Below are 230,686 nucleotides of genomic sequence, written 5' to 3' on the forward strand. Positions count from 1 at the left end.
TTATAATGTTATATAAACTGACGTAATATAGATAAGATCAAGAAAACTTCTATCGCATGTAGTATTAACTAACATGTTACACGCTGCTCACTGGACTCTCACTAGACAATTAGTAAAATAGCTCCTGTTAAATTGCGTCATTTTGTCTAGGAGACATTTTTTTGACTACAAACCCGAAGTATTTTTTTTATATCCGCAGATATGTGGTAATATTTATCCATATCTTTCCTCGGCAGGTGACAATAGACCCATGGGATCTATAATCTCGAACTATATTGTAATTGTTGCTATATCAGGTGTGCTGAGCGTCTTATTAGCCCTTTTCGCCTATTATAAAAAAACTGATTTCTTAGGAATCAGGGCTTTTGTTATAAGCTCCTTTACCTCTGCTATTTACACCTTCGGCTTCGCATTAGAGTTATCGGGGAAAACCCTGGAGGAAATCAGCTTCTGGATTAAGTTAGAATATCTGGGGATGCCCTTCATTGCGCCAGCTAGTCTAATCATGGTGATCCATTTCGTTGGGCTGGAGACGCTGTTTAAAAAAGGCATACGGGCGGCGTTATTTATCATTCCGTTCATTACAACGCTGCTGGTTTGGACCAATGATTACCATCATCTCTTCTATAAATCCATTTATTTACGGGAAAATACGCCCACCCCACTCGTTGATGTTGTGATGGGACCTTGGTATATCGTTCACGGCAGCTTTACTTTTGGCTGTCTGCTGGCAGCCATTTGCCTCATGATATGGCAGTGGAACCGGATGAAGCGGGTATACCGCAGGCAGATCATCACAATAATAATCGGGTTAAGTCTTCCAACTCTTGGCTCTTTTTTGTATCTGATGGGCTTGACTCCTTACGGTATGGATCCCGTCCCGATCATTATGAGCCTGACCTCCTCCCTATATATTTGGGCTATTTTATCCCGGGGCATGTTAACGGCTGCGCCTATTGCTCGTGAGAATCTCTTCGAGAGCATGCGGGAGGGAGTGCTTGTCACCGACCGCTCGGACATGCTCGTCGATTACAATCGTGCAGCCGCGGATATGATAGAGGGGCTCAACTCCTCATCGATTGGCAAACCGCTAGCGCAATTGTTTCTTAACGCAGGCAAAGACGCCTTCTCCTATGTGATGGACGCCGAGCCGCTGTTGCGCGAAGAACGGGAAGTGGCTTGGAACAAAGCAGAGGAGATCTGCTATTATCAAATCCGCTCCTCTCCGGTACAAAAACAAGAGGGGCACATAGCAGGACAGATGATCATGCTGATTGACGTGACTGAACGAATACTGCTTCAGGAGAAGCTGCGCCAATTGGCTACGATGGACAGCCTAACCGGTATCTATAACCGCTCCTATTTTTTGGAGCTGAGTCGAGCACTGCTTGCCCGGTCCGCCAGCCTGCGAAGTTCATTATCTATGATTTTGCTGGATGTGGACTTCTTCAAGAGCATTAATGACCGCTATGGACATCAATACGGAGATCAAGCTCTCCAGCATATTGTCCAAGTGTGCAGCAGACATCTGCGGGAGGGAGATCTCTTTGGCCGTTATGGTGGCGAGGAATTTGTGATCTGTCTGCCAGAGACGTCGCTTAAGCAAGCTGCATTGCTCTGCGAAACTATCCGCGCGGATATTGAACAAAGCACCTTATATACCGTCATCGGGCCCATTAATGTGACCGCCAGCTTTGGAGTTGTGGAGGCCCTAAGTCCAGATGCTACTCTAGAAGAACTGCTATCTGAGGCCGACCATGCTCTGTATAGTTCCAAACGAAATGGACGCAACGCTGTGCATCTTTCCCAAAAGTCAGAAATCACTCTTTTCAAACCTGTTTAATGACAATCATGTCCCTTCCTGCGCATTCAACAACTGGCCTTATTTTTCATAGTCTGTTTTTAAGTTTAATAAGAGTTATCTGAAAAACTAATCAGAGTGTTGAGAGTAAAATTTGCTTGATGGGATATGGAGGCGTAAGAAATAATGAGGAACCATACAATGATGCAGTTTTTTGAATGGCATGTTGCTGCGGACGGGAAACACTGGGATCGCTTAAAAGAAACTGCACCCGCGCTAAAAGCCGTAGGCATTGATTCTGTTTGGGTACCTCCTGTGACAAAGGCCGTCTCCGCAGAAGATACAGGCTATGGCGTGTATGATCTATACGATCTGGGCGAATATGACCAAAAAGGTACGGTACGCACCAAATATGGCACCAAACAAGCACTGATCAACGCAATTTCGGAATGTCAAAAGAATGGCATCGCCGTTTACGTTGATTTGGTCATGAATCATAAGGCAGGCGCGGATGAAAAAGAAGTATTCCAAGTCATCGAGGTCGACCCCAATGATCGGATGAAAGAAATTTCGAAACCTTTCGAGATTGAGGGCTGGACAAAATTCACCTTCCCTGGCCGCGGGAATGAACACTCTGCCTTTAAGTGGAATCACAATCATTTTAACGGCACTGACTTTGACGCCAAAGAAGAGCGAACCGGCGTATTCCGCATAGTAGGCGAGAATAAAGCGTGGAATCAGAATGTTGACGACGAGTTCGGAAACTATGATTATCTAATGTTCGCTAATATTGATTACAGCCATCCGGAAGTCAAAAAAGAAATGATCCAATGGGGAAAATGGCTGGTGGACACCCTCCACTGCAGCGGCTTCCGCTTGGATGCCATCAAACATATCAACCATGAGTTTGTTAAAGAATTCGCGGTAGAGATGTTTAATAAATGTGAGAAGGACTTCTATATCGTCGGTGAATTCTGGAATTCCGACTTAGAGTCCTGCCGACAATTTCTGAATACCGTCGATTATAAAATTGACCTCTTCGATGTATCCCTTCACTACAAGCTGCATTCAGCTTCCTTGGAGGGCAGAAACTATGATCTGACCAAAATTCTTGATGACACACTGGTGCAGACCCATCCCACCAATGCTGTAACCTTCGTTGACAATCATGATTCTCAGCCTCACGAAGCCCTGGAATCCTGGGTAGATGATTGGTTCAAGCAAAGTGCTTACGCGCTTATCCTGCTGCGACGGGATGGATATCCTGTGGTCTTTTACGGGGATTATTATGGGATCGAAGGACCAACACCTGTAGCAGGTAAAAAAGATGCGATTGACCCTCTGCTGTATACCCGCTATCACAAAGCTTATGGTGAACAGAAGGATTATTTCGATCATCCTAACACGATTGGCTGGACACGGCTCGGCGTGGAGGATATTGAACACTCCGGTTGTGCGGTTGTGATCAGTAATGGTGAGAATGGCCAGAAGAGAATGTTCGTAGGAGAACATCGCGCCGGTGAAGCATGGGTGGATTTCACCCATAACCATAAAGCCACCATAACCATTGAAAAGGATGGTTGGGCGACCTTCCCGGTCAATGGCGGCAGCGTCTCCGTCTGGGCTCTGCCGGATGCAGAAGCTGACAAGAAGTAAATCACTTGTACCTGATTAAAAAGGTGCCCAACGCCGTTTGGCGTTGGGCACCTTTTTTAGTTATTCGCTTTATGCTCCGGATGTCGGGATACAAGCCTCACCAGATCCAGCGTTAAGACGGGTAATGTTAGGGACGCTGGATAAGCCAAGTAACGCGGCTCCCACTCTGGATTGAACTTTTCCTTGTAACGACGCAATCTGGCAAAACCGTAACCATGCCCATGCCCACCTCTATTAAACACTTGATGAGCCAGCTTCTCCTCCTTCAGAGCTCCGGGGTCCTGCCCCCCACTGGATGATAGAGGAGTGTTGCCTAGATTAAATCGCCGATACCCCTTGGACTTCGCCCATTCCAACATACAAACCAATAAATAATCTACCGTCCCGTTTGGGACATTCTTCCGCTGGCGCAACAAATCTACAGACAGAGTCAATCCTTGATCATACCCCGGGGCAATAGAAGCAAATGCCAGTATTGTACCTTTGGCGTTCCGCAGCACCGCAATGGGAGCCAGTTGCAGATAGTCGACCTTAAACCAGCCTAACGAATAACCCTTTTCCGCTCGGCCATTCAACCACTCGTCCGAAATCGCTCGCAGTTCTCTCAGCAAACTATCAGCAAGCGGCGCTTCTGTAATTTCAACAAACATGCCTTCCCGTTCAAAACGATCGCTTACACTTTGCAGATCACCTTTCTTCAGACCACTGAGTGCAATGTTATCAAGGCTTACCACTGCCTCTTCACCCAGCTTAAAAAAGCGATAGCCCTGCTCCTGATAGACCGATAAAAAAGCAGATGAAGCTTGATAGAAAACTACAACCAGACCATACTGATCTGCAGCTTGTCTAAATTCACTGATGGCTTCATTTATTAAGCTTCTCTCTCCTAGTGGATCACCCAGCACAACGAGCTTATCCCTAACTCTGGCGAAAGCGAGCAGCACTTTATCGTTCTGAGCCCAGAAGAAGCCCTTATCACCCAAAAATAACGTATGCGTTAAGGTATTGCCTTGAACTTCATCTAGAAAATGTTTCAGCTTAGCTACATCCAAGGTCCCGAACAGCTCGTTCTCCTTATGATGGGGCCTGAGGTTTACCCACATTATGAGCAGTACCCAAGACAAGACCAATCCCCCCACTGCCGTAAATGCAACATGACTATACCGCTGCAACCATTCAGGCTGCACACCCGGAGGCAGATGCTTCAGAAATCCACGATGTACATAACAGCCCATCAGATAGTAGCTTAGTGCAATCACTGAAGTGAGGACAAACCACCGGATCGCGCTCTGCCTGCTGATTGGCGCACTAATCCGATAAAACCGCGATCTGGATATCCAAAGAATAAGCGCTACTATAAGTAGCAACAGTGCCTCTTCATAATCAAAACCCTTAGTGACTGCAAACAACGATCCAATAAACAGAAGTATGCTAGTCCATACATATGCACTATGAACCCGCAATGTAATGCCCCGCGACAATAAAATCAGCATAAAACCAATAAGTACAGACAGATGATGAGATAGCTGCATTACCGGAAACGGCAATATTTCCTCCGTAATCTTCAACCTATACAGCAATCCGGGTACTGCTGCAGATAGTAAGAGAATAAGCCCGCTAGCTAGTACCAGCTTGCCAAGAGCCCACATTCCAAGATCGCTCAGAAAGGTATACTGACCCGGCCAGCCCCAGATCTTCTGCCATTTGTTAAGAGAGGGTTCGAACCCTGGAACTGAACGATCTTGATCCTTTTTTCCTTGCAGACCAATTTCCAGTGCAGCCAGCACCAATCCGATCAACCAAGGAATGACATAATAAAACAATCGAAAGATGACAAGCACCGCCATCGCCTTATCGGTCTGGTAGCCAAGCTGTGTCAGCCCGAGCAAGGCAATAAGGTCAAATGCACCGATACCGCCGGGTGCCATACTCAAGATGCCGGCAATGGCAGCAATCGTAAATATACCAAAGATAGCTATAAAATGGACCTCATCCAAGAGATGGCTGCTGATGGTCCAAAACGTCACGCCGGCAAAGCTCCATTCCAGAAAGGAAGCCCCGACGGAGTTAACGACTGTAAGCCATGATGTTCTGCCTTTTCCCCGGTTAATCCATTTCGCATAAAGCGATGAGCGCTGTACAAACACAAAAACCGGCAAATAAAGCGCCATACCCCATACTGCAAATACCAGCCAGCGATGTTCTTCCAGCAAAGCCGTTGCCGGGAGTAAACCAAAGATATTCGCCCATGAAAGTAGCGATAACCCGGTAATCATAAGCGGAGACAGAAATACAATGGCGGGCGTTAGCACGGAGGTCGGCACTCCGCTTTTTTTATACAGCAGCGTCCTTAAACCAACTCCAGCCAGTCCTGCAAACCCAATCAAATTATTAAATGTATTAGCAATCCATGCATACCGAAAGGTACTCCACAGCCCTACTTTTAAACGAAAATGTGCCCGAATCAAATAATCATAAGCACTCATAACAGCTACGGAAAGAAGTGCAAAACCAATCATTTGCAAAATAGCAGACGTAGGTACTCGCCTTAGTTCACGCATTATAAGTCCTAAATGAACCTGCCTCAGCTCATGTTGTCCCTCCCAGTATACGAACGCTATGATAGCCACTGGAAAAAGGGCTCTGACCGCCCGGATCCGATAGATAGATAAGATCAGTCTTACAATTTTGAATCTTTCTAATGTCTGTTGCTTTGAATGCATGAGCCCACCTGCCTTTACCGCTGACACACGTTGTGCTAGACAATTTTTACAACTAGTCCATTATAGCAATTCTTGGAATAGAAGACCCGTGATAATCAACACCTACTCTATTAGACTGCCAGCAAATCCCTAACCCCTGCAACAGTTAAAGATTTTTTGGGAAATGAGGATAAGCATAGTTAATATATTACGAAGCTGGACAGATCAATATGACGGAACTTTATTTTAGCGGTATCTTTCTAGTATTGGCCAACAATGTGATAAAAGAACATTTAAATTGTAGTCTAAACTTAAAAATACATAACAAAAAGGACATCCCTCACGGCAAAGGATGCCCTTTTTGTTATGTAACACGACTTAGTATGGTTTATACACGAATATCAAATCTGCCTTGGCTATTCGTTGTTGCGGTAGCGATCTCTTGCGGGCTTGCCGCAGCAAGCGCGTTGTTTGCAGGTTTGGCAGGTGCTTCTGCACTACTGCTTGCTGCGGAAGCACTGCTCTGCGACTTCTGGGAAATTTGTGCCTCGATTTGCTTGATCTGCTGCTCAATTTGTTTCGTTTTCGTTTCTTTGGTCTTCGCGTCATCCGAGCTGGCATCAATCTTGTCCAATTCGGCTTCCAGCTTCGCTTTTTGTTTCTCGAGCGCGCTGGTATCTGTAGTACTAGACGTCGAGGTGGTATACGATGTAGAACCTGAGACTGCGGATATACTCATAATCATCCCTCCCTTCCTTACCTCCAATATAATCCTTTTGCAGATAAGGAACGTTAAAACCCGCTGAAAGTTTGCTGAAAGTATTGCTCGCTTTCAAGGTTATAAGGATAAGCTGTTAGGAATTGGTGTTTCCCCGTCTGACCAACAGAAAATAAGACAGAATAGAGAGAACACCCGTACAGGCAATCACAATCGCCATCGGAAGTGCTGAGTCTACGCCCCCAAGGCCCACAAGCGGTGCTACACAGCTACCAAGCAGCAACGGTAACAGTCCGATTAAAGCCGAAGCACTGCCTGCGGCTTCTCCTTGGTCCTGCATTGCAAGTGAGAAGCTGGTTGCTCCGACAATCCCCACACTGGAGACAACAGCGAACAGACAGATTAGAATAGGGATCAGCCCTCCCCCTACCAGGATCGTAAGCAGCAGCAAGACGCCCCCCGTTGTACAGAGCAGCAACCCGCTAAGCAGCAGCTTCGTCTCACTCACCTTACCAGCAAGTCTGCCGGCAATTTGACCTGTAATAATAATCCCAATCCCGTTCACAGCAAAGATCAAACTGTATACCTGCGGAGTAACCGCAAAAATATTTTGCAAAACAAAAGATGACCCTGAGATATAAGCGAACATAGACGCTGTAACAAAACCTTGGGACAAGGCATAACCCATAAACTTGCGGTTGCCAAGTAACACCTTAAAAGTAAGCAGAGTACCCTTCAACCCACTCTTGGAGCGCCGCTCCTTCGGCAATGTCTCAGGCAAGCGCAGGAGAATCGTCAAGCAGAAGATAATTCCGGCAGCAAATAATACGAGGAATATCCCCTGCCATGTAGTCACTCTTAAGAGCTGTCCTCCAATGACTGGAGCCAAAATCGGACCCAGACCATTAACAATCATCAATAAAGAGAAAAATTTCGTTAGTTCAGAGCCACTGTACAGATCACGCACAGCCGCCCTAGAGACAACTACACCCACTGAACCAGCAAGACCTTGAATAAACCGCAAAACAATTAAAAGTCCAATCGAAGGACTAAAAGCACATAGCACTGAGGAAACGGCATAGATGAACATCCCTATAAGCAGTGGACGGCGACGTCCATATACATCACTCAGTGGTCCAGCTACTAACTGACCTGAGGCCAGTCCCAATAAAAAGAAGGTGAGACTTAGCTGCACCAAAGCAGCCGTCGTACCGAAATCGTCGACAAGTGTAGGCAGCGCCGGCAAATACATGTCAATCGACAACGGCCCAATGGTTGTAATGGAGCCCAGAATAACAGCAAGTTGCAATCTCTGCTTCCTAGAGGGTCCATCTACAGCAAGTTTATTAGCATTTTGCATTCCAATCATGATCCTTACGTCAACCTTTCTAAAGCAACCCGGGGGCCTTTTTTTGTATTCTTCATACTAACGTAAAGGAACTCAAATGATCAATCCTTTTATAAGACCTCATTCGGGGCTAATAACTTAAAAATAACCGCCAAAAGGCGGTTATCCTAATTGTTTTATTCATTTTGAGATGTACTAAACCCCTGCAGCCAATCTTTGGCGGCTTCGGCTTCCGCCATACTCAAGCGGTGACCTTGGTTGCCCCAATGGGTTGTAACCTCAGCGCCTGCTTTCTGCAGAATCTCCTCTAGCTCCTGAGTTTCCGTAGATGTTATTAGCGGATCATTCGTACCTGCCCCAATAAAGATAGACACCCCTTCAAGAGAAGGAAGCTCCACATTGCGTAATGGCACCATCGGATGCAACAGCACTGCCGCGCGGAAAATGTCCTTATAATGAAACAAAAGGCTACCAGCAATGTTTGCACCGTTAGAGTAACCAACCGCTACCAGATTGTTGGCATCAAACCCGTATTTTTCTGACGCTTCATCCAGAAATTTCTTAATCTCATGGGTACGGAAAACTAAGTCCGCTTCATCGAACACTCCTTCTGCCAGCCGACGGAAGAATCGTGGCATGCCATTCTCCAGCACATTGCCCCGTATACCTAGCACCGATGAATCTGGGGATAACATCTCAGCCAGCGGCAGCAAATCCTGCTCATTACCACCTGTACCATGAAACAACACTAACGTAGGTTTAGTTATATCTTTACCTTTACGGAATACATGAATCATCCCTGCTTCACCTCAATTTCTCTTACTTGAATAGGCGTTAAGTTTTCTTCGATGGCCGCGCGATGCGGCTCAAACCAGGACGGCAGCATCAACTTTTCACCCAACGCATCTGGGGCTTCATCACGGGCAAAACCCGGAGGATCTGTAGCGATCTCGAACAGGATTCCTCCTCTTTCACGGAAATAGATCGCATTAAAATACTGACGGTCTTGAACGGGTGTAGGTCTATGCCCATGACTCTGTACATGGCGCGACCATTCCAGTTGCTCTGCATCATCCTTTGCCCGCCACGCGATGTGATGAACTGTCCCTGCACCTCCCGCTCCGAGCGGAACGGGTGATGTCTTCAAATCAATAATATTACCTAGCTCCCCATTGGTTCTATAGCGAGTATATCCATCTCCGTCAGCAATATGTTCCATACCCAGCGTATGAACAAGTGTCTCAGCTGTTTGCAACGGATTGCTGCTATACAGCACAGCCCCGCCAAAACCTTTGATCGCGTATTTAGTAGGAATCCCACCAAAGGACCACTTACTGAGCGGGCCTTCCTCACGTTCCACCAGTTCAATCCGCAGACCGTCGTAATCGGCAAAAGCTAAATAGGGTTCCGAGATCCGACTTCCTTTTGTAACCGAAATTCCGTATTCAGCAAGGCGTTGTTCCCAGAATTGCAGAGCACCAACCGGCACTGCGTAGATCGTTACGCCAACTTGACCACTGCCGATTCTGCCTCTACGCCCTACAGGTGAAGGGAAAAATGTAATAATCGTTCCCGGAGCACCCTGCTCATTCCCAAAGTATAAATGATAGACCTCTGGAGCATCAAAATTAATCGTTTTTTTCACGAGCCGTAGGCCCAGAATCCCGGCGTAGAAATCAACATTGCGCTGAGCGTCTCCGACAAAAGCTGTAATATGGTGTATTCCTGCAGTTTGAAGTGTCATTATTATAAACTCCCTTCTTAGTTAAAAAACAATGCATCTAGAGAAATCGAACCTGGTCCCGTAAGCGCCACACCTACCGCAAATACCAGAACCGTGAGCGGAAACTCAATCCCGTTCGAAGTGGACCAGAAACCATTTGGAGCATGAACCTTAACGATTGCCCCCAGCATCGTGGCAGCGATCAACACCGCTGCAACAGGCGTTAACAGTCCTGCCGCGAACATAAATCCGCCCACCAGCTCCATAATCCCTGCTAAAATCGCTATAGTCACACCCGGTTTGATTCCGATGGACTCCATCCAGCCTCCCGTACCCTTCGGACCGTAACCTCCGAACCATCCAAATAGCTTTTGTGCACCATGTCCTATAAACGCAAGTCCAATCACCAATCTCATTAATAACAGTCCTACACTTATCATTTTTACATTCCCCTATTCCTTTGATTTAATTATCTTAATGTTAAGATATTGGGTAAAAAAGAGCGCCCGGCGAACCGGAATAACCTATGGGCTGCTCTCCTCTCCCCTCTTCTATCTACAACTCGGAGGCGTTAAACGTATCGCCGCCCTTAATCGTACCCGAGTTAAAACCTTTGTAGAACCAGCGCTTTCTCTGCTCTGAGGTACCGTGAGTGAAACTATCCGGCACTGCATAGCCCTGAGCCTGCTTCTGAATCGTATCATCGCCGACGGCGCTTGCAGCTGCCAGAGCTTCCTCTAAGTCGCCTTCCTCCAGCAGATTCATACCCTGAGCATGATTGGCCCAGACACCGGCGAAATAATCAGCCTGCAGCTCAAAACGAACCTGATATTTGTTGTACTCCTTCTCACTCAACGTCTGACGAAGGGAATCGAGCTGTTTCGAGGTGCCTAGTAATGTCTGTACATGATGTCCAACCTCATGGGCAATAACATAAGCCATGGCGAAGTCGCCCGGCGCATGGAAGCGTTGCTGCAACTCATCATAAAAGCTCAGATCAATATATAGTTTGGCGTCACCCGGACAGTAGAACGGACCGACTGCCGAGGTCGCTGTTCCGCAAGCAGAGTCTACACTCCCACTGTACAGCACTAAGGTGGGGTCCGTATAGGTCATTCCCTGCTGCTGAAAAATCTCACCCCAAACCTCCTCTGTGTCGGCAAGAACTACCGATACAAACTCCGCAAGCTCTTGCTCCTCTGCGGTCTGTTCATAAGGGGCCGTTGAACTGGAGCCTGTGGAAGTCAAACTTCCCAGGATATCCCCGGCATTGCCTCCACTGAGTAACGTGATGACCAGGACAAGGATAATTCCTCCGATCCCGCCACCAATCATCTTGCCGCCGCCGCTCATGCCTCTGCGGTCCTCCACGTTCGAACTCCCTCTTCTTCCCTGCCATTTCATGGCCAAGCCCCCAGTCGAAATATCAGGTAATCTTAAGTAAATGGCTACCTGGCTTCGTTAAGTTAAATATCTTATTAGTGATATACCCAAAAAAGCAGGGTTTCACTTATACTTACTGGAGTTGGGAGAATGAGGATGGAGCCGAACTACTTCCAACCTTATAGAGGCGCCTAGTTATTCGTCATGTTCGCAGCGCCTACACACCTTTGCCAAGCTTTTTCATTAATTCGATAGCCTGGACTTTCTCTTCCTTATCTAATCCACCCATCAAATCATGAATTGAGACTACATGACGAGGGAAAATCTCATCAAACAGTTCACGGCCTGCATCCGTAATCTCCGCATAAGTAACGCGGCGATCCTCGCTACAGGGTACACGTTTCAGCAGTCCCTTTTTCTCCAACTTGTCGATATTATAGGTAATGCTTCCGCTCGTAACGAGAATTTTCTCCCCGATCTGCTGCAGCGGAATCCGCGTTCTATGGTAAAGTACTTCAAGCACCATGAATTCAGCCGAAGCCAAGCCATAACTCTTCATATCCTTCACCGCATGATCCATTAGGCTCTTATAAGCTTTAGATAAGACTACGAACAATTTCAGTGAGGCGGCTTGTTCTTCGTCAGGTGCACTCTCTGTATTACGCAGATTTACTTGTTTATCACTCATCAATTCCACCTCCACTTCAATCAAACTTGTATTCAATCCATTTATTTGTCTTTACATTAAATATCTTTAAGTTAAGATAACTATATATCTTCCCATCCTCCTTGTCAACCTCATCGCTAAAAAAGTCACTTCCGTCTAGAGACCGGTAAGTTTCCTTTGACACTTTACAGGGAGTGATAAAAATCACCCCAAGTTTGACCTGACCTATAAAAGGGCGTATTCTTGTCTTTACGAATGACTCTTTAGTAAGCGATTTCAATACCCTAAAGGAGGCGACCTGATGAGTTCGTTCAATCCAACCCCTACCGAAGAAGCTATGGAAGGGCAGGCTGGAGCACGACGCGTGCTGATCGTGACAGCCGTAGACGCGGAGCGTGACGCGGTCCTGCGCGGCCTGCAAGGCAGCGACAGGTTCCATGTTATCGCTGCCGGCGCAGGGCCGGCAGCGGCGGCGGCGGGAACCGCCGCGGCACTCGCAGCCGGTTCTTACGGCTGCGTATTGAGCGTCGGGATCGGCGGCGGATTCCCGGGGCTGGCACCTTTAGGCTCGCTGGTTGTAGCCAGCGAGATGATTGCCGCCGACCTCGGGGCCGAGACGCCGGAGGGCTTCCGCAGCGCTGCCGAGCTCGGCTTCGGCAGCGTGTCCGTGCCGGCTGACCGCGGCACGGTGCAAGCGGTTTCGGCCGCGCTGACAGCGGCCGGATTACCCGTAAGCACGGGCACCGTGCTTACTGTCTCGACGGCGACCGGCACCGCGGAGACGGCCGCCGCCCATCTCGCGCGGCATCCCCATGCCGTCGCGGAAGCGATGGAGGGCCACGGAGTCGCCGTGGCCGCCCAGGCGCTGGGGCTCCCGGTACTGGAGCTCCGCGCCATCTCGAACCCGGTCGGTCCCCGCGACCGGGCCGCATGGAAGATCGGTGATGCAATGGAAGCATTAACGGCGGCAGCCGCTATATTACTGGAGGTGCTGTAATGACAACTGAGCTTAATATCGCTTTTTCCCCTTGCCCTAACGATACCTTTGTATTTCATGCCTGGGCGCACGGGCTTGTCCCGAATGCACCTAGGCTGAATGTAACCTATGCCGACATTGATATTACCAATACGCTGGCCGCTGACGGAGAAGGACCAGAAGTCCTCAAAATCTCCTACGCTGCGCTGCCTTGGGTTCTGGAGCGGTACAAACTGCTGCCATGCGGCGGCGCTTTAGGTCGCGGCTGCGGCCCGCTGCTGCTCACAGCAAGTGGACCCCATGCGATCAAACGCCCAGAAAAGCTAGCCGGACGCCGGATTGCTGTGCCTAGCGAACGCTCTACGGCTTATTTGCTTTTCCGATTATGGGCAGCACAAAATGTAACTGGAGGCATCGGCGAAATAGTCGTAATGCCTTTCGATGAGATTATGCCTGCCGTACGGGATGGCCATATCGATGCGGGGCTGGTAATTCACGAAGCCCGCTTCACTTACGCCTCGTATGGTCTTAATATGCTGACTGATTTAGGCAGCTGGTGGGAAAGCGATACCGGACTGCCCATTCCTCTCGGCGCTATCATTGCCCGCCGTGATTTAGATGCCGATGCTATCACCGGCTGGATTCGCAGCTCTCTTCAGTATGCGTGGGATCATCCAACGGATTCCAGAGACTATGTGCTTAGCCATGCTCAAGAGTTGGCTCCTGAAGTGGCTAAATCCCACATCGATCTCTACGTGAATGACTTCTCGATGAATCTGGGTGATGACGGCTATGCCGCAATCTCTGCCCTGCTTGATCGTGCTGCGGCAGAAGGACTTGTGCCTGCAATTGATCCAGCACTGCTTCGTTAACATTTACTAGATAGTTTAACAATCCCCGGCTACACCTAAAAGGTGTTCTCCGGGGATTTTATTTATTCTACGTAACATTCCCAGCCAGCCATTATTTGGCTTATCGAACCAGTGATTATACAATAGACCTATAAACATGATCTATGAGGGAGGATCACATGATACCTGAAAAAAACAGCAAACAAAATATCGACCGCTTTCTGGGGTTTCAAGATGAATATGACCGCTACCGTCCCGAAGCCCCTGTGATGATTATCAAATTGCTAACAGATTACTTGGGTACCACCCCTTCACTCGTCGCAGATATAGGCTGCGGTACGGGTTTGTCTACTTTTCTCTGGAACGATGTCGCAGACCGCGTAATCGGTATCGAACCCAATCCAGATATGTTGGGAAAAGCAATCGATAAACTTAGCAGATTAGAAGAACCCCAATCAATTACTTTTGTACAAGGCTACTCTAACCAGCTTCCGCTTGCATCAGATAGTGTAGACATAGTTACCTGCTCACAATCATTCCACTGGATGGACCCTGAGAGTACACTGCAAGAAATCTCCCGGGTCTTAAAAAAAGGCGGTGTCTTTGCCGCCTACGATTGCGATTGGCCTTTATCTCTTCAGCAAAATGTAGAAGAACGATACAACCAGCTAATCTCCAAAACAGAAGAATTACTGGCCTCGCTCTTACCTAATGAGGAGAGAGCACATAAATGGGACAAAGAAGGCCATTTGTCACGGATCAAAGCTAGTGGGGCCTTCTCTTTTGCCAGAGAAATCGTATTCCACAACCTAGAGTCCTGCGATGCCCAGCGATATATCGGTTTAACCCTAAGTCAAGGGGGAGTGCAAACCGTAATGAAGCTAGACGCCACCTTGCTTGAACAAGACATCGCCGATTACACCGCCGCAGTTGAACAGCATTTTAAAGGCAGAACATTAGAGGTTCTGATCAGCTACCGAATGAGAATCGGCATCAAATAATCTTCGATCGCAACCAAAAAAACGCCCCGCCCCCTCATATGAGGAGTTCGGAGCGTTTTCTTCTTTTTATTTAACTTCTTCCATAAATACCCTTAGGTTCTCCACGATTTCTTTGGATTTTGAATGATGTAAGTAATGTCCGCCTTCAAATGTCATTACTTTTCCATGCACAGAATCCTTGACTTGCCCTTCATGCAGAGGGATCCAGTCTTTCACAGTAGTATTATTTGCTTGTATAAAGAAGATAATGGGAAGATTCTTGTCGAATTTTAAGCCTCTGGAGGCAACAAAGTTAGGATAAATATGTTCCATTTCATTTAAGGTAGTGGAATTGTTCATATTTTTAAGCGAAATCAATTTCATTTGTTTTTTGGTTTCATCATCAAATGGCAGTCCATCATAAGGGTCACCGCTTAATTGCAAGCCCAATCTTATAATCCCTGAATCTTTAAGCAGCTTTAATTTTTTAATTGGGAATTTAACATCCATACCGCCTTGCTCCGGAACACTACTATCAATACCCACAAAAGCACTCACTTCGTTTGGATATTTCTTCGCATATTCCAATCCATAAATACCTCCAATCGAGTGGCCCATTAGAATGTATTGGTCAATGTTAAGATTCTGAACGGCTTCATGAATTTCACTAACGATATTCTCTGTGGTTCGTTCTTTTTTCGTTTCATCACTGAGTCCATACCCAAACGGTTCAACCGCCACCACTTTGTAGAATGGTGATAACTCATCAATCAACGGCTTAAAATCAAGTGCTGGTGCTCCTGTTCCAAAGCCTGGTATGAGCACGATCGTCTGTTTACCTTCTCCTTGAATCAAAACATTCATATTTTTCCCGTCAACAGGGACTAACTGACCATAGTGCTGTATTTTTTTCTGATCTGTTTTGTTGCTGATCACATTAACTGTATAGACAACGGCTAGAAAAAGTACGACCACGATCACTATTGCTCCTAGTATTTTGAGCAACAGGTTACGCAGTTTATGTTTTTTCTGTCCATTCCCCGTTTTTTTGTCCGCTTGTTGTGTCACCCTCATCTTCTCCTGTCTTTAATCTGTTTATTAAGCTCTCTTAATGTTTCGCTAATGAGATCATAACTAACAAAGATGTACCCCTCATGACGGCAATATGAACTGAAAATGAACAGGTAAAAAAAATGCTACGGCAGCACAAGACAAGAAAACTTGCCAGTACTGCTGTAGCAATGAAAAATACGGGATGCATCCAAGCCCTCGCAAGGCACCGCCTGGAAGCTAATTACTCTGTCGGCGCTATAATTGGCAGGGTGACAACGATGGTCGTTCCTTGACCGGGTTCGCTTTCCACGCGGATATCCCCTTTATGAAGCGTTACGATCTGTTTAACAATGGCAAGTCCCATCCCGCTGCCACCATATTTACGACTGTGGGATCGATCAGCCTTAAAGAACCGTTCAAATATACGTTGCTGATCCTCAAGTGAAATCCCGATGCCAGTGTCTGTTATCCGAACGGTCACGTTGTTGATATCTTGTTTGAGGCTGACGTTAATTACACTGTTATCCTTAGAAAACTTGATGCTGTTGCCAAGGAGATTGGTCCATACCTGACTTAACAGGTCATAATCAGCCAGTAGGATAATAGGCTTCAGATCAAGGTCGAAGCTGATGTTACGAGCTGACCATTGCGGCTGAATTGCTACGATTACTCTTCTTATCTGTTCGTCCAGATTGAATGTAGTTAGCCGTAGCTGCTGGGACTGCGATTCTAATAAACTCAGCTTCAGCAGGCTGTCACTCATTTTAGACATCCGCTCTGCTTCAGCGATAATAATATCCAGATAACGATTTCGCTCTTGTTCTGCAAGATCTACTCGCTTGAGCGCAATCGCATACCCAGATATTGAGGTGAGCGGAGACTGGACCTCATGCGACACATTGGATACAAACTCCTTACGCATCTGCTCAAGCTGCTGCAGATCGTGCATCATTTCTTCAAAGCTGCGAGCCAAGGTACCTAGCTCACCGGTTTGTTTAATATTCAGCTCGACGTTAAAATCACCAGCTGCTATCCGTCTGGTCGCTTTGGTTAGCTTCTTGATCGGTCTGACTAAGAACATTGCAGCTACCAGAATCAAGAGGCTTCCAGCTATCAATGAATAGAGCAAGAAATTTAATACCAAGTTCCTTCTGGCAGTGACGGAAGGGGGATTAAGCGTCTCCACAAACATCGCTTTGGTGCCGTCTTCCGTTCTCAGCTGTAAGCCTAGGAGAAGCGCAGAAATATTCCTGTTATGAGGTTGATATACTTCTCCTGCGAGAACTTTTTTTATTTCTTCCATAGTTACAGGGACCGGCTTGTGCCCATTAAGCGTTCCGTAAGATTGGAATTTACCCGCTTCATCGAAAATTCGGATGTGGTAGGAATCAAGCTGCTTCATTCCACTTACGAAAGAGTTGGCTCCACGAAATGGGAAGGTCTCGTAAACCCTGACAATATCCTGTCCAAAATGCAATAAGGGAATTCGCGTGTTCTCGTTCAGTTTATCTTCGAATACCCAAGTTGCCACAAACAAAGCAATGATTGTGCCCCCGATTACGGAGGCTAGGAAGGTCAGTACAACGCGTGTATATATGGATCTAATCATTCGTACACCTCAAGCCTGTAGCCAAGTCCACGCACCGTCTCAATACGAAAATCAGGGGTAGTCGCAAACCGTTCACGCAGGCGTTTAATATGCACGTCAATCGTCCGATCATCTCCAGCATAATCAATTCCCCAAATTTGATCGATCAACTGCTCGCGCGTATAGACTTGTCCGGGTGTCCCAGCAAGCTTGTACAGCAATTCGAACTCCTTGAGGGGTAAGGCAAATGACTCCGTGCCTCTCATCACCTTATAGGTCTGCCGATCAAGCATTACATTGCCAATTTGGATCATCTGCGTGGAGCCAATCCGATATCGTTTCAGCAATGACCTAACACGAACCGTCAGCTCCAAAGGATCGAAGGGTTTAGTTAAATAATCGTCCGTGCCTAATTCGAAACCCTTCACTTTCTCCCAGGTTTCGCCTCTGGCAGTCAATATAAGTAATGGAAGATCAGGATTAGCTCTGCGGAGCTCCTTACAAAGCATCCAACCATCCATATTTGGCATCATAATATCCAGCACGACAAGATCGACATGTGTTCCAGCATATACGGCGAGCGCTTCCTTGCCATCCACAGCTTCAACTGTTTCGAATCCGTCGTTGCGGAGAAATAAACAGACAAGTTCGCGAATGTTCGCATCGTCGTCAGCAACCAGTATAGTAGGCATTCGTTTCCTCTTTTCCTGTTGTCCATTCTTACTATTATACTATATTATACTTTCGGCTAAACTGTCTGTTGTCTTGAGACTACACGATGATCAAACCGAAAAAGAGCGTCTAACACGGTTACCCGTATGTAGACGCTCTTAATGTCGTTTCGCTTTAGCTCTAGCTTTAGTCAGCTTACTTCTTATTCATCTTAAACATTAGGAACAGCTCATTATAATGAGCAAGCATCCGTTTGCCAAGGTTGTCGTATACTTCAAGCCGGTCCGTAATTTCAGCAGGTGGATAGAAACGGGTATCCTCAGAAGTTTCCTCAGGAAGCAGCTCCAGCGCAGGAATGTTAGGCGTGGAATAACCTACATATTCTGCATTCTTAGCAGCAACGTCTGGGCGGAGCATGAAGTTGATGAACTGATGCGCTCCATCCACGTTTTTCGCTGTCCGAGGGATAACCATGTTATCAAACCACTTATTCGAACCTTCTTCCGGTACTACATAATCCAGCTTATCATTCTCGTCCATGATCTCGGAAGCATCGCCGGACCAGACAATCCCAACCGCAGCTTCTTCATTTGCCAGCAGCATCTTGATCTCATCACCGACAATCGCCTTCACGTTAGGAGACAACTTGTTGAGCTTGGTCAGTGCTTCTTGCAGATGCGCCTCATCCTTGTCATTAACAGAATAATGCAGGCTGTTCAAAGCCATGCCCATCACTTCACGGGCTCCGTCCACCAGGAAGATGCTATTATGCAGTCTGCTGTCCCAGAGAGAATCCCAGCTGGTGAAGTCCATGCCCTTGGTCATTTCCGGATTGAAAATAATCCCGACGGTCCCCCAGAAATAAGGCACGGAATATTTGTTGTCTGGATCAAACGAAAGGTCCATAAACCGTGAATCAATATTCTTTAGATTTGAAATCTTGCTATGATCCAGCGGGATGAGCAGATCTTCTTCTTTCATCTTAGCAATGGCATAATCCGAAGGGATTACAACATCAAAGGTAGTTCCACCCTGCTCAACCTTGGTCAACATAGCTTCATTGGAATCGAAGGTTTGATAAATGACTGTTAAGCCGGTCTCTTTTTCAAATTCCTTCAATAGATCCGGATCAACATAGTCGCCCCAGTTATAGATAGTCAGTGTGTTTCCACCCGAATATCCCTCTCTCGAATTCATCCAAGAGCCCAAGTATATAAGCGCAAATGCCGTGATAAGGATCGCCAGAAAAGCATTTATCAGCTGTTTCATCTAGGCACCCCCGCTTCTGCAACAGGCTCCGCCACAGCTTCTGCTGTGTTATGACGATTTTTCTTAAGGGTCAGGAAGTAATAACCAACCACAAGCAGAATGGTGAACAGGAAGATCAGTGTCGACAGCGCATTAATCGATAGCGATACCCCTTGTCGAGCTCTAGAGTATATCTCAACCGATAACGTCGAATAACCGTTGCCTGTTACGAAGAATGTAACTGCAAAGTCATCCAGTGAATACGTAAGCGCCATAAAAAATCCGCTGAATATCCCTGGTTTAATAATCGGCAAAATAACTTTAGTCAGCACATCCTTACGGCTTGCCCCAAGATCACGGGCTGCATCCGTCAATGTAGGGCTCATTTCCTGTAGATGCGGCAAAATCATCAATACGGCAATCGGTACGCTGAATGCAACGTGTGAGAGCAGAACAGACGCGAAGCCCAGCTTGATGCCAGCAATGGTGAACAGGATAAGGAACGAAGCACCAATAATGACATCCGGACTGACGATCAGCACGTTATTCAGAGACAGCAAGGTGTTCTTAGCGCGGCGATTCTGCACACTTTTAATGGCCAGCGCACCAATAATAGCGATAAGGGTCGCAATAGCCGAGGATAGCAGCGCGATCACAAGCGTATTGATTACGATAATAATCAGGCGCTTGTCTTGGACCACCTCACGGTAGTAATCCAGCGTAAAGCCCTCGAACTTATGCATCGTCCCCCCACTGTTGAACGAATAGTACATTAAATAGAAGATAGGTGCATACAGAACAATGAACACCAGAACTAGGTAGAGGTTAGAGAATCCATTTTTATTTCTCATTCCGCGCCCCTTTCCGCGATCCGCCTGTGATAATCATAAACAGCGCCATGATGGCAATCAGAAACACTGCAACTGTAGAACCCATGCCCCAGTCCTGAGTGACCAGGAAATGCTGCTCAATTGCGGTGCCCAGCGTAATGACCCTGTTGCCTGCAATCAGACGGGTAATCATAAATAGGGACAGCGCCGGTATGAATACTGCCATACAGCCTGAGCGTACTCCCGAAATGGTCAGCGGAAAAATAACACGTCTGAACGTGGTCCAGCCCGAAGCCCCCAAATCACGTGCCGCATCCAGCAAGGATAAATTCAAATCCTCCAAAGCGCTGTATATCGGCAGGATCATAAACGGGATAAAAATATAGACAGATACAAATACAAAGCTGAAGCCCGTAAACAAAATTTGCTGTTCTCCGATTCCAAGCAGATCAAAGAAATTATTGATCGGACCAAATGTACCGAATATCCCTATAAAAGCGTAGGTTTTTAGCAGCAAATTAATCCATGTCGGCAAAATAATCAGCAATAACCACAGCTGCTTATGTTTGGTTCTTGTCAGTAGATAAGCCGCCGGATAAGCAACCAGCAAAGAGAATGCTGTAATCAGAAACGCGTACCAGAACGAGGTCAGCGTCATTTTCAAATATACAGGGGTGAAGAAACTGACGTAATTATCCAGAGTAATATGGCCATCCAAATCAAATAACGAATAGTAGATGACAAGCACTACCGGTGCAATTACAAACAATGCGATCCAGAGGTAATAAGGGATGAGATAGTACGATTTGCCCTTATTCTTCATGACTCTCCACCTCGCCATAAGCTTCCAGACGTCTGTCGAATTCTTCCTCCGTTTCACCGAAACGCATAACATGGATCGCTTCCGGATCAAAATAAAGGCCAATTTCACTGCCTACAGTCGCCTTACGTGTAGAATGCACAAGCCATTCATGCCCGGATTCATCATAACAGCTGATTTCATAATGCACGCCCCGGAACAGCTGGGAATCAACCCGCACACGTAGTTTACCCTGTTCCAGCGTAGAAATTTCCAAATCCTCAGGACGAATAACAATCTCTACGGATTCATTCGGTTTCAGCCCGGCATCGAAACATTCGAAGCGGCGGCCGTTAAACTCCACCAGATAATCCTCGATCATAACTCCCGGCACAATGTTCGATTCGCCAATAAAATCCGCCACAAAACGGTTAATCGGCTCATCGTAAATATCATTAGGAGTGCCACTTTGCTCGATTTTTCCTTTATTCATGACAAAAATCCAGTCGGACATCGCGAGTGCCTCTTCCTGGTCATGGGTTACAAAAATAAAGGTAATCCCTAGCCGCTGCTGCATTTCCCGCAGTATGTACTGCATCTCCGTGCGCAGCTTGAGGTCTAGCGCCGATAGAGGCTCGTCCAGCAATAGAACCTGTGGCTCATTCACAATCGCCCGGGCAATGGCGACCCGCTGGCGCTGACCGCCGGACATTTCGTTAATCGCACGCTGCTCATAACCCACAAGGTTAACGAAGCTTAGCGCTTCCTGTACCTTCTTCGTGATTACGTCCTTCTTAAGCTTCTTAATGCGCAGTCCGAAAGCCACATTCTCGAATACGTTCAGGTGCGGAAACAATGCGTAATCCTGAAATACCGTATTCACCTGCCGCTCATTGGCGGGAATGTGGTTAATTACTTTTCCATTTAAATAGATAGAACCGCTCGTTGGCTCAGCGAACCCGGCGATCAATCGAAGAATAGTTGTTTTACCACAGCCAGATGGACCAAGTAGTGTATAGAATTTGCCGCGCTCTATCTCAAAGCTGACTCCTTTTAACACCGGATCTTCGTCGTCATATTGCTTAGTAACTTCTTCAAATGAAATGATGGTACCTTCCTGAATAGCTATAGCTAACAACCTCCCTTACCTTAGTAATACAATACTATTTTACCCGCATCTTGCGGAGAACAATCGAAATGGGTATGCTCAGCGCTAATAAGCGACAATTTCCCCTCTCCTTCGACGCTCCAATAGATATAGCATATTAGATTGTACCATTATATGCGATAGCTTACATTGTTAAATGCTAAGCATAAACTTAACAAGTTTGTAAAAATTCCAGTCTTCCATGCCCTTTTTGAGGTGCTATAATGAAAACGAACTGAAAAGCCAGTGTGGTTTTCTTATTTTTGCGAAAGAAGATGAATGATAATGAACGAGGGGTTACTAGACCGCCTTGAAAAATATGGATTCTCACTTTACATGATACGAATTACGCTTGCCGCATCACTATCCTGGGTAGCCGTACACAGTTTATATGGTGACCAATATCTATACTTTGCACCGCTTGCAGCCATTCTCATTACTCAAGCCAGTGTGAAGGCATCACTCGAAAAAGGAATCTACCGCCTGATCGGCATTATTATCGGTGGAATTGTCAGCCTGATTGTAGGCCAATTCTTCGATGTAGGTGCATTTTCCATTCTGCTAATTCTGCTCATCGGGATCGGAATTGCCACAGCCTGTCGGATGAATATCCAAGCGGTTTCGCAGGTCGGGGTGACCTCGGTTCTGGCCCTTACCTTTTATCACAATGATTACGTGCTGTGGAGAGTCGCCGAAACCTTTATTGGTGTGCTCATTGCCTTGATCATCAATATGATTATCGTTCCACCAAACAGGTTCGTCAAGGTAAAAGCATTGGCACTCGATGGAAGCCTTCTACTTTCGGATGCATTAAAAGGCCTCGTAGGCATAAGACGAGACTCTTCAAAGGATAATAATATGCTGGAGCAAGCAGGTAAACTGCTGTCTGCCAGCAATCAACAACAGAAGGAAATGTTCTACACCATTGCTCATTATCAGTGTCGTGGTGATCTAAAGGGGCTTATACAAGCCACAGCACATCTAAAGACCATTCATTCCTATGTTAAAGAAATTTCCGACGATATTTGCTTGCTGCCAGCACATCATGCCAATTCTGACTGGATGCTGGAAGTGCTGGAGGCAACAGCCGATTGTATAGCTGTTTATGGTACGAAGACCTTATCCAAGGTTGAATGCCAACGTTCACTTACAGATTGTCTGCATCGTGCCCGCGACTTGCAGGCGGCCAGCTTCTCTGAACTGCAAGGACGGTGCTCGCTGTCATCTGTTCGTGATCTAGGAGCGCTCTTCAGTCACTTAAACCGGGTACTCGAAGAAGTGGAACGTGCTAGTTCTGCTACTTACGTAGTTGCAGCTCGGCCTTCAACAGCTGAAATCACACGCGCTATACGCTTAATTAAAAAAGGACTCTCCCAGAAGCTCTAAGCTTGGGAGTGTCCTTTTTTTATGTTCAATCCCTATTAGACATAATGCCCTTTAGCACGATTGGTTACTACAACCATCCAACAAATTTAACTGACTGATTGTTTGGCAGCACGCCCTATCTTCACATTTACCAGTACAATACTGCTGACAATCAGCAATAATCCGATCACAAGGTTTATGGTAATCTGCTCTTTCAAAAAAACTACGCTGGTTGCTATCGAGATCAGGGGGATCAAGAAGGTGAATGAACCTACTTTTCCTGCTTCTCCTTCGTTAATCAGCTTGAAATAAATTAGCCAGCCCAGAGCAATAACAAAGATTGCGATAAACAAGGTATCCACAATAAAGGTTCCACTCCAGGTGATATCCGACCATTTCTCCGTAGCTGATCCCGAAAGTAGCAGAATGATGCCACCGATCGTGATTTGCATAGCCGTCATCCACAGCATATCCACACGTACAGCATTCCGTTTCATATATATTGTTCCTAATGCCCAGCTTAAGGCACTGGCTAGAGCCAGCACAATTCCCCATATGGAGATACTCCCATTAATTCCACCGATACTAAGAGAGGCTACCCCGAGAAAACCAAGCAGCAAACCAGCCATTTTAAGCCCGTACATGCTCTCACCTAACCACAGCCAAGAAAAAATACCTAACAATACAGGCTGCAAAAATACAATCGATGAGAACAATCCCGCCGGAACATACTGCAAGCCAATCGTCTGAAATCCATAATAAAACACAATACTAAGGACCGCCGAGATCAGATAGATCGGCCAGAGCTGCTTGAAGCGAAGCTCCTTCACCTTGGGCAGTGCAATTAGAATCAGAATAATACCGCCTACGACGGTTCGAATACCTGCAAATAATAGAGGTGGAGCGTAGTCTAAGGCGATTTTGGATATAGGCCAATTAATGCCCCATACAATCACCAAAAAAATAAGAAGGATCATACTTTTCTTCTGCTGATTCATTTGTTCACTTCCTTGGTGTAGATTCATCACAAATGATACAATAAACAAGAGCATAAATGAAATGAATAATAATCATAAGGGGCATATCATATTTGTTATGAACAATACTCAAATTCGTTTATTCGTCAAAATCGCCGAAAGCGGCAGCTTTACTAAAGCTGGTGTAGAACTGAATATGACCCAGCCTGCGGTCAGCCGGGCGATCTCGTCCCTCGAAGCCGAATTAGACGTGAAGCTCTTGCTTCGAGATCGGCGTAATGGCCTGATGCTTACGGATATCGGCAAACGTATTCTTGTTATTTTCCGTGAAATTCTAATGGGCTTTGATAAGGTCAATCAGGAGATTTATGCAGAGAGAGGTCTTGAAAAAGGGAGTATCCGCATTGGGGCTTTTCCTGTGGCATCTGCTCATTTTCTACCGAAGATTATTAGCTCTATCACTAGAAGATATCCAAACATTACGATTAGCCTACAGGAGGGCTCTATCGCTGAAGTCAGAGAATGGCTGGATTCAAAAGAAATTGATGTTGGCTTATTGCTCGCTCCCAGTGCAGAATTCGAAACCATTCCATTATATAGAGAGAAATTGTTTGCCGTTTTTAGAGATGACCATCCCCTGCAAAAGCGATCCATTGTATGTGTGCAAGAATTAGCGAACGAGCCCATGTTGATTTGCAAAGCAGGATATGAACCGCCTGTTGTAGAGCTATTCCGCAGAAGTAATAGCCATCTGAATGTAAAATATGTGGTTAATAACTTTGCAACAGCTCTTAATATGGTTCAGGAGGGACTGGCGATCGGCGTGATGTCTGAACTGTCCTTGTTATCTCTGCCTCCAAATGTGGTTACCCGTGAGCTGCAGCCGGATGCTTATAGAGATATCCAAATTGCGGTCAGCTCGCTTGCCGACACTTCAATTGCTGTAAAGCTCTTCATTGAGACAGCGCTGGAACTTTTCACTCAAAAATAAATGGATTAATGAATAGATGATAAGGAGTGCTGAGGATGAACTTTAAAAGACTTGGAAATAGCGGATTACAGGTATCCGCATTAGGACTGGGAACGAACGCTTTCGGCAAACGTGCGGATCAAGAGACCTCCATTCAGATTGTACATGCTGCGCTTGATCATGGAATTAATTTCATAGACACTGCTAATATTTACGCTGGCTCAGAATCCGAGCGAATCATTGGTCTGGCCTTGGAAGGTAGGAGACATGAGGCTGTTCTCGCAACTAAAGCAGGTTTAGTTAAAAATGAGGGTCCCAACGGCAGCGGCTCCTCCCGTCGCCATTTGCTGCAGGAGCTTGAAGATAGCCTTCGCCGCCTAAAGACGGACTATATCGATCTGTACCAGATTCATACCTTTGATCCCTATACGCCGCTTGAAGAAACCTTACGAACCTTGGACGATATGGTATCCTCGGGCAAAATCCGTTATATCGGGGCCTCCAACTATACAGCATGGCAATTAATGAAGGCGATTGGGATTAGTGAAGCACGCAACTTCACCAAGTACATTTCAATTCAGTGCAGCTACTCCTTAGCAGACCGGACACCGGAGAATGAGCTTCTTTCGCTCTGCCTGGATCAAGGTGTAGGGATCATTCCTTACTTTCCACTAGCTGGCGGAATTCTCACAGGCAAATATAATACAAGCGATTCAGCCCCATCAGGGTCCAGAGCAGATACCGATCCTAATTTCAAAAGATTCCTTGATGATGACCGGATCAAGCTCGGAAGCCAAGTGAGCCAAATTGCTGAGAAAATGGAAACCTCATCTACTGCGCTCTCCTTAGCTTGGCTTATGAATCGGCCTGCCGTCTCGACGGTTATTGTCGGGGCTACACGTGTGGAACAGCTGGAACAAAATTTGCTTAGTACCTCGCTTATACTTAATGAAGAAACTTCGGCCAAGCTGGATGAAGCCAGTGATTCCTTCCGTTATGGCGAGCCGTTCGCTTTTTACCGACTCCCATAGAGTAGTATGCTTTAACTTCTTACAAGGATGGAGGAAAGATTAATGACAACCTATACAACTGACAGCATTCAAGGAATGCTTGAAGAGCATAAGGATTTTTTTAATAGCGGCGTAACTAAAGAGGTTTCTTTTCGTCTCCAGCAGCTGCGAAAACTTAAAAATATTATTAAACAATACGAAGGACGTATCATCACCGCACTACAACAGGATTTAGGAAAAGGTGAGTTCGAAGCCTATGCCACAGAAATCGGCTTTACGCTGGACAGTATCGGCTACATGATGAAACATCTTAAGCGTTGGGCGAAGCCTAAAAAGGTTCGATCCCCGCTGCACTTATTTCCTGCAAAAAGTTATATTTTAAGTGAGCCTTACGGCACAACGCTCATTATTGGCCCGTTTAATTATCCATTTCAGTTGCTAATTGAGCCCCTGATCGGTGCCATTGCCGCTGGTAACTGCGCTGTCCTCAAGCCATCTGAGAGCACACCTGCCATCTCGTCCGTGGTTGAGCAGCTTATTCAGGAGACCTTCGAGCCGCAGTATATCCGCGTAATGCAGGGGGAAAAAGAGACCACTAATTTGCTGATCCACGCCAAGTTTGATTATATTTTCTTTACGGGCAGTGTGCCTGTCGGCAAAATCGTAATGGAGGCGGCGGCGAAAAATCTAGTGCCTGTAACCTTGGAGCTTGGCGGGAAAAGTCCGGTTATTGTTGATAAGACCGCTAATCTTGATGTTGCAGCGAAACGGATTGTCTGGGGCAAGCTGCTGAACGCGGGCCAAACCTGTATCGCACCGGATTATCTATGGGTCCACAAGGATATTGCCAAAGAATTGATCACCAAAATCAAACATCACATCACTGAGTTCTACGGTCAGGATGCACAGCCTAATACAGATTACGGCCGGATCGTGAATGATCGCCAGCTGCAAAGACTTGCCGACCTCATTGCGCGTGATCAGAGCAAGGTGATTATGGGCGGCACCATCGTGCCAGAAGAACGTTATATTGAGCCTACTTTAATCTATCCTGCCACTTGGACGGATGCTGCTATGGAAGATGAGATCTTCGGTCCGATCCTCCCAATATTGGAATATCATCAATTGGATGAGGCCATTCAGAGCATTAATGAACATCCAAAGCCACTGGCACTATACCTATTTACGGAGGATAAGAGTGTAGAAAAAGAGGTGCTGTCCCGGGTCTCATTCGGGGGAGGGTGTATCAATGATACGATCTCACATGTGGTGAGCACTTATCTTCCGTTTGGTGGAGTAGGAAACTCTGGAATCGGGGGTTATCACGGGAAGTATAGCTTTGAGGTCTTCTCCCATCGTAAAAGCATCGTCAAGCGAGGCACACGGATCGACCTCGGAATCGTGTATCCTCCTTATGGCAATAAAGTGAAGCTGGTTCGAAAAGTAATGAAATAAACAAAGCAGCAAACCTCCCATGATCGGGAGGTTTGCTGCTTATCAGAGTAACTACGCAAACAGCTCTAACAATTTCTCAACACTTATCTCAGCGGTGGAAGCCAGACATAGATCCGCTGTCTCGGTCACGAGCGCCACTCCAGCTCCCACTGACTTCATACCAGCAGCATTAATTGCGGCTATTCCCTCCTCAGTATCCTCAATCGCCACGCAGCAGTCCGGGGATATGCCCAGCATCTCCGCAACCTGCAAGTGAATCTCTGGATCTGGCTTGCTTCTACGCAAGTTGCCAGGGTCAGCCACCGCCTGAAACCAATGCCCGATCTGCAAGCGTTCGAGAATCAGCAGCGCATTCTCATTCACTGAAGCCAGTCCGATAGCGATTCCTCTTTGCTGCAAATCGGACAACACGCTGTGGATACCCGGGTACAGCTCAGCAGGCGTCATTTGCTGAACCAGCTGTCTATACTTCTCGTTCTTTTTGTTGCAGAGCATTCCCTTTACCGGTTGCGGCAAATTCAGTCCACTACTCTCCAGAATGACTTCTAAAGATTCCATTCGACTTAGGCCCTTGAGACTCTTATGCTTCTCTCGATCAAAAGAAAGCGCAAGCTCATCCGCCAGATCCTTCCAAGCCTCATAATGATACTCTCCAGTGTCAGTAATTATCCCGTCCAGCTCGAAAATAACAGCTTCAAGCTGCTTCACATTCGAAAGCCTCAGCGGCTTCTGCGCAGACAACTGTATAAGGTTTCCCTTATGCATAATCTCAAGCTCTTCGCCCTCCAGCAGCGTATAGATTACTTCTGTATCACTCACAAAAATATCCAATAGCTGTCCAGCGCATGTTATTTTAAACCGATAGCTCTCCCACTGCGCTGGCACACTAGGATTAAATGATAACATCCCGCCGCATAAGCGCATGCCACCAAAACCATTCACAATCGACAGCCAGGAGCCTGCCATAGCAGCAGTGTGCAGCCCATCCTTCACGTTGCGGTTGATGTCATCCAAGTCCATCCGTACCGTGCGGTCAAAATAGGAATAGGCTCCCGTCAAATCACCAATCTCAGCAGATATTATACTGTGGATGCACGGTGACAATGAAGAATCATGCGTCGTCAGCGGCTCATAATAATTATAATTCCGGATCTTATCCGCCAAGCTGAATTGGTCACCCAGCAGAAACATCACCATTACCAGATCCGCCTGTTTCAACACCTGATGCCGGTAAATTACCAGCGGATGGTAGTTGAGCAGCAGCGGATATTTATCGGCTGGTGTATGCTCGAAATCCCATTTTTTCTTGGAGAGAAACGTGTCGTCTTGAGCATAAATGCCAAGTCCCTCATCAAAGGGGATAAACATTTTATCCGCCGCTTCCAGCCACACTAATGTCTCATGCCCAGTCAGACCGATTTTTTGCTTCAGGCGTTCAAAATGCTCCGGATACTGTTTAGACAATATCCCTGCCATCTCGTGTGCATAATAAAGCTGATCCTGGACCATAAAGTTGGTGTATGCATTATTGTTGACGATAGCTGTATATTCATCAGGACCGGTTACTGCATCAATACAAAAGGCACCGCCCCTAGCCGGATTAAAGTACCCCAAGTCCAACCAAAAGCGGGAAGTTTCGAATAAAATTTCCGCTCCCTTCGTAACCAAAAAATCATAATCTCCGGTAGCCAGTACATACTGCTTAATGGCATACGCAATATCCGCATTAATATGCATTTGCGCCGTGCCTGCCGGGAAATACGCAGAGTTCTCTGCCCCGTCTATAGTCCGCCAAGGGAACAAGGCTCCCTTCTGCGACATTACCGCTGCACGCTCCCGTGCTTTGTCTAACGTGGCATAACGAAATTCGAGCAGCTTTCGGCTAATCTCCGGCTGTGTGAATGTAAAGAAGGGCAGCATATACATCTCGGTATCCCAGAAATAGTGCCCTTCGTATCCTTCACCCGTTAATCCCTTGGCTCCAATATTCGTAACCCCATCACGCCCTACGGATTGAAGCAGTTGAAAAGCATTAAAGCGAATGCCCTGCTGAAGGGCAAGATCACCATGAATTTCCACATCCGTATGTGCCCAGTATCGATCCAGATAAGCCTGCTGTTCCTGGGCAAGTGCTTCAAACCCGCTATGGTCTGCTAAGTGTAATATTTCATTACTTCTACTGAGTAGTTCGTCTTCCGGATAATCTTTAGAGGTATGGTAAGAGATATATTTGGTTAGTGAGACGCTTTCCCCACGCTCCACCGGGACGACAAACTGCATGGATAATTTCTGCCCCTCATGCTGCACGGTCCTTTTATCCTCATATCTTGAATCGAGCTTATGACTTACCCCTGTTAGTAAGGCAAACTGGGTATGCCGCGTCCGCTGCTTCATCCATAAGAAGGACTGTCCCGGTTCATGACCGGTATCCTCCAGGAGCAGACTGGGCTCCTTGCCTCCCGAGCCCAATCTGGGATCATCCGTTACCTTAGGTTTTTGGATCTTGCCGTCGATGGATGAAGTGAAGGTAAGCACTCCGCTGAAATTCAGCGCTTTAACCTCATAATCTATCGCCGCCAGATGTTTGTGCTGCAAAGTCACCATCCGCCGGATATGAAGCTGTACCCGGTGACCAGCTGGAGATTCCCAATCTACCTGCCGGTGCAGAACCCCGCTTCGCATATCCAGCTTTCGTTCATAATGGTGCACTTGCCCACTGTTTAACTGAAAGGTCTGCCCTTCAATACTCAGTTCAATAATCTTGGCATCTGTTACGTTCAGCATCGCTTGATTGCGGGATGGATATCCGTAGGCTCCCTCTGGATATACAATGGGCTCCGAATCAAAAAAACCATTCAAATAATTGCCTGTTACAGACGAGCCTGAGCTGCCGTGGTAACCTTCTTCGAAATTACCGCGCATGCCAATATATCCATTGCCAAGCGCAAAAATACTCTCGCTTCTTTGATTGTTCTCTTCGCTATAAGCTTCCTCATCAAGACTCCACTCCCGGTAAGGATATACCGCCGCCGGATGTACGTATGGTTTCATCTTCATCTCTCTAAGCTCCCCCTGATCACAGTTTCATTCGGGTTCTAAATCATTAACCTTTCACCGACCCACCCATAAGCCCTCTGACGAAATACTTTTGCAGCAGGAAAAAAATAGCGAGCGGCATCAGCATGGAGATAAATGCAGCCGAAGTAAGTAAATGCCAATCGTTGCCTCGTGAGCCTACTAAATCGGCAATTTTCATCGACATGACTTGCACAGACGGTTGATTGCCGATAAAAATCAATGAGACTAAATAGTCATTCCACACCCATAGGAATTGGAAGATCCCGATAGAAGCCAGTGCAGGCACTGATAGAGGCAGAATTAGCCTGCTGAATATAGTGAAATGACTTGCCCCATCCATGAAAGCCGATTCGAACAAATCCTTCGGCAATTGACTGATAAAGTTGTACATAAAGTACGTAACCAGCGGTAATCCAAAAGCCGTATGCGCCAGCCAAATTCCCAGATAACTTCCGTTTAGCCCAAGTGCGGTATAATCCTTAAGCACTGGAATAAGCGCAACCTGTATCGGAATGACGAGCATTGCAATAATGATGACAAAAAGGATTTTGCGCCCAGGAAACCGCAGCCAGGCAAAAGCATATGCAGCAAAAGAAGCGATCAATACCGGAATAACTGTTGCTGGAACTGCAATCGTTAGCGTATTCCAGAAGGCCTGTGACAATCCGGAGCCTTTTTGCACCGTTTCACTGCCATCAGCCTGTTTCAGCTTGTATTCCTTACCGGAAAGCACATTATTATAGTTATCCAGCGTGAGATCCGGTGTCATCTTCCAACCTTGTATCTGTTCATTTACGGTACGTGCTCTACGATTCTCCCACATAAGCCGGCTGCCATCAGCCTTCACGCCAGCCTTCAGCTCATCATCTGTATAAGTTTTACCGTTCACCTCAATTGGCTCCCGAAGATCCACGTCCTTGGATAGCTGAATCGTCTCTCCAGCCTTCCACTCCTGATGGGGAAAAGCTTTCCACCATCCAGTCTGCAGAATGTCAGCAGCCGGACGGAAGGAGGAAATAAATAGCCCAAGAGTCGGAAGCAGCCAAATAAAACAGATCACACCCAGCACGATATTTACAATCGTTTTGCTGCCTTTTCTCTTCTTTTTTCCAGCCATTAGAATCCCCCCTGCTTACGGAACTGACGTAGATTGATTATGATTACAGGCAGCACCGCAATCAGTAGAACAATAGCCAGCGTGGAGCCGTAGCCGAAATTACGGTACATAAAGAATTGCCGGTAGAACTGTGTAGCAACAACCTCTGTATCGTATTGACCTCCTGTCATCACCATGACGACGTCAAATATTTTCAACGTAAAGACGATAATGGTCGTTGTCACTGTCAGAATGGTTGATGAAATATATGGAATCATGATTCCAAAGAAAATCTTCACCTCATTTGCTCCATCCACTCGTGCAGCTTCCAAAATGTCGTCAGGAACCCCTTTGATTGCCGCCGAGAAAATCACCATTGCAAATCCAGTCTGCATCCAGATCAAAATGATAATGAGGAAAAAGTTATTCCACGGCTGAAGCATACTCGTCCAGGCTTGGGGTTCTCCCCCAAAATAAGTAACGATTGCGTTCAACAGCCCGATTTGTTCGTCACCCGGTTGATAGTAATATACGAATTTCCAAATGACCCCTGCCGCTACAAAGGAAATAGCCATCGGCATAAAGATGATCGATTTGGCAATTTTCTCATAGCTGCTGCGATCGGCAAGAATAGCAATTAAGAGCCCGAATGCTACACAGGCCAGCGTACCGACGAATACCCAAAGTAAATTGTTACGCAATGCCGTTGCCATCAGATGATCGCTAAAGATCGCTGCATAATTGCTCAGGCCCACAAATTTTTCTGAAGAAGCATTAAAAAAGCTCAAATATAATGTTCGTAGTGCAGGCAGGACCAGTAACCAGCCCAGAATAATCACTGCCGGACCAATAAAGATATAAGGCAGCACCTTTCGCCGGATATGATCAGGGTACTGCTCAACCGCCCAAGTCAGCGTATAGTAAATCAGATAAACACCTAGAACTCCCCAGAGGACAGCCAGAACCGCTGTTAGCAGCGGATTTAATGTGGAATCCCGGAAGAATAAAAAGATTGCGCCGTTAACAACAATATTCGCTAACAACACTACTAGGGACAACATTACCGCCTTCAGGCTGACGGTTGGCCTAGCTTGTGGTTGTGTTGGCATTTGTGGCTGTGGCTGTGATTGTGCACCCATAATAGCTCCAGCTCCTCCTATAAGTTTTGCGGAGCAAAACTCTTATCATAAGCATCGAACTCACTAGTTAGAAAACAAAAAGAGGGGCAGACAATCCTCTTTTCCTACTGCCCCTCTTTTTACTGTGCGCTTTAAATATTAGGTTAGTTGTTCCAGCCGGACTGGATTTGTTCCAAGGCTTGATCCAGTGTCGCTGTACCGCTCACATAGTCGGTCATCCCTTTCCAGAAGGTGCCTGCACCCACTTTACCTGGCATCAAGTCAGAGCCATCAAAACGCAGTGTGGAAGCATCCTGAACCAACTTCGCCATCCGGCGATCGGATTCAGAGGTATACCAATCAAGGGAAGCGTCATTCATAGGAGCAATTACGCCGCCAGATTGTACCCAGCTCTTAATCGACTCTCCAGTGGTGAAGAATTCCATGACTGCACGAACCTCTGGACGATCGTTGAACATAGCGTAAATATCACCTGCAACCAGCACTGGTTTACCATATTGCGCATCAATTGGTGGCAAGTAGAACCAATCATAATCCTGATCAACCTTTGCCGTTTCAGGGAAGAAGCTTGTAATAAAGTTACCAAGCATATTAAACCAGGCTTTAGGCGGATCAGTGAACATTGGCGCTGGGGCATCCCCGAAGGATGTCGTCACGATGGACTTAGCGCCACCGTAGACATAATCCTTGTTGAGCCAAATTTTAGACATGATTTCAACAGCATTTTTTACTTCTGGTGAAGTAAATGGCAGTTCACCTTTTACCCATTTATCGTAGTTCTCAGGCGTAGTCGTACGAAGCATTATATTTTCGACCCAGTCTGTTGCTGGCCAACCCGTTGCAGCACCGCTCTCAATGCCAATAGCCCAGGCAGGATCGCCATCCTTAGCAATTTGTTCCGTCAGCGCCATCAGCTCATCCCAAGTTTCAGGAACCTTGTAGCCTGCATCATCAAATTGTTTCTTTGGATACCATACCAAGCTTTTTACATTACTGCGGTTCCAAATCCCCGCCATGATCTTCCCGTCTTTTCCGTCCATCGTAGACATATCGAGCCAGCTCTTGTTGTAATTAGCCGTCAATTTATCTTGATCCAGCACGCTGGTCAAATCGATAACCTTGCCCGTCTTAGCAATCGACGCCAGCAGTCCCGGCTGCGGGAAGTCAGCGATATCAGGAGCATTACCGCCGTCCACACGAATATTTATTGTAGCTTCGAACTCCTTGGAGCCCTCGTATTGAATATCGATCCCTGTCTTCTCTTCAAATTCTTTAATGCTGCTCTCAAATTTCACTTGGTCAGCATCTACGAAGGGGCCAAACATTGTTACTTTAGTCCCTTTATATTCACCTTTCATCGCTAAATCTAACGGGGAACCCGAAGGTTCTGCACTAGGTGTGTTTGTCGCTTTCTCGGTGTTATCTGCTGTTGGGCTGACTGTTGCCGCCGGTGGATCTGTAGGCGCCGCATTATTGTTGCCTCCGCCGCATGCGCTCAGCGTCATTGTGAAGGATAAACACAGTACTAAAGCCAACGACTTTTTACGTCCTGAGATCTTCTTCATCTTTTGTACATCCCCTTTAATGGTTATAGAGATAACATCTTATTCAATCATCCGGGCACCCTGGCATGTATTAGCAGCTTGTAGCAGATCACCTCCTTGCAAAGCTTTTCAGAAGACAGGTAAATATCCTAAAATCAAACTCCATCACAAATGTAATTTAATAATAGCGCTTACATTTTTTATATTATCATAATTAGTAACCGTTTCCAATCGGAAAATGAGATGTTTTTCATAAGAATTCATACTATTTTCTATCCTAACATTTAAATTTTAATTAAGACCGATACATAGCTCTGAAAAGCTTTTCAGAAGAAGGTCACAAAAATAAAGGGCCTTTATTTTTCCCGCGTGGATTCCCGCACAATCAGCTTATGCTCCATCTTTTCATTCAATACCTGGACACCACCTGTTGTGAGCAATTCATGCAGCATCTCCGCCGCCCGATAACCTAACTCATAAATCGGCTGTGCAATTGTGGTCAGCTTTGGAATGAACATACTCGACATTCGCAAATTATCAAATCCAATCACAGATACCTGCCCCGGAACTAGAATATTACGATCCTTCAGATAAGAAATCGTCCCCATTGCAAATTCGTCAGCAACACAGAAAACGGCAGTCAGCTCGGGATAATCAGTAAACAACTCATGCGCCGCTTGATAAGCGTGTTCGAACCGGTGATTGGCATACTTGCTCTTCACAATATTCTGTTGTAGTCCAAACTCTGTTAACGCTCTTACAAAACCCTCATAACGAGGCGGGCCGGATACGGAGTTATCATGGTTAAAACCAATCATGCCAATGTCCTTATGCCCTAAATCAATCAGAAACTTTACCGCATCGTAAGCCGCCTGTTCATCATCTACCTCCACAGATGGAATGTCGTACTCATCAGAATGCGAGGATACCAACACAAAAGGAATTCTACAACCGACTAATTTGTCATGTGTCTCAGGATAAAGGACATCACTGGCGAACACGATCCCATCCACCTGCTTCTCATGGAAGTTATCAATGTAAGACAACATCCGTTCTTTGTCGCGGTCCGTATTGCAGATCATTAAACTGTATCCAAGCTTGATGCATGCATCCTGCATTCCCCGAATAACCCCTGCGAAATACAGGTTCTCAATATCCGGAATCAGCAGGCCCAGTGTAAAAGACTTCTTGTAGATCAGGCCCCGTGCAAACGCATTTGGTTGATATTGCAAACGTTCTACAGCCTCCATCACTCGATTCCGTTTGCTCTCTACGACCGTATTCGGTGCATTCATAACACGCGATACGGTGCTGATCGACACCTCCGCCATTCTGGCAACATCTCTTATGGTTGGCTTCATAACGATTACTTCCTTTTTTTCAGGTAACTTTTCGATGTGATTATAGCAAGCCCGTTAAGAAATAACAACAGATTTTTTAAAGCGCTTACATTTTATTTAAAAGACATACTTATTCCTTATCTAATCATTACAAAGTGCGTATAACTTACTTAAAGTGTGTATATAGTTTTATTACATGGTATACTAGGCGAGTAGCATTATTCGCAGCTACAAATACTGCTCTAGACTATCTGAGCGTTTATTATAGGAGGGATTACATTGAAGCAACAGCGCGATATTCGATTCTCCGTACTGGACTTAGCCTCTATTGTGGAGGGTGGCACAGCGGCAGACTCTTTTCATAACTCTTTAGCTTTAGCTCAACATGCTGAGGAATGGGGCTATCACCGGTATTGGTTTGCTGAGCATCACAACATGATTGGTGTTGCCAGTTCTGCTACCTCACTCTTAATTGGCCACATTGCTGGCGGCACAAAAAGCATACGCGTAGGCTCTGGAGGCATCATGTTGTCCAACCACGCACCACTTGTCATTGCTGAACAATTCGGGACCCTCGAATCCCTATATCCAGGACGGATTGATTTAGGACTGGGCAGAGCCCCGGGATCGGATCAACCGGCTTCCCGTGCGCTACGCCGTGGTCTCGGAAGCGACGGCAGTGACTTCCCCGAGCAGTTAAGTGAGCTCAGAGCCTACTTCGATCCTGCAGGTGCAGGATCACGACCGGCCGGAGTTCGTGCGGTTCCCGGTGAAGGCTTGAATATCCCCATCTGGCTGCTGGGCTCCAGCGGTTTTAGTGCTCAGCTGGCAGGAAAACTAGGTTTACCTTTTGCTTTCGCCAGCCATTTCGCACCAGAGTATTTACTACAGGCCTTACACATCTATCATAGCAATTTCCGTCCTTCAGCAGCACTAGACAAGCCTTATGTGATGGTCGGAGTTGGCATTACAGCGGCCGATACTGTGAATGAGGCAAGACGACTGGCTACCTCGCAGCAGCAGCAATTCCTTAATATCATCCGCGGACGTACGGGGAAGTTACAACCACCGGTTGATAGTATGGAGGGGCTATGGACGATGCAAGAAAAAGCAGCCATGCTTGAGAAGCAGCGTTACTCTTTCGCTGGTGATAAAGCAGCAATTAAAGAACGGCTTCAAGAAATTCTGCAAGAGACACAGGCCGATGAATTGATTGTTTCTGGTGGAATTTATGATCATAACGCTCGTCTACGCTCTTATGAGATTGTAGCCGAAGCTATGAAGGAAATCTAATTTATCATCATAATTAAGGCAAGACGATAGGTCTGGTATCGGGGTTTGAGCCCTATTCCAGATGTATGTCTTGCCTTTTTATTTTGCATTCATAATCGTTCTCAATAAAACACAATTAAAACAATGAATTATATAAAAATAAAGAGTTAAATAGAGAAAACTGCTGTAAATCCATTAATATAACTGATATTTGATCAAATATGATGAATTTTCTTCTAATATCCCATTTTTGTTTAGATATTATTTTGATTATACTTTAGTTATTCGCTATAACGAACGAATTGACGGTAGATCTCTATCCTCTTCTTCCGCTTTCACGGAGATTCCTGCATGCGCACAAAAAAGTGGTTCTGTGAGATACTACTTATTTCGACAATGTTTGATGGAAAATACGATTAGAAAAGAAGAATTTGCCGGAAACCCGCAAATGATGTCTACAAAATTTAATATGGGGTTCAGGAGAAAGGAGCGAGTAAAGTGAAGAAGAAATATCGCTCGGCTTTCATAGCTGCTTATATCCTGACTATTCTAGCAGGAGTCATCTGGCATGCTGGCGGAGTTAGTGCGCAAGATACCATTAAGCTTACGGTGAATTCGCATACGACGAGCACAACCACCATGAACAATATGCAGCCTGGTGATGAAACGAACTCAGAATACACAATTATTAATGCAGGTAGTGAGGGCTTTAATTACTATGTGGACTTCAAATTCATCTCTGGAGACGCAGAATTATACGATATTCTCCAAATGACACTCGAAAAAGAGGGAGTAATCATCTATTCAGGGGTGATGAGCGAGGCTGCCGGAAGAGTTACCATCGGTTCACTTGCCGGGGGAGAACAAAGTGTAATCCAAATGGATGTAATTTTCCCGTGGGAAGCAGGGAACGAATATCAAGGTAAAACCACAACTGTAGCCTTTGAGTTCTCCGCTTCTGGAGGACCGGAGCCATCCGCTGAACCTAGTCCTTCACCGACAGCAACGGCCACAGCTCAGCCTACACCTGAGCCAACACCGACAGCGACTACTACGCCTACAATAGAGCCAACTTCGACACCTACTGCCACGGCTACAGCTACACCTGAAGCTTCGCCGACAGCAACAGCATCACCAACCACGACACCGACAGATTCACCGACAACTACCGCTTCACCAACTGCAACGGCAGTCGCCACACCAGGGCAATCAACGACACCAACACCATCGCCAACACCTACAGCTTCAACAGTAGTAGATGAAATTAGTGTTACTGAAGCACCGATCCCACTGGGTGGAGGCGATAATGAGCCAACAGCATCACCAAGTGCTGGCAGCCAAACTACCAGCGCAACACCGCAGCCAAGCAATGAAATCGCCTTGCCTGATGATGAGCTTCCACTGGGGGCACCAGAGGTTGGCAACAAGCTTCCGAATACCGCTGAGCCTTGGTATAACTTGATTCTTGCCAGCTTAGCCATTGCGGTACTCAGCGTGATTATCATGCGCAGATTGAAATCGAAGAAATAACCACATTTTGCAGCATAAGTCTGGAGGTGAGAGAGTATGAAGGAGCGTAATGGTGTCTTGCTAGCCGTGAAGCTAATCTTCATACTCTCTTTAGTTGTGTTGATTTACTCGGTTGTACAGGTGGTCAAAGCACCGATCGAAGCTAAACAGGCTTTAAATGATTGGGCAAAAAAGAGGGAGGAAACAGTCGCCCACTCCCGTTCTGCCGAAGAAACCCCTCTTCCCTTGGGAATGGTCAGTTCAGCCAAGGAACAGCCGCCCCCCGCTCATTCCTATACAGAAGGTGAAATCATAGGAGAGATTCGTTTCCCCAAATTAAACAAAAAGATCGCAGTGCTAGAAGGCACGGAAAGCCCCGAGCTAAAAAAGGGAGCCGGACATTATAAAGGCAGCGCAGCTATCGGTGCCACCGGCAATAGTGTGCTCGCAGGCCACCGCGATACAGTGTTCCGTAATCTGGGAGAACTCGTGGCTGGAGATCTTATCGAGCTGGAAAGTACGGACGGGACTTTTACCTATGAAGTAACAGGCAGCACAATTGTTGACGGGGACGAACGTGGTGCTATAAAGCCAAGTGATAAGGCCATCCTCACGTTGATTACCTGTTATCCCTTTTCATATGTGGGATCTGCACCGGACCGTTATTTACTTTCAGCGAAGTTAGTGAAACAAGAAATATTACCGCATTAAACCTAAATATTACCTCAATCTTCTTCCTCAGGGATGAGACCTTATATGGAAAGTGATACTATATATATACAATAGTAAAGAGGAGATGACCCAAGGTGAAGAAAGAGGTTGTAGAACGGTTTATTTCGTATGCACAAATGGATACCCAATCGAATGAAGATAATGAGACTTGCCCATCCACTCCGGGACAGATGGTTCTGGCCCACAAGCTGGTTGAAGAGCTTAAGGAAATCGGTATGGAGGAAGTCCAGGTGGACGAGCATGGCTATGTTATGGCGACACTCCCTGCGAATACGGACAGGGATGTTCCGACCATTGGTTTTTTAGCCCATTTGGATACGGCGACTGATTTTACCGGAACGAATGTGAAGCCACAGATTATCGAGAACTATGATGGTCAAGATATTCTTTTGAATAAAGAGCTGAATGTTGTATTGTCCACAGCGAGCTTTCCGGAGCTGGCGGAATACAAAGGCCACACCTTAATTACAACTGATGGCACGACCCTGCTTGGCGCAGATAATAAAGCCGGTATTGCTGAGATTATGACCGCCATGCATTACCTCATTCAACATCCAGAAATCAAACACGGCAAGATTAGAGTTGCCTTCACACCAGACGAAGAAATCGGCCGCGGGCCTCATAAATTTGACGTAGCCGCTTTTAATGCTTCCTATGCTTACACTGTAGACGGAGGTCCACTCGGAGAATTAGAGTATGAAAGCTTTAATGCTGCGTCTGCCAAAATCTCAGTCTACGGCGTTAATGTTCACCCTGGTACTGCAAAAGGAAAGATGATTCATTCCGCCAAAATCGCCATGGCACTTCATCTCAGACTCCCTGCTGAAGAAGCGCCCGAATATACAGACGGGTATGATGGCTTTTATCACCTAAGCTCTATAGAAGGCACACCTGAATTCAGCAAGCTGCAATATATCATCCGCGACTTCGACCGTGAGAAATTCGAGGCACGTAAAGCTTATCTCTCAGCTGTCGTAGAAGAATTCAAAAGCATCCATGGCGAAGAGAACATCGTGCTTGAAATGAAGGACCAATATTACAATATGCGCGAAAAAATCGAGCCTGTGCGTCATATCGTCGATATTGCCCATGAGGCGATGGAGAACCTTAACATCACACCGATCATCCGCCCGATTCGCGGAGGTACAGATGGCTCGCAGCTTTCCTACATGGGCTTGCCGACACCTAATATTTTCACCGGAGGCGAGAATTTCCATGGCAAATTCGAATATGCGTCTGCGGACAATATGGTAAAAGCGGTAAATGTTATCGTGGAGATTGCTAAGCTATTCGAACAGAAAGCCTAAAGCATTATCCGCATCACTCCTTTAAAACACCAAAAATCCCTGTAGAGGCCGATCCAGACCTCTCAGGGATTATTAATGTTCTTAGACTATTCGATTAGCATCTTTCTTCCGGCGGCGTGTCCTTCCAGATCACGTTTTCTCCGTAATTCTTACCCCAATCGTACATCAATCGAAGGACGGGAAGCAGACTTTGGCCGTATGAAGTCAGGGAATACTCTACTTTTGGTGGAACCTCAGCGTACACTTTTCTTAGAACCAACTGGTCTTCTTCAAGCTCGCGAAGCTGATTGGTCAACATTTTTTGCGTGATATGAGGAATTAGCTTTTTCAGCTCGCTGAACCGCTTTGTCCCTTCAAGCCCAAGATGCCAGAGGATAATCAGCTTCCATTTCCCTCCGATCACCGCAAGCGTTAATTCCTTCTCACAGTTAATTTCCTTCAAGTTTATGCGATCTTTAATCTCGGTTGCCATTCCTAAAGTGCCTCCTCTCTCCTGTTATCATACTAACACAAAAACGAATAACCTCCTTATAGGAAGGCATTCGTTTCTGTACGTTCACTCTAAATTAGCATGCTTGCCGAACATTTGCTGATTCGTCTGCCCCGTCTTCTCCATCATTCGCAGAATAATAGCATCATAAAAGACCAACATCGTCTGTTCGAATAAAGAAGCCATCGGCTGGATCGTGCTGTAGCTTCCACTGGCCGGATCTTTTGGAGATCCCGGCAGCTTCACTGTGTAGCCCGCTAAACGTCCAACCGTCGAATCCGGCGCAATGGTAACGGCAACAACTTCTGCACCCACCCCTTTGGCTTTCTCAGCCATAGAGATCAACCCTTTCGTCTCACCGGAACCGGAACCGAGGACTAACACATCCCCCTGTTCAATCCCCGGAGTCACCGTTTCGCCTACAACATAAGCCTCTTTACCAACATGCATTAACCGCATAGCAAAGGCCCGTCCCATCAATCCAGATCTGCCCGCTCCAGCCACGAAGATCTTGTTGGACTGAAGCAGCAGCTCAGCCATTCGCTCAGTCTCTTCTTCATCAAGCTGAGATATGGAGCGCTGGAGCTCCTCTATAATGCGCTGTGCGTATTTCATTGTATCCATTGTAATCTTAAGCCTGACTAACTAGACGTTTCATTTCTGCTGCGGCAGCCTTTTGATCCGCTTCACCTGTGATGCCTCCGCCAACGATGACAAGATCAGGGTTCGCGGCGATCACTTCTGGAAGTGTGCTTAGCTTGATCCCTCCAGCGATAGCTGTTTTTGCCTGCTTAACCACACTCTTAATCGCATTTAAATCTGCAAAAGAATTTTTACCTTCCGCTTGATGGTCATATCCAGAGTGCACACAGATATAGTCTACGCCAAGTGCGTCTACTTCAGCCGCTCTTGTTTGGATATCCTTCACATTGATCAGATCAACTAGAATCTCTTTATTGGTTTTCTTCGCTTCCTCCACTGCACCTCTAATGGTAGAATCATCAGAAACACCAAGTACAGTAACGATATCCGCGCCCGCTTCCACGGCCTTCATCACTTCATATCCACCTGCGTCCATGATTTTCAAATCTGCCAACACAGTCAAAGCAGGAAAAGCCTCTTTAATTGCTTTCACTGCATGCAAACCTTCATTTATAACGATAGGTGTTCCAATTTCAACGATATCTATAAATTCGGCAACTTTTGAGACAACCTCTTTCGCTCCCGCAATGTCCACTAAATCCAACGCTAATTGTAATTTCATATTTATTTGCACTCCTCATTAATATATTTTAGTAAGTCATGTACAAATTGTAGTTCCTTACATCCCTCTAGGGAAGTAGGCACTTTATTGTGATGTAGTTACCTGGAGGATACTAATGCGCGGTTAAAGGGCTCTTTTCGACCTAAATTAAAAACGTTTTGTCATTTTTCTGTAAAAATACTGCATTTCCATGAAAGCTGTGCTAATATTACAGTTTGTTTATGAAATTTTAGGAAGTACATCATAATATAAGAAGGTGCACAATGAAGCAAAATAATCACCAGGAATTCAACCTGGTCAAACTGACCTGGCCGATTTTCCTCGAGCTATTCCTCTTTATGCTCATGGGTAGTGTGGATACTTTTATGATCAGTTCAGTGTCCGACGATGCCGTGTCTGGTGTCGGCGCAGCGAATCAGATCATTGCGATAGCAATTTTAGTCCTCAGTGTAATTGGTAACGGTGCAGCTATTGTGGTCTCCCAATATCTCGGTTCCAAAAAACCTCTGGAAGCCGCTCAAGTGACCGGCAATGCCATTACCCTAAACCTGTTAGTCGGCATTCTTCTAAGTACGTTTTTGCTGATATTCGGAGGGACGCTACTGACTGCGCTGAATGTAAAAGGGGATATCCTCATTTACGCCAAAGCCTATATGAATATTGTTGGTGGCGGTATTTTTCTGCAAGCATTAATCAATGCTCTGGCGACTACTATCCGTACTCACGGTTTCACCAAACAGACGATGGTCGTATCCTTGCTGATGAACATTATTCACGTGGTGGGCAACTACCTGCTCATTTATGGTCATTTCGGACTTCCGGCGTTAGGTGTGGAGGGTGCGGCTATCTCAACAGTGATGAGTCGATTTATCTGCCTGATCCTTTTCTTCCTGCTGCTCTACAGAGTGATGGAGGTACGGGTGAAAGTAACCTATTACATTCATCTTTCTAAAAAATACGTGCTGCAAATTCTCAAAATCGGCATCCCGTCCGCTTTTGAATCCATCACTTATCAATCATGCCAGCTTGTATTCACACTCTATATTACTTATTTAGGCGCTGAAGCTATGGCTACTCGCCAGTACGCGCTTAATATTTCCAATTATATTTATTTATTCAGTGTAGCTGTCTCTATGGGAACTTCCATCGTTGTAGGACATCTCGTGGGAGCTAGACGCCCTGATGAAGCCTATAAGCGTGTATTCACCAGTGTAAAGTGGGCGCTGCTGGTTACCGTAATAATAGATGCTGTGGTGATTTTCTTCCGGGTACCGCTATTCGGGCTTTTCACAGACAATGAGAACATCATTAGGATGGGGGCGCAGGTCATATTGCTTAGCTTCTTCCTGGAAACTGGGCGCACAACCAATCTGGTTATCATTAACTCTTTACGCGCCTCGGGCGATGCCAAATTCCCTGTATATATGGGACTGATCTCTATGGTCTGCATGAGCTTACCTCTTGGTTATTTCCTGGTGTTCCAACTTGATCTCGGGTTAGCCGGCGTGTGGATTGCCACTGCGGTGGACGAGTGGGTGAGAGCCGTCATTATGTATTTCCGTTGGAAAAGCCGAGCTTGGGAGAAACATGGACTTATTGAACACGAAGCTCCAGAACACTGTACGCCTTCCGCTACTCCCGCAGCTGTAAATTAACATGTATACTCAGAGGTTCTTTAAGGTCATATCAGATCTTAAGGAACCTTCTTTTTTATTTACGCCAACATTACATAAAATTTGAGAATGAATGAACCATTCTACGTTACAATAGATAGAACATAATTAACAAAGCTAAAGGAGAGAGCTTCATGCCGGAGGAAACCGGAATTCATGAGTTACTGACGCTCAAAACGATTGCGGAGACTTTGAACAGTTCCAATGAGCTGAGACCCATGCTCGATACAGTCATGGGCAAGCTACTTGAGTTAACCGGAAACACTGCAGGCTGGATCTTCCTGAGCGAAGAATACATGGAATATGAGTGTGCCGCTGATCGAGGTCTGCCACCTGCACTACAACGCGACAATAAACAACCAATGCAGTGCGGAAGCTGCTGGTGCCTAAGCCGCCTATGGGATGATCGGCTCGAGCATGCCGTCAACATTCTAAGCTGCAAGCGGCTCAGTAACGCCAGGCAGTATAACTGGGGCGACACGCTGGGGATCACCCACCACGCTACCGTCCCGCTGCATTCAGGTGAGCGTTACTTGGGACTTATGAATGTGGCTGCACCAGGCAAAGCACATTACGCCGACAGCGAGCTGGCTCTGCTGCAATCCGTGGCTTTGCAAATTGGCAGTGCTATTGAACGGATGCAGTTATATAGCACCGAGCAGCGCCGCGCGAATCTGTACGCCAAATTAGGCGAATTCAGCGCAGCTTTAAATCTAACCGCCAACCAATGTATCTCGCCCAGTATTCTAATCGAGAAAAGCGCCGCCCTGATTGGCGACTATTTCGATTGGCCCTTTGCAGCGATTATCGGGCAGCATGAGGGACAATTCGAAGTCCATGCTGCCTATGCGGCTAATATAACGCCGGAAACAGCTCCCTTCCAGCTCTCGGATTCTTTTAAAGTACGTCTAGGAGATATCGCAAAAGGACAACGCTTTGCGACATTAACCCCTGATGAAGAGCAGGAAATTAAGAAGTCCTGCTGTTCTGAACAACCTGTTGCGGAGCGTGTTGTGATGCTCGCTGTGCCCTTTCGGCAGATTGCCGCACAAGGTGCAGGAATTCTACTGATCACCTCACCCAAAGCACTAGCTTCCGCAACTGCGGATGGAGAGGTGCTTGAGGCTGTCGCTGAACATATTTCCGCTACATTGGAAAGTGCTCAGCTTGGAGAGAAACGCCGCGAAATTGCGCGTCTTGACGAGCGGAATCGTCTGGCCCGTGACCTGCACGACTCCGTGAACCAGATCCTCTTCTCCCTCTCAATGACCGCCAAAGGCGTGGAAAGCATGCTGAAGCAGGAGCATATCTCCCATCCTGCTACTGAAGCTGTCCGCGATATTCAAGCTTTATCCCAGTCAGCACTCAAAGAAATGCGTGCATTAATTATGCAGCTTCGGCCTGCCGGACTGGAAGCCGGTTTATTGACTGCGCTGCAGGCTCATGGCCAGCAGCTAGGGCTGCTGATACAGACGCAACGGAGCGGTGTTCACGAACTTCCCCGCAATGTGGAGGAAGGGCTGTGGCGCATTGGCCAAGAAGCGCTCAATAATGTACGAAAGCATTCCGAAACCTCTAAAGCGCAGGTATCTCTGCATCTGAATGCAGCCGAGGTGGTACTGAGCGTTGCCGACCAAGGTAAAGGCGGGGCCAAACGGCGTTCTAACACAGACACTAATGAATCTCTTGGACTGCATATTATGAAGGAAAGAGCAGAAGCTCTCTCCGGTCGTATTCATATCCACAGTGTGGAAAATCAAGGCACAACGGTTGAGGCAATCATACCTCTGCCCATCCAATCTACATGAAGTCGGGTGATTATAAATGACGATAAACTTATTATTAGTAGACGACCATGCAATGGTACGCCGTGGGCTGCAAGTATTTCTCTCCACACAACCCGATATCAAGGTTATTGGGGAGGCCTCCAACGGCCGCGAGGCACTGGAAAAAACAGCTGAATTGAACCCGGATGTCATATTAATGGATTTGCATATGCCCATTATGGACGGCATTGAGACCGCTCAAGCACTGAGGATCTCCCACCCGCAGGTCAAGGTCATTGTATTGACCTCCTTTTCGGATCAGGATCATGTGCTCCCGGCTATCCGCGTAGGAATCAAAGGCTATTTGCTTAAAGATATAGAACCAGAAGCGCTGGTAGTTGCGATCCGCAAGGTACATAACGGGCAAGTGGAGCTACATTCCGAGGCTGCCAGCCAACTGATGAATCTAATGGCGACCTCTACACTAGAGCAATTGGAACTTAATGCTTCCGATCCGAACGACCCAAACGCAACACCTGCTGCGATCACCGGATTAGAGCTTCTTACTCCACGCGAGCAAGAAGTATTAGACCTGATTGCGCTCGGTATGAGTAACAAAGAGATTGCCAGCAAGCTGGTCATCACCGAAAAAACCGTTAAGACCCATGTCAGCCACGTTCTCGGAAAGCTAAACTTAGCGGATCGGACTCAGGCTGCCATTTTCGCATTGAAAGGCGGCTATAACGCCTAGAATCAAAACTCCTCTACAACTTTAGTCTTAGACGCTCAGCACAATGGCTGAGCGTTTTTATTATGTATGTTCATTCCATGTGCTGATGTTAACAGAGGCCGATTCAACTATCATTGGTTTATAGCAATTGACCTCACATAGGAGTGGATACAGATGAAAGTGATGATCCTGACAGGCAGTAATCGAAAAGAAGCAACCAGCACGAAGCTGGCAGAACATGCTGCCCATTTCATTAGTCAGCATGGGGAAAAGGTTACCATGTTTGACCTCTACAAACGCCCACTTCCCTTTTATTCACCAGACGAGATTTACACAGAGCATGAACATTTAAACGAGCTTAAACAAGAGATGTTAGCAGCGGATGCAGTAATCTTGGTTACTCCGGAATATCACGGCTCGGTAAGTGGCGTATTAAAAAATGCGATTGATCATCTAGGTCAGGCGCATTTCAACGGTAAAGTTGTGTTATCCGCCAGTTCAGCCGGGGGAGCGGTAGGGATAAGCTCATTACTTCAATTGCAAGCCATCGTACGTAACCTGCACGGTATTAATACACCAGACTGGATCTCCATCGGCGGACTGCAACGCAAGCGGTTCGAGGTCGGGTACGACGGATACGAGGGTGGGCAAGAAATCGAAGATCGCATTCACCTAGTATTAGAAGCATTCCTGAATTTAGCCCGCAAAATCGACAGATCGGCAGGTGCTATCCAATGATCAAAGGACTATATGAAGCACATTTACCAGTAAGCAATCTTGAAGTATCCATCGAATTTTATGAGAAATTAGGTCTGAAAATGGCTTGGCGGGATGAAGAAACTGTATTCTTCTGGATCGAGGAAGGTCGGAGCTGGATTGGTCTTTGGGAAGGCCAGGAGGTTCAAACCCCATACCACCCGTCCTTGCGGCATATTGCCTTCCGTGTCACTTACGAGGACTTGAAGCAATCACTGCAATGGCTGGAATCGATTGGGGTAGAGGCTGTTCCGTTCCGCAACCGGACTTCTGTTGAGCCTTTTATCCGGGCTTATCAAGGAAATGCTTCTGTCTACTTCAACGACCCTGACGGCAACAGCTTGGAATTTATGTGCCACGTAGAGGTCCCTGAACATCTGAAGCCTATTTCAGAGAACATAACCTTAACGGAATGGGAGAAATTACTGCACAGTAAATAAAATACTCAAACAAAAAAACAGCTGCTCCCGTCCAAGGGTCCAGCTGTTTGAGTATATTAGCTTCTTCGATTACTTAATCGAAATGCCCTTCTTCATGGCCTTCATGTCTGCATTCGTATTCACAAGCGTTGGCAGTATCTTCATACTTCTAGTCATGGGAGAGTTGCATTGCCAGCAGGTAGGTACATATTGAAAGGCGAAATTATCGCGCATCCAACCTGTGCAACCTTCCTTGGTACAGGACCAAATTGCTGTGTCTTCTTGCGGAAGTTCCTCCAGTGCTTTTTTACGAAAATACATAAGTACCCCTCCTTGGATCGAATCGAGACGATATCGCTACCCTATTAGGGGCAGATTCATACTATGAAAATAAAAAAAGCTGCCCTCAACTTGTGTTAAGGGCAGCCTGATTTTTAAACTACAGTTTTACAACGTTTTCGGCTTGTGGTCCACGAGCGCCTTGAGTTACGTTGAACTCAACGCGTTGGCCTTCGTCCAAAGATTTAAATCCGTCGCCTGTGATTGCGGAGAAGTGTACGAATACGTCGCTTCCACCTTCAACCTCGATAAAACCGAATCCTTTGTCTGCGTTAAACCATTTCACTGTACCTGTTTGCATGATATTACCTCCAATATTTTATTTAACACATGTCCTTTTATTCCTACGTAGTGTACGAACAAATAAAAATTCACACATTGGAAAAGGACTCATACGCACAAATGATAACCTTTTACAATATGTGAATTAAGGGTTAAATTTATGATTGATTTCATTGTACCACACTAAATCACTAAAAGCAATGCGTATGCCTATTTAATTTTCACTCCGGCTCTTATTGCCTGTAAACAGCAGCAGCCGAGCCGGACGAATACCCATGTTAGTCGATATAACCTGCCAATCCTTTATCCATCAGGTAATCCATTTCTGCATCAAGAATAGTCTCTACTGTGATTTCATCCAGCTTCACATCACGTTGGGCAGTGACATAGTCGACCAGATCATCGCTGTCGATGTCTACCTCACCCTTGGCGTTCGCCTTGGCCTTATTGATAAAGGTCTGTTCATGCTTCAATACTAAGCGGATAATTTGCGGATCCACTTTGGTTTTGGCAGATAATACATTTACTAGCTCCTGCTCATTTACTTTGTCACTCATTTTTTTAAATTTCATCTCCTTACAATTATTACACAATCATTGTAGCATATTTCGCGCTTTAACGCGTCATTACGCGAAGTATACCGCGGTTTATTCACACTTTTCTTATCATCCCAGCGTCTATAACGTTCCACTTGAAGTAAGTTATTTAATAAAAACAGTTGTGAGGAACATTGACTTGTGCCAAAATATAAAAAAAGTGTTGGACCAAATGAATACTAGAAAAGGCGGTTGAATTCATGAGCTCTGTATCTACCCAGCAATTAGACACAAACAGCAACAAGGCACATCGTTATATCGAAGACGTATACGCACAGGTTGTTGCGCGTAATCCTTTTGAGCCCGAATTTCATCAGGCCGTAAAGGAAATCCTTGAATCTTTGCTTCCAATCCTCGCTGCTGAACCTAAGTATCAGGAAAATGCCATTCTGGAAAGATTGGTTGAGCCAGAACGTTTGATTATGTTCCGTGTTCCTTGGACAGACGATCAAGGTAAGGTCAGAGTTAACCGTGGATATCGTGTACAGTTCAGCAGTGCAATTGGACCTTACAAAGGTGGACTTCGTTTTCACCCATCCGTTAATGCTAGTATTATCAAATTCCTTGGTTTCGAGCAAATCTTCAAAAATGCTCTTACCGGCCAACACATCGGCGGAGGTAAAGGCGGATCCGACTTTGATCCTAAAGGTAAATCCGAAGGCGAAATCATGCGTTTTGCACAAAGCTTCATGACTGAATTGCAAAATTACATCGGTCCTGACCAAGACGTTCCTGCAGGAGATATCGGTGTAGGTGGTCGTGAGATCGGCTACATGTACGGACAATACAAGCGGATCCGCGGAGGATATCCGGCTGGCGTATTGACTGGTAAAGGTATTGGTTACGGCGGAAGTCAGGCTCGGACAGAGGCTACTGGTTACGGTACGGTTTATTTCGTAAACGAGATGCTGAAGGCAAAAGGCCTTTCTTTTGAAGGAAGCCGCGTTGTTGTTTCCGGTTCTGGTAATGTAGCGATCTATGCGATCGAAAAAGCTGTACAGCTAGGCGCTAAAGTCGTAGCTTGTAGTGATTCGGCCGGATATATCTATGACGAAAATGGGATTAACCTCGAAACTGTCCGCCGCCTAAAAGAAGTCGAAAGAAAACGGATTAGTGAATATGTGAATGAACATCCTAACGCTGTGTATACTGAAGATTCCACGCAAATTTGGACCATTCCTTGTGATATCGCCCTTCCGAGTGCTACTCAGAATGAGATTGATGAAGCCATGGCATTGAAACTGATTGAGAATGGTGTAAAAGCAGTAGGCGAAGGTGCCAATATGCCATCCACCCTTGAAGCTATTCATCAGTTCCAACAAGCTGGCGTGCTATTCGCACCTGCCAAAGCTGCTAATGCTGGCGGCGTAGCTGTATCTGCGCTTGAAATGGCACAAAACAGCATGCGGTTGTCCTGGAGCTTTGAAGAAGTAGATACGAAGCTGCATGAAATCATGGTTTCCATCTACGAACAATCTGTAAATGCATCCGAGCAATATGGACAGTCCGGCAACCTTGTTGCAGGAGCGAACATCGCTGGATTCAAAAAAGTGGCCGACGCTATGCTGGCTGAAGGTGTAATCTAAATAAATTACCGGCGCTCTAGACACGAACGCCCGACATACAAAAGTCCCCGTAACCGGTCAGTAAGAATCCGGTTACGGGGACTTTTTGTATGTCTAAGCGTTCCATCCGGGGATCTTCCGCAAATCCCCGTCCCATATCGATTGAGTACTCTCCGCAGTCGTATTGGGGGGTGAAGAAGCCGTACGAATGTAACAGGAATCTATTCCTATCGTTAGTGCCCCTGCAATATCCGTACGGGGATCATTCCCGATCATAATGGCCGAACGCAGATCCGCTCCATAATGCTCAACTAAATAACGAAAAAATAGCGGATCCGGCTTACTCACTCCTGCTTCGGAGGAAATGGCAATGCCATCGAATAAAGGAAGAATATTCAGCATCGTTAATTCTGCTTCTATAAAGGTTTTCTGGCCGTTGGAGAGCAAGAACACCTTTTTGCCACGTTCTCTTAACGTATGCAGAATTTCAAGCACACCCTCATAAAGTGAGATATGGATCATCGATAATGTCCGCAGCCATCTAACCGTTTCATGTAACCACGCTTGATCCGGTTCTCCACCCAATTGACGGGCCACAGAACGAAACACATCCTCCATTACGAAATCTGGATACTGACAATTCCGCGCGGCTTTGGTGAGCTGTAAATCCCTCTCCCGCAGAAATTGTGCCTGTAGCTCTTTTCCTGTTATGGACATCCCCTGATATCCGAAATGGAGCGATAATCGATCCCATACCTCCGGCTTCTCCTCATCTGTCTGAATATCGATTAATGTGCCATACAGGTCGAAAATATAAGTCTCGTACATCCACCGTCTTCCTTCCTATTATTCTCTCTGTGTTTTATCCTTTAGTACCATTATCGGCGGTTGTCTGGCCCTCCTCCATCCGGTTTGACACCTTTTGATAGAGATAAGAGATACCGAGCAAGCAGATGCCAAAGCTGGCATAAGCTATGATTTTGCTGCCAGTGTTCAGCAGACCCAAATCATAGAGCAGCAGCTTGCCCGTAGCCAGCAGTGTTAATCCAAGGCCGAAGCGCCGGATGTACACATACCTTTTGCGGAAGCCATACATGATAAACAGAACGGCTAATAGTAGATAAATGAGACTAAAAATTAACCCTGCATCACTCAATTGCAATTGCACTCCTAGGAAAGCGGTGATAATGCCGAGTAGATAAATCGCCATGAAAACAGGATAGATCTCCATACTCTTAAACTGGCGATTCAGCGCTGCAATCAGCAGATCACGTCCGCTAAACCAAACAAAGATATTAAAGATAATCAGTACGGCTAGTGCGATATAATCAGCTGCTGTATTTTGCGCGAGATTATTTTGCAGACTTGGCAGGCCTACTGTAATTACTATACAAATGACGTAGCCAACCCCAAACAGAAATCTCACAAAATATTTAACAATCGTGTCATACAGCACCTTCACCTTTGGCAGCACGTACGCCAGAACCAAGGTCCATACAGCGGACAGCAGTAAATTATAGAAGGTTCTATGCGCAAAGTCCTCCGGTACAACCAGATGATACAATCTTCTCGATTCATACAAGCCGTAAATCCAGAAATTTAATAACGCCGCATATTTAAACCACAACGCTAAGGTGATTTCATAAGGTTCGCTGCGCTGAAGAGCATCCTTGCGGTTATGCTGAACTGCATACAACACCGCGACAATCAGCATGCCTGCTGTGATAAAGACATATTTTAGCGGGAAGTAGACATCTCTAAAATTCGTCCATTGATAGTCTGCGACCCACTGCGTCGGTACATTTAGACAGAAGAATACTACAAGGCAGAGCATCATAATGCCCCAGCCTGCCCTTTCCATCCCCTTAAAGCGGTTCAGATTGCCATACAACGTAAGAACGACGCCCTCAATCAGCCAACCGATGGACCACCAAGCCGCTCCAAATTGAAATGGAATCATCAATATGCCGAAGGTCAGTGAAGTGGCGTAGAACAGCAGCATGCTTTCTTTTTCCTGTGGCATCAGCTTCTCAAGCCCTCGACCCAGACCGAGATACAGCAGGCAGAAAAGCAACGCCAGTGCACCATTGTAATCCTTCAGTCCTGCATCCATAAATAAAATATACAAGGTGAGACAGCTAATAAACGTATTACATCCTAAGAGAGAGAAATCCCACCAGGACAGCTTGGAACGATATTTGAACGGGTACCACAAGGTAATTCCCAGATACATCGCAAAAGTCAAAACAGCATAACACATATTAATTCCGTTGCTATCCGACAAAGCTATTAATATGAGCATGGAGGGTGTATTAAATAAGTAGCTGATATAATTGACAACGTTCCAGCGTTTGCGGAAAGAAATCAATAAGATGAATAAATTCAATAGAAACAAGTAACCCATAGCTACATAAACCGCGTTGCCCGAAAGGCCAAACGCCCCCAGATAAGAGTATAAGGGCAGATATCCTCCGATTAAGCCCAGTGCACAAATACTCCGTGATTCATACCTTAAAGACAGGAGTACCGCAGTTAAAGTAACGAGTACAGACAAGGATAACCCTACATATATACTAATAATATCAAGCAGAAAATAGCTATAAAAAATAGAGCCATACAGCACCGAAATCCCGCCGCCAAGCAGCCCTAAAGCGAAGGTGCCTTTTCCTTTGCGGTATAACCACTCCCCGCCTCCCAGCATCAATAACCCCAGTAGAAAAAAAGCGCTTCCCTTCATATAACCTGTGAACCAGTTGGAATAGGTATACCGGAAGCCTGCCCCCACCGCCAAAATCAACAGCAGAATACCCAGCTTGTTAATCCAGCTTAGTCCAATCTTCATTTCGATCTGATTTTGTTTTCTTCGGCGCTTCAGCACCTCTTCACTGATCTCTTCCGAGGCAAAATCATGTAATCCATTATCCATGCCCGAGTTGAGGCGAAGTTCCGCTTCCCTCATTCTCTGCCGCTGTGCCAGCACACGCTCATTTAATTCTGCCGCCAACGCCCCAAGTCGACTGGATATCTCTGCTTGTTCCTCACCCAGCTGCCTGGAGGCTGTATGGTACAGCTGCTGAATATGACGTTTCGTCTCCACTTCAAAAGCCGTCAGACGATCTGTATGAGCATGGCTTCTAGAGGCAAAATAAGTCTGCAGCTTCTGCCTCGACACTTTAAGAATGCCCAGCTTCTCATCTAAAATTTGTTCCGTTAGCGCAACTCTTAGCTCAGTATTCTCTTCTTGAAGCTTACCTACCTGAGTCTTTAGCTCGACCAAAGCAAGCTTATGCTTCTCATATTGCTTCTTCAAGTATTCATTCTCGTTGACCAGATCGTGACTTTCATATTCCGCAATCAGAGCCTCATATTCCTTAATAAGCCCGTCCTGCTGTACCTTCATGAATCTCAGTCGATCTTTGAATGACTCCATAGCGCCTCCTTATGTGAGCGATTGTTAATACTTACATATTACTACATATAGCTGGGGGATCTTATGCTTTTTTTATATTTGCAGTGAATGAAGATTACGATCGGGATGCAAAAAAACTGCAACATTTTGGAGGGGTGTCCCGTCAGAATAATAACAACACTAACAAAAGATTTTAAAAGGAGCTCACAACCATGAACAACATTTTAAAAACCAGTACAGTTCTTTTAACTTTGTCCCTAGCCCTATCTACAGGAGCAGCTTATGCTGCACCCACCACAACTTCTGCTAAAAATGAGGCTACACAAACCTCCGCTAGCGTTAATCAAAAGACGTTTGCGATTGAAATCAACGGATCGACCATTAAAGAAACAGGCTTCCAAAGCACAAGCGGCAAAGAACCGATGGTGCCACTACGTTCGATTACTGAAGCCCTTGGATTTGAATTAACCTGGAATGCACAGAATAAATCCGTTGAACTTATCAATGGCGCTGTATTCACTACAGTGAAGGCTGGAGAAGACCGTTATAGCATCAACAAAATGTATACAACACTTGGAACTGCACCACAATTGGTTGACTCCACTTTGTATGTCCCAGCTTCCTTTTTAAGCGAAGTAATTCATCAAAACATGACTGTGAAGGGAGATTCCATTGTGATCAACACAAATGCCGCCGAGCAGCACATGACTAAGACTGGTGTGATTACAGCTGTCTATGATGGTGGTAAATACCAATCCGTTCAAATCCAAGGTGTAGGTACGGATGGAATCGTATTAAATGTAGGGGAAGATACGGTTATTGAGATGGCAGACGGCACTAAAATTGCACTCAAAGATCTCCATATCGGGATGACTGTAAAAGCAGAACACTCCATGGTCATGACTATGAGTCTTCCGCCACAAACACCAACTTACAAGATCACTGTTCTGGACAAGCAGAAACAAGATGATCTTCTAGGTACTGCTGGTACTATTGAAGAAGTTCAAAAAGACGATAAGGGAAATATCAGCATCACTGTTAAAGGCAGTGGCCTGAGCGAATTGTCACAAAAAGAAGTAGTGCTGCGCATTAGCGAAGATACAGTACTCATTAACAAAGACGGCGAAGCTGTTAAAAGCAGCGAGCTTGTTAAAGGTACAAAGGTTATCGGATTCTACAGCCCGGTGCTGACTAGAAGCCTGCCACCCATCGGCACAGCTGTCAAAGTTGTAGTTGATTCTGTGCAACAATAAGAGAGACACTGGAATCTTATTAAAAGGATTCCAATGAGACATTAAAACAGCGATCCTTCCATTATGGGAGGATCGCTGTTTTGCGTTTGAGACAATAGGTTGGCTGACTCGCTTCAGCCGATTTGAGGTAAATGAAAGCCGGCTTAACGCCTAGGCACACTTTTGCTCGCCTGCTGCAGAGTTTTAGATGATCATAATCGCGAAACTCAAGGACCCAGCTGACGTTATTTGCGATCTTTCCGCCTTCAGAGCAAATTTTCGGACTCCAGCGCCACTATTCATTAAAAAGAAGGGCATATTCGGTGTTTTCCATACCAATAGCGTCAGTGGGGTCCGTTAGAATTACAAATGTGGTAAAAAGCAACGTTAACAGTCAGCTGTGTCCGATAGCAGATTATAGTTACTTCGTTCGCGCAACTTCACTCGAGTTGTCCGAAGTTGGAGGTCTAGTTCAAGGTCAACAAAACAGGGGTGCCCCAGCAGCCATTGTCATGACTGCTAGGACACCCCGTGATTGTTCCCTTCCATATATCTATTTCATGAATCGCTAGCTAGAATCAATTGCATCAACGCTAATAAACGTTCCAGGTTAATCGGCTTGCTGAGATAATCTGTTGCCCCTGCCTGAAGGATTTTAGCCTTATCTTCCTTCATCGCTTTTGCAGTCAGTGCAATGATGGGAATATCCTTCTTTGCGGGCATTTGTCTGATCCGGTTGATTGCCTCATACCCGTTCATCACTGGCATCATAATATCCATAAGAACGATGTCTATAGAAGCTGCTTGCACCAGTTCATATAGGCCGCTCTCTCCGTTAGTAGCTGTAGTTACATGCAGCCCGCGCTTTCTTAGGGTATTTGATAAAGCGAACAAATTCCGTTCATCATCATCCACGATAAGTACATGCTTTTGATTCAGAGAAGTGAAGTCAGTACGTGTATCCGCAGCCGTTGTAGCGGCAAGGACCACTCCACTTCCCATCTCTTGAATAACAGTCGCATGATCAGCCACCTCCACAAGGCTTGGAGCCTCAAGCTGCAAAGGCAAATACACTGTAAAGACACTGCCCGCACCCTCTTGGCTCTCCAGCGTAATTCTACCACCAAGTAATGTAGCCAGCTCTCTGGATATGGATAAACCAAGCCCAGTTCCCCCATATTGACGTTCTGTATTTCCATTCGCCTGTTGAAACGCTTCGAAGATAATGGACTGTTTGTCTTCTGAAATCCCAATTCCAGTATCTTTGATGGCGAAGGCAATAAATACCCCAGTACCCAAATCTGCCAAATCCAGCAGCTCGCCCTTAGTTGCTAAACGGATTTCCAGAGTGACTGCACCTTCTGCTGTAAACTTAAACGCATTGGACAACAAATTTATAATAATTTGCCGTACTCTTTGAGCATCTGAATAAAATAGCAGGGGCAAGTCCTCTCCGAGCTGTATTTGCAAAGGAATCTCTTTTTTGCGGGAAAGCTGACTGAAGTTCTGGATCATTGCCTCTGGAATCTCCGATATATTTATCGCTTCAATTTCAATATTCAGCTTTCCTGCCTCAACCTTGGACAAATCCAGAATGTCGTTAATCAGCGCCAGCAGATCTTGTCCCGAAGAATGAATGGCTTTTGAGAATTCAATATCCTCTTCGCTTAAAGCTCCCGACTGATTCTCCATAAGAAATTCGGAGAGCAGCAGAATGCCGTTCAGCGGAGTTCGCAGTTCATGAGACATATTAGCCAGAAACTCCGATTTATATTGTGAGCTTTGCTGCAATAACTCTGTGTATTCACTAAGCTCCATTTGAGCTCTTTCCGCCTCCAATGACTTTTGTTCCGCCAGCAGATTCTTATCCTCCAGCTTTCTATTTGTTGCATGCAGTGACTCCGTCTGGATCTGCAGCTCCTCAGACTGAGTCTGTAGTTCCTCGGTGTATACTTGAAGCTCTTCGTTAAGACGTTGAGATTGCTCCAACAGTTGATCGATTCTCATACTGCTAATTGTACTGTTAATGGCAGATCCAAACGCATTCGAAATAGATTTCAAGAACTTGATCTGGAATTCCGTAAGTGGAGCAAAGGCGGCGATTTCCACCACAGCAACTACTTCACCTGAAAAAGAAATCGGCAGCAGCAGCAGCGACTTCGGTGAAGAGACGCCCAGCCCGGACTCAATACTGATATAATCCTCCGGCAGATCCTGTATTTGCATCACACGCGCCTCTTTAGCACATTGTCCAACTAGTCCTTCACCAATATAGAAGGTTTGTAAATCCGAGAAATTGCTGTTCCCGGCAAAAGTAGAGACTCTTTTTAAAAAGTCCTGGTCATGCTCTTGTGACCGAACATATAAGGCACCGTATGGATACTCTATTACCTCTGCTGTTTTACACAGAAAAATGTCCCCGAGCTGCGAGACTCGAGTAATCCCCTGATACTTGGCCATCAGGTCGTTTGCTTTCTCCTGAATCCATATCCGCTCTTGTTGCGTATCTATCAGATGATTCGTAGCTACGCTCAGATCTCTGATCTCATCATTCGTTGTGATCTCTATCCTTGTCTTCATATCTTCGTCAGAATCCAAACCTGCAATCGTATGGGTAACTTTACGGACTGTACTAACGATAGAGCGTGAATTGATCCACGAAGCGACCATCGCGGTAACCGCTATAATTGCCCAAGCAATATAAAGAAGCTCTAGCAATAATTTATTCTTGTCTGCTTGTCTAGCTATCAGGCTGTTAGTGTTCTCCTTCATCGTCTCGCGGTAAGTGCTGATCTGATTACGAATCCGGTCCATTTGATCTTTGCCGTCGTCGGAATTGAAGTATCTTAGGAGCTCGGCGTCCTGTCCCTCTTTTTTCAACTGGATTACATAATTTCCGGATTGTTCGATCCATTGCTTAATTTTACTTTCAATACCCAACAGGCGCTGTAGCTGTAAAGAATCATTAGCAGTCAGCACGTAAAGCTTATCATAATTAGCTTCCCATTCAGCCTTACCCAAATTGTAGGGCTCCAGATACTTGTTATCGCCGGTGATGACATATCCACGTTGTCCGGTTTCCATATCTAAAATATTCTTCTCAATTAGATTAGCTAAATTAGTAATCTCTCGATCCTGATGAGAGATGAAGCTGGTTTCCCGCTGTAGAGCATTGATTCTGCCATGCATGACAAAAACAAATCCTAATAGACAGATCACGATTAAAACTGTAATTGACAGTATTTTATACTGCAAAGTGAATCGGCGTTTGTTCACAACTGGCCTCCGTCCTGTCTTCTAACTATAAACCCCTTTCTATTCTACATCATTGCAAAAGATTACTTGAATAAGGCTTCATTATTCTTCTATGTAAATTTTGACTGCTGCTAATTTAAACAATTTCCGCAGGGTTGAAACATTTGTTTTTCCCGGAATAAAAAAACCCACAAGTACCTTTCACCTTGAAGGGTTACCTAAATATCTAACTTAGCAAATACAAGTTTTCTTCTTCACACCAAGCTTCCCAGCCTGTTCAACCTTAGCAATATAATCAACAGCCATGGGTACTTTACAAGCGGTTTGTCCCATGTTCACCTGGACCTTACCTATACCTGCTGCGATCCCTGCTGCCTCCTCATGCAGTTCTGTGATACTGCTGCCCACCATAATTACGAAAGTATTCATCGTATAACGGACACGATTCCGCTCCTGATGAATAGTAGCGCCTACTTGTTGTAACAACTCCCTAATTTCAGCGATGTCCAGCTTATCATCCGTTGTAATTGAAATGTAATTTGCATAAGTGCTCCAGCCGCAAACGGCTATTAGTTCATCCGAGGAACGAATCCACTCTCTCGCAAGTTCCAATCCATATGGACTCTCTGCGGCGAGAGGGGATACTATATATTCCACTACCGCATGCCAACGGGCCGCCGAAGCCCAGCTTTGAAGCTCTTCCTTCGTCATACTCTTAGGATTGACCGTTAGTCCAGCCAAATACATTACATCGTAATTACCTGTCTGATACAAAGCTCTTGCCAGACTCTGATTTTTTTTCACATCCTTAACCAGCTTCTTCATATCCCCTACCTTTACTCCAAATAAAGGTTCCACTGCGCCATGTCGTAAGAAGGTACGTTTCGTCTGCTCTGTACCCATCTCCTCAAGCTTGCTCATCACTTCATCAACAGTCAGATTCATTAGACCACTCCCTCTTCTTCGATGTTCTTATCCCTTAACAGTTTCTCTTATGATTGGTTCACGACCTAACGTAACTCTGTTCTTCCCTGTATTCTTAGAGTGATATAACGCTTCATCCGCTTCCCGATATAAATCTTCGAAAGTCACCTCTCTACGCTCCGTAAAAGAGATTCCGATACTTGCGGTAAGATGAATGCTATCCTGTTCATTCAAGATTATCGTGTAATCACTCATCATTGTACGAAAATCCTCTGCTTCTTTTAAGGCTGCACGTTTATCTTCAGCGAAAAAACATACGGCAAATTCCTCGCCACCTACTCTTCCAGCAATACCTTTATTCTGGTATACCTGAAGTATTTTATTCGAGAAATCAACTAACGCCTGATCGCCCGCTAAATGACCATAAGTATCATTAATTAATTTAAAATCATCAATGTCAAATAACAGCAGAGCCAATCCTAATCCATCCGGTATCGTTTGATTCTGGACCCTTTGCATGAAATGCCTGCGATTATAAAGCCCCGTCAAATCATCAACCGTTGCCTGATAGACCAGTTCACGCTCATATCGCTTTTTCTCACTATGATCACTAAACACAATAAGCATACCTTTATTCTCTGTTGTCGCATGTTCCGTAGCAATTAAAGAAACCCCATAACAGAGCTCCCCTGCGCCAGAACAAACTACCTCAAATTGTCCTTCCGTCCTCTGACTGTAATGAGCTGCAATGTCTTTGTGAGACTTCATAAAAAGATCAATGTTTTTTCCCATCCAGTTATCATTCGTTATTCCGGTAATGTCGTATAAAATAGCATTCGCCGCATCGTTTATGCCAATGATATTATCATAACGGTCAGTCAGAACTACGCCATCTTTCATGTGCTCTAGAATTTTGTTTTTGGTTAGAGGGAAGATGGTTAATTTGGAGCTAACAAAAAGTGCGAAATAAGCCGCTATAATTGCAGGCAAATAAGTAAACGCCGTAAAACCTGTAATGGTAATCTTCAAGAGGGGAAGTAAAAAGACGGAAATAACCGGAACCAGCAAACCCGCCAACAGCAGGATATTAGTCCGCAAATAAACTCTCGGGGTATTCAGTAGGGAAACTGCCAGCAAGCAGACTGCATATAGCCCAAAAAGCTGATCATACGCAATAAAAGCCATACTAAGGAGCGTAGGCTTTACAGCAATTCCACTAACACCCGCGACCGTCAGGACGGACACTTCACTGCGCATCAGATGATGATAGCTATCCGTAAAAATAAGAAGTACATCCATAACAATAGGGATAGAGAAGATGGCAAGCTTCACGGGCAGGCGCCCTGTGGAAGGAGATACGTATTCTTTTACCACAGCATAAGTAAAGAGCGCACTAAAAAAAAGCGGAGCCTGCTGCACATTCTTCCACCACAGCCTAGACTGAAAAGAGGGTGACATAATCTCTCCCGCCGTTGCAACAAATATAAGGCTGACTAACAGCATTAAGATCCACAAATAGCGTCTCCCTGCTAACTTACGGTGCCGATAGGAGCTGACGCCCATGTACAGACTTAGAACACTGCCCATTAATAAGTAATACGGATATCCCTGAATCCATGGCATGCCATATTTCTCCTATTTTTCAAGTCGCTCCTATCATTATAGCCTAATCCTTGATACAAATGAATCAACAATAACAGCACATCTTATGCCTTAAATTTCACCCGGTTGGAGAACATATATTTTCTGGCTAAATCCTTAAATGTTATTTTATCTTGTGCCGATTCAAAGAAACGTTTAGGGATAATCAGCGCTCTCTGTGTGGACACAAAAAACACAAACAAGTTCGTAGTTTCACCTATCTTATGTATCTCTTCCCACTTCACTTGTCCACTGCCCGCTTCGGAAAGATAAGATATGCCTTCATCTGAAATCGTATAATTTTGCGGTTGCTGAATTAGGTTATCTGTTTTGAACGCCTTTTTCGATTTTTTGATCAAGCTTGCCTTGGTCATATACCATAAGACAGCGGCAAGAATTATAGCAGTCACAGCCAGGATTGAGATGCTTTGAGTACTGTAATCCTTAGTAATTAATAACAAAATCATAAAGTAAGCGACTACGCTGAAAGAGTTAAGTATAATCCGGCTATTCAAGCTGAACCATAAGTTAAACTCCTGAACGTCCTCACTCTTTAGGACTGTATCTACTTTTATTACATTTTCCATCACTGATCGCTCCCTCGACGCCATGTATATTTTTAAATTCATCTCATTTTAACATGCCTGAACACAAAAAAGGGACATCCCCGAAGCGATTGCTTCTACATGGGTTGTCCCTCTTCAATCCGTAAGGATTCTTATTTCTTTTGTGCAAGACGTTGTTTGAACTTGTCAACACGGCCGCCTTGTTCTGTATCTCTTTGTTTACCAGTGTAAAATGGGTGGGATGCGGAACTTGCGTCCACACGGAGCACTGGGTAAGTGTTGCCGTCTTCCCATTCCATAGTTTCATTGGATGATTTAGTAGATGCACTCAAGAATTTGAAGCCTACGCTTGCATCCAAGAAAATCACTTGGTTGTACTTAGGATGTATGCCTTCTCTCATTCTAATCGTCCTCCTTCTGAATAAATTCGTGGAGCCTTTATGGTAAATTATCCAAATGATCTGTAGGTTTATATATAGTATAACCTAATAAACGTAGGAAAATTCGTAAATCTTACGATTTAGACCACCGCTCCATCATACGCTTATTTAGAGCACAAAGCAACTAATATTGAAATTACTAATATTTCCATAACCTTTCAAAGCCTACCCATAACGCCGGAGGTTAGAGCGATTTCACCATTCCTCCATCGACTAAAAGAGATTGTCCCGTAACATAAGTATTCGCAAAAGAGCCTAGAAAAACAGCAGCCTTGCCGAATTCTTCGGGCGTGCCCAATCTTCCTAACGGGATTTGCAGCAGCGCTTCCTCTTGAATCTGCTCCATAGGGATCCCCTCGGCTTGTGCACGTTTGCCGTCTAGTTGAAGAATCCTGTCGGTTGCAATACGCCCTGGAGCGATCGTATTAATTAAAATGCGATCCGCAGCCAGCTCAGTAGCCAAGCTCTTGGTCAAGGCATACACGCCAGCGCGAAAAACATTGGAAAGAATTAGTCCCTCAATAGGCTGCTTGATAGAAATCGAGCTTATATTAACGATTCGCCCTGCCCCAGAAGAGCGCAGATGCGGCAGTGATTCACGGATCAAACGAATGGTGCTCATCAGTGTGAGCTCAAATCCTTGGTTCCAATCCGCGTCTTCCATATCAGCGAAACCTCCGCCATGAGGCCCCCCCGCATTGGTCACTACAACATCAAGCCCACCGTTTTGGGCTACAACCGTTTGAATAGCATGTACGATATCCTCTGGGACAGTCACATCCATCTGAACAATGTTCACCTGCTGTCCTGTGGCTGCCTGAATCTCTTTCTGTGCGTCTACAAGCTGCTCCATACTCCTGCTGGCGATCATTACCTTCGCCCCCTCACGGGCGTACTCCAGCGCAGTTGCGAGTCCTAACCCTTTACTTGCTGCGGCTACAAAAACTGATTTCCCACGAAGTCCCAAGTCCATCATTAATGCCTCCTTCTTAATTAAACTCCCAACAGCTAAGACTTAAATTGCCATACTGATAACTTCGGTGCAGCAGCTTCGCTTCTTTCCCTTTATCGCCAGCTCCCATAGCTATTATCAGAGGGATAAAGTGCTCATTAGTCGGCACTGCATCAATACCATAGGGAGCAAGCTCCTGATAGCTAAATAGTGACTCTGTATCCCAAGCTTCCACCCTGTGCTGCAGCCAGTCATCGAATGTCTCCGCCCATTTCTCGACGTTCTCCATTCCCCACTTCACGCTACGCAAATTATGGACGGTTCCACCACTGCCAATAATCATAATATCCTGCTCACGCAGCTCAGATAAAGCCTTACCCATTAAATATTGCTGTTCATTGGACAGCTCTCGATTAACTGACAAAGACACGACAGGAATATCTGCATTCGGATAGATTAATTTAAGAATAGCCCAAGCTCCGTGATCTAGTCCACGCTCTGTATTTAATTTGCTGACAATCCCATTCTTGTGGAACAGAGACATAATTTGCTGTGCAACCTCATTGTCTCCTTTGGCAGGATAAGTCATTCGATACATCTCATCTGGGAAGCCATAGAAATCATAGATGGTGTCGAAAGTCTCCATAACTCCAACCGACTGTGTGTGTTCTTCAAAATGTGCAGAAAATAGAACAATCGCTTTAGGTTTGACATTCCTCTCAGCGAGCTCCCCAAGAAATTTCGTATATGCATTGTTATCAAGTACCAGAGAAGGAGCACCGTGGGCAATAAAGTAAGAAGGTATCATAGTTTATCACTCCCTAAGTTCTGCAGTAACCAAGCGATCAGGTCCTGCTGATTCTGCGGTAATACACCATGATCCGAAGGATAAGTTTTAAAGGTTAATAATGGGGTTAGACCTTCGAAATAAGCGGCTGTTTCTGTCCCCACTGAAATTGGAAATACAGAATCATATTCACCATGCGAGATGAAGACCGATACCTCCTGCACACTCTTCAGCTCATAATCTGTCTTCACAAACCCCGGAACATAACCGTTCAGCGCCACAATTCCCCGAAGCGAATTCCCCATTGTAAGAGCGAGTGTCATGGACAAAATGGCTCCTTGACTGAAGCCAAGCAGATAACGGTGTTTAGCATCTATAGGATATTTGTCGGTGGCGTATTCGATAAACTGCTGCAATTGCGATACAGCCTGATCAAACTGCTCACGGATGGGATGACCTAGACTTTTGAGATCATAATATTGAAATCCAGCCCCTAAAATCATATTTCCCCGAATCCCGATAATAATAAACTCTTCAGACAAGGGCTCGACAAGTCCGAACATATTCTTCTCATTGGAACCTTTGCCATGCAAGGTGAAGATAACCGGATAAACCCGATTCACATCGTAGCCGGAAGGTAGACTGACATCATATATATAAGGTGCCTTCATACTAAACACTCCTTCAAAATATTTGTAATACAAAAATAATATTTGTAAGGATAATATTATAAACCTCTGGCTAGTATGTCAATTAATAATTTGTTAATATAAAAATATATTTGCTATTACTAATATTAAAAGGGGCTTTACTTATGAATATAGGTTCAAACATTCGTACAATCCGTAAAAGAAAACATATAACGATTGCCCAAATCTGTGAAACTACTGGCCTGTCACAGGGTTTTATGAGCCAGGTTGAGACTAACAAGACCTCTCCTTCGATCGCAACCCTTAGCCTGATTGCGGATGCGCTGAACGTTCCGTTGGCTTATTTGCTGTTAAAAAAGGAAGAGCGGATGCAGGTGGTACGATCCGAGGAGCGGCAAATCACCAGTAGCGGAAGTGATCGACTGCAAGTTGAGCATTTAAGCTCAGCAGGTGGTGTACGAATGGTGCTTGTCCATTTCCCTCCGGGTACTTCTACGGGCGAAACTCCGCAGGCGCACGAAGGCAAAGAGGTCCATTTAGTGATAAAAGGTGAGGTTTATGCGGAGCAAGGTGAAGATTTCGGGATGTTCCAAGCGGGGGATTCCTTTAGCTGGAATGCCTGTGTGCCACATCTGGTCATAAATAAAGGCGATGAGCCGGCAAGCGTGCTCATCGCCATCCATACAGAGGCTGATAGTGAAACTGTTGATTTTTAAGCTGGTCTACACGTCGTACTCCAGCTGTTTTTTGGCCTGAACAATGAAATCCAGCGGATTCTCAATCGTGCCGGCTTGGTATTCGACCGCCCCAATCTTAAGCCCCAGGCTGACCTTATATTTTCTGGAGAAATTATTGTCATTCAACTCCTGAAGCTTGAGCTTAATCCGCTCGATCACAATCTTCGCCCCATCGCTGTCCGTGAACAGCAGCAGGCCCCATGTTGCTTCATCCTTATCTAGCAGATAGAGTGCATCATTGGTACGAATACTCGCCTGACTAAGCTGAGACACATCATAGATAGCTTCTGCCAGCTGATCTTCAGGAATGATCCGTCTGATCTCTTTCCAATACTTCACCTTCACCACTAGCAGGGTGAGCGGAATCTGATAGCGGGTCGAAATGCTTGTAAATAATGTAGCATCCGTCTGAAAAGAAATACTGTTCCGCAAATTTGTGTTTTCATCGACGATAGCCATATTGGCAGTCTTTTTGCGTAGCTGCTCATTCTCCACCTGCAAATCACGGCTGCTTAAAGTGAATACCCATAGAACGACCGTTAATAGCGGAGTCATAATTAACCAGAAATAAGTATTCAGGCTAATCGTCTCCCCTAGCGTTATCGTCTGGTACATCGTGTAGAATCCGTAAGCAAAGATAAACACCAGATTCAAGACCAGCCCTGCAGTGACCGTTGTAAAATACGTAACAATGGCCAGAATAAAAGCCACCGTTAAAATGATAATATTCTGGAGGTAATCATCCGGCGCCCCGGCAATGAAGACGATACAGAGGAACGATAACACCAGGAATGATAAGAGAGCGATGTCCGACACTAAGCTGCGATTACGTCTCACGCTTATCACCACGTTTCTTCATGTGTTTGCGAAGCAGCAGGATCAGCGATAGAACCACCAGCGTTAGAACCAGTAAAATCACAATGATAAAACTGAGTACATCCGACCGTTCCATTATTTTTTGGGCCACAGAGTCCTCGGCTGCTCCAGTGATCGTTTTGAAACGGTGTGCGCTGACATTACCGTCTTTATCAACGATTGCACCATCGCCAAACACCTTCCACTTGTCCCGTTCTGTAGCGAGCAGCTTCGATCCTAAGTAATACTCTTCCGAGCTGACTCCCGTAACCGCGAGCAATGCACGTCCCGCCTCAAATGGGGAATCAATCAGCTGCAGTGTTCCGATTCGTGCGCCGTATTGCTCTTCAATACTCATTTTCTCATTGGAGCGAATTGTGGTTCCATCTCCGTTATATTGAAAATAAAGCTTAGCATTCTGATCACGGATCACCTTATTATTCTTATAAGCACCAATAACGATGATATTATTATTTTTCAAATGATCGGTGCTGACGGTATCGGTATAGAACTGGATATTCCCTATATTTCCGCTGGCATATTTACCAAGCAGATTAAAGATATTCGATACACTTAAATAGGCGTAATCATCCATTTGTTCGGGCAGTACAACCGCCACATGATTATAGATCCCATCGCGGATGAACGGATATGGATAGTTATTAAATAAGAGATCTGTGCGATCCTTCGTATTCAGCTGCATTACAGAATCTTTACTGATATAAGCCCACGGCATTTGATCCCGATCGATAATACATCTGGCTCCTTCGATCTCCAAATCAAAAGCCACTGTCACCGAGAAATTTCCGGATATATTCAAGTTCTGAGGCACCGAGAGATTAAGAATATCGCCATTCGCCAGTTCCTTGGTCAGCTTCTTACTGCCAATCGGAGTATTATTGATGCTCACGGTAACCAATGAACGAGTAAAATCCAAATTCTGTGCATAACGGAAATCCAGGCTGATTTTACCGGAATCGGCAATCGAGCGGTTCGCTGGCAATGAAATAAAATACGTCTGCTCCTGATGATGTGCCCCGGTCAGTTTATCACCTGTTTCAGTGAACGTGATGTTAGAGCTAATCGAAAGCGCAGGTGCTGACACTTCTGTAGCATCCGTTACTGTTTTCAGATCACTAGTGATCTGCCCGATCAGCTCTGGATTAGCAATCAAACGACCCGCTTTAATCAGCAAGTTCTCATCCTTCGAGGTTACAACCAAGGTGGGCTGGGTATCCTTATTCACTAGCTGGAGCAACGCGTGCGTACCCAAATCTTCAGTGGAGCTTAGCTGAGCTTTCAGCCCGCTTGGTACTCTGTCATACATAGCTACCAGTACAACTGCGGCCTTATTCTGCACAGTGTCTGCCCGGTAGGGAAGTAGGGGAATAGTCTTATCATTTAACGTAATCCCCTTAACAAACCCGGAGAGCGCATAAGTGGCTGCTTCCATTTCTGCCGCCGTGCTTTTGTCCGGTACAGTCAGAATACTCTGACTCTTCGTTAAGGTATCTATCCCGGCGAATCGCTCGCTGAAGTCACTGATCCCTCCACTCAAGGGCTTTGCGGTATAAATCACGTTAACACTGGACGTATTGAACAGATGCAGCCAATTATCCGACGTTTCATCGACCGAACAAAAGAGGTCATCTTTACGATCTGTCTTTAAATAGCCCTGAATGCCCAGCGTATTCGTCCCTTTTTTCAGAAACCCCTTGGGCGCCGCAAGGGTCAACAGCTGTTCGCCGTTGTCTTGTAGTGACGGACGAAACGTATAGAACGGGCTGCCGTTTAGCGTTAAGGTAACACTAGAAATCTGCTCTTCGGTAATTTGTGAAATTTGAAAATGCAGTTTGATCTTTACTTGATCCACATTCCAATAATCCAGAACCTCAAAATATTGCTGCTGGGCACTCGAACCTGTTAAGGACGAGTCTGTTCCCGTGAATGAGGTTGTATAAGTAGACTTATGATCCTGTGGCAACGTCTCTGCGGCAGCAGGATGGATTGGAATTAAGAAAAGGGAGAGGCAGGTTAACAGTATAACCAGCTGTTTTTTTATCTTCATGTTCTGTTTCTCCTGTGATTACATTTTTCTCATATGACTTTTTGGTGCCTCGTTAGTAGCGCTCCGTCTTATACCATTTGGCTTCTCTTTTGAAGATGAGGTCTTTCAGGTATAGATATAATCCGTTAGCCGCGACAACCATCCACAGCTGGCAATAAGACACATACATCAACATTACAATCCCTAGATTGGACAAGCTCATCTCGCCCTTTTCTGTTGTTAGCGTAATGAAGGTCCCCACAACGAATAAAATAATAGCGAGCAGCCATAAGAAATTACTAAGACCTGCAATAGTAGTATGCACATAACCCAAAGCATGCAGGATCAGCAGCACATCCGAGGTGATTAACGACAGCAGCAACAAGAAGTAAATGGATAGAAAATAAAGAATATCGAACCGCACCTTTGCGGCCGATTTATTGAACAGCAGCGGGATATTTTTGACAATGACATAAATATTGCCCTTCGCCCAGCGGGTTCGCTGCTTGAACCAGACCTTCAGGGTCTGTGGTTCCTGCTCCCACGTGACGGATTTGGGCTGGAACTTGATTTGGTAACCCATCATATAAATCCGGAAGCTGATTTCTGTATCCTCGGCTATCGCTTTGACATCCCAGCCACCGATGCTTTCCACAATAGACCTGCGCATAATGAAATTTGTTCCCGGAATAGTGCAAAGCTTGAACAGCTTCCAGCGCCCCGCTTGAGCCATCCATTGAAAGGATAAGGTCTCAATATTAATGAACCGGGTCAGTAAACTTGCATCACGATTACGGGTCCGGAACTTCCCAATCACCGCACCGAGGCTGGAATCATGCATGATCTCAGCAACCAGATAACGCAAAGCTGTTTTCTCCGGAGTATTGTCGGCATCATAAATGGCGATTAGCTCCCCTTTACAGCTGGTAAAGCCTATATTCAAGGCATTGGATTTGCCTTTGCCTCCTGTAACTGCATCCGTATTAATGACTACCAGCTGACGCCCCGGATTTCGGGATTGTATGCCCGCAAGCAGCTCAGCACTGTTATCAGAGGAATTATCATTAATCACAATAATCTCATACCGATCTTGCGGATAATCCAGCGCCAGCAGAGATTCAACCGTCTTACAAATCACTACCCCCTCATTGTGAGCGGGAACCATAATTGAAACAAAAGGATATTCACCCTCTATCTCTGGTATGTCCTCATTTTCGGATTTAATGTAATATAGATAGCCCGCGATAATGAGGGTCACATTCACCAGCAGCAGAGACCAAATACAGATCACCGCAATCACCATCAGCACGTCTGAAATCGTCATAGGGTCCTCCAAATCACGATTAGTTGTCTCATTTCAAAAACTTTCTGCGATATAACCGGTATCCGATCATCAACAATCCGCCAAACAGCAGCAGAGAAATCATGATCACAACAATAAAAAATTGATTCTGAATATTAAAAAGTCGGGTGAAGCTCTTTTGCTGTTCCTCTGTGTAGCGATAATCGCTATCTACTGTTTCCGGTGTATAGTCCAGGCTTAGAGGTTGTCCATTAATAGAAATCATTCCATCTAGTGAGGAGATTGTGTTCTGATCAGTAACGACCTGGTGCTCTTCTTGCTTATAATCAGCAAAAGAAACCCAATTCCGTTCCAGACTTTGCAGCATTTCTTCAAGCTGACGCTCATCCTCGGGCATGTCGACGGTGATTACAGTATCCATCGGCAATTGCGGTATCACTTTATTGGATGTAGGCAAAGCCTGAAGAAATTCCAGCGGAACGCTATATAAAGAGGATGGAAAGGATTTAGAGGTGTCGCTCTGCTTCATATAATCAATCTGTTCATCCGGATATAACACCACGGAATCAAAAAAGCTCATCCCCGCTTCTGAATACTCCTTGTCATACGACCAATGCATTTCCGCCCCGACTCCAAGCGGCCCAAGCCCGTTTTCGGCCAACAGATTGATGAAATCATTCATCTTTCCTTTAAGCGTATGGTCAATGGAGCTTATCGTTGGCATCACCACTGGGGCATTGACCAGAATGCTTCCATTGCTGGATTGCACACTTTTCATGGCCACTAAATAACGCTGCATGGCCGGATAATCGGTATTGCTGAACACAGGCCGCACACTTGCAAGAAACGGAATCCCCAGTTGATACAGCCGCTCACCCGTTTCTGCCAGCAGTCGCAGATCGGAGAAAGGATAGATTTCTTTGATCGCAAGGTACATTTTAGGAGCAGCAGTGATATGGAGCCAATCCTTCAGAACATACGCCATCCCCAGCGTACTGACATTCCCTTGTTCAAAATATGGGGCATATGTATCATTCCCCTTACTCACAGCGTACGGTGCTTGCAGACCCTCCTCCGCAAAAGAGAGTTTCCCAAAGGATTTGACCGCCTGACTCGCTGCAATATAAGGCATATCCTGCACCTTAGCTTGAATTCCGGAGAACTGTCCAATTTCGAGCTCTGCACTCCCGTCATAGATCACATCAGTGGTTAGCTGTAACGCCTTCATTAGACTAGCAGGTGGGTTGTACCCAATATGCAAATACTGCCCCTGATAATGCTCCCAATCCTCTATATAGGATTTATTCGTGATCGAAATATCCCCTTCGTTACGGACCATGATCACTCTGGAGTAATTTTTCAGCATCCCCTGCTCGTATTGATCTAGGCTTCGAAGTGTAACCTTTGTCGAGTAAGCTGCCAGCAGACGTTGAAGTTCAGTCACATTTCCATCCTTAGCGGTCCCCTTGGCAAGGCTGTCATAGAACAGTAAGACTTGTTGTGGCGATGCAGCAGATTGAACAGGAGTGGCGGGAAGCAATAGGATGGTTAAGCTCAGCGTCAGCAGCAATATACAGTATAAGATCCCTCTGCGCTTCAAACACTCACATCCTTTTGAGACTTTGTATATGGACTAGAAGTGGTGGAACTCTCGTTAACCGGCTTTTTACGATTTTTGGAGAATCTGCGTCCGATCACACTAGATACTGTCAGAAAGGTCACCAAATCAAAAGATAAAGTGAACAAGAATTCATGCTTGGAAATGTCGGCATCACCAGCACCGATAATCGATACAAAAATGCCTGAAAGACCAACGCCTATCGTAGCGACAATCAATACCATCCGCTGCAATCCTCTAAAATTACGTGCCTTAATGGCTGTTACGAAGGAAGGCATATACAGACCGATGACAAGCACTGTCCAAAGGAAGATAAAACCTATCGTTCGTGGTGCCAAAGCCTTTTTCAGCTGACTGTATCCAGTAAAAAAGTGATTCTGTGCTCGAAATTCCTTCCCAACGGATTGCTCGTAATTGCCCATCGCCGCTGGTTTGATCGAGAATGCACTTTGAGCAGCTACATTAAGAATCGAGTTAAGCTGATCCGGATTCGATATATAGTATTTAAGGATCGAAACAAATCCGTAACGACTGTAAAAGTTCTCTTGGAGAATCGGTGAATTCACATCAATAGTTCCGTATTTCTCGTAGTAAATGCTATTCTTCAAGATGGCATATTGTTCATCAATATCGAATGACTTCAGTGCCTTCTCCGGATCGGAGGAATCCTTCAGCACCCCGCGGGTCATGGCATGGAACTGGTTAATATTCACGAACTCATCCGAGATATTCAAATAGGTGAACACACCTGCGAACAGGATCAAAGCAAGGGAAACCATTGTCAGAATGCGAAATATTTTATCCCTGCGAATCCAAAGGAGCGAACACCCCAGAACCGCAATGATTATACCCACTGGCGCATTTTGCTGCTTGGAAGTAGTCAGGATGATCGTACTGATCAAGAACAGGGCCAGCAGCACATAGTCATTGTATCTTTTTTGATATAACAACAACCAAGCTGCGAACATAGTAATCATCGTGATCATCACGACGCTCTCGCCGTAAAAGGAGTTGAAATAAGCGGTATACCCGGTATCTCCAAATATAAAAATAGCAATACCAGCAGTGACCCAGCCCTGCTTGCGGGTCATCCCCCATGTAATTGCCTCTATTAATAAGTAGATCGCCGCAACATATAAAATCGTATAAATGACTGCTTGAAACCGGATATCGAAAACCTCGCTGCTAAAAAACAGCTTATTAAGTCCAATGGCCAGCTGGATAAATAGGGACTGTGAAGAAAATAATGTCGCGCCATTCTCATTAAAATACTGAAAGATTCCATATTGCTTTACAAAATAACCAAAGTATTGCTCGTCATAATCCGGCAGATTGAAATAAATTCCGTTACTATAGATGCTGCGAAAAAAATCACCATTATCCGCCATTCCGACATACGGGGCGGTAAATAAGGCTATGATGGTTATAAGCAACACTCCAACAGCAGTGATAAAAGCCGGGGACAATGGCAAAGGTAGGTTAGCGAGTGTCATCCCCTGCCTCAGAGGTGATTTCACCGTGTTGTTTATCATGCAGATTCACCTTCGTTACTATAGGTTTAAATTAATAGACATAGGCCAATGATGCCATCAGATTGTCAAAGGAATAGGCTTGGCCACTAGCTACATCGCCGAAGCCTCCATACAGTGAGCTGCCGGCATCGGTTATTCTGAACTCGTTCATTCTTTCAATGCTTTTGCGATAGAGTGCATCGTCTCCGATCTCGGCACCAATCATAGCCGTAATAGCGTAAATGGCTGTTGAGCGAATATCGTTAAGCGGCTTTCCCTCACGCGAATATTGTCCATATAATGTGCCAGCTTCGACCTGCTGCTTGATATAATCAATGCTGGAGGATTTCTGCTGGTCTACCTCTGCCAAAGCCAGAATAGACAGTAGCGATTCTACTGTATTGATATTCTCCGAAGTATAGGTTCCACTCTCATAATTAAACCTTGTTTCATAGAAGGGAAACTCATCTGATAAATATCCATCTTTCAGTATAACGCTCATATTATTCAACAAAAATTCACGAGATTCTCCAGAAACCGACAATTTTCGCATTGTACCTAAATCAATATAACATAAAGTAACGAATGTGTTGGTTTTTTTGTAATTTTCATCATAGAAGTCATACATATATCCATTTTTTACATTATAGTTATAAAATCTTTCACCATACTTATCCGCTTCCTCTGTATAGTGTTTATCCCTAAACGTATCCCCCGCTTCATAAAGCGCACGAATGATACGTAAGTCATCAACGGCAGCATTCACAGGATATAATTTCTGCTGTTTAGGGCTATATCGGTAGCTAAAACCGCCCTTCATATCAAAGGTTTGCTTAGCCAGCGCCCATTCTTCTGCAAATCGCTCTTTCTCACCACTCCGTACGGCTGCCAGCATCCTCAGAGAGGCAGACTCACTTAGAATCTCATGGCCGCTTGCCGCTTCCCCGGATTGCTCTGTTTCAATTAAATTCGTATAAACACCGGACGAGCCGGTAAGCTTCGTAACAATAAATTGCTCTAAAGCATCCAATTCCTGTGAATGGTCCCCCACATCATTATTAGCCGAACCCGTAGGATTCGGTGGCTCTGTTGTATGAACATTCGCGGAGGGCGAGGGTGTTGATGCCGGCGTTGCTGTTTGCTCGCATGCTGTTAATGCTGTAAAACCTATAAGTACCACTACAGCAACAGCTATCTCTTTCCTCAAAAAATCACCTCCCTAAGCATCTGCTTATATTGCCTAGTATTATCTATAACGGTAATATACATCACATACTTAATCCAAATGTTAAATTTATGAAACCATTAGATGAAAAAAAGAGGCATCCACACGCCTTCTGACGAGCAGACCCCTCTTTTTCTATCATCTATTTACTTTATTCCATACGTTCCCAAAAACGATGGGCAGAAATGGCCGCAACGAAGCTAGCCGCAAAAACTTCCCCACCATCGCCTATTACGACGCCCGGACTGCTTCTGTGTTCATCTGTTGCAAGCAGCTCAGCAAGTGTTGTGGTCATCGCGATGGGTTTAAAATGTGCATATGCTTGGTTGAGGAATAGCGCTGCATCTTTATGGAATTTCTTGCGCTCTGCATTTCCACCAGCCGCATAAATCGCATCGAAGAGCACCGAATCTGTAGTGGATAAGGTGTGGATGACTTCAAGCTCTGTGCCGTTTGAGCCTTTAATAAATCCAAGCTTATCACTGATTAGCTCCGGTTGAATCCCAGCTCCCATAAGCGTGTCCAATACAGGCATTACCGCAGCTTCATCAAAACCATCCCCGATAATCACGCCTACTTTACGCGTGTTGGGATGTTTTTTCGTATTAGCTTGACTTAAGGCTGGGGAAGCTTGAGTGACCTCAGAACCGCCAACTTCTGGAGCCGCTACTCCAATGGCTTCTGCCACAGGTACAGCAAGCTCAGAGGTAATGTTAGCGAGCATATTTACGACCTGCTGTCGGACCGACTTACTCTTAACCTTCCCAAGCTCGAAAGAATAAGCTTCGATAATATGCAATTGTTCCGGAGGGCTCATACTATTCCAGAATAACTTGGCTTGTGAAAAATGATCCTCAAAGCTTTTACTCCGGCTCCGTACCTTACGGCCCTCAACCTTTTCTTGATAATGCACATAACCGCCTTCAGCCTCTGGGACAGGTCTCGGTGTATTTTGGGCCAGAGAATTATTATGATAACTCACAGTGCCCTGATTAATCGTCTGCCGCCCATATCCGTCACGCTGGTTGTTGTGGAAAGGACACACCGGTCTATTAATCGGCAATTCATGAAAGTTAGGACCCCCAAGCCGAATCAGCTGTGTATCCGTATAAGAGAATAGTCTGCCCTGAAGTAGGGGGTCATTGGTGAAATCAATACCAGGCACTACATGTCCAGGGTGGAAAGCCACCTGCTCCGTTTCGGCAAAAACATTATCCACGTTGCGGTTCAAGGTCATTTTCCCAACGATCTGCACGGGCACGTCTTCCTCTGGCCATAGCTTTGTAGGGTCCAACACGTCGAAATCAAACTTGAATTCATCTTCTTCACTAAGAAGCTGAATGCCCAGCTCATATTCCGGAAAGTTGCCGGCTTCAATCGATTCCCATAAATCACGTCGGTGGAAGTCAGGGTCCGCTCCTGATATTTTCTGTGCTTCGTCCCACACCAAAGAGTGTACACCAAGCACTGGTTTCCAATGGAATTTAACAAAATGTGCTTTCCCCTGCTCATTGATCAGACGGAAGGTATGAACCCCAAACCCTTCCATCATCCGGAAGCTTCGCGGAATGGCGCGGTCAGACATCAGCCACATCGCCATATGGGCCGATTCCTGGTTATTGGCGATGAAATCCCAGAAGGTATCATGGGCTGATGCCGCCTGAGGCATTTCATTATGCGGCTCCGGCTTAAGCGCATGCACTAGATCAGGGAACTTAATCGCATCCTGTATAAAAAAGACCGGCATATTATTGCCTACCAAATCATAATTGCCTTCTTCGGTATAAAATTTGGTCGAGAAGCCCCGGGCATCCCGCACAGTTTCGGCTGAACCCCGTGATCCTGCTACCGTTGAGAACCGGACAAACACCGGGGTCTTTACGGACGGATCTTGAAGGAATTTCGCCTTCGTATATTCTTTCAACGATTTATATACTTCAAACTCCCCGTGGGCGGCAAATCCGCGTGCATGCACGATCCGCTCAGGAATCCGCTCGTGATCGAAATGGGTCATTTTTTCCCGAAAATGAAAATCCTCCAGCAAGGTTGGCCCCCGGTCACCGGCTTTTAGGGAGAACTCATCCTCGGACACTTTCAATCCCTGATTGGTTGTTAAAGCGTGACCTTCGTCCTTACTGCGAAACTGTTCCAGTTGCTCATTTTTGCTATTTCCGTTCACTTTTTGCTGTTCACTCATTAACAATGGCTCCTTCCGAAAGGTAGAGTAACGATAATATTCATCTCTTACCCTTAAGGAAGGAACGGCAAACAAAAAGAAGCGGAATTCCGAGAAGCCCTTCTCCCGAAAATCCGCTTACTCGCTTATCTCTGACCTAACCTTTAATTCTCCGGTACGTCTCTTCATCCGAAACAATATATAATCTAGCCTCTTTAGGAATAGGCTGGCCCAGCTTGCGATTGATGCTAAGGTCACTACGATCCGAGAGTAAAGTTGCACCTTGAAGGAGCAATTCCTGAAACGCCTGCCCATAGGTCTTCCATGCACTATTCACTGGAATCTCATAAATATCATCCCCATACTGGCGGCTCAGCAGCTGCGTAATCACATCTGAATTCCCCTCTTGTAGAGCGGATCGGACAGCCAATCTAGAAATGGCATCATGCGACAGAACGAATTCATTGACCTGAACATGCCTGAAATTCTGTATATTCTTCTCCTGCATAATTTCTACGGTAGTATGTACTTGTGGCGCTATGCGCTCAATGCTGGAGGCGATAAGCAGAGACTTCCCGTCAATTAGCGATGCTTCATCAATCCGTGTGTCTCCGAACACAATGGCTGCCCGGGCTTCGTGTATGTTAGCTTTAAGGAGAATCTCATCGCTGGAAGCATCACCGCTTACAAAGTGGACCTGTTCCATATGCTCCAGCGGATGCCGTCCTATCTCATCAATGATGACGATATGACATTTAGGTGAATAGCATAACACCTCATCTACCGCAGCTTGTGCTTTCTTACTCCAATTGATTAATATCACATGATCCTTTCCCCGGAAGCTCAATGTTCCTGCTCCTCTCCTTCTCTGCACTTCTGCAATAGAGTCAATGACCTTGCCAATAACCAAGCTGAGAAGACCAATCCCAAAAATATACAGAAACATGGTGAATAGCTTACCAACTACAGTCTCGGCAAAATAATCCCCATACCCAACGGTGGCCATCGTTGTCATGACCCAATAGAAGGCATTAAACCAGTTGTGGAATGTACTCGGTTCAAGCAGGTAAGCTATCGATGCGCTAAGAATTATAAAGATCAAAATAATCAAACCGATCGACCGTTTGCGTAAACGCATCATCCTGGTGGATATTCTCAGAAAAAAATGCATCTGCCATCCCTTCCTCACATTAATAAAGCTGCCTCTCGAGGTTATTACTGAGGGCAGCCTTATCCATGTCCATCTGCGATTTTTGAACTAAACAATCAAACTGCTGACTGCAAACGCTGTGCCGATAAACACCAAGCAGAGCATAGTGCCTACTGCCACATTGCCTTTTTCCAGATGTTCTGAAATTTTAAAGCTTGGGGTCGCCAATTCAAAAATCCAGTAAGCAGCGATGAGGCACACATAACCGACAGCAAACCAAATGATCATATGCAGAATAGAGGTATTCGTATACGCCGCTACTCCAATGATAATTGCTGTGGCGAGAAATTTGCCGCCAAGCGCTAGAGCTACAGCCACATTCCCTTTTTTCAGCTCTTCCATATCCTTGAACGGGGTCATCAAGCCAAAGATAACCATACCCAACAATTGCAGAAGAATAATCACAAATATACTGACTATCAAATTAACAACAATCGTCACTTTGCCCACCCCCGAAATTTCGCATATGCCGAGTCATAATCGGCGAAATCATGTACTTCCTCAAGGACTACGGAAGCGGTCTTTTCTTTCTCTAATGCTGCATAACGCTCATCGTCTATCGGCTGCTTGATCCGGTTGCCGGAAGGCAGCTCAAGGACGGCAAAGTTTCTTGTCTTCTCATTATATTTTGTCTTGTATACTCCTACAAGATCAACATCCGTAGTTACCGATACCTTAAGGTTGGTGAGGTCCTCTACTGCTGTTTTTTCATCGGGATACGATTTAATGGTCGTCCAGGAAGATAGGCGGACTTCATTGCGCTGGTCAGCATCTGTGATCAGCTCAGCGTCCATGAACTGCAATGTCCATATTTTATCGCCAGTAGCATAATTCTCATCATTCGGCAGCAGCTCATTATCCGGCAACACCGTCATATCGCTGCCAATTAGATCACCTACAGTACTCTCCACAACCCGGTAATCCCAAGGTACCCGTGCAACACTATCAGAAGTTTCGGCAGTGCCTGAATCAAACACACTCCCCTGATTACTGGAACATGCACTAAGCAGCAGCACCGTTAGAAGCATCATACATAAAGCGCCGATCCGGGCCTTTACTAATCTAGCAGACGACTTGTTTATAGCCTTACTTTTATCCAACTATCTCACTCCCAACGCGATAAAATGACTGGCATTGCCCGTAATCAGTCCGCCAGCCCGGCCGAGCAGCCCACACGGCTTCCCATTAATGACGAACATGCCTGTCAGTAGGTGGAATTCACCTTCGGCGGTGTGTATTCGGGCTAGTTCAGCTCTTTTTTGATATACAGAGGGAAAAAGCTGACTGCTATCATAACCCTCTTCGTCCTCAATTTCCAGAGTTCCACTATCGTCAAAGAGACGTACAGAACCGCCTTCGCGGCCAAATACAGATTTGGACACAAAACTGCCAGAGAACACAGGCTTATTATAAGTCGGCAAAATATAACGTGAGATCGCCTCACGCTCTTCATTGTCAAATAATAAGCCAAGCTCATACATTCCCCACACAGCTGCAATCAATCCCTTAGACTGCAACAGGATACTGTGAGGTCCATTAAAAAGCTGAAGATTTCCCTGCTCAACGGCATAGGCAAGTGCATCTCCACCTTCATCGACGGCCATCCACTCTTTAGGATATAGAGCAAACATCCGCTGTATCACCCGGTCCTCCCCATCCTTCAAAATGCCCTCATCGACCCACAGGTCGAGGCAATCCACACACTGAATAGTAAGTCCGCTATGTCTGACCAAGGCTTCAATCGTACCTGAATCTTCAAGATGGGAACCATAAGCAACACAAGCTGCGGTATCTGGACGTTCTATCTGCCATGCTGCGGCAAGTTGTTCCTTCATCGCATGATTTGGACTAGCCACACCCGCCTGTTCACAGATCCAAGGTGTTGCTATGGAAGCCTCCACATAACCTGTAGGTGTATCGGCATTCAGTTCCAGAAGCTTGATGGTTCCATCATGAGCTATCGCAAAATCAAACCTTGCATACCGGCTGATTAAGCCTTCTTCCGGAATAGGAGACCCATCAAGCATCTCCCAAAGAACAGGGGGAATGCCCAGTAGCTCATACAAATCGCGTTTTAGATGTATATACCGAACCGCCTTATCAAGGATAGCCCAAAGCTTTGCGGAGGCTTCCTCAAGCTCCTTGTAAATGTCGCTGCGCATCACAGCTATTGCATCCATCCAATACTCTTCTTCCTCTAGATCTGCCCAAGTGAACCCAAGCTCATACAGCGCTTGTACCCGTGGGCCCCGCTCCAGATCAGACAAATCCAGGATCTCAAACACGCTCTGCTGATCACTCATCCGCCGAAACCACTCTTGCTTGAACCTGATCTCGATGAAGATTTCGAGCCTGAGCTTGATTTAGAGTTCTTCGAAGAGTTTAAGCCACTGGAAGTGCCCCCGATTCCGGTCTTCGAAGAGGAACCCCTTCTCGTGATGGAACCCGTGGATGAGGTTGAGGTTTTAGGTTTCACTACAGAACCGGGCACCTTTTTATTCTGAAACTTTTCGCTGCTATAAGTAGGTGGTTTATAAGTGGTTCTCGTGCCTCCATAATAGGTAGGACGGTCCTTAGCCCATCCTCTGGAAGAGTAATTGGCACCGCTGTTAAACAACATGTGATACAGAAGCAAATCCGTCCAGCCAAAACCTGAATGATAACCGCCATAGTTATTCACTACAGTTGTCCCGTTTGAAGTTACTACGCCTTGGCCTTGCTCCTCTACCTCTTTCGCACCTTCTTCGGGGTAGGGAATATTCCAATCCACATTTTTATCAAAATAAGCTTTAACCTCTTCATTAGACCAAGAGACTAGCTGTGGTTCGCCCGCAGAAGTATTCGCGCTAGCCCCCGCTCCGCCAGGAATAAACATAGCATTCGCTAATAAGGCTATGCCTAGCGATGTTGATAATACACGGATGGGTTTGCCATCGGCGGTAAATAATTTTGATGCAGGCAATTCCTTATCCCTTTCTTCTTTAGCCATCGTAAGGTTCTCCTTCCCTGATGATCTTCTATCCCTCAGTGTGCATCGGAACAAGCAAAAGCTCCAGCTTGCCTTCATCCACATTCAGCCGTCCTTCAACCGCTTCATATTCCTTACTGCCCACCACTATATAATTGACATGTTCAAGTGCAGTTATCATATTCATGCTCCACGTACGCTCTTCAATTACTCGTAGATCACCCTCTGGCATTTTTTCGATTAAAACTACACTCATCCCGTTATCCATTATTACCATTCCTTCCTTATATCTGCTATAGCATCTGATACGTTTTTATCACCTTTTCGTTTCAGTTCTAAGCTTGTATAGATTGCCCAGTATTACTTTTGGAATGAGAACGTCTGTATAAAAGGAGAACTCCTAACGAACACAAGCTGACAAGAAGCAACAGTCCGTATACATGCTCATATGCTTTTGCCGGCGCAAGATCACGCTGAGCATGCAGCAACAGCCCACAGACCGCAACAGATACAGAACCTCCAAAGAACTGAATCAGTTGTAAAAGCCCCATACCTGAACCAATCCAAGTTCGCGGAAGAACCCGAGAAGCTTCATTATTTAAGGATGCCATTGTCGCCGAGAAGGCAGGAGAGAAGCAAAGATAACCAAGCAGAAGAACTACAGGAGATACAGAAAGGTTCAGCGCAAATGCAGCCATAACAGCGGCAAGGATACAATGTCCTATGATTAAGAAGCGCAAGTTGCCATACCGGTCAATAAAACGTCCAACAAAACGGGTAAGAAATGCGGATAATAACGCACCAGGTGCGATAAACAAACCAATCATCAACGCCGATTTACCAAATAGATTAGCGAGCACAAGCGGCATCAGGAACAAATTCCCCAAGTTCAGCACCAGAATACAAAAGCCTATGGTAACTAGCTTCAAGTATCCCGGCATTTTTAGCAACTGCGGGTTAATAAAGGATTCCTTCGCCTTCTTCAAATACCAAGCGTGCACGATAATAGATACTATGCCCACTGCTAACCATACCAGAGATTGGGTAGTTACGGCTACCAGCAGACTTGCCGCATTTACAACGGTCAACGCCGCCCCAATAACATCAAAGCCTGCAGGCTGAGGCTGTTCCTTAGGTAATAACCGCAGCAGCACTGGCAATACAACAAGCACAAGGCAAGTAATTCCGAATAACCCATTCCAGCCAAAATACTGACTGATGACGCCACCGAAAATAGGGCCCAACCCAAAGGCCATTGCACTCCCTGCGGAGATCATGGCGATAGCCGCACCACGTCTTTCAATAGGCACATAACGGCTGGCCAGTACGAGACCCAATCCAGCCATCGCACCCGCGCCGGCAGATTGTACTATTCTCGTTATCAATAATGTATTAAAGTCATGCGCAAATAATCCAAACACTGAGGCTAACCCAAGAGTAATTAAGCCAACGGTCAAAAGTCTCCGAATCGGCAATACGTCTGATAAGCGGCTATAAATAACCGTCGATAAAGCATATCCAATCGAATAGCTCGAAATTACCCATGAACCTAGATCAGCAGAAATTTGGAGATCCTGAATAATGGTTGGAAGTGATACATTAAACATCGTTGTGTTCATCACTACGATAAAAAGGCACATGGTCCATAATGGCATGACTACTTTATCATTCATTACTACTTTCTCATTCATTCCTATCCATCCCTGTCCTAATTTATCTATACAAGCTTATCTAAGTTTATGCCTATAAAATCAGGATGGCAATTGGAATAGGGGGATTTAGTTTACTTCCGCCACATCAATCCGCACAACAATTCAAACAACTCCATGTAGTTGCGTGGATTTTTGCCCGTCAATGTATGAATGCGATTAAGCCGGTAGTTCAGTGTATTTCGGTGAATATTCAGCTTCTGTACAGTACGATTATGGTCCCCATTCTCAGCAATAAATACTTGCAGCGTTTCAATCAGGCCTGTCTTATCGCCCGACTGATCCAGCAGAGCATAAATCGTCCCGGGCCGTTCCGCCCCGTCATAGGAGAGATGAATTAAGAATTTTAGTTCCTCATAAGTGTACAGTTTCTTGAGCGGGTCGACTCTGCTGCCAACACTAATCGCCGCCTGGGCCTGTTCAAGTGAATATGCAGCTAACTCCGCTGCTTCGCCAGAACCTATTCGCCCCACATTCGTACATGAATTTAGTTTTCCTATAAGCTCTTTATAAAGAAAAGCATCCGTTATGAAAAAAACCGCCTTATCATTCTCCAAATTCCAGTAATGTGGATAAGACCTAAATACATTTTTGAATTCTTTTCCGTTCACATCGCCTTCCACAAGGATCGCCCAGCATTTTTTCTTAAGATCAAGCCCATAACTGCCAGCCCGTTCCAAAAACTCAAGATCATATGCTTCTTTACGATAGGATAATTCATGATAAAATTTCACACGTTTTACTCGCTCATCCTGTTCCAGCTTGTTCCTTGCTTCCTGCTCAATAAGTAATATAGTAGTGACTCTGACCAGCTTACTAAACGGCCTCACCTCATCTGGATGTCCCGTAATACCTACCACACCTAAAACTTTATGATCTATAATAATGGGTTCATTCACCCCCGGCTTCATGCCGCTGCCATCCTCGTACACTTCAAAGACCTGCCCACTTTGAATGGCTATTCTCGCTCCCTCATGTAAAGTTCCGACCCGTTTTAGATCTCCGCTCCCTACAATAAAGCCGCTCTCATCCATAACATTAATGTTATAAGGAACTACGCTCATCATTTCTTGTGCTATTTGTCCTGCGAGTGATTTCGATATCTTCATGACTGTACCTCCTGTTCCTTTATATTCTACTCAGAAAGCTTCTACCTTAAAAAAGAAAAAAGGGGCTGACTCCGTTCAGTCAGCCCCTCTATCACCTTCTATAATTCAATCAGCTTCCTTGGTTCAGCATGGCTAACCTAGCTACATTCTCAGCCGTTCTTTCCAGGTTCTCTTGCCCTTTATTCAAAGCATCCTCCAATGAAGCTGCGCCTGGCATAATGCCAAAAATAGCATCGATCCCTTTATCATACAGCACTTCCGTCTGATCGCCGATCCGTCCCGCGAAGGCCAGTACGGGTTTATTATATTTCTTAGCTACCTCAGCAACGCCAAGCGGGGTCTTGCCATATTGGGTCTGGAAATCGATGCTTCCTTCCCCGGTCCACACCATGTCCGCCTGCTGCACCTTTTCTTCAAGTCCAGTATAGTCGATCACAAGCTCAATGCCCTTTTTTAATATTCCGTTTAAGAACACTACCAGTCCTGCCCCAAGTCCACCCGCTGCACCAGCTCCAGGCATATCTATAATATCGAAACCCAATTGCTCTTTGATGACACTCGCATAATGATGCAGATTACTGTCCAGCTGTTTGATCATATCTGAAGTAGCCCCTTTTTGCGGACCAAATACATTGGAAGCCCCGGTCGGACCACATAATGGATTCGTAACGTCGCAGGCCACTTCAACCTGTACATCCTTCAGGCGAGGGTCAAATCCACTCAGATCAACACGGGCTAATCTGCCAAGCTCACCACCACCAAATAACAACTCATTGCCTTCGGCATCCAGCAGCCTGCCGCCTAATGCCTGCACCATCCCGGCGCCTCCGTCATTGGTGGCACTGCCACCGATACCGATCAGCAGCTTGCTGACCCCACGATCCAGACATGCTTTGATTAACTGTCCTGTCCCGTAGGTGGTTGTAATCAATGGGTTACGTGTCTCAGGGGATACCAGCTGAATGCCACTCGCACTAGCCATTTCCAGCACCCCTGTCAGCCCGTCTCCTGTGATTCCGTAGGATGCGCTAACTTCATTGCCAAGTGGCCCTTTAACTTTTGTTATATATACTGTACCTTCCGTTGCATCGACCAAGGACTGCATCGTTCCTTCGCCGCCATCTGCCATGGGTACATGAATACAAGTAATATTAGAATTTACTTTATGAATGCCTTTTTCCATGGCTTCACAAGCTTCTTTGGCTGTCATGCTTTCCTTGAAAGAATCCGGTGCCAATACGATGACAAAGTCTTTATTCATAGAATATCCGTCCCTTCTAGTTGCAAATATAAATTATAGGATGAAGCCGTATAATATAGTGGCGACGATAGCCATCGTCAGACCCACGAGACTTTCATAAGGAATCAGTGACATCCGGTCCTTAATGTTCATCTTAACGGAATCTGCGGTCACGTGGAAGAAGTTACCATGTGGCAGATGGTCAATAACTGTAGCCCCGGTGTGCACCATAATTGCTGCATTTAGCGGCGCTGTGCCCATCGAAAGAATAGCGGGACCAAATGATCCGGCAGCCACGATAGAAGCCGTAGAGGTTGATGCTGTAGCAGCCGCCATCAGGATTCCTGCAATTGGAGCAAGGAACGTTCCGGAAATTCCCATAGCCGTTATTGCATCTACAACAGTAGCGCTCAGATCCGATTTCGAGATAATACCAGCGATAGCACCAGCACCAATCAGGATAATGGCTGTACCTGTCATTTTATTTAACCCTGAGGTTGTAAAAGAAATGATGTTCTTCGTTTGTTTCATAGCAATCAATCCAATAATGCCGGCAAGAGGCAAGATGATCATAGAATCGACTTTAAATGATTTCAGCAATTCGATATTTAGTATATTTCCGATTGGGTTAATGGCTAGAAGCAAAATAGCGACAACTGGAGCGACGATAGCACGGCCAAAGCTAGGTTTAACCTTAGTGCTGTCTTCCTCTTTAGTTACAACGTCGCACTCTGCAATTTTCACACCTTTGTTGACCAACAGATTAGCAATAATAACAGTGACAATCAGACCCGCAACGGCTGGGATGAATCCATGAATCATGACCTGAGCCAAATCTACATCAAAGCCTTTAGCTACGGCAATGGTGTTCGGGTTCGGTGAAATAATGTTACCGGCTTTACCGCCACCGACCAGTGCGAGCAGCAAAGCGGTTTTGGAAATGCCGATCTTCTTACCTACGGACAAAGCGATTGGAGCGACAATAATGATAGCGACTGTGATGAATACGCCCACTGCTGTAATTATCATAGTAGCCAGCGCTATAGATAATAACGCTTTCTTTTCACCAAGCTTATCTACTATGGTCTCGGCCATTCGTTCGGCTGCCCCTGATTCAATCAATACCCCGGCCAGCACACCAGCTGCGAGAACACGTACAACTGCACCCATAACACTATTCGTTCCGTCGATGACATATTGTACTGTCTCTGCAATGGATGCCCCGCCTAATATCCCTCCGGCAATCGCGCCTAAAAAGAGTGCGTAGACCGGGTTAACCTTTTTGAAAATCAATACGACGGCCAGAATCAATCCCGCAATCGCGCCCATCCAGTTAATTACTGTGCCTTCCATCTCTAGTTGCCCCCTAGTATAAGAATTTGACACTATACAGTGTGTAATTTGATAACGCTTTCTAAACTGAGTATACTGCGCTTACAAACCCAATAATATTGACGGGACAACCTATTTTTTTGTGCATATGCACAAGCTCTGAGCATGAGAAAAAGACCAAGCTTAGGTTTCAGCACACCAGAGCTTGGTCTTTTAACATGAATTAGACGTATTAAGAAACTTGAGTTTCTTTCGTTAGAATAGGGGCAGCAGGATCTTCTGCCAGAACATTATCCTTTGTCTTCGAGAGGAAGATATTCAGCACAATCGCTGTAAGGGAACCGGATACGATACCGTTTTGCAGCAGCATCCGGGCGAATTCAGGCAATTGATCGAACATCGCAGGTACAGTTGCCGAACCCAAACCAACAGCGATACTACAAGCGGCAATCAGCAGATTACCATCCTTACGCAGATCTACCTCTGACAGAATCGACATCCCGGAAACAGCAACCGATCCGAACATCACGATCATCGCTCCACCCAGTACGGCATTGGGAATAACCGTTGTCAGAGCCGCCAATTTAGGCAGTAATCCAAGCACAACCATAATCCCGCCGGCTGCAAAAATAACATTCCGGGTTTTGACCCGAGTCAGCGAGACCAGACCTACATTTTGCGAAAATGCTGTGTACGGAAATGCATTAAAGATCCCGCCCAGCATAATCGCCAAACCTTCCGAACGCAGCCCGTTTACGATCTGCTTTTGTTCCACTTTCTGATCCGTTACTTTACCAATCGCAAAGTAAACGCCTGTGGACTCCACCATACTAACAATATTAACAATGATCATAGTGAAAATAGCCGTAAGATTGAACTGAGGCCATCCGAAGTAGAAAGGCTGTGCAACACTTACCCAAGAGGCTTCACCTACTGTAGAGAAACTAACAATGCCCATTCCATAAGCAATAATTGTACCCACTAAAAGACCTATCAAGACAGAGACCGAGCGAAGAAATCCTGTAGTAAAACGGTTAACCGCTAAAATGACCAGCAGCGTGATCAGTGCAAGCAACAAATTGCGGGGATTCCCAAAATCAGCGCTGCCTTCTCCGCCAGCTACGCTATTCATAGCTACAGGAATAAGAGATAACCCAATAATGGTCACGACTGAGCCCGTTACTATCGTTGGGAAAAACCTCAGCAGCTTCCCGTAAAGGGGGGCCGCCAGTACCACGAATAGACCAGATAAAATAATTGCTCCGTACACCGTTGCCAAATTGTTGGCACTGCCGATAGCGATAATCGGCCCTACTGCCGTAAAGGTACATCCAAGAATAACCGGCAGCCTGCTGCCAAAATACTTAGTGCCCATAATCTGCAGCAAAGTAGCTAACCCGCAAGTAAACAAATCAGCTGCGATAAGATAGGCCATTTGGGTGGCATTCAGGTTCAGCGCGTTTCCTACGATCAGCGGAACAACAACTGCTCCGGCATACATCGCCAGTACATGCTGAAATCCTAACGCAAATACTTTTTTCTTGCTTAACATCTCGCACTCTCCTTGATTGGCTCTTTTGAACTTTCATTATCAATGAAGTGAACTTCACCTGGTGACATAGATGTGATCCGGGCTAAAGCATGGACTTCTATCCCTCTATCCTCGAGTAGACTCCGGCCTTCTTGGAAGCATTTTTCAATCACACAACCAACGCCAAGGAGCTCAGCGCCAGCCTCTTGCACGATATCAACCAATCCAACAAGAGCAGCACCAGTAGCCAAAAAGTCATCTACAATAAGCACCTTATCGCTTGGTCCGATATATTTTTGCGAGACACTAACCATATAATCCTCTTTGCGTGTAAAAGAATGTACCGGCGCGGAATAGACCGCTTCAGATAAGGTCACTGCTTTCTTTTTCTTCGCATATACAAACGGTACGCCTAAGGCGATGGCCGTAGCCATGGCGAATTGAATGCCACTTGCTTCAATAGTGATGATCTTAGTGATAGGTAAATGTCCAAACAACCGCTTGAACTCCTGTCCAATTTGTAAGGCAAGCTCCGTATCCACCTGATGATTCAGAAATGAATCTACCTTTAGTACCGTATCTGATAAAATAAGACCCTCTTGTCTGATGCGCTCTTGAAGTACCTTCATAGTAAACTTGATCTCTCCTTCTGAATTAAAAACAAAAAAAGGACAAATCCCTTGAGTCGTTTCTCTCAAGTGAATTTGTCCTTCTGGGTTTTTGTCCCTTAGTGGTGTAACACTGCATAGTGTCCGCATCGCTCGGTCCAGTCCTTCCATAGTCAGGAAGCGGAACCCTAGATGCGCTATTTCACTCATAGTCGGATAATTACAGTGGTTATCCGGTAGAAACTTATGGGCCATATTCCCAAGATTATATGAGTTGACAAGCAAATATAAGGATAATGTATAATGTGAAACTTATATTTTTATAAATGTTCGATATGAATACCTTGTATATCTTACACGCTCTGTCTGGTGCTTACAAGCAAAATTTTAAGCAATTTGCATGCCATTTTCAGGTTATTTTCACGAAATTCAATTGTTTACATTTAGTAGTTGTTACTCCAATATCTTCTGCGCTGTTTCTTGGGTCGTTACAAGTACATTCATATAACCGCCATTTAGCGCACCACGGATCCCTGTAACCTTCTCAAGTGACTCCGCTACACCAATCGAATACCGAGCTTGCTTGATCTGCTCCAGCTCAATAGTCAGCGTTCGATCCGATATTCCGGTATGCACGGGAATCCCGTTGCCATCATAGAATCGTGAACAGATATCACCAGCGACCTTTCCATTCTCCAGCTCAGCAATCACTGCATCACCATAAAATCCGCGCCACGCCTCTTCCCCTTTCATTTCCGGTGATCCGATGCCGAACACAGCGATATCCAGATGGTCCCACGCCTTGGCAATGGTCTGATAATACTGCGAATTCATCAGTTGATCTCTAGTTTCCTTTTGCTCCGTGATCGCTGGAACATCAATCATTAACGAGCGCGCACCCCATTTCAGGGCAGCTTGATAGCAGATGTTATTTACATGGTACCCGCTCTCCATCTTTCCTGATGGGCCGCCGACCGTAGGTACACAGGTTACAAAAGGTCTCTGGGCTTGTGTTAGGCTTTCTACAACGGCAGCTAAGCTGCTTCCCCAAGAAAACCCAATCGTATCTTTCGGCTGAAGCACTTGCTCGAGCCATCTCGCACAGGCTTGTCCTATAGCTTTGCGTTTAATCGTACTGGACTGTGCAGGGTCTACCTCCACAACAATGGCTTCCCGTAGCCCGAACCGCTCCTTCAGCTCCTGCTCCAATGTAAAATGATCGCCAGTATCGTAATTAATAGTTATTGTAACGATACCTTCTTCACGTACCCTCTTTAGCATCCTGCTGATGGTGGTACGATATATACCAAGTTTGCTAGAGATTTCACTCTGCGTTAAATTCTGTTCATAATACATTTGTGCTATTTTAATGAGCAGCTTCTTATCTTCTTTTCGATCCATGTTACAACGCCCCCGCTATATTCAACAGTTTGACGGATTTAGAACCCCCCGCTATACTGTAGACGATTGTTTTGCACATTTATCATTATATTGCACAAATGTGCTTAATATCAAAACTTTTATGGAGATGAATGGTTCAGATGGAATCAAGGTTATCTCTAAATAAAAACAAACAATCCAAACAGGTGAGGTGCTGGAAATGAATCCCTTAAAGTGGGCAATTGTAGGTCCGGGAAGTATAGCTGCCGAATTTGCGGCTGCGCTGAATGAAACGGGGGAAACATTGTATGCGGTTGGATCGCGGAGCTTAGAGAAAGCACAACAATTCGCTAATCAATATGGAGCCACGAAAGCTTATGGCAGTTACAGTGAAATGCTGCAAGATCCCGCAATTGATGTAGTGTACATCTCTACGCCACATAGCAATCATTATGAATACATCATTGAAAGCTTACAGAATAACAAACATGTTCTCTGCGAAAAAGCAATCACGGTGAACAGCAAACAACTTCAAGAAGTCACCCGACTCGCCGCTGAAAAGGATCTGGTTGTGGCCGAAGCTATGAGCATCTACCATATGCCACTGTATAAGAAACTGCGGCAGCTCATTGATGACGGCATCATCGGGCGCCTCAAAATGGTGCAGGTCTCCTTTGGCAGCCATAAAGAATATGATGTGAACAACCGTTTCTTCAGCAAAGATCTGGCGGGCGGAGCACTGCTGGATATTGGGACGTATGCGTTGTCCTTCACAAGATTCTTCCTGTCCAAACAGCCCCATGAGATTCTTACTACAGTAAAACGATTCGAGACAGGAGTGGACGAGCAATCCGGCATTATTCTTAACAATGCTGCAGATGAAATGGCGGTAATCTCCCTTACAATGCGCTCTAAAATGCCTAAACGGGGTGTGGTTGCAGGAGAACTCGGATTTATTACCGTAGACAATTTCCCGCGGGCCAGCAAAGCCACCATTCAGTATTTGGATGGCACAGTAGAGACGATTGAAGCTGGAGATACAGCCAAAGCTTTGCAATACGAGATTGAAGATATGCAGCGGTATATTGCAGATAAAAACCATAAAGAGACCCTCAACCTCTCCTTGGATGTCATGGACATTATGAGCAATGTCCGGGAGCAATGGGGAATCAAATATAGCTTTGAATAAATAAACCGTTTAGTAGGCAGTAAACTTAGGCAAATGATTGTTTTTCGAGGTATACCGCCCGTATTCATCACGTATTCCCCTCATCTGCATTAATGTTAATGAAGTCAAAGTATGGGAGAGTGAATATGGGTGTCCTATAAAAGAGACCGGATCGTTGTCATTATTCAAAAAGGAAAACGGCGCATAATTACAAGGACCCCACTCCACGGAGTGGACAGATTAGTCTTTGTCATCAACAATCAATATACGAACGCCCCCAACACTACACAAATTGCAAGCGGTGCAGGACGCAGCAGCGCAAGCGGCAATAATGCCGCCATTGCTTCTCCCTATACACGCCAACAACAAAGTGTCGGCGCAGGCGGTGATGCGACTAACCTAGGCAGTGGGGGCAACAAACGCGGCAAAGCTAAGCCCCTCTTATTATATCCGTATCGCAAAGAAGTTGTGGTCGTTATCAATAGCCAGACGGTTAAACTGCCTAAACGGAGCCAGAATGCCTCCGCAACTCAGGTAGCAAGCGGAGGCGGAACGTTCAGCACCGGTGGAACAAACTCCGCTATAGAAAGCCCAGGAACAAGACAGCAGCAGGCGGTTGGTGGAGGATCGGGTGGGCACGCCACTAACAAAGGCACAACTAAACGGCGCCACCTCAAACAACGGTCTAGTTAATCCTATTGGGACTATATAACAAGCATAGCAAAAAAGCATGGGCAAACCTGACGAGATCAGGGTGCCCATGCTTTTTGCGGTTTGGCGAGTTGCGCTATAGGTACTTTTTAGTACCTATAGCACTTTAAAGTACGTACTATACTAAATGGACAGATCTCTTCATAATAGCACTTACCGGCCGGTGATTAACACAGCGTAGGAGTGAAAGAAATGTCCTTAGATAAAAAAAGAAGCACCTTGGCGCTCTTAGCTCTAGCCATTAGTGCCTTTGCCATTGGTACCACTGAGTTTATCAGTGTGGGGCTGCTGCCTCTAATCGCCACGGATCTGCATATACCGGTAACCACAGCCGGGTTGACCGTTACTTTATACGCTTTAGGAGTAACTTTTGGCGCACCCATCTTAACGTCGCTAACCACGTCGATATCGCGCAAAACCTTACTGCTAAGCATTATGATCGTCTTTATTATCGGCAATAGTCTTGCGGCGGCTGCGGACGGGATTACATTGCTGTTAATCGCGAGAGTAATTTCCGCACTGGCCCATGGCTTGTTCATGTCGATTGCTTCGACCATTGCCGCCGACCTCGTGCCTGAGGATCGTAAGGCCAGTGCCATTGCCATCATGTTCACAGGACTTACAGTAGCTACTGTTACTGGCGTTCCGCTAGGTACGTTCCTTGGCCAACAACTCGGCTGGCGTGCTGCATTTGTTGCTATTATTGCTATCGGGCTTATAGCACTCATCGGCAATCTGATCCTTGTTCCTTCATCCGGGCTGCGCAAAGGTACCCACACACCCCTTCGTGAGCAAGTTAAGCTGGTCACCAATGGGCGTTTACTGCTTGCCTTCGCGATTACAGCTTTGGGCTATGGGGGCACATTTGTAGTCTTTACTTATTTATCGCCCCTTCTGCATGAGATCAGCGGCTTCAAAGAGAATACAGTCGCCGTAATCTTGCTTGTATACGGCATTGCGATTGCCATCGGGAACGTGATTGGAGGTAAAGCCGCCAACCGCAAACCGATGAATGCTCTATTCTATATGTTTGCAGTCCAAGCTGTCGTCTTATTTGTCTTAGCTTTTACCGCACCTTATAAGGTTGCCGCACTGATTACGATCTTCTTTATGGGACTGTTAGCTTTCATGAACGTGCCCGGCTTGCAAGTACATGTTGTTACGCTTGCAGATCGATATGCGCCAAGTGCACGAGATGTAGCTTCTGCATTAAATATTGCTGCTTTTAACGCTGGTATTGCCATTGGTGCGTACCTTGGCGGCATCGTCACAGATCATATGGGACTGATTCATACCACTTGGGTAGGTGCAATCATGGTTCTGTCCGCAGTATTACTGACGGCATGGAGCCGTGCTCTGGAGAAGAAAGATGAGGCTCCTCTCCAGACTAAAGCTGCTTAAACAGCAGTCCATTAACAACCCAAACAAACTTTTAAATATCTTAGGAGGTTACTTTATTATGGCTCAACATCTACAGGATACAACTACATTACACAACGGTGTAAATATGCCTTGGCTAGGGCTTGGCGTATTTAAAGTAGAAGAAGGCGCAGAACTGATACAAGCGATCAAGTCCGCTATTAAACACGGTTACCGCAGCATTGACACTGCCGCAATTTATGAGAATGAAACAGGCGTGGGACAAGCCATCCAAGAGGCTCTACAAGAGAACAACTTGTCCAGAGAAGAGCTTTTCGTAACCTCAAAGGTCTGGACCGCAGATATGGGCTACGAAGAGACCATCGCCGCCTACGAGACTAGCTTAGCTAAACTCGGACTTGAATACCTGGATTTGTACCTTATCCACTGGCCTGTAAAAGGAAAATATAAAGAGTCTTGGAGAGCGCTTGAAACGTTGTATAAAGAGGGCCGGGTAAAAGCCATTGGGGTCAGCAACTTCCAGATTCACCATCTTGAAGATGTACTGAAGGATGCTGAGATTAAGCCTATGGTCAATCAAGTTGAATTACATCCTTATTTGAATCAGCAAGCGCTGCTAGACTTCTGCAAAGAGCAAGGAATCCAATTAGAAGCTTGGTCTCCATTAATGCAAGGTCAATTGTTCGATCAGCCTGTACTGAAAAAAATTGCCGCCAAACATGGCAAATCCGTCGCTCAAGTTATTGTCCGTTGGGACCTGCAACGTGGGATTATCACTATTCCTAAGTCTACTAAAGAACACCGGATCATCGAAAATGTAGACGTGTTTGATTTCAATTTATCTGACGAGGATATGACTCTAATTAACTCTCTCAACCAAGATCAACGGGTAGGTCCAGACCCAGATCATTTTGATTTCTAAGGGCTTACGCACCTTGCACTAACACTATAAGCACCGGCAACACGAGAAACGAAGCAAGCGTCGTCCACAAAATACATTTGGATACCAGCTCCGGTGAGGCATTAAAGCGCTCGGCTAACACTACGGCGTTGACGGCAACTGGCATAGAAGCCAAAATTAGCAGCACAGAGAACAAGGTCCCGGTAATTTGCAGGATCGATAATCCGAGGTAAGCCACTAGCGGCGCTAAGATTAATCGAATCGACATCCCTGTCCAAAAAGTAGACTGGCCCTTGCGTGCGGATGGCATGGTTCTCACTTTAACCATCTGTGCGCCAAGGATCGCTAGTACCACCGGCGAATATCCTCCAGCTACCAAGGCAACCCCTGTAGCCACCTCTGTAGGCAAATGCAGGCCAAAGATGCGGAGAAGAAGGGCCAACAGAGCTGCGTAAATGGCAGGAAGCGAAAAGACAGATTTTACTGCATTTTTTACCGAGAACTGAGATCTTGCTGCAAAATAAACGCCTATCGTATTCACGATAATCATCTGTCCGATCACATATACAGAGGCCTTATCGAGACCAAGCTGTCCGAAAGCTAGCAACACCAGCGGAAGTCCATAATTCACGCTATTCGTAAACGTTGAAATCAAGGTCAGACCGGATACTTCGGATGGATCTAGCTTCAATAATTTGCCCACTATATTCGCAATCGCCCATAAGAAGATTAGATTTAGAAGCGAAAAGGCGAGCGTCCTATAAATATCATTCATGGATATCTCGGCAGTAGCCAATGTATTTAAAATAATTGCCGGCGTTAAAAAGTATAGATAAAGCGTCAATAACGGCTTCGTATCCAGATTCTTAAACCGCCCAAGCAGCGCACCCACGATCACAGGAATGGACAAAGGCACGATGACTTGGTATAACGTCGATAACACACTTTGGATCATGAATAGAACTCCTCTGCTGTAGTTTACTTCAAACTATAAGCGCAACAGCGCAGAACGTCTAAGATATGAAATCAATATACCTCATAGCCAAAACCTATCATGCCAACAAAAAAAGCTCCCAGCCCTTACAAAGGGTTGAGAGCTTTTCGGTATATTGTTACATCATTTTGATCTCAAGCAACTCATATTTAATGATGCCCATTGGTGCATTTACACTAACAATATCGCCGACCTTTTTACCCAGCAATTCCTTGCCTAGCGGGCTTTCATAGGAAATCTTGTTATTAAGAACATCTGCCTCAGCAGCTCCAACAATTCTATATTCGATCTTCTCCGAATATTCGATGTCATTCAGAATAACAATACAACCCATACTAACCTTTGACAGATCCATTTGGCTCTCATCCACGATCTTGGCTTTGGTCAACATTTTCTCCAGAATCATAATACGAGTCTCCATGAACGATTGATCGTCCTTGGCCGAATGGTACTCACTATTTTCCTTCAAGTCTCCATAGCTGATCGCCAATTTAAGCCGTGCCGCCAATTCCTTACGCCCTGCGCCTTTCAATTCCTTCAGCTCTTCCTCTAATTGAGCCAACCCTTCTTTGGTCAAGAACACTTCTTCATTAGACATGTATACAACTCCTATTTAGATAATTTACAGCTTGAACATATAAATGCTTATATTTTAAAAAAATCCCTGCCACAATTGAACATTGGGCAAGGAGGTCAATGCTGCTTAATTATTCTGGCAAATGCTCTTTACAAAAAAGGAGTAACGCTTCTTCCTCGTCCTCTTCCATATCGAAATCGAGCAGTTGACCTGAAGTTGTCTCCTGTAGATCATAACTTACGATGCTGACTTGATCTTCATCCACCTTAATAATCGCTCTAGCGGATACTCCGTTCTCTACATACAGCTCATCATCCTCTGGAACGTCCAGTTGAACGACAAATTCATACCGTTTACCGGTTAGTATACCGAAAGGATCTTTTACATTCTCCACATTGTAGCCCGTAAATGTCAACATAACTCAATCAACCTCTTTTCCTAATACCTGCCACGTCATTGTATCACAAAAAGTAACATATTGTTGTCGAGGTAGTCCATCAAGCCATGGCTTTGGATTTCTTGATTTGTTTGCTTCGCAGCTGTCCGCAGGCAGCATCAATATCCACACCATGCTCCAGACGAGTGCTTACGCTGACACCCTGCTTCTTCAAGGTATCAAAAAAGGCCCGCACCGTCTCCCGCTCGCTTCTTTGATATTGGCTGTGTTCATCCACCGGGTTATAAGGAATCAAATTCACATTGACGAGCGGGCGTCGATCGCCAATCAGCTCGGCCAGTTCAAGCGCATGCTCTCTGCCGTCGTTTACATCCTTCATCAGAATGTATTCCAGCGTAATTCTCCGCTTGGTTTTCTCCAAATAATAATCTATAGACTCCATTAGCTTCTCTATTGGAATGGCCTTGTTAATCTTCATGATCTGCGTCCGCAGTTCATTATTAGGGGCATGCAAAGAAACCGCCAGGTTCACCTGCGTATTCGCATCCGCAAATTCAACGATTTTGTTAGCCAATCCGCTCGTTGATACGGTAATCCCTCTACCCGCAATTGCTAGTCCCTTGTGATCTTTGACAATCGCCAGGAAATCGAGAAGGTTCTTGAAGTTATCGAATGGCTCGCCAATGCCCATCACTACGACGTGACTGACCTTTTGATCCAGGTTCGCCGCATCCAGATGCTGCTGGACCTTCATAATCTGCTCCACAATCTCTCCGCTGGAGAGATCCCGGCTCTTCGCCAACAGCCCACTTGCACAGAAGCTGCAGCCGATATTGCAGCCCACTTGCGTGGTTACACATACAGACAAGCCGTATTTCTGTCTCATAAGCACTGTCTCGATCAGGTTGCCATCCTTTAGGCGGAACAGGAACTTAATCGTTCCATCCGCAGATTCCTGCTTCACATGTTCTTCCAAGGTATGAATGACAAAATTCTGCTCTAATAATTCTACACAATCTTTATTTACATCGAGCATTTCCGAAAAGTCTGTAATCCGCTTCCGATAAAGCCAATCCCAGACCTGCGTAGCCCGAAACTTTTTATGTCCACGTTCTAACAGCCATGCCGCCAGTTGATCAAAAGTTAATCCATAAATGGATTCTATATTCATTCGTTATCCTCTTTTCAAAACGTTAAAGTTCAGACCATCACTACTCATTGTCTCAAATTTTTTTTATTAAAACAAGGGGAGTTATTGGGTTGTGTCGAAGTTTACACCATTAAAGTCTGTTCTATGAACATGTATCTAAGGAGCGATGGAATCATATGGGTTCAACAAGAATAAAAGCAATCAGTCTCACCCTTCTAGCTGCCGTTCTAATCCTTGGCGGTTTTTTAGTGTATATTACCCTCACTGACTACAAACCACAGGAGATTACTACCCTTACTGTAAACAATAATCCGCAGCAAGTACTGAAGCAGGGAGAGTCCTTCTCGGTAACCACCTTTAATATTGGCTACGCCGGGTTGGATAAAGGCCAAGATTTCTTTATGGATGGCGGAACAAAGTCACGCTCAAGCAGTAGAGAACAAACGAAGATAAACCTTGAGGCCGTAGCGTCCCTAATGACAGCTACAGACTCGGACCTGTTCATGCTGCAGGAGGTCGACATCGATTCTTCCCGTAGCAACGGTATAGATGAAGTCTCTTACTTGTGGAATAAGTTCGCTGATTACAGCAATGTTTTCGCGACCAACTACAAGGTACCTTGGGTACCGCTTCCAGTTCTTGATCCGATGGGCTCGGTGAACAGCGGTTTATTAACTTTATCCCGTTTTAACAGCACAAGTAATATTAGATATGATCTCCCGGGCAAAGAAACCTGGCCTCGCCAACAGTTTGATCTCGATCGTGCTTTTGTGGAGAGCAGATTGCCCGTTGATAACGGAAAAGAACTGATTCTGATCAATCTTCATTTATCAGCTTTTGACCAAGGCGGAACGATTCGTAAACAGCAGTTGGAGTATTTATCGGCTTATATCAAGAAGGAGAATAACAAAGGGAATTACCTCATCTTAGGGGGAGATTGGAACCATTCCCTTCCGGGTACAGCTCCTGATGCTTTCGAGACAACGCAGGATTGGCCGCAATGGCTGCAAGAATTCCCTGAACATTTTCAACAGGGCTTTCAGTGGGCTGTAGATGCCAAGGTACCCTCCGTCCGGACGCTCGATGTTGCCTATACAGAAGGTGTGAATTTCCGCGCAGTGATTGATGGCTTTCTAGTCTCACCAAACGTCAGCATAAGCGGCGTACAGGGTCATGAGTTATCCTTCGAACACAGTGATCACAACCCTGTAACAGCCACTTTTATTCTGCAATAACATGGATTCTCTGATTCTATTTAAACACAACAAATTTCAGGTTTTTCTCTTGAAAATACTTAATGATAGCAGGCAAAGCTTCTACAGTAATCTTCTTTTCGTGAAATAGATAGACTCCGCCGGACGGATCGGCATGATGAACATATTGAAGAATATCCTCTGGGTTCTTGACGTTCCAATCCTCGGGATCACGATTCCACAATAATACCTTCATCTGCTGTTCCGTCACCTTGGCGGTTAACTTGTCATTGATCGCCCCATATGGCGGCCGAAAAATAGTAATCGGCGATTGTGTAATTTGCTCCAGCGCCTGATTAGTCTTCGCCAAGTTATTCCGGTTCTCCTCAACGCTATTAGCAGTCATTTTGCTATGATCCCACGAATGACTCCCAACCGACATCTTATGCTCATTAGCATACCTAACGGCTTCCGCATTATGAGCTACCTTATTCCCAATGAATAAAAAGGTGGCAGCCACCTTATGTTCTACTAGAATATCTACGATCTCTTTCGTATACTTTGACGGTCCATCATCAAATGACAAGGCAACATAACCCTTTGGCAAGCTATACAAAAATTCATTCTCGGGTAATTCATACTTCTCGTACGGCAATGTCTGTTCCTGAGGAGGGGCCGAAGGTTCTGGTGTAGGCTCGGCTTGCTGGTTATGAACCGATATCGTCTGCGCAAGGGTAACGAACGGCACCGAAAGTAATGGCTCAGAGTCGGCCCCTAATACGGGTTCCTCCAGCGCTTCAGCACTATCTACGAGTTGTCCATCCATTCGCAGAGGTAACACAAATATCAAACAAGCGAACATGAGACACAGCAGTGCAACCAGTCCAATTCGTTTGGTCTTCTTTCTGCTTATCCTATGCCCTGGTTCTGTAGAGGGAAGCATGGTCTGAACTACCCTCTCCTCTTCTGCTTGAGGATAGTCCTGCTGCTTTAATTGAAGAAGTTGGTTTACATAATTTTCAGAACAGGCAAAATACAATGTTTCGCTGTAAGCTCTGTTCATTATAATCAGCGTGCTGTAGTAACTATTCCGAAACGGATCCCACTTCGGATACAGCGACAATCTCATTCTCCCTCCGGAAAAGGGACCTAGCGCCTTCAATTGTTCGTATGTAAATTCATCTATGGTGAGCTTGCTTCTTGCGTACCCAACATTACGGGTTAGACCTACCTCAATCTGATAACCGGCCTGTTCATGCTCAAGCGACAGTAACTCAATCATTAGAATGGTGTCCGGTTCCTTAGATGCCATGAATCCTATGTATCTCCGTTTCCATCATTTCGATCCGTCAGACTACTGCCACTCCCAAAAGGAACCGTCATCCGATTGGTGAAATCGCTGATCATACCCGAGAGATACGCCTTTTCTTGGCGAATCGTATCGTACTTTTGTTTTAAATGTGCATTCTCAATCTCAACCCGTCCGATTTTCTCTTCCAGATCATTCATCTTTTTAAGTTTCTCTGCATGGGCTTCGTTATGTTTTTGAATCAGATTTACATATTTTTGCTGCTCCAGCTCAATGGTACTCTTTAATTCCTCGATCTCAGCTGTGAGCGCAGTTTGAAGCTCGCGGTAATCCTCCAGCACTTGATCGACCTTCAAATTTCTCTCAATCAACTTATGCTCAAGCTCGCGGACATTCTTTTCTCTTTCCTCAATGACCTTATTAAGGTTTTTCATATCCCGGTTTAATCGCTCCACATGACTGCTGGAATGGGTCAACCGATCCTGAAGCTCATTAATATTGGTCTCCGCATGTTGTCTGGCCTGAATAATCTGCTCCACGGAGAAGATCAAATCGAGTGATTTTTTATCAAGCTGAGCTTTGCCTGTCGTAACCAATCCAGCTAAAGTCTCGTCCGAGGTCTTTTCTTCTATTTCTTCGACCTGATCATCTAATAACTGTACCTTTTGAACCATATCCGACTTGGATTGCTTATCCACTGAATCTTTCTTTTTAAAAAAGGGGGAAATCATCGATTTTATCACCTCAATTATAAAAAAATGTCAAAAAATGTCGAGTGCCCACGAGTCTATTATAGTTTACTTATCTTGTATGTAAGTGAGCCTTTATATCTAACTTTCTGAAATGCACCTAAAGACCTATTTTCTTCTGCAAAATAAAAAAAGCACCCCTTCGGGTGCTTTGATTTCAATTGAATTTATCGGGAAATTGTTTGATCAATCCCTCGGTTAAAATATCTGCGAACATGATCATATGCTCCAGCCCTTTATCAAATGCGACAATTTCGGCATCCCAATCCTTTTTAACTCTAGCCGTCACGTCATCAGTAATCAATTCCAGATGTTCATGAAGCATTTCCTTTAATTGTTCATAAGAATATTTGGGATTCTGACTACTAAGGAACTTGGCAATGTCATCGGCGTTGGTATACCACTCTTTATTGTATTTTTCCACATCGGCCTGATTTCCAGCCTTCGCAGCATCTAGGACTTTTCCGGCAATAAGAATATGCTCCCGCAATAATTGAGCTACCTTATCTCCAACTGCCTCACCGTAATACGGTTTAAAGGCATCCCCTATGTCCTGCTGATTCTGTAACAGCCTTGCCAGTACCTTCTCCTTATCCTCGGAATCTGCAAAGGCGCTAACAATGTAGTTTTTTGTCCATACCACATGATCGATCCATAACTTCCTAAGATTATCCTTAAGCTCAATTACGGAAGGGGTTAAGCATTGCTTGTGGGAGCTCTTTTTCTCTTTAGCTGCTGCAGCATCAGCAATTGTAGGTGTAACACTTACAACCAGAAACATACACAATAAGGTTAGCTTCAACATCAAATTCTTATTTTTCAATATGACCTATCTCCTTGTGAACAGTAATGGATTTGAATATCTTGTATATTGTGCACCTTTACTTCCATTTCATTCACACAGCTGATCTCAGAACACAAAAAAAGCACCATCACGTGGACGGCGCCTGAGTCTAACTATTATCTAAACATCACTTTGTCTACATTGTATTTAGATTTCAGTTCATTAATGATATAGGTTTCGTAGATCTCTCTATGAACTGGACTTTCGATTAAACATACATCAATTCTGGTGACCTCGTCCCGATGTTGCTTGATGTCAGATACGGTGTCTTCAAAATGTTTTTTAATTCTTGGTCTTAACTTTCTCGCTTTACCTACAAACAACAACTCATCCTGATCATTGTAGAACATAAAGATACCGCCGTAATCTCTCGGAATCAGGTGAAAATCAGTAAATCCGTAAATATTGCTTAACTGCGGGTTAATTTGTTTAGTAATACTAACATCCGCTTTGGGAATCGTTATGTTGATCATTAGCTCACGTCCTCTTTCTATATAGGAGTAAATAGTATCATAAATCGCTAAGTAAGACCATTCAATCTGGCGCAGTCAAATAAATACAATAAAAGCAAGTTCGATTGATCTAATGGAAATATTACTAAAAAATATGGCATTATTCAAAACCTTCCTGCCCAAGGGTTGCGGTCTTAGACAGGAGAGAATTATAAATAAAATAGAGGCGTTTGCATCATGATATATAGATATTTGTCATCTAGGAGGATTTGATTCATGGCAGTAACAGACCGGCAAAAAATAGTAGATAGTGTCCCGCAAAAGGGTTTCTTCGGACATCCTAAGGGACTTTTCACCCTTTTCTTCACAGAATTTTGGGAGCGTTTCTCTTATTATGGCATGCGAGCTATCCTTGTCTACTACATGTATTATGAAGTGAGCCAAGGCGGTCTCGGATTACCTGAAGATATGGCACTTTCTATTATGTCTATCTATGGATCGCTTGTATATATGTCAGGGATCATCGGAGGCTGGCTTGCAGATCGGCTTCTCGGGACTTCGAGGGCTGTTTTCTACGGCGGCGTTTTAATCATGTTCGGGCATATACTACTGGCTATTCCAGGCAATACCACATTGTTTTTTGCTTCGATGGTTTTAATCGTACTCGGAACGGGTCTACTGAAACCCAATGTTTCAAGTATTGTCGGCGAAATTTATAGCGAGCAGGATAACCGCCGTGACGCTGCCTTCAGCATTTTTTATATGGGCATCAACCTGGGAGGATTTCTCTCCCCACTAATTGTTGGTGCAGTAGGCATGAATAATTTCCATCTAGGTTTCTCGATTGCCGCAGTCGGAATGTTTATTGGACTAGTCGTTTATATTATGACTCGCACAAAAAATCTGGGTCTGGCCGGTACGATTGTACACAACCCTATTCCTGCAGATCAGAAGAAAAAAATCTTTACTTGGATTGGTGTAGGATTAGTTGTACTTGCGATTTTGATTACGATCGGCATTCTTACCGGAGTGCTTACCTTTGAAACATTAATAAAAATAGTAGGGGTATTAGGCTTACTTATTCCTACGATGTATTTCATTATGATGTACCGCAGTCCCAAAACAACAGCCGTTGAACGGTCAAGAATTCTCGCATACATTCCTTTATTTATCGCATCGATTATGTTCTGGGCGATTCAAGAGCAGACTTCCACAGTTCTAGCTAGTTTTGCCGATAAACGGACCCAATTGGATTTTGCAGGCTTACACATTTCTCCTGCTTGGTTCCAATCGCTTAACCCGCTGTTTATTATCACTCTTGCACCTATATTTGCCTGGTTGTGGTTAAAGCTCGGTAACCGTCAACCCTCGATTCCGCAAAAGTTTTCGCTTGGTTTATTGTTTGCAGGTTTATCCTTCCTGGTGATTCTAGTACCTGCTTATTTCGGTGGAGCTAATTCACTTGTGAATCCATTATGGCTGGTACTCAGCTATTTTATCATCGTAATCGGGGAGTTATGCTTGTCCCCTGTGGGTTTATCAGCAACGACCAAACTGGCACCGGCGGCTTTTACCGCTCAAATGATGAGTATGTGGTTCTTATCGAATGCCGCTGCCCAAGCAATTAATGCTCAGATTGTGAAGTTCTATACCCCGGATACCGAAATGATGTACTTTGGAGTAATTGGTGGAGTGGCCCTTATCCTTGCGCTTATCCTCTTCCTATTCTCTTCCAAAATTCAGACTTTCATGAAAGGGATACATTAAACACACCCAAAGGCTGCCCGAGATTCTCTCGGCAGCCTTTTTTTGGTTTCCTATAGTTATCCAACCTCTACACCAGAAACATGGCGACAATCGTCGTGACTACCAGCCCAATCAATACAGGCTTAACATTCCGTCTCGCCAGCTCAAAGGGGCTTACTCCGCAAATAGCGGCGGCCGGAATCAATGCCCACGGAATCAGCGTGCCTCCACCTACCCAAATTGCAGCTACCTGACCTAGCGCAGTTAAAGTCGCCGCATCGGAATGTGTGGCCACAGCAAACAATTTCCCAATGGACCCGGCAAGTGAAATGCCCGAGAACCCTGAACCATCTAGGCCTGTAATGGCTCCGGTTATGGTCGCGGTTACTGCACCCACAGCGCCGTTCAGAGGAACGTTATGAGCTAGAGCGACCCCTAGATCATTTACAATCCCCTGAGATGCGGCGGGCAGCACTTTGCCGAATAATTCAGCAAACGCCGAATCCCCCAGATAGAAAAAAGCGGCAATCGGTATCACAGGACCAAATACTTTGAAGCCAAACGTAAGTCCATCAATCAGATAAGAGGTTACTTGCTCCAATCCTTTATTACGATGTGCCAACAAGGTGACTACAACCAGAATGAATACCGCAGTACCACCAACTAAGGCAGTTGCGTCTCCACCCTGCAAATCGAGCAGGAACATGCCTGCTACATCGGCTAAAAACAGGATGGGAATGGCGATGGCCAGCCATTTTTTCAATGCTGGATGAATCACCGCTGGATCCTCTGCCGTATCATTCTCTGCAGATAACGCACTCCCGGCACTTTTCCCGGCAATAAGCCCGTCTCGCCAAGTTCCCTTCTTCTGATCTCTGCGCATCATCCAATACGCCGTTATCGTAGTCACCACGCCCATAACAATTACAAGCGGAACACTCGCCTCCATGACACTGGTCACTGGAAGTCCGGCCGCATCTGCTGTTAGTTTAGGTGCACCTTGAATAATGTAATCACCTGAGAGCGCAATCCCGTGGCCAAATAAATTCATTGCCATCGCCGCTCCAAGAGCCGGCAGTCCCACTCGAATGGCAACCGGCAGCAGCACAACCCCGATCAAGGCCACTGCAGGTGAAGGCCAAAAGAACCATGAGGTGACCATCATAATCAGACCGATCCCCCAAAAGGCTATGAACGGTGTGCGCAAAAAGCGGGTAAGTGGAGCAACCATGATCTCGTTAATCCCCGTGCGTGTTAATACCCGGCTCATGGCTACTATGATCGAAATAATCATGATCGTACCCATTAGCTCCTTGGTTGCATATACAAAAGAGTTGAATATACCTGTGACTGAACCACTGACGGTCTCCGTGGCTAACCACCCAAGTACAAAGATGCCCGCAATACAGATCATCGTTGTGTCCCGTCTCTTGATCAGAAGTGCCATTATAAATACGATAAATGCCAGATATACATAATGGAGCGCTGTTAACTGGATGCCCATCTCTGCACCACACCCTTCTCCTACTATCCGAGTGCTATATGGTATGCAGGGGTGTAGGCTAAAGTTCGGTAGAAATGGGCTTAAAACAGCAAAAGAAGCCATCCCGTGCGTAGAGAAAATCTACGTATGGGACGGCTTCTTAATGTTTCTTAATTAGAGACTATTATTTAGCTACAACTCCGCCATCAACCGGCAGCTCAACACCTGTAATGTAAGAAGCTTCATCAGAAGCCAAGAACAATACAGCTTCAGCTACTTCAGAAGCACGACCAACACGTGGCAGCGCAGTCTGAGACATAAAGAAGCTATGCATTTTTTCGTTATTTACAAATTCAGCACTCATTGGGGTTTCGATAAATCCTGGGTGAACAGAGTTCACACGAATGTTATCTTTACCAAAGTCTACAGCTGCTGCTTTACTTAGCATACGAACTGCACCTTTAGAAGCTGTATAAGCACCAGCACCGCTGCTGCCAGTCAAACCTGCGATGGATGAAATATTAACGATGGAACCACCTTTATTGTTCTTCATTTGAGGAACAACATGCTTCATGCCAAGGAATACGCTGCTCACGTTGATGTTCATTACTTTGTTCCATTGATCAACAGTGGATTCGAGCAATTGAACCGGGAATGAGATCCCTGCATTGTTTACCAAAATATCGATTTTCCCGAACTTGCTAATCACATCTTCTACAACCTTGATCCAGTCTTCTTCGGAAGCCACATTATGTGCATAAGCTGCTGCTTGTCCACCATTTGCTTCAATTTCCTTCACAACTGCTTGTACGGCAGCCTCGTTAATATCAGTTGCTACAACTGTAGCACCCTCTTTGGACAATAAAAGGGCTTCTTCACGGCCCATACCGCTGCCTGCACCTGTAATAATTGCTACTTTATTAGTTAGACGATTCATAATTAGGTCTCCTCTATAATCGTATTGTGATATAATATTTGAGTGATGATAGTCACACTATCACTGTGATATACATCATATCATTTTTACAAAAGAACTACAACCACTCCTTGCTTAATCCAATAAACGGTGGATATAATACTAATAATTGAAAATCCCAATCAAAAAATGGAAGGGTCTAGCCCTCATGAATCCTAAAACACGATACGAAAAAGAAAGATCCGATGGTAAGCAGCAACGATTAATTACGATCCTCGAATCCGCAGAACGAGTATTATCACAAAAAGGAATCGAAAAGTCGACGATGCAAGATGTCGCAAGCGAAGCCAATATCGGGATTGCGACGTTATTTCGCTATTTTCCCAGAAAAGAAAAACTCGTAGTGGCTGTAGCCACCCGAATGCTGGAGCCTATGCTCGATCATTTTAAATACGTAGCGGACTTGCCCCTTACTTGTCTTGAACAAATCGAGAAATTATTTGATTTCTTTATTCAGGATCAGAATCATCTAAGTATTATTTTTATGGTCAATTTCGAAAGCTACGCCTCACACTCAAGTGAGCCTGTTGAGGATGTTCTAAGTTTCAATGCACTCAACCGCAAAATTTGGCATGAATACTCCAGGATCATTCAAAATGGGGTAGAAGACGGTTCTATTCGTGCGGGTCTCCCCGTAAAAGAGACCTTAATTACGCTCATGAATAGCTTTGCCCTCTTTTCCAGAAAACTAACGATGAAAAAAAACATTCTCCTGCTGGAATCGGATCTAGACTCCGACGATCAGCTTGAGCTGCTTAAACAAATTTTTCTGGATCATTTAAAAGCCTAAAAAGCGCCAGTTTCCTTAGGAGGGGAACTTGGCGCTTTTTCTATAGTCAAACAAAAAGAGACATTTCCGAGGAAAATGCCTCTATCCAGACTCAAGTTGCGACCTGTATACTGCCTTCGTCAGCTAGTGAAATGGGCAGGTTGCGACGGGTGATTGTTGATAAAGAAAACGAGGGCTGAAATCATATTCTTTTAACGTACGATCATGCCAAATCGGTGTAGACGAAGGTGACATAGGCGGAATCAGCCAGGACCAGCGTCCTGAGACTTTACGCCCCTGCTCGTTCTCCTGTTGCTGGAATCGAACAAATTGATCTGCTGCTGTATGGTGATCCACGATGCTGACCCCTGCTTGCTTGAAGGAGTGCAGCACTGCGCGATTCAGCTCAAGAAGCGCCCGATCCTTCCAAAGCGTTGTGTTGCTGGAGCGATCCAGTCCCATCACATCAGCTATAGCTGGCAAAGTGTTGTATCGTCCAGTATCCCCCAAGTTACGCGAGCCGATTTCAGTCTCCATGTACCAACCGTTAAAAGGAGCAGCCGTGTACAGAATACCGCCAATTTCCAACTGCATGTCCGCGATAATGGGTACAGAATACCAACGAAGCTGAAGCTCAGCAAAACGTTCAATTTCAGGATGTGTTAACGGTACCTCCTGAATGAGGTGATCAGGAATAGGGAAAACGTAAGGATGCCCGTTGCCAATACTGATCACTAACGGCAACACATCATAATCGCCACCTGTTCCTTGCCAACCTAGTTGCTGGCATATTTTTGTGAATTCATCCGATGCCGGATCGCCAGCGCGTCCGTGTTCTTCATCGCCAGGGTACCCGGCATAACGAATCAATTGGTGGTTCCAGATCCGAATCTGCCGATTCGGATCTTCCCCGCTGCGGAAGACCGTGATGAGTGAACGAATACGTCCTCCGTTGTTCGCCTTTTCCAGATGTCGCAGCAACGCTTCAGCAACTTGTTCCTCAGTCTCTGCTTGGCGTTCATCGATTAACTCAATGGATTGCCAAAAAAGACGCCCAATGCAGCGGCTATTGTGGCGCCAGGCCATTCTTGCACCATGCGCTAATTCTTCCTTTGTATGTGTGTAACTGCCTGATTGGTTAATTTCCTCATGTACGGCTAGGATGCGATGATCCGTCTCGGCTTCAGACTTGTCTAGTTCAGCGTAACATTGTCGAATGAAAACTTCCGCCTGCCGGGTTAATTCTTCGATGTGCTTGCCATCCATATCCCTTATCCCCCATCTAAACCCTTGCTTAAACTCTCAATCCAGTATAACATCCCTCTTCCTATGCCACATCTTTCAGGGAACAGCGCATAAGAACAACCCGTGAAGCTTGGAGCTTCACAGGTTGCGGCAGGACCATTTAGCGCTCTGAACGTTTCCCTTGCTTATTCAATGAGGCAAGTCTGCTCTTATCCTCGGTCAACAGTTCTTCAGCCAACTCCACACCTTGAGGACCTAGCCAGTCCTGAGCTTGCTGAATCGCCTGCTCAGTATGTGCCAGGCGGTTCTCAGCCTGTGCCAAAGTCTGTTCTGTTGGATGACTAAGTGCCTGAGAGACAGAGAAATGAAGCTTGCCCAAAGAATTTTTGGCTTGAGTTACATTGTCATTCGCTTGCAGACTGGAATCGGGTTGTTTCATAAATGAAATACGCTCCCTTCTGAAATGCGCCTGTTCTCTTCTAGCATGGTTTGGGTGAAGTAATCTTATGCATTCACTATCTACTGGATAATGGATTGCATAAAGGACGTCATTTCATTACTCGCTTTATTCAGGCGCTCAATGACACCGCTGAATTCAGTGACCAATTCTGCTTGTGAGTGTGAAGAAGCAGAGATCGCTTCAATTTCTTGCTCCATTTGCTTAATGGACTTTTGAACATCACTCAGTGATTTTTCAATATTATGGGTTGCTTCTTTAGTGTTAACGGATAGTTTGCGTACTTCCGTAGCAACCACCCCAAAACCTGCCCCTTGCTCTCCTACACGCGCGGCTTCGATTGCCGCATTCAGCCCAAGCAGGTTCGTCTGCTCAGAAATCTCACGAATGAAGCCGGCAACCTTATTCACTTCTTGTGATTCCGTTACGGCTCTACGCGTATTATCTAATATTTGCTGCGAAGTAGCTGATAATTCCTGAGATTGGGCAGCTACGCTCTGCACCATCTCCATTAGATGACTGCTTATCTCATTAATCTCATCTGTGAATCCTTCAAGCTTATTCTCGTTCTCTAGTGTATAGGCAATGGCAAAAACCCCGATTACATCATCATCCGTTCCGTAGATAGGTACACATGTTGAGATTACAGGAGCTCCATAAATTTCTGCTGGGATTCGGTTAGAGCTTGCTATACCTTTCAGTCCATTTGAAAGCGACAGATCTTCAGGAGGGATAGGGTTACCCTTAACCAATCCGAGATCAATAACTTTACTTGGTGCGTAATAATGGAAGATCTCCCTGTCCGTGATTCCAATCATAATATCCTGCGAGTGAATCTTTTTGAAATAAGGTGCTGCGAGGACTAAGGCATCGATAATACTCATCTCTTCATCTCCCATATAAAAAAAATGTATATGTAGTTTTATCGTCACAATGGGTTATTAAATGAATATTGTCATAGTAGAGTAACAATCCCCACGTATGATTTGTTTATGAATACTATTAGCAGACGACAATTTCTACAGAAAAGCGCTCAAGTAACTCTAGGGCTTCTTGGGACAGCCGGTGCATCCGGCATCTATTCACATTGGATCGAACCCTACTGGCTGGAAATCAAATATGTAGACATTACACTTCCTAGACTTCCTCCAGCCTTCGATAGATTTCGTATCGTTCATTTTAGTGATTTACATCAGGGGGTATATTCCAAGCCGCAAGCTTTAACGGAGTTAGCGCAGCAAATTCAACATGTAAATCCAGATCTGATCTGTTTCACCGGCGATTTATTAGATCATTCAGCCGATTATATTTCAGAAGCCGTAGCCTTGTGCTCTCAGTTGCGGGCTCCTTTTGGACAATATGCAGTATTAGGCAATCATGATGCTTTTGGGACCAGAAAGGTTGTAACGAAAGGGCTAACACAATCGGGCTTCCACGTGCTCCATAATGAACATATCGTCTTAACCCAAGGTACGGACAAGCTCTATATTGCCGGAATAGATGATCCTTGGGTCGGAAAAGCAGACATTGCCCAAGCGCTGCTTCATATCCCGGAAGAGGCTTGCACAATTCTCCTTGCCCATGAACCTGATTTCGCCGATGACTTTTGTAAGCTGCCTATAGATCTGCAATTGTCTGGCCATAGCCACGGAGGACAAGTGCGACTCCCATTTGTAGGAGCTTTATATACCCCGCCTCACGGAAGTAAATATTCAAGCGGATTATATCAACTGCCCAACAGCCAACTTCAGGTCTATACCACTCGCGGGATAGGAGTAACTCGTATGCCTGTTCGTTTTAATTGTCGCCCCGAGCTCACCGTAATTACTTTACATTCTTAATGCTAGTGTCTTAATCGTACAAAATGGTTAAAAAGTATATACCTTTTGCATATCTATGCAACAACACTGTAACCGCCTTTGTAATCAAATCTATTTAGGACCTAGGTATAATTGTAGGAGTGATAGAGGAAAAAATATCATATTGCAACTACATAAGCCCATCCTTGGGAAGGAGAGATTAAGTTATGAATAAAAGTATGAAATGGACCTCAGCCATCTTGGCTGCTGGAGTATTGCTTGGAGGGTCGGGACTAGTAGGAGGAACTTCAGTTCAAGCCGCAACTACCGGAGGAAATACGGTAAAACAAGCCGCACAGCAACCCTCTGTAGTGCTTAAATATAAAGGCCAGACCTTATCGCAGCAAGCGAAAATAGTAAACGGCAATACCATGATCCCTTTAACTGTACTACGGGATGCTTTTGGCCTTTCCATTAACTATAATGCAAGCACTAAAACTTATAGTGTGGGCAGCGATTCCATGAAGCTGGACATGGAGGTCTCAGATTACGGTGTTAGTACAACCCTGAATGGCTATTACATTTATAGCATGACCGGCAGTCATGATGTGAAGGTCATCAACGACCGGATTTATGTTCCATTCAAACTCTTGTCTGACTATTTAGGAGTGCAAGGCGTTTATAATCCTTCATTGAAATCACTTGATCTAAGTAAAAAAGTAATGAATGACATCAAAATTACCTCTGAAACCTTAGATAAGAGTAATAAAAATGCTAGTATCAAAGTGCAATATCCAAAAATCAGCGGCTTAACAGATGAAGTACAAACTAAGATTAATGCAATCTTCAAAAAGCAAGCTGAACAATTCGTCGCAGAGAGCGAAGAGCAGGCTAGTCATAGAGATGGCACTATAGAGAATAAATATGACTTCTCTCAAACTTTTGTTGTCTCCTTTAACCGTGAAGGGGTTCTGAGCATCGTGACTGACCAATACGGCTATACTGGTGGAGCTCATGGTGGAGCCCTCCGCACAGGATTTACCTTCTCGTTGAAGGACGGCAAGCAAATAGAACTGAAGGATCTGCTGAAGGCAGAGCCAAACTACAAACAAAAGCTAGATAAAATGTTGAAGGAAAGCACCAAGGAGCTAGCTTTTCCAGATACACCTGGCGGACTAACAGAAAAACCAAACTTCTACGTTTCCGAGAGTGGCCTTGCAATCTTCTACCAACAGTATGAAATTGCCCCTTATGCGGCTGGAATTCCTACGTACACCTTTAATTTCAGTTCAATATTACCAAAGGGAACTAACCCATTCGCTGCCTTCAAATAAACTTCTATTGTAAAAAAAGAGCGTCACAGTCATTAGGACTGGGACGCTCTTTTGGTTTTACAGCTTATGCTTCCAAACTTCCCGCCGGGCCGAAGAATTCATAATGAATTCTGTCTTCAGCCACCTTCCATTCCTTAAGAGCCTTATATATTGCCTTCATAAAAGGAGTAGGTCCACAGAAATAGAATTCAGAGTTTACGTCTGTTACTTCTTGCAGCCAAGCTAGATCAATATAACCTGTTTTATGGAACGTATCTCCTTCACCTGGAGTTTCATAACATACATAGGATCGTAGGGTAGGATGGGACTGCTCCAAATCCGCCACCATTTCTTTCATAGCATGCAAGCTTCCATTGATGGCTGCATGAATGTACGTTACCTCTCGTTCTGGCTGCGAAGCAATTAACGTCTCCAGCATACTTACCATAGGGGTTAGTCCAACCCCACCGCTAATAAGAACCACTGGACGATCACTATCTTTATTTAGTACGAAATCACCCGCTGGCGAGCTCACTTCCAATATAGATCCCACTTGAACAACATCATGAAGGAAAGTAGATACGACACCAGCCGGTTTATCGGGCCCCTCACCTTCCCGTTTAACTGTGATGCGGTAATACGACTGTCCCGGCGCACTGGACAAACTATAGTGGCGAACATGGGTGTATTCCTCGTCCTCAGGCTGAACACGAACCGTGATGTATTGACCCGGCAAGTAAGAAGCTATAGCCCCTCCGTCCTCAGGAGAAAGGTAGAAGGAAGTAATAAGTTCACTTTCTTTAACCTTCTTAGTAACCACAAAGTTTCTAAATCCACTCCAACCCCCGGGAATTTCGGCAGCCTCACGATACTTCTCTGCTTCGACACCAATAAAGGCATCTGCGATCACGCCATACGCCTTTGCCCAAGCATCAATAATTTCTGGCGTCGCCGCATCGCCAAGTACTTGCCCAATGGCAGCTAACAAAGTCTCACCTACGATGGGATAATGTTCAGGTAATACTCCCAATGCCCGATGTTTCTCCGCAATCTGTTTTACCACAGGCAAGATATTTCCTAGCTGATCAATATTCATTGCCGCCGCGAGTACGGCGTTAGCAAGTGCAGTCTGCTGTTTACCTTCCCGTTGGTTGGCGTGATTAAATATATTTAGTAACTCCGGATGATTTTCAAATAACATGCGATAGAAAGTAGTTGTGATGGTCTTCCCATGAACCTGCAAGACAGGCACCGTTGATTTTATGATTTCAATTGTTTGTTGATCTAACATCTAAATACCCTCTTTCCTGCAATAAATTAATTCCTCTATAAAAAGCATATAGAAGCTTCGCATGCCATAGTGTGCGTTCAATCACACGGGAAATTGAAAAAATGTGAACGAACCAATAATTGCAATGATATCCATCACAATAACGTACCCAAAATCAAAAAAACTATCCAAGCAGCCATTATAGCTTCCGGGATAGCTTTTTATCTTATTATTTTGACAGCTCCACAAACCCTTCTCCGAATACATCTCTTACATCGTGGATGGTAATAAACGCCTCTTTATCAATGGATTTGACGATTTTCTTAAGCATAGTCACTTCCTGCTTGCTAATCACAATATACAGCAGCTCTTTAGGTGTCTTGGTATAATACCCGCGGCCATATATTACTGTGACGCCTCTATCCATAATTCCATTAACCTGTTCAGCAATTTTGTCCTGCTCTTGGGACACAATCGTAACAGCCTTCTTAGGGTTTACTCCCTCAATAATGAAGTCCATTATCTTAGTGGCTACATAAAGCATCACAATCGTAAACATCAGACTTTGTACTCCAATGATGAAATACGAAGCGAACACCACAATTAAATCGACGAGCAGCAGCGCGTAACTCACGTTCCAGTCCAAATATTTATGTAGGATTCTGGCGATGATGGTTGACCCTGCAGTCGTTCCACCCACTCGTATAATCAGCCCGATCCCCACACCTGAGAAGATACCCCCGAATATTGCATTAATTATCAACTCATCGCTGCCAATATTCCAATTTTTCGTAAGAATCAGGAATAATGAATTGAAAAACACCGCAATAATCGTGTATACCGTCGTAGTTTTGTCTAGAAATTTGTACCCCACAATTAATAATAAAGCATTAAGAATCAAGCTAACAATACCGGGTGACCACTGATACAAATAGTAAGTAATCATAGTCAGTCCCGTGACCCCGCCTTCACCGAACTCGTTTGGAATTACAAACAAATTAACGGCCAAGGAGAATAACAAAGCTCCTACAATGATGGAAACAATATCCGAAATACGCTTTTTCATACGATGCCCCTTCTACCCTAGATCTATATCCACAAATACTAACACCGCTTTGATATAGATGCAATCCATCCGAAAGAAGTCAACAGTCTATAGATACAGTAACCAACCACCCCACCGCTAGTGTTCAAAATAAGATCATCCACATCAAAGGTACCGATATACAATACTAATTGCGTGAATTCAAAACAGAAGCTCAGCGCCAGTGAGAGAAAGAAGACTCTTTGAAACAGCCTTACTTTTTGCGATAACAGCATAGGCACCAAGATCCCAAATGGAATAAAAGCCAACAGATTCCCTACTAAATTAATAGATGAAAAAGGATCTGAAAGTGACAGATTGTCCATCCCCCGTGAGATCTCCTTAAAAGGGATATAGTTGCCACGCCGATTAAAAATCCTGTCTGGATGTTCAAACATACGTCCCGCTTGATCCAAAAGCGATAATAAGTTAACCGGTGCACCTTTAAATAAAATAATTCGGATTAAAAAATACATATAGACGATAAATATCGCTGCCAGCAAAAGGTTTATAGCAGACTTTTTTTTCGGCTCTTTAGTCATTAATATGTAGTAACAATTATGCCATCCATGTTATCGCCTGAAGTCATATATTGCCCTTCCTGTGGAATTTTGATCGTAGTGTATTTGGATACCGGAAAATAACTTACTGTATAAGCTTTACCGTCTACTGTTGTCGAAATCTCTTTGTTCTCCTTCAAGAAATCCAAATATTGCTCTAACACAAGCCCTTTCTCATGAATAATGGCGCTGTGCGGCAACCCTACATAACGGAAATGCCAGGGTTCATATTTTATCCCCGTAATCTCGGTTTTGTCTTTCGGATAGCGGAGAATAAAGCCGTATTTCCAAGCATTTTTTTGCAGCCATTTTCCTTCAGGCGCTTTACTCATTTCTGCTTGGGACGACCCGATATCCAGAGATAATCCTAAATTATGTTCACTGTATTGCGCCGGTAAAGCATAGTCCGAGCCTTTTTCCTGATATAATTTTTCTTGCTCTTCAAAGTCCCTGTACCCGCTGCTAATTAAAAAATGATTCACACCCTCTTTTTCGGCAGCTTTGACCATCTTATTGAATTTATGCGCTACACTTTCAGACAAACGAATCGAGGTATCCAGCAGTCCATAACCCTGCACCAGATCCGCCTGCTCATATAAGGTCACGATATCAGGTTTCACACTATCCTCATGTACCGGGTATTGTCTATTCACCAGCAACAAATCCCCTTGATACACCTGATCTTGTGTTACCACCTCTAAACTATTGTTATTTGTAATAGATCCTCTGCGGATCTTATCATCGTATCCTAAATTGCCCGTATTCGGTAAATAACGAGCCGCTGCATACCCAAGCAACAATACAACCAACGCCAAAAAGCCCCACTTCTTCATCAGCAATGTCCTCCCATTTCCTTGATAGGAATAGAATAACGAAGACACTTTAAAGAAAAGGCGGGACAAATATAAAGTTTTTCTTAAAATATATAAACTTCACTGGCTTTACCCATTAAAAGTATATCCAACGCCCCAGATCGTCTTAATGAATTTATTCTTATTGATGTCTTCGCCCAGCTTTTTGCGCAAGGTACGGATATGCACCATGACCGTGTTCCCACTCTCATAATAAGCATCGCCCCACACCTGTTGAAAAATGCTCTCCGCACTAAACACCTGCTTGGGATGGCTAACCAATAAATGCAAAATATCAAACTCTTTTGGAGTTAACTCTATGACCTCACCATAAAGAGTAACCGTATGCTCATCCGGTGAAATCATCAATCCCCGAACCTCTAGCACCGATTTAGTTATGGCTGCGGGCTGACTGAATTGTATGGAACGCCGCAACTGGGAATTAACCCGGGCGACCAGCTCCATTGGATTAAACGGTTTGGTCATATAATCATCTGCGCCCATAACCAGTCCGGTGATTTTATCAAGATCGGAAGTTTTAGCACTCAGAAAAATAATCGGCAGATGATGATGCTCCCGAATATGGCGGGTTACCTCGTAACCATCCAGCCCCGGCATCATAATATCCAGAATCGCCAAATCTATCGTTTGCGACTCAATGGCTTGTACCGCTGCCCTTCCATCGGACACTTTGAGGATATGATACCCCTCTTTTTGCAAATGCAAGGCCACCAAGTCGGCAATTTCCGCCTCATCATCCGCAATTAAAATGGTGATGCGCTTCATCTATTTTTCACTCCTATAGGTTGTGCTGTACACTCTTCATCCATTATACCCTAAACTCAAAAACCACTCCTAGAAAGAAGTGGTTTCCAATTAAATCTATGATTTATATAGTTTATTTACTTTTATTATAGCTGTCTAACAATAGCTCTAATGAAATACCATTTACTGTGACGCCTGAAAGATTGCAGTCTCTTATATCCACATTCGAAAGATCACAATCTACAAAGGATGTCCCGTTCAGCTGGCATCGCTCAAACTTATTGCCTTTGCCGTACAAATGAATATCGTGGAAATAAGCCTCTCCTAGTTCACTGTTACTAACCTCTATTTCCCACAGCCCCACTTCATTAAACTTAACAGAATGCATATTGATGTCATTAAAGGTGGTACTGCTCATATTAATATTATCGAATCCGGTCCCCTCCATATTTACATTGGAGAAGTTTGTCTTATGCATATCAATATCATCAAATTCACTCTGGCCCATAGCCACACGGCGAAAATTCGTTTCAGTCATTCTTTCATCCTGAAAGACTCTCTTCTTAAATTCGTCCTGTAATTTGTTTTCACTAAGATTATTATTCACTGTACTCAACATCTCCCTTTTTAAGATCGCTCTTGATCTACGGAGTCTACTCTCAACAGCTTCGCTGGATAAATCAAGGAAATCGGCGATTTCCCTAACCTTGTAATTGTCGATATAGTAGAGAATTGTGACTATACGGTTAGCTTCTGATAGGGTGTTTAAGGCTTTCCACACATCTTGCTGGAGTTCTTTTCTGAGCAGCTGATCTTCGGTAGATTCTAGCTGCGGAACCTCCATTTTTTGCATGAATTCGTAAGCAGTTTTCTTTTTATTTGACCTAAACCAATCCATGCATTCCCGTGCAGTAACCGCATATAACCAACTGGCGAGTTTCTCAGGCTCCTTCAAGTTGGGTAATTTGCGATAGGTTTTAACAAAAACCTCTTGGGCAATGTCTTGTGCGGTATGAAAATCACCCAATTTACCATAAGCAACCCCGTATACTGCATTGGAATATTTGCCGATAAGTACACTGAATGCATCCATGTCACCTTTACACACCTTATCTACCAGTTCTGCGTCCGTACAAGTCACTATTTTCCTCCTTAACATCAAGCTCATAACATAGACGGAAAAGAGACTCAAAAACCGTCTTTATGCCTGCAAATAAATTTTAATGGAGAGGGGATTTCAACTTTTCTACTATGGTCTTAGCCAATCTGCTTCATCCCCCAAATGTATTCGGATGCTTATTCACCGTGATAATTATAGCCTAATTATTACCTAGCTAAAACAATCTGCGAGCCGTCACCAAACGTTTCTTCCACTTGTCACTTAAGGCTTCATAATGAACGCCAAGCTCCTTGGAGTACGTATGTAGGATCTGATTATTTCCCGCGTAAATCGCCACATGTCCAATATCAAGTCCACGTGCACTGAAGAATAACAGATCCCCCTTGCGCAGCTCGTTAATTCCAACCTCTTTGCCCTCTTTGGCCTGATTGTAAGAGACACGTGGCAGGTCAATTGCCAACATATCCTTAAATACATGTCCTACAAAAGAAGAACAGTCAAAGGTTGACGTCTGGTCAGTAGCAGCGCCAAATTCATAAGGCGTTCCCAGATATTTTTCTCCGTAAGCAAGCAGCTCGTTTCCCTGCCGCTCTACAAGAGCAGCACTCGTATAATTGCTATATTTGGGTTTAGCAGAGATATATCCACTCTTGTTATCCTGCGTTCGCACTTCTAACCATAAAGCATCTACTTCTCTAACCACATGTACCTTATCTCCTGCCGACAACATTTGCTGAACCGTTGATTGGGCTGACGAGTCTGGCAAACTTCGCAGATTAACACCATATAGAATTGTCGTATCGTAATCCACTGCCGAGTAGATACGAACAGCACGAGTAGCAGTATCCCACTTCACAGTGCTGCCCAAAGCTTCGCTGACAAAACGCAGTGGCATCATCGTATAACCGCCGGCAATCTGGCCGGGAACGGCTACACTTAAGGAATGGCCATTTTTATTCGCTGCTTGATCGCCAATATGATAGGTCAGCACCAGGTCTCCCTTGGTTGCCTTAACGGTCTTGGTATCATTATTCCAAGTAATCTTTGCCCCTTGAGCTTCAAATAACTTGCGCATAGGGACTAGTACTGTATCGTTTACGAGCAAGGGCTGAGCCTCTAATTGTAGCTGTTGATCATCCAGATAGACGGCTGTAACCGGAGTCTGAGGCGTTGTCCCCGCATAGGCCGGAGCAGTATAGAGCATAGATGTAAGTAGTAAAAGTAACATAGCTTTCTTTTGAAACTTCATGATGTCATCACCTCGTTGATTGATATGTGCACCTATTGTTACTAAAAAAAGGGTAATTAGTTTTGTTACAAATATTGGGGTGAGCATCTAGCTACAGCATAAGCACCTAAAAAAAGAGGACTGCGATCACCTTTCGGTACCACAGTCCTCTTTTTAAGTATGCCCTCATGGAGCCCGCTAGACAGGTTCCTCTACCTCAAAAATGGAATCAATAATGAGCGGAAGATTGTCCCTTACAGAAACAGCACCCAATACAGAACGAGCATGAAGACCCTTGTCTCCGAACACCTCCAGCATTAAATCTGAACAACCGTTAAGCACTTTATGATGTTCTTCAAAGAGGGGATCTGCATTAACGAAGCCTTGAACTTTGACTACTCTTTTCACTTTATCCAAAGAACCTAAAGCTGTCTTAAGGACGGCAAGGATCTCTATACCCGTTAAACGTGCAAAATGGTAGCCTTCTTCGGTAGTGTAGTCTTGTCCCAGCTTTCCTTTGGGATGGCCCGCCGGTCCTTTTCCCGATACAAAACATAAGCCATTAACAATTACGTAGTTAGCGTATTTTGCCGCGGGTTCACTAGCCTCAGGCAGGACAATTCCTAATGCTTCAAGTCTGCTCGCTATAGTGTGCTCTGTCATATCCATCTCCCCCTCCATTATCAACAGCATCAATAATTTAGTAAGATCATAGTTACTACTTAGCTTCAACCTCTGCTTCCCATCTCGATATTTCAGCGCGAACAATTGGTGCTACTTGGGTACCCAATAGCTCAATGGCTCTCATTACATCCTTATGAGGCATCGTGCCAAGCGGCACATGCAGCATAAAACGTGTGATGCCTACTTGCTTGCGCAGGTGAATGATTTTCTCAGCAACGGTCTCCGGGTCACCTACATACAAAGCGCCTTCAAATCTACGTGCCGCATCATAGCTTGCACGAGTGTATTGACCCCATCCGCGTTCCCGGCCAATTACATTCATACTAGCTTGCGTAGAAGGAAAGAACATATCGGCAGCCTGCTGATTGTCCTCTGCAATAAAGCCGTGTGAGTGTGAAGCAACGGGCAGCTTCGACACATCATGTCCCGCTTGTGCTGCAGCCTTCTTATAGAGCTTCACTAGCGGAGCAAACTGTAGCGGACTGCCACCAATGATAGCCAACACAAGCGGTAATCCTAGTAACCCCGCACGAATTACAGATTCTGTATTTCCCCCGCTGCCAATCCATACTGGCAAAGGATTCTGCACGGGACGCGGATAAATCCCCAGATTATTAATGGCAGGACGGTGCGCACCGCTCCATGTTATTTTTTCGGATTCCCGTATTTTGAGCAGCAAGTCCAGCTTCTCATCGAACAGCTCATCATAATGATTCAAATCATACCCAAACAGCGGGAACGACTCGATAAAAGAACCCCGGCCTGCCATGATCTCTGCGCGTCCATTTGAGATTCCATCAAGAGTAGCGAAATCCTGAAACACACGTACTGGGTCATCAGAGGAAAGTACTGTAACCGCACTGGTTAGCCGAATCCGTGTCGTCTGTGAGGCCGCCGCAGCCAGCAAAACTGCTGGAGAAGAAGCCGCATAATCTTTACGATGATGTTCGCCCACCCCAAATATATCTAAACCCACCTGATCTGCAAGCACAATCTCCTCTACGACCTCGCGCAAACGCTGCGCATGACTTATCACTTCACCTGTCTGGACATCCGGTGTTGTTTCTACGAACGTGCTTATTCCTATTTCCACTTACAAATCCCCCTTAACTATAATTTCCTCTTTAAATTGTTTGTTTGATTATAACACAAGTTAAGGTTAAAAAAGCTAATCATTCTGTCCAACCCCAGTTTGTCGAGAAACTCATCCTTAAAATTTGCAAAACCACGCTTACAAATAGAGGATTTTGAAGGAATATGTTGAAACACTCTTAAACAAATAGCCGTTCTCGTAGAACAAATGATCATATGGCAAACCATTAAAATTCAAGGTAACATGAAAGAACTGTTAACCGGGTGGGAGAAGGTGTCACTGAAATGAATATCATGACATGGATTGATTTATTATTATTTTTTGTTTTGTTCGCTTTGTTCATCTACATATTTGCGTCTGTAACCATCACTAACCTACATAAAGCATACTTAGTATTTCATTTTACTATGATGTTATGGCCCTTCTGTCAATTTGCTATCAAAACTACCGACGATCCCAAGTTTCAATTGTTTTATGTAAAGCTCGCTTTTATCGACTCGGTTCTGTTAACGATTGGCTGGCTTCTGTTCACGGTACTACTCACCGGGAATTCACATCTCCTTCGAAAAAAGAACACATTGATCCTATACATTCTCGCAGCATTGATCATAGTAGTAGTGATCGCTAATCCAAACGGAAATTTTGTTCTCCCTATGAACGGCGGATATATCGAAAGATATTATGGTCCGATTTTTTGGCTGCTTATTATCTTCTTAACCACCAGCGTAATGATTTCTCTGTATATCATCTATTCAGCCCTAGTCTCAAACACTACACAGCGGATCAAAAAACAGGTTGCTCATGTGCTCAAAGGGGTGCTGGTGCTAACGGTATTTATATTATTGGATGTTTTTCTTAATGTGGTGTTGCTTAAATCTGATCCAGTTATTCCGGGGCTGACCTCTCTGGGGATCTTAATCTCGGCAATTTTTTTCGTAATTGCTATTCATCGGGATAAAATATTTGATCTCGTAACCATCGCCCATCAGGATATCATTGACACCATTACAGAAGGAATTCTTGTACTGGATGATAGTGAGACTGTAGTAGAAATCAATCGCTCGCTTTTCCCAAGAATCAATCTACTAACCGGTGCTCGCTTTGACGTGTCGACCATCGCACCCATGGAGCAAACTTCCGGAGCTTTCGATTTATTCCTTCATACATACTTGAACCAGCCCATGGAGAGAACCGAGGTTGAACTATTCTACAACTCACTCAATGCATACATTAACATTACTGCCGCGCCGATTGTGGTAGGTGGAATCAGGGTTGGACGCATTCTTACTTTTCAGGACAGAAGCGAGCTGCATCGCCTCATAGCCGAGACCAATCACCAGAACGAGACCCTGCAAGAGCGTAATGCTGCATTAACTGAAATCCAGAATGAACTATCGCAAACCAACCAAAAACTTAAGCAGATGGCCATAACGGACAGCTTAACCGGTTGTTATAATCGTCATTACTTAACGTTACACTTAGAGCATGAGATCATAGAAAATATGAAACTCAAGCAGCCTTTTGCTATCATTCTTCTGGATATCGACTTTTTCAAAACAGTGAATGACAATTACGGCCATTTGATTGGCGATGTAGTTATTTGCAGCACGGTAGAGGTAATTAAAAAAACGCTGAGGGAGACAGATATTCTGGCGCGTTATGGCGGAGAAGAATTTATCATTTATTTGCCAAATACAGATCAAACACAAGCAAACCACTTGGCAAAGCATATCAAATCTATAATAGAAGCTAATAAAGTACATGTAGAGGATGTTGCTCATGCCCTATCAATTACTGTTAGTATGGGACTGCTGTCCATTAGTAATTTTGCAGCTCAATATACAGAAAGCCTGACCAATCAACTAAATGATTTATTCGAATCTGTGGACAAAGCCTTATATCAAGCAAAAAATGCCGGACGAAATCAGATTGTTGAGATTAATAGATAACACTCCTTTGAGCAAATGACCATATCAAAAAGAAAGAATCCGCCTACTTCTGTTGAAGTTAAGCTGATTCTTATTTTTTAGATCTTTTTAACAAACTCGGACTTTAATTTCATAGCTCCAAAACCATCGATTTTGCAATCAATATCATGATCTCCGTCCACTAAACGGATGTTTTTCACCTTTGTTCCTATCTTCAGAACGGATGAGCTTCCTTTTACTTTAAGGTCTTTAATAATAGTTATAGCATCTCCATCATTTAAAATATTACCGTTGGCATCTCTGACAACCTTGTTCTCTTCACTGCTTTCAGCCTCTGTGTCGAGGCTCCACTCATGCGCACATTCCGGGCAGACGAGCAAACTACCATCTTCATAAGTGTATTCTGAATTACATTTCGGGCAATTTGGCAAAGTAGACATCAAAGTGTCCTCCATTCGTTAATGTAAATCTAGTTGTGGTTCCAGTGCATAGCCTCAAAAGTATATTTCATATTTGGTAAGGTTTCCACTAGATATCAGCAGTAAGTTTGTCTAGTTTTCGACAGCGGACAGTAATTCTCAAATATTGTCTTGTATATTTTTTCCTAATTCAATAAGATGGAAATGTCGAATTTTTATGTAAATACATAGGAGAGTGAGTAATGATTAGTCGCAGAAGTGTTGCATTCGCCATTATTTTGTCATTAATTACATGTGGGCTCTATACAATATATTGGTTTATTGTTTTAACCAATGAGGTAGGCGAACTGAGTGGGGACTATACATTTACAGGAGGAAAACATTTTCTTTTAACGTTGGTTACGTGTGGGATCTGGAGCTTCATTTGGGCCTATCAGGTAGGTAAACATATTGCTGAAGCTCAAAGACAGCGCGGCCAGTACCCGTCTGATAATTCAGTGCTTTATGTGATCCTGACACTCTTTGGTCTGGGTATTGTCACGTATGCCTTGGTACAATCCGATGTTAATAAACTGGTATAAGTTTACGACTTATAAAAGGACACATCCTAAACTATTTTGGGGTGTGTCCTTAAGTCTCGTCGGCGTAGTTTATCTCAAAGCATGGATACCCTTAACCAAGATTAGTATCCCTTGTCCATTTCATGAATGGACTGGATTGTATTGTCCCGGATGTGGAGTCACAAGAGTTATTCTTTCCTTGCTGAAGTTCGACGTTATTCAAGCGTTTAGATTTAACCCGTTGCTGTTTATTTTAGCACCTCTGTATATGTTGTATTGGATTACTAATAAGAAGCAAATCCGGCCTCTTAGCCAGGCAATGATGGCTATAATGTTGATTCTGACCGTTACATTTGGAATACTGAGGAATCTCCCGCTGTTTGAATATTTGGCCCCGACAGTAATTCGTTAACAGCAACAACTATTACAAAATAGCTTGCAGTCGCACAATCGCTTGGGCCCGATCAACCACTTCTAATTTGCTGTAAAGATTGCTAATATAATTACGCGCCGTACCTTCCGCAATATGTAATGTATCGGCGATTTCACGATTGTTCAGTCCCCGGATAATGAGCTGTGCCAGCTCTTCTTCCCGTTCTGTCAGACTGATACGATCCAGACCCGATCTCTGCCAATGTTCATAGTCCTCTGTTAACCTGTTCATCCTCGACGCCAGTTTGGCTGCTACCGGAGCTGGCAGAATAAATTGCCCGGATAACGTATCATGAATCGAAGCGATCATTTTATCTGCGTCCATGTCCTTCAGCATATAACCGCTTGCTCCGTAGGCCATTCCCTCTACAATATAATCAGTCTCTATAAAAGTAGTCAGGATCAGAATGAAGATGTTCGGCCGAACCTGCTTTATTCGTTTCAAGGCGCTAAGGCCATCCATAACTGGCATTTGAATATCGAGCAGCACCAGATCAGGCTGGAGTGCTTCAACCATCTCGCAAGCTTCTTCTCCATTCTTGGCAGCACCGACCACTTCCATATCATCTTCCAGATCCAGAATGGTGCGAAGTCCTTCCCGCGTCAACAATTGATCATCGGCAATTACAATTTTTATTTTGCTCAATTTCTATCCACAACCCTTCGCATGGGCAGATCAATCTCCAGTAAACAGCCTTCATCCATTTCTGAATCGATGGATAAGCTGCCTCCCAGTTGCTCAACCCGTTCCTTCATCGTCCTAAGTCCAAATCCCATCACGATTGGACTCATCCCTAGCCCACAATCCTTGAGTCTAAACTGCAAGTTCGCTCCAACAGACTCCAGACTAAAATGGAACTCGGCACTCTTTCCATGTCTGATCCCATTAGTTAAGCCCTCCTGCAAAGCATGATAGATTGCCTTTTTATAGGCTGTTGACATGGCTTCCGGCAGATCATAAATAACTGCATGAACAACAACGCCTGCATTGCGTTCTGTATCTTTAATCAACTGCCTCAGCATCACGGTTAGGTCAGAATACCTGTCCTCTTTCAGCATATGGACAGAGCCGCGGATTTCATTCAAGCTATGCCGCACAAGATCCTGGGCTTCTGCCAGACGCTGAAAGCCGCTGTCTATCTCCTTCTTCTGAAGCAGCCGCTTGCCAGCTTCAATCTGCAGAATCGTCGATGTAAGGGTATGCCCGACAATATCATGAATCTCTTGGGCAATACGATTGCGTTCCTCAAAAACAGTAGCTTCGGCCAAAGCCGCAGATGTTTCCCGCATCGAACGCTCCAGGCTGCGAGTTCTTTCTACCACTTGATCCTCCAGATTTTTTTTGAGATATTGGATTCCCGAATATAGCTTGGCATTAGCGATTGAGATTGCGCATTGTGAACCAAGCAGCTTGAGCACATCGAGTCTGCTTGGAGTAAATACACCCGGCGATAGATTATTCTCCAAATAGAGCAGGCAAACCAATTTATTCTGATTCATGATGGGGAGACATAGAACGGATTTCAGTCTATTATTCCTAACGTAAGTATTACGTGTAAATATCCCTTCACTGAGCGCATCATGTAATACAACCTGTTCTTGTGTTCTTGCCGCGTAAGCTATAATCGCTGCCGGGACCAACCCCGATTCTTCCCCAAGTGGAACAGATTCGATATGCTGGGCTTCTGAGGTCCCATAAGCTTCCACCATCCATTTGCCGTCATGATCAAAAATAACAGCCCCATATTCTGCCCCAGCATTGTGGAGCATGATTCGCATCAGCGTGGCCAATAATCGGCTCATCTCCATCTCGCCCGATAATGCTTGGGCAGACATTACCACAGAAAGGGAATCCACACGATCGAGCCCGGGCTCTCGTTTAATATGCAGCAAATGGCGATGCTGCTGCTCCAGGTCAGCCGCTTTAGCCTTTGCGCCCCATTGCAGATAAGCCTCATAGGCCTCAGTCATATAGATTCTTGCCAGATGCATTTTGCCATGACGAAGCCCATATTTGCCATAACATTCCGCCGCCATCGCTAAATCGTGAATATGACCGTGGACCCGGGCGGTCTCAATGGATTGCTCATACAACGCTTCAGCTTGGCGGGGATCTCGCGATAGACGAGTTAACTCAGCCTTCATCAACAGATATTTATGCTGATAATTCCCCGGACAACGCATGGCAAGATTTTTCATTTTCTTCAAGCATTTACGCATTTTTGCCCGATATGTACGTTGCTCTTCAGCGTTATATTCCTCATACAACTGAGCCCAAACTAAACATTCATACATGATCTGCATGGGACTGTCTAAGCCATCTTCGCGTGATTTTATAATGGCCGCTGATTTGGCTAATGCCTCACCGGCTTCTCGGTATTCTCCAAATACATAGCCCGTCAAATACTGATAGATCCAGACCATTTCTTGTATAAAATCAAAGGTGTCCCCATGAACCGACTGTGCAAAATCAGGCTCGCTAATCTCCGCGATGGGAAAGGGATCATCTATAGAGCGATAACCTGTCAGTCGAACAAGAATGGCCGCCGCTACAATAGCCTGCTTACAGTGAAGACTGTTGTTATGGCGCAGCAAATCTCCGGAATGAGTAATTAATCGCTCATAGATATCGCCGAGAGGATGACCAAATTGCAAAAGGGAGGCACAGTTGATCAGCACATTCTGGTTGCCCTTCCATAAGTCACCTGATTCCAGTCCCACTTTACCAGCCTTCTCGGTAAATGTATGGAGCATAGCTGGATCATAATGCCGCCAGCTATCGTAGCACATGGCGAACGCGGCTAAGGTTGTCATATGCTGTTTCGGATAGGGTTCGGATAAGCTGAATGCCAGCATGGCCCATTTAAATGTTTCTTCATCATTACGGAAGTAATAGTACTGAAACATTGCATAGCCTATGAATCCAATGGAAGCCTCCGGGGTCATCCCATAATCAAGCGTTAATTCAATCATGGTGAAGGAAGAAGCGAGCCACCCTTCTCGATTGACGTAGAAACAAGCATTGCTCGAATGATCTAAAGTAGACATTGCGATTCTACGTGCTTCATCAGTCATTGGAGGTAAAAGAGTAAGCGATTCGAGTGAGACCTTCTTGAGTCTACGCCGCAATCGTAACCATTGAAGCGTCAATTGAGCATAACCAGGATCAAATTGATGCTTCACTTTCAGTAACGATAGGGTATGCTGGCCTAAGGAGATCACCTCTTCGTGGTTATCATTACTTGCTTCCAACTGCACCTTCATTGCGTAGACATAAGCCTTATCCATATTTGTCGTAGCTTTATCAATTAACAGATGGAATAATTCATTAGCCGTATCAAAATGGGAACATAAATATTCGAGCTCTGCCCTCTCACGAAATACCCGGAAGGTTAGCCCATAATGCGCCTCCCAGCTCTGCTCCGCTAATAATGACGTTGCCTGAAGCATATATTGTAAGGCTGTCTCATGTGCGGTTGTTTGCTTCGCTTTGACCCCTGCCTGTAAGTTCAGCTCTACCAGTTGAAGCCTCTGTTCAGGGCGGTCTAACCATGTAAGTGCCTGATTCAAATGCTGGACAGCTTCAAATAGGGTCGTTCCTTCACTTAGCGGGCTGCGGCCTAGCAATAACAGACCAATCTTCCAATGCAGCTCGGAACGCTCCTCTTCGGAAATAAAGGCATATGCTGCCTGATGAATGCGGTTATGCTGAAACTTATAATGCGGATATTCCTCCCCGTTAACGGGCTGCAACAAGCGCCCATGTACAGCAACCGCCAACGCTTCGCTCAATGCCTCTATCGGGGTCTCCGTAATATCAGCAAGTGTACGTAAATCAAATAGGCTGCCTATGAATGCGGCTCTGCTAAGTGCATATACCGTCTGTTCAGGAAATTGTTGCAATTTACTTGAAAGGTATGAAGCTACGTTATCGGGAACATTTAATTCAGTAATACGCTGGAGATCCCATTTCCAGCTTCGAATATTCTCATCAAATTCCACTCGCTGATCATCTATCAAATCTTGAAGGAATTGCTTAATAAATAACGGGTTTCCATCTGTCTTATGAAGCAGCACACGCGCCAGCTCGTCCAAGTCAGCTGCCTCGTAACGCATAACATCAAGTAGCAGTTGTTTTAAATCGGTGAGTTCAAGCGCTTGTAAAGAAATTCTGCTCATCGCTACGTTGCGGTCAATCAGATGCTTTTCCAGCCTACTGAGTGGGTGCAGCCTTGTAATCTCCCGATTGCGATAGGAAAGCACGATTAGCAGATGAGTCGTTGCCGTATCCTCTATAAGCGAAGTGAGATATTGCAGCGACGTATCATCAGCCCATTGCAAATTATCCAATACCAAGATCAATGGATGATCCTCATGAGGAAAGAGTTGAATAAATCGGCTCATGATTAATTGAAAGCGATGCTGAGCTTCCAGCGGTGGCAGTGAAGGCACGGAGGGTTGTGGGCCAATCAAGAGTTCAAGCTTAGGAACAAAATCGATCAGCAACTGACCGTAATTGTCCACTGCTTGTAGAATACGCAGCTTCCAAACCTCCACTTGCAGCTTTGTTTCCATCAGCAGCTGACTAACCAACTCTTCTATGACTTGATGCCAGATGCCATAAGGGAGTGAGGTATGTCGGGATTCGAATTTGCCTCTGGCGAAGAAACCATCCAAAGAGACTGTATTTCTAAGGGTCTCCTTTAGAAAGGTTGTTTTGCCGATACCACTCTCCCCGCTAATCCAGACCGTCTCTACGGCACCTTGTGATGCTCGTTGCAGCGCTTCCCTTAAGCTTTGTTGCTCAAGATGTCTTCCATAGAAGCGTCCTGATACCATCCACCGCTCTGGGATATCCCAGCTTCCTAGTGGAAAAGGCTCAATATGCCCGGATTCTTCTAGACGGGATAGACATTCCTCAAGATCCGATTTAATGCCTAATGCGCTGGCGTATCTCGCTTCAGGCATCTTCTCCATGCATTTACCAACAATATCAGAGACCGATAGAGGGATAGTGGGGAACTTGCGGTGCAGAGGCTCAGGTGTATCTGCAAGATGACGATATACAATATCAACAACATCATGCAGCTCAAAGGGGCGGCTGCCTGAGAGACATTCATACAGGATGATCCCAAGCGAATAAAAGTCAGAACGGTAATCCGGTTTGACTCCGGTTCGTCCCGTTTGTTCTGGAGCTATATAAGGAAGCAGAACATCGGGCCGACCGCTTAACGGTGACAAAGGACTCGTGATGTTTTCGGTAGAGCACATTCTTATATCAATAAATTTCACTTCAAAAGTAATGGGATTGACGATTAGATGAGCGGGGGTTAGTTCATTTAGTGTTATTTTTTCACGATGAATTTGCATAAGACAATCAGCAATAGCTGTAGCGATCCGAAGCAGCGCTGGAAGACCCAGTGAATTAACAGGCATACGCAGGATCTGCCCAAGAGTACTCCCCTCTATATCTTTTAAGAGAAGGACTGGTCGGTCCGCCATAATTTCCAAACTGTACGCCTCTATTGCACCACGTCCGCAAAGTCGCTTAAGCATGTCATACTCATGACGAAAAGCATCGACCATGGCAGCTCCCGGGTATTCTCCTATTGTTGTCTTAGCGATAACCCTTAGGCCGTCCTCTTGACGTAGAAGTCTGTATAACCTGATATCTGCGGTATTATCTATCAGATCTAAGGTTTGGTATCCTGGCAATTCAAACATCAACAGCACTCCCTAATTACAATTAGACAGAATACTCAATCTCGCAAAGTAGTTAAAGCCATTATAACATCTGATCTTGCCGTTCTACTCATAAGACATTTCATATTTCGTTAATCCTATCGCGTTGGCGCACAGTGCCGCCTGTGTCCGGTCAGTAACCTGCAGCTTCGCTAAAATCTGACTGACATGCTTCTTCACCGTAAATTCACTGATAAAAAGACGTGTGGCAATCACTCTATTGCAAGCACCTTGTCCAAGCTGAATCAGGACTTCCTTCTCTTTTGGTGTCAATTCATCTGTTGGACTGCTGGCGCTCATTCGCATCTTTTCTTCCATTAGGCCAGGATCGTAATATTTTCTCCCTTTGTTCACCAACTGGATAGCAAAGAGTAATTCCTCCGGCAGTGCCTCTTTCAGTACATATCCGTCTACCAGTACTTCTTCAGCCCTCAAAAAATCCTCTCTGCTCGCAGAGGAAGTCAACAGTATGAATTTACTAACCATGCCGCGGGTACGTGCTATCTTAATGACATCCAGTCCTGATTCATCAGCAAGTTTAAGATCAATGAGGACAATGTCTGGATTTGTCTCTTCAATCACATCAAGTGCTTCCGGGCCAGTCGTAGCTTCACCTGCAAATTGCATATCCGATTGCATTGCAATGACAGATGCCAGCCCTCTTCTAACTAATGGATGATCATCTACAATGATGATTTTCACAGAAACACCTCTCTCTCTAAACCGCATACATTATTTACTTCTTTGTATAAAAAGCTTCAATTAGAGTATTCATTTAAATTTGACGCATTTCTGATTAAGTATAGTTAAAAGACTACACCGCTTATAGTGAGCGTTGTCATTTCTTTTGTCATATGACAAAATGGATATTTTTACATAAAAACCCCTCATTTAAAAACTGGCGAACCATGGTTATAGAGACCACAATCCGCCTGTTTTCTTGGGAATTTAATTATTATTAATAAAAGAAATGATTTGCACGAGATTACCTGCGACTTGGTAAGTTAACCCCAGCATGTAAGTTCCTTTCTCCTCGTTTGATAGGTCAATAGTAAACACATCCGGATTAGCAGCCCATTCCTTCATATCAAACACAATTTCTTTAGATGTTCTAGTGTTTCTTACCCCAGCGGAATTAGGGATCACTTTGCTGCCATCGAGCCCTTTCACCAGATTAGCTACTTCAACCACAGGTCCCTTAAATTCTCCTACCTCTAACACTTGTGGGTCGGCCAATAAGCTCGTTAGTTTAGTTAACCCTTGTAATGGGGAGAAATCTGTAATTTCATTTCCAGTAATGTCAAGTGTCTCTAGGTTATTTGCGTACTGCAAACCTTCCAAGGATCTGGCTCTTCTGGTTTCGCTGGTTAACGTTGTAAGGTTATACATATCCCCTAGCGTTAGTTCTCCAGTTACGCCCAATGTAGTCTTGATCGAAGCACTTAAATACGGGTCCGCCACAGTAATCTCTTGCGTAAGATCTATTTGGACCAAACCTTCGGTTGCTTGTTGCAACGCTGCTACAGCTTCGTCTACTTCACTTTGCGTAACAGAAGAGTTAGCCAACACTGTCTCTGCTGTCGAGAGGTTGGACGTAAATGCCGCGATGCTCTCAGGTGTGAAGCCTTCTAGAGAAATTGCTTTAGCCGCTGCAATCGCCTGTTCCAGATCTCCAGTGAATAAGTGATCTCCATTCGCGAAATGTAGTTTGGCTCCACCCCATGTAGCATGGTCAGATCCGTTGCCATTTCCCCCGTCTGTGACAACTAATTTCAGTTCTTTTGCTCCATTAATATCCAATTCGATGAATTTCTGCGGATCTCTCGAACCCATGACCCCACTATCGAATTTCTTCTCTCCATCGACAAACACCTCAAAGCTCACCGAACCAACAGAACCGTACATTTGTCTATCTACACCTACATAGGAAGTGAAATAGTCCACGTTTTTGTCGCTTAGATCGTATACAATCGTCGAGTTAGAGTGCGCTCCAATTCCTCTTTCATAGGACACTACCTGATTGTTCTCATCTGTTAATCTCAGCGTATTGGCACTAATAGATTTATCCTTCAAAGGTGCAGTATAGCTGTTCTGAGTAGAATTCCAGTCGTAATCCGTCAGGTACGTAAAGTCCGTCATGTCTACTACGGCTATCGTTCTAATCTTCGTGGTCGTATTTCCATCACTATCTGTTACTGTGTAAGTGATTGGATACTTTCCAGCCCGGTTGAAATTAACCTGCTCTAGGCCTGTGACCTTCACTTGAGCCGTCAAGTCACCGTCTTCCGAATCCATTGCCGAATAGCTTTCATTGATATCAATTGCTTGGTCCACTTTGGTTGAGACAGATTTAGGTATGGTAAACTCTGGTGTGTTGTTCAAGATCATAAACTTCGCATCAGCAAAATCACCGTGATCTGAAGCATTTCCGTTACCTGCATTATCTAACACCAGCTTCAATTCACTTACACCCTTAACAGGTATCCGCGCAAGCTTGGCTTCTGTACCAAATTTCATCAGTCCGCTGTTATAAACCTCTGCCCCATCGGCAAAGATTTTGAAAATTACACTGGAGTTGCTCTGCTCAGGGATATTTCTATCAACCCCTACATACGTTTCAAAATATTCATAGTTTGCACCCGCCAGATTATACACGATTTCAGAGCTGGCATGGGTTCCTAAGCCCTTAGCGAACTCTTTGACCTCACCATTTACCAGCAGCTTAATCGGATTGTTAGAGCTAGCCTTATCTTTTCGAACCACATTATAATCCGTTTTTGCTGATTGCCAATCTATATCACTCAGGTATTTACTAGCGCTGTATACAACAATCTTTCTGGCCTGCACAGCGGAGTTTCCATCTGAGTCTGTAACTGAAAACTCGACGTTGTAAGTCCCTGTTTTGCTTGATGTGAACCCATTGGATTGTACTTCAACGGCTCCAATTAAATTACCATCTTCCGTATCAAAAGCCGTAACATCGCTCAACACATCAAATTCGCTGTTCAGCTTAACGAAGGTTGTCTCTTCCGGCACTGTAATGATAGGTTTGCTTGAATTATTTGAGAACTTCGCATCGGCCCATACCGTATGGTCTGAAGCATTGCCATCCTTAGCATCTGTTGTAACCAGCTTCACCTCTCTTGCGCCAGTCACAGGGATTTTCACAAATTGATGTTCTGTTCCTGCCCGGAAAACATCACTCTCAAATTTCTGTTCTCCATCCACATACACTGCAAAAGTAGCCGAGGAAGGTTTCCCTTTCATGGCTTGATCGATCCCAATGTAGCTTTCAAAGAAGTCGTAACCCTCACCTTCAATATCGTAAACTACCTCAGAGTTGGCATGAACACCAATCCCTTTCGCGTACGTCGCAGCCAATCCTTGGCGAACAAGGGTTATGATTCCCCCGGAAACGGCTTTATCTTTCCTTAATTCACCCCAGCCTACAACGACTGAATTGGCATTGAGATCGGAAATATAGGCGTAGTCGCTCGTTACCGTAACCTGTGTGGTTTTCGTTTCCGTAACCCCTTCGCTTTTCACTTCATATACAATTTCGTAGTTGCCTTTTTGCGTTACATCAACGTTATTGGCTTTCAGAGAGACATCTGCAGTAATATCGTTTCCTAGATAGTTAGCCGCTTTTACATAGCTCATCGGATCAAAGGTTTGATTAAGCTTTAAAGTGAGCTGATCTTCAATAGACAAGGCTGGCTTAAAGGCTTTAACCTGTACGGGCTTCAGTGGGTTCAGCTTTTTATCATAACCGACGATCTTGTACGTATAGTTGATACTCGCATCTACATTCTGATCCACAAATTGGTCAGTTCCTGTAAAACCAACTAATACATCATTTCTATACACTTCATATCCTAAAAAGTCTTGCTTAAGCTCTTTATCTATACTGAAACTTAACGTGTTTGTTCTAGCCGTGGTGTTAGGTGTGATATTAACCTTAATGGCCAGATTTTTATCCGCTATTCCAGTTCCCTCATAATTAATCACCGAGTTATTTAAATACCATAACTTTTGCGGTGCCGGATACTTGGCTACTTTCGCTTTTGTCTCAGGATTCACAGTGAAGCCATGTCTGGCAAAATAGCTGCTTAAATCTAATCCCAGTACTTCGGAGGAGAACTCCACCAAATACTGCTGCTTGGAATTGTCACCGTTGGGAAGGGTGACCTTCCGCTCCCGATATAGCTTGGTCAGCTCTGTCCAGTATCCCGGATGTGCCAGCTCCAGCTGCCAATAGGCTCCTAGTTGTGCAAATAAGCCCTGCTGATTCATAACCACTTTATTTTCTTCGAGGACATATTTATAGATATCTGATTCATACGGTATACGATTATCTATCGAATTCGCCGCGACAGACATAAACATAGACACCATATTATTAGTTACTTCGCCATATTCCCGTTCACCCATAGCCAAGCGATGCCCAATTTCGTGATTCAGTCCCCAGCCCGGATAAGCTTTGTTAAAATCACCTAACATGGTTCCTACTGTTCCAAGTTGGATCCCTGTATGATCTCCCGCTGCATACATCGCACCATAAGGCTGCATCAATCGAATATTCTCACGAATTAGCTTGGCATCATGAATCTCACTACTGCCATCCAAGCCATAGAAGGCAAAAATGCTCTTCATCCAGGTGTCATACCCAGTTACGGTATCCAGCGGGTTATTTCCTTGCGTAATAAATTTGTTGTACGCTTCAGTCGCAGTTCCTGTAAAAATAACATGATCGCTGGCCATTTCTACCACATCGATAAGTTTGCGATCTTGAACATTTGGATGAACCGCTTTATCTTCGTCTAATCTTTGTTTGTATGTGGTTAAGAAGGTTCTGAATTGTTCTGGATCCGTGGTCTTGGTCATAAAAGGAATCTTTTCTAAACCTTCGAAGCGGATCAGTGGCGCCTTCCCTTGCTCCTCTGCTGTATAGGGATTTACGATATAAACGGTGCCGCCCTTAGTTACATCATGAGCATAAGCACTAGTCGTTGTAATTTCAGGTACAGTTATAGTGTTCTTGCCCGCACGCAATTGTACGCCCCTAGCCCAACTATTCCAAGCTCCCTCTTGTTGAGAAAAGATCAAAGAAGGCAACTTATCACCCGAAGCAGCATCCACATAAACATTGATGGTCTCGCCAGGCATTGCCGCAAGTCCTGTAGGCTGGTTGTTCGTGCCGAAGCCTATTCTCAGGTTTTGCTGAGCATGTTTTTTCATATCTCCACGCTGCTCGGCCTCAATGATGGTGCCTTCGGTTTGAACTTCACCATTCACTAGCTTCTTAGCTAAATCCAAAGAATCTTTCAGGATTGGATAGAGCGGATGTACTTTTGCCGCTTCTTCTAATTCGTTGATTGCTTCGACGCTATTATAAGCAGGCACAACCGCACTCATCGTTCCATCTGTGAAAATACCATTTACAGCTTCGCTTACTTTATCTTCTGTATAAAATCTAAATTCAGCCGCAAAAGGTCTGTTAATATTAGCTTTTGTGAACTTAAATTTTAATCTTTTAAACTTCGTCGGTTCGAATTTAAATTCCAAAAAATCATTGGTACTAATCGCGGTTCCGCTAGATACCAGTTGGAAGGTCTCTCCTTTACTCGTCTCTGATGCATAGATTTCAAAAGCCTCTGGGAATCCTTTGCGATTATCTCTAGCCAAAAAAGCCACTCTGTCCAGCACTTCCGCTTGCGCTAGTTCAAACACGACTTCATTCGTGAAGCTTGCATCATTGTTTTTGTTCGTTTCCCAATGCGTAGTGGGCTGGTCATCCAGCATATATTCAGGCTTCGTACCTGGGTAGCTTCCACCGTTCACCGTTACTTTTGATACGTTTGCATTTGGCATTCTATAAGCTTGGCTATAGGCATTTTCATAGGCTGTACCATACCCTTTTAGCTTCGAAACCTTGGCTGCCGTTACCTCTACCTGATGGTTCTCCAAAAGGATCTTTGCATTATCTATCTCTTCTTTAAACTGCGTATACAGTGGATGTGCTTGTACTTCATTTTCTAAAGCTGTTAATTTCTCTGCCGTATCAAAGGCTGTACTAACTTGGCTCAAGGTATCATCTGTAAATAAATTTTTCATTTTAGTAGAGACACTATCCTCTTTATAAAAAGAAAACTCAGCCGCACTCGCCCAATCTTGGTTCGCTTTTTTGAAGACAAATTTAAGTCTCTTAAAAGCCGTAGGTGCGAACTGAATCTCCACTACATCACCGGTTGAGCCTGTATATTCTCCAGAAGACACGAGTGTGAAATCACCCGCATCGGTAGTGGAGCCATAGATATCAAATTCTTGAGCAAAACCTTTACCTCTAGCACCAGATTGCCTAGCGGCATAGACCATTCTATTTAATTCAGTGGACTCATTGAAAACAAACACAACCTCATTCGTAAACGTTGAACTATTCGGTTTGCCAGTCTCCCAATGCGTGCTCATATCCCCATCCATAGCCTTAGCTATAGGCGAGCCTGAGTAGTTGCCACCGTTATTTGTGATGGATTTAATATTTGCTGGATTCATTCTAAAAACCTCATTATAGGCATTTAGAACATCCTTGCCGTACAGCTCAAACGGAATAACCGAAGCGTTGCTTAATAAGTTGACCTTACTTTGCGCGACTGTTTTTGTTACATTTACCTTGCTTGCCTCACTTGCTAAAGCATAACCTGCCTCACTCGAAAAACTGGCCAACATGGCCGCCGATGTAGCGATCGCAATCATTTTCTTCATCTCTTCTTACCCCCAGATGTCATATGAATCTCTCCAGTGCCCAAAAATGGGCACAAAAAAAACTACCCCAAAAGAGTAGCTTGATTGCGTATAAAGTCGCCTAAAAATTAAGACTTAATTTTTATTAAACCTTAACAAGCATAAACGCCTTCGGCGTCCTTATAAGGACGGTAAGCGTTTAAGCGAGAAATATAAGATATTAAGTATAGGTGTATAACTTATACTTTCTTATATTTTAACAAAAAGCGTTACACACTCTTTGGCAGCTGGCTGACAATAGTTATGATAACCTTAGTCCCTATAGCTTTGCGTCCCTACATTTCCATAGGTTTGCCTATGAAGTTTCGAATACATTCAAAGAGTAACATAAGCCTAGATCTGATCGCATGATTAATTGGTATGAAATGAGTATAGGTAATTGCAATTAGTTTTTCTCATGTGATAGATATTATTTATCGACTATCCCGGAAGAGAATGGGATCCTTTAGGACTGGAGGTCTAATTAACTCCCCGATCCGAACAAACGCCGGAACCAATTCCACACATCGCCCGTGATGGGAATTAATCCGAAACCATGTTCGCCAACTGCGATTACACCATATGCCCATTGTCCGATAGCTATGGCACCCCCAGCGATCCTGCCTATCGCTATCGCACCAAACGCCGTATCCCCTATGGCGATGGCCCCCAACGCTTTTTCCGCGATTGCGATCGCTCCTACAGCCACTCCTGCAATCGCAATCGCTCCCACTGCGAAGCCAAGCCAGCTAAGTGCTATTGCTCCAATCGCTAACCACATTCCCAGTGATATTGCTCCTAAGGAAAGTACGCCCACGCTTATCGCACCTATGGAAATCAATCCGACAGCTACATCTCCAATAGCGATTAAACCAACAGCTGTCTTTACACGGGGTTTACTTCCATGACCATACTTTTGACCTGAGTATCGCCCTAAATTACTACGAATACTGATGACCGGAAATGAGGGAGAAGGCCATTGATAATCAATTTCTCGTCCATCAAAGCCCCTAGAATCCGCCCAGCGCGTTACAAATTGATGCCATTTCATATCCATCCCGTCCCCCTTTTCAAATTACCTAAATTATACAACCCCGGGGGTTGGCTGTACTCAGACTCTGACCTGAAATTCATCTCATCCTCTGGACCGATATATACTCATTAGGATTACTGTTTGGGAATAGGATCAGGCTTTCCAAATAAATATCCCTGAAACAACTGATAACCACTCTGCTTAAGCCATTCAAAGTCCTCTCTAAACTCCACACCTTCTGCTAAAGGAACAGATTGGATTTCTAAAGCCTTTTCTAAAAATTGTTTAGCTATTTTCTGTTTGTTCGGATCACTGGACACGCCTTGAACATATTTCATATCTAACTTCATGTAATGAGGTTTAAGCTCCAATAACATCTCGATCGTGCTGAAGCCCTCACCAACATCATCTAAAGCGTATTCAAATCCCCGATCCTTGTAATATGTCAAAATAGCTTTCAAATGAGCGAGATCATCCACTTTCTCCGTCTCAACAACTTCAAAGACAAAAAGAGAGGGGTCGACGCCTAATTGATTGGCCAGTTCAACGGTTGATCTTAAGCAGAACTCTGGAGCGTAAATTGATGTAGGGATAAAATTAATAAACGTTTTTTTATTTAAGGGTGCAGCATATTTTACAGCCGTCATTCTACATAACCTGTCTAAAGCATATAAACGCCCACGATTCCGTGCCGCCGCAAAAATCTCATTAGGATAGATAAGGGATCCGTCTTCTTTTTTAAATCTGGATAGGAGCTCGTATGCAAAAATCTCTTCCCTTACGTTCACAATCGGTTGGAAGTAGCAAGTAACAAGACCCTTAGTGATAACCTCATCAATCCACTCCATATCAAGTACATTGGGTAATTCGGATAGAGGTCTCCATGTTTGGTCATCTATACGAAATTCAATTTTCCCGGACTCCATATGATCGTTACAGAAATCCAGAAGATCTCGCGCTTCAGCTTCCTTAATCGTAATCACATTTTCTTCTACCTTATGTATCGTATTCCTTCTACTCAAGTGATGAATAACCTCAGGTAAAACCCTAAGATTAAGCTCACCATGAGCCTTGATTTGAAAATTCAGCTCTCTTACTACACAATGATTACAAGCCATATTCATAACCCCTTTAATAATGGATTCTTTGAAAAAGATCCCGGAACGGCTCTTCTCAATCGAAATCCGTATACTCCAGTAAATATGTCGCGTCTAACACGGTGATCTGCTGATGTTGAATCTCAATAATCTTTTGCTCTTGCAGATCTTTAAGCACAAGGGTAGCCGTCTCCCTTAACGTTCCGATCATATCCGCGAACTGCTGATGGGTCAATCGAAGATCAATCCGCTGTTTGCCTTGCTCCTCTACTCCAAATCTTTGGTATAGTCTTCTCAGCGTAAATATCGCACGCGCTCTCGCATCATGAAATTTCATTTCATGTAATAACCGATTCGATAAAAATAAACGGTCCATTTGCAGCAGCATCAATTGCTCCTTAATCAACGGGTAATCGGCAAGCATCTGCTTAAAAAGCTCATGTTTAATCTCAAATAATACAGTATCATTCATAGCCACCGCAGACAGCACTCTTATATTGGAGGGATGGATCACTTCCAGATCGCCAAAGAAATCGCCTTTTCCAAAAAGATCTACGGTATGCTCTTTCCCTTTCGTAGTAGCGTACACCCTTATAATCCCCGAATAGATAATGTAGGCATAATCCCCCGGATCTGATTCTGCAAACACCAGGGTCCCCTTAGAATATGCCTTATAAGTGAATAATCCTGAGACCGCCTCGATCTTCTCCGAGGGTAAACCTTGAAAAAAGCGAGTGCCAGTCCAAAAAAAAGCTTCCATCTCATTATTCCTTTCTAACACATTCCATAGTTTTGTATGCCAACATACTGATAATAAATCATCATCCTGTTATATTCTATCGTAACGTTGTCACATAGGCTTGATGCCAATACAAATTACAAAGGAGATCCATTCATGAAATATAATTTTGACGGAAAAGGACTTATTGAAACGCCAGATGTCGTGTTTGAGAGCAATCCGCTACTAGAACTGAGCATGTACAACAATCATATTAAAGAGATTCCCGATCAGCTCTTCCTTCATGACGAATTAGAGGCACTTAATTATGCGGGCAATGAAATCGAACAGTTATCCGAGAACATCGGTCGCTTAGTTCACCTAAGAATGCTGGATTTAGGCCATAATCGGCTGAAGGTGTTGCCGGAGAGCATTGGCGGATTGCAGGGGTTGGATTCTTTTCTATACCTAAGCAATAATCAGTTCGAACAGCTGCCGGAGCAGCTCTGTATTCTCCAGAAACTTAAGTATCTGAACGTAACAGATAATCATCTCAAGCAATTGCCTGCCCGTATAGGCGAAATGAGCAGTCTGATTGAATTGCGGCTTTATTATAATCAGCTAGAATGTTTACCTGATTCGATCACACAAATAAAAGGGCTAAGAGAGATCCATCTCTATGGTAATCAACTGGTCATGTTACCAGAACATTTGGGTGCTATAGAAGAACTTCGGATACTTGATTTAAGTGATAATCGAATCACTAAGCTGCCTTCATCTATCGGTAATTTAAGCAAGTTAAGAAGACTGAACCTTAGAAAAAATAAACTTAATCAGCTTCCTGAGGAAATAGGTCAATTAAGCAGCCTTGTTGAGCTTGATTTAAGAGATAATCATCTGCAAGAAATCCCGGATTCGATTCTACAACTTGGACGATTAGAGAAACTGGATTTAAGATGGAATCACAGCTTAAGAAGAAAAGAATTATTAGAGCAATTAGAGCAAAGAGGATGTATCGTTTATAAATAACAAAAAAGCCTCCGATTAAAGAAGCCTTTCACTCAAATCCATAATATGCGTAACGCGATTTCTCCCCTGTTCTTTCGAAGCGTAAAGCGCATGGTCAGCTTTTTCCAGAAGAGTGATGTCTGTATCGGTTGCTTCAAAAGTAGCTATGCCGACGCTTACCGTAACCCTGCCAATCTCCCAAGTGGAGCTGGCAATGAATTGCCGCAAATTGTCCGCTATAGCCTTGGCATCCGATGAATCTATATTAGGCAGCAGAAGGATAAACTCCTCACCACCATACCTAGCTACGATATCTTCTTTACGAGATTGGGATTTCAGGATACTCGCCAATTTCTCCAGGACATAATCACCCATCTGATGACCGTAGGTATCATTCACATTTTTAAAGTGATCAATATCTAAAATACATAATGAAAAAGGCGCCTGATCACGGTGATACGCTGCAATCTGCTCTTCCAGCTTTTCTTGCAGGAACCTTCTATTCTTTAATCCAGTAAGCTTGTCTGTAGTAGATAGCTCTACTAAAACGGCATTCATCTCCAGCAATTCAGCTTGCTTTTGCTCGATTTCCAGGTGGATTTGTTTGAGCTTTGCCAGCGCCTGATCTTTTTCCCAATAGGCCTCTTCTATTTGCTTCTTCGCAGATCGTAACTCTAGCTCATAATCAATACGTTTGCCCATCTGTACGAGAATACAATCAATGACCTCTACACCTTCACACTCGAGGCGTCTACCATTTAACAAGTAAGGGACGGCTTGTCCCTTGCTGTCCTTCAAATTGATAAATAGCTCTTCTACATGTCCATTCAGATTGATAAAAGGATAGAAGTATGAATGAAAAATAAGCTTGTTTGCCGTAGACATGATAGATTCAAAATGTTTATTTACCAAATCAACCTGCTGATATCCCATCCCATCCAAAAAGGTTTGATTCACATTGAGGATCATTCCTTCATGGGTAATGGAAACATATCCGCACGGCGCATATTTTAACCGGTCATCCATTGTCTAAATATCCTTTCAACACCATAATCTTCTCCATCTCACCTAAGATACTCATTAATCAAAGTAATGGTCTCCTGTGGATGGCTAATATGCGGATAATGGCCCTTGGCCTCCATTAACCGGAACGTACTATTATTCAAGTGTCTATGTAAATATTCTCCTACTTCTATAGGAACGATACTATCATCCGAGCATTGCAATATGAGTGTAGGCACTGTCGCTTTAGGCAGATCTTCTCTATGATCCGAAAAAAATGTAACTTCCGCAAATTCTCTAGCGATAATAGGGTCGGCCGAAATAAAACTTCGTTCCAGCTGTTTAGTCAACATTGGGTCAGGGTTATTCATCGCAAGTGGAGCCATAAAGCTAGCCCAGCCCGCGAAATTCATCTCCATCATATCCAGAAGCTCAGTAATATCACTTTTTTCAAAGCCCCCGAAATAAGCATCTCCCTCATTTAAATAACGTGGGGAAGGTCCGATCATAATCATTTTATCAAAATAATCCGGCCGCTCGATTGAAGCAAGCAAACCGATCATAGAGCTAATAGAATGGCCTATAAAAATAATATCCTTGAGTTCAAATGTTTCGATGACATCTAGTACATCCTGTACATAACCATGGAGAGTATGATATTTATCCGATGTATATGCGCTTAAATCTGAATGGCCTGAGCCTACATAATCAAATAGAACGATTCGATACTTTTTCTCAAATGATGGCGTAATAAACTGCCACATGCTTTGATCACACCCAAATCCATGCGCAAAAAGGATAGTTTTTTCTCCTGCTCCAATGACTTTTACATGATTCCGCACCATAACATCGTTCATTTCATATAACTCCTCTATAGTTAGCATTCTCTCTATTTTGCAGGGTTCCCCTGGAAATATCAAGCGTATAAAAAACTCCGCTAGATTAATCTCTAGCGGAGTTTTATGTAACATCCCGTTTGGGTCATCATTTGGCATAATGGTAGCGTGCTGGGGCACTCCTTCGTTTAATCCGATAACATTTTGCCCGAAAAAATTGGTTGGCGGACCCAGCAGACCTTAAATGCGCCATTATTCCATATTTGAATTGCTATCGGACTCCACTGCAGCTATTGGCGCGAAAACACCAAATATGGGTCGATTTATATGAAATAGCGTCTCTGGAGTCCGAATCCCTTCTCAAAAGACTGAAAATTTGCGAATAACGTCATCTGGGTCCCTAAGACTCCGTGGATAAATTGTTGAGGCAGAGGTAGACAACCAACATTTAGAATGCAGAAGTCCAACCCGCATCAGCAGCGATGATAGCTCCGTTCACAAAACTGGAATCATCCGAAGCCAGGAATAACGCAACTTGTGCGATTTCTTCAGGTGTACCTACACGAGGGATCACAGCCTGTGTTAATTGTGTACGGCTCACGCCGAATTCATTTATATTTTTCATTGAAGCACTGATGTTTGTGGCAGTAGCTCCCGGTGCGATAGCATTACAACGAATCCCTTTGTTGGCATACATAAAAGCTGTATTTTTCGTCAAGCCTACTACAGCATGTTTAGAGGCAGTATAAGTTGCTCCCGCATGGGCACCACTTACGCCACCTGTAGAAGCGGTATTAACGATAACCCCTTTTCCTTTTTCCAGAAAAATAGGCATTGCTTTACGAGTGGACCGCATTACACTTTTGGTATTGATATCAAAGATAAGATCCCATTTCTCGTCGCTAATGTCGCCAACTGGCTCAAACCCATCCATAATACCGGCGTTATTCACAAGAATATCTAGTGTTCCGTATTCTTTTACTGCGGTATCAATCATGCTATCGATATCTTCAACTAGGGCAACATTTACTTTCAGTGCCTTAGCTACTCCACCATTACTGTTGATCCCTGCAGCTACTTGTTCTGCACCTTCGAGATTAAGATCGGCTACAATCACTTTCGCCCCTTCTTTAGCGTACAACTCTGCGATAGATTTCCCCATACCTGATGCCGCCCCGGTAACCACTGCAACTCTGTCTTGAAGTTTCATGTTGGAAGTCTCCTTTACGTTTATCTATAATGTAAATATCAATATATAAAATCTCTTTAATGCTTAAAATTTATACTACTCAAGTTTAATCCTCTAAAATTTAACTATCAATATACAAATGGGACACCAAATGTTCATAAATATATATAATGCAGGATTCTGTTCAAATAGGATTAGAAAATAGACAGTTAGGTGGTCTTCTGTTGCTTAAAAATAATCGGAGAACTAGCAAATCGCGTAAAGAGCTTAAAAACGCATTGATATTAATCATGGAAAAAAAGAATTTCCGCACCATTACGATAACCGATATCGTTACCCTTGCCGATTTAAACCGCGGAACCTTCTATAAACATTATCAAACCAAAGAAGAACTTCTGAATGAGCTAATTGATGATGTGTTGGAGGATTTAATTAAGGCTTATAAAGAACCCTATCTTCATACCGATAAATTTATAGTTAGTGAGCTGACCACCTCGAGCATCAAGATTTTTGAACATGTGGTCTCTTACTCTAATTTTTATACCATCATTATAAATTCCAATGTTCTGCCAGGGTTCCAAAATAGGATTTGCGACCTCTTAAAGGAGCTCACCAAGCGGGACTTAGTCGCAGTTAATAACACTAATACCAATGTTAATATCGAATTGTTTTCCAGTTATACCGCCTATGCTCTATTTGGATTAATCATAGAATGGGTAAAAGGCGGATTTAAATATACAGCTAACCATATGGCAGAGCAGCTGATTGAGATTCTGTCTTTTAATTCACATAATGTGATCATCAATACTTCAAATCAACCGATTAAACAGAATTCCATCCCTGTTAACGGCGACTGATTTACCTCAAACTATCAAAAGCCACTCCAAAATAATGCTGGAGTGGCTTTTGATATGCAATTTATAAACTAAGGTCTTCTGTTTCCACCACCGCCACCTGGACCTTGATTAGTGTTTGCGGTTGTTACTCCTGATTCATTTAGCCAAGTTACGCTGCTGGTAATTTCGAACGCTACTACTTTTGTTCCTCCTGTGTATTCACCATCCGTATACAGTCCGTTCGCTTCACTACCAGTCGAGGTACCTCCCGAGTAGAGGGTGTAAGAACCTCCGTCCTTCAGATCCGGTGAACTAATCACCACCGTTTGATAGCTCTTCGAAGGAGCAAAGGTCAGGATTGTGTTGCCTTCGCTGTCCTCTAGATGAACCAAGGTTCCAGCCTCCTGGGTCTGAGGGAAAGTCATGCTCACTGCATGTTGGCTAGAGGTGTCAGACGGTGCTTGTGCCATGCCCGAACTTCCCGCAGCCACCAAAATTCCTCCACTCTGTTCAAAGCTACCGTCGAAATCAAGTGCACCGTTACCGCTATTGGTAGGTCCATTGACAATAACCGTGCCACCCGACATTGTGATGGAGCCGTTCGAATCCAGCCCGTCACCTGAAGCATCCACCGTTAGTGTTCCTCCACTAATCGTTAGCATATTGCTAGCAGAATCGCTGAATTGATCCTGCTCCTGAGGGCCGCCGCCTACAGTCGCCTCATCGTTACCTCCTGCTACATTCACTCCATCATCAGAAGCAACCACATGAGCTTCGCCACCGGAAATCTCGATGTTTGCTCCTTCAATCCCTTCGTAGCTCTTCGTAATATCAATTTTGCCACCAGATATCGCCACCAAGGCATCCGCATGGATTCCATCGTCGCCAGTTTTGATGTTGAATTCTCCATCAGCTATAGCAATGTTACTGTTGCTGTGCACTGCATCATCAGCAGAATCGATGGTAAAGGTTCCGTTGTTTAAGCTAATATCTCCTCCAGCCTTCAATCCTTTAGTACTTGGTGTTTCCGATTCTGTAGTTGTTGCCGTTGTTGTCGTTGTTGGTGCTTCCGTTGTTGGTACCTCCGGTTTTGTTTCTGGCATCGTCTCTGGTTTTGTTTCAGGTATTGAGGTTCCTGTTGTTCCTGGTGCTTGATCCCCTGTTCCCTGACCTCGGCCACCTCTCATGCCCATACCTTGCCCTTGATCACCTGTTTTCACTTCACCCTTCTCGTTGCCCCCACCCGTAACTAAGGTGTATGTTCCGCCATCTATTACAAGTGAAGTCTCAGCTTGAATTCCATCATTACCAGCCGTAATATCAAATGTTCCTGCTGCTATTGCTATGAAGCCTTTGTCCGTCTCAGTATCGTTGGTTGATTTCATACCATCGCCTTCTGCCGTTATGCTGATATTTCCGTCTTGTACAGCGACAAGATCTTTACCTACAATCCCGTCATCGGCAGCCTTAATTTCAATAGTGCCACCCATAATTTTCAGATCGTCCTTGCTCGTAATTCCGTCATTATAGTTAGCGGAAACAGACAGCTTCCCGGTACCATTAATCGTTAAATCCGCTTTACTGAAGATAGCCGCACTTGGTTCATCTGTAGTTTCATCGGCATACACGTAAGTTGCTCCATCAGATACGGAGTTCTCCGTCCCGTCTTCCAAGGTAATGATTACTTTGCCCGCTTCTTTAATATCAATTGCAGCACTATCGCTGTTCGTGATGTTCACACCGTTCAGTACCAAGTGCACACTACCTTCATCCTGATTATTAACTACAATCTGTCCATCACTCAGCTTACCAGACAGCACATAAGTTCCTGCTGCAGTAATTGTCACTGAGCCATCCTTAGACTCAGCCCCGGTGCCGTCAACAAGCGCACTTGTTCCAGCCAAAGCAATTTCCGTCGATTGGTCAGCCGTCCAAGTTGTATTAGAATCCTCTTCATCGAACGTCACCAGATCGGACAATTTGGCGCTTGCCAGTTGTACTCCCGTGGCAGCCCCGTTCTGAGTTATCGTTGTTCCCGAGGCTGCTGCTGTACCCGCCGCTTCAGACTGTGTTGTTGTGGAATTGGTGCTGCAAGCCGACATAAGTAATGCACACAATAGCAAGATTCCTACTTTACTTCCGGTTATATATTTATCCATTTTTCATCCATCCTTTCGTTATCTTAATAGTCATTAACAGTTGGAGTCATGGTCAGCGAGAGGTCTAAATTACCGTTCCGGGTACGAATCGCATCCAAAAATTCCTTCTGGTTCACAGCCTCACCCAGCGTTACAGCGTAGACCAGCTCATATAAACTGCCAAGCTCAGTTGTTCTAATCTTTTTAAGCTCGTACCCAACATTATATTTATTGAATACTTCAGCGAAGGCTTCCTCATATCCCAGACTCTCCGGGATGGTTACCTTTAATGTTTTTTGCGACGTTGTTCTTACGCCAAAGTTAGTCCGGTTAAGGATAAACATAAGGGCACATAGGATAAGGGTGAACAAAACTGCATATCCAAAGGAACCCACTCCGCAGGCAAGTCCAGAAGCCATGGTGAACAAAACAAATGTGATATCCTTCGGATCGCCCGGCGCACTTCTAAAGCGAATGATGGAGAACGCCCCGGCAAGACTGAAAGCTCTGGCAACATTACTGCCGATAAGCAAAATGATGATTGCCACAATTACGGGCAGCAGTACCATCGTCAGTGTGAAGCTTTGCGAATAGCCGCTGGCATTCGTCTTCATATAGGTGTAGCTAATGATTCCGCCAAGAACAATAGCTATAAAAATAGTTAGCAGTGCGTTGGTAAACGTTAACTCTGTACTAGTTGCTACGGTAAATAATGAATCAAGCATAGAGGGCACTCTCCCGTTCTGTTTTACTGTTCTTCAGCATTTTTTTATATTCGTTGCCGTACTTAGAGAAGCTTGTACGGTACATTTGATGCTCTGAGAGCATTTTGGCCAGCCAGACCGGAATCGTGTTCTCAGCCTTTACTTCCATAAGCCACTGCCCCGGCTCCAGCAAGGGTTCGCCATGAACACCGTGCTCCATCTTCAGATCGTACCGGCGGCTGCGAATATTTGTATCGAATGTAATTCTTAGATCGCGATTGTTTTTACAGAACAACGCTTTTCGGTCATAAGACAGATACACCTTGGGCTGCAAATCATAGCGTGTAAGAAAATATTTGATCTCTTCAATCACCTGTTTATTCATGTAATCCTTGAATTCCGGTTCCATACCGGTGGCGACAAAATCATAAGCCTCGTTTAATTTGAGCGACGTTCTTCTTTTATTAACAAGACCAAATACCTTCTTCTTGATTTCCAGATACACCTTCGTATCTTGATTTGGAACACCGTAAGCTCTTAAACGAAGCTTCTCTTTGTACTTGGGCTTCGCAAGACTGTTACGAATCAGGGTGTTGTGCTCCGTGTCATAATATAAGTTGGTTATGGAGTAAAACTCATGTTGCTTGTTGAAATCGTCCAGTTCCATGTATTCAAGCAATTGGTTATAAAATTTATAGTAGGCTTCGTTGTCCAACAAATATTTGTTCTCATAACGGTTGAATACCTCAATCGCCATATGTGATCAATCCTTTCTGTTTATCGTTGTCTCGTGTGCTTATGAATGTATCTTAGATCCCAAACCTTTAATGAATCTTAAATGGTTTTACAAATTATTGATTATCTTTTACATTCCCTTAACACAGGTGTACATCGTAACTGCGGTGTATGTTGGACTTCCGGCCGCTGTTGTCTCTCTTCATTAAGGTTCAATAAAGGTAATACTGATATAATGACCTCAATAACAAATACTGGTTCTATGTAGGGGATGGCAAAACCATGAGAATATTAATAGTAGAAGACGAGCTTCATCTCGCTGAAGCCTTAACTCAAATATTAAAAAAACATAATTATTCGGTGGATGCAGTCCATGACGGCAGGTCGGGTCTGGATTATGCACTGAGTGGAATCTATGATTTGCTGCTGCTCGACATTATGCTGCCTGAGATGGATGGGGTTAGCGTCCTCAAGATGCTGCGAAAAAAGGGGATACCCACTCCCGTTATCCTGCTTACTGCAAAGGGTGAGATTACAGATATGGTCACTGGGCTGGACTATGGGGCTGACGATTATATCGCCAAACCTTTTTCCTCAGAGATCTTATTGGCAAGAATAAGGGCTGTACTAAGACGTAAAGGCGAGGTGATACCGGATGATGCTTTAAAGTTCGGGGATATTGAACTGAATACATCCAATCTGAAGCTTACCGTGGGTGGCAAAGAGATCAAGCTCAATCTAAAGGAATGTGAACTATTGGAGCTTCTTATCTTGAGGAAACAAGCCGTAACCTCCAAAGAACAAATTATTGAGAAGCTGTGGGGCTTCGATTCTGATGCTGAGCACAATAATGTAGAGGTGTATATTTCTTTTTTGAGAAAAAAACTGACCTTCTTAAATTCGACCGTACGTATTAGTACGATCAGAAACGTAGGGTATGTATTAGAGGTGACGACCTAATGTTCACGAAGCTCAGAAATCGGTTTCTTATTGTTAACTTAGTCACTATCTCGGTGATCATGCTGGTGGCCTTCATCTCGATTTATGTAATTACGTACCAAGATGTCCAAAACAATATTCAGATGGATCTTCACAGAATCATGGAAAACTACAAGTCTCCCGGTGGTGATACAGGACGAATGGGCTCAACTAAGGGAAGTTCCCAGTTACCCCATGCTGATAATAAACGTATGGATAACGGGACTCCACCTCCTGAACGGTCAGTCTCATTTATGCTGAAGATAGATACAGCGTCGAACCTCATAGGGAAAGATTCCAAATTTACTATGGACGATGAATTTTATAATACGGCTCTGCAAGAAGCGCTAAGTGCCGGTAAAGATACCGGAAGGTTCACCTTGGATAGCAGCAAATGGATCTTCAACATCCAGCATACGAGTGATGGGGCGATGCTTGTATTTCTGGACATCACTGCAGAGCAAAAAATCCTCACCAATCTAATCTATACCTTCTCTGTAGTTGGTTCGGTGATGCTGATTATCTTGTACTTCGCTAGCCGCTTTTTTGCTAATCGTTCAATTGCGCCGGTAAAGGAGGCTTTTGAGAAACAGAAACAATTTATTGCGGATGCTTCCCATGAGTTGAAGACGCCGTTGACCATTATTAACACCAATGCGGATGTTCTCCTGTCCAACAGTGATGACACCATTCACAATCAGTCCAAGTGGCTGCACTATATCAAATCGGAAACAGAGAGAATGACCAGCCTGACCAATGATCTGCTGTACCTGACCGAGATGGACGATTCCAGATCGAGAATGATTTATTCGAAATTCAATCTGAGCGACGTGGTTGAAAATATCATTTTAACGATGGAAGCTGTAATCTTTGAGAAGCATATCTCCCTTGAATATGACATCGAGCCTGATCTGACAGTGCTAGGCAATAGTGAACAGATCAAACAAGTGATTATGATCCTCTTGGACAATGCTGTAAAATATTCGAACCCTAAAGGCTCAGTCACCTTATCCCTTAAAAAACAACATAATGACATGGTGTTAGCAGTCACTAATACGGGGGAGGGCATTGCACCGGAGCACTTAGCGAGCATCTTTGACCGATTCTACCGTACAAATGCCTCCCGGGCGCGTAAACAAGGGGGATATGGCCTAGGACTGGCGATTGCCAAATCCATTGTTGAACAGCATAAAGGAAAAATTTATGCCAAAAGTTTCGTCGGCGAGTCCACCACGTTTTACGTACATCTTTCATAACTACAAATAAAAAAGACTCAAACCCTGTTATCACTAAGGTTTGAGTCTTTTTATTTATTTTACACTTCGCCCCAATAAATTTCGGTCTTATAATCAAAAAACACTTGCCCACTCTGGTTATTTCGTTCAAATATATTCCGCAGCTCAGTCATCATATTCTCATAGCTTGGATCTCCGGGGACCGGAGTGTAGGAAGACGATCGAAGCCGCCCGCTTAAGCCCTCCAAATCAAACACCTGCTGATTGCTAAAATGCGCTACTTGCATCTGTCCTTTCTTGAAAAAGGAGCTAAGGATCTCAGGGGTAATGTTCTTATGATTAACTTGAGTGTAGTTCGTGCCGAAGGTCTGCAGTAGCTGCTCATATTCCTCCAGAAATGGGGTACCGTAAGTAAGCCGGGAATTCCATATCAGAATAACTTTTCCACCCGGTTTTAGAATCCGCTTGAATTCCAATTGCGTTGCGTCCCTATCAAACCAGTGAAACGCTTGGGCGCATACTATAAAATCCATCGACTGATCTGATAATTCTGTATGTTCAGCAGACCCCGGCGATACAGAGAAATGGTTATCCTTTGCGAACTTCTCTTCCGCAGCTCTACGCATTTCCGGATTGGGTTCAACGGCAGTCACACAACTCCCGCGCTCCAGAAGTAATGCTGAGAATATTCCTGTTCCTGCACCAATATCAGCAATATCACAATTGGGTTGGAGCCCAATAGTATTGTACAAATAATTAATGGCTTCTCCAGGATAGCTCGGCCGATATTTCACATACGAATCTACCCGATTAGAAAATATTTCTTTGCTATTCATCCTTCGTCTCCTCCTAGGCGCTCAGGTTCATATTCACTTAATTTACCTTGGTAAACCAATCTCAGCCGATCACTTTGGCGAAAATCATCCGGAGTAACGAGTGCAGGCAGCTTATTCCATAACTTAATACCCGACCGCTCTAGAATTTCCGCTACAAATTGCGAACAAAAATAAGAGTTGCTGAATTCGACAGGCTCCTTTAGGGCAATGCCAATTACGCCGAGAATATTATAGAGATACTTTTGACGGCTTCGGATAAAGACTTGCAAGACCCGCTCCATTTTCTCCACTTCGCGGGCTGTAACTTGAAGTTCATATAGGACACATGTTGTATTTGGATATTTGCTGAACGTACCTGTCTTAATATCCTCCTTCACAAACCCTCCATTCAGGGGGTTGCTCGGATGCTTCCTGCCAAAGCTATACAGCTCAGAAAGCTCTCGATTAAAGGAGATCGAGGCATGATTATAGGGTGCTTTTGTATAGCCTTGAATGAGCTTCGTAAAAAGCGTCCCGGTATTCGTCAGTAATATAAAGACCGATGGATCTGCTGCCATTTACAATTTTCCCCTTATCAAGTTTGAACGTTTCCTTCATAATAACATATGAACCCATTAATGGAATCTACTCTAGGACAAGTTGGTGATCAGTTATCGACCGCTCTTTATTAACTATAATTCTTATCTTTGCGGCCCTATCGGCCATTCACTTGATGTATGTAGTTATAGGGAAGCTACAGCCAAATAAAGATTATACGGGCATTGGCTTTCGCATCAAGACGTGGTGGGGAATGCTTTTTATCTTTTGCCTAGCTACCCTATTTAATCCCCTCGTCTCTCTGCTGTCTCTCATGGTCCTCTGCTTCTTTGCACTGAAGGAGTATTTCTCCATGATGAAATCACGAAAATCCGACCGCAGGCTATTTCTGTGGGCGTACTTATCCATTCCGTTACAGTTCTACTGGATTTATATCGAGTGGTACGGAATGTTTATTGTCTTCATCCCAGTTTATGTATTCTTGCTCCTACCACTGCCCAGAATGATTAATAAAGGCACGGTTGGTTTTATGCGTAGTGTCAGCTCCACGCAATGGGGGCTAATGCTGATGGTATTCGGGCTTAGTCACTTGGCCTACTTTCAATTTGCTACACCGGAGTATGGAGCCGGGCTTGTACTTTTTCTAGTAGTGCTAACGCAGCTCAATGATGTGGTCCACTATCTGGCATCACTTTATGTAGGGAAGCGTAAAATAGTTCCCACCGCCAATCCGTATTTGACTTGGGAGGGTTTCGCTTTCGCATTTGTCATCACGACAGGAGTTTCCTATCTAATCTATCCCTACCTGACGCCGCTCAACCCAATCTTCGGGTTACTGTCAGGCATGTTGGTCAGCTTGAGCGGCTTCTTTGGCAGTTTAACGGTTTCCGTGTTAAAGCGGGATCTGCTAATCGGCGATGGCGATAAATTCGTGGCTTTGAAGCAAAGCCATTTAAGCCGGATCGATAGCTTGACCTACACTTCACCGGTCTTTTTTCATGTCATTCGTTATTTTTTCGACTTCATGTAGATCATCTGATGGGAAGCTTGAATCAGCCCTTCCATGAATGATTATGCAGTATCTTCATCATCTGTTCTTGATGGCTGGCGAACTGCTTATATCGATGTCCGTTGGCGCCCGAGGGGTGGGGAAATCCCCATAAGCAGCGTTGTTTATCTAGCTCACCTGCGGACACAAGGAGTTGAAGTATACTTTCCACTGTTTTTCCTAAGGGAATAATTAAGGCCCGGCTCAGTATGTTCAGCTCCTCACGCAAGGAAGATAATGCCTGCGCCCTGAGGAATGAATTTGAAAGTAGCTTGGGCTGGGTCCCACTATAATTTTTCTTATCCACGAACACAGGAAAACGCAATAAAGAGCTGGTGTGCAGGATCGTCTGCTGCTGCTGAAATAGTTCTTCACAAGAGGTTAGGTTCAAGTGTTGATGCAGTTTAAGTGTATCTAACATATGAATTAACGTGTTCCGCATGGAACCTGCGAATCTCGCCGCTTCCTTTGCTGTTCTACATACCTCTTCATCTGGCAAACCAGCTTCCAGACCTATGATCGCTTCTTGTATCGCTAAACCCATTTGTGTGAACCCGGGTGTTAACCCCATAATGATCACCTTAGCAGAAGGATTAATGTACTCATTATGGGGCGCATAATACATTTCCACCTTGCCATTACGCTCCATTAGAAGCTTATCCACCTGCAGATCCTCTTTAGTTAGCACTGTACCCTTCGGGAGTGAGAGGATCGCCGATTTATACTGATGCAGATAGTTAGAGAGGAGCATATCATCTGCCTCACAGGTCTCTATTTGTTATCGAACCACTCACCAGACGGCCTTCGTACCAGACAGCTTGGCGCTGCGCTCTTCGGGCTACTGCTTCTGCCGAACAGCTGGCATGCAACAGCACAAAACTAGCAGTGTCGCCAACCTTTGGCCATACCTGCTCGCCTTTTGGATCAAGGGGTGTTAATCCTCCTGTTATAAATCCGAGGGATTGAGATAATGCCAATTCATCGTTGCAGCCGTACAACTCCGCGTAACGTCCTGCCTTTTCCAATTGATCTCCATTACCAAAAGGGGACCAGTGATCGGTAAGACTATCTGTTGCCAGCTTCACTTTTACCCCTTGGCTATGCAGCATCGGAAGTGGCATCATCATTCTTCCAATAGGCACTGTGGATGCAATAGTCATACCCAGTGATGCCATCCGTTTAGCTACCTCTTCTGCCTCTTGCTGCTGAGCTCCTGCGAACCAGAACGCATGACTGACCGTGACCTTTCCTTGCAAGCCAGCTTCTTCCGTCAGATCAGCTAACCGCGTCAGTGTTTTCTTTCCCGCTTCTTTTCCATCATGTAAATGAATATCAATTCCGGCATTACTCATCACTGCTAGTTCCACCATCGTCTGAAGTGACTTCTCGATATCTCCATCCACCGTATAAGGATCTACTCCGCCTACAAAGGTTGCCCCCTCTGCCAGAGATTGTTTTACCAGTTGCACAGAATCCGAGCGCAGCAGGCCATGCTGCGGAAACGCCACAATTTCAGCTGAAATTGTGCCCGCGAATGTATTTAATGCTTGTACAGTTGCCTCTAATCGCTGCAAACCACTGACAGGCTCAATATTGCAATGGCTACGCACATGTGTGGCACCAAACCCCTGAATAAGCGTCAGGATGCTCTCTGCTTGTTGTCTCGCCATGGGCAGCAGCTTAGGCAATAATACCTTCTCTTCCTCAATCCGTTCGAAAACACTGGACGCAGGCTTTACCGCTCTCCATGGTCCACCGTAATACGTTTTATCTAAATGGATATGTGCTTCTTCGAAAGAAGGCAACATCAACAACTCTTTACAGTCATATTTCGGGAGCTGGCTCTGAAGCTCTATGTCTGCTCCAACAACTTCTGATATCTTATCCCCGTCAATGCGGAGATGACAAATCTTCGTATTCGTACCCGCTACTTGCCCATCCTCAATAACATAACCTTGTTCTAATCTTATATTGGTTAACCAGTAAGAAGCATTCAACATGCTACCCCATCCTTTTCTCAACAATTTATATAGGTACGGACCGCTTTACTCTAAATGTTACCATAGCCCTTGCCATATAAAAAATGATTGAGAAATTTCAATAGCTACAGATCAATCTGACCCCGATGTTTGACTCTGGATCTAGCTTCTCTACTATGACTAACTTCCTTGTTCAGCAGTTCATCCATCCGAAGACACTTCAGACCCTTTTTATCCATTTCTTTTAAGACTTCTTCTAATCCAGTGATCATATTCAAGGGCGCTTCTTCATCTGCCCACGGTGTATCTCCGCTGTCGTGTAGAACGATGATTGAGCCTGGTTTTATTTTTTTTATTAAGGCATCCTTTAATTGTTCTGCACTCAGTGAAGCTTTCCAATCTCCGACCATGACAGACCACAATACGATTCGATAAGATTCTCTTAGCAAAAAGAAATCCCCTAAATTAAGAAGCCCCCAAGGTGGGCGGTAAAAGATAGGCCGCTCTCCTGTAATTCGCTCAACAATGTCTGCTGTGCGATCTACTTGCTTCCGTCTATTGGTCCAGGGGAAGTGGATCCAGTTGGGTGTATGAGTATAATTATGAATGCCGATTTGGTGTCCTTCTCTGTGCATACGCTCGATCAATTCCGGATATTGCTTTGCCTTTTTGCCTAATACGAAGAAGGTCGCCTTTATGCCATGCTCTTTTAATAGATCTAGAAGTTCAGGTGTATAACAAGGATCCGGACCGTCATCGAACGTAAAGGCAATTTCCTTCTCTGCACCTACCTCCGAGTGAACCCCCCATCCCAATATTCGGGTAAGTGCAAAAGGAACGATCATATAAAGAACAATCACATCCACTGCTAAAATTATGAAGGCCCACATTAGGAAGCCGCCTCTGTCTTACGCGGGGCAAACCGCGCTTTCAAGGACTGCTTACTAAGCACAAGCATCATGGGAGATAACTTCTCTGTGCTGTCCTCTACACGATGTTTCCCTTCCGGATGCAGCATGCGCAGTAAGAAACGAAGGTATATCCCGAACCAGTGCCGCTGCCATTTGGACTTGATGGGGCGCTGCTCAAAACCTATTCCATGAATAATCCCCCGGTGAAGCAGCGTAATCCCGGTTAGCGCATTTACTTTGCTTAGTTCCGGATTGCTGTCTAGATCACGACTGATCTCCTTCATAGCCTCGCGAAGCATGCGTGCCGTACGAATTCCGGCCCGATCTGCGCCAAGCGTACGTGTCAGCTGCACGATCTGGCGATTGTCCAAATGAAGCTCACCCACCCAATCTCCCGGAAGTATCCGTTGCCCATCTTGGCAGACCAAAATTTCTCCGTGATATTTCAACACTACCAATTTACATATCCCGTATCTACGCACGGACTGACTACGAAATTTGGTGATGACAGCAAATACGTTCTCCCACATCATCCACAGGGATTGTGAGAATAATTTTATAAATGGAACTGAGGTTATCATCATTTTTCCTTCTTTCCTGTTTGAGTTTATCTTCTAGCAAAATCCTTCACTAAACGCCGCGTATACCTGCCGATCATCTTTACCAGACTGTTTCCGAGATAAGCACCTATCCATAGAGACACTGCACCTAACAACATGAAGAAAAGTGAGATGTTGAATGTTTTATTTTCAATCCCAAATAGCGTTATAGAGGATACATCTAATAAATACAGGATAGGTGACAACAGGAGAATAATAGGGGTCAAGTAAAAAAGAGTGGCACAAATGAGACTGACCATGCCGATGCCAAGTTGCAACATCAACCCTATAATCGCTCTCCAGTTATGATTATCCTGCAACTCCATCTTCACCTTTTCCCACAAGCTGCCTTCTTCGTGAGATCGGGTTGGTAGCGTGCGAACGGAGATATCGGTATAGACTTTAGTTCGAATTCGCTCATACTGTAAAAAAGTCTCGGTAGAACGCAAAACATAATAGAGGATCGGAATCCCCACTAAGGTGAAGGACATCGCAACTCCAAAGGTAATACCCACCAAATAAAAACAAAAGTAAAATAGCCCTGTGGCAAAAGTAATTAATAAGAAACAGAAATTTCTCACATGTTTCCGGATCATTTGATTCATGCTTTTCTCTCCCTCTCTGCAATAAAAAATTGTTCATATCTAAGCAACTCTTATGCTAGTGCTTTTGGTGTAAAATCGACCAGTGCCATAATGTCATATGACAAAAAAAACACCTTACTGCCTACTCCCACAAGGGAAAGCAAACAATAAGGTGCCCATCAATTTCAAATACTTCGGTCAGGATTAATCCGAAATGCCAAAAGCCTTCTCGACTGCCTCCTCACGGTTTCGTACCCCGAGCTTAGCATAGATGGTGGACGCGTAATTTCTCACCGTTCCATCGGACAGATATAGTTTAGCGGCAATAGATTTATAACGCATTCCCTTCGAGAGGCATTCTAGAATCTCCAGCTCACGCGGGGTCAGCCCATATTCATTATTCTTCTCCGTCGGCGGCGCCTCTGAAGCTGGATGCATCTCATAGTGATCAATTAATACATTCGTAATATCGGGTGTAATCATCTTTACGCCCCGATGTACGAGACGTATTCCTTCGAACAGCTCCTGCGGCTCGGTAGACTTTAACAAGTAACCATCTGCCCCATTTTGCAGTGCCTCGACTGCCATATCTGCTTCTTGAAAAGTAGTCAGGATCAAAACTCGTACCCCTGGCCACTTTTGCTTAATAAGCTTAGTCGCTTCTGCACCGTCCATGCCTGGCATATTTAAGTCCATCAGCACCACGTGAGGTTGTTCCTGCTCGCAGAGGCTTATTGCTTGTTCACCATTCTCAGCTAACCCAATAATCGCAAAATCCGGCTCCTGCTCTAGAATAATTCGCAGACTATCGCGGATATAGGGTTGATCATCCACCAGCAATAAACGAACCGTTTCCTCCTGTATCTCTTCAAGCCTTGGTAAACTGCAGGTCACTAAGGTTCCTTCCCCTGGTTTAGAGTAGAAATACACCTGTCCTTGCAAGTTGGAGGCACGCTCCTTCATCGCATTCACACCAAATCCTGCTTTTAAATCTTCAGAGCCTAATCCATTATCCTGCACATCCAGCCGAATCAACTTCTCTTCATAATGTAAGCTGATGACAATTTCAGTGGCGTGACCATGACGTGCAGCGTTAGTTATCGACTCCTGCAAACATCTGTATAGTGCCATTTGGGCCTGCTTAGATACTGTATACGGCTCTCCGAATGTTCTTAAGCGAATCTTAACCTTGGAGAAGGTCTGGAAGTCATCCACTAATTTCTGTAGGGACTGCATAAGCGTCAATGCATCCTCCGAAGCGCCCACATGGTGCAAATATCGCCGAACATCATCCAAGCCATTGCGGGTTAGCTTTAACAAGGCATCTATTTTGTGCTCTCCTTCAGAGGTGTTCACCTCCGAACGTAAAGTCTCTAGCCCCATAATAATTGAAGTATAAGAATGCCCCACCGTATCATGCAGATCTTTGGATAAACGATCTCGTTCTTCCAGAAGTGTCATACGTTCAACTTGCGAGATATACTGCTCTAAAACAGCATTTTGCTCCTTAATAATTCTACCCTGCTTGTGATTCACCACTAGTAAATGAAAAGCGAACCCAAGCGTATACACTAAACCCATGTTAAAAATCATTGATACAGCATCCATTTGTTGTGACAATCTAGATAACATAATTGGAATCAAAATGACCGTGATCGGAGCTGTCCAACGATAGGACTTCTCTGCACTATTGCTGGCAATCATAAAAGCGATAGGCAGAAAAGTTACGTATGATTCAGGAAACAAAGCAGCCAAATATAAGCAAAGTCCACCCGAAAAGAGGATCTCCGCCATCAGATAATACTTGTAGTGCAGCTGCAAACAAAACCAAGGCACAGAAAAAGAGACCACGCCCCAAACAAACGCGATCCAGAACGGAATCGTAAAATCCTCCGAAAGATAACACATGGTGACCAAAAAAGAAGTAGAAAAACAAATCCGAAACAGGAGGACGAGCCAATCGTACCAGAACCACTGTTTGACCAGATTAAACAAGACATTTCCCCCTATATACTCTGCTGACTTAATCTTTATTATAGTGTAACCCCTTAAGGACTCACTAGTTACAAAAAGTCATGAGTTGAGATGACATTTTTACTAATGGTGTAATTAGTGTAATTGATCATTCAATGTCCCTCTGAATAAGCAGCTTTTTAAAGCAAAGCCCAGACTGTATGATAGTACATATTATTTGTCCATAAAATTGTAGTAAACCAATCAAACCAATAGGTCCGTAAATTTTATAACGTATGACCAGTATCGGGGGAATAATAACTATGTTAGCCGCACTACTTCATGGCATTGCACTAGCCTTTGGATTAATTCTTCCACTTGGCGCACAAAATGTCTTTGTATTTAACCAAGGGGCCTCGCAGCCACATTTTAAAAAAGCCATTCCCGTTATTGTTACAGCCGCTTTATGCGATACCCTGCTTATTTTATTAGCCGTATTAGGTGTTTCAGTCCTTGTGTTTGCCATCCCCGTTCTGCAGAACGCTTTATTTGCTGTAGGACTTTTATTTCTTTTGTATATGGGATGGTCTATCTGGAAAAGTACACCGGCATCGTCAGCGCAAGACGCAACCCCTTTATCCTCCAAAAAACAAATCCTGTTCGCGCTGTCCGTTTCTTTATTAAATCCACATGCGATTTTGGATACTATTGGCGTTATCGGCACTAGCTCGCTTAGTTACACAGGTGTAGACAAAGTTGTATTTGCTGGCGCGACTATCCTAGTGTCATGGATTTGGTTCTTTGGGCTGGCTGTAGCCGGAAAAACCGTAGGACAAATCGACTCAAGTGGCAAAATCATGCGGATCATTAATAAGATCTCCGCGATCATTATCTGGACCGTTGCTGCTTATATTGCCTTCAAGCTTTTTTAAATGGAGGAAAAAGAATGCCGTACACGAATTTGCCGTATAATTATGTCCAATTTACACCATAATGTACTAGAATTTTGACTTACGGCGCAGAATGAGGTACATTACAATTTGGACGAACAATTAACAAACCAAAATACTATAATGTTCGCATTTAGAGGTGTAAATTATGAAAGAAGTATTCGATTATGAAGATATTCAATTAATTCCTGCAAAATGTATCGTAAACAGCCGTTCGGAGTGTGATACATCAGTCACCCTCGGTGGGCATAAATTTAGATTGCCGGTGGTACCTGCCAACATGCAAACCATCATTGATGAGAAGATCGCTATCTCCTTGGCGCAAAATGGCTATTTCTACATTATGCATCGTTTTGAACCGGAGAAACGTACGTCTTTCATCAAAGACATGCACTCCCGTGAATTAATCGCATCCATCAGCGTCGGAGTTAAAGAAGAAGAGTATGATTTCGTCGAACAATTATCCAAAGAACAGCTGGTTCCGGAATTCATTACAATTGACATTGCACATGGCCATTCCGAAGCAGTCATTCGGATGATCAAACATATTAAACAATACCTGCCTGCTAGTTTTGTTATTGCAGGAAATGTAGGAACACCTGAAGGCGTTAGAGAATTAGAAAACGCTGGGGCTGATGCTACTAAAGTTGGGATTGGACCAGGGAAGGTATGTATCACTAAGATCAAAACTGGATTCGGTACAGGCGGCTGGCAGTTAGCTGCGCTACGCTTGTGTGCCAAGGCTGCAAGCAAGCCTATTATTGCCGATGGAGGCATTCGCACACACGGTGATATTGCTAAATCCGTACGATTTGGCGCTTCTATGGTCATGATTGGTTCACTATTTGCTGGTCATGAAGAATCTCCGGGTGAAACCATCGAAATCGCTGGGAAGCTCTATAAAGAATACTTTGGCTCCGCTTCAGAATACCAAAAAGGTGAAAAGAAGAACGTCGAAGGTAAGAAAATTGCGGTTGAGCATAAGGGGGCTTTAGCAGAAACCCTAAGAGAAATGGAACAGGATCTTCAATCCTCCATCTCTTATGCAGGTGGCAATAAATTAGAGGCTATCCGTAATGTGGATTACGTTATCGTTAAGAACTCCATTTTTAATGGAGATAAAGTCTATTAATTGAATACACAGGTGGGCAGGATGACTTAGGTCAATCTTGCTCACCTTTTTTTATGAGAACGAGTTCCGCTGGCCTACTTTGGGGTAATGGTAAGAATAAACTTCTATTAGATCACAATAGAGAGGATTATCCTTATGCGGCAAGCTATGATTATTATTAACCCCTCATCCGGTAAAGAGGAAGCCAGCCAATATGTCAGATACGCAACAAGAGTCCTAAGTGACAAAGACTACTCCGTTACGATCAACGAGACGGCAAAAGAACTAGACGCCACTCGTTATTCCATCACTGCTTGTGAGGAAGGTTATGACCTGGTTGTCTCTATCGGCGGGGATGGCACGCTTCACGAGACCATTAATGGTCTTATCGATCAGGAACACCACCCAATATTAGGTGTGGTTCCTTTAGGAACGGCTAATGATTTCGCCCGTGCATTACAAATTCCACTGAATCCCGAAATAGCCATTCAAACCCTTGCCTCCTCTAACCTAAAAAACGTAGATATCGGTCGCTTAAATGACCGCCTATTCGGCAACGTTGTTGCTGTAGGTTCAATTGCCGGATCATTATCCTCTGTATCCTCCGAAGATAAAACCAAACTCGGCTCATTGGCATACTTGAAAGAAGGTCTTAAACAACTTACAAGCCCTACAGCCCACCCCCTTGTCATTCACCATGATGAACAAATATGGCAAGGAGACTCCTTACTCTTTCTCGCCGTATTAACCAACTCAGTCGGCGGGTTCGAGAATCTAATACCGGATGCTGCGGTTGACGACGGTCTGCTTCATTGTTTTATTATTTTGGACCTCAGTATATTCAATACCATTACAGCCAGTATATCTTTACTGCTGGGTACCCTCAAAGATCATAAAGACGTTGTCTATTTCACAGCCCACAATGTAAGTGTAAGCTCTCCAGAAACCGTAAGAACCAATGTAGATGGCGAAGAAGGTCCAACTTTGCCTATTACACTAAGTGTTCTCCCTCGTCATATCCAAGTCATTGTGCCAGAAGTGGACTAACAAACAAAAAGCAGTCCGGAACTCAAAAAGTTCCAGACTGCTGCCCTTAATTTATGGACGCCCCGATCCATATCTTCCTACTAATCAAATGACTAAGAAGTTATTTCTATTCCACTACAATAAATTTTTTGCCTAATAACCACATTCCGCCGCTAATCCCTAAGAAATAAATAGGCATCGTCAGTAATGAACCATTATGAAGAGCGCTCATTCCCCACGTCGCCAAGCTAACAAGCAAATAATAGCCCAAGCTAAATATTGCGCCTGCTGTTCCTACAACATCCTGAAATTGAACAAGAGCAAGACTTAGACAATTAGGTAAAGCAATCCCTGCACCCATTAATAGGACAAACAGCGCTATTAGAATACATACGATCACTATCATGTCCGGCAACGAGACAAGACTGCTTGCGATTGTTAATAGCAAGGCTCCGCCCGCCATTACTAGACAGCCGATATGGATTATTTTTTCTGGGGCATAGAGGGTTAATAACCTTTTGGAGATCATTGCTCCTACAATCGACGCCAAAGCCACAATAATGCCGAGAAAACCATAGACTCCTGGCGAAATCTGAAAGTGTTCAATAAATATAAAAGGAGCTTCAGCATAATAGCTGAATAAGATTCCGTTAATGCCTCCAATTAGTAATCCAAACACCAATACACGTGGCAATGCGAGCATTTTTTTGACTATAGGCAGAATAGCCACCTTTTTTCTCATGGAAACATCAGTGGTTTCTGGCAGCTTCCAAAAAGCATACATAAATAACAACACACTCATCATCACTAATGTAAAGAAAACCGCTCGAAAACCAAAAGCTTGATCCACCCATCCGCCAATTAACGGACCTACTGCGGGAGTAAAAGCAATGACCGCCGAGATTTGGGCAAACATAACATGCCGTTTATTCCCGGAGACACTCTCACGAAGAATGGTTTGGGTAATAATCGAACCTGTTGCTGCTCCAAACGCTTGTATAAACCGGCTGACTAACAGCAGATGAATGGATTCTGAGTAAAAACACATCAGGCTTCCCATACCGTATACAAGAAGTCCAGCCAGCATGGAAGATCTCCGCCCGATGAAGTCAGACAACCAACCCCAGCTAAAAACACCTAAAGCAAATCCAATAAAATATATACTTAACGTTAACTGTACAGAACTATTGGTGGCCCCAAGTGCTACTGCGATATCCGGTAACGATGGGGTGTAAATCGTCTCACTAATTTGCGGAAAAGCCACAAGAACAATCATTAAAAGTAACGATGGTGCTGCATATTTTTTCATCTTATTTTCGCCCTCCTACAAGCTTATATCCTCGAACAACTACAAGAATATGAGCCTAGCTAGGGAAATGGGGGCATCATTATGGCAAGACGACTATAGATCATCATGTTAGAAAATCACCTTTCATTGTTATGCTTTCATTGTTATATAGGAGGGCTTACCCGAAGATATCGGGCAAAGATTTGAGTTTCAATTATTCAACCAAAACATCATTATACACGGTAATAGAAAAGCTCTCAAACGAATCGCTTCGCCTGAGAGCTTATTTAGGTTAGGAATTTTGTTCTGATAATCCATGTATAGTTACGCCAACAGCGCTGGATTTCTTTTTGTCCTGAGAAGCATGTAGCTTTACCATCACAAATCTTGCAAACGGCTGTATTAATATACTTTCAGCGAACAGTGCAATTAGGAAATTTCTTGGCCAATTGGCTAAGAAGTGATTAAACGTTTGAGAACTCAACCCGTTTCCGATAATGTCTCCAATAAACGTCATACAAAATGACATCCCTAGTACGGTGAACAAGATACGGAATAGGATTTTGGCGTTGAAGCTATCTGTGGATTGTGTGAATGTAGCTGTCAGCTTTTCGGCAATACGGCCAATAACAACAGGCTCAATAATCATGACAATTACCCAAATGATCGGAAACACCTTAAGAATCGTTAAGGCAACCTCACCATTAAATTCTCCAACCCCTAAAATGATATTTATTGAAGACATAAACAGTACCGTCAGTGTACAAATGATTGCACCATATAATGCCCCCTCCTTACCGTTTCTTGGTAATCTTGCTTCTTGATTCATGATGTTCTTCCTTTCAATATTGTCGGTAATAGTTTGGCGATAGTTTTTAAGGGAGTTGTAGATTTTTGCGTTAGGCACAACATCATCGCCCCTTCAATCGAAGCCGTCATCCACAAAGCCATATCGGAGGCTGATTCCTGCGAATAACCTTCAGTTACAAGCTTATCGCAGTAAATTCGTTCCATGTTCTCATAGAGCAAGCTACATGCCTGGCGAACAGGTTCACTCACCGTAGCCATTTCACTGACAATACTGCTAAAGGTATATCCGGTAATCGTGCCCTCAGTTTCTAAGTTGTGAACTAACTTGTCAATCATGGATTGTGTAGCTTCTAACGTCGATGAATGCTTTTTAAAAATATCCTCAATATCTATCGTAATTGCTTCATTTAAGCCCTTTAAACAAGCAATTAATAGTTCTTCTTTTCCATTTGGAAAATGATGATAAAGCGCTCCTTTGGTCACATTACAGGCTTTTAAAATTTCACTCACGCCTACATTTTTATATCCTTTTTGCTGAAAAAGAAGTGTCGCCGTCTCAATCATTAGCGATTTTGTATCCACAATAACGTACTCCCCCTAACATACCAACCGGTCTGTTTGTTATTATAACAATATAAAAATGATTAATGTAAGTCTTTTTTGCTTTTTTTCAAAAAATATTTCATTATTTTCATTTATAACAGCAAAAAAAGCTTAGAAAATTGTGTCGAAAGTGGAATTGTTGCAGTATCACTTGGATTAATGATATCATTCTGAGGAAACTTATCTTACTTTAAATATGAAGGAGGAATACCCGGTGAAAAAGAGATCGCTAAAATATCTATCTTTTGGTATTGGGTATTCTACTGCTGTTTTTTTCTAGAATTAATTATTGATAGGATAGGTCTGTCAAAAATTAAAAGAAACTAAAAAACAGCGGAGATATATAACTTAGATCTCGTTATGTATCTTCTATTTAAAGGAGAATTCACAAAATGAACTTAAATAATAATGTTATTACAAGATATAATCCAGAGAATATTGCTAAACCGGTTGGTAACTATAGTCATGTAACAAAAATAAGTAGAAATGCTGAAATGTATGTATTTTCTGGCCAAATTGGAATCGATCAAAACAATCATATCCCTACAGATTTTAACCAACAGGTAACAAATACGATGAGTAATATTGTTGAAGTCCTTTCTTCTCAAAGGCTAACACCTGATAATGTAATCAAAATCAACATTTGGGCTACGGAAGAAATCGATTGGAACCATTTCTATGAAATTTGGAATAAAGTATTCGGCATGACACCTCCTTCAATGACAATTGCTTATATTAAAGGATTAGGGTTACCTGAATTAAAAATTGAGTTAGATGTATGGGCTGCTGGTTAAACCCTAAATCAAGAGGGAGTAATTTAATTTTCTGTACACAAAACGAGCCTTAGAAGCGATTCTAAAGGCTCGTTTTTCTAACTACCCCTTTATACCAAAAAGGGCTCAGTTTCCTGAGCCCTCAAATACTTACCCTACTATGTTTTTATATCTGAAGAATTGTCCCAACATTCCACGTTCTCCAAACCCTCTATGCTATCTTTATAAAAGACAGGGTCCTTGCCTGCACGCTTCTGGCGCTTATAATCCTGCAGGGCGGCAAAGGCCACCTTAGATAATAGAAGAATAGCGATCAAATTCACGATGACCATGAAGCCCATAAATAAATCAGCCAAATCCCATACCAATTGAACCTTAGCTACGGAGCCAAAAATAATCATCGCCAAGACGCTGTATCTATAGAATAGTAATACTTTTTTATTGGAGTTCAAGAATTCTATATTGGTCTCACCATAATAATAATTTCCGATTAACGTACTGAAAGCAAACAACAAAATCATGATCGCTAGGGATCCAGAGGCCCACGAACCAATATGTTCGCTTAATGCCGCTTGTGTCAGCTTAATTCCATCCAGCCCTGGCTGTTTATACGCATCAGATAACAAGATAATAAAAGCAGTACTCGAACAAATAAGTAACGTGTCTGTAAGTACACCCAGCGCTTGCATCAGCCCTTGTTTCACCGGATGACTAGTTGTTGCAGTTGCCGCAGCATTTGGAGCACTACCCATCCCCGCTTCGTTGGAGAATAGTCCTCTTTTCACCCCTTGCAGAATGACTGCCCCAAAAGATCCCCCCGCGATTTGTTCAAATCCAAAAGCACTTTTCACAATAAGCGCCAGAATCGCCGGTATTTCCGTAATATTAATTAACATAATAATAACAGCGGCCCCAATATAGATCCCTGCCATTACCACTACAATATATTCGGACATTCTAGCAATACGTTTAACCCCACCAAAGATAACAGCCGCAAAAGCAGCAGCGACTACAAGTCCAAGAATCACCCGATTAGTGCCAAATGAATTCTCAAAGGCCACTGTAATCGTATTGGATTGAACTGCATTAAATACAAGACCAAAGGATAACGTGATCAAAACCGCAAATACCGCGCCCATCCAGCGTTTTTTCAGGCCTTGCTCCATATAATAGGCGGGACCACCACGAAATCCAGTCTTGTCCTTCACTTTATACACCTGTGCCAGAGTACTTTCAATAAATCCGGACGCTGATCCAATAATAGCTATGACCCACATCCAAAAAACAGCTCCTGGTCCACCTATTGCGATAGCAATTGCGATCCCTGTAATATTCCCTGTCCCAACCCTTGCTGCCATACTGATACAGAAAGCCTGAAACGACGAAATGGAATCTTTTGACCTTTCATTGGACTCTTTAAGGACCCTAAACATTTCTTTAAACATGCCAAACTGAACAAACTTCGATCGAATGGTGAAATAAATTCCACAAACAATAAGCAGAACCACCAAAATTTTCGACCAAAGAAAGTCATTTGTTGCGCTAATCATACTGTCTAACATTTGTTGCATGTGAATCCGCCTCTCCATTGTGTCGATACCCAGTTCCTGAACCTTAAGTTACATAGTATTTTCAAATATAACAGCCCTTATTTCAAAAGCCAACAAAAAAAATTAGCCAGCAACACCATACCTCACACCGGTGTGAGAGCTATTTCTCCATCTTCATCTGAGCCACAAGCTGCTTTAGAATAATATAGGCTTTTTTTACATTAATTATATTTAATCACATACGAGTTGTATATAATTAAGGCTTTCACAATTAATAGTAAATAAGGAGGCTGAATAAAAAAAGCAGCCGGTGGAAGAAATGTATGACTACAATGTATGCGCGTATTTATATCGTGGAAAACATTTGGTTTGATCCCACCGTTGTTTTGAACCATCCAACTATGGGATCGCTTGAGACATCCACTTCCAGTATTATCTTGAATAATCATAGAGCAGATATTTTCGAGGTATTAATTAGCCACAGCTTTAAAATATTGGTACACCTGATTTAACTTCTTATCATGTTTCCCTTTCGGACTCTCCATATTCCCAAATTCGAAAAACTTCACTTTCTTGATGCCACAATATTGAAATAATGCTTTTCTCATCAGCACTTTATGGGAATTATTCAACCAATATAAAGGATAGAGGGTCGGCCCCTTCATGCTGGAAATGCAAACCACTGACTTTCCTTTCAGCAGCCCTTCGGGGATGAGGCCACCCTTTTCTCTGTAAGCGAAATTAGAAGCAAACATTTGGTCAATATAACCGAGCAACATCGCGGGGGGACGTCCCCACCAGATTGGATACACAAACACAATTTTATCGGCCTGACGAATCTGCTCCCGATACTTCTCGAGCTTGGGATCAATATGCATGTCTCTTCTACGTTTATTTTCATTAAAGACCAGCACAGGATCAAATTGCTCTTCGTAAAGATCAAGGACCTCTATCTTCGTGATCTTTTGATTCTCATTACTTCCCTGAATGACTTTATTGAAAAAAGCATAACTTAAACTTTTATGATTCGGATGTGTATAGATGACTAAAACGTTCATTGCTCCACCTCTTTAATTATCATTTGATAACAAAATGGTATCACAACCGTTATTTAGTTGTCAAATGATAATTGTATTATGATAATTATTTTGTTAATGTTTACAATAAGAGGTGATCCTTATGGACAAACAAGCGTTTTTTCAGAAAATTGTTACCTTTACGACAGCAGTCCATGAAGTAACATTTGACTTTACCAAAGATGTTAGACCGGAAGGCATTACGCCCGTTCAATATAGTATTCTGGAATATATTGCGGTTAGCCAGCCTGTTACCCTCAGCCAAATCAGCGATTGTAAGAATATCTCTATGCCGAATACCAGCCGTGAGCTCAAGAAATTAACAGAAAAAAACCTGTGTGAGAAGCTTGATGTCGCCGAGGACCGGCGTAAGCAAATGATTCGGTTGTCTGATGCTGGACAAGCGATGATGAACGAGGCTTTTGAACGGATCGGTGAACGTTTTCTGAACCGGATTAAAGAGGTTCCCCCAGAGGAATTAGCCGAGATTAACCATGCCCTCGATATCCTGCAATCTAAGGTGTTTAGCACCCAGCAATGATCCGAGAAAAAGACAGCAGAGCAGCGGTTCCCCATTAATGGGGGCACCGCTGCTCTGTGTTTTGGGTCGTTGGTTAGCTGACTCAAGACCGATTATTGGCTAGTAAAACCCAACGACTTCGAATCAGCCTCACCTTCAGCTAAATCGCCGAATCGTATTCGTCCACTGAGGCTTTCGGACCCAGATGACGTTATTGGCATGTTTTTAGCCTTTTGTGCGTAGTTTCGGACTCCAGCGACGCTATTCCTATGAATCGGGTTCATATTGGGTGTTTTTTATGCCAATAGCTGCTATGCGGTCCGTTGGCATTCCAAATATGCGAAAAAGCTGCATTTAAGGTCAGCTGAGTCCGAAAGACGCTTCCCTAATAATCACCTAATAGAAAAAGGCACTCCTCTTAAGGAATGCCTTGATTTGATTATAAGTATTCTTAGCCAGCGAAATGGACTATTTCACCAGTCCGCTGATAAAGGTCTCAAAATTATCAGCCAAACGTGTGATTTTGTATTTGTTATCCCGATCTACATGAATAACCTCAGGTTCGCCATCATTCCCGAACTCGCGGTAATCCAGCATTACCACTTCATTCTCAGAAGGACAATCACAAATCACCACGCCAACTTCAGGATAACGTCCATTTTCAATCACAGTCCGGCTGCCTGAAGCTCCACACAGCGACTTATTCTTATCTCGTCCAATTCCGAGGATACCAGAAATCGTAATAAATTCTCCTGTTCCCGGAATCGGATAACGATTGTTATGAGGAATTCCCCCATTATGTAACTTCATCATATCCACATAGGAAGCAGGCAGCTTGAAGACCAGCTCTTCTTGTACTGATGTAATCAATGCATCTGAAGGCGGATCAGAGATATATTCTGAGAACGCATACTCGCTGTCATCCCAGAAATTAGTGGTATCCAACGCGATTACAGGCTTCTTAGCAGGTTTGCTTACAGGCTTTTTCGCAGCTTTTTTAGCCAATTTACGTTTGATCCAGCCCAGAAACTCCAATGTGTCTTCATCATCAGGCTCCAGCTGATCGGCAATCGTAAACGCTTTTAAAGCTTCGTCATATCTTTTCAGGTAATAATAAGAAACCCCGATACGGTAATGCCAGAGCGGGTCACCTTCACCCTCTTCTTCAATGCTCAGATACTGCTCTAAAGCCTCTTCATATTGCCCGAGATTATTAAGCGCCCTGCCCAAATGACTAGTCAGAACATAATCTCTTTCCTCTTCAGGAATTTCCGTGATTGCATCCACGATTTCTTGAAATTCATCTTCCTCATGCCATTCATCCAATTTTGCCAATAACTCATCACTCATCATTAATACCTCCTATTAACGATCACTCAAAATACCTATTAGAAATTATACCATTTCTAACCTATGCCCAGCCAATAACGCATGTCCTAGCCATATCAATCAAAAGACAACTTCCCTTTTTGCTGTGAAAAACAGACCGCAGCGTTTATCTGCGGCCTGTTTTTCGTATACAGAAAACCATTTATTTATGGGTAACTATAATTGCTGCCTTCTATCTTGCCTTTACGACTGCATCCCGTTTTCGATCCTCTGCAGGAACTCTTCAGCGGCACTATAGCCAAGCTGCTTAAGGTACCAATTATTCGCAGCCGCTTCGATCAGGCCAGCCACATCGCGGCCAGGCTGAAGCTGAACTTCAATATGCGGAATTTGCACGCCAAGATAGTCTGTGAACTGGGGTTCGATTTCGAGCTCATTATTCAAGGAATTCTCCCGCCATGGTGACAACTCGATGTCGAGTACAATTCGTGTCTCTTCCTGAAAAGCTCTACGCCCGTACTGCCGTACAACATTGATCAGACCAATACTGCGCAGCGCTAGGAATTCACGGGTCGTTTCATTATGTGTGCCAAGAAGCGTAGCCGGTCCCAGCTTCTTAAGCACAACTACATCATCGGCCACAAACCGATGACCTCTTCTAATGAGCGTGTGAGCGGTTTCGCTTTTTCCGATCCCGGACTTGCCTCTCAATAGGACCCCTATGCCGGACACGTTCACACACACTCCATGAATTGAAAGTTCAGGCGCCAGCGCCTTCACCAGATAAGTATCAATCTTTGCGATGAACTCTGACGTCGTCTCTTCCGTTCGAAGTAGTGGTATACCTTCTTGGTCGCAGAATAAAGTCAAATAAGGAATCTCCTGCTGACCCGTCGTCACAATAAAGCATGGGGGATGATACTTAACGATATTGCCAATATGTAACTTGCGTTGCTCAACGCTTAGCTTTAGCAGATAATTGATTTCTTTGCGGCCCAATACTTGTACTCGCTTCATGGGGAAAAAATCGAAGTAACCCACGAACTCCAGGCCAGGTCTATGTGTCTTTGAGCGAGTAATCTCACGGTCCATGCAGCTAGCACCCGCAAGCACTTCCAGCTTAAACGTTTCCGTAAGGCTTTGAACGGTAATCGATTTCAATGTTGTTCTCCTCCTGTGGCTACGTATTTTGAATACGTAATACGGTTACCGGGATATATTCAACGACGAATAGAATGATTCCTGCAAAAGAAATAGGCAGATCAAGAGATATTAACAACTATGTTCCTTCAAGATAATTAATAAGGTATATCTCCGGCTGCGTGAGAAATTCTGCAAAACTACATAAATCCGCGTACGTCTGATGTTCCACGTCGTAACAGCCGATCAGGCCTTTTTTCTTCGGATTCCACATAAGCAGCAGATCAGAGTAATTATCTATATCGGCTGACAGACGGAGCAGCTTTTGCCGGCCGATTTTCATTTCAATGGTATCAGTTAATGTGAAAAAGTCGATATATCTAATTTCATATTCATTTTGTGTTAGCTCAAGACGCAGATTTTTTCCAGTAAGAAAGCTAACCAATTCATCAGACAATTTATATTTTCTCAGCTCAAACTTCTTGTTCTCGATATCATGAAATTCAGCCGGCTCTAACGATTTCAAATAGTCAGCCAAAGCTGTATTCTTATTACTCACTGCAATGGTGTACGGGCGATCGCCATCTTTTTCTGCCAAGGTAACGTCTGCGCCACGTTCAATCAAAAATTGTACCATCGCTTGATTACCCATTCTTGTGGCAACTGTTAACGGAGTCGCTTGATAAGGATAGACCATATCGGATTTGTTGTAATTAATGTCCACCCCATGATCCAGTAAATAAGTAACGGTCTTAAGGTCATGATCTGACACCGCTTTGCGTAATACACCCCCACCATGCTGCTTAATATCTAATCCTAGCTCATGTATGAGCGGGATATTGTTTTTGTTGCCATAGTAGGCTTGCGAATATGCACCTGACTTGACCTGATTAAGCTTGTCCAGTTTAGCCCCTTGTGCTGCAATATAGCGGACGATATCTTCTTTGCAATAGCGAACCGCGAGCAAAAAAGCCGGATTATTCTTCACATTCAGATTTACACCGTGCTGTACCAGCAGCTTTATGACATCCATTCTCTCTGATATAAGCGCCAAATCTAACGGGGTTAACGTAGTATATTGGCTAAGGACGATGCCCTCTTCAATATCCCAGCCTGCTCTAATGGCAGCCTCTAATTCCGGAATGTTTCCATTGTAAATATGCATGGCCATTTGCGGCAGTTCCTCGAACTTCCCTATATCCTTCAGACGGATCATCCATTATCCACTCCTACTTCAAGTATTATGAAGAGTATAGAGAACCGTATAGTAAAAAACAATCCAAACTAAGGATGTTGTTCTAACAAATAGTCCTCATAATGTTCAGATCGGCAAGATTATTGCTGCTATTTCAAAAAAATAAACAGAAGCTCCGTTAATACACGAAGCTCCTGTTTACAATTTATGATGGTAAGTAAAGTTGAAGCAGCTTGCTGTTGGCAGCGAGAAAGCTGGCTATATCCCTCTTTATCCTTGGATGTCCCGTCTCACCTCTTGCTCGGCAAGAATCTCGTTATCTTCCGCGTTATCCCGCGTCACTTTCTGAACGCCAATAGCGCTATAAGAAATCAAGAGAATAACAGCTATGTAATACCCCTTTACATTTAATTCAAATGGAGCATTGTAAAGGCCAATAAAAAACATCGCATACCCGATAATCAAACCCACAAAAGCCATAATTGTGAAGGCCCCTGTGTTTCTCATCCTGTGTTTAGGGTTATCCAAACGAAATTCTTTATCCTCTGTATTGTCCCTAACCACCTTTTGCACAACGATACAGGAAATCGTAATTAACACCATACAAAGCAAATAATACCCTTTTACGTTTAGCTCCCAAGTGTCGTTGTACACTCCCAAACAGAATAGAAAAAGTCCTGCCCCCAATGCAAAATACGATGCCCCCGTAAAAGCAGCCGTGTTGCGTTTGCGATATCTCTGATTCATCTGATAATTCCTCTCCCACTACAGACTTGAATGATGATATATCCTTCTCCACTATACCGTGGAACATCGGTAAAATTCTACCATGAATCAGGTTGTTTTAGGGAATTTCAGGATTTTTTTTACTATACAAATATAAAATAACGCAAACACCGAAAGGACGGTCTCAGTCCCATACAATATAGGACAAAAACCGCCTCCCGCGATCTCAGCAACATATATTAGAAAAATGCTACTGCCTTTCCTGGTCCACCAATTGCTGCTGTGCGAGACGAATCATTTCGCGGACCATCGATCCACCAATTTTACCGCCGATCTGGCCCACCGATTCTGTGCTCAAATGACCATTTTGACCGTGCTCCAAAGGGACACCCAGTTCTTTTGCAACTTCGTATTTCACATCATCAGGCCGCTCCGGATCTACGTCATACCCCTCGCGGCGCATCACTTCCGCTTTAAAAATTTGCATTCCGCGGCTGGCTCCCGGCACTGCATATTTCCTGTTTCTTCTAGACATCCTTATCCCCTCCCAAACCTGTTTTAAATAACATGCCCGGAAACCGGAACCTCCACCCTTATTGACTTGCCCCGATTATTTCCAAGCAGGGCGCCGTTGCAACGCGGCATTCGTAGCACGCAAGGTTACAGCCCAAAATAAAAAAGCCACAGCACTAACAGAAGCTCCAAGCCAACATACCCCGTTCCAGCCATAGTGAGAATATATTTGAGTGGAAGCAATCGATCCGGTAGCACTTCCAATGGAGTAAAAAACCATATACCCTGCGGTGAGCCGACTACGTGCCTCCATGCGCAAGGTAAGTATGATACTTTGATTGGTGACATGCACCGCCTGCACAGCCAAATCAAGCAGAACAATACCAACGACCAATGCCAACAGCGACTGCTCCGTAAAACTGATAAACCACCATGATATCAACAATAGAAGTAATGCTATGCCTGTCGTTCTCTGTCCATGACCCTGATCAGCTAGCTTTCCCGCCCGCGCAGCAGCTAATGCTCCCACAATTCCCGCCAGACCAAATGCCCCAATTGCAGTATGTGAAAGTGATAACGGCGGAGCACTAAGAGGCAAGACCACAGAAGTCCACAGAATACTGAAAGCAGTAAAAATCAGCAAAGCCAGAATAGCGCGGATACGCAATACTCTCTCTTGCACAAACAACATAAACACTGAACTAAGCAGCTGAGCGTATGACAGTGTTTTTACCTCACGTTCCACATTTGGCAACACCCTAAATAATGTACACACCATACAAAGCATTAAAGCAGCAGAAACAAGGTATACGGAACGCCAACCTGCAAGATCTGTAAGTATTCCTGAAATGGATCGCGCAAGAAGTATTCCAATCACAATTCCACTTGTGACCATGCCTACGACTCGCCCGCGTTCGGCAGGGGCAGCCATTGTCGCCGCGAACGCAACAAGCGTCTGTGTTACAACAGCGAGTAGTCCCACTGAGGCCATACCTACGAATAGTACCGTGCTGGAAGAGGCAGTACCCACGATAATCAAAGCCACCACAGATAATAACATCTGGCCGATAATCAGGCGGCGCTGATTCAGTAAATCTCCTAGTGGCACGAGCAGTAACAGCCCCACTGCATAAAAAATCTGCGTGATAGTAATAAGAATACCAATGGTTGAATAATCAATACCAAATTCTCTCGACAAATGATCAAGCAACGGTTGTGCAAAGTAGATGTTTGCAACCGACATCCCGCAGACAACGGCAAACAAAAGTGTCATATAACGAGGCATCGAGGAAGCATGAATAGAATCAGATGGCGTATGCGTCTCTTGTGACGAAAGCTTCTCTTTAGTCCCTTGCATTTTGGACACACCCTTTCTCTGTTAAATTTAAATCGCAAACACTTTCCATACCGATCAGTATGTTATTGTGCTCAGTAAATTTATCTCACAAAACAAATGATGTCAACATAAATATTTGATGCCACCGACTTTCATTTGACAATTTATACGACTAGTTCTAGTATTATAAAATACTGTTCGGTAATCAATTATTGAAATCAAATATAAAGAGGGGTGTTATAATGGCTCGAACCCGTGAATTTGACGAGGAAAAAGTATTAGAATCAGCTATGGAGCTATTTTGGGAGAAGGGATATGAGGCTACCTCATTAAGTGATTTAACTTCCAGAATGGGCATCCAACGCCCCAGTATATACTCAGCTTTTGGAGACAAAAAAGAATTGTTCGAAGCTGCGCTACGTAAATATACGATGTCCCATGCTTCTCGTGTCCGAGCCCAACTTCAAAGCAATCCATCCGTGAAAAAAGCCTTTCGTAGTTTTTTTGAAGATGTGGTGGCGGAGGAGTATTCAGGCAGTGTGAACCGAGGATGTTTTTGCATCAATACAATGGTCGAGCTGGCACCTCATGATGAGAAATTCGAGATCCTTACAAGAGAACATCAAATGTATCTATCGGTCATATTTCAAGAAACTATTGAACGCGGTATACAATCAGGTGAACTTAAGGGTGGTGTAAATGCGAAGGCCTTGGCACAAGCACTAATCGTATCGCTAATAGGGCTTACTGTACTCTTGAAATCCCGCCCGGAGCGATCCTTTGTTGATAACGCGATAACAATGATACTTACTTCGCTTGATTGATTCAGAGTCTTGATTTAAGTCAATGCCCGGCATAGTACTCCTAATTACAATGAAATAAAAGTCCTTTAGGAGGCTATCTTATGGCTATCTCAGAAAAAGACCTGTCGAATCAGCGCAAGTCCGCTTTAACAGCTGGAATATCACTGATCATCATGACCATTGCTTCATTTTTTTCATATGGCTTTGTCCATGGGACTCTTGTTGTGCAAGGCGATGCCAGTGCCACATTTATTAACATCGTATCTTCCAACAACCTTTTCAAAGGGGAAATCTTGGGCTGGATCATCATTATGATTGCTGACATTCTGGTCGCCTGGGCGTTTTATGTGTTTCTAGAAACCGTCAACCAAAATCTTTCATTACTCGGCGCATGGCTCCGTTTAACCTATTCCGCTATATTGGCAATCTCTATCTTAACCTTGATATTTGTGCTGCTGCTCACGGGAAACACAAATGGCTTTTCCACATTAACAATCGAACAAACTCAAGCATTTATGATGTTATTTCTGGATGCATTTCAATTCATTTGGTCTATGGGGTTAGTCGTTTTTGGCGGGCATTTGTTAATAGTGGGCTATGTGGCTTTAAAATCCGATGTCATTCCTAAAGTAATCAGCATCTTGCTGCTGCTTGCTTCAATAGGCTATATTATCATTCATCTAAGCAAAATGTTTCTCCCACAATATGAGGCAGTCATTACAACACTTAATTTTATTTTTACTATTCCTATGATTGTAGGAGAACTAGGCTTTGGGATATGGCTACTGCTTAGAGGTGGAAAAATCCCCAAAAGTGTATAACGATTTTGCTATTCATCACCGGAATGAACCCGCTTCTTAATTCTACTTAATGACTCTGGCGTAATCCCCAAATAACTGGCTAGTTGATGTTGGGGGACACGGGTAAGTAAATGAGGTCTTTTTTGTAACAAAGCTTTGTAACGTTCTTCTGGATTGGAAGCAATAAAGGAAGTCAACTCATCCTGAACCTCACCCAGGTTTTCCTCTACCATTTTGCGTATCATGGTTTCCAGCTGAGCGTGTTTATGGAGCATATCCTGTTCCGCATTAAGATCACCAACCACCAATATGCTGTCTTCTAGGCAGGTTAAGGTGTACGCTGAGGGTCTACTCTCTTGATGCCGATTAAAAATCGAAACCGCTTGCTCTTCCGTATAAAAATTAGATGTGACTTCTTTGCCCGATTCATCTACCGAGGACTGCCTCACACATCCCTTTAACACAAAAAAACATTTTGAGGGAACGTCTCCTTGTCTAAGGAGTACCGTTCCCTTCTTGTATTCCTCAATAGGAATACCTTCAACAATATCCTGCTGTTCCATTTCGTTAAGAGATGTAAATTTACTCATATACTTATACAATATGCTTTTCATTTATCTCTCCAATCTCATTGCACGACCTCATATAAAGATACCTCTAACGGCTGAATAAAGTGTGACCAATCACCCGTTGTGTACAGCAGAAGCCGATGCATCGCACGCGTACAGGCTGTATAAAAAAGCTTGCGTTCGCTTTCCCGATCATACGTCTGTGTGGAAGCATCATAAATCAGTACGGCATCGAATTCAACCCCTTTTGCGAGATAAGCGGGAATTACTAAAATGCCCTTCTCAAAAGTGAGCGTCTCCTTCGTAATAAGCCGCAGAGCTTCGCATCCTTGTTTCTTTAATTCTTCATAGGCCGCACGGCTTTCAGCTGCAGTCTTGGTAATAACGGCAATAGAGTCGAGCCCTTCAGCCATCAGCGCCGCGAGATCCTCTTTAATTCTTATCGCCCGCTCTACGTCGCTACTCGCCTTCACTAGGAACGGCTTCTCACCCTCTCTTTCAAAAGGTACGATCTCCTCATTAGGCAGCAACGCCTTCGTAAACTCCACAATCTGACGAGTTGATCGATAACTTCGAATTAGACGGATCAGGCTCGTTTCATCTTCCCCATAAAGCCGGATCAAAGGCGAATCCACCTCGTGCAAATTCGTTGCTTGCGGGAAAATCGCTTGGCCGAAATCGCCGAGCACAGTCATGCGCGCGCGGGGAAACAGCTGTTTGAGAAACGCGTATTGGAACGGCGAATAATCCTGGCCTTCATCGATAAACAGATGCCGCACCTCTGTGTTCATACGAGTCCCCTCGACAAGTTCTTTTAAATACAGGAATGGAGTCGCATCCTCGCAAAAGAGTTCATCGCGGCTCAGCTTTTCCTTCGTTTGCTTACAGATCCCCTGCCACTGAGCAGGCAACTCAGTCTCGTTTGTCATTCTCCGATAGATGGTTTCATCAATAAACAACTGATCGTATAACCCAATCGTATCTATGAACTTGAACCGTTTGACATCGCGTCTCAGCGGTTTAAAGTGCTCCTTCACAATCATGCGGCGCAGCAGTTCTTCTTCCTGCAGACCAAAGTCAAAAACATTCTCTTCCCCTTGATCCTGATTAGGAAAATCCCCATAGTTCTCAAGATACTGAGTCGTAAAATCAAAGACGGCTTCCTCCCGCCGATATTTCTTAAGTATCTCACTGTAGGCTTCGGCATACTGATCGGTATCGAGGTAATCGAGTTCATCTTGAACCCAGAATGCCTCCTGTTCCTGACGCTCCAGCGAAGCCAACTGACGCAGTAGCCATTCACGCAATAAAACGATGCGATTAGCCAAACGAATGGAGCTATCATAGCTGTAAAATTGCGATTCCATCTGCTCCGCAGTAATCAACTCGCGATCCCGAAAGCAGATACTATGAAACAACATCCCTTCCTTCCCTAACCACAACGCATAGTTTTGCAGAGCATGCAGAAAAGCTTCTGAAGCTTTATACTGCATGCCAGTTAGCCGCGCTTCATACTCTGGAGAAGCTTTGGACGTCAGTACATATTCAATCTGCTCGAACGGGTCCTCTAGACGAAGCGTAGATCCAAGCCAATAATCAATATACTCCTGAAAGGTAGTTTGCTGCATATTCTCTTCGCCAAGCTCGGGAAGCACCGTGGATACATAACTGTTAAACATCGGGTTAGGCGAAAAAAGAACAATCTGATCCGCCTTGAGCCTATCGCGGTGTTTATATAGCAAATAGGCTACCCGTTGCAGCGCTGCGGATGTTTTCCCACTGCCCGCAGCCCCCTGCACAATGAGCATACGACTACTATCGTTGCGGATAATAGCATTCTGTTCCTTCTGAATAGTCGCCACGATGCTCTTCATTTGTGAATCCGCACCCTTACCAAGCACCTGCTGAAGTAATTCATCACCGATCGTTAAGCTCGTATCGAACACGTTCTGAAGCTGACCCTGACGGATCTGGTATTGCCGCTTCAGCATCATCGTTCCCGAGATTTGTCCTCCCGGTGTATCGTAAGAGGCGGGGCCTGGCGAATGGTCATAATACATACTTGCAATAGGTGTCCGCCAGTCATATACCAGAAAATTCACACCTTCTGCATCGATGAAAGACGCCACCCCGACATAGATTTGCTCACTGGAGTTCAACCATTCTTCTTGAAAGTCCATTCGTCCAAAATAGGGCGACGGCAGCAGCCGTTTCATGTTCTTATAACGCTGCATCCGTTGGCGGTGACTACGCTCCCGTTCAGACAACAACGCTTCTTGCTGTTTTATACTGTAAAAGGTCTCCTCGAAATCCTCATGTGTGCTCGTATTGACCGTAACTTCCTCCCAAAACCGCTTGCGGATGTCCGTTACCTGTTCACGTAATCCTGTCACTTCCGGTTCCAGCTCGCCAATCTTTGATTGCAATTCTTCCGTGACCAAATCTAGCCGTTCCTGTTCTCGCTGCCAATCTTTTTCGTTTAACATTTTTACTAACACGCTCCTTTTCAAGGTTGTTATCAAGAAGCAAAAATACAAATTTGACAAACTGCTAATCCACATGGTATTATTAATGTATAAATAAGATGTAATAAATCTGTCTAAAATACACGGATTAACAGTGGTCTTCTCATATTATCACGTTATTTCGTTGTGCGCAAATTATATATTAAGAAGAACCGGCAGCTCATGCCGGTTCTTCTTTTTTATTCCTTTTCACAAAGAGTATCCGTTCTCCTGAGTTTACTGATTTTCAGCCTTTAAAGCAGACTTTCGGACTCCAGTGCAGCTATTCTTTATCCTGAGCTTCATTCTAGGCATGTTTTAGGCTGATAGCGACTGTGGGGTCCGCTGTGTCCGATAGCGACTTCACCCGCGGATGAGTTCAATTAAACAGGGAGACCTAACAGCCATTTGATGACTGTTAGGTCTCCCTTATTCCTTATCTTATTTGTTTGCCAAAAAAGCATCAATTTGAGTTTGCAGTTCGGTTTGGATTTTATCAATGCCAGCGGACTTCAGTTGCTTGTTCAGATCTTCAAGACCTTTATCGATATCTTTAATTACGCCGTATTCGAGCGGAATCGCATAACGGAGCATTACGTTACCAATGTTGGCAATTTCCGTTTTCACTTTGCTGTTATCGAATACAAAGGTTTCAAGCGCGTAGTGATAGACATTTGCTTCCCAGCCTTTAGCCAGATCGTTTGCTTCTTGCGGGAATGCTTCATTGTCACGGTTAAGTGGCGAGTTGAAGTTCCAGTTAGAGAAGCCCATAAAGTTCGGATTCTTTTCAAGTGCTTTATATTTGTCATCGCCAACCGCTTCGTAATGTACACCGCTAAGGCCGTACATCATCAGGTCGTGCAGTTCTTTATCATTTTGCATCAGATCGAGGAACATCAAGGAGCGTTCCACATTTCTGGAAGTAGCGTGGATCGAAGTACCGTTTTGTGTTGAAATTGCCACTGATTTCTTCTTGCCTTGGTTGATGTCAGCCAAAGCTACTTCATAAGGGGAATTCTCTTGGCGCATCAAAGCCATAAGTGCTCCAAGTGTTCCGTTGTTGTGTGTAATCGATGCTGTTTTGCCTGCTTTAAAATCGGCCTGATGATCATTTTTACTGTTAAGGACGTTTTTCGACCATGCATTGTTATCAGCAAGATCTTTGTAATATACGAGTAGATCTTTAAACTCTTGGGTTTCATATACGTTAAATACTTGCCCTTTTTCATCCGTCAATTTGAAAGCAAACGGAAGGTCGAGATCAAACATATTCCATTCGTTTTGCTGCTTCAGCAATACACGGTCCAAATTATGAAATTTCCAGTCTCCTGTTTCCGGAGTGAACGGTGTAATTCCTTTTTCGTTTTGCGCTATGGTTTTCAAGTAAGTGGCATACGCTTCTGGGCTGTTGATCTCAGGAAGATTGTATTTCTTACGCAAATCCTCACGGTACAAAATCAGTTTTTCAACGGATTCCCCTCTGTTTTGTGGAACCATGTACAGTTTGCCGTTTACTTTAGCCTGATCCCAGCTCACATCAGACATGGCTGCTAAAGTCTGCGGCATATATTTGGTAAGCAGCTCATCAGTCAATTCCAGGAATCCGCCTTTCAACGCCTGGTCATTGTAGCCAGCCCAGTTTGCCGAATAGATGAGGTCAAAATCTTCATTTGCTGCCAGCTTCAACGGATATTTTTGCGCCCAGTCCGACCAATCCAGGAACTCGCCCTCTACAGTAGCATTAATTTTTTCTTTCAGCTTTTTATTAATCTCAGCAAAAACGCTATCATAGTCTATCGGTTTAGGGCCAACAAAAATCATTTTCAGCTTCACTTCTTTTGAGGTATCAAGGGTGTCTGAGGTAGTTGCAGGTTCTGAGGTGTTCGTAGTGTCGCTTCCCCCCTCTGACGCATTATTTGTAGCCTGTGCAGAAGTATTAGCATTGTTGTTTCCACCACCACATGCACTTAGAATCATTACGAAGGTTAAAACGAGCGCTAGCATTATCAATCTATTTCTCTTCAGCATCTCAAGCCTTCCCCCTTGTGTTTAATTATATTGATAAACCGAGTTTCCCCGGGTTCATCCTTTCACAGCACCAATCGTCAAACCTTGGACAAAATACCTCTGCACGAATGGATAAGCCAGCAAAATCGGGCCAGTGGCCACAACTGTCATCGCCATTTTCAAACTCTCGGTTGGGATCGATGTCGTTACGACTGCCCCTGCACCCATCATCGCTTTGCGCATGCCATCCATATTGCCTAGCATTTTATACAAATAATATTGAAGCGGCATCAAGTTTTCATTCGATACAAACAGCAATGCATTGTACCAGTCATTCCAGTAGGCTAGTGCTAGAAACAATCCAATGGTAGCTAACGCCGGCTTGGATAGCGGCAGGATTAGACGAGCATAGATCTTAAAGTCGCCTGCACCGTCAATTTTTGCTGATTCTACAATCGCTTCCGGAATGCTGCCCATAAAAGACTTCATAACAATGATATAAAAGACATTGAGCATCATCGGAACCACTAAGGCCATCAGCGTATCCTTCATATGCAGGTAGTTGACCATAAGCAGATACCACGGAACTAAACCGCCGCTGAACAAAGTCGTAAAGAAAAAGAAGAATGAAAATTTATTGCGCCACTTAAAATCTTTTCGGGATAGCGCATAAGCAGTCATCGAAGTCAGAAACAAGCCAAGCACCGTGCCGAGTATAGTAACCCCTATTGTCACTATATAGGCTTGAATCATCTGTTCGGGATACTTAAACAAAATGCTATAGGCCTCGGTTGAGAAGGCCGTCGGTATAAATTGATAACCATCCGTTAGGATTTTGGTTTCTTCCGTAAAGGATGAAGATACGACAAGTATAAAAGGGAAAATACATAAAACTGAGAGAAAAATCAGGGACACATAACCAATACCTGAAAATATTTTACGATCGAGCTGCTTCATATCGTTACCTCCATTATGAAAGACTTAACTCCTGATACGATTAGAACAGAGCGCGGTCTTTGTCGTATTTACGGACAGCATAGTTCACTGACATGATCGTCGCAAAGCCAAGAACGGACTGGAAAACACCAGCTGCAGCTGACATGCCGATATCATTCGAAGTAATCAGTGACCTAAATACGAAAGTGTCGATAACGTCTGTCGAGGAGAACAGCAAGCCGTTGTTGCCGATCATATTATAGAACATCCCGAAATCACCACGGAAAATATTTCCGACCGCCAGCAGCACCAGAATAATAATCGTCGGATACAAATTTGGAATGGTTACTTTCATAATTCGCTGAAAAATATTAGCCCCATCAATTTCGGCCGCTTCATACATTTCTGTATCTATCCCCGTAATCGCAGCCAAGTACATTACCGTTCCGTATCCGAGACTTTTCCATGCAGAAACTATAACCAGGATATACGGCCAATAGGAAGGCGTATTATAAATATCGACAGGCTGGAGTCCGATACCTCTGAGCAAAGCATTCACGGTGCCAATATCATAATTGAGCAGGTTATAAGCAATCGCTCCGACAACGACCCATGAGATAAAGTAAGGCAGGAACAACGCCGATTGTGTGATTTTGCGGAACCATTTACCACCGACCTCAAACAACATAATCGCTGCAAAAATTTGCAAACTGTTATTAACGACGATAAACGCAATGTTATATAGTGCTGTATTTCGTGTTACCCGCCAAGCATCGCCTGATTCAAAGAAAAAGCGGAAGTTGTCGAGTCCGTTCCAGGCACTTCCAAAAATACCGCCCGCGTAATCGTAATGCTTGAAGGCAATAATAATACCCGCCATCGGGACGTAGGCAAACAGAAGGAAAAAAGCAACCGCCGGAGCCAGCATCAGCAAGAGAACCCTGTAATTTTTCAAATCGCTCCAAAATGTATGCCCTTTCATCTTTGCACCCCTCTCTTCTCTATATCTCTCATTATAAAAGGGCGAAGACGCTTAGATAATTCAGCGAAACAACTAAACATAATACTAATTCAACGATTCGACAAAAAAAGGTTAGCGGATAAACCAAAAACACCCGGCAGCGATTCTCCAATAACAGAAAAATCATCGCCGGGTTTTCATTTCACCGCTGTTTTGTTAGATTTTATTTTTCTTCCGGTACTCGCCGGGCGACATGCCCATGTAGTGCTTGAACTGTCTGTTAAAATAAATAATATTTTTATATCCGGCTTGTTCCGCAATCTCATACACTTTCTTAGTCGGATCTTCGAGCAGCTCGCATACCCGTTTCATCCGTAATTCACTTAAAAAATCGCTGAATAAACTGTTGGTTTCAACCTTGAACAAATGACCCAGATAGTTAGGCGTAAAATCGAAGTGGGCGGCCACTTCGTTCAGCGTTATTTTTTGATCTAATCTTTCTTTCACATATTCCGTGATTTCATCAATTAACTTCCGCTTTTGTCTTTGCCGTTTCAAATAAAGCAGCTCCGACAACTCAAAGAACCTTCTTCTCAGCCACGAGAGAATATCATGCACCGTTTCGAACTGAAACAGCACAAAGGGATGATGCGAATCCCAATTTAAAATCTCGTATAGATGCTCGTTCATTTGCTGCAGATCGGCATGAAGCTTGGAGGTAATTCGAATAATGATATCGTAGATGTCGTTTTTCTGGGAGAGCGGACTGTCCCCGGCAAACAGCTTCAGCAAACAATCATCAATGGTGGTAAGGTCGTAGTCGAGCATCGCTTTAAGCATCCGGTCCACAATAACCTCTAAATCTGAGGCGATTTTTTCCTTCGGGCTCCATTCCGAAGCATCTTGGATGATTCTGTTTTTCCCAACAATCCATTTAATACTTAAAGCAGCCTGAGCTTGCCGATAGGAATCATGCAGCTTACCCAGTTCTGTTGTGTACATCCCTCTTCCAATCGTAATTGAACAGGAGAACTCCTGATAGAATGACCGAATGAGCTCTTCCATCAAAGCGGTAAAATATTGTTCCTGAACCGCAGCTAGGATCACAAAATGATAGTCATAGGTTGTGATGACCATGCCTAAATTTTGATCTTGCGCGAACTTCCGGATAAACTGATTAGCTGCGCTGCTCCATAAACTCCGCTCTTCTTCCGTCCAAGTTTGTATTTTCCGTGCCATATCGTCGATCTCGACGATGGCGACCGCCGACGCGCCTTGTAAGTATGACGTGAGAACGTTGTGAATGTGCGTCTCGACCTGCCCCGGGGCAGTCTCGTTAAACCAGCGCAGCAGCAGCTCCTGATTCACAAGCGTCAGTGTTTCCGACAAGGAAATATGCTGCTTCCTCTCCTTCTCAATCTTGGCGCAGAGTTCAGTCAGCGTCTTATTCAACTCGTCATCATCGACGGGTTTAAGCAAATAACCGGAGGCATTTAATTGAATCGCCTCTTTGGCATAGTTGAAATCCTGATGTCCGCTAATAAAAAGCAGATGGACCTCAGGGTTAATCTCCTTCGCTTTCCGGGCAAATTCCACACCTGACATAATCGGCATGCGGATATCGGAGAGAATAATATCAACGCGGTGCTGCTCCATCATTTTTAAAGCGGAAAAACCGCTCGTTGCCGTTCTCACGCTATGCAAAGGCAAATGATCACTGCCCGCCACCCGCCGTCTCAGCCATTCCAAATCGATCACTTCATCATCCACCAGCAGAACGTTGATCTCCATCGCCATACTATTTACTCCCCCATAACTTCCCGGATTTCCGCATTATCCACCGGTAAGATAATTTGAACGGTCGTTCCTGCCCCAAAGTAACTGCCGATATGAATGCCGAAATCATTGCCGTATCTCAGCTTGATTCGTTCCTCCACGTTTCTCAGTCCATAGCTGCTCGAATGGAATGAGCTCGAACGCATATTTCGCAGTGTGTCCGCCCGCATACCAATTCCGTTATCGATAACCTTAAGCTCGATGCGTTCACCCAGCCGTTTTCCGGTAATCCGGATCGCAATCGTCTCCCCAAACCAAGCATGCTTGAATATATTTTCTACAAATGGCTGCAAAATCAGCTTGATGATGGGAACCTGTAAAATATCAGGATCAATATCATAATAAACCTCAAAAGCATCGGCATACTTTACCCTCTGAATTTCAAGGTACATCCTTACCTGCTCCAGCTCTTTTTCAAGAGAGATATAGACATGTCCTTCATTCAAGGTGAGGCGATAGAATTTAGAAAGACCTTGTACCATCTGTGTAACCTTCTCAACTTCGCCCAAATTGGCCAAGCTGCCAATGGTCGACAATGTATTGTACAAAAAGTGCGGACTGATCTGAGCTTGAAGCACATCCAGTTCTGCTTGCTTTTTCTGAATACCTTGCTCATAGACGTTCTGGATCAAGTCCTGGATGCTAGTCGCCATCTGATTAAAACTATTAGCAATGTAGACAAATTCATCGTTCCCGGCAAACCCAATTCTTTTATAAAAATTCCCTTCCTGAAACGACCGGACCAAATATACGATTCGCTTAATTTTTTTGCCTGATATGCGGGCAACGAGGAAGCCGATCACCGCCATGACTAAAAAGCTGATCAAACAAACAGTGGTGATCACCTTCTGCATTCGGCTAGCATCTTTATTTAAGTATGCATGCGGCACCCGTACCTCGATAGCATAGTCAGACAACGGAATATCTTCACTAATGATCAGATAAGCATCTTGCTTCGCATGTTCATCGACAATACCTTGTTCATAAAGCGTTAATCCACTAACCCTATCCACTAGGCGAAGGTCTATGCCCTGTTCAATTGGAAAGGTATCGAAATTGCCAAAAAGCTCGTCAATTCTCGCCGTGACGCGAATATAACCAATAATCGACGGGCCTCCCTTGGAAGAAACCAGCTTGCGGAAATACGAAATATTGCTTAGTTCACTGTCGCTGTCCGCCTGAAGCCACAAGCTGTCTTTGTTATTGGCAACGATCGACTTGAACCATTCCTTATTTTCAATAACCTGATCAGAAAGAATATAATAATCGCTTCTACCGATAGGTACAGACATATCATCACCGGGGATTTCAAGCATCGTCTCATTCGCGGTATAAAGCACAAGTCTCAGATTGTTCCCATACAATTGCAGAGGGGCTTTCATATAAGGAACGATGTCATCCCTCATTTTGAGCATGTTTTCCAATGCATCTCCCCTAAACTGCAGAGCATTCTGAAAATTCGTATTGAGAAACAGCGAGTTAGTCATTCGTTTGATTTCATCTGTCTGATATTCGATATTGTTCCTCGTCTGCTTCAAAGCTGTCCGGACATTCGTTTCCGCCATTTCCGTTCTGGACTCTACGAGCATCGTATAAGCTATATAACCCACCAATACATCTGTCAGCAATACTAGAATGAGGTACGGTATCATCATCTTATAGGTGAACGGAATATACTTTTTACTAAATAAAAACCTCTCCATACCCATGCTCCCTTGTATCCGAGTCAATGCTAACGTTGTTTTCATCCATTCTACAATGGAATGAAAGCGGTTACTAGATATTGTGTTTGGAAAATGGGCTTTAGAGCAACACCCTGTTTTCCAATATATTTTTCAGACTGATATGAGATTTTGAAGGTCCAAACTTTATAAGGTTGTCTTGGAATTCAGCTAACTCCTCAATCGACGCGGTTTGCACCTTTATGAGATAATTATATTCACCGCTAATCCGATATAAATCGGTAACTTCCATAGCATTTTTGCAAAAATCCGTAATCTCTTGGCAATGTTCTGTTTTTAATAGAATAAACGTAGTTGTGCCCCGATCCAGATCTCGTAGATTAAAAGCTGTATGATACCCAGAAATGATATTCCTTTCCTCCAGTTTGATCATTCGTTCTTTAACAGAGGGTTGTGACATCGAAACCTCTTTGCTGATTTGTGAAATGGACATTCGGGCATTGTACTGAAGTAATTGCATAATCTTTTTATCAATGTCATCTATAAGTTGTTCCATAGCAAGCGCCTCCTAAACTCATTTTATAAAATAAACTGATTCCACTAAAATACCTTAAATTTAATAACCATATTACTACAAAACACTTATCTTATATATATATCTCATATTTTAATACAACTATAATAAATATATATTAAAGTTGGGAGCGATTATAAATGAGTGTAAAAGGCCTTGCACATGTAGCGATTCAAGCCAAAGACTATAAAGCAACTATTTCTTTCTATATTGACGTTTTAGGATTTAAGCTAGGTCATCATTGGAGTCTGCCATCCTTTCAGATCAAAGAAGCCTCCATGCTGATTTCACCTGACCGCAGAACCTGCATTGAGATTTTTGATAATGATGCAGTCATCGCCGCTCAAGGAAAAAAAGCCTTGTCTGATGAAGATATAGCGCACGGAGCGTTATTACATCTTGCCTTCTATGTAGATAATGTAGAGGAGATGTATCAAAAAGCCCTGGCACATGGGGCAAAAGCTTTTATAGCACCGGACTCTCTGTCTCTGGGCGAACCGCCTCTTCTAATAAAAAACGCGATCATTCACAGTCCCAATGGAGAAGTTATTGAATTTCTTGAAGAGGTTGATTTTGATATTTCCAGCAAAGTTCATGTAGAATAAACGCTAGGGAGGGTTATGAATTATAAAACATACCATTCTCAGTAAAAAGTCGCTTTTCCTCTTAATTTTTTTGATATTTCTTATAGGAGTCTACTTTTTATTCTTTGGACTTCCGTGGAAGTCTCTGGCTTTAAAAAAGCAATTTGAAATCTATTTAGAAGATAAATATCAAATCGATTTCCAGCTGGGTAAGATGGATTTTGATTTTATACATCGCACTTACCTTTCTTATGCCCATCCAGTAAATGATCCCACTCTGATTTTTTATGTAGGTCAAGATATTGAAAGCAAGGAAATTCAGGATCTTTATAAATATCAAGTTGATAAACGAAATGCTGGGAGAAAGTAAGAGAATTTGAAGCCAACTTCTAGCAGATGAAGAAGGAATGATCGTATTGATTGTGATTCAAGCCATCGCTTGGCTCATCGCCTTCGCAGCCTTGTTATCCATGGTGTCGATTGTGCTGGTGAGCTGGAGGAACGGGATATCGCCGATGCCTACGTCAAAATCTGTACGCTCGGCTGTTGCCGTTGAGGTGAATCGGATTCCGGGATATAGCAGCATTGTGGAGGCGGGATCGGGTTGGGGAACACTTGGTATGGATGTTATTCGCCAATGTCCAGGCAAAAGGCTGACAGGCATTGAAAATTCCAGTATTCCCTTATGGGCATCCCAGCTGCTTACTAGGTTCGGCACACGTATGCTGCGAGCAGCCAAAGGCCAGAATCTGCTCCACGGAAGGCTCCGTTATGTACGTGGGGATATTTATAGCAGTTCTTACGAGCATGCGGATATTGTTCTTTGTTACTTATTTCCCGGAGCGATGAAACGGCTGGCGGAAAAGTTCAAGCGTGAGCTACTGCCGGGTGCGGTGGTTATTAGCATTTGTTTTGCCCTTCCAGGCATGCAGCCTGTCCGTACCATAACATGCACGGACACACTGCGTACCAAGGTATATGTATACACTTTTTAATTCAGGATTACCCCACTACTTCTTTTCAGTTAAGGTGGTAATTCTGGATTTTTTTCAGTTTATCCACTTGAAACTCCCCTTGCCAAAAACAATGAATTGCACGGACTTTATACCACTACCGAGGTAAGTGATTTGTCCAGGAGAATGAATTTTATCCTAAATATAACTTTTTGTATGTCTTCTCCATCTAATTATACAGAGGGCCCTCAAGGAGGAAAAATCATTTGCTGGAAAACGAACTGGATATCAAAAAAGCGCAGAAAGGCGACCACGAGGCGTTTACCCGTCTTTTCAGGCAACTGGAATCCCAGTTGTACAGATTAGCCAAAACCATTCTGCTAAAAGATGAAGATTGCGCGGATGCTCTTCAGGAAACAACACTGAAGGTGTATAAAGGGTTGGCCAACCTTAAGCAGCCTAAGTTTTTCAAAACCTGGGTTATACGCATCCTGATTAATGAATGCAATCAGTTACTTCGTATGCGAGAACGAACTATAGCTGTGGCGGAAATTCCCGAGGAACCGGTCGTTTCCTATGTGCATTTTGAAGATTCAGGCAACGTAGACCTGCAAAGCTTCATTAATCAGTTGGACGAATCCCTGCGGCTTGCTATCGTGCTTTTTTATTATGACGATTTATCCATTAAGCAGATTGCAGATGTGCTCGACATCTCCGAGGGAGCGGTCAGGGCACGACTCCATCGCGCACGGAGATTGTTGTCCAAACAGATACATCCTGTGCCGGAGGAGGGTCTTGCTAATGAATAATAACAATTTAGAAAAGCAGATCAGGGAGCTAGGGAAAGCTAATATACAGGAGCTTCCTCCTTTACTACGATCACGGCAGGATTCGATTTATGCATCGCTGGCCACCATTGTCCAGGATCCTGTGGAAAAGGAAAAGAAAAAGAAAAAGCGGATATATCCAAAAATCACAGCTGCTGTGACTGCGGCGATATTGTTAAGTGTTATGCTAACGGCTATCTATCCGCCTACGTTGGCCAATGCGCTCAAGCAGCTTCCCTTGATAGGTGGTATTTTTGAACGGGCAGATGATATAGGATTACAAGCGGCCCAGCGTCTGGGACTGACTTCCCGTCTAAACAGCAGTGATACGCATGAAGGGATCACCTTGTCTGCCGAAGAGGCTGTATTTGATGGCAGCCGGTTGGCATTCTCGGTGAAGCGTGAGGGAGAAGAACTGGAAGGTAAGCTAGCCGGAGTAACGATTGGAGCGGATGGGAAGCCTTTTCTAGCGGAAGGTGCGATAACCTCTGCAGAAGTATTGATCGACGGGGCTTCCCTGGAGCAATTTTCAGAAGGTCTCTGGAAAGCTATGCCGTTTCTAAGCTGGATAGAAGGTGCTGAAAGCAACACAGCTATTTTTAGACTAGTGGATTCCTCGAATTCGGGGATCTCCAACAAACCTTTTCCTGATCGATTTGTATTGACCGTAACCCTTGACTTAAACGGTATTGATGAACCGTTTGTTCTCCAAATTCCTGCGCGGAAGGCTACGATTAATAAAATTTCCACACCTGATATACGCGCACAAGTTGGAGGATGGAGTTTGATCCTGAAAAAGCTGGAATATAGTCCATTAACGACACGCCTGTCGCTCATGCTGGAACAGGATACAGACGAAGATCATACAGCATTGAGTTTAGTGGGCTTTGAAGTAAAGGATCAACAAGGACAGGTGCTGAAAGATATTTCGCAGAAAGTCCTCTCGACTTCCAATAGGTCACTTAATGTCGATTTGCTTACTGAGCCATTTGAGAAACACCCTAATATGCTCACAATCCGTGGCTATCTTTATGAGTTTGAGAACCCACAAAGTAAGAATGGAGCATTTAAAACAGACAGTTCTGGAAACCCAGTGAAGCATTATATTGACGGTCTAGAGATAAACGTGCTAGTTAAATAAAAATTAAGGAGCTTGATAATATCATGAAAAAAATGACTAAGAAGATGTCTGTAATTTTAAGTGCTGCTGTATGCCTAGGAGCGTTGGGAATGCCAGCTTTAACTCAAGCATCCAGTGCCCAACCCGCTGTTGAAGCTTCCCTGAATACAACAAAAGTCGCCGATTCACACGATCAGCTTACTTTAAAGGGCAGTGCACAGTTTGACGGTAATTATATTAAGATCGACCTGAGCCGTCAGGGATCGCTATTTTCAGGAATGCTCGCAGGAGTAACCTTAAATGATAAAGGCGAACCCTATCTTGCAGAAGGTACTATTGTGGGAATAGACGCCAAGCTCGCTCAACCAGGAGGCATCGATTTAAAAACACCACGCTGGATCAGTGACGGAGATGCCAACAAGGCGGTTGTTGTATTGCAGACCGGATGGCTAACCGAGCAACAAAAGGCAAGCCTGGCTTCCTCTGAATTGAGTATCTATGTGAAGCTTAACGGAATCGAAAACCCGTATGTACTTAAATTTTCCCTCAAGCAAGCAGGATTAGTGCGTAATATTCAGCTGCCTGCTATAAAGAATGACAACCAATTTGAAATCAAAACCACCCGTGTTGCTGCGGGAGAGACTTCTGTGCGTATCGCTTTAGCGGTTAAAGGGGTTGCCACCCAAGGCCAGGCTTTAGGATATGACATTTATGATAATCTGGGCAATAAATTAGAATCTATTGCAAGAGATTCTGTTGCAGCAACTCAAAATACGGTTTCTGAAGATTTATTGTTCGAAGCGCCTCGCTCAGCCGCTGAATATCTAGTTATCAGACCTTATCAAGCCGTATTTGAAAAAGGCAACACCGGGGCTTATAAATTAGATGCCAAAGGCAATGTAGTTAAAAATTATAACAAGCAACTGGAGATCAAAATCCCTCTAAAATAATCGTTAACGCAGCTAGGAAAAGGGGATTACCTCTCCAGCCGAAGGCTTGAGGTAATCCCCTTTGTTCAATTGAAAGAAGGCTCATTATTACTGATCATTTATAGCTAAAAAGCGGATAGTAGCTGTTGTCCCCTTACCTTCAGAGCTACTATAATAAATTTCCCCGCCGTATTTTTCTACGATATTAAAGCAAATCATTAATCCTAACCCTGTTCCATTACTTTTTAATGAATAAAAAGGAGTGCCAAGCGACTTAACCTCAGCTTCCGACATCCCGCTTCCTTCATCGATGATTGTTATCTCAATAAAATTATTGTTCCTATTCGCCATAATAGAGACAGATTTACCAACTTCCGAAGCCTCTAAAGCATTTTTTATTATATTAATAAGCAGCTGCTTAAATTCAATTTTATTAATAGAAATCATGCAATCTTCTTCTACGTAGGTAACGATTTGATTATCAGATAACATTGCGTAGGAATGGAGCAATCCTGTAACACTTTCAAGTACATCCTTCACATCTACTTTTTCTAATTTTTGCTCTCCATTTGGCTTTGAAAGGGTTAGAAATTGCGAGATAATCTGTTCTACTGTGTTTAATTCATCAATCATTAATTTAAATTTTCTTTTCATAGGATCATCAAATGAAGGATCCTCATCAAAAAACTGCAAAAAACCTCTAACCACTGTCACTGGATTTCTAATTTCGTGCGCAACGGCAGCTGTTAATTGTCCAACCATCTTTAAACGCTCAGATTGCTGTAATTGTTCATAATAAAGCTGCTGTTTTTTCATCCGTTTAAATGATATTTGAAAAATGAAAAATAATAACACTTGAACCGCTATTATATTAATGAAATTGCCTAGCATATCATAATGTAAATATGTATATAAATCCCCTCTATCAATCAAGAGGATATAGTCAAATGTAATTACCATTAGTACCCCATTTATAATGAAGGAAAAATAGAACAATTTTAAATCAAAAAATAGAATAGACAGTGCAGGAATAAGACAAATGAGGATATAGGTAGTCCATGTTTGAGGATATAAAAAGAATAGCGTATAAAAATACGCAAATCCAAATAGAATGATAATCTTTCTAAAAGTATGTGTCTCATGCTTAGGGTAAATCCATAAACAAACCGTTAGAAACGCCACACATAAAAAATGAATGATATAACCAAAATCAATCCCATCTAACTCTAGGGTAGATAGTATCAATCCAAACATCATAAGAACGATGATCATTAACATTAATATGTAATAGGTTTTTCGATTCACCCGACTGTAGAACTCTCTCATGAATTCACCACTTTTAAATTGATTTTACCATTACGATAGTTATCTTACTTGTAAACTTATTGTCGAAATAAGAATTATATCAGTTGAAATAGTAATAAACAATAACTGAAAAAAACTGTAAACTCGATGATATTATAGTTTGTAAAAAATTAAAAAACCGGGAGATACCATTTTAACAGTATCTTCCGGTTTTCTGTTTAACTTTGCATATTCTTTAAGCAAACGTCCATGTAGGAACGCTTGAAACCGGCAAGGGCTCCCTTCCCAGTCGCGGTTGAATATAACCACGGCTTCTGCGCCGGTTAAAGCTTTCCTCATAAACTAGAGAGGTGTTTCGGTCCTGATTATTTTATTATCTCTTTCCCTCTTTCTTCTATTTATCGAATACAAAACAAATAATAAAATAAACCATAAAGGCGTCAACAATAATGCCGGACGAGTTTCATCAGCAAACAACATAATTATGAGTATGATTGCAAACAAGGCTAGAACAACATAATTCACAAAAGGTGTGAACGGTGCCTTGAATTTTGATTTGGCCTGCAATTCCGGCTTCGTCTTTTTATATCGCAAATGGCAAATTAGAACGACGCCCCAAACCCAGATGAAACAAATGGCACTAATCGTTGTCACGATGCCAAAGGCCGTCTCCGGAATCAGCTTACTCAACAAAGCCCCTACAGATAAGACAAGCGTGGATATGAATAAAGCATTACTTGGCACATGATTTTTATTAAGCTTTGCAAAGTTGGCTGGAGCCTGGTCATTTCTGCTTAGATTGTATAGAATCCGGCTTGTTGAGAACATCCCGCTGTTACAAGCGGAAGCAGCTGAAGTTAATACAACGAAATTAATAACCCCCGCGGCAATCGGAATCCCCACTAAACTAAATGTTTTAACAAAAGGACTTTCTGCCGGGTTTAGTTCTGTCCAAGCGTTGATGCATAATAAGGCAATAATAGCACCCACGTAGAAAAATAGAATTCGCAAAGGTATTTTATTAATCGCCGATGGGATAGTTTTTTCTGGATTGGATGTTTCCGCTGCTGATACCCCCACCAATTCCACACCCACAAAAGCAAACACAACCATTTGAAATGAAAGTAAGAACCCGGAAATCCCGTTTGGAAATACTCCCCCATGTGCCCAAATATTACTGAGCGCAACCGTTCCGGTAGTTGTTTTGAATCCAATCACCAGTAAAACTACCCCTATGGCAATTAACGCGAGAATAGTGATTACCTTAATTAAAGCAAACCAAAATTCCAATTCGCCAAAGCTTTTTACAGTTAATAAATTGAGTCCTAATAAAATAATTAAACAAATGACTGCGGGTATCCATTGCGGGATATCAAACCAATATTGTACATAGACCCCAACAGCTATAATATCGGCCATAGCCGTCATGATCCAGCAAAACCAATAGGTCCATCCAGTTACAAACGCCGCCCGCGGTCCAAGATAATCTTCGGCAATGTCTGTAAAAGATTGATAACCTGCTTTTGACAACAGAAGTTCTCCCAATGCCCTCATCACAAAGAAAATAGCGATACCCACGATTAAATAAGCAAAAATGATCGATGGTCCTGCCAGCTGTATAGCTTTTCCAGATCCTAGAAATAATCCGGTACCGATGGTTCCACCAATCGCAATGAGCTGAACATGTCGATTCTCTAAATCTCTCTTTAATTCTTGTGCTGCCATTTCGAACTCCCCCTTATGTGAAAAAAATAACAAGTAAAAATGATAACAAAAAAGAGATTGGATACGCTCCAATCTCTTAGGTATAAGAATAATAAATAAAATACATTTATTTATTCTGACGATGATCAGAATAACAAATGAATTATCTAGTACTCTTCTGTCCTTTTGCCTGAGATTGTGAACCCTTCGGCGCCGGGGGATTCCCCCACGGTCTCTCCAGAAGCTGCTCCTGCTATAGTGTGATCCATAGCAATCATAGCTTGCGAATTATTTAATTTTTATGTCGCTAACTTCATTTTTAATATTTTTCAATACTAATCATTGTCAAATATTTTGTCAATAACATTAATTACCGCTTTATTATTGTTCCATTAACTTTTATTGCACACAATTAAGGGCTTGTCAGCCAAGCCGCCAATTCTTCTGTCTGCAGGCACAACCTTCAATACGCTCTCCTTAGCACTCCATGACTGACTAACACCTTACATGTTTTCGTTTGAAGCCCAGCTGCGATTTATCAACTGCCTTTTGAATATTAATTGAAGCATTCAAAATCTTGCTTTTTGCACTACTGGTATGGACTTCCACCGGGCCAACTTCCTTTGCAATCTCAACCGCTTTATCATGAAGCGGCAGATAGGATACGCCCACAGTGTAAATGAAATTGTTCATTGCGTATTTCGTTCGCTCAGGAGCATCATGAATCGTATTTTTAGCAAGCTCCAACATAGCGGCTAATTTTTCTGCGGAAAATTCACTGTCCGGGCGATTTCCGAGCAGCCAGCAGTAACAGTTCCAGCCCGCCGACATTTTCAGCTCTATCTCACTTGCAATCCATTTATCAGAAACCTCTTGCGCAATATCCGTCTCCGCCAACGTTACTGCCACCACAAAGTCCGATAGCATATAGAAATAAGCCCCAGCAATCCACCGCTCAAAATCCGACTCGGTCATTGCTTTAGGCTCCGCGATCACCCCGGCAAAATACATAGCGTCGTAATTTCCCGTAGCATAAAGCTGCTCGGCCAAGGGTTGATTGTGTTTTATTTTTCTGAAGATAGGCTTCATCTGGCCTGTGGCCACACCAAAAAGCGGTTCGTGCGCGCCATTGGATAGATATATTTTCTTGGTGCGTTCCTTGCCGAGAGCTTCAAGCTCTTGCATGACCGTTTCTAAATCCATTGTTCGCACTTCCTTTTTAATGAATATTGGCTAGGGACTCAAACTTTACTTGAATATATCATAAAAACCCTTATAAATACCTTCTTTTATACATCAGGGTAATTTGCCCCGCTATGTATTCAGCGCTATATTGGTTGCCATCCTTAATCCACCACATAATAATCCCCAGTAGTGAGGCTGCAATAATATCAACGGAGACTACCTCCTTAGTAGAGTCAATGTTCCTCATGTTTCTTCGTTTTTCGACAGTACTTTTTAACAGGTTGGTCAAATGTTTTTTGAAGCCTTTATGCTCAATCAATACAGCAAAAACTTTCCGGTATTCATAAAAATAATTTAAAAAGGTGACCAGCTGCTCCTGTTCGTTGTTGCTCTTCATTTGTAATAGCGGTTCAACCTTCATGGATAGGTCATCGAAGATTTCATGTACGATCTGCCGCAATAAATCGTTAATATCCTCATAATGCAAATAAAACGTTGCGCGATTTAGTTCCGCACGGTTGGCGATTTTTTGGACGGTCAATTGCGAAACCTCCACATTATCGGCCAATAATGAAAATACAGCGTTCTTAAGCATCTTTTTTGAACGAATAGCTCGTGGGTCAACTCTTTTATGTTCAGTCATTTCATCCCTCTATTATCGTTAAAATGGCCTTTCATCAACTAATTTGCCTATTCTGTCGATTAGTCGACATTTTCAATAAAATTGCAAATAGGAATACTATATAAATCCTGATATGATTTATTTTATTGACACTATGTCGAAAAAGCAATGAAGAGAGGACTGCAACATGCAAGAAGACACTAAGAAAATAAATAAAGGGATCTTACTAACCATCTTAATCTTTGGTTGTTTCTTATCCACACTCAATCAGACGCTTTTAAATGTCGCCTTAAGTAGTCTGATGGATGTTTTTGATGTCACGGCAACAACCGTACAATGGATTTCAACAGGATTTATGCTGATCAACGGGATTTTGATTCCGATTACGGCCTATTTAATGAAACGTTTTACAACACGGCAATTATTTATAAGTGCCATGTCATTTTTATTAATCGGTTCTATACTTTGTGCAGCAGCGCCGAGCTTTAGTCTACTCTTAATCGGACGGATGATCCAAGCTGCCGGTGCTGGCATTATAATGCCGCTCATGATGAGTGTTGTGCTCGCGATCTTCCCCGTTGAAAAACGTGGCAGCGCTATGGGACTGCTTGGGCTGGCGATGATATTCGCTCCTGCTATTGGGCCGACCCTTGCGGGATTTGTTGTCGAATACCACTCTTGGCGCTGGTTATTTATCGGCCTCATCCCACTAGTCATCATTGTTATAGCGTTGGCGTTCAAGTATTTAGTGAATGTATCTGAGACGTCTAAGTCGAAGCTTGATGTGGTAAGTGTTCTTTTATCAACCGTCGGATTCGGCTTAATTTTATACGGCTTCAGTAGTGCAGGAAGTAAAGGCTGGGATGATGTAATCGTGATCCTAACTCTAGGGATTGGGGTCGTGGTAACAGCCGTATTCTGTCTTCGACAAATCAAATCGGATGATCCACTGCTAAACCTGTCGGTCTTCAAAAATAAAGTGTTTACGATGACATCTCTTATTAACGTATTAATCACAATGATGATGTACGCAGATATGATCTTATTGCCTATTTATCTGCAGAATGGTCGCGGGTTTACAGCATTTGATGCAGGACTACTATTGTTGCCGGGCGCACTCGTAAATGCGTTCATGTCACCCGTCACCGGTAAATTATACGACCGTTTCGGTGCGAAACCGCTGTTCATCATTGGCCTATTGTTTATTATTCCATCTATGTGGGCGGTAACAGATTTATCTGAATCGACCACGTATACTTATCTAATGATTCGTACCATAGGTCTGCGAATTGGATTAAGCTTCATTACTATGCCACTCAATACAGCCGGACTAAATGCGTTGCCCAAACAACTCGGCACTCATGGTACAGCTGTGAATAATACCGTTCGCCAAATTGCCGGGGCCATTGGTACTGCTGTCGTAATTACAATTTATACAGTGCAGGCAACCAGTCATGCAACTACACTGATGCAGAATAATCCCTCCGCTACTCCTGAGATCTTTAAATCCCTTACATCGATTCTTGGGGCAAGTGACGCCTACTACTTCATGATGATTTTATCCATTGCCGCATTTGTTATAACATTATTTATGCCCACGAAAAACAAGCTCATGATTGAAAAGAAAGCAAACCTAGTTAGCAAAGAAGAACCTCCGTTGTAACTAGTAATTGCAGTGTATATGAAGAAAAGCCATTCCTTAGCGGAGTGGCTTTTGTTATGAATGGCTTGCTTTGGATCATTGGAGCACGTATTCCTACGAGCATCAATATTTCCTTATCCATATCAGTATCCCCCTCTCCATATCAAATGTGTAGAATCTATTATAAAAACGAAAAAACATTTAAACTTTACACATAAGTTAATATATGGTATTTTAATAGTGTTATTAAAAGGAATATTAATCCATAATAAGGAGCTGATTCCATTCATGAAACTATCTTTAAAAAAGAGATTGATGCTTGTTGGAACCTTTGTTTCAGTCTTTCTTTTTTCTTTTGTTTCCCAAGCATATGCGACTAATTTAATTGGCTACCCTACAGCTACACAAGCTAAGAATAATTGGTGCTGGGCTGCGACTAGCGTTACCATACTTCAATATTACGGAATCTCTGTAAGCCAATGTTCTTTTTATGATCATGTGAAGGGAACCTCCGGCTGTACAACAGACGAGAGTGAATCTTATGGAACTGTTCAAGAAGGCATTCATGATTATGGTGTCTCCAGTTGGAATCATACAGGAGCACTATCTTACAGCGATGTAAAAAACCAGATTGATAATGTTGGCAGTCCTATATATGTAAGCTGGAAATGGAATAGTGCTACCGGTGGCGGGCACGCAGTAGTTATCTATGGGTACGACACATATAGTGGAAATGATTGGATTCAACACATGAACCCGAGTGGGGGCACAAAAACCTCCATGTTATACACCAACATTAAAGGTGGCTCCAGCTACGATAGAACCTGGAGATGGGGACTTCATGGCTTCAACAAATATATTTAAGGAGGGCTTCCCATTAAGAAAACGCTGCTGTTAACTGTAACTTCATTCGTTTTATTTCTGACTTTTTTCTCACCTGTATGGGCTCAGACCGTAACTGAAGATGTTGTTTCTTTTGCAAATACAGAAGGATTAACATTGATTAAAGAAGGGTTATCTAAAGATCCTGAAGGGTATGGTTACAAGAATGAAGCAGAGATTAGTGAAATTACCGTAGGTCAAGGAATGCAGATTCATTTTATTGATGGTGCTAAGCTTAGGGCGGCTTCCGATAGTCTGATTGAAACGGTCACACCCCAAGACAACTGGGAGTTTCTTATTTTATCGGGCGGAATACCCAAATCTAAAATGATCATTCAAAAGGATTCAAACGGGTCCTATCAAGTTACTGAGTTTGGAGGAAATCCTAATACTTTGGCCTATGCTATTCATTCACTAGAAGCTGAGGGTGAAGTGAGTGAGCCTACACTTATCCGTGAGCGGGACGAATATATAGCTGCCTTCAAGAAAGACAATCAGGAACTAATCATCGCCCCACAACAAGCCTCATCAGCAGAAACAAAAGGACTAAGCAATATTTCGGAGCCTCAAGCACCCGGGCATTTAATTGATGTGTTACAAACGATGCAAAACGATTCTTCCGATGACGAGCAGGATGGGTCGGGAACCATTGCTTCCGCATATTATGCGGACGATAATAATCATCTAACAAGGTCTATCACCATTAGCGCCATTATTGCTCTAGTAGCGGTATTTGTGTTCTGGGCCTATCTCAGAAGACGTAAACAACCTAAATAAATGTAAAAATAAGTAGGCCGCCCTCCTTCATTGGATTGCGGCCTACTTTGATAGATAGTACCTCTAAAAAGCCTCCCTCTCCCCATATGATTAGGACATAAAGGCTGCCAAAGACCTCGTTAGCATAACACCATTTGTAATGGTATCTTGCGGCTAAACATCTCGTCCAGTACCCATGCCCCTTTTATACATTTTTTCTGCTTCAATAGGACTTTCTTTTGCCGTGATATGATGCGGAATTACCCGATAAACTTGAACCGGACCGCCAAATACAGCCGATCTATACTTTTCCACATGCTGCTTGGACAAGGGGCGATTATAATAACCCGGTACGTATTTATTGATCAATTCCTGAAGTACGTGTGTGGCTTCATCCAAATCTGAAATCGGTTCTGCTTGTCCAAAAATCATTACGCTCATATAAGCTGTATCCGTTTTGGCTGGTACCGGGTCTGTAATAGTTCCGTATTCCTCACATACCGTAAAACATACCTCCGGATTATCACGCATGACCTGATTACGTCTTCCATCTCCAGCCCCGTGAATATACAGTTTCCCTTCAGTCCATACATAATTAAGTGGCACAACATAAGGGAGGTTCCCATCAACCAACCCCAGATAACCTAATCTCGTTTGGTGAAGGAACCTTTCAATCTTCTCTTGATCTAAGCATTCCCTGGTCTTGTAACGAACCGAATTCATATCGAATCTCTCCTTTTATTTAAATTGCGGATACCAGCGTTGTTACGGTAGTATATCAATGAATGGATTGTATTAAAATATCCAAAATTCGCTGTTTAGAGCAATCCATAATTCGTTTTTTATGATTGGAGTTTCTATTTGGAGGTATGTACGATGATGAAAGTAATTCGCAATGATAAGAGACCAATCTGGCAGCAATTGCTTGATCAAGCGATTCATAATATTACTAGCGGAGTCTGGGCACCAGGAGAATTACTGATTCCTACCCGCGAACTTGCGCACATCGTAGGTGTCTCCCGCTCAACTATACAGATCGTCTATGAGGAATTGTTAAGTCGAGGTTATACAGTTACCTCCCGCCGGGGAGGGACGCGAGTTAGTACGTGGAAGCAAGTCACTATGTCCACGAAGGAAATAGAAACAGAGGGCCCCACACCTCCGTCACTCTCCTTGCTAGACTCAGCTGTTGATCAATTACATGACTGGTTCAGAGGTAAAGAACAGCTAGAAGTGGATATTGATTTCAGTCCCCATGAACCCTATTTGGATGAACAATTTCAAAAAAACTGGCGGCAATCGCTGCTCCAGGCATCCGCTGAAATGGATTTATCAAGCTGGGCTTACGGTAACTGCTACGGGTACACACCATTACGTGAGCAAATACAGCGTTATTTATCACTTGAACGGGGCATACATGTCCAAACCAATCAGATTCTGTTGACCTCAGGAGCTCAGCATAGTATTGACTTAATCGCACAGTCACTTTTAGCTGATGGGGACACTGTCTCAGTAGAGGATCCAGGTTTCCCAGCTGCTTGGATGGCAATGAGATACCGCCGTATGAATGTGGTACCCATTCCCGTTGATGAGTATGGTCTAGTGGTTGAGCATATTCACCCGCAATCCAAGCTGGTCTTTGCCACCCCTTCCCACCAGTGCGCAGTAGGGGTCGTTATGTCGGAGCCCCGCCGGCAACAATTGCTGCATAAGGCCGTTCAAGAACGGTTTTGGATCATTGAAGACGATTATGATAGTGAATTTCGATATCGCGGGGAGCCGCTGCCAACGCTGTTTAGTCAGGCATCTAATAATACTTTGTACCTCATGAGTTTCTCTAAAATGATTGCACCAGGCATTCGTATTTCGGCTATTGTTGGATCAGTCGAGGCGATTGCTCAGCTAGCGAAGGTGCAGGAGCTGACTTACCGTCATCTTCCGATTATGGATCAGCTAACACTAACCCACTTCATTAAAAATGGTCATTTTATGCGCCATATGCGAAGAGTCAGAAATGTGTACCGTCGAAGACACGAGGTCATGGCAAAAGCTATTATGGCTAGCGGCTTAGGGGAGCGCTTCACGCTCAGTGGAGTAGAAACTGGATTACATATGTTATTAGAAGCTGAGGAAACATTCGACGAAGAAGCTGTGACAAAGTTAGCCCTACAACATGGAATACGTGTGTACCCTCTTGGACCCTATTGTTTGGATAGCAAAAGAAAAGGATGGGTATTAGGGTTTGCAAAAGTAAATGAGGCAGCGATTGAGCAGGGCATTCATCGTCTTGCGGAGCTGATCCTATAAAATCATCTCCGCAAGCCTTTGTATCGCTAGTATTGCCCTAAAAGACCTTTTTTGATGGCTATTTTCTCGCAGCGATCAAACACAACGAGCCCTAAAATCAAATATACCAGCGAATTTAAAAATAGTACGCCATAATCTGATAAAGGCAATTGTGTTAACGTCAGATTCTCTAGCATCACTGTTCTTACCATATTCACTCCTTTGACGAAAGGAGCAAAAGCTAGAAACGGTGCTACAGTTAACGGAACAAACACTAGTCCCATCAAAACAAACTGAAAAATCTGTAAAAACGCTTGTATTTGTTTCACGATAATAGCTAAACCAGCAATCATAAAACTAACGCCTACCATACTTATCATAGTAACTACAATAATCGGGATCGTTGTCATGGGGTTAAGACTCAACCACTGTCCGGAGGTTAACATCGCACCAAAGAGTAAGAGGATCATAACAACAGACTGTAAGCCCAATTGACTGATGATCCGTGTGAGCATGATTTTCCAAACCCCCATGGGAGACATATATAACTGTTCTAATGTTCCACGCGTAGCTTCAGTGATTACCGAATAACCAATAAAGTTCATCGTCATCATAGTTAAGCTCCAAAAGACCACACTTACGATTGAATATTGAACATTCATATCAAAACTGGCCGGATCACCTATGAACATAATTCCAAAAAATGCCCCCAGAAATATAATATAAAAAGTGGCTACTAACGCAATAGTGTTTGGTAGATATCGTTTCATTTCAATATATTCCTTACGAAAGTTAGCATTAAATAAATGGAGCCATTTCATGAGTCTTCCCCCCTTTTACAATCTGAATAAACACTTGTTCAAAATCAATAGTTATACGATCAATACTCTCCACCATGGTTCCTTCCTCTTTCAAAAGATCGAACAACTCGTAGATATCTTGACCCTGCTCTAAATTCACTTCTACGATGTTTTCATGGGAGCTTACTTTATAAGTGCTTAAAGGGAATCTACTCAACAGTTTATTCTCCTGCTTTAGGCTTAATCTCTCACCCAATTTAATGGAATAGGCCCTTGTTTCAAATAACTTAAGCAAATTCTCCACCTTGTCATCAATCACAACTTCACCTTTATTAATAATAATGGCCCGGTCACACAACTCCTGAACGACGGGCATATCATGTGAACTAATAATGATCGTGCGTTTTTCTTCCCTAACGATCGTTTTTAGAATGTTACGCAGTTCATAACTTACCTCAACATCCAAACCAAGTGTTGGCTCATCCAGCAAGATGACATCCGTATTAGCTAAAAGGGCTACAGCGATGGCTAGCTTTTGTTGCATGCCCCGGGACAATCCATTGACAAGCTCATGCTCCTTCTCTTTAAGGTTGAATTGCTCTAATAATTTATCGGTTTGATTGGAAACATGCTTCCGAGAATACCCCCGGTTGCCCGCGAAATATTCTAGATTCTCCCGAACGGTAAGACGCCAATATAAATTTCGATTCCCCTCTAATACAGCACTAATATGCTCTAAAGCTTTGAGTCTCTTCTTGCAAATATCTAAGCCATTAATAGATATAGAACCCGCATCCGATTCTAACAAACCACAGAGCATTTTTATGGTTGAAGTTTTGCCAGCCCCATTAGGCCCTAATAAACCGAGCACCTCTCCACGATTCACATGAAAAGAAACATCACGAACGGCATGGATCTTCTCCTTCGTTTTTCTTTTCACGTACACTTTGCTAATACCCCGTACTTCAATAATTTTTTCCACCTTATAACCATCCTCTCCTGTACGATATAAAGGGTGATTCCATTGTTAAATTCATTTTATTTAAGTATCTAGTTTTAGATAACTGGCTTCAGATGGATACTCTCTCGGTCTAAGGAATGAGATTTAGGTAGGGGTTGTGTTTATACACTTGTAGATTATGAAAACATTGAAACTTCACATATAAGTGAATATATGGTATTTTTCAGCTACTAGAAATATTTTTTAGGGGGGCTTCCCATTAAGAAAATGCTGCTGTTAACCGTAGCTTCATTCTTATTATTTCTGAGTATTTCCTCACCTGCATGGGCTCAGGCCGTAGCTGAAGATGTTGTTTCTTTTGCGAGTACAGAAGGATTAACATTGATTAAAGAAGGGTTGTCCAAGGATCCTGAAGGATACGGATACGCCAATGATGCGGAGATTAGTGAAATTACTATAGGCGAAGGAATGCAAATTTATTTTATTGATGGCGCTAAGCTTAAGCAGGCTTCCAATAGTCTGATTGAAACGGTCATCCCCCAAGAGATCTGGGAGTTTCTTGTTTTATCGAGCGGAGTACCCAAATCGAAAATGATCATTCAATCCGTGAGCGGGATGAATATATAGCTGCCTTCAAGAAAGACAATCAGGAACTAATCATTGCTCCACAACAAGCCTCAGCTGCAGAATCAAAAGGGTTACCCAGTAATTTGGAGCCTCATACACCAGAACATTTAATAGAGGTATTGCAGACGATGCAGAACGACTCTTCCGATGACGAGCAGGATGGGTCGGGAACCCTTGCTTCCGCTTATTATGCGGACGATAATAATCACCTAACAAGGTCTATCACCATTAGCGCCATTATTGCTCTAGTAGCGGTATTTTTGATATGGGCATATCTCAGAAGACGTAAGTTTCTAAGTTCCTTTAAAGATCGTTTAAAGATTTACTAAATTTTCAGTTTACCCGTAACTTCATATTGCCGTTGACCAGTAAAAAAAGTAACTAGTGCTTTAAAACGTAGTGGTTAAGATATTTGGCAGTTAACAACTGGATATTTAAAAAACAATGCAAAAGGCACTACCTTGAGGCAGTACCTCTTGCATTGTTAAGTGAAGAGATATCCAATTTAGGGGGAGATTAATCCTCCGCATCGATTCAATCAGGTCGTATGTTACATAGCTTTTTCAGCCAGATCGCTAACTAAATTTCTCATCCACTTACGGGAGTAAATCCGGGCGTAGCCGATGCCAAAGCGGACAACCTCCTCCAGCGAGATGACGAGATACACAAGGTAGACAGGTTGCTTCCAAATGTATGACAGCAACAGCCCGGATGGGACTCCTATCAGCCACGTTGCGGTAGACTCCATGCCGAATACGAACTTGCTGTCTCCTCCGCTGTTTAGTATACCGCCGGCTATAATCATATTGGATACTTTGACCCAAAGAAATCCAGCAAACACGATAACGATATACATGCTCATTTGTTTAGCGTCCTCGGAGATATTGAACGCAGAGACATACAGCTTCGAGCCTGCCGCAATGATAACCCCGACGATCAGAGAGATAATGATGCCTAGACGAATGAACCTTTTCGCATGATCGAGTGCGATATCAGATTCATTCGCACCCAAACGGTTGCCGACCATTACCCCTGCTGCACTAGCCAGACCCGATAATAGGCCAATGCAAAGACCCTGAAGTGGGAAGGTAATGGTCATCGCAGTCATTTCCATCGTCCCCATACGGCTATAAATGATCGCATATGCTGTTTCGCCCAATACCCAGATTAATTCAGTCAGTAGCAGCGGATAGGTCGTTCCAAAAAACTTGCGAATGAGCGGTTTAGGAACAATGAATAAGTTCTTTAACCCGACAGCTCCCGGTAAACGATACCGGTACACGGCACCAATGATCAACAAGCATTCGAAGACCCTAGAGATAAGAGTAGCAATGGCAGCGCCCTTCAGACCAAGCGCAGGAGCACCGAAATGACCGTAAATAAGTACGTAATTCAGTATAATATTCAAGCCAACTGCAATTAGACTTACATACATCGGCCATTTGGCATGGCCAGTACTGCGTAAAATCGCGGAATACATCATCGTGAGCATGACAGGCACAAAACCGATCGACATTATCTGGAGAAAGATATACCCCTCATCTATTACATTCACGTCTGTAGTGAATAGGCTCAGAAAGAGCGGCGAATCGATAAAGACAGCCGCAGAGAACAGGAACGAGAACGCAAAGCCAGTGATCAGTCCGAGACCCAGTACTTGAGAGACGCTTTTGGAATCTTTATTTCCCCAAAACTGGGCTGCATATATGGATACACCCGTCGATAAACCGGCCAAGACAACCGCGATGATCCCGTATATTTTGGTCGACATCCCCACCGAGGCAATTGCCACATCTCCCAGCTGCCCAACCATCAATTGATCCGTCAAATTAAGCAATGCCATCAGCAAGCTTTGAAGCGTAACGGGCACAGCGATTTTATACACACTTTTGTAGAAATCTTCTTTCTCTGACATGTATCGTTCACAACCCCCATATTCTCGATTTTTCCAGAACTTATAGCCATTCGCAGTCTATGACTTAGTTTGAGGTTAGATCACCTTTTTGTAGCGCATGAGCGTGTAGTTATCTTTTGGTTGAATTTCTACAACCTTGAACTTTTTCGCAAAGTTCAATTGCTGATACCCGTCTCCATCCACTAAAGTAATGTTTGTGGAGCCGCCTATGATGATTGGAAGCTGCATTAGAATAATCTCATCGACGATATCCTGATTGAAAATATGCCAGTTTAAGAATCCGCCGCCTTCGACCATCAGACTGGTAATCCCATAGTTCTCCTCCAACTGACGTTCAAGCTCCACAAAATCTACTTTATCCTCGCCGCAGATAAGGCACTCCTTTCCTCTTTGCCGGATCTGTTTGATTTTTTCTTCATCCCGTCCTTTCTCAGTCGTGACAATAATCGTCTTCCCTTGGTCCGAGAGTACATTGCAATCTAGCGGAATATCCAAGGTAGTTGTCGGAATGATACGGATTGGATTTTTATTTTCCTCATACCGATTAGTAAGGAAGGGATTGTCCGTCAAAATTGTATTTTTGCCGACCATAATTCCCTGCACCTTCCCCCGGAATAGATGAATAAATTCCATATCCTCACTGGAAAATAAAGAAAAAAGCTCTTTACTCGAATTACCAGCGCCCATAGTGAGCTTTCCATCAATAGAAATTTGGCTGAATATCGTTGTTTTCATTTGGCTCTCCCCATCTCTAATTAGCTTTTAAATGCGCCCCAAGAGGCTTGAATAGTCTGTTCTATTTTGTTCAATGCTTGTTCAGGATTGCTCAAGGGCAGCTCGATAAGACCCGCATTTAACGCCTCCCATACATGGATCATGAAGGGATAAGTCGGCATCGGCCGTGAGTGATCCAAAAGCGATAAAATCATCTTTTTGTTAGGCGCAGCAGAGGCAGCTAGACGGTTCAGCACCTCTTCCTGGGCCGGAATCCGCTGTACACCCAGCGTCCACATAGTTTGGCATTCGTCACTCAGCATAAAGCGCGTGAATGATAAAATATCTTCCCGCTCCTCGGACGTTAATGAATGATTAGGGTAGATCAGGCCAATAGAAGAAGACATGGATAATGATTGCCGCCCTTCGATGATCGGAAGCTGGCAAACCGCAAGCCTATTGTTCATATGTTTATCTAGATGGTTATAAATCCACTCGCCACAAATAATGGCGCCGATCTTACCGTCAATGAACTGCTCAAGCAGTCCTGTAGAGCCGTCGAGACTAACGAGCACGCCTTGATCCATCTTGTCGCTAATAAACTGAAGCGCCTGCTTCATTTCAGAGGTGACGATATTCGGCTTTCCATTCTGTACAGGCCAGCCGCCGAAAGCTGTGAGGAACGGAATAAACCAATAGCCTTGCTGTAAGTCTGCTCCAATCGGTACGATACCTTGGGCGGATAACCTTTCTGCTGCCTCTTCGAACACGTCCCATGTCGTCGGCGCACTAGAGTAAATCAACGGGTTGTAATACACAACCAGATGATTACCCCGCAATACAGGGATACCATACTGAACACCATTCATTTGCATCGTTGAAAGGGCTCCCTCAGTCAGCGTATCGTCAAATAGCCCGCCCGGTACTTCGGAGTAAAGACCGTTCTCCACATAGGAGGACATGTCAGCAGGAACCATCGCCAGATGCGGACCTTGCTGGGTGTCCTTAATTTGGTTCAGGCGCGCAGTCAGCTCCGTAATATTCATCACTTGTGGTGTAATTTGTACGCCGAAGCGCTCTGTATACAGCTTACAAATTCCCTCCAGCACCTCAATCGAGGTATCTCCCGGACCATCAAACTCATGCCATACCACGACTTCCTTATTGTTCTTTTCCATTGCAGCCTCTCTCCCTTACCTAAATTGTCTATGATTGTTTACGAGCACTAAAGCCTGATTAGGCGCAAGCAGCAAGCAATCGAACGCCTGACCTACGCTGCTACCCGTTAAGGAACTATCCAGTGTTACCGTCATTGGGCATCGGCCAGGTACGGCAACCTTCAAATCAACTTGGCAGAAAGCATCAGCACTCAAGTTAAAGCAGCACAGCAGCGTTTCATCCCCTTGCATATACCCGTACAGAACAATACCTTCCGGGGATTGAGCCACGAAAAAGTTTTCCGGCTTCACTAGGTGGCGCCAATCTTTCTTGAGTTCACTTAGCTCCGCCAACAGCGGCAGCATCGGTGTAGGATTGGTCCAATTAATTTGCATAACGTTAAAAAAAGCTCGGGAAATCTCCTCTCCGTTCGTGTTGTCTCCAAGACCACAGTTGAGCGGCTGCTCCTCATTCATTTCATAACCCGTCGTCACGTATGGAATTGCGTTCGGAAGAAATTGATTAAATACCGCGATCATCCGAGCAACCTCTACACCACCACGGCTGGTGATCCGAGGAGTATCTGCTGTTTCTGCACAGGCAAATACATGAATATTCAACTCAGGCAGCTCTTCTAAGAATGAAATGAGATTCTCTTTAGTAATTTGTGTCATGACGTTCCATCCACTGCCAAGCATAATGTTATAGCCGGTGTTTGCTGCCTTCTTGTGGTTGCGATTGAACAAATCTTCGCTGATTAAGATCGCATTTGGATTCATCTCTTTAATCGTGTCAAAAATACGAGTCAACAACGGAATAGGTAGCACGTGTCCGATGTCGATGCGGAAGCCGTCAATCCCATATTTTTCGAGATTAACCCGTACTGCCTCCTCCAGAACATCCCACAGCTCCAGATTCGGCTCCTCTCCCGGGTAGTCATTGCATTTAATCGTATCAAAAAGGACATATGGCGCCTGATCCGGACTTATAAGATGTCTCACTTGCGGAGAGACATCCTGGTAGAGGCGTAAGAACGTAATGTCTGTCCAAATCGGCTGCACATCATTTATCCAATCCGAATGCGCTGGAGCAGTCGTTATCCCCATCTCTTGCTCTACCAAAGTTAATAGCTCATCTCCTGTTTTAGCAGCTCTCTCTTTCAAGTGCTGCCAAAGGATTGGATGGAGTTCATTGGGCGGTGGCGTGAACTTCCGCAGAAATACTGCTGTCTCCTGGCTGCGGTAGACCGTCTCCAGTTTGTCCGGCGTACACTCCTCAAAAAATCCAAGCTGGGGAATCGCGGGCGGCGCAAAGCCTTCTAATTCATCCATTTTGATCCAATACACCCATTCAGGATGTTCGGTAATGAACGCACTGTTTTTCGCCGTCACACGGGGAATGAAGTCAACAACAGTCTTAATATCAAGTAAATGACAAGCCTCTACCAAAGCGCTGAGCTCATCGTGGATCGTAAACTCCTCCATATCATCCAATAGGCTATCGTGCAGGTTCTCGTCCAAATGGAATAACGATTGCACTGCGTAAGGGGACCCAATATCCCCCTTCAGATTCAACTTGCTGTACTGGTTAACTGGAAGCATGTACAGAATATTGATGCCCATTTTCTTTAGCAGAGGCAGAAGAATAAAGAATCTTAAAAAAGTACCCGATTCAATTTTTCCGTCATGGTTGTAATCCCAAGCCGTAGAATAGCGAATAAGCGAAGAATAGATCGCGCTATCGTCCAGATTTGTGCGTTCCTTAAGCAGATATCTCCACGAAAGCCTGTCCAGATAATTCAAATGATCTGTCAAAAAATCATACGGGTGTACACAAATTTCACCCTCTTTTTCTAAGAGAACACGCTCATATTGGCACTCATTCCACACTGCGGGCATCCAAATTGGCTCTATGTCTTTGGCCTTTTGTGTAGACAAGTAATCTTTAATTAATCTGAATTTGCTATCATTGCTCATCAACAGTGCCACCTCTCATTGATTGTAGTCTTACGTTTAGGGAACAAAAACCGTCTTTACGGTTTCACTCCCAACCACCTTCAAAGAGTTCAATTCATAGCCGATCAACTCGTCTATCGCTGCTTCATGCTCACTGAGCTTAACTTTTCTAGTCACTAGTTTCTCCATTTCAGGAGTTTCAGCGGCAAACTGCAAAGCTTCCTCGAACATGTAGCGGTATTCACCTGCTGCTATAATTTTTATTGCATGCTGCACGAATTTAGTAGGGGAAAAGGTGTAGCGATACTTCGCATTAATTCCAAAAGGAACGATGCGGCCTCCACGTTCAATCCACTTTTCCGCCATTTCGAGTTGAGTGCCCACCGTATCGATAATCACATCAAACTTATGTCCCGCACAGATTTTGTCTACGGTAGCTTGATTTAATTGGGCAGGGGTTAAAGCAAAATCTGAGATCTCTCTGGCAAAAGCTAGCCGATAGGGATTAACTTCAGTCGCTACCGTGAGCGCAGATTTCGACTTGCTCACAATTTGGCTTAACAGTCCCATTGGACCCGATCCAAGAATGAGTACCTTGTCGTCTGCTGTGACATTGGCTTCTTTGAAATTGTGCAGTACACAGGCAAGCGGCTCAATCAAAACCCCCGTCTCCCAGCTCATATGATCGGGAAGACGGTGTGCAAACGTTTGTGCAGTTGAGTAAAAAAAAGTGAATGTCCCATTTCGATTCAAACCCGCAATAGGCATCCCATTTCCATCGATGCCCGTACAGAGGTGCGGCTGTTTCTTCAAGCAAAAATAGCATTCATCACAGCTTTGATTCGGATCGATAACTACGCGGTCGCCTACCTTAACACGGTCAACGTTGCTGCCGATTTGGATTACAGTCCCTACTGCCTCATGACCACGAATGACCCCTGGAACCCCCTCCTCTTTCCCAGTTATGACTGCTAAATCTGTTCCACATACACCTGTCATCTCAATCCGGATCTTGACTTCATCCGGTGCTGCAATCTGCGGCTCTTCCCATTCGCAAAGCTCCAGCTTATGATTAGATGTCCACACCAACGCTTCCATACTCATTCCCCTTTCTTTTTTGTTATCCATATTCGCCCAGAATATATCATAACTACCATGTAAAAGTAAGGTGAATGTTGTCGAAAAATGTTAATAATTACATTTATATATAAATACTTCACGAGTAAGCGCTTTAATTTCTTTCGCTTATTATGCGGAGTGCACTGTCTGAAACGGCAAGTTTAAGGGCCATCCTTTGTGGGATGACCCTTGAATACGATTGCGATCAACCGAGCTCCGTGCGGGAGAGTAGCCCCCGAATCAACGTCTCCTATTTTGTAGCTTCCGCTTCCAGCCGTGCAATGACCTCAGAGCGGGCTTGATCTGTGAAGCGAAGCACCCCGTTTTCCTGGACGATTAGCCCTTCCCGTATTCGCCCATCCAGCCAGTCGCTGATCCATCCCGGAGCGTATCCTCCTTGCCCGAACTCGCCGCCAAAAGCGATCATTTTCTCATATACATCCAGATATTGTTGACGGCTCGTATTTGGATAAGAGCTTGTGTACAGCCAGAACTGCACATCGTACATCAGAGTAGAAAGCTCATCCGCATGAAAGGAGAAGTGTCCCTTCTCTTCAACGATTCGGGTACAGACTTTACGGATCTTCTGCTCAAGCTGATCTACCTCAGACACATCACTGCACAGCTTCGCAAGCAAAGGTGAGAATTGGCCTACGGCTACTTTGCGCAAATCCTCCTCTTTATCTTCTTCAGAGGTGTCGTATTCCTCATCACTCACCAGGCCGCGTATAAACGTCTCGAAGTCTTGGGCCAGAAACGTAATCTCATAATTATCTTCCTGATCCACATGAATTACCTCGGGTTCGCCGTCCCTCCCGCAATTGCGGTAATCCAGCATCACGACATCATGGCCTGCCGAAGGGCAATCACAAATTACCACGCCGATGTCGGGATACCCCCACTCCTCAATCATGAACGGGCTGCCGAGATCGCCGCAGATGGAATAGCTTTTCTCGCGTCCGATGCCCATAATGCCCGTAATCGCAATATGATCCTCAGCCCATGAGGTCGCGTCCTCGGTCGGAAAACAAGTATTATAAGGCACTCCCCCATTGTGCTGCTTCATCAGACTGATATAAGAGGCAGGAAGCTTGTAACCCAGTTCTTCTTCTACAGAAGCAATCAGCTCATCCGTAGGCGGAGAAGAAACATATTCTTTTAGCGCATAATCGCTATCGTCCCAAAAGCCGGAGAGATCCATCCCGTCAAAAGGAGCTGCAGTCGTCCCCGAATCATTATGCTGTTCTCTGATTGCCCGTCTGGCTGCGGCGTCTTGTTCTTTGCGAAGCTTGCGCTGGCTGAATTTCAAAAACATGGCCGTGTTCTCATCATCCGGATCGAGGTCATGGGCAATACTCAGCACTCTCACCGCTTCCTCATATCGATTCAAATAATAGTAGGAATATCCCACACGAAAATGCCACAGATAATCATTCTGCCCTTGTTCCGCAATCATCGCGAAGTGTTCAAGGGCTTCTTCATAACATCCCACATTGTTATACGCTCTTGCCAGACTGCTGACTACCTCGTAATCTCTGTCCGCTGGAGGAATCTCCATCAGAGTGTCTACAATCTTCTGGTGTTCATCATCTTCATGCCACTGTGTCAGCTGTGCCACTAGTTCTTTGTCCATAGTCTACCTCCCCAAGCTTATAATTAAGTTACTAGAATATAGAGAAATATGGTTTTCCCTATTCTACCAGATGGGATGTAGGTATTGAAAATCGAAAAAGAGGGCATCTCCAAAATTTTTAATTATGGATACAGCCATATCCCTGAAACCGTCATCACCGCTGGCAGTGCAGTCTCGTCAACCGCTACATTGTCATACCAGCCGCCCACTGCAAGGTTCAGCACCAGATAAAATGACTCGTTAAAGGGCATAATGCCTGGCTCCAAGCAACGCTCGGCAAAGCAATGTCCGTCTACCAGCCATCGAATCGAACTGGCATTCCATTCCAGTGCATAATCATGGAATTCATTAATGGTTCCGCTTTCAAAATGGTGCGAGAACTCCTCAACGATTTGATGTTCCCAATTCTTTCCGTAGTGCAGTGTTCCGGATATTTGCTGAGGCAAGCGGCCTTTGGCTTCCATGATATCAATCTCGCCGGAAGCTGGCCAAGGCCCGTAAGCCTGTTCCTGCGGAAGCAACCAGATGGCAGGCCATACCCCTTGCCCTACCGGCAGTTTTGCACGCACAACCAACTTGCCATAACAAAAGGAAAAATGGTCCTTTGTATCCAAACGAGCCGAGGTATATGCAAAATTGCGCCCATCCTTTTCAATGGATTCGCTGCGCGCGCACAGGTTTAAGCCAAATTCATCGATATACAGATTGCTGGAATGATCCGTGTAATACTGCTGCTCTCCGTTGCCCCAACCTGGGTCTATGGGATTACCCTCATTATCTAACAAGTCGTTGCCAAGGCGGACATTCCATAGCTTTAAATCGGCATTTCTATCTAAGAAATTCTGTTCCCATATAGGTTTATTCATCCTTTGCACACTCCCTTCATTTAATCACAGCATACTTAATTTTTGCGGCTGGTCAAACAAATCTAAAAAAATGGGATAGGGTCGATAATCATGGGCTTTTTTTCCTATACGCTTTTTCATACGATGAAATAGAAAGGGGGCACGGAAAATGTTCCAATACAGAACGGAACAAATGAAAGCGCTTTTTAAGCAGTGGCAATTGCAAAGCATGGTTATCCCGGGAATCATCTGGATGTTTATCTTTTGTTATATCCCTATGTTCTGGCTCATTATTGCATTTATGGACTACAGCATCGCCAAACCCTTACTAGAATCACCGTTTGTCGGGCTGAAGCATTTTCAGGATTTTTTGACGGATGAGCGTTTTTGGCGTTCGATCCGCAATACTCTGGGAATGAGCAGCATCAAGCTGGTCTTGGGTTTTCCCATTCCTATCTTGTTCGCCTTGCTGCTGAATGAAATACGGAGTCTTCGATTTAAGCGAACGGTACAAACCATTTCGTACCTGCCGCACTTTATTGCCTGGACGATTTTTGGCGGCATTGCGCTCAATTGGCTGGGCGAGGGCGGTGTGATCAATCAGTTGATGATGGCGTTCGGGTTCCAGGAACGCGAAATCCTGTTTAACAGCGACCCTAAGTACTTTTGGTGGATCACCTTTTTCACCGATACGTTAAAAGAAACCGGCTGGAGCGCCATTATCTACATAGCGGCAATATCCGGCATTGATCCGGGGCTGTACGAAGCGGCTGAGCTGGATGGCGCAAACCGGCGGCAGCGGATGTGGCATATCACCATTCAGAGCATACGCCCCACCATCGCTATTTTGTTCATCCTCGCTGTCAGCGGGATACTCGGCAGTAACTTTGAGCAGATCTTTATGTTGAAGAACAATATGAACATGAGGATGGCGGAAAGCCTAGACTTGTATATCTACAACATGGGGTTGGTCTCCGGGCGCCATTCCTTCTCAACAGCCGTCCTGTTCGCCCGCTCTATTGTGGCGCTAGGTTTGTTGTTTTTGGCCAATCACACATCCAAAAAACTAACCGGCGACAGCATTTTTTAGAAGGGAGAGGACAGAGGTATGGAAAGACGCAAAAGATTTCGGCAAATTGGAGTATTTGAGGTCTGCAACACCCTGCTGATGCTGGCGGTTTGCTTTTTAACACTGTACCCGATGTGGTTTGTATTCATTAACTCGCTTAATGCGCCGCAGCAGGCATCCCTGGGCACCGTCAACTGGTTTCCCAAAGAATTATCGCTGGCCAGCTATAGCGTTGTGTTCAATGATAAGACAATGATGAACGGTTTTTACATTACCACTCTGCGCACAGTGATCGGGACAGCAACGCATGTGTTGTTTACCGCCATTATTGCTTACGGAATGAGCAAGTCTAATCTGATCGGACGCAAGCTGTATCTTAAAATCGCATTGGTTACGATGCTGTTCTCAGGCGGGCTGATCCCTACATTTATTCTGATGACGAAGCTGGGCTTATATGATAATTTTTGGATATTCATCATTCCCTCTATGTACACTTTTTTTAATATGGTCATTTTCATGAGCTTCTTCCGCACCATACCCGACAGCCTGGAGGAGTCTGCGAAGGTAGACGGTGCTTCAGACTATGGCGTCCTGTTTAGAATCGTATTGCCCAATAGCATGGCTGTCATTGCGACTATATCGCTTTTTTCAGCCGTTTATCATTGGAATGATTATTACCAGGGGGTCATCTACATCCGTTCGCAGGAATTACTGCCACTGCAGACCATGCTGTACAAAATCATTGCGGAGAACTCTATGTCCTTCATGCAGCAGCAAGCTATGGCGCAATTCGGCGCAAGACTTCCCGGCAACTCTATTAAATTTGCATCCATGATGGTGGCCACACTGCCTATTCTGATAGTCTATCCTTTCATTCAACGCTATCTGGTCAAAGGCGTGATGATTGGCGCCATTAAGGGATAAGAGTGTGAGTGTCTAGAAACTGGTATACAAAAATTCAGAAGCAGCAAAGAAAGGATGATTATGTCATGAAACGCAATCTCATTAAGCCGGGGTTGACCCTCGTTCTGGCCGCAAGCCTGATGCTAGGCATAGCCGCGTGTTCCAATTCAGCGAATAGTGAAAATAAGCCGACACCACAGCCTACAGATAGTACACAGCCGCCCCCGAGTGAAGCAAAGCTCAATCCCGATGATCCGGCATGGAAGCTGGATACCAGCCCTGTTGATTTAACCTGGTTCGTAGGTGCTAACTGGTATGCCCACACTTGGGGAGACAGCTTGACCTCCAAGTACGTAACGGAAAAAACAGGCGTAAACATCAAGCTTGAAGTACCTTCCGGTGAAGCCAATGAACATATTACCCTGATGATGACCTCGGGCAAGCTGCCAGACTTGATATCAATGGGTTCGTGGGAAACCGCTGTCAAAAAGCTGTGGGAAGGCGATCATGTCTACGCCTTAAATGAATTAGCTGACAAGTATGACCCTTACTTCTTCAAGGTGGCCGGGGACGGTACACTGAAGTGGTATCGTCAAGAAAATGGCAATACCTATGGCGTTCCGAATGATTCATATAGCCCCAACCTGATGCATGAAACTGGCATGACGGCGGCTAACCAGACTTTCCTGGTGCGGAAAGATCTGTATGAGGAGATGGGCAGCCCGGACCTTAGCACTCCAGAGGGCTTTCTGAACGCACTGCAACTGGTAAAGGATAAGTACTCCCAATATAAAGGCCAGCCCATCAGTCCCTTTTTTGCACAAGGGAACGTCCCTTACGGGATGACCGAATATCTGCAGAACCTACTGGCCGTTCCGCATGAGAAAGACGGAAAAGTATACGACCGCATTACCGATCCCGATTATATTGCCTGGCTAAAAACCTTCCGTACGGCTTACGAGCGCGGGTTGATTAATGTGGATTTCCTGGTGGATTCCGATACTCAGGTAGAGGAAAAAACAAACAACGCCCGCTATTTCATGATGGTCCGCGAGTGGACCGGTATGTCGGCTGTCAATCCTATGCTGGCTGCTAGCGGCAACCCGGATTCTTACTACATCGCAGTCGATGGGCCAAAGAACAGCAAGGGCGATAACCCTAAGTTATTCCCTGGCAACATGGACGGCTGGATGGTGACGATGATTAGCAAATCAACCGAAAACCCTGAACGAGCCATCCGCTTTTTGACCTATCTGGCCAGCGAAGAAGGCCAGCGAGATTTATTCCTTGGCAAGGAAGGCGAAACATGGGAGATGGTAGATGGCAAGCCGCAACTGAAGCCTGAAATGGGAAAATTACTCGACACTGATATTGAGAAGCTGGAGAAAGAATACGGCATCATGGATACCTATTGGATGATGCGAAACCCTGTAATCGTCAACCAGTGGAGACCGGAGAAATCTCCTGTCATTAAGCAAATGGAAGACTTCGCCAATAAGCAGGCCGATATTGATAGCGGTATCTATAAGGGCTTAGATCCACAGGGCGATTCTGATGTGTCGGTAGCCTGGTCCCGTATTTCGCAAAATTGGGAGGAAGTACTCCCTGAGCTAATTACGGCCAAAAATGAGGCTGAATTTGATAAAATCTTCGACAATTTCCTTGACCGCCGCGAGAATTACAACTTTGGCAAGGTGATGGAATACCGCCAGGCTGAACTGGATGTGCGAAAATCCAAAATGGCAGAGTAATAATGCCCGTATTAAGATTGCTGCCGGCCACCGAAAGGGTGGCCGGTATTCCCTTTTTCGCTTCTTTAACCATTTAACAAAACAGCCTAGTTACCTACCGGGCAGTTTGTAATATATGGTATATTACAAGGGTAGGAGGCTACTTAAATGAAGTATCTGCTGACTAAAATGAGGAAGCTGTACCGTAATTCCCGAATCTCCCAAAAGTTGTTTCTGGCTTTTAGCATGATGATTGCCATCCCTGCGATTGTGGTATCCTTTTTATTTATCCGCACACAGGAAAGTCAGCTATACAAGGACGCTATGGCTACCGGCAGCAGCCATGTCTCACGAATTAACGAACAACTGCGCAGCAAAATGGGCATTATTGAGAACGCTTCCTCTACTGCGCTGAATCAAAAGGCATTTGTAGATTTTATTCACTCCAATATGCGCGGGGATGGCCTGCGTCTCGTAAAATTTAGACAAAATCAATTTGAGCAAATGCATAATATCATTCAAAGCTACGAGATGATCAGAGAGCTAAGTTTCTATGTCGATAATCCAAACCTATTTGAGATTTGGCCTGAAATCTACCATTATGACAAGTTCTGGCCGAAGGACTACTGGGTGACACTTCGGGAGGAAGGCGGTGCGGCATACCGCTTATTTGCTTTTAAAGATGGAGAGCATACGCTATCCTATTACCGGCTGGTACGCCTTCAGGGGCAACAGCAGAAACTCCCTACCATTATGGAAATCCGCGCCCAGCATAGCGTCTTTTTCAGTGACCTGCTTGAGGATAGCGGGGGGGATTTCTTTTCTGTAGTGATGGATGGAGCCGACTCTTCCCGATCTGTATACAATCCTGAGCATATCTTTTCACAAAATGCCGGTGAGGAATTGGATAACATTCTAGGTAGCATTCACCAGCGGCTGGATGTGCTGCAGCAGAGTAGCCCCATTAAGGTCAAGGTAGGCGACCATACTTACTACGCGTTGTATCGCTACATCGCCCCACTGAACGCCTATGTAGTGGATATTGCCTCTCATCAAGCGCTGATGAAAGGCCCACGAAGCTGGTATTTGCTCGTAGTAGCGATCACATTGTGTGTATTGCTGCTAATGTTACTGCTCGTTTCACATACCACTCGGCGCATTTTCCGCCGGCTCGACAGGGTGCTGGCTTCTATGCGCAAGGTGCGGCAAGGCCAACTGGATGCGAAAATTGATACCGGCCTGGATAAAAACGAAACCGGTGACGAAATCGACGAGGTGGCCGTCAGCTACAATAATATGTTGGACGAAATCAAACATTTGATGACCCAAGTGGTAGATAAGCAGCTGATTGCCAAAAATGCACAGCTGCACTCGCTGCATTCGCAGATCAATTCACACTTTTTATATAACGCGCTGGAATCCATCCGTATGCTCGCGGAGGTTCAGCGACAGCCCGCTATCGCCGAAGCGTTGGTGTCTTTAGGCTCACAACTGCGATACAGCATGCAATGGCGCAGCGATACGGTTGCGCTTAGCGAAGAACTTGCCAACATACACAGCTATGTCCGATTCATAAACTTTATGGAGGGTGGCAGCATTGAGTTGACGGCGGATCTCCCGCAGGAGGTACTGCGTTATACAATTCCTAAAATGTGCATGCAGCCCATCGTCGAAAATGCCGTTCATCATGCAGCGCCCTCGGGCGGCAGCGTACGTATCCATATTACCGTATCGGTAGAAAATGAAAGCCTTCTGCTAATTGAGATACGAGATGATGGCGCAGGTGTTGACCCGGAAATGCTGTCCAGTCTGCAGGCTGTGCTGCGGGGCGACTCAGATTCACCGATTGTTACCAGCAAAAACGGACTGGGCTTGGAGAACGTGCATAAGCGCATACAGCTTCATTATGGTAAGAACTGCGGTCTTTGGATTGACAGTGTGCAGGGTGCATATACTTGTGTAACCATACGTTTGCCTTGGGAAAATGTGAATCTTGGAGGATGGTAGGGCATGATCAATATTCTAATTGTGGACGATCAAAAGCACATTCGTGATGGGCTGCAGGCGATGCTGCGTCAATTTCCGCTGCAGCTGGACAATATTTACTGTGCAGTAAACGGAATTGAGGCCTTAGATATATTGAGTCAGCACAACATCCAACTGGTGATTACTGATATCAGGATGCCCGATATGGATGGACTGACGCTGATGGCGAAGAGCAAACAGGAGCATATTGAGGTAGATTACCTGATTATTAGCGGCTATAGTGATTTTGCCTATGCTCAAAAAGCCATCGAACTTGGAGCAAAAGGCTACCTGCTCAAACCTGTGAAACGTGAAGATCTGCAAACCGCAGTAGAACATGTAGCAAATGAGATAAAAACACGGCAGGCGCTCTCGCGTAATATGGAGCATATCTCCCGCCGCGCCCGGGAGACAGACCGCAAAGAACTGAGTATGTTCATGCAGGGTGCAATGATTGATGAAGCGTGGGTTCTCCAGACCCAGCAACAGAATCCAGAGTTGTGGAGTAATTACCGCCTGTGTCTGCTGCGGGAGGAATTATGGATTAACCAACCGGGGGCCGACAGTAGCCACAGTATGGAATCCCTTGCCTACCGTGTGTATGGCAGACGAGGGTGTATATGCCTGCAACACCGCCCGTACCTGATTCTCGCGGTTGATGCAGCCGTAGATACGGGAGCCTTCCCGGCCGCCCTCAAAGCAGGACAGATAGATGCCATTACTGCCATGACCAGCCCGCAGCAAGGATTGAAGGAGTTGCCCCGCAGCTATACACAAGCGCTAGAGCTCTATCGCCACAGTTACCTGTTTCCAGAGAAGAGCTGCATCTTGCCAACACATATTGAGCGACTGGAGCAGCAGTGGGAGCTTCCCTATGAGGAGTTATATGCCCTGTTCCAGTTAATCGGCACCAAAAACAGCGGTACAATCACCCAAGGCATTTCTATGATATTTCACAAAGATACATTGCAACGTTATCACATCCAATACACACAGCAGCTATGCCGTGCCATTGTACAGATGCTGGAGGAATCTGTGCGTGTAATCCGCCCGTACATGGGGGAAGAAGCGCTGGACATCGAATGTTTACGTAATCTATTCGATTATCCGGGTATTCGCGATTATATTCAGGCGCTGCAACAACAGCTGCTTCGGCTGAACCAATTTTATTATGAATATAAGTGCAGCTATCGCAACTCGCAAGATTTGAATGAAGCCATACGCTTTATACACGAAAGCTATCATAAACCCCTGGATCTCGCGATGGTATCGAACCACGTGTCGCTTAATTATGCCTATTTTTCTAACCTGTTCAAAAAAAATATCGGCAAAGGCTTTGCAGAATACTTGCGCGATGTGCGCCTGGATAAAGCCCGGCGGCTGCTGGCCGAAACCGATCATAAAATTGTAGAGGTAGCCACCATGGTAGGGTATGAAAGCTACAAAAGTTTTACACGATCATTTCGGGATGTCATGGACATGCAGCCCACAGAATACCGGCAAATGATGCGCCGGAAGCACGACAGCGAGGAAAAGTTCCGTGACACAGCGCTATAAATAATCAAAAGCCAAAAAATTGGGTTATAACAAAAATAATTGTACCTTTTAGCTGATTATTATATTCGATAGAATAGAGATGACCCTAAATGTAAGCGGTTTCGTTTCTTCATTATTTTATTAAAGGAGGGCAAGTATGAAACGACTTTACAATACGGAAAGTGGTTTTAAGCAGAAGGTATTTAGTTTGTTCTTAGCAGTAGTACTGTTGGCTGGGGTTGGTCTATTGCCGACTTCTAAGGTGCAGGCAGCAGGAACCACAGTTACCTCTATGTCTTACTTTTCAGCGGCAGACGGTCCTGTCATCTCAAAATCAGGGGTTGGGCAAGCTAGCTATGGTTTCGTCATGCCCACATTCAATGGGGGCTCTGCCACCTGGAATGATGTTTCCGATGACGTCGGTGTAAAAGTAAAAGTTGCTGGAAACTGGGTGGATATTGACCATGCAGGCGGCTATACCTACAACCAAAACTGGGGACACTGGAGCGACGGTGGCTTGAATGGCTATTGGTTCACTCTCTCCGCAACAACGGAGATTCAGCTGTTCTCCAAGGCTAATGGAGTTACACTTGATTACACCCTGGTATTTCAAAACATAAACAAAACGACCATTACTGCTATGGCCCCTACACAAGGGCCGCAGATTTCAGCAGGATTTACAGGAAGTGCAGGCTTTACTTATCCTACCTTCAACAATGATCCGGCCGTTACCTATGAAGCCGTAGCTGAAGATCTGAAGGTATATGTAAAACCTGTAAGCAGCAGTACATGGATTGATATTGACAATAATGCAGCCAGCGGCTGGATCTATGATAACAACTTCGGACAATTCACCGAAGGCGGCGGTGGCTACTGGTTCACCGTAACAGAGTCTATCAACGTCAAGTTAGAATCGAAAACCTCAGCGGCTAACGTCGTTTATACCCTCACCTTTAATAAACCTGTAAGAAATTCATATGTCTTAACTCCTTATGAGGGAACGACCTTTACCGCAGATGCAAAAGGTGTAATAGGTGTACCGCTACCTAAGATTGATGGGGGCGCTCCAATAGGCACTGAACTAGGAAATTACGTATACCAAATTAACATCAACGGACAATGGGTTGCTATGAGTGATTCCAGCCAGAGCGGATTTGTATACGCCGGCAATGGCTATAACAACATGTCCGATGCCAACCAGTGGGGATATTGGGCTGACTACATCTATGGGCTTTGGTTCCAGCCTGTCCAAGAGGATGTGCAAATCCGTATTGGCTATCCATTAAATGGACAGGCGGGCGGAAGTGTCGGCAACAATTACGTCAACTATACCTTTATTGGTAATCCAGATGCCCCACGTCCGGATGTATCCGATCATGATGACATTGCCATCGGAACACCAAACGACCCGGCGATAGAGGGCATGAATCTCATTTGGCAGGATGAATTTAACGGAACAGCACTCGATACGAGCAAATGGAGCTACGAACAAGGTTATTATATTACTGACGATCCGAATAGCTGGGGCTGGGGCAACGCGGAACTGCAGCACTATACAGACAGTACACAAAATGTATTTGTACAGGACGGAAAGCTGAATATCAGAGCTTTGAACGATTCAAAATCCTTTCCACAGGACCCAAGCCGGTATGCCCAGTACTCATCCGGCAAGATTAACACCAAAGATCAGCTGTCCTTCCAGTACGGCAGAGTAGATATTCGTGCTAAGCTGCCTACAGGTAACGGCGTTTGGCCAGCACTTTGGATGCTTCCGGAAGATGCCGCTTATGGAGCGTGGGCCGCATCCGGGGAAATTGATATTATGGAAGCCAAAGGACGCTTGCCCGGCACGACCAGCGGGGCCATACACTTTGGCGGACAATGGCCTGTAAACAGATATATTGCTGGTGAATATCACTTCCCTGAAGGTCAGACCTTCGCCAATGATTATCATGTGTACTCCATGATCTGGGAAGAAGATAATATGAAATGGTATGTGGACGGCAAGTTCTTCTTTAAAGTCAGTAGAGATCAATGGTATTCCGTAGCTGCACCTAACAATCCGAACGCCCCATTCGATCAACCCTTCTACATCATTATGAATCTGGCGATCGGCGGGCACTTCGACAGCGGTCATACCCCAGATCCGTCGGATATTCCTGCAACAATGCAAGTGGATTATGTTCGTGTCTATAAAGAAGGCAACAGCGAGAATCCGGTAAACGTGCCGGTTACCGGTATTTCTCTGAATCAAACCACTGCGCAGGTGGAGGTCGGACAGACTGTGCAGTTGAACGCCAATGTTGCCCCGTCTAATGCAACCAATAAGCAGGTCACTTGGACCGTATCAGGTACCAACGTCGCTTCCGTGAATCCGAACGGTCTCGTGACGGGACTCACTCCAGGCACAACAACCGTAACGGCTACAACAGCTGACGGTAATAAAACAGCCCTCTCCACCATCACTGTTGTACCGGCAGCATCATCCGGTGTTATCATTGTCGGCGATGAGGTGCGGGGCCTGAAGAAAATAGGTGACGACCTGCTGTTCTATGTGAACGGCGCAACCTTTGCCGACTTACACTATAAGTTGAATAACGGTGGGCAGCTAAACGTAGCCATGACCCCGGCAGGGAACGGTAGCTATACCTACCCTGTAAATCACCTGCAACACGGGGATACCATCGAGTACTCCTTCACCTATAATCCGGGACAAGGGGCCGTCGATTCCCCGACGCTCTCGTATATCCATGGGGTAACCCAAGGAACACCAGAATAAAATAGTTGAACCCTAAGCAACTGCATGAACACAAATAGGCGAGGAGGAAGTGTTGAAGCTTCCCTCTCGCCTATTTTGTTGTTTTTACCGTGCTGCGGGTCTTCTCGGGGGAAGCTCGGCTAGCTAGCCTCATGATTATGGAGTGTCAGTTTATCACCTGACGCTTTCCGCACCTTCGCTCGCTTGCCTAAATTAACGCGTCGAAATGACCCTCCGCGTCCACCGTCGCCGTCCGGGGATCAGTCAGGCCGATGCCCTTGAGGCCTCCCTTTCCTTCATTTCCCCAAAGGGGGAGGTGATCTTGAAGCGGAGAAGCAGGCACAAAATTTACGGAGGTACTGCTCCCGCTTTTCTGTACCAGTTGGGACTCCAGCAGCCGGATTTGCCGCTGCAGCTGCTCCCTGCGATAAGGAGTCTGCATCTCACTTCCTTGTGCCGCATTCACTTTATCCAGTTCCATCATCAGCCGGTTTCGCTGTTTCTCCAGAGAACTGACATCACTCTGTGTACCGCCGTAGGCCGCAATGGTCTGTACGGAGCTGATGCCTGATACTGTCTGTGCCGCCATGATCTTTCCCCCATTTCCTTGGCTCCCAATCCAAAATCAGCCAAATTTGAAAGTTCTAATCATCTTTATTACCCGGCAGGCCCCGTCATGACAACATCACAGCCTCAATTGGAAAATAATCGTCGTATAGTCTCAGTCGGCCGCTTGTTTCAACCCTACCAAAGACCCACCGAAGGCTGGCTAAAGTCCCTTCAGAGCTCCCTTACTCGTCCTTCAACCGCCGCTGATATAAAATGACAGACACTACTGTTAGCACAACCGTCCATGCCAAATTAATGAGGAGTGGTTTCACTACATCGCCCGTCGTATAACCTGTATTGCTTAGACCCAGCAGATGCACAAGCTGACTGCTTGGCATGTAATCCAGCACTTTGAAGACCGGATAATCCTTCACTAGTACTTCTCCCCACGGTGCCCCCATAAATATGAACGCCACAGGGAGTATAGATAATGAGGATTCAAGCAACGTCTTGGAGAATAAACCGCAGATCGTCCCGGCTGCAGTGTACAGAATAATCGAAAGAAAGATTACTGCCACAAATGCCCATATATTAGCTGGCTCATAGCCAAATAATAATGTAGAAATAGCGAGAACAACAGCAGACATGACAAAGACCAAACTGCTTTTACCGATTAGTACATCCATGGTCGTAGCCGGTGTCATCATTAATGACCGTAAAGTGTTACGTTCCTTCTCTTCCGCAATCAAGCAGGCTTGTGCGAAACATGTTAGCAATACAAACGAACTATTAAAAAGAAAACCGCTGGCTCCAGGTAAAGACGCACCTGCCCTCTTGAAAATCAGAGCGATAATAATAGGAAAAATCAGCATAATGGACAGCGCGTAGTTACGTGAAAACTCTTTGTAATCCTTCACAAATATCGCCCGGGCACGTTTGTATGAGATACTCATAGTAGCTCACTTCCTGTCATTTTAATAAAAATATCACCTAGACTTGGCTCTTTCGTTTCTAACCGGTCAATTAGCCCCCGCTTCATCCAATCCGCGATTTGGTCAGCCGCCCCCTCATCGATCGGGAGCTCGTAGGTTTCCCCATTGATTAAGTCCACACTAATTACGTTCTCCCGGTGCTGCCGTTTAAGTTCCTTCGGTGAACCGATGGTTTGGATTTGACCCTGATACAGAATCGCTACACGGTTGCATATCAATTCTGCTTCAGACATATCATGCGTAGTCAGAAAAATCGTAGTTCCTTTCTCATTTAAGTAGCGTAAGCCTTTATAGATATGTGCTGTGTTTACCGGATCTAGAGCCGAAGTTGGTTCATCCAGGAATAATAATTCCGGCTCATGGATAATCGCGCATGCCAGCATGACACGCTGACGCATCCCTTTGGATAAGAGGTTAGCTTTCTTTTTGCGCTCCCCGCTTAAGTTTACAAACTGCAGCACCTTGTCGACCGCAGATTTGGGAAGATCATATAACTTACGATACAACTCCAGATTTTCCTCAATACTTAACCTCTCATATAGACCACTGTTATCCGTCAAAATGCCAAAACGCATCTTCTGAGCAGACTGCTGCATCATCTCCGCCGGCTGGTCAAATACACTTGCCTGTCCACTTGTCGGATTTAACTGTGCCGTTAGAATCTTAATTAATGTTGTTTTGCCTGAGCCACTCGGGCCAAGGAAACCAAAAATTTCACCCTTAGGAATTGAAAAAGAAACATCTGCTAACGCATCCTTTTCTCCAAATCTCTTATGGATACGTTCTACCCGGATAACATTCATTAACTCCACATCCTTAGTGTTGATGGCTTAAACATATACAGATTACATGCTTCCTGCCATCAAAACGCGCCGAAATGTAGCTGTAAGCGCCTGAATGGTACCCTTTAAATGTTAAGAAGTGCTTTTAATTCAGGCAATTTTGAACGGGATAACGGAACCACGGCATCTTGACCTGTATTTAATCGCAAGCTGTAGCTATTTTTCGTCCATGTAATAATCTCTCTTACTTTTTGCAGATTAACAATGTAAGATCGGTGACACCTAAAAAAACCGAAATTTAATAATCGCTGCTCGAGCTCGGTCAGCGTCAACGCACAGTCATAATTTTCACCGCCCACATGAACAAGGATTGACCCCTCTACACTTTCTATAAAATCAATTTCAGGCGGATTAAATAAAATCACTTTATCATTTCTTTTGGTAGAGATCTTCTGCAAGGTTATATTGGCCTCTTCTTGTTTCTGTACTTCCTGCTTATCCTCGTCGAAGTCCCGAATATCCAATGGATGAAATCCCGATTCGTTCAACCGATAAATGGCATCACAGGAAATAAGGGCATCCTCTAAATTCGAAGTTAAAATTAAAATCTGCTTTTCTTGAGAAAGATCATCCAGAATCCGTTTGAGTTGACGACAATCTTGCTCTTCCAAGTAAAAATAGGGTTCCTCCAGTACAAGTGTAGGCTGATGCGCAAAAAAGACACGCAGCAATGTCACATACATCCTTTTCGATGAGCTTAGATCCTTGATCTTTACCTTCCGTTCTTCTTTTAAAGCAAAATAATCTATCAACGAAGCGGTACGCTCATTCCTCTCTGTTACTCTGATTAGAAAAGTGATTAGTTCCTCCACCGTTAAACGCATATACTCGTTTTGCCCAGCCCGAAATAAATAATATTGGGAATGATCCCCTAATTGATTCATTAAAAGCTGCTTTCGCTTCAAGTCCGTTATGATGCCAACCGATTGGTTCGGTGTCATATTTAATTCGATCTTCGGTAGAAATAATTCCCCATTATAATAAATTGGTTGAAATTGCATGCCATCCTCCCGGTCAGTGCTGCTATAGGGTATACTTTTTCAATTTTGTTCCTGTTATTTCCTCCTCGATAAATACGATTTAGGTAATATTTAATGCAAATATTAGTAGTCAAGGCATCTAGTTTACCGCATCTCTAGTGAGCAGGAATTCCCTCAACTTAAATTCCTCACTGAGATTTAATACATTTATTTCGAAAATTTTGGAAGAGTTTTGATTTTGTGACTAAATTCACATAATAAGTAGATTTAAAATTATAGAATAACATTGTAAATAAATGGGTTATTAGGGTATCTAAAGAATCAATGGATGTCATTAGGTTTGGGTTAACAATTTTATCTAAAAGCATCTTTCTTCTAGATAAAAATAATATAAAGGAGGTTTACATATGTCGAGTGAAAATCAATTCAAAACTCGCTCCGTGAACGACGACAAGGATCTATGGACAGAATTATTTGATCAGGTAGAAACATTGGAAAATCGTGACGAAATGGCCTGCATTAATCTTTGTTGCTGGAATTGTTGTTTCCAAATTTGAGTCGATGAAAAAAGCCGTTCTCTGCGGCTTTTTTTTACGAATAATTCTTTAATACCCAATATAAGTGATTCACAATAAATTATACAATTAAACAATATTTTTTAATAATTCCAAAATTGTATAGAGGTGAAAATATCATGATAGTAAATAAATACCATTTAAGATATGAGTTTGATGAAAAAAACCTTGTTATCAATACTTTGACAGGTGCTGTAGATTTTTTCTCTGCAGAAATGCTTGATTTACTGGATTCAGCAGAGAGTTGGGAACTATCTAATTACCCGCCTGAGCTTAAAGAAGACGATATCGAGTTCTTATTGAGGAGAGGCTACATTTTTGAGAATAATGAAGATAAGGAGCGACGATTAAACCAAGCATCACAAATCATGAATTATGATCAATTCATGCATTATATTATTTGTCCGACTTATGCCTGCAATTTTCGTTGTACATATTGCTTTGAAGATCATTTGCTTCATGAGAGTACACGCTTCATTACCGAAGAACAAATAGAGCATGCGTTTTCCGCAATTGATATTCTGCATAAAGAAAGCGGAATGGACAAAGGATTAATTAACCTATTCGGAGGTGAGCCCCTCTTACCTCCCGCCAAGAACATGGTAGAAAAAATCTGCGAAGAAGCGGAAAAACGAAATTTTATAATCGGTTGTAATACAAATGGTTATCACTTGAAAGCTTACGCCGACATTTTAGAACGCTTTCGCGATTGTTTAAGTGTTATGGTTTCTGTCGATGGCCCTGAGGAAATACATGATAGTCGGCGCTTTTTATCTGGAGGACAGGGTACATTTCAACGGATACACCAAGGCGTTAATGAATTATTAAACCGTAACATCCCTGTTATGATCCGGATTAATATAGATCAAACTAATATTAAAACTGTACCTGAGTTAATAAAGTACTATCATCAATGCGGCTTCTTCGGGCATCCTTCCTTCTCAATAACCTTTGCTCCTGTAACAGATCATACTTGTCTAGGTCTGAGTTCTACTTTGATGAAAGGTTATGAGATTGCAAAGTCTTTAATCCGACACGTCCCTAACTTTACAGAACTTGAAAAACAAAAGAAGATCGGCCTTAGTCCTGAAATGTTCCGTTTCTTCCGGACAGGCATGTTACTTGATCCTGAATTACAAGATAGAGTTGGGATTATTTCGCCACAACTTGTCTACTGTGAGGCTACTGAAGGAAAAACCTATGCTTTTGGACCTGATAATAATATGTATGCATGTCCGGATTTAGTGGGAAAATCAGAATATCGCATCGGCCAGTTCTCCCCTGTTTTTACGAAGGAACCCGTTTTTGACCAATGGAGAAATTTTAATGTTCTACAAATACCCAAATGCAAAGACTGCTCTGCAGCAATGATTTGCGGCGGCGGCTGCGCTGCACAAGCTTTATCAACATACGGAGATCTGGACCTTCCTTGTTGTCCGGATGCAAAGAACATGCTTGGTCAATATCTACACGAATTGCAGGAGGAAGCTGCACAATACGAGGAGGTTAAATCATGATCAAAAGCACATATAATTCTATTCATCCTATTAACAATGGGAATTATATCTTGATTAATTCTCTTAGTGGAGCAGTAGATGTAGTGGATGGTCTAGTAAAGGAACGGCTAGATCGGATTGAACAGACTAATCTGCAACGAGATAATCAAGATGAGGTTGAACTACTTACTTTTTTCAAAAAAAGAGGGTATATCTTTCATAGCCTTGCAGAAGAACAACAAATACTTTTTAAAGTTAAAGATGCAATGGAAAAAATGACGGCAAAGAGTAAATGGGGTATGACCTTCAATGTTTGTACAACATATGCTTGTAATCTAAGGTGCCCCTATTGCTATCAAGGCCATCAAATTCATGACCATAATCATGCATTAGACTCAGATGAAATAACCAAAATGTTCGAAGCTATTACTCAAATTATTAAAATGGAAGAAAATCGTGGCCGCTTCATAGGAGCACAACATCGTATGGTTTTATATGGAGGAGAACCACTTCTTCCGCAGACTAAAAATACAGTTAAAGAAGTGGTAGAACGTGCTGTTAATGAATATGGTTTCCGTATGTGCGCTATTACTAACGGGACATTCTTGCATCAATTTTTAGATATTTTTCAACCTTACCGTGACCAATGGGATTTCTTTCAAATTTCACTTGACGGCCCCAAAGCTGTTCACGATAAACGGCGTATCATGGCTGGTGGACAAGGAACATTTGATCGTATAGTCCAAAATATTGATATGGCCCTGGAACGAGGCTTTGCCGTTGCTACTAGGACAAATGTTAACAAAGAAAATCTGGGTCATCTGGTCGAACTGGCTAATTTCATTGAACAAAAGGGCTGGAATAAGTTCCCCCACTTTGGTTGGCAAGTCACGCCTGTTACTAATCACTTCAGTGAACCAATGCCCGACCACTTACCTGAACATGAACTGTTGATAGCCCTATATGAAATGTTCGGCGACTTGGATTCTTTTATTGATAAATACAACGCAAGACTGGGATCAGTGATAAACATGCGCACCTCACGAATTAGAAACACGATCCGATCTTTTGATTGGAGCAGGATGGACGATATGGATGCTTGTACTTCCTCGGGGGTCACTAGTGTTCCACATTTTAAAGAATGCAGCGCGCGCGAACAACGTTTCTATTCATTTGGGACAGAAGGACTTATCTATGCCTGTCCCGACTCTGTAGGCCGTGCAGAGACCGCCGTTGGATCATTTTTCCCAAAATATGAGCTGAATTCTGAAGCTCATCAGCAATGGGACCGGGGAATTACAGATTCCAAGGAATGCACGGAATGCTCTATCTCTCTCTTTTGTGGTGGTGGTTGTGCTTATGCCAATTTAATGAGGAATGGAGATATTACAAAGCCCTATTGTAATTATGCCAATGAAACAATAGATGTTTATATCAAACATAATAAACACCTTTTCGAAGAATTGGGTACCGTCTAAAGAAAGAGGGGGATAATTATGAATGCGATAGCAGCAACAAAATATCCCCAATTGATACCCTATATTATCCATGAAATGGATGTTTGGGAAGAGGGGGCTCGCTATTTAGTTCACTTTGACAATGGTCTACAAATGAAAGTAACAGAAAAGATTTTAACCATTTTTAACTGTATGGACGGAAAAAAGTCGCTTTTAGAGATTTCTGAGCAATTATTAGAGAAATATGAAGTTGCCCCACGCTTAGAAGAGCTACAATATTTATTAGAACATCTTCTAACTGAGAAGGGTATCGTTGTAGGGAGCGAAAAAATAGCAGAACATTCCTCGGCCATCCGTTTTCGTACTCCACTATTAAATGCAAGCCGACTGGAAGGCTGTTCCCAACCCTTTCAGCATCTTTTTTCTTTAAAAGGTATTTGTATTTTTGGAGTTCTTATGAGTATTGCCCTCTACAACTACATAATAAATTTAAGTCTTTCTGCAAATAAAGCAGATTTAGGTTCTTATCTTTTTTGGATTATTACTTTTTTCATGATTTTGTTTTCGGCTATATTCCATGAATTTGGGCATACAGTGGCGGCTTTTAAATATAATGTTAAACCAAGAGATATGGGGATCGGATTGTTTTTTTTAGCCCCTGTTCTTTTCGTGGATTTGAGTGATGCTTGGAAAGCAAGTAGAAAAGAGCGAGTAGTGATCGACCTTGGAGGTATATATTTTCAATTATGGATATTTATTATATATGAATTATCATCTATAATAACAGGGAGCAATATACTATTTACTGCCAACCATTTTATTTTGCTTTCCATTATTAGCAATCTAAATCCATTATTACGTCTTGATGGTTTCTGGGTACTTACAGATATCCTCGGAATTCCCAACCTGCATACTAGAACTTTTACATTGGTAAAACAAGGATTATTGGGATATGTATGTAGGAAACGACTTTTCCGCGAGAAATTTAGATTAAATATTATCAATATGAGCAGTACTTACAAGAAAGTGTTTTTAGCGTATTCCTCTTTATACTTAATTGTTTTCAGCATTGCTTTAATGTATATGTTACGTTTTATTTTTTCATTTACTTCCCTCTTTCATTCTTGGAACTGGACAAACTTCAAAGGCCTTTTGATAGTGATTGTGATATTAATTCTTCATTTCACCATATTACTTATTAAAAAAATTAACAGAAAGAAGGAAAATTCAGTTGATTGTAGAACAACCGATTCTGGCCATCCAAAATCTTAACAAAGAGTACGAATCCGAAGCCGGCATAATATCTGTTCTTAAGGGA

205 protein-coding genes, 1 pseudogene and 3 riboswitches (1 of these 209 running past the window's edge) are annotated in these 230,686 nt (G+C 44.1%); of the genes and pseudogenes, 67 read left to right on the top strand and 139 right to left on the bottom strand.

Going from position 1 to position 230,686, the window contains the following annotated elements:
- The first annotated feature begins 250 nt into the window (after nt 1–250).
- Together MKZ16_RS31060 and MKZ16_RS31065 are read left to right on the top strand one after the other, a co-directional pair.
- The gene (locus MKZ16_RS31060) at nt 251–1,843 is read left to right on the top strand and encodes a histidine kinase N-terminal 7TM domain-containing protein (RefSeq protein WP_076105056.1); all 1,593 of its coding nucleotides are present in this window, start codon (nt 251–253) and stop codon (nt 1,841–1,843) included.
- 141 nt (nt 1,844–1,984) lie between these two features.
- Complete coding sequence (locus MKZ16_RS31065) at nt 1,985–3,457, top strand: alpha-amylase (protein WP_036682065.1); 1,473 nt, start codon at nt 1,985–1,987, stop codon at nt 3,455–3,457.
- Nucleotides 3,458–3,513: 56 nt separating this feature from the next.
- Here the strand turns inward: MKZ16_RS31065 and mprF are convergent, their stop codons facing one another.
- The 8 genes from mprF to MKZ16_RS31105 form a co-directional block, all read right to left on the bottom strand.
- Nucleotides 3,514–6,180, bottom strand: coding sequence for a bifunctional lysylphosphatidylglycerol flippase/synthetase MprF (gene mprF, locus MKZ16_RS31070; protein ID WP_076105057.1), 2,667 nt, complete (start codon nt 6,178–6,180; stop codon nt 3,514–3,516).
- A gap of 367 nt (nt 6,181–6,547) precedes the next feature.
- A complete protein-coding gene (locus MKZ16_RS31075; RefSeq protein ID WP_076099710.1) occupies nt 6,548–6,898 on the bottom strand; it encodes a FlxA-like family protein in 351 nt (116 codons plus the stop codon).
- 115 nt (nt 6,899–7,013) lie between these two features.
- A complete protein-coding gene (locus MKZ16_RS31080) occupies nt 7,014–8,237 on the bottom strand; it encodes a multidrug effflux MFS transporter (protein ID WP_036682442.1) in 1,224 nt (407 codons plus the stop codon).
- Between the two features lie 164 nt (nt 8,238–8,401).
- On the bottom strand, nt 8,402–9,022 hold the full coding sequence (locus MKZ16_RS31085) for an alpha/beta hydrolase (RefSeq protein WP_076105058.1): 621 nt from the start codon (nt 9,020–9,022) through the stop codon (nt 8,402–8,404).
- On the bottom strand, nt 9,019–9,969 hold the full coding sequence (locus tag MKZ16_RS31090) for a ring-cleaving dioxygenase (protein WP_038573722.1): 951 nt from the start codon (nt 9,967–9,969) through the stop codon (nt 9,019–9,021). Before MKZ16_RS31090 ends, MKZ16_RS31085 begins: the two co-directional genes overlap by 4 nt.
- Nucleotides 9,970–9,986: 17 nt before the next feature.
- A complete protein-coding gene (locus tag MKZ16_RS31095; protein WP_076105059.1) occupies nt 9,987–10,388 on the bottom strand; it encodes a DoxX family protein in 402 nt (133 codons plus the stop codon).
- 115 nt (nt 10,389–10,503) lie between these two features.
- Nucleotides 10,504–11,352, bottom strand: coding sequence for a neutral zinc metallopeptidase (locus MKZ16_RS31100; RefSeq protein WP_038573724.1), 849 nt, complete (start codon nt 11,350–11,352; stop codon nt 10,504–10,506).
- A 196-nt stretch (nt 11,353–11,548) separates the two neighbouring features.
- On the bottom strand, nt 11,549–12,019 hold the full coding sequence (locus MKZ16_RS31105) for a MarR family transcriptional regulator (RefSeq protein ID WP_076105060.1): 471 nt from the start codon (nt 12,017–12,019) through the stop codon (nt 11,549–11,551).
- 280 nt (nt 12,020–12,299) lie between these two features.
- Between MKZ16_RS31105 and MKZ16_RS31110 the strand changes: the two genes are divergently transcribed.
- The 3 genes from MKZ16_RS31110 to MKZ16_RS31120 all read left to right on the top strand — a co-directional run bounded on the left by MKZ16_RS31110 (nt 12,300) and on the right by MKZ16_RS31120 (nt 14,826).
- On the top strand, nt 12,300–12,995 hold the full coding sequence (locus MKZ16_RS31110; RefSeq protein ID WP_081393394.1) for a futalosine hydrolase: 696 nt from the start codon (nt 12,300–12,302) through the stop codon (nt 12,993–12,995).
- Nucleotides 12,995–13,846 carry a 1,4-dihydroxy-6-naphthoate synthase gene (locus MKZ16_RS31115; protein WP_038573726.1) on the top strand — a complete coding sequence of 284 codons (852 nt, stop codon included), beginning with the start codon at nt 12,995–12,997 and terminating at the stop codon, nt 13,844–13,846. The genes MKZ16_RS31110 and MKZ16_RS31115 overlap by 1 nt, the downstream gene beginning before the upstream one ends.
- A gap of 158 nt (nt 13,847–14,004) precedes the next feature.
- Nucleotides 14,005–14,826, top strand: a complete 822-nt coding sequence (locus MKZ16_RS31120) for a class I SAM-dependent methyltransferase (protein ID WP_076105061.1) — start codon at nt 14,005–14,007, stop codon at nt 14,824–14,826.
- 66 nt (nt 14,827–14,892) lie between these two features.
- On the opposite strand, the gene MKZ16_RS31125 is transcribed toward MKZ16_RS31120, so the two are convergent.
- The 7 genes from MKZ16_RS31125 to MKZ16_RS31155 all read right to left on the bottom strand — a co-directional run bounded on the left by MKZ16_RS31125 (nt 14,893) and on the right by MKZ16_RS31155 (nt 22,118).
- Nucleotides 14,893–15,873: an alpha/beta hydrolase gene (locus MKZ16_RS31125; protein WP_076105062.1), complete on the bottom strand. Its 981-nt coding sequence runs from the start codon at nt 15,871–15,873 to the stop codon at nt 14,893–14,895.
- Nucleotides 15,874–16,099: 226 nt separating this feature from the next.
- Complete coding sequence (locus MKZ16_RS31130) at nt 16,100–17,467, bottom strand: HAMP domain-containing sensor histidine kinase (RefSeq protein WP_036682088.1); 1,368 nt, start codon at nt 17,465–17,467, stop codon at nt 16,100–16,102.
- Nucleotides 17,464–18,138: a response regulator transcription factor gene (locus tag MKZ16_RS31135; protein ID WP_076105063.1), complete on the bottom strand. Its 675-nt coding sequence runs from the start codon at nt 18,136–18,138 to the stop codon at nt 17,464–17,466. The genes MKZ16_RS31130 and MKZ16_RS31135 overlap by 4 nt, the downstream gene beginning before the upstream one ends.
- A 175-nt stretch (nt 18,139–18,313) precedes the next feature.
- On the bottom strand, nt 18,314–19,387 hold the full coding sequence (locus MKZ16_RS31140; RefSeq protein ID WP_076105064.1) for an ABC transporter substrate-binding protein: 1,074 nt from the start codon (nt 19,385–19,387) through the stop codon (nt 18,314–18,316).
- The gene (locus MKZ16_RS31145; protein ID WP_036682094.1) at nt 19,384–20,217 is read right to left on the bottom strand and encodes an ABC transporter permease; all 834 of its coding nucleotides are present in this window, start codon (nt 20,215–20,217) and stop codon (nt 19,384–19,386) included. Before MKZ16_RS31145 ends, MKZ16_RS31140 begins: the two co-directional genes overlap by 4 nt.
- Nucleotides 20,207–21,019: an ABC transporter permease gene (locus MKZ16_RS31150; protein ID WP_036682096.1), complete on the bottom strand. Its 813-nt coding sequence runs from the start codon at nt 21,017–21,019 to the stop codon at nt 20,207–20,209. The genes MKZ16_RS31145 and MKZ16_RS31150 overlap by 11 nt, the downstream gene beginning before the upstream one ends.
- Nucleotides 21,009–22,118, bottom strand: coding sequence for an ABC transporter ATP-binding protein (locus MKZ16_RS31155; RefSeq protein WP_036682445.1), 1,110 nt, complete (start codon nt 22,116–22,118; stop codon nt 21,009–21,011). The genes MKZ16_RS31150 and MKZ16_RS31155 overlap by 11 nt, the downstream gene beginning before the upstream one ends.
- Nucleotides 22,119–22,427: 309 nt before the next feature.
- Here MKZ16_RS31155 and MKZ16_RS31160 point away from each other — a divergent pair, with 309 nt between their 5' ends.
- Complete coding sequence (locus tag MKZ16_RS31160; protein WP_076105065.1) at nt 22,428–23,528, top strand: FUSC family protein; 1,101 nt, start codon at nt 22,428–22,430, stop codon at nt 23,526–23,528.
- Nucleotides 23,529–23,614: 86 nt separating this feature from the next.
- Here the strand turns inward: MKZ16_RS31160 and MKZ16_RS31165 are convergent, their stop codons facing one another.
- A complete protein-coding gene (locus MKZ16_RS31165) occupies nt 23,615–24,505 on the bottom strand; it encodes a DMT family transporter (protein WP_036682097.1) in 891 nt (296 codons plus the stop codon).
- Nucleotides 24,506–24,566: 61 nt separating this feature from the next.
- Here MKZ16_RS31165 and MKZ16_RS31170 point away from each other — a divergent pair, with 61 nt between their 5' ends.
- The 3 genes from MKZ16_RS31170 to MKZ16_RS31180 are packed head-to-tail and all read left to right on the top strand — an operon-like array spanning nt 24,567 to nt 27,919.
- Nucleotides 24,567–25,475 carry a LysR family transcriptional regulator gene (locus tag MKZ16_RS31170; protein WP_305953736.1) on the top strand — a complete coding sequence of 303 codons (909 nt, stop codon included), beginning with the start codon at nt 24,567–24,569 and terminating at the stop codon, nt 25,473–25,475.
- 35 nt (nt 25,476–25,510) lie between these two features.
- Nucleotides 25,511–26,485, top strand: coding sequence for an aldo/keto reductase (locus MKZ16_RS31175; RefSeq protein WP_076105066.1), 975 nt, complete (start codon nt 25,511–25,513; stop codon nt 26,483–26,485).
- A gap of 42 nt (nt 26,486–26,527) precedes the next feature.
- Entirely contained in the window at nt 26,528–27,919 is a 1,392-nt protein-coding gene (locus MKZ16_RS31180; protein ID WP_076105067.1) for an aldehyde dehydrogenase, read from the top strand.
- A gap of 51 nt (nt 27,920–27,970) precedes the next feature.
- Here MKZ16_RS31180 and pgmB read toward each other — a convergent pair whose 3' ends face one another.
- The 5 genes from pgmB to MKZ16_RS31205 all read right to left on the bottom strand — a co-directional run bounded on the left by pgmB (nt 27,971) and on the right by MKZ16_RS31205 (nt 36,137).
- Complete coding sequence (pgmB, locus tag MKZ16_RS31185) at nt 27,971–30,976, bottom strand: beta-phosphoglucomutase (protein WP_081383980.1); 3,006 nt, start codon at nt 30,974–30,976, stop codon at nt 27,971–27,973.
- Between the two features lie 46 nt (nt 30,977–31,022).
- Nucleotides 31,023–32,114 (bottom strand): carbohydrate ABC transporter permease, encoded by a 1,092-nt coding sequence (locus MKZ16_RS31190; RefSeq protein ID WP_038573741.1) that lies wholly within the window; start codon nt 32,112–32,114, stop codon nt 31,023–31,025.
- Nucleotides 32,114–33,202, bottom strand: coding sequence for a sugar ABC transporter permease (locus MKZ16_RS31195; protein ID WP_036682450.1), 1,089 nt, complete (start codon nt 33,200–33,202; stop codon nt 32,114–32,116). Before MKZ16_RS31195 ends, MKZ16_RS31190 begins: the two co-directional genes overlap by 1 nt.
- A 173-nt stretch (nt 33,203–33,375) precedes the next feature.
- On the bottom strand, nt 33,376–34,797 hold the full coding sequence (locus tag MKZ16_RS31200) for an ABC transporter substrate-binding protein (RefSeq protein WP_036682109.1): 1,422 nt from the start codon (nt 34,795–34,797) through the stop codon (nt 33,376–33,378).
- Nucleotides 34,798–35,132: 335 nt separating this feature from the next.
- Nucleotides 35,133–36,137 carry a LacI family DNA-binding transcriptional regulator gene (locus MKZ16_RS31205; protein WP_036682112.1) on the bottom strand — a complete coding sequence of 335 codons (1,005 nt, stop codon included), beginning with the start codon at nt 36,135–36,137 and terminating at the stop codon, nt 35,133–35,135.
- Nucleotides 36,138–36,395: 258 nt separating this feature from the next.
- Between MKZ16_RS31205 and MKZ16_RS31210 the strand changes: the two genes are divergently transcribed.
- The 4 genes from MKZ16_RS31210 to pepT all read left to right on the top strand — a co-directional run bounded on the left by MKZ16_RS31210 (nt 36,396) and on the right by pepT (nt 40,936).
- Nucleotides 36,396–37,409, top strand: a complete 1,014-nt coding sequence (locus MKZ16_RS31210; protein WP_080742657.1) for an LLM class flavin-dependent oxidoreductase — start codon at nt 36,396–36,398, stop codon at nt 37,407–37,409.
- Nucleotides 37,410–37,886: 477 nt separating this feature from the next.
- Entirely contained in the window at nt 37,887–38,918 is a 1,032-nt protein-coding gene (locus MKZ16_RS31215) for a hypothetical protein (protein ID WP_038573745.1), read from the top strand.
- Between the two features lie 36 nt (nt 38,919–38,954).
- Nucleotides 38,955–39,608, top strand: a complete 654-nt coding sequence (locus tag MKZ16_RS31220; RefSeq protein ID WP_051491225.1) for a sortase — start codon at nt 38,955–38,957, stop codon at nt 39,606–39,608.
- A gap of 95 nt (nt 39,609–39,703) precedes the next feature.
- Nucleotides 39,704–40,936: a peptidase T gene (gene pepT, locus MKZ16_RS31225; protein ID WP_076105069.1), complete on the top strand. Its 1,233-nt coding sequence runs from the start codon at nt 39,704–39,706 to the stop codon at nt 40,934–40,936.
- Between the two features lie 94 nt (nt 40,937–41,030).
- Here pepT and MKZ16_RS31230 read toward each other — a convergent pair whose 3' ends face one another.
- The 3 genes from MKZ16_RS31230 to hxlA form a co-directional block, all read right to left on the bottom strand.
- Nucleotides 41,031–41,408: a helix-turn-helix domain-containing protein gene (locus MKZ16_RS31230; protein ID WP_036682121.1), complete on the bottom strand. Its 378-nt coding sequence runs from the start codon at nt 41,406–41,408 to the stop codon at nt 41,031–41,033.
- Between the two features lie 84 nt (nt 41,409–41,492).
- Complete coding sequence (gene hxlB, locus MKZ16_RS31235; protein ID WP_038573747.1) at nt 41,493–42,050, bottom strand: 6-phospho-3-hexuloisomerase; 558 nt, start codon at nt 42,048–42,050, stop codon at nt 41,493–41,495.
- Nucleotides 42,051–42,057: 7 nt separating this feature from the next.
- Nucleotides 42,058–42,690 carry a 3-hexulose-6-phosphate synthase gene (hxlA, locus tag MKZ16_RS31240; protein WP_036682127.1) on the bottom strand — a complete coding sequence of 211 codons (633 nt, stop codon included), beginning with the start codon at nt 42,688–42,690 and terminating at the stop codon, nt 42,058–42,060.
- A gap of 263 nt (nt 42,691–42,953) precedes the next feature.
- On the opposite strand from hxlA, the gene MKZ16_RS31245 reads away from it, so the two are divergent.
- From MKZ16_RS31245 to MKZ16_RS31265, 5 genes are all read left to right on the top strand, one after another.
- Nucleotides 42,954–44,345 carry an MATE family efflux transporter gene (locus tag MKZ16_RS31245; protein WP_038573751.1) on the top strand — a complete coding sequence of 464 codons (1,392 nt, stop codon included), beginning with the start codon at nt 42,954–42,956 and terminating at the stop codon, nt 44,343–44,345.
- 152 nt (nt 44,346–44,497) lie between these two features.
- Complete coding sequence (locus MKZ16_RS31250) at nt 44,498–46,171, top strand: GAF domain-containing sensor histidine kinase (RefSeq protein WP_038573753.1); 1,674 nt, start codon at nt 44,498–44,500, stop codon at nt 46,169–46,171.
- Between the two features lie 16 nt (nt 46,172–46,187).
- Nucleotides 46,188–46,880, top strand: coding sequence for a response regulator transcription factor (locus tag MKZ16_RS31255; RefSeq protein ID WP_038573755.1), 693 nt, complete (start codon nt 46,188–46,190; stop codon nt 46,878–46,880).
- 153 nt (nt 46,881–47,033) lie between these two features.
- A complete protein-coding gene (locus tag MKZ16_RS31260; RefSeq protein ID WP_038573757.1) occupies nt 47,034–47,597 on the top strand; it encodes an NADPH-dependent FMN reductase in 564 nt (187 codons plus the stop codon).
- Nucleotides 47,594–48,055, top strand: a complete 462-nt coding sequence (locus MKZ16_RS31265) for a VOC family protein (protein ID WP_036682137.1) — start codon at nt 47,594–47,596, stop codon at nt 48,053–48,055. The genes MKZ16_RS31260 and MKZ16_RS31265 overlap by 4 nt, the downstream gene beginning before the upstream one ends.
- Nucleotides 48,056–48,124: 69 nt before the next feature.
- Here the strand turns inward: MKZ16_RS31265 and MKZ16_RS31270 are convergent, their stop codons facing one another.
- The 3 genes from MKZ16_RS31270 to MKZ16_RS31280 form a co-directional block, all read right to left on the bottom strand.
- Complete coding sequence (locus tag MKZ16_RS31270; protein ID WP_036682139.1) at nt 48,125–48,355, bottom strand: cold-shock protein; 231 nt, start codon at nt 48,353–48,355, stop codon at nt 48,125–48,127.
- A gap of 118 nt (nt 48,356–48,473) precedes the next feature.
- Complete coding sequence (locus tag MKZ16_RS31275) at nt 48,474–48,674, bottom strand: cold-shock protein (RefSeq protein WP_019914790.1); 201 nt, start codon at nt 48,672–48,674, stop codon at nt 48,474–48,476.
- 259 nt (nt 48,675–48,933) lie between these two features.
- Complete coding sequence (locus MKZ16_RS31280; RefSeq protein ID WP_038573758.1) at nt 48,934–49,212, bottom strand: hypothetical protein; 279 nt, start codon at nt 49,210–49,212, stop codon at nt 48,934–48,936.
- Between the two features lie 239 nt (nt 49,213–49,451).
- On the opposite strand from MKZ16_RS31280, the gene gdhA reads away from it, so the two are divergent.
- Nucleotides 49,452–50,837, top strand: a complete 1,386-nt coding sequence (gdhA, locus tag MKZ16_RS31285; RefSeq protein ID WP_036682144.1) for an NADP-specific glutamate dehydrogenase — start codon at nt 49,452–49,454, stop codon at nt 50,835–50,837.
- A 93-nt stretch (nt 50,838–50,930) separates the two neighbouring features.
- On the opposite strand, the gene MKZ16_RS31290 is transcribed toward gdhA, so the two are convergent.
- Together MKZ16_RS31290 and MKZ16_RS31295 are read right to left on the bottom strand one after the other, a co-directional pair.
- A complete protein-coding gene (locus tag MKZ16_RS31290; RefSeq protein ID WP_076105070.1) occupies nt 50,931–51,644 on the bottom strand; it encodes an HAD family hydrolase in 714 nt (237 codons plus the stop codon).
- Nucleotides 51,645–51,678: 34 nt separating this feature from the next.
- Nucleotides 51,679–54,246, bottom strand: a complete 2,568-nt coding sequence (locus tag MKZ16_RS31295) for a DUF2339 domain-containing protein (protein WP_076105071.1) — start codon at nt 54,244–54,246, stop codon at nt 51,679–51,681.
- Between the two features lie 191 nt (nt 54,247–54,437).
- On the opposite strand from MKZ16_RS31295, the gene MKZ16_RS31300 reads away from it, so the two are divergent.
- A complete protein-coding gene (locus MKZ16_RS31300) occupies nt 54,438–55,478 on the top strand; it encodes a stalk domain-containing protein (protein ID WP_076105072.1) in 1,041 nt (346 codons plus the stop codon).
- Between the two features lie 537 nt (nt 55,479–56,015).
- Here the strand turns inward: MKZ16_RS31300 and MKZ16_RS31305 are convergent.
- The 8 genes from MKZ16_RS31305 to MKZ16_RS31340 all read right to left on the bottom strand — a co-directional run bounded on the left by MKZ16_RS31305 (nt 56,016) and on the right by MKZ16_RS31340 (nt 64,693).
- Nucleotides 56,016–58,733: a CHASE3 domain-containing protein gene (locus MKZ16_RS31305; protein WP_081393395.1), complete on the bottom strand. Its 2,718-nt coding sequence runs from the start codon at nt 58,731–58,733 to the stop codon at nt 56,016–56,018.
- Between the two features lie 210 nt (nt 58,734–58,943).
- Complete coding sequence (locus MKZ16_RS31310; RefSeq protein ID WP_076105188.1) at nt 58,944–59,651, bottom strand: DNA alkylation repair protein; 708 nt, start codon at nt 59,649–59,651, stop codon at nt 58,944–58,946.
- Nucleotides 59,652–59,684: 33 nt separating this feature from the next.
- A complete protein-coding gene (locus tag MKZ16_RS31315; protein ID WP_076105073.1) occupies nt 59,685–61,259 on the bottom strand; it encodes a diguanylate cyclase in 1,575 nt (524 codons plus the stop codon).
- An 83-nt stretch (nt 61,260–61,342) separates the two neighbouring features.
- Nucleotides 61,343–61,864: a YcxB family protein gene (locus MKZ16_RS31320; protein WP_076105074.1), complete on the bottom strand. Its 522-nt coding sequence runs from the start codon at nt 61,862–61,864 to the stop codon at nt 61,343–61,345.
- 131 nt (nt 61,865–61,995) lie between these two features.
- Nucleotides 61,996–62,244 carry a type B 50S ribosomal protein L31 gene (locus MKZ16_RS31325; RefSeq protein ID WP_036682161.1) on the bottom strand — a complete coding sequence of 83 codons (249 nt, stop codon included), beginning with the start codon at nt 62,242–62,244 and terminating at the stop codon, nt 61,996–61,998.
- 223 nt (nt 62,245–62,467) lie between these two features.
- Nucleotides 62,468–63,256, bottom strand: coding sequence for an SDR family oxidoreductase (locus tag MKZ16_RS31330; RefSeq protein WP_036682457.1), 789 nt, complete (start codon nt 63,254–63,256; stop codon nt 62,468–62,470).
- Between the two features lie 16 nt (nt 63,257–63,272).
- Nucleotides 63,273–64,043, bottom strand: a complete 771-nt coding sequence (locus MKZ16_RS31335) for a class III extradiol ring-cleavage dioxygenase (protein ID WP_076105075.1) — start codon at nt 64,041–64,043, stop codon at nt 63,273–63,275.
- Nucleotides 64,040–64,693, bottom strand: a complete 654-nt coding sequence (locus MKZ16_RS31340) for an alpha/beta hydrolase-fold protein (RefSeq protein WP_036682167.1) — start codon at nt 64,691–64,693, stop codon at nt 64,040–64,042. Before MKZ16_RS31340 ends, MKZ16_RS31335 begins: the two co-directional genes overlap by 4 nt.
- A gap of 143 nt (nt 64,694–64,836) precedes the next feature.
- On the opposite strand from MKZ16_RS31340, the gene MKZ16_RS31345 reads away from it, so the two are divergent.
- Nucleotides 64,837–65,388 carry a helix-turn-helix transcriptional regulator gene (locus MKZ16_RS31345; protein WP_076099730.1) on the top strand — a complete coding sequence of 184 codons (552 nt, stop codon included), beginning with the start codon at nt 64,837–64,839 and terminating at the stop codon, nt 65,386–65,388.
- Between the two features lie 6 nt (nt 65,389–65,394).
- Here the strand turns inward: MKZ16_RS31345 and MKZ16_RS31350 are convergent, their stop codons facing one another.
- The 20 genes from MKZ16_RS31350 to MKZ16_RS31445 form a co-directional block, all read right to left on the bottom strand.
- Complete coding sequence (locus MKZ16_RS31350) at nt 65,395–66,246, bottom strand: diguanylate cyclase (RefSeq protein WP_036682174.1); 852 nt, start codon at nt 66,244–66,246, stop codon at nt 65,395–65,397.
- Nucleotides 66,236–68,332, bottom strand: coding sequence for a cellulose biosynthesis cyclic di-GMP-binding regulatory protein BcsB (locus MKZ16_RS31355; protein ID WP_081393396.1), 2,097 nt, complete (start codon nt 68,330–68,332; stop codon nt 66,236–66,238). Before MKZ16_RS31355 ends, MKZ16_RS31350 begins: the two co-directional genes overlap by 11 nt.
- A 52-nt stretch (nt 68,333–68,384) precedes the next feature.
- The gene (locus tag MKZ16_RS31360; RefSeq protein ID WP_036682179.1) at nt 68,385–69,635 is read right to left on the bottom strand and encodes a glycosyltransferase family 2 protein; all 1,251 of its coding nucleotides are present in this window, start codon (nt 69,633–69,635) and stop codon (nt 68,385–68,387) included.
- A gap of 28 nt (nt 69,636–69,663) precedes the next feature.
- Nucleotides 69,664–71,214: a hypothetical protein gene (locus MKZ16_RS31365; protein WP_076105076.1), complete on the bottom strand. Its 1,551-nt coding sequence runs from the start codon at nt 71,212–71,214 to the stop codon at nt 69,664–69,666.
- Nucleotides 71,211–72,764 carry a hypothetical protein gene (locus MKZ16_RS31370; protein ID WP_076105077.1) on the bottom strand — a complete coding sequence of 518 codons (1,554 nt, stop codon included), beginning with the start codon at nt 72,762–72,764 and terminating at the stop codon, nt 71,211–71,213. Before MKZ16_RS31370 ends, MKZ16_RS31365 begins: the two co-directional genes overlap by 4 nt.
- Nucleotides 72,765–72,795: 31 nt before the next feature.
- The gene (locus tag MKZ16_RS31375; RefSeq protein ID WP_235219466.1) at nt 72,796–73,950 is read right to left on the bottom strand and encodes a glycosyl hydrolase family 8; all 1,155 of its coding nucleotides are present in this window, start codon (nt 73,948–73,950) and stop codon (nt 72,796–72,798) included.
- Between the two features lie 169 nt (nt 73,951–74,119).
- Nucleotides 74,120–76,165, bottom strand: coding sequence for a catalase (locus tag MKZ16_RS31380; RefSeq protein ID WP_076099734.1), 2,046 nt, complete (start codon nt 76,163–76,165; stop codon nt 74,120–74,122).
- Nucleotides 76,166–76,301: 136 nt separating this feature from the next.
- Nucleotides 76,302–77,285, bottom strand: coding sequence for an ion channel (locus tag MKZ16_RS31385; RefSeq protein ID WP_339815181.1), 984 nt, complete (start codon nt 77,283–77,285; stop codon nt 76,302–76,304).
- A gap of 117 nt (nt 77,286–77,402) precedes the next feature.
- Nucleotides 77,403–77,795, bottom strand: coding sequence for a DUF350 domain-containing protein (locus MKZ16_RS31390; RefSeq protein WP_038573772.1), 393 nt, complete (start codon nt 77,793–77,795; stop codon nt 77,403–77,405).
- Nucleotides 77,792–78,385 carry a hypothetical protein gene (locus MKZ16_RS31395; RefSeq protein ID WP_232061559.1) on the bottom strand — a complete coding sequence of 198 codons (594 nt, stop codon included), beginning with the start codon at nt 78,383–78,385 and terminating at the stop codon, nt 77,792–77,794. The genes MKZ16_RS31390 and MKZ16_RS31395 overlap by 4 nt, the downstream gene beginning before the upstream one ends.
- Nucleotides 78,386–78,454: 69 nt before the next feature.
- Nucleotides 78,455–79,657 carry a glutathionylspermidine synthase family protein gene (locus MKZ16_RS31400; protein WP_036682191.1) on the bottom strand — a complete coding sequence of 401 codons (1,203 nt, stop codon included), beginning with the start codon at nt 79,655–79,657 and terminating at the stop codon, nt 78,455–78,457.
- Nucleotides 79,654–80,343: a hypothetical protein gene (locus tag MKZ16_RS31405; RefSeq protein ID WP_076105080.1), complete on the bottom strand. Its 690-nt coding sequence runs from the start codon at nt 80,341–80,343 to the stop codon at nt 79,654–79,656. Before MKZ16_RS31405 ends, MKZ16_RS31400 begins: the two co-directional genes overlap by 4 nt.
- A gap of 28 nt (nt 80,344–80,371) precedes the next feature.
- The gene (locus MKZ16_RS31410) at nt 80,372–80,590 is read right to left on the bottom strand and encodes a hypothetical protein (RefSeq protein WP_036682196.1); all 219 of its coding nucleotides are present in this window, start codon (nt 80,588–80,590) and stop codon (nt 80,372–80,374) included.
- Nucleotides 80,591–80,657: 67 nt separating this feature from the next.
- On the bottom strand, nt 80,658–82,013 hold the full coding sequence (locus MKZ16_RS31415) for an MFS transporter (RefSeq protein ID WP_256715491.1): 1,356 nt from the start codon (nt 82,011–82,013) through the stop codon (nt 80,658–80,660).
- A 92-nt stretch (nt 82,014–82,105) separates the two neighbouring features.
- A complete protein-coding gene (locus MKZ16_RS31420) occupies nt 82,106–83,140 on the bottom strand; it encodes a sugar diacid recognition domain-containing protein (RefSeq protein ID WP_076105081.1) in 1,035 nt (344 codons plus the stop codon).
- A 109-nt stretch (nt 83,141–83,249) separates the two neighbouring features.
- On the bottom strand, nt 83,250–84,401 hold the full coding sequence (locus MKZ16_RS31425; protein WP_076105082.1) for a glycerate kinase: 1,152 nt from the start codon (nt 84,399–84,401) through the stop codon (nt 83,250–83,252).
- Between the two features lie 33 nt (nt 84,402–84,434).
- Nucleotides 84,435–85,733, bottom strand: a complete 1,299-nt coding sequence (locus tag MKZ16_RS31430; RefSeq protein WP_076105083.1) for an SLC13 family permease — start codon at nt 85,731–85,733, stop codon at nt 84,435–84,437.
- Between the two features lie 211 nt (nt 85,734–85,944).
- Nucleotides 85,945–87,264, bottom strand: a complete 1,320-nt coding sequence (locus MKZ16_RS31435) for a nucleobase:cation symporter-2 family protein (RefSeq protein ID WP_076105084.1) — start codon at nt 87,262–87,264, stop codon at nt 85,945–85,947.
- Nucleotides 87,258–87,872 carry a xanthine phosphoribosyltransferase gene (locus tag MKZ16_RS31440; protein WP_076099816.1) on the bottom strand — a complete coding sequence of 205 codons (615 nt, stop codon included), beginning with the start codon at nt 87,870–87,872 and terminating at the stop codon, nt 87,258–87,260. Before MKZ16_RS31440 ends, MKZ16_RS31435 begins: the two co-directional genes overlap by 7 nt.
- 168 nt (nt 87,873–88,040) lie before the next feature.
- A riboswitch (purine riboswitch) is annotated at nt 88,041–88,144 on the bottom strand.
- Nucleotides 88,145–88,304: 160 nt separating this feature from the next.
- Nucleotides 88,305–89,252 carry a sugar-binding transcriptional regulator gene (locus tag MKZ16_RS31445; RefSeq protein ID WP_076105085.1) on the bottom strand — a complete coding sequence of 316 codons (948 nt, stop codon included), beginning with the start codon at nt 89,250–89,252 and terminating at the stop codon, nt 88,305–88,307.
- A 199-nt stretch (nt 89,253–89,451) separates the two neighbouring features.
- Here MKZ16_RS31445 and MKZ16_RS31450 point away from each other — a divergent pair, with 199 nt between their 5' ends.
- The 4 genes from MKZ16_RS31450 (at nt 89,452) to MKZ16_RS31465 (ending at nt 93,412) form a co-directional block, all read left to right on the top strand.
- Complete coding sequence (locus MKZ16_RS31450; RefSeq protein WP_076105086.1) at nt 89,452–90,420, top strand: Gfo/Idh/MocA family oxidoreductase; 969 nt, start codon at nt 89,452–89,454, stop codon at nt 90,418–90,420.
- 159 nt (nt 90,421–90,579) lie between these two features.
- Nucleotides 90,580–91,092 (top strand): hypothetical protein, encoded by a 513-nt coding sequence (locus tag MKZ16_RS31455; RefSeq protein WP_256715493.1) that lies wholly within the window; start codon nt 90,580–90,582, stop codon nt 91,090–91,092.
- A gap of 210 nt (nt 91,093–91,302) precedes the next feature.
- Nucleotides 91,303–92,511: an MFS transporter gene (locus MKZ16_RS31460; RefSeq protein ID WP_076105088.1), complete on the top strand. Its 1,209-nt coding sequence runs from the start codon at nt 91,303–91,305 to the stop codon at nt 92,509–92,511.
- 58 nt (nt 92,512–92,569) lie between these two features.
- Nucleotides 92,570–93,412: an aldo/keto reductase gene (locus MKZ16_RS31465; protein WP_076105089.1), complete on the top strand. Its 843-nt coding sequence runs from the start codon at nt 92,570–92,572 to the stop codon at nt 93,410–93,412.
- A 4-nt stretch (nt 93,413–93,416) separates the two neighbouring features.
- Here the strand turns inward: MKZ16_RS31465 and MKZ16_RS31470 are convergent, their stop codons facing one another.
- The 4 genes from MKZ16_RS31470 to rlmN all read right to left on the bottom strand — a co-directional run bounded on the left by MKZ16_RS31470 (nt 93,417) and on the right by rlmN (nt 96,530).
- On the bottom strand, nt 93,417–94,346 hold the full coding sequence (locus tag MKZ16_RS31470; RefSeq protein ID WP_038573789.1) for an AEC family transporter: 930 nt from the start codon (nt 94,344–94,346) through the stop codon (nt 93,417–93,419).
- Nucleotides 94,347–94,503: 157 nt separating this feature from the next.
- Nucleotides 94,504–94,983: a transcription elongation factor GreA gene (greA, locus tag MKZ16_RS31475; protein ID WP_036682220.1), complete on the bottom strand. Its 480-nt coding sequence runs from the start codon at nt 94,981–94,983 to the stop codon at nt 94,504–94,506.
- A gap of 109 nt (nt 94,984–95,092) precedes the next feature.
- Nucleotides 95,093–95,380, bottom strand: a complete 288-nt coding sequence (locus tag MKZ16_RS31480) for a DUF6509 family protein (protein WP_036682221.1) — start codon at nt 95,378–95,380, stop codon at nt 95,093–95,095.
- A gap of 79 nt (nt 95,381–95,459) precedes the next feature.
- Complete coding sequence (gene rlmN, locus MKZ16_RS31485; protein ID WP_036682223.1) at nt 95,460–96,530, bottom strand: 23S rRNA (adenine(2503)-C(2))-methyltransferase RlmN; 1,071 nt, start codon at nt 96,528–96,530, stop codon at nt 95,460–95,462.
- A gap of 155 nt (nt 96,531–96,685) precedes the next feature.
- On the opposite strand from rlmN, the gene MKZ16_RS31490 reads away from it, so the two are divergent.
- The gene (locus MKZ16_RS31490) at nt 96,686–97,744 is read left to right on the top strand and encodes an endonuclease/exonuclease/phosphatase family protein (protein WP_076105090.1); all 1,059 of its coding nucleotides are present in this window, start codon (nt 96,686–96,688) and stop codon (nt 97,742–97,744) included.
- A 16-nt stretch (nt 97,745–97,760) separates the two neighbouring features.
- Here MKZ16_RS31490 and MKZ16_RS31495 read toward each other — a convergent pair whose 3' ends face one another.
- From MKZ16_RS31495 to MKZ16_RS31510, 4 genes are all read right to left on the bottom strand, one after another.
- On the bottom strand, nt 97,761–99,014 hold the full coding sequence (locus MKZ16_RS31495; RefSeq protein WP_036682226.1) for a polysaccharide deacetylase family protein: 1,254 nt from the start codon (nt 99,012–99,014) through the stop codon (nt 97,761–97,763).
- Nucleotides 99,015–99,019: 5 nt separating this feature from the next.
- On the bottom strand, nt 99,020–99,709 hold the full coding sequence (locus tag MKZ16_RS31500) for a hypothetical protein (RefSeq protein ID WP_244886407.1): 690 nt from the start codon (nt 99,707–99,709) through the stop codon (nt 99,020–99,022).
- 208 nt (nt 99,710–99,917) lie between these two features.
- Nucleotides 99,918–100,583 (bottom strand): glycosyltransferase, encoded by a 666-nt coding sequence (locus MKZ16_RS31505; RefSeq protein WP_235219468.1) that lies wholly within the window; start codon nt 100,581–100,583, stop codon nt 99,918–99,920.
- Nucleotides 100,584–100,720: 137 nt separating this feature from the next.
- Nucleotides 100,721–101,077: a nucleotide excision repair endonuclease gene (locus MKZ16_RS31510; RefSeq protein WP_036682230.1), complete on the bottom strand. Its 357-nt coding sequence runs from the start codon at nt 101,075–101,077 to the stop codon at nt 100,721–100,723.
- 255 nt (nt 101,078–101,332) lie between these two features.
- On the opposite strand from MKZ16_RS31510, the gene MKZ16_RS31515 reads away from it, so the two are divergent.
- Nucleotides 101,333–102,823, top strand: a complete 1,491-nt coding sequence (locus MKZ16_RS31515; protein ID WP_036682231.1) for a peptide MFS transporter — start codon at nt 101,333–101,335, stop codon at nt 102,821–102,823.
- A 67-nt stretch (nt 102,824–102,890) separates the two neighbouring features.
- On the opposite strand, the gene MKZ16_RS31520 is transcribed toward MKZ16_RS31515, so the two are convergent.
- Both MKZ16_RS31520 and MKZ16_RS31525 read right to left on the bottom strand, forming a co-directional pair.
- Complete coding sequence (locus MKZ16_RS31520) at nt 102,891–104,306, bottom strand: hypothetical protein (RefSeq protein WP_076105091.1); 1,416 nt, start codon at nt 104,304–104,306, stop codon at nt 102,891–102,893.
- A gap of 163 nt (nt 104,307–104,469) precedes the next feature.
- Complete coding sequence (locus MKZ16_RS31525) at nt 104,470–105,222, bottom strand: SDR family NAD(P)-dependent oxidoreductase (protein ID WP_038573803.1); 753 nt, start codon at nt 105,220–105,222, stop codon at nt 104,470–104,472.
- A gap of 187 nt (nt 105,223–105,409) precedes the next feature.
- On the opposite strand from MKZ16_RS31525, the gene MKZ16_RS31530 reads away from it, so the two are divergent.
- Nucleotides 105,410–106,051 carry a helix-turn-helix domain-containing protein gene (locus MKZ16_RS31530; RefSeq protein ID WP_076105092.1) on the top strand — a complete coding sequence of 214 codons (642 nt, stop codon included), beginning with the start codon at nt 105,410–105,412 and terminating at the stop codon, nt 106,049–106,051.
- Nucleotides 106,052–106,174: 123 nt separating this feature from the next.
- On the opposite strand, the gene MKZ16_RS31535 is transcribed toward MKZ16_RS31530, so the two are convergent.
- The 3 genes from MKZ16_RS31535 to MKZ16_RS31545 all read right to left on the bottom strand — a co-directional run bounded on the left by MKZ16_RS31535 (nt 106,175) and on the right by MKZ16_RS31545 (nt 108,616).
- Nucleotides 106,175–107,296 (bottom strand): nitric oxide synthase oxygenase, encoded by a 1,122-nt coding sequence (locus MKZ16_RS31535; RefSeq protein WP_076105093.1) that lies wholly within the window; start codon nt 107,294–107,296, stop codon nt 106,175–106,177.
- Between the two features lie 139 nt (nt 107,297–107,435).
- A complete protein-coding gene (locus MKZ16_RS31540; protein WP_038573810.1) occupies nt 107,436–107,714 on the bottom strand; it encodes a hypothetical protein in 279 nt (92 codons plus the stop codon).
- Nucleotides 107,715–107,794: 80 nt separating this feature from the next.
- Entirely contained in the window at nt 107,795–108,616 is an 822-nt protein-coding gene (locus MKZ16_RS31545; protein ID WP_036682244.1) for a methyl-accepting chemotaxis protein, read from the bottom strand.
- Between the two features lie 108 nt (nt 108,617–108,724).
- On the opposite strand from MKZ16_RS31545, the gene MKZ16_RS31550 reads away from it, so the two are divergent.
- A complete protein-coding gene (locus MKZ16_RS31550; protein ID WP_036682246.1) occupies nt 108,725–109,573 on the top strand; it encodes a metallophosphoesterase in 849 nt (282 codons plus the stop codon).
- Nucleotides 109,574–109,758: 185 nt separating this feature from the next.
- A complete protein-coding gene (locus MKZ16_RS31555) occupies nt 109,759–110,865 on the top strand; it encodes a DUF4163 domain-containing protein (RefSeq protein WP_076105094.1) in 1,107 nt (368 codons plus the stop codon).
- A 64-nt stretch (nt 110,866–110,929) separates the two neighbouring features.
- Here the strand turns inward: MKZ16_RS31555 and hmpA are convergent, their stop codons facing one another.
- The 9 genes from hmpA to MKZ16_RS31600 all read right to left on the bottom strand — a co-directional run bounded on the left by hmpA (nt 110,930) and on the right by MKZ16_RS31600 (nt 119,499).
- Entirely contained in the window at nt 110,930–112,135 is a 1,206-nt protein-coding gene (hmpA, locus tag MKZ16_RS31560; protein ID WP_076105095.1) for an NO-inducible flavohemoprotein, read from the bottom strand.
- Nucleotides 112,136–112,343: 208 nt separating this feature from the next.
- A complete protein-coding gene (locus MKZ16_RS31565; protein WP_036682251.1) occupies nt 112,344–113,180 on the bottom strand; it encodes a YitT family protein in 837 nt (278 codons plus the stop codon).
- Nucleotides 113,181–113,218: 38 nt separating this feature from the next.
- A complete protein-coding gene (locus tag MKZ16_RS31570; protein WP_051491230.1) occupies nt 113,219–113,740 on the bottom strand; it encodes a VanZ family protein in 522 nt (173 codons plus the stop codon).
- Nucleotides 113,740–114,591 (bottom strand): M15 family metallopeptidase, encoded by an 852-nt coding sequence (locus tag MKZ16_RS31575; protein WP_076105096.1) that lies wholly within the window; start codon nt 114,589–114,591, stop codon nt 113,740–113,742. Before MKZ16_RS31575 ends, MKZ16_RS31570 begins: the two co-directional genes overlap by 1 nt.
- A 108-nt stretch (nt 114,592–114,699) precedes the next feature.
- Nucleotides 114,700–115,395: a response regulator transcription factor gene (locus MKZ16_RS31580; RefSeq protein WP_036682255.1), complete on the bottom strand. Its 696-nt coding sequence runs from the start codon at nt 115,393–115,395 to the stop codon at nt 114,700–114,702.
- Between the two features lie 112 nt (nt 115,396–115,507).
- Nucleotides 115,508–116,515 (bottom strand): sigma-70 family RNA polymerase sigma factor, encoded by a 1,008-nt coding sequence (locus MKZ16_RS31585; RefSeq protein ID WP_076105097.1) that lies wholly within the window; start codon nt 116,513–116,515, stop codon nt 115,508–115,510.
- A gap of 193 nt (nt 116,516–116,708) precedes the next feature.
- Nucleotides 116,709–117,743, bottom strand: coding sequence for a stalk domain-containing protein (locus tag MKZ16_RS31590; protein ID WP_036682258.1), 1,035 nt, complete (start codon nt 117,741–117,743; stop codon nt 116,709–116,711).
- 177 nt (nt 117,744–117,920) lie between these two features.
- Nucleotides 117,921–118,385 carry a RidA family protein gene (locus MKZ16_RS31595; RefSeq protein WP_036682469.1) on the bottom strand — a complete coding sequence of 155 codons (465 nt, stop codon included), beginning with the start codon at nt 118,383–118,385 and terminating at the stop codon, nt 117,921–117,923.
- Nucleotides 118,386–118,440: 55 nt separating this feature from the next.
- Nucleotides 118,441–119,499 (bottom strand): LLM class flavin-dependent oxidoreductase, encoded by a 1,059-nt coding sequence (locus MKZ16_RS31600; protein ID WP_036682260.1) that lies wholly within the window; start codon nt 119,497–119,499, stop codon nt 118,441–118,443.
- 284 nt (nt 119,500–119,783) lie between these two features.
- Between MKZ16_RS31600 and MKZ16_RS31605 the strand changes: the two genes are divergently transcribed.
- Nucleotides 119,784–121,448, top strand: a complete 1,665-nt coding sequence (locus tag MKZ16_RS31605) for a diguanylate cyclase (protein WP_076105098.1) — start codon at nt 119,784–119,786, stop codon at nt 121,446–121,448.
- Between the two features lie 77 nt (nt 121,449–121,525).
- Here MKZ16_RS31605 and MKZ16_RS31610 read toward each other — a convergent pair whose 3' ends face one another.
- Complete coding sequence (locus tag MKZ16_RS31610; protein ID WP_036682263.1) at nt 121,526–121,867, bottom strand: zinc ribbon domain-containing protein YjdM; 342 nt, start codon at nt 121,865–121,867, stop codon at nt 121,526–121,528.
- Nucleotides 121,868–122,088: 221 nt separating this feature from the next.
- On the opposite strand from MKZ16_RS31610, the gene MKZ16_RS31615 reads away from it, so the two are divergent.
- Together MKZ16_RS31615 and MKZ16_RS31620 are read left to right on the top strand one after the other, a co-directional pair.
- A complete protein-coding gene (locus MKZ16_RS31615; RefSeq protein WP_051491231.1) occupies nt 122,089–122,427 on the top strand; it encodes a DUF4234 domain-containing protein in 339 nt (112 codons plus the stop codon).
- A complete protein-coding gene (locus tag MKZ16_RS31620) occupies nt 122,408–122,818 on the top strand; it encodes a DUF2752 domain-containing protein (protein WP_076105099.1) in 411 nt (136 codons plus the stop codon). Before MKZ16_RS31615 ends, MKZ16_RS31620 begins: the two co-directional genes overlap by 20 nt.
- A 12-nt stretch (nt 122,819–122,830) precedes the next feature.
- Here the strand turns inward: MKZ16_RS31620 and MKZ16_RS31625 are convergent, their stop codons facing one another.
- The 7 genes from MKZ16_RS31625 to MKZ16_RS31655 all read right to left on the bottom strand — a co-directional run bounded on the left by MKZ16_RS31625 (nt 122,831) and on the right by MKZ16_RS31655 (nt 138,250).
- On the bottom strand, nt 122,831–123,484 hold the full coding sequence (locus MKZ16_RS31625) for a response regulator transcription factor (RefSeq protein WP_076105100.1): 654 nt from the start codon (nt 123,482–123,484) through the stop codon (nt 122,831–122,833).
- Entirely contained in the window at nt 123,481–128,562 is a 5,082-nt protein-coding gene (locus MKZ16_RS31630) for an AAA family ATPase (protein WP_076105101.1), read from the bottom strand. The genes MKZ16_RS31625 and MKZ16_RS31630 overlap by 4 nt, the downstream gene beginning before the upstream one ends.
- An 84-nt stretch (nt 128,563–128,646) precedes the next feature.
- On the bottom strand, nt 128,647–129,282 hold the full coding sequence (locus MKZ16_RS31635; RefSeq protein ID WP_076105102.1) for a response regulator transcription factor: 636 nt from the start codon (nt 129,280–129,282) through the stop codon (nt 128,647–128,649).
- Nucleotides 129,283–129,528: 246 nt separating this feature from the next.
- Nucleotides 129,529–135,342, bottom strand: a complete 5,814-nt coding sequence (locus MKZ16_RS31640) for an NPCBM/NEW2 domain-containing protein (protein ID WP_076105103.1) — start codon at nt 135,340–135,342, stop codon at nt 129,529–129,531.
- Nucleotides 135,343–135,600: 258 nt separating this feature from the next.
- Nucleotides 135,601–135,687, bottom strand: a riboswitch (cyclic di-GMP riboswitch).
- Nucleotides 135,688–135,844: 157 nt separating this feature from the next.
- The gene (locus MKZ16_RS31645) at nt 135,845–136,411 is read right to left on the bottom strand and encodes a hypothetical protein (RefSeq protein ID WP_036682474.1); all 567 of its coding nucleotides are present in this window, start codon (nt 136,409–136,411) and stop codon (nt 135,845–135,847) included.
- A gap of 116 nt (nt 136,412–136,527) precedes the next feature.
- Nucleotides 136,528–137,511 carry an EAL domain-containing protein gene (locus MKZ16_RS31650; RefSeq protein WP_076105104.1) on the bottom strand — a complete coding sequence of 328 codons (984 nt, stop codon included), beginning with the start codon at nt 137,509–137,511 and terminating at the stop codon, nt 136,528–136,530.
- Between the two features lie 55 nt (nt 137,512–137,566).
- Nucleotides 137,567–138,250 carry a Crp/Fnr family transcriptional regulator gene (locus MKZ16_RS31655; protein WP_076105105.1) on the bottom strand — a complete coding sequence of 228 codons (684 nt, stop codon included), beginning with the start codon at nt 138,248–138,250 and terminating at the stop codon, nt 137,567–137,569.
- Nucleotides 138,251–138,385: 135 nt separating this feature from the next.
- Here MKZ16_RS31655 and MKZ16_RS31660 point away from each other — a divergent pair, with 135 nt between their 5' ends.
- On the top strand, nt 138,386–139,237 hold the full coding sequence (locus tag MKZ16_RS31660; RefSeq protein ID WP_076105106.1) for a leucine-rich repeat domain-containing protein: 852 nt from the start codon (nt 138,386–138,388) through the stop codon (nt 139,235–139,237).
- 15 nt (nt 139,238–139,252) lie between these two features.
- Here the strand turns inward: MKZ16_RS31660 and MKZ16_RS31665 are convergent, their stop codons facing one another.
- The 3 genes from MKZ16_RS31665 to MKZ16_RS31675 all read right to left on the bottom strand — a co-directional run bounded on the left by MKZ16_RS31665 (nt 139,253) and on the right by MKZ16_RS31675 (nt 142,264).
- Nucleotides 139,253–140,242, bottom strand: coding sequence for a sensor domain-containing diguanylate cyclase (locus MKZ16_RS31665; protein WP_076105107.1), 990 nt, complete (start codon nt 140,240–140,242; stop codon nt 139,253–139,255).
- 38 nt (nt 140,243–140,280) lie between these two features.
- On the bottom strand, nt 140,281–141,075 hold the full coding sequence (locus MKZ16_RS31670) for an alpha/beta hydrolase (RefSeq protein WP_036682278.1): 795 nt from the start codon (nt 141,073–141,075) through the stop codon (nt 140,281–140,283).
- A 427-nt stretch (nt 141,076–141,502) separates the two neighbouring features.
- Nucleotides 141,503–142,264 carry an SDR family oxidoreductase gene (locus MKZ16_RS31675; RefSeq protein WP_036682280.1) on the bottom strand — a complete coding sequence of 254 codons (762 nt, stop codon included), beginning with the start codon at nt 142,262–142,264 and terminating at the stop codon, nt 141,503–141,505.
- 269 nt (nt 142,265–142,533) lie between these two features.
- Between MKZ16_RS31675 and MKZ16_RS31680 the strand changes: the two genes are divergently transcribed.
- A complete protein-coding gene (locus MKZ16_RS31680) occupies nt 142,534–143,100 on the top strand; it encodes a TetR/AcrR family transcriptional regulator (protein ID WP_063829811.1) in 567 nt (188 codons plus the stop codon).
- A 68-nt stretch (nt 143,101–143,168) separates the two neighbouring features.
- Here the strand turns inward: MKZ16_RS31680 and MKZ16_RS31685 are convergent, their stop codons facing one another.
- Genes MKZ16_RS31685 through MKZ16_RS31695 form a run of 3 tightly spaced genes read right to left on the bottom strand, consistent with a single transcriptional unit; the run spans nt 143,169 to nt 146,678 of the window.
- Nucleotides 143,169–145,238, bottom strand: coding sequence for a carbohydrate-binding domain-containing protein (locus tag MKZ16_RS31685; RefSeq protein ID WP_038573842.1), 2,070 nt, complete (start codon nt 145,236–145,238; stop codon nt 143,169–143,171).
- A 23-nt stretch (nt 145,239–145,261) separates the two neighbouring features.
- On the bottom strand, nt 145,262–145,942 hold the full coding sequence (locus MKZ16_RS31690; protein WP_036682284.1) for a DUF4956 domain-containing protein: 681 nt from the start codon (nt 145,940–145,942) through the stop codon (nt 145,262–145,264).
- Nucleotides 145,935–146,678: a polyphosphate polymerase domain-containing protein gene (locus MKZ16_RS31695; protein ID WP_076105108.1), complete on the bottom strand. Its 744-nt coding sequence runs from the start codon at nt 146,676–146,678 to the stop codon at nt 145,935–145,937. The genes MKZ16_RS31690 and MKZ16_RS31695 overlap by 8 nt, the downstream gene beginning before the upstream one ends.
- Before the next feature lie 260 nt (nt 146,679–146,938).
- On the opposite strand from MKZ16_RS31695, the gene MKZ16_RS31700 reads away from it, so the two are divergent.
- Both MKZ16_RS31700 and MKZ16_RS31705 read left to right on the top strand, forming a co-directional pair.
- Nucleotides 146,939–147,616: a response regulator transcription factor gene (locus tag MKZ16_RS31700; RefSeq protein ID WP_036682288.1), complete on the top strand. Its 678-nt coding sequence runs from the start codon at nt 146,939–146,941 to the stop codon at nt 147,614–147,616.
- Nucleotides 147,616–148,890 (top strand): HAMP domain-containing sensor histidine kinase, encoded by a 1,275-nt coding sequence (locus MKZ16_RS31705; RefSeq protein ID WP_036682290.1) that lies wholly within the window; start codon nt 147,616–147,618, stop codon nt 148,888–148,890. Before MKZ16_RS31700 ends, MKZ16_RS31705 begins: the two co-directional genes overlap by 1 nt.
- A gap of 59 nt (nt 148,891–148,949) precedes the next feature.
- Here MKZ16_RS31705 and MKZ16_RS31710 read toward each other — a convergent pair whose 3' ends face one another.
- Nucleotides 148,950–149,705 carry a class I SAM-dependent methyltransferase gene (locus tag MKZ16_RS31710; RefSeq protein ID WP_036682291.1) on the bottom strand — a complete coding sequence of 252 codons (756 nt, stop codon included), beginning with the start codon at nt 149,703–149,705 and terminating at the stop codon, nt 148,950–148,952.
- Nucleotides 149,702–150,262: a hypothetical protein gene (locus MKZ16_RS31715; protein ID WP_036682293.1), complete on the bottom strand. Its 561-nt coding sequence runs from the start codon at nt 150,260–150,262 to the stop codon at nt 149,702–149,704. The genes MKZ16_RS31710 and MKZ16_RS31715 overlap by 4 nt, the downstream gene beginning before the upstream one ends.
- A gap of 95 nt (nt 150,263–150,357) precedes the next feature.
- Between MKZ16_RS31715 and MKZ16_RS31720 the strand changes: the two genes are divergently transcribed.
- A complete protein-coding gene (locus MKZ16_RS31720; protein WP_076099755.1) occupies nt 150,358–151,272 on the top strand; it encodes a phosphatidate cytidylyltransferase in 915 nt (304 codons plus the stop codon).
- Between the two features lie 22 nt (nt 151,273–151,294).
- On the opposite strand, the gene MKZ16_RS31725 is transcribed toward MKZ16_RS31720, so the two are convergent.
- The 6 genes from MKZ16_RS31725 to MKZ16_RS31750 form a co-directional block, all read right to left on the bottom strand.
- Nucleotides 151,295–152,041, bottom strand: a complete 747-nt coding sequence (locus MKZ16_RS31725) for a uracil-DNA glycosylase family protein (RefSeq protein WP_076105109.1) — start codon at nt 152,039–152,041, stop codon at nt 151,295–151,297.
- A gap of 10 nt (nt 152,042–152,051) precedes the next feature.
- On the bottom strand, nt 152,052–153,290 hold the full coding sequence (locus tag MKZ16_RS31730; RefSeq protein ID WP_036682298.1) for an amidohydrolase: 1,239 nt from the start codon (nt 153,288–153,290) through the stop codon (nt 152,052–152,054).
- A gap of 104 nt (nt 153,291–153,394) precedes the next feature.
- Complete coding sequence (locus MKZ16_RS31735) at nt 153,395–154,159, bottom strand: polysaccharide deacetylase family protein (protein WP_076099757.1); 765 nt, start codon at nt 154,157–154,159, stop codon at nt 153,395–153,397.
- On the bottom strand, nt 154,159–154,764 hold the full coding sequence (locus MKZ16_RS31740; protein ID WP_036682300.1) for a hypothetical protein: 606 nt from the start codon (nt 154,762–154,764) through the stop codon (nt 154,159–154,161). The genes MKZ16_RS31735 and MKZ16_RS31740 overlap by 1 nt, the downstream gene beginning before the upstream one ends.
- Before the next feature lie 23 nt (nt 154,765–154,787).
- Nucleotides 154,788–155,384: a sensor domain-containing protein gene (locus tag MKZ16_RS31745; protein ID WP_036682302.1), complete on the bottom strand. Its 597-nt coding sequence runs from the start codon at nt 155,382–155,384 to the stop codon at nt 154,788–154,790.
- 183 nt (nt 155,385–155,567) lie between these two features.
- Nucleotides 155,568–157,358, bottom strand: a complete 1,791-nt coding sequence (locus tag MKZ16_RS31750) for a hybrid sensor histidine kinase/response regulator transcription factor (protein ID WP_076105110.1) — start codon at nt 157,356–157,358, stop codon at nt 155,568–155,570.
- Nucleotides 157,359–157,639: 281 nt separating this feature from the next.
- Between MKZ16_RS31750 and MKZ16_RS31755 the strand changes: the two genes are divergently transcribed.
- From MKZ16_RS31755 to MKZ16_RS31765, 3 genes are all read left to right on the top strand, one after another.
- Complete coding sequence (locus tag MKZ16_RS31755; RefSeq protein ID WP_076105111.1) at nt 157,640–158,248, top strand: LysE/ArgO family amino acid transporter; 609 nt, start codon at nt 157,640–157,642, stop codon at nt 158,246–158,248.
- Nucleotides 158,249–158,414: 166 nt separating this feature from the next.
- Nucleotides 158,415–159,398 carry a GMP reductase gene (guaC, locus tag MKZ16_RS31760; RefSeq protein ID WP_036682307.1) on the top strand — a complete coding sequence of 328 codons (984 nt, stop codon included), beginning with the start codon at nt 158,415–158,417 and terminating at the stop codon, nt 159,396–159,398.
- 135 nt (nt 159,399–159,533) lie between these two features.
- A complete protein-coding gene (locus MKZ16_RS31765; RefSeq protein WP_036682309.1) occupies nt 159,534–160,424 on the top strand; it encodes a diacylglycerol kinase family protein in 891 nt (296 codons plus the stop codon).
- Between the two features lie 106 nt (nt 160,425–160,530).
- On the opposite strand, the gene MKZ16_RS31770 is transcribed toward MKZ16_RS31765, so the two are convergent.
- From MKZ16_RS31770 to MKZ16_RS31780, 3 genes are all read right to left on the bottom strand, one after another.
- Nucleotides 160,531–161,712, bottom strand: a complete 1,182-nt coding sequence (locus MKZ16_RS31770; RefSeq protein WP_076105112.1) for a multidrug effflux MFS transporter — start codon at nt 161,710–161,712, stop codon at nt 160,531–160,533.
- Between the two features lie 271 nt (nt 161,713–161,983).
- Nucleotides 161,984–162,520: a DUF2798 domain-containing protein gene (locus MKZ16_RS31775; protein WP_076105113.1), complete on the bottom strand. Its 537-nt coding sequence runs from the start codon at nt 162,518–162,520 to the stop codon at nt 161,984–161,986.
- Nucleotides 162,517–163,083 (bottom strand): TetR/AcrR family transcriptional regulator, encoded by a 567-nt coding sequence (locus MKZ16_RS31780; RefSeq protein ID WP_076105114.1) that lies wholly within the window; start codon nt 163,081–163,083, stop codon nt 162,517–162,519. Before MKZ16_RS31780 ends, MKZ16_RS31775 begins: the two co-directional genes overlap by 4 nt.
- A 413-nt stretch (nt 163,084–163,496) precedes the next feature.
- On the opposite strand from MKZ16_RS31780, the gene MKZ16_RS31785 reads away from it, so the two are divergent.
- On the top strand, nt 163,497–163,898 hold the full coding sequence (locus tag MKZ16_RS31785) for a RidA family protein (protein ID WP_036682315.1): 402 nt from the start codon (nt 163,497–163,499) through the stop codon (nt 163,896–163,898).
- A gap of 137 nt (nt 163,899–164,035) precedes the next feature.
- Here MKZ16_RS31785 and MKZ16_RS31790 read toward each other — a convergent pair whose 3' ends face one another.
- Nucleotides 164,036–165,448 (bottom strand): alanine/glycine:cation symporter family protein, encoded by a 1,413-nt coding sequence (locus MKZ16_RS31790; protein WP_036682317.1) that lies wholly within the window; start codon nt 165,446–165,448, stop codon nt 164,036–164,038.
- 449 nt (nt 165,449–165,897) lie between these two features.
- Entirely contained in the window at nt 165,898–166,485 is a 588-nt protein-coding gene (locus MKZ16_RS31795) for an NAD(P)H-dependent oxidoreductase (protein WP_036682318.1), read from the bottom strand.
- Nucleotides 166,486–166,606: 121 nt separating this feature from the next.
- Here MKZ16_RS31795 and MKZ16_RS31800 point away from each other — a divergent pair, with 121 nt between their 5' ends.
- Nucleotides 166,607–167,044: a MarR family transcriptional regulator gene (locus MKZ16_RS31800; protein ID WP_076105115.1), complete on the top strand. Its 438-nt coding sequence runs from the start codon at nt 166,607–166,609 to the stop codon at nt 167,042–167,044.
- A gap of 447 nt (nt 167,045–167,491) precedes the next feature.
- On the opposite strand, the gene MKZ16_RS31805 is transcribed toward MKZ16_RS31800, so the two are convergent.
- The 7 genes and pseudogenes from MKZ16_RS31805 to MKZ16_RS31835 all read right to left on the bottom strand — a co-directional run bounded on the left by MKZ16_RS31805 (nt 167,492) and on the right by MKZ16_RS31835 (nt 173,211).
- Complete coding sequence (locus MKZ16_RS31805) at nt 167,492–168,373, bottom strand: SMI1/KNR4 family protein (protein ID WP_076105116.1); 882 nt, start codon at nt 168,371–168,373, stop codon at nt 167,492–167,494.
- Between the two features lie 222 nt (nt 168,374–168,595).
- Entirely contained in the window at nt 168,596–169,513 is a 918-nt protein-coding gene (gene hprK, locus MKZ16_RS31810) for an HPr(Ser) kinase/phosphatase (RefSeq protein WP_036682323.1), read from the bottom strand.
- A 118-nt stretch (nt 169,514–169,631) separates the two neighbouring features.
- A complete protein-coding gene (locus tag MKZ16_RS31815; RefSeq protein ID WP_076105117.1) occupies nt 169,632–170,708 on the bottom strand; it encodes an ankyrin repeat domain-containing protein in 1,077 nt (358 codons plus the stop codon).
- Nucleotides 170,709–170,957: 249 nt separating this feature from the next.
- On the bottom strand, nt 170,958–171,194 hold the full coding sequence (locus MKZ16_RS31820; RefSeq protein ID WP_305953738.1) for a YiaA/YiaB family inner membrane protein: 237 nt from the start codon (nt 171,192–171,194) through the stop codon (nt 170,958–170,960).
- 27 nt (nt 171,195–171,221) lie between these two features.
- A pseudogene (locus MKZ16_RS31825) lies at nt 171,222–171,434 on the bottom strand (YiaA/YiaB family inner membrane protein); the annotation flags it as partial.
- 229 nt (nt 171,435–171,663) lie between these two features.
- Nucleotides 171,664–171,948 carry an alpha/beta-type small acid-soluble spore protein gene (locus MKZ16_RS31830; RefSeq protein ID WP_036682328.1) on the bottom strand — a complete coding sequence of 95 codons (285 nt, stop codon included), beginning with the start codon at nt 171,946–171,948 and terminating at the stop codon, nt 171,664–171,666.
- Between the two features lie 75 nt (nt 171,949–172,023).
- Nucleotides 172,024–173,211, bottom strand: coding sequence for an MFS transporter (locus MKZ16_RS31835; protein ID WP_076105191.1), 1,188 nt, complete (start codon nt 173,209–173,211; stop codon nt 172,024–172,026).
- A 293-nt stretch (nt 173,212–173,504) separates the two neighbouring features.
- Here MKZ16_RS31835 and MKZ16_RS31840 point away from each other — a divergent pair, with 293 nt between their 5' ends.
- Both MKZ16_RS31840 and MKZ16_RS31845 read left to right on the top strand, forming a co-directional pair.
- Nucleotides 173,505–174,086 (top strand): TetR/AcrR family transcriptional regulator, encoded by a 582-nt coding sequence (locus tag MKZ16_RS31840; protein WP_036682330.1) that lies wholly within the window; start codon nt 173,505–173,507, stop codon nt 174,084–174,086.
- 80 nt (nt 174,087–174,166) lie between these two features.
- Nucleotides 174,167–174,886 (top strand): DUF4386 domain-containing protein, encoded by a 720-nt coding sequence (locus MKZ16_RS31845; RefSeq protein ID WP_076105119.1) that lies wholly within the window; start codon nt 174,167–174,169, stop codon nt 174,884–174,886.
- A gap of 8 nt (nt 174,887–174,894) precedes the next feature.
- Here the strand turns inward: MKZ16_RS31845 and MKZ16_RS31850 are convergent, their stop codons facing one another.
- From MKZ16_RS31850 to MKZ16_RS31885, 8 genes are all read right to left on the bottom strand, one after another.
- Nucleotides 174,895–175,479, bottom strand: a complete 585-nt coding sequence (locus MKZ16_RS31850; RefSeq protein ID WP_036682333.1) for a Crp/Fnr family transcriptional regulator — start codon at nt 175,477–175,479, stop codon at nt 174,895–174,897.
- Between the two features lie 14 nt (nt 175,480–175,493).
- Complete coding sequence (gene helD, locus MKZ16_RS31855; RefSeq protein ID WP_076105120.1) at nt 175,494–177,920, bottom strand: RNA polymerase recycling motor HelD; 2,427 nt, start codon at nt 177,918–177,920, stop codon at nt 175,494–175,496.
- Nucleotides 177,921–178,379: 459 nt separating this feature from the next.
- Nucleotides 178,380–179,966: an ABC transporter substrate-binding protein gene (locus tag MKZ16_RS31860; protein ID WP_036682336.1), complete on the bottom strand. Its 1,587-nt coding sequence runs from the start codon at nt 179,964–179,966 to the stop codon at nt 178,380–178,382.
- Nucleotides 179,967–180,020: 54 nt separating this feature from the next.
- Nucleotides 180,021–180,902 carry a carbohydrate ABC transporter permease gene (locus tag MKZ16_RS31865; RefSeq protein WP_036682338.1) on the bottom strand — a complete coding sequence of 294 codons (882 nt, stop codon included), beginning with the start codon at nt 180,900–180,902 and terminating at the stop codon, nt 180,021–180,023.
- Between the two features lie 40 nt (nt 180,903–180,942).
- Entirely contained in the window at nt 180,943–181,863 is a 921-nt protein-coding gene (locus MKZ16_RS31870) for an ABC transporter permease subunit (RefSeq protein WP_036682339.1), read from the bottom strand.
- Nucleotides 181,864–182,058: 195 nt separating this feature from the next.
- Nucleotides 182,059–183,639, bottom strand: coding sequence for a response regulator (locus MKZ16_RS31875; protein ID WP_305953737.1), 1,581 nt, complete (start codon nt 183,637–183,639; stop codon nt 182,059–182,061).
- Between the two features lie 5 nt (nt 183,640–183,644).
- Entirely contained in the window at nt 183,645–185,381 is a 1,737-nt protein-coding gene (locus tag MKZ16_RS31880) for a sensor histidine kinase (RefSeq protein WP_076105121.1), read from the bottom strand.
- Nucleotides 185,382–185,481: 100 nt separating this feature from the next.
- Nucleotides 185,482–185,916, bottom strand: a complete 435-nt coding sequence (locus tag MKZ16_RS31885; protein ID WP_038573865.1) for an Lrp/AsnC family transcriptional regulator — start codon at nt 185,914–185,916, stop codon at nt 185,482–185,484.
- A gap of 158 nt (nt 185,917–186,074) precedes the next feature.
- Between MKZ16_RS31885 and MKZ16_RS31890 the strand changes: the two genes are divergently transcribed.
- The 6 genes from MKZ16_RS31890 to MKZ16_RS31915 all read left to right on the top strand — a co-directional run bounded on the left by MKZ16_RS31890 (nt 186,075) and on the right by MKZ16_RS31915 (nt 190,368).
- Nucleotides 186,075–186,539, top strand: a complete 465-nt coding sequence (locus MKZ16_RS31890; RefSeq protein ID WP_038573867.1) for a VOC family protein — start codon at nt 186,075–186,077, stop codon at nt 186,537–186,539.
- 70 nt (nt 186,540–186,609) lie between these two features.
- The gene (locus MKZ16_RS31895) at nt 186,610–186,888 is read left to right on the top strand and encodes a hypothetical protein (protein ID WP_036682344.1); all 279 of its coding nucleotides are present in this window, start codon (nt 186,610–186,612) and stop codon (nt 186,886–186,888) included.
- A 37-nt stretch (nt 186,889–186,925) separates the two neighbouring features.
- The gene (locus tag MKZ16_RS31900) at nt 186,926–187,513 is read left to right on the top strand and encodes a class I SAM-dependent methyltransferase (protein ID WP_036682346.1); all 588 of its coding nucleotides are present in this window, start codon (nt 186,926–186,928) and stop codon (nt 187,511–187,513) included.
- A gap of 224 nt (nt 187,514–187,737) precedes the next feature.
- Entirely contained in the window at nt 187,738–188,280 is a 543-nt protein-coding gene (locus MKZ16_RS31905) for a sigma-70 family RNA polymerase sigma factor (protein WP_235219471.1), read from the top strand.
- On the top strand, nt 188,273–189,439 hold the full coding sequence (locus tag MKZ16_RS31910) for a DUF4179 domain-containing protein (protein WP_036682348.1): 1,167 nt from the start codon (nt 188,273–188,275) through the stop codon (nt 189,437–189,439). The genes MKZ16_RS31905 and MKZ16_RS31910 overlap by 8 nt, the downstream gene beginning before the upstream one ends.
- Nucleotides 189,440–189,462: 23 nt before the next feature.
- Entirely contained in the window at nt 189,463–190,368 is a 906-nt protein-coding gene (locus tag MKZ16_RS31915) for a DUF5643 domain-containing protein (protein WP_076105122.1), read from the top strand.
- A gap of 87 nt (nt 190,369–190,455) precedes the next feature.
- Here the strand turns inward: MKZ16_RS31915 and MKZ16_RS31920 are convergent, their stop codons facing one another.
- From MKZ16_RS31920 to MKZ16_RS31935, 4 genes are all read right to left on the bottom strand, one after another.
- A complete protein-coding gene (locus tag MKZ16_RS31920) occupies nt 190,456–191,619 on the bottom strand; it encodes a HAMP domain-containing sensor histidine kinase (RefSeq protein WP_339815200.1) in 1,164 nt (387 codons plus the stop codon).
- A gap of 375 nt (nt 191,620–191,994) precedes the next feature.
- Nucleotides 191,995–193,377, bottom strand: coding sequence for an amino acid permease (locus MKZ16_RS31925; protein ID WP_036682353.1), 1,383 nt, complete (start codon nt 193,375–193,377; stop codon nt 191,995–191,997).
- A 147-nt stretch (nt 193,378–193,524) separates the two neighbouring features.
- Nucleotides 193,525–193,607: riboswitch (glycine riboswitch) on the bottom strand.
- Nucleotides 193,608–193,851: 244 nt separating this feature from the next.
- The gene (locus MKZ16_RS31930; RefSeq protein WP_076105124.1) at nt 193,852–194,559 is read right to left on the bottom strand and encodes a DNA alkylation repair protein; all 708 of its coding nucleotides are present in this window, start codon (nt 194,557–194,559) and stop codon (nt 193,852–193,854) included.
- A 70-nt stretch (nt 194,560–194,629) separates the two neighbouring features.
- Nucleotides 194,630–195,184: a TetR-like C-terminal domain-containing protein gene (locus MKZ16_RS31935; protein ID WP_076105125.1), complete on the bottom strand. Its 555-nt coding sequence runs from the start codon at nt 195,182–195,184 to the stop codon at nt 194,630–194,632.
- 166 nt (nt 195,185–195,350) lie between these two features.
- On the opposite strand from MKZ16_RS31935, the gene MKZ16_RS31940 reads away from it, so the two are divergent.
- From MKZ16_RS31940 to MKZ16_RS31950, 3 genes are all read left to right on the top strand, one after another.
- The gene (locus MKZ16_RS31940) at nt 195,351–196,826 is read left to right on the top strand and encodes a DHA2 family efflux MFS transporter permease subunit (protein ID WP_076105126.1); all 1,476 of its coding nucleotides are present in this window, start codon (nt 195,351–195,353) and stop codon (nt 196,824–196,826) included.
- 267 nt (nt 196,827–197,093) lie between these two features.
- Entirely contained in the window at nt 197,094–197,669 is a 576-nt protein-coding gene (locus MKZ16_RS31945) for a C39 family peptidase (protein WP_076105127.1), read from the top strand.
- Between the two features lie 135 nt (nt 197,670–197,804).
- Nucleotides 197,805–198,464, top strand: a complete 660-nt coding sequence (locus MKZ16_RS31950; RefSeq protein WP_076105128.1) for a hypothetical protein — start codon at nt 197,805–197,807, stop codon at nt 198,462–198,464.
- Between the two features lie 153 nt (nt 198,465–198,617).
- Here the strand turns inward: MKZ16_RS31950 and MKZ16_RS31955 are convergent, their stop codons facing one another.
- Complete coding sequence (locus MKZ16_RS31955; protein WP_076105129.1) at nt 198,618–199,166, bottom strand: pyridoxamine 5'-phosphate oxidase family protein; 549 nt, start codon at nt 199,164–199,166, stop codon at nt 198,618–198,620.
- A gap of 153 nt (nt 199,167–199,319) precedes the next feature.
- Between MKZ16_RS31955 and MKZ16_RS31960 the strand changes: the two genes are divergently transcribed.
- Complete coding sequence (locus MKZ16_RS31960) at nt 199,320–200,750, top strand: PLP-dependent aminotransferase family protein (protein WP_076105130.1); 1,431 nt, start codon at nt 199,320–199,322, stop codon at nt 200,748–200,750.
- 26 nt (nt 200,751–200,776) lie between these two features.
- On the opposite strand, the gene MKZ16_RS31965 is transcribed toward MKZ16_RS31960, so the two are convergent.
- Both MKZ16_RS31965 and MKZ16_RS31970 read right to left on the bottom strand, forming a co-directional pair.
- A complete protein-coding gene (locus tag MKZ16_RS31965) occupies nt 200,777–201,550 on the bottom strand; it encodes an ABC transporter permease (protein ID WP_036682367.1) in 774 nt (257 codons plus the stop codon).
- On the bottom strand, nt 201,528–202,511 hold the full coding sequence (locus MKZ16_RS31970; protein ID WP_036682369.1) for an ABC transporter ATP-binding protein: 984 nt from the start codon (nt 202,509–202,511) through the stop codon (nt 201,528–201,530). The genes MKZ16_RS31965 and MKZ16_RS31970 overlap by 23 nt, the downstream gene beginning before the upstream one ends.
- A gap of 246 nt (nt 202,512–202,757) precedes the next feature.
- On the opposite strand from MKZ16_RS31970, the gene MKZ16_RS31975 reads away from it, so the two are divergent.
- Both MKZ16_RS31975 and MKZ16_RS31980 read left to right on the top strand, forming a co-directional pair.
- Nucleotides 202,758–203,117 (top strand): hypothetical protein, encoded by a 360-nt coding sequence (locus MKZ16_RS31975; RefSeq protein ID WP_076105131.1) that lies wholly within the window; start codon nt 202,758–202,760, stop codon nt 203,115–203,117.
- Between the two features lie 83 nt (nt 203,118–203,200).
- Entirely contained in the window at nt 203,201–203,446 is a 246-nt protein-coding gene (locus tag MKZ16_RS31980) for a hypothetical protein (RefSeq protein ID WP_339815203.1), read from the top strand.
- A gap of 221 nt (nt 203,447–203,667) precedes the next feature.
- On the opposite strand, the gene MKZ16_RS31985 is transcribed toward MKZ16_RS31980, so the two are convergent.
- From MKZ16_RS31985 to MKZ16_RS32015, 7 genes are all read right to left on the bottom strand, one after another.
- A complete protein-coding gene (locus tag MKZ16_RS31985; protein ID WP_076105133.1) occupies nt 203,668–205,032 on the bottom strand; it encodes an MATE family efflux transporter in 1,365 nt (454 codons plus the stop codon).
- Nucleotides 205,033–205,107: 75 nt separating this feature from the next.
- Entirely contained in the window at nt 205,108–205,767 is a 660-nt protein-coding gene (locus MKZ16_RS31990; protein ID WP_036682374.1) for a dihydrofolate reductase family protein, read from the bottom strand.
- A 20-nt stretch (nt 205,768–205,787) separates the two neighbouring features.
- The gene (locus MKZ16_RS31995) at nt 205,788–206,924 is read right to left on the bottom strand and encodes an extracellular solute-binding protein (protein WP_076105134.1); all 1,137 of its coding nucleotides are present in this window, start codon (nt 206,922–206,924) and stop codon (nt 205,788–205,790) included.
- Nucleotides 206,925–206,939: 15 nt separating this feature from the next.
- A complete protein-coding gene (locus MKZ16_RS32000; protein ID WP_081393398.1) occupies nt 206,940–208,880 on the bottom strand; it encodes an alpha-amylase in 1,941 nt (646 codons plus the stop codon).
- Nucleotides 208,881–208,916: 36 nt separating this feature from the next.
- Nucleotides 208,917–209,987 carry an alcohol dehydrogenase catalytic domain-containing protein gene (locus MKZ16_RS32005; RefSeq protein ID WP_339815205.1) on the bottom strand — a complete coding sequence of 357 codons (1,071 nt, stop codon included), beginning with the start codon at nt 209,985–209,987 and terminating at the stop codon, nt 208,917–208,919.
- Nucleotides 209,988–210,228: 241 nt separating this feature from the next.
- Nucleotides 210,229–211,611 (bottom strand): SMI1/KNR4 family protein, encoded by a 1,383-nt coding sequence (locus MKZ16_RS32010; RefSeq protein ID WP_076105136.1) that lies wholly within the window; start codon nt 211,609–211,611, stop codon nt 210,229–210,231.
- A 122-nt stretch (nt 211,612–211,733) separates the two neighbouring features.
- Nucleotides 211,734–212,477 (bottom strand): glycoside hydrolase family 16 protein, encoded by a 744-nt coding sequence (locus MKZ16_RS32015; RefSeq protein ID WP_051491236.1) that lies wholly within the window; start codon nt 212,475–212,477, stop codon nt 211,734–211,736.
- Nucleotides 212,478–212,625: 148 nt separating this feature from the next.
- On the opposite strand from MKZ16_RS32015, the gene MKZ16_RS32020 reads away from it, so the two are divergent.
- The 6 genes from MKZ16_RS32020 (at nt 212,626) to MKZ16_RS32045 (ending at nt 222,498) form a co-directional block, all read left to right on the top strand.
- Complete coding sequence (locus MKZ16_RS32020; protein WP_036682380.1) at nt 212,626–213,546, top strand: ABC transporter permease subunit; 921 nt, start codon at nt 212,626–212,628, stop codon at nt 213,544–213,546.
- Between the two features lie 18 nt (nt 213,547–213,564).
- The gene (locus MKZ16_RS32025) at nt 213,565–214,449 is read left to right on the top strand and encodes a carbohydrate ABC transporter permease (RefSeq protein WP_038573901.1); all 885 of its coding nucleotides are present in this window, start codon (nt 213,565–213,567) and stop codon (nt 214,447–214,449) included.
- Between the two features lie 8 nt (nt 214,450–214,457).
- Nucleotides 214,458–216,179, top strand: coding sequence for an extracellular solute-binding protein (locus MKZ16_RS32030; protein WP_143759053.1), 1,722 nt, complete (start codon nt 214,458–214,460; stop codon nt 216,177–216,179).
- A gap of 147 nt (nt 216,180–216,326) precedes the next feature.
- Nucleotides 216,327–218,165 carry a histidine kinase gene (locus tag MKZ16_RS32035; RefSeq protein WP_076105138.1) on the top strand — a complete coding sequence of 613 codons (1,839 nt, stop codon included), beginning with the start codon at nt 216,327–216,329 and terminating at the stop codon, nt 218,163–218,165.
- Between the two features lie 3 nt (nt 218,166–218,168).
- Nucleotides 218,169–219,740: a response regulator gene (locus MKZ16_RS32040; RefSeq protein ID WP_076132881.1), complete on the top strand. Its 1,572-nt coding sequence runs from the start codon at nt 218,169–218,171 to the stop codon at nt 219,738–219,740.
- Nucleotides 219,741–219,876: 136 nt separating this feature from the next.
- Entirely contained in the window at nt 219,877–222,498 is a 2,622-nt protein-coding gene (locus MKZ16_RS32045; RefSeq protein ID WP_076105139.1) for a family 16 glycosylhydrolase, read from the top strand.
- A 187-nt stretch (nt 222,499–222,685) separates the two neighbouring features.
- Here the strand turns inward: MKZ16_RS32045 and MKZ16_RS32050 are convergent, their stop codons facing one another.
- The 4 genes from MKZ16_RS32050 to MKZ16_RS32065 all read right to left on the bottom strand — a co-directional run bounded on the left by MKZ16_RS32050 (nt 222,686) and on the right by MKZ16_RS32065 (nt 225,861).
- Nucleotides 222,686–223,066 (bottom strand): FlxA-like family protein, encoded by a 381-nt coding sequence (locus MKZ16_RS32050; RefSeq protein ID WP_038573907.1) that lies wholly within the window; start codon nt 223,064–223,066, stop codon nt 222,686–222,688.
- Nucleotides 223,067–223,268: 202 nt separating this feature from the next.
- A complete protein-coding gene (locus MKZ16_RS32055) occupies nt 223,269–223,979 on the bottom strand; it encodes an ABC transporter permease (protein WP_076105140.1) in 711 nt (236 codons plus the stop codon).
- Nucleotides 223,976–224,821, bottom strand: a complete 846-nt coding sequence (locus MKZ16_RS32060; RefSeq protein WP_038573911.1) for an ABC transporter ATP-binding protein — start codon at nt 224,819–224,821, stop codon at nt 223,976–223,978. Before MKZ16_RS32060 ends, MKZ16_RS32055 begins: the two co-directional genes overlap by 4 nt.
- A gap of 104 nt (nt 224,822–224,925) precedes the next feature.
- Nucleotides 224,926–225,861: a LytTR family transcriptional regulator DNA-binding domain-containing protein gene (locus MKZ16_RS32065; protein WP_076105141.1), complete on the bottom strand. Its 936-nt coding sequence runs from the start codon at nt 225,859–225,861 to the stop codon at nt 224,926–224,928.
- Nucleotides 225,862–226,534: 673 nt separating this feature from the next.
- Between MKZ16_RS32065 and MKZ16_RS32070 the strand changes: the two genes are divergently transcribed.
- The 4 genes in view from MKZ16_RS32070 to MKZ16_RS32085 are tightly spaced (at most 18 nt apart) and all read left to right on the top strand, a layout consistent with a single transcriptional unit that may run on beyond the window.
- The gene (locus MKZ16_RS32070) at nt 226,535–227,932 is read left to right on the top strand and encodes a radical SAM protein (protein WP_036682396.1); all 1,398 of its coding nucleotides are present in this window, start codon (nt 226,535–226,537) and stop codon (nt 227,930–227,932) included.
- Nucleotides 227,929–229,389, top strand: a complete 1,461-nt coding sequence (locus tag MKZ16_RS32075; RefSeq protein ID WP_036682397.1) for a radical SAM protein — start codon at nt 227,929–227,931, stop codon at nt 229,387–229,389. The genes MKZ16_RS32070 and MKZ16_RS32075 overlap by 4 nt, the downstream gene beginning before the upstream one ends.
- Nucleotides 229,390–229,407: 18 nt before the next feature.
- Nucleotides 229,408–230,640, top strand: coding sequence for a hypothetical protein (locus MKZ16_RS32080; RefSeq protein WP_052097394.1), 1,233 nt, complete (start codon nt 229,408–229,410; stop codon nt 230,638–230,640).
- Nucleotides 230,600–230,686: the 5' portion of an ABC transporter ATP-binding protein gene (locus tag MKZ16_RS32085; RefSeq protein WP_036682398.1), read on the top strand. 627 nt of this gene lie beyond the right edge of the window; only the first 87 of its 714 coding nucleotides appear in the window; the start codon lies at nt 230,600–230,602; the stop codon falls past the right edge of the window. Before MKZ16_RS32080 ends, MKZ16_RS32085 begins: the two co-directional genes overlap by 41 nt.

Origin of the sequence: Paenibacillus sp. FSL R5-0928 (assembly GCF_037970385.1) — a bacterium.
GTDB lineage: Bacteria > Bacillota > Bacilli > Paenibacillales > Paenibacillaceae > Paenibacillus_AQ > Paenibacillus_AQ odorifer.

Coding starts and splice junctions, on each gene's coding strand:
- MKZ16_RS31060 (WP_076105056.1), top strand. CDS start 251: ATGGGATCTATAATCTCGAACTATATTGTAATTGTTGCTATATCAGGT.
- mprF (WP_076105057.1), bottom strand. CDS start 6,180: ATGCATTCAAAGCAACAGACATTAGAAAGATTCAAAATTGTAAGACTG.
- MKZ16_RS31075 (WP_076099710.1), bottom strand. CDS start 6,898: ATGAGTATATCCGCAGTCTCAGGTTCTACATCGTATACCACCTCGACG.
- MKZ16_RS31080 (WP_036682442.1), bottom strand. CDS start 8,237: ATGCAAAATGCTAATAAACTTGCTGTAGATGGACCCTCTAGGAAGCAG.
- MKZ16_RS31085 (WP_076105058.1), bottom strand. CDS start 9,022: ATGATTCATGTATTCCGTAAAGGTAAAGATATAACTAAACCTACGTTA.
- MKZ16_RS31090 (WP_038573722.1), bottom strand. CDS start 9,969: ATGACACTTCAAACTGCAGGAATACACCATATTACAGCTTTTGTCGGA.
- MKZ16_RS31095 (WP_076105059.1), bottom strand. CDS start 10,388: ATGATAAGTGTAGGACTGTTATTAATGAGATTGGTGATTGGACTTGCG.
- MKZ16_RS31100 (WP_038573724.1), bottom strand. CDS start 11,352: ATGAAATGGCAGGGAAGAAGAGGGAGTTCGAACGTGGAGGACCGCAGA.
- MKZ16_RS31105 (WP_076105060.1), bottom strand. CDS start 12,019: ATGAGTGATAAACAAGTAAATCTGCGTAATACAGAGAGTGCACCTGAC.
- MKZ16_RS31110 (WP_081393394.1), top strand. CDS start 12,300: ATGAGTTCGTTCAATCCAACCCCTACCGAAGAAGCTATGGAAGGGCAG.
- MKZ16_RS31115 (WP_038573726.1), top strand. CDS start 12,995: ATGACAACTGAGCTTAATATCGCTTTTTCCCCTTGCCCTAACGATACC.
- MKZ16_RS31120 (WP_076105061.1), top strand. CDS start 14,005: ATGATACCTGAAAAAAACAGCAAACAAAATATCGACCGCTTTCTGGGG.
- MKZ16_RS31130 (WP_036682088.1), bottom strand. CDS start 17,467: ATGATTAGATCCATATATACACGCGTTGTACTGACCTTCCTAGCCTCC.
- MKZ16_RS31135 (WP_076105063.1), bottom strand. CDS start 18,138: ATGCCTACTATACTGGTTGCTGACGACGATGCGAACATTCGCGAACTT.
- MKZ16_RS31140 (WP_076105064.1), bottom strand. CDS start 19,387: ATGAAACAGCTGATAAATGCTTTTCTGGCGATCCTTATCACGGCATTT.
- MKZ16_RS31145 (WP_036682094.1), bottom strand. CDS start 20,217: ATGAGAAATAAAAATGGATTCTCTAACCTCTACCTAGTTCTGGTGTTC.
- MKZ16_RS31150 (WP_036682096.1), bottom strand. CDS start 21,019: ATGAAGAATAAGGGCAAATCGTACTATCTCATCCCTTATTACCTCTGG.
- MKZ16_RS31160 (WP_076105065.1), top strand. CDS start 22,428: ATGAACGAGGGGTTACTAGACCGCCTTGAAAAATATGGATTCTCACTT.
- MKZ16_RS31165 (WP_036682097.1), bottom strand. CDS start 24,505: ATGAATCAGCAGAAGAAAAGTATGATCCTTCTTATTTTTTTGGTGATT.
- MKZ16_RS31170 (WP_305953736.1), top strand. CDS start 24,567: ATGAATAATAATCATAAGGGGCATATCATATTTGTTATGAACAATACT.
- MKZ16_RS31175 (WP_076105066.1), top strand. CDS start 25,511: ATGAACTTTAAAAGACTTGGAAATAGCGGATTACAGGTATCCGCATTA.
- MKZ16_RS31180 (WP_076105067.1), top strand. CDS start 26,528: ATGACAACCTATACAACTGACAGCATTCAAGGAATGCTTGAAGAGCAT.
- pgmB (WP_081383980.1), bottom strand. CDS start 30,976: ATGAAGATGAAACCATACGTACATCCGGCGGCGGTATATCCTTACCGG.
- MKZ16_RS31190 (WP_038573741.1), bottom strand. CDS start 32,114: ATGGCTGGAAAAAAGAAGAGAAAAGGCAGCAAAACGATTGTAAATATC.
- MKZ16_RS31195 (WP_036682450.1), bottom strand. CDS start 33,202: ATGCCAACACAACCACAAGCTAGGCCAACCGTCAGCCTGAAGGCGGTA.
- MKZ16_RS31200 (WP_036682109.1), bottom strand. CDS start 34,797: ATGAAGAAGATCTCAGGACGTAAAAAGTCGTTGGCTTTAGTACTGTGT.
- MKZ16_RS31205 (WP_036682112.1), bottom strand. CDS start 36,137: ATGAAGCCAACCATAAGAGATGTTGCCAGAATGGCGGAGGTGTCGATC.
- MKZ16_RS31220 (WP_051491225.1), top strand. CDS start 38,955: ATGAAGGAGCGTAATGGTGTCTTGCTAGCCGTGAAGCTAATCTTCATA.
- MKZ16_RS31230 (WP_036682121.1), bottom strand. CDS start 41,408: ATGGCAACCGAGATTAAAGATCGCATAAACTTGAAGGAAATTAACTGT.
- hxlB (WP_038573747.1), bottom strand. CDS start 42,050: ATGGATACAATGAAATACGCACAGCGCATTATAGAGGAGCTCCAGCGC.
- hxlA (WP_036682127.1), bottom strand. CDS start 42,690: ATGAAATTACAATTAGCGTTGGATTTAGTGGACATTGCGGGAGCGAAA.
- MKZ16_RS31245 (WP_038573751.1), top strand. CDS start 42,954: ATGAAGCAAAATAATCACCAGGAATTCAACCTGGTCAAACTGACCTGG.
- MKZ16_RS31250 (WP_038573753.1), top strand. CDS start 44,498: ATGCCGGAGGAAACCGGAATTCATGAGTTACTGACGCTCAAAACGATT.
- MKZ16_RS31255 (WP_038573755.1), top strand. CDS start 46,188: ATGACGATAAACTTATTATTAGTAGACGACCATGCAATGGTACGCCGT.
- MKZ16_RS31260 (WP_038573757.1), top strand. CDS start 47,034: ATGAAAGTGATGATCCTGACAGGCAGTAATCGAAAAGAAGCAACCAGC.
- MKZ16_RS31265 (WP_036682137.1), top strand. CDS start 47,594: ATGATCAAAGGACTATATGAAGCACATTTACCAGTAAGCAATCTTGAA.
- MKZ16_RS31270 (WP_036682139.1), bottom strand. CDS start 48,355: ATGTATTTTCGTAAAAAAGCACTGGAGGAACTTCCGCAAGAAGACACA.
- MKZ16_RS31275 (WP_019914790.1), bottom strand. CDS start 48,674: ATGCAAACAGGTACAGTGAAATGGTTTAACGCAGACAAAGGATTCGGT.
- MKZ16_RS31280 (WP_038573758.1), bottom strand. CDS start 49,212: ATGAGTGACAAAGTAAATGAGCAGGAGCTAGTAAATGTATTATCTGCC.
- gdhA (WP_036682144.1), top strand. CDS start 49,452: ATGAGCTCTGTATCTACCCAGCAATTAGACACAAACAGCAACAAGGCA.
- MKZ16_RS31290 (WP_076105070.1), bottom strand. CDS start 51,644: ATGTACGAGACTTATATTTTCGACCTGTATGGCACATTAATCGATATT.
- MKZ16_RS31295 (WP_076105071.1), bottom strand. CDS start 54,246: ATGGAGTCATTCAAAGATCGACTGAGATTCATGAAGGTACAGCAGGAC.
- MKZ16_RS31300 (WP_076105072.1), top strand. CDS start 54,438: ATGAACAACATTTTAAAAACCAGTACAGTTCTTTTAACTTTGTCCCTA.
- MKZ16_RS31315 (WP_076105073.1), bottom strand. CDS start 61,259: ATGCCATGGATTCAGGGATATCCGTATTACTTATTAATGGGCAGTGTT.
- MKZ16_RS31320 (WP_076105074.1), bottom strand. CDS start 61,864: ATGGAAAATGTAATAAAAGTAGATACAGTCCTAAAGAGTGAGGACGTT.
- MKZ16_RS31325 (WP_036682161.1), bottom strand. CDS start 62,244: ATGAGAGAAGGCATACATCCTAAGTACAACCAAGTGATTTTCTTGGAT.
- MKZ16_RS31330 (WP_036682457.1), bottom strand. CDS start 63,256: ATGGACTTGGGACTTCGTGGGAAATCAGTTTTTGTAGCCGCAGCAAGT.
- MKZ16_RS31335 (WP_076105075.1), bottom strand. CDS start 64,043: ATGATACCTTCTTACTTTATTGCCCACGGTGCTCCTTCTCTGGTACTT.
- MKZ16_RS31340 (WP_036682167.1), bottom strand. CDS start 64,693: ATGAAGGCACCTTATATATATGATGTCAGTCTACCTTCCGGCTACGAT.
- MKZ16_RS31345 (WP_076099730.1), top strand. CDS start 64,837: ATGAATATAGGTTCAAACATTCGTACAATCCGTAAAAGAAAACATATA.
- MKZ16_RS31355 (WP_081393396.1), bottom strand. CDS start 68,332: ATGAAGATAAAAAAACAGCTGGTTATACTGTTAACCTGCCTCTCCCTT.
- MKZ16_RS31360 (WP_036682179.1), bottom strand. CDS start 69,635: ATGACGATTTCAGACGTGCTGATGGTGATTGCGGTGATCTGTATTTGG.
- MKZ16_RS31370 (WP_076105077.1), bottom strand. CDS start 72,764: ATGATAAACAACACGGTGAAATCACCTCTGAGGCAGGGGATGACACTC.
- MKZ16_RS31380 (WP_076099734.1), bottom strand. CDS start 76,165: ATGAGTGAACAGCAAAAAGTGAACGGAAATAGCAAAAATGAGCAACTG.
- MKZ16_RS31385 (WP_339815181.1), bottom strand. CDS start 77,285: ATGATGCGTTTACGCAAACGGTCGATCGGTTTGATTATTTTGATCTTT.
- MKZ16_RS31395 (WP_232061559.1), bottom strand. CDS start 78,385: ATGATGCTTCTAACGGTGCTGCTGCTTAGTGCATGTTCCAGTAATCAG.
- MKZ16_RS31400 (WP_036682191.1), bottom strand. CDS start 79,657: ATGAGTGATCAGCAGAGCGTGTTTGAGATCCTGGATTTGTCTGATCTG.
- MKZ16_RS31405 (WP_076105080.1), bottom strand. CDS start 80,343: ATGGCTAAAGAAGAAAGGGATAAGGAATTGCCTGCATCAAAATTATTT.
- MKZ16_RS31410 (WP_036682196.1), bottom strand. CDS start 80,590: ATGGATAACGGGATGAGTGTAGTTTTAATCGAAAAAATGCCAGAGGGT.
- MKZ16_RS31415 (WP_256715491.1), bottom strand. CDS start 82,013: ATGAATGAGAAAGTAGTAATGAATGATAAAGTAGTCATGCCATTATGG.
- MKZ16_RS31420 (WP_076105081.1), bottom strand. CDS start 83,140: ATGAAGATATCGAAATCACTCGCAGGACAAATAGCACAAGAAATGATG.
- MKZ16_RS31425 (WP_076105082.1), bottom strand. CDS start 84,401: ATGAATAAAGACTTTGTCATCGTATTGGCACCGGATTCTTTCAAGGAA.
- MKZ16_RS31430 (WP_076105083.1), bottom strand. CDS start 85,733: ATGGAAGGCACAGTAATTAACTGGATGGGCGCGATTGCGGGATTGATT.
- MKZ16_RS31435 (WP_076105084.1), bottom strand. CDS start 87,264: ATGTTAAGCAAGAAAAAAGTATTTGCGTTAGGATTTCAGCATGTACTG.
- MKZ16_RS31440 (WP_076099816.1), bottom strand. CDS start 87,872: ATGAAGGTACTTCAAGAGCGCATCAGACAAGAGGGTCTTATTTTATCA.
- MKZ16_RS31445 (WP_076105085.1), bottom strand. CDS start 89,252: ATGGATCGAAAAGAAGATAAGAAGCTGCTCATTAAAATAGCACAAATG.
- MKZ16_RS31450 (WP_076105086.1), top strand. CDS start 89,452: ATGAATCCCTTAAAGTGGGCAATTGTAGGTCCGGGAAGTATAGCTGCC.
- MKZ16_RS31460 (WP_076105088.1), top strand. CDS start 91,303: ATGTCCTTAGATAAAAAAAGAAGCACCTTGGCGCTCTTAGCTCTAGCC.
- MKZ16_RS31465 (WP_076105089.1), top strand. CDS start 92,570: ATGGCTCAACATCTACAGGATACAACTACATTACACAACGGTGTAAAT.
- MKZ16_RS31470 (WP_038573789.1), bottom strand. CDS start 94,346: ATGATCCAAAGTGTGTTATCGACGTTATACCAAGTCATCGTGCCTTTG.
- greA (WP_036682220.1), bottom strand. CDS start 94,983: ATGTCTAATGAAGAAGTGTTCTTGACCAAAGAAGGGTTGGCTCAATTA.
- MKZ16_RS31480 (WP_036682221.1), bottom strand. CDS start 95,380: ATGTTGACATTTACGGGCTACAATGTGGAGAATGTAAAAGATCCTTTC.
- rlmN (WP_036682223.1), bottom strand. CDS start 96,530: ATGAATATAGAATCCATTTATGGATTAACTTTTGATCAACTGGCGGCA.
- MKZ16_RS31490 (WP_076105090.1), top strand. CDS start 96,686: ATGGGTTCAACAAGAATAAAAGCAATCAGTCTCACCCTTCTAGCTGCC.
- MKZ16_RS31495 (WP_036682226.1), bottom strand. CDS start 99,014: ATGGCATCTAAGGAACCGGACACCATTCTAATGATTGAGTTACTGTCG.
- MKZ16_RS31510 (WP_036682230.1), bottom strand. CDS start 101,077: ATGATCAACATAACGATTCCCAAAGCGGATGTTAGTATTACTAAACAA.
- MKZ16_RS31515 (WP_036682231.1), top strand. CDS start 101,333: ATGGCAGTAACAGACCGGCAAAAAATAGTAGATAGTGTCCCGCAAAAG.
- MKZ16_RS31520 (WP_076105091.1), bottom strand. CDS start 104,306: ATGGGCATCCAGTTAACAGCGCTCCATTATGTATATCTGGCATTTATC.
- MKZ16_RS31525 (WP_038573803.1), bottom strand. CDS start 105,222: ATGAATCGTCTAACTAATAAAGTAGCAATTATTACAGGTGCAGGCAGC.
- MKZ16_RS31530 (WP_076105092.1), top strand. CDS start 105,410: ATGAATCCTAAAACACGATACGAAAAAGAAAGATCCGATGGTAAGCAG.
- MKZ16_RS31535 (WP_076105093.1), bottom strand. CDS start 107,296: ATGGATGGCAAGCACATCGAAGAATTAACCCGGCAGGCGGAAGTTTTC.
- MKZ16_RS31540 (WP_038573810.1), bottom strand. CDS start 107,714: ATGAAACAACCCGATTCCAGTCTGCAAGCGAATGACAATGTAACTCAA.
- MKZ16_RS31545 (WP_036682244.1), bottom strand. CDS start 108,616: ATGAGTATTATCGATGCCTTAGTCCTCGCAGCACCTTATTTCAAAAAG.
- MKZ16_RS31550 (WP_036682246.1), top strand. CDS start 108,725: ATGAATACTATTAGCAGACGACAATTTCTACAGAAAAGCGCTCAAGTA.
- MKZ16_RS31555 (WP_076105094.1), top strand. CDS start 109,759: ATGAATAAAAGTATGAAATGGACCTCAGCCATCTTGGCTGCTGGAGTA.
- hmpA (WP_076105095.1), bottom strand. CDS start 112,135: ATGTTAGATCAACAAACAATTGAAATCATAAAATCAACGGTGCCTGTC.
- MKZ16_RS31565 (WP_036682251.1), bottom strand. CDS start 113,180: ATGAAAAAGCGTATTTCGGATATTGTTTCCATCATTGTAGGAGCTTTG.
- MKZ16_RS31570 (WP_051491230.1), bottom strand. CDS start 113,740: ATGACTAAAGAGCCGAAAAAAAAGTCTGCTATAAACCTTTTGCTGGCA.
- MKZ16_RS31575 (WP_076105096.1), bottom strand. CDS start 114,591: ATGAAGAAGTGGGGCTTTTTGGCGTTGGTTGTATTGTTGCTTGGGTAT.
- MKZ16_RS31580 (WP_036682255.1), bottom strand. CDS start 115,395: ATGAAGCGCATCACCATTTTAATTGCGGATGATGAGGCGGAAATTGCC.
- MKZ16_RS31590 (WP_036682258.1), bottom strand. CDS start 117,743: ATGAAGTTTCAAAAGAAAGCTATGTTACTTTTACTACTTACATCTATG.
- MKZ16_RS31595 (WP_036682469.1), bottom strand. CDS start 118,385: ATGACAGAGCACACTATAGCGAGCAGACTTGAAGCATTAGGAATTGTC.
- MKZ16_RS31605 (WP_076105098.1), top strand. CDS start 119,784: ATGAATATCATGACATGGATTGATTTATTATTATTTTTTGTTTTGTTC.
- MKZ16_RS31610 (WP_036682263.1), bottom strand. CDS start 121,867: ATGTCTACTTTGCCAAATTGCCCGAAATGTAATTCAGAATACACTTAT.
- MKZ16_RS31615 (WP_051491231.1), top strand. CDS start 122,089: ATGATTAGTCGCAGAAGTGTTGCATTCGCCATTATTTTGTCATTAATT.
- MKZ16_RS31620 (WP_076105099.1), top strand. CDS start 122,408: ATGTTAATAAACTGGTATAAGTTTACGACTTATAAAAGGACACATCCT.
- MKZ16_RS31630 (WP_076105101.1), bottom strand. CDS start 128,562: ATGTTTGAATTGCCAGGATACCAAACCTTAGATCTGATAGATAATACC.
- MKZ16_RS31640 (WP_076105103.1), bottom strand. CDS start 135,342: ATGAAGAAAATGATTGCGATCGCTACATCGGCGGCCATGTTGGCCAGT.
- MKZ16_RS31645 (WP_036682474.1), bottom strand. CDS start 136,411: ATGAAATGGCATCAATTTGTAACGCGCTGGGCGGATTCTAGGGGCTTT.
- MKZ16_RS31650 (WP_076105104.1), bottom strand. CDS start 137,511: ATGGCTTGTAATCATTGTGTAGTAAGAGAGCTGAATTTTCAAATCAAG.
- MKZ16_RS31655 (WP_076105105.1), bottom strand. CDS start 138,250: ATGGAAGCTTTTTTTTGGACTGGCACTCGCTTTTTTCAAGGTTTACCC.
- MKZ16_RS31660 (WP_076105106.1), top strand. CDS start 138,386: ATGAAATATAATTTTGACGGAAAAGGACTTATTGAAACGCCAGATGTC.
- MKZ16_RS31665 (WP_076105107.1), bottom strand. CDS start 140,242: ATGGATGACCGGTTAAAATATGCGCCGTGCGGATATGTTTCCATTACC.
- MKZ16_RS31670 (WP_036682278.1), bottom strand. CDS start 141,075: ATGAACGATGTTATGGTGCGGAATCATGTAAAAGTCATTGGAGCAGGA.
- MKZ16_RS31675 (WP_036682280.1), bottom strand. CDS start 142,264: ATGAAACTTCAAGACAGAGTTGCAGTGGTTACCGGGGCGGCATCAGGT.
- MKZ16_RS31680 (WP_063829811.1), top strand. CDS start 142,534: ATGGAAAAAAAGAATTTCCGCACCATTACGATAACCGATATCGTTACC.
- MKZ16_RS31685 (WP_038573842.1), bottom strand. CDS start 145,238: ATGGATAAATATATAACCGGAAGTAAAGTAGGAATCTTGCTATTGTGT.
- MKZ16_RS31690 (WP_036682284.1), bottom strand. CDS start 145,942: ATGCTTGATTCATTATTTACCGTAGCAACTAGTACAGAGTTAACGTTT.
- MKZ16_RS31695 (WP_076105108.1), bottom strand. CDS start 146,678: ATGGCGATTGAGGTATTCAACCGTTATGAGAACAAATATTTGTTGGAC.
- MKZ16_RS31700 (WP_036682288.1), top strand. CDS start 146,939: ATGAGAATATTAATAGTAGAAGACGAGCTTCATCTCGCTGAAGCCTTA.
- MKZ16_RS31705 (WP_036682290.1), top strand. CDS start 147,616: ATGTTCACGAAGCTCAGAAATCGGTTTCTTATTGTTAACTTAGTCACT.
- MKZ16_RS31710 (WP_036682291.1), bottom strand. CDS start 149,705: ATGAATAGCAAAGAAATATTTTCTAATCGGGTAGATTCGTATGTGAAA.
- MKZ16_RS31715 (WP_036682293.1), bottom strand. CDS start 150,262: ATGGCAGCAGATCCATCGGTCTTTATATTACTGACGAATACCGGGACG.
- MKZ16_RS31725 (WP_076105109.1), bottom strand. CDS start 152,041: ATGCTCCTCTCTAACTATCTGCATCAGTATAAATCGGCGATCCTCTCA.
- MKZ16_RS31730 (WP_036682298.1), bottom strand. CDS start 153,290: ATGTTGAATGCTTCTTACTGGTTAACCAATATAAGATTAGAACAAGGT.
- MKZ16_RS31735 (WP_076099757.1), bottom strand. CDS start 154,159: ATGTGGGCCTTCATAATTTTAGCAGTGGATGTGATTGTTCTTTATATG.
- MKZ16_RS31740 (WP_036682300.1), bottom strand. CDS start 154,764: ATGATGATAACCTCAGTTCCATTTATAAAATTATTCTCACAATCCCTG.
- MKZ16_RS31745 (WP_036682302.1), bottom strand. CDS start 155,384: ATGAATCAAATGATCCGGAAACATGTGAGAAATTTCTGTTTCTTATTA.
- MKZ16_RS31755 (WP_076105111.1), top strand. CDS start 157,640: ATGTTAGCCGCACTACTTCATGGCATTGCACTAGCCTTTGGATTAATT.
- guaC (WP_036682307.1), top strand. CDS start 158,415: ATGAAAGAAGTATTCGATTATGAAGATATTCAATTAATTCCTGCAAAA.
- MKZ16_RS31765 (WP_036682309.1), top strand. CDS start 159,534: ATGCGGCAAGCTATGATTATTATTAACCCCTCATCCGGTAAAGAGGAA.
- MKZ16_RS31770 (WP_076105112.1), bottom strand. CDS start 161,712: ATGAAAAAATATGCAGCACCATCGTTACTTTTAATGATTGTTCTTGTG.
- MKZ16_RS31775 (WP_076105113.1), bottom strand. CDS start 162,520: ATGAATCAAGAAGCAAGATTACCAAGAAACGGTAAGGAGGGGGCATTA.
- MKZ16_RS31785 (WP_036682315.1), top strand. CDS start 163,497: ATGAACTTAAATAATAATGTTATTACAAGATATAATCCAGAGAATATT.
- MKZ16_RS31790 (WP_036682317.1), bottom strand. CDS start 165,448: ATGCAACAAATGTTAGACAGTATGATTAGCGCAACAAATGACTTTCTT.
- MKZ16_RS31795 (WP_036682318.1), bottom strand. CDS start 166,485: ATGAACGTTTTAGTCATCTATACACATCCGAATCATAAAAGTTTAAGT.
- MKZ16_RS31800 (WP_076105115.1), top strand. CDS start 166,607: ATGGACAAACAAGCGTTTTTTCAGAAAATTGTTACCTTTACGACAGCA.
- MKZ16_RS31805 (WP_076105116.1), bottom strand. CDS start 168,373: ATGAGTGATGAGTTATTGGCAAAATTGGATGAATGGCATGAGGAAGAT.
- MKZ16_RS31815 (WP_076105117.1), bottom strand. CDS start 170,708: ATGATCCGTCTGAAGGATATAGGGAAGTTCGAGGAACTGCCGCAAATG.
- MKZ16_RS31820 (WP_305953738.1), bottom strand. CDS start 171,194: ATGAGAAACACAGGGGCCTTCACAATTATGGCTTTTGTGGGTTTGATT.
- MKZ16_RS31830 (WP_036682328.1), bottom strand. CDS start 171,948: ATGTCTAGAAGAAACAGGAAATATGCAGTGCCGGGAGCCAGCCGCGGA.
- MKZ16_RS31835 (WP_076105191.1), bottom strand. CDS start 173,211: ATGCCTCGTTATATGACACTTTTGTTTGCCGTTGTCTGCGGGATGTCG.
- MKZ16_RS31840 (WP_036682330.1), top strand. CDS start 173,505: ATGGCTCGAACCCGTGAATTTGACGAGGAAAAAGTATTAGAATCAGCT.
- MKZ16_RS31845 (WP_076105119.1), top strand. CDS start 174,167: ATGGCTATCTCAGAAAAAGACCTGTCGAATCAGCGCAAGTCCGCTTTA.
- MKZ16_RS31850 (WP_036682333.1), bottom strand. CDS start 175,479: ATGAAAAGCATATTGTATAAGTATATGAGTAAATTTACATCTCTTAAC.
- helD (WP_076105120.1), bottom strand. CDS start 177,920: ATGTTAAACGAAAAAGATTGGCAGCGAGAACAGGAACGGCTAGATTTG.
- MKZ16_RS31860 (WP_036682336.1), bottom strand. CDS start 179,966: ATGCTGAAGAGAAATAGATTGATAATGCTAGCGCTCGTTTTAACCTTC.
- MKZ16_RS31865 (WP_036682338.1), bottom strand. CDS start 180,902: ATGAAGCAGCTCGATCGTAAAATATTTTCAGGTATTGGTTATGTGTCC.
- MKZ16_RS31870 (WP_036682339.1), bottom strand. CDS start 181,863: ATGAAAGGGCATACATTTTGGAGCGATTTGAAAAATTACAGGGTTCTC.
- MKZ16_RS31875 (WP_305953737.1), bottom strand. CDS start 183,639: ATGGCGATGGAGATCAACGTTCTGCTGGTGGATGATGAAGTGATCGAT.
- MKZ16_RS31880 (WP_076105121.1), bottom strand. CDS start 185,381: ATGGAGAGGTTTTTATTTAGTAAAAAGTATATTCCGTTCACCTATAAG.
- MKZ16_RS31885 (WP_038573865.1), bottom strand. CDS start 185,916: ATGGAACAACTTATAGATGACATTGATAAAAAGATTATGCAATTACTT.
- MKZ16_RS31890 (WP_038573867.1), top strand. CDS start 186,075: ATGAGTGTAAAAGGCCTTGCACATGTAGCGATTCAAGCCAAAGACTAT.
- MKZ16_RS31900 (WP_036682346.1), top strand. CDS start 186,926: ATGATCGTATTGATTGTGATTCAAGCCATCGCTTGGCTCATCGCCTTC.
- MKZ16_RS31910 (WP_036682348.1), top strand. CDS start 188,273: ATGAATAATAACAATTTAGAAAAGCAGATCAGGGAGCTAGGGAAAGCT.
- MKZ16_RS31915 (WP_076105122.1), top strand. CDS start 189,463: ATGAAAAAAATGACTAAGAAGATGTCTGTAATTTTAAGTGCTGCTGTA.
- MKZ16_RS31920 (WP_339815200.1), bottom strand. CDS start 191,619: ATGATCATCGTTCTTATGATGTTTGGATTGATACTATCTACCCTAGAG.
- MKZ16_RS31925 (WP_036682353.1), bottom strand. CDS start 193,377: ATGGCAGCACAAGAATTAAAGAGAGATTTAGAGAATCGACATGTTCAG.
- MKZ16_RS31930 (WP_076105124.1), bottom strand. CDS start 194,559: ATGGATTTAGAAACGGTCATGCAAGAGCTTGAAGCTCTCGGCAAGGAA.
- MKZ16_RS31935 (WP_076105125.1), bottom strand. CDS start 195,184: ATGACTGAACATAAAAGAGTTGACCCACGAGCTATTCGTTCAAAAAAG.
- MKZ16_RS31940 (WP_076105126.1), top strand. CDS start 195,351: ATGCAAGAAGACACTAAGAAAATAAATAAAGGGATCTTACTAACCATC.
- MKZ16_RS31945 (WP_076105127.1), top strand. CDS start 197,094: ATGAAACTATCTTTAAAAAAGAGATTGATGCTTGTTGGAACCTTTGTT.
- MKZ16_RS31955 (WP_076105129.1), bottom strand. CDS start 199,166: ATGAATTCGGTTCGTTACAAGACCAGGGAATGCTTAGATCAAGAGAAG.
- MKZ16_RS31960 (WP_076105130.1), top strand. CDS start 199,320: ATGATGAAAGTAATTCGCAATGATAAGAGACCAATCTGGCAGCAATTG.
- MKZ16_RS31965 (WP_036682367.1), bottom strand. CDS start 201,550: ATGAAATGGCTCCATTTATTTAATGCTAACTTTCGTAAGGAATATATT.
- MKZ16_RS31975 (WP_076105131.1), top strand. CDS start 202,758: ATGCTGCTGTTAACCGTAGCTTCATTCTTATTATTTCTGAGTATTTCC.
- MKZ16_RS31985 (WP_076105133.1), bottom strand. CDS start 205,032: ATGTCAGAGAAAGAAGATTTCTACAAAAGTGTGTATAAAATCGCTGTG.
- MKZ16_RS31990 (WP_036682374.1), bottom strand. CDS start 205,767: ATGAAAACAACGATATTCAGCCAAATTTCTATTGATGGAAAGCTCACT.
- MKZ16_RS31995 (WP_076105134.1), bottom strand. CDS start 206,924: ATGGAAAAGAACAATAAGGAAGTCGTGGTATGGCATGAGTTTGATGGT.
- MKZ16_RS32000 (WP_081393398.1), bottom strand. CDS start 208,880: ATGAGCAATGATAGCAAATTCAGATTAATTAAAGATTACTTGTCTACA.
- MKZ16_RS32005 (WP_339815205.1), bottom strand. CDS start 209,987: ATGGATAACAAAAAAGAAAGGGGAATGAGTATGGAAGCGTTGGTGTGG.
- MKZ16_RS32010 (WP_076105136.1), bottom strand. CDS start 211,611: ATGGACAAAGAACTAGTGGCACAGCTGACACAGTGGCATGAAGATGAT.
- MKZ16_RS32015 (WP_051491236.1), bottom strand. CDS start 212,477: ATGAATAAACCTATATGGGAACAGAATTTCTTAGATAGAAATGCCGAT.
- MKZ16_RS32020 (WP_036682380.1), top strand. CDS start 212,626: ATGTTCCAATACAGAACGGAACAAATGAAAGCGCTTTTTAAGCAGTGG.
- MKZ16_RS32025 (WP_038573901.1), top strand. CDS start 213,565: ATGGAAAGACGCAAAAGATTTCGGCAAATTGGAGTATTTGAGGTCTGC.
- MKZ16_RS32035 (WP_076105138.1), top strand. CDS start 216,327: ATGAAGTATCTGCTGACTAAAATGAGGAAGCTGTACCGTAATTCCCGA.
- MKZ16_RS32040 (WP_076132881.1), top strand. CDS start 218,169: ATGATCAATATTCTAATTGTGGACGATCAAAAGCACATTCGTGATGGG.
- MKZ16_RS32045 (WP_076105139.1), top strand. CDS start 219,877: ATGAAACGACTTTACAATACGGAAAGTGGTTTTAAGCAGAAGGTATTT.
- MKZ16_RS32050 (WP_038573907.1), bottom strand. CDS start 223,066: ATGGCGGCACAGACAGTATCAGGCATCAGCTCCGTACAGACCATTGCG.
- MKZ16_RS32055 (WP_076105140.1), bottom strand. CDS start 223,979: ATGAGTATCTCATACAAACGTGCCCGGGCGATATTTGTGAAGGATTAC.
- MKZ16_RS32060 (WP_038573911.1), bottom strand. CDS start 224,821: ATGAATGTTATCCGGGTAGAACGTATCCATAAGAGATTTGGAGAAAAG.
- MKZ16_RS32065 (WP_076105141.1), bottom strand. CDS start 225,861: ATGCAATTTCAACCAATTTATTATAATGGGGAATTATTTCTACCGAAG.
- MKZ16_RS32070 (WP_036682396.1), top strand. CDS start 226,535: ATGATAGTAAATAAATACCATTTAAGATATGAGTTTGATGAAAAAAAC.
- MKZ16_RS32075 (WP_036682397.1), top strand. CDS start 227,929: ATGATCAAAAGCACATATAATTCTATTCATCCTATTAACAATGGGAAT.
- MKZ16_RS32080 (WP_052097394.1), top strand. CDS start 229,408: ATGAATGCGATAGCAGCAACAAAATATCCCCAATTGATACCCTATATT.